Here is a 228,614-nt window from a genome sequence, read left to right as displayed (position 1 = left end):
GTGCACGGCGAGCCCGCGCAGCACGATCGCGGCCAGGTGGAGCAGCGCGGCCAGCACCAGCAGCGCGGCGCCCATGCGGCCGATGCGCTCGGGGCGGCCGATCTCACGCGGGGGCTCGACGGGCGTCCCGTAAGCCGGCGGGCCGCCCGCGCCGACCAGTTCGCGGGAACGCTGGATGCTGCGTTCCGCCGCCAGGCGGCCCTTCGCCCCGAAACCCTGCTCGATGAGGGCGAACATCAACGCGACGACGTAGATCGCCGCCGCGGTGGTGTAGGAGTAGTCGCTGTACTGGGACAGCGTCTCGTTGATCGGCATGACCTCTAGTTGCCTCTCTGCCCCTGGACCAGCTTGGCGCTGATCCGCTGGAACTCTTCGCCGTAGCCCGCCTGATCGGTGCGCGCCAGCCCGGCGACCTCGATCACGGTACCCGTCTCACCTTCGCGCGCCGGGCTCACCCGCACCCACACCCGGCGCCGTTTGACCAGCAACGATCCCGCCAGCCCGATCAGCATCGCGACCGCGCAGACCAGCACCCAGCCCTGCACGGGATCGTGCGAGACCTGGATCGCCACCCATTCCTGGACGCCGTCGAAACGGACCTTCGTGCCGTCGTCCAGCACGGTCTCCTGACCCTGGTCCAGGTTCTGCCGGGTGAGCTTCTTGAGCCTGCCGTCCGCGACGAGCGACTGGTCGATCTGGAAGATCGACTGGCCGCGACCGGCGTCGAGGCCGAGGTCGCCGCGGTAGATGTCGACGGCCACGGCAGGCTTGTTCGCCTCGGGCCGCGACGACGTCAGCACGTTGCCGTGCAGGAACGCGGTCGGCGCGAGCAGGCCGGTGATCGCGAGCTGCCGGGTGCGGCGTTCGATCGGGTCCGCGATCCCCGGCTGGTCGATCTTCGTGGCGCCTTCGGAGAGCTTCGTCGGCTCGTCGGCGGGACGCCACGGAGTGATGTTGGTGCGCACGGTGCCGTCGGGGAAGGTCACCGTGAACTTCGGCGAGTAGCCGAAGTTCAGCAGGTAGACGCGGTCGCCCGCGGTGCGCAGCGGCGAGTTGACCTCAAGTCCGTACGGCTTCCACGCACCGGTCTTCAGGTCTTCGCCGGACTGGTACTCCATGTTGGAGTGGTAGTAGTTCGCCTGCCCGCTCTCGGTGTAGCGCGCCTCGAAGTCCTTCAGCCGGATGCAGAACGCGTTGAGGTCGGTGCCGTCGACGCGCAGTCCGGCGTTGAAGGTGTCGTAGCCGAGGATGCCGGAGTTGCACCACGGGCTGTTGTCGGCCTGGACGATGACCTGGCCTTCGTAGCCGAACAGCTTGCCCAGCGCGAAGAAGATGATCAGGCCCAGCATGCCGAAGTGGAAGACGAGGTTGCCGGTCTCGCGAAGGTACCCGCGTTCGGCGGAGATGCTTCGGGTTCCGTCGGCGTCTTCGTGCTCGACGCGGCGCCAGCCTTTAAGCAGCGCGTGAGTGTCCTTCATGACCGTCTCGGGGGTCCGGTCGGTCGTGGTGGACACGTGATGCGGCATCCGCGAGAGCTTGCGCGGTGTGAGCACCGGCTTCGCGCGCATCGCCTTCGCGTATTCGAGGCTGCGCGGCGCGAGACAGCCGATGAGCGAGATCATCAGCAGGATGTAGATCGCGGAGAACCACACGCTGCCGTACACCTCGAAGAACTGCGCGCGGTCGAGCAGTTCGCCCCACCAGCCGTGCGCGGCGATGTACTCGTCGGTCTTGGCGACGTTGAGGTTCCGCTGCGGCAGCAGGGCGCCCGGCATCGCGGCGAGCGCGAGCAGGAACAACAGCACCAGCGCGGTGCGCATGGACGTCAAGCCACGCCAGGTGTTGCGCAGGAAGGCGAGGACGCGCTTCAGCGGCGTCGGACGATATTGGGTGGTCACAAGGGCAGCCTGAGTTCGGTCACGAGGGTGTTCCTGATCCAGCCGGTCATGTCGCCCCACAGCCCGGTCACCAGCAGGACGCCGACGACCAGCAGCAGGACGCCGCCGAAGACCTGTACCTGACGGCCGTGGCGGCGCAGCCAGTCCGTCGCGCGGACGGCCCAGCGGGCGCCGAACGCGATGAGGAGGAACGGGACGCCGAGACCGAGGCAGTAGACCAGGATCAGCACGTACCCGCGCACCGCCGCCCCGCCGGTGGCGCTGGCCATGGAGATGACCGCGGACAGCGTCGGCCCGATGCACGGCGTCCAGCCGAGCCCGAACACCGCGCCGAGCACCGGCGCGCCCCACAGTCCGCCGCGCGGCACGTGATGCGAACGGAACTCCCGCTGCAATCCCGGGATCCAGCCGAGGAAGACCATCGCCATCGCGATGGTCAACACGCCGCCGAGGCGCTGGAGGAGGTCCATGTTGAGCTGGACGGCGTCGGCGATCCACACCAGCGTCCCCAGTGTCACCACGAAGACGACGGTGAACCCGAGCACGAACAGCGCCGCCGCGCCGACGACGGCGTACCGGCCCTTCTTGCGCCCCTCGTCCGCGCTGACCGCGGGCGCGTCCGCGCCGACCAGCGCCGCCAGGTACGCGAGATACCCGGGCACCAGCGGCACGACGCAGGGCGACGCGAAGGAGATCGTCCCGGCCAGCAGCGCGACAGCCGCGGCGAGCAGCAGCGGCCCGGAAAGCGCCAGCTCGGTAACACCGTTCACGCAAAGGAGCGTAGGCAGTGTGGTCGAGGTGAAAACGCCGGGGCGCCCTCAACGGGACCTACGTCGCACCCGGTCAGGACCTTGGTCCCGGCCCATTCCTCGCAATTCGGCACCTGGTTGCGATCCTTGCACACGCAAGGATCGCAATCAGGTGCCTACTTGAGGGTGTCGGGCGGCGCGAGCGGAATGGTCGGGAAGGCGGGTGCGGCGGGCTCCGGCTTGGGACGGCGGTCCCGGAACACCCAGCCGCCAGCGAGGCCGCCGAGGAAGCCGAAGAGGTGCGCCTGCCAGCTGACCCCCGCGTCCTGCGGGAACAGGTTCGTGAACTGGTACGCGAAGCACAACGCCATGACCAGGCCGATCACGATGTCGATCTTGTGCCGGTCGAAGATCCCGCGCACGAGCACGTACCCGAAGTAGCCCATCACCAGGCCGCTCGCGCCGACCCCGACCGTGCCGGAGTCGTGCAGGGCCCAGGCGCCGAGACCGCTCGTCACCGCGATCAAGACCGTGACGCTGAGGAACTTCTTCACTCCGCGGTACGCCGCGAGGAACCCGAAGATGAACAGCGGCCCGGAGTTGAACTCGATATGTCCCCAGCTGGCGTGCATGAGCGGTGCGGTGAGCACGGTGGGCAGCGAACTGATCTCCCGCGCCCGTGTCCCGTACTCGAGGGCAAGCTCGTAGCCGTCGATAGCGTTGTAGATCTGGATCAGCCAGAGGACCACGAGCACGCCGACCATGACCCAGAGGGCCTTCTTGGCCTCCGCGATCATGGCCTCGGCGTCACGTTGACCGGATCTGGGCACGTCTGAAGCGGTCGTCATTTCCTTCTCCCCAGTTCAGAGCCGCTCCACGCGGCCGGACGAGGAGGATAACCAGCCCGTACGACGGGAGTGAGGGCGCGACCATCCACCAGCCGCCGCGTTTCGTCCTCTGGTTGCGGTAATCAGCTGGCGAACGACCGCAACCAGAGGACTACTTGCGCGGCGGTCAGGCGGGTTCGGCGACCAGGCGTTCGACGACGGGCAGCAGGTCCGACGCCAGCAGGTCCCGCAGGAACACCGCCGCGACGCGGTGCTGTTTGTCCAGCACGATCGTCGACGGGATGATGTTGCGCGGGTAGCCCGAGAGCTGCAGCAGCGTCCGCCCCGACGGGTCGTAGATCGACGGGTACGTCAGCTTCCGGTCCCGCATGAAGTCCTGCGCCGGGGCCCGGTCGTTGTCGCGAAGGTCGATGCCGACCACCTGGACGCCGGACGCCTTGGTCTGGTCGTAGACCTTCTGCATCTCCGGCGCCTCGACACGGCACGGCCCGCACCATTGGCCCCACAGGTTCAGCACGATGACCTTGCCGGGGAAGTCCGCGATCGAGAGCTGTTCGCCCTCGTTCATCAGGTCGTCGCCGGACAGGGTCGGCGACGGCTGGCGGTCCGCGACGTCGTAGGTGATGTCGACCTTCCCGCCCGGCGACACGAAGTTGAACGAGCCGCCGGTGACGACGGCGTCCTTGCCGGTGGTGCAGCCCGTGACGACGAGCGCAAGCGCGACGACGGCCGCCACGAGTCGCTTCATGCGCCGGTCACCTTCGGGTCGGTCGTGCCGGCGGGCTCGCTGTAGACGATCCGCACGAGTTCTTCGCCCTCGAAGACCAGGCTTGTCAGCGACGCGAGCGAGCACTGCCGGACGCGCGGGTCGTGCCAGAGCCGCTTCGCCTCCAGGAACCGCCGCACGGTCCAGATCGGCAGCTGATGCGAGACGCACAGCGCCTCGTGCCCCGCGGCCGCCTGCCGCGCCCGGTAGATCGCGCCGAGCATGCGGTGCGCGATCTCGACGTACGGTTCGCCCCAAGACGGCCGGAACGGGTTGACCAGCTTCGGCCAGTGCTTCGGCTGGCGGAGGGCGCCATCGCCGACGGCGACCCGCTCGCCCTCGAACTGGTTGTCCGCCTCGATGAGCCGATCGTCGGTGTCGACGTCGAGCCGGTGCGCGGCGGCGATCGGCGCTGCCGTCTCCTGCGCGCGCTGAAGCGGCGAAGCGACGACGTGCGTGATGTCGTGCTTCGCGACGGCTTCGGCGACCGTCAGCGCCTGGCGCTGGCCGCGGTCGGAGAGCTTGAAGCCGGGAAGACGGCCGTACAGGATCTTGTCCGGGTTGTGCACCTCACCGTGGCGAAGCAGGTGCACGATCGTCGTCTCGCTCACGCCTGGACCGCCTCGGCGGCAGCGCGGGCGGCGACACGCAACGCGGACTCGATGATCTCGAACTCGGCGTCGCCCATGGCCGCGTTGACGAACCAGGCCTCATACGCGCTCGGCGGCGCGTACACGCCGTTGTCCAGCAGCGCGTGGAAGAACGCCGGGAACCGCCAGGTCTCCGAGGCCTGCGCGCCCGGGTAGTTCGTCACCGGGTTCTCGCTGAAGAACACGCTGACCAAGTTGCCCGCGTACTGCACGGTGTGCGCGACGCCCGCCTCGGTCAGCGACCGGTCGAACAGGTCGCCGAGCCGCTTCGCGTTGGCGTCGAGGGCCGCGTACACGGCGTCGTCGGCCGCGCGCAGCGTCGCGAGCCCGGCGGCGACGGCGACGGGGTTCCCCGACAGCGTCCCCGCCTGGTAAACCGGCCCGCCCGGAGCCAGCTTCGCCATCACGTCGGCGCGGCCACCGAAGGCCGCGGCCGGCAGTCCGCCGGACATCACCTTGCCGAAGGTGTACAGGTCACCGGCGACGCCTTCGAGGCCGAACCAGCCCGCCTTCGAGACGCGGAACCCGGTCATCACCTCGTCCATGATCAGCAGCGCGCCGTGCTCGTGCGCGATCTCCTTGAGCCCGGCGTTGAAGCCGTCGGCCGGGGCCACGGCGCCCATGTTGCCGGCGGCGGCTTCGGTGATGATCGCGGCGATCGAGTCCGGATTGTCCACAAAGGACTTCCGGACCGCGTCGAGGTCGTTGTAGGGCAGGACGATCGTGTCGGCCGCCTGCGCGCCGGTGACACCGGGCGACGTCGGGAGGCCGAGGGTCGCGACACCGGAGCCCGCTTCGGCGAGCAACGCGTCGACGTGACCGTGGTAGCAGCCCGCGAACTTGATGATCTTCGCCCGGCCGGTGAATCCCCTGGCCAGCCGGATCGCGCTCATCGTCGCCTCGGTGCCGGAGTTGACCAGGCGAACCCGCTCCACCGGCTCGACCCGGTTGATGATCTCCTCGGCCAGTTCGACCTCGCCGCGCGTCGGCGTGCCGAACGACAGTCCGTTGACGGCCGCTTCGCGGGCGGCGGAGACGACGTCCGGATGCGCGTGCCCGAGGATCATCGGCCCCCACGACGAGACCAGATCGACGTAGCGGTTGTCGTCGGCGTCCCAGAGATACGGACCCTCACCGCGCACCATGAACCGCGGGGTGCCGCCGACGGAGTTGAAGGCCCGCACCGGGGAGTTCACCCCGCCCGGGATCGCGGCCTTCGCTCGTTCGAACCATGCCTTGGACTGATCGACTCCGGTAGTCACCTCCCCAGTCTCGCAAATCACGGATGACACCCGCCGCCGAGTCCTCACGGTTCCGGGCATGGCGTGACCAGGCCCACTAGGGTGGGAGCACTCCCGCCGAAACCCTCGCGGAGGAACCCACGTGTCCACGGTGCCGTCACCACCGACCCACCACCGTCGCCTGCGCTGGCAGGCCTTGGCCGGATTCGTCGCCATGTCGGCGATCGTGGGGATCGTGGCCGGGCTGGCGGTCGCCACCCGCTCCGAGACGCACAACGCGCTGGCCCGCCCGTCGTGGGCGCCACCGGGCTGGCTCTACGGGCCGACATGGTCGGTCCTGCTGCTCCTGGTCGCCTTCGCGGGCTGGTGCTACTGGCGCACCGACGGCGAAACGCGCGGATTCGCCTTCTACGGCGTCTGCCTGCTGCTGACCCTGCTGTGGACGCCGCTGTTCTTCGCCGGCGGCGCGCACGTCCTGGCGCTGGCCGACGTCGTCGTACTGGACTTCGTGGTGCCGATCACGATGATGGAGTTCGGTCGCCGGTCGAAGCTCGCGGCCTGGCTGCTCGTGCCGTATCTGCTGTGGCTGCTGTTCTCGACCGCGGTCAACGCCGCGGTCGTGTGGCTCAACTGAGCTTGGGTTCCTTGGGCTTGCGTCCCTTGGCCCGGACGGCGAGCAGGAACTGGCGGATCGCGTCCACCACCAGGATCGCGGCCAGCACGCCCAGCCCGATGGCGCCGGCGAGCGGGCCGCCGAAGTAGCGCTGTGATTCCAGCGTCGTCGTCTCGCCGTAGGTGATCACGACCGGGACGACACCGGCCTTCCAGCAAGCGAAAGCACCCCACACGGCGAGCGCGGCGAGGATCAGTTCGACGGCTCCCACCACGGCGCGCAGGGGTTTGTGCAGCCGGGCGTTGCGCCGGGTGTCCTCCGGTGGCCACAGATCGGCGCCGGTCGGCTGGGGAAGGTCGATCACAGTGAGCAGCTTCTCATGACTCTGTGGTGCGAGCACGCACCAAATCCTGGAGAGCCTCGCGGAGGGCGTCCGGATCCTTGGCCCAGGCGCGGACGAAAACGCCGTCTTCGAGCTTCAAGCCGACTTCGCCATGCTTCTTGGGGATCGTCCAGCCGCCGCCGAGGACCCGCGCCCCGACCGGGGCGTCGTCTTCGAGGACTTCGGCGATCCGAGCCGCCTCCAGGGTTTCCCTGCCCTGCCGGTAGCCGTCCGCGGTGACTTCGAGCGAGAGGTACCGGCGGCGCGCGTACACCCACGGCACGGTGATCGCCACCAGCCCCGCCGCGACCAGGATCCAGGCCAGCCAGTGCACCGGCCCGCCGGTCGCCAGTTCCGCGAGCAGCCCGGCGAGGGAGAACAGCGGCGCCCACAGCAACGCCGTCCAGCCGACGCCGGGTTCGGCGTAGAGGGCGGGCTCCGGCGTCATGGCAGCTTGCGCCCGACCTTCGGGAAGTAGTCGGCGACGCTGGGCAGGTACATCAGGATCAGCGCGATCACCGCGATCAGCGTGGCGATGACGACGAAAAGCGCGCCGCCGAGGACGAGGAGCCCGACGAGGGCGAGGAAGACCGCGAGGCCGGTCAGCACCGCCCTGGCCGAACGCGTTCCTTCGCGGGCCTTGTAGGCGAAAATGGCGAACAGCACGGCGAACGTGATCGCGCCGACGAACAGGTTCATGATCAACCCGTCGACACTGTCGACGATCCGCGACGGGTCGACCCTCAGCGCGGGGTCAGGCTGCTCCGCGTTCTGCTTGAGGTACGTGTCGATCACCGTCTGCCTGCCGATCAGCAGATAGACGGGCCCGGCGATCAGGGCGAGACCGGTCGCGATCCACAACCAGAACGAGAGGGCGACAGGCTTCGGCACGACATGGTTCGGCGCCTCCTGGCCAGGCAGGATCGGGTCGGGCGCACGTCCCCGCTTGCGGCGCTCGTCGTCCGTTTCGCCGGCTTCGCTGTCGCTCACGCGAGGCAGCCTAGTCCAGCCAACCCGCGGCTTCGGCGGCCCAGTAGGTGAGGATCATGTCCGCGCCCGCACGGCGGATCGAGGTCAGCACCTCGAGGATCGTGCGCTCGCGCTCCAGCCAGCCGTTCGCCGCGGCGGCCTCGACCATCGCGTACTCACCCGAGATGTTGTACGCCGCCAGAGGAACCGGCGACGCCTCGGCGGCCGCCCTGATGACGTCCAAATAGGACAGCGCGGGTTTGACCATGATCATGTCGGCGCCCTCGGCGATGTCCAGCTCGATCTCGCGCAACGCTTCACGCACGTTGCCAGGATCCTGCTGGTACGTCTTCCGATCGCCCTTCAGCTGCGAGTCGACGGCCTCACGGAAGGGGCCGTAGAACGCGCTCGCGAACTTCGCCGAGTAGGCGAGGATGCCGGTGTCCGTGCGCCCGGCGCGGTCGAGCGCGGCGCGGATGACGCCGACCTGGCCGTCCATCATGCCGCTGGGCCCGAGCAGATGCGCGCCCGCTTCCGCCTGCGCCAGCCCCATTTCCGCGTACAGGCGCAGGGTCGCGTCGTTGTCGACACCGCCGTCGGCGTCGAGGACGCCGCAATGGCCGTGGTCGGTGAACTCGTCGAGGCACGTGTCCGCCATCAGGACCGTCGCGTCGCCGAGTTCGGCCTTCAGGTCACGCAGGGCGACGTTGAGGATGCCGTTCGGGTCGATCGCGCCGGAACCCTCGGCGTCCCGCGTCTTCGGGATGCCGAACAGCATCAGGCCGCCGACCCCGGCGTTGACCGCGTCGACGGCGGCTTTGCGCAGCGTGTCACGGGTGTGCTGGACGACCCCGGGCATGCTCGCGATCGGGCGGGGCGTGTCGATGCCCTCGGCCACGAACATCGGGAGGATCAGCTGGCGCGGCCGCAGCGTCGTCTCGCCCACCAGCCTGCGCATGGCCGGAGTGGTACGGAGCCTGCGGGGACGATGTTCGGGAAACACCCTTACGACGGTACTCCCGCACGCTCGAGACGCGGTCCGCAGCCTCGCTGGGCCGCACGGGCGCACCTTTCCTAAGGGACGGTAAAGAGTCACCTTTGTCCGATTCCTCTGTGGTGTGACGTGGGTTACCTTCCACGGCATGTCGAGTTCAACGGTGACCGACCAACTGGAAGAACCGCCCGTCGGCTGGCGCGCACGGCTGCGCCAGGTCGGGCCAGGGATCATGGCCGCGGCGACCGGGGTCGGCGCGGGCGACCTCGTCGCGACGATGGTGGCCGGATCGCGCTTCGGGTACACGCTGCTGTGGGCGGTACTCGTCGGCACGATCTTCAAACTCGCGCTGGCCGAAGCCGTCGGCCGCTGGCATCTGACGTCGGGCCGGACGATGCTGGCCGGCTGGCGGACGCTGGGCATGTGGGCGCTGATCTACTTCGGGATCTACGCGGTGATCTGGGGGTTCGTCTACGGCGCGACCGCGATGTCCGCGTCGGGCCTGCCGCTGAACGCGCTCTTCCCCGCGCTTTCGGTGCGGTACTGGGCGATGATCTGCGGCCTGCTCGGCTTCGCGCTGGTGTGGTTCGGGCGCTACGCGATCATCGAGAAACTGATGACGATCCTGGTCGGCATCATGTTCGTGACCGTGGTCGGGACCGCGATCCTCGTCGTGCCGAACTTCGCCGAACTGTTCAAGGGCGCCGTCCCGACCCTGCCCGACGGCTCGCTCGTCTACGTCCTCGGCCTGATCGGCGGCGTCGGCGGCACGATCACCATGGCGGCGTACGGCTACTGGACACTCGCGAAGGGCTGGCGTTCGGCGAAGTGGCTGTCGATGATGCGGACCGACAACGCCGTCGGCTACATCATGACCGGTGTCTTCGTGATCGCGATGCTGATCGTCGGCGCGGAACTGCTGGTCGGCCAGAAGATCATCTCGGGCGACAAGGGCCTGCTGTTCCTCGGCGACACCCTCGCCGCGGATTACGGGCAGTGGGCGCGGATCCCGTTCCTCATCGGCTTCTTCGCGGTCTCGTTCACGTCGGTGATCGGCGTCTGGCACGGCGTGAGCCTGCTCTTCGCGGACTGGTGGCGCATTCTGCGGCTGCCCGCGGACACCACGGAAAGCGTTGAGGCGTATGAGAAAAAGGCGGGAGAACGCAGCGTCGCATACCGCGGATACGTGCTGTGGCTGACCTTCCCGCCGATGGCGTTGCTGTTCCTGGACCAGCCCTTCCAGCTCACCGTGATCTACGGCGTGCTGGGCGCGTTGTTCATGCCGTTCCTGGCCGCGACCTTGCTGGTGTTGCTGAACACCTCACGGGTGCCACGGGAGGGACGGTCGCGGTGGCTCTCGAACGGGCTGCTGGGCATCTGCCTGGCGATGTTCGCGTACCTGGCGTACACGGAGGTCGTGAAGTTCTTCAGCTGAGGTGACCGCCCGCCCGGCGCAAGTAGGTGACTACTTGCGTGCCGCTTGGTCGGGGCAAGTAGGTGACTAGTTGCGCCGCTCGGTCGGGCCGAAGGCGCCCTTCGCCGAGTCTCACGCAGCGAAGGACGCCCTCACCTCAGGTGAGCTCAGCTGAGGTGGGCGCCCACCGCAAGTAGTCACCTACTTGCGGTCTCGAGGCCGTGAGGGCCTCCTTCCCTACTTTGAGAGTAGGCAAGGAGGCCCTCACGGACAGAGGGCGCGGCGGTGGCTGTGCTCCGGCGGCGGTTCCGCGTGATCGGACGGACGACTCGCGTGATCCGACGGACGACTCGCGGCGGATCCCGCCCGGCGCAAGTAGGTGACTAGTTGCGCCGGGGGCACGAAACGTGAAGGCCCCCTTCACTGCGTCTAGCGCAGTGAAGGGGGCCTTCACATACTTCAGCGATCGATCAGGAGCGGCGGGCTCGCTTCGCCTTGCGAGGCGGCGGGAGCGCACCTTCGGCGCGGAGCCGCGCGGCGTGCTCGGCGAGCGCGTCGACCAGGTGCGGGACGTCGGCCTTCTCGGGCTGGACGTCGACCCGCAGCCCGAACTCCACGGCGGTTTCCGCGGTCTTCGGGCCGATGCACGCGACCAGCGTGCGGGTGTGCGGCTTGCCGGCGATGCCGACGAGGTTCCGCACGGTCGAGGACGAGGTGAAGCAGACCGCGTCGAAACCGCCGGTCTTGATCATCTCGCGGGTCTCGGCTGGCGGCGGCGCAGCACGCACGGTGCGGTACGCGGTCACGTCGTCGATCTCCCAGCCGCGTTCACGCAGTCCAGCCGAAAGGGTTTCGGTGGCGATGTCCGCCCGCGGCAGCAGCACGCGGTCGACGGGGTCGAGAACGTCGTCGTACGGCGGGAACTCGGCGAGGAGGCCCTCCGAGGACTGCTCACCTTCCGGGATCAGCTCCGGGATGATGCCGAAGGAGCGGACCTTCGCGGCGGTCGATTCGCCGACGCAGGCGATCTTCACGCCGGAGAAGGCGCGGGCGTCGAGCCCGAACTCTTCGAACTTCTCCCACACCGCGCGGACGGCGTTGGTCGAGGTGAAGACAATCCACTGGTAGCGGCCGTCGACGAGACCCTTGACCGAACGCTCCATCTGAGCGGGGCTGCGCGGCGGCTCGACCGAGATGGTCGGGACCTCGTGCGAGGTGGCGCCGTGGCCGCGAAGCCGCTCCGCCATCTCACCGGCCTGCTCCTTGGTGCGCGGCACCAGGACCTTCCAGCCGTACAGCGCGCGCGACTCCCACCAGGACAGCTTCGAGCGCTGGCCGACGGCCTGGCCGATGGTCACGATGAGCGGGCCGACGAGCTCGCCCGCTTCGTTCGCGACGGTGGCCAGCGTGGTGTCGAGGGTCCGCTGAGTGTTGATGGTGCCGTTCGACGTCACCGCGACCGGGGTGGTCGGCGCCAGCCCGTGCTCGGTCAGCGCGGACGCGGCTTCGGCGAGGTGCGCCGACGTCGCGTGCAGCACGATCGGGCCGGGGGTGGCGGCCAGTGCGGCCCAGTCGACGTCGCCGCGGACGTCGACCTCGGTGTGCGTCCCGCCGAGCGCGACACCGGCATACGCCGGGACGGCCGCGCCGGGCGAGACGCCGGGGATGATGTCGAAGACGGCGCTGGTCCGGGAAACGGCCTGCACCTCGGCGACGACGGCGGGCTGGGTCAGCGGGTCACCGGCGATCAGCCGGAGCACCAGCCGTCCGGCCTTGGCCTCGTTCACCAGGTCCTTGGCGACCTCGGTGGCCTCGCCGACGGCGGGGCGCACTTCGGCGCCCTCGGCGGCGAAGGCCAGGACGCCCGAAGGGACGTCCGGGTCGGTCACCACGACCTCGGCCTTGGCGAGCAGCTCCTGAGCGCGGACGGTCAGCAGACCGGCGTCACCGGGGCCCGAGCCCACGAAGGCGACTCGCCCGGTGGTCTTACGCGCGGGGGTCATCTGTGCGTTCTCCTCTTGAGCGGCCGCAGTCGAGCGCGGCCCTACCTTCAACGTTCTGACTCACTGGGCGGGACCGGACAGTGCGCCGGCCCCCAGGTCGAGCAGTTCGGCGGCCAGTGTCCGGCCGAGTTGTTCGGCTTGATGCTTGTCGGCGAGCGCGGAAGCGCGCACCATGTCGACCGCTTTCCCGTCCTCTTCGACGGCGGCGGTGCCCCGCAGCGAGATCCGCTCGACGACCCGCCCTTCGGCGTCCAGGTCTTCGACGATCTCCGCCAGCGCTCCGACCGGTGCGCTGCACCCGGCTTCCAGCGCCGCGAGCAACGCCCGCTCGGCGGTCGCCACGGCGCGGGTGCCTTCATCGTCCACTGTGGACCCGAGCAGGTGCTCGATGTCCACGTCACCGGTCCGGCACTCCACCGCCAGCGCACCCTGCGCGGGGGCGGGCAGCATCTGGATCGGGTCGAGGGTCTCGGTGATCTCCTCCGCCCGGCCGATCCTGGCCAGTCCGGCACGCGCCAGGACGACGGCGTCGAGCTCTCCGTCGCTCACCTTGCGCATGCGGGTGTCGATATTGCCTCGGATCGGCACGATTTCCAAACCGAGACCGAGCGCACGCAGTTGCGCGGTGCGCCGCGGCGAGCCGGTGCCGACGGTCGAACCCGGCGGCAGCTCGCCCAAAGTCAGCCCGTCACGGGCGATCAGCGCGTCACGCGGGTCCTCGCGGGGCGGCACGGCGGCGAGCGTGATGCCCGGCTCCGGCTTCGTCGGGAGGTCCTTGTACGAGTGCACGATGACGTCGACTTCCTCGCGCAGCAAGGCTTCGCGCAGCGCGGAAGTGAAGACGCCGACCCCGATCGTCGGGATCGGCGCGGACGATTTGTCGCCGGGCGTCGTCACGGTGACGAGCTCGACCTCGGCGCCGGTGGCGCGCAGCGCGTCGGCGATGGTGCCGGTCTGCGCGAGGGCGAGTTTGCTGCCGCGCGTCCCGATGCGGATGACTCTGCTCACTGATGATCACTCGTCCTTTTCGCGGTGCGGCGCGCGACCGCGATCGCGCCGCCAGGGCGCACCTGCTCTTGGAACTCGCTTGTCATTACTCAGCGCCCTGCCGTCGCGATAGCGGGGCCTCCGGCCGAAGCGCGCGCGACGGCTCGTTTCCCGAAGGCGGGATCGGACCGCGCTCGCCACCGCCACCCTTTGGTGCGGTAGGACTCGCCACCGCGGCGGGCGCCTGCGGGTCGAGGCAGAACAGCTCGCGCAGCGCGTTGGCGTAATCGGTGTCGGCCGTCTCGGCGGCCAGCTGCTTGACCCGCACCGTCGGCGCGTGAAGCAGCTTGTCGACCACTCGGCGGACCGTGCGGCCGACCTCCTCGCGGACCCCGGCTTCGAGGTCCGGCAGGCGGTTGTCCAGCCGCAGCAGTTCGGCGTCGACGACCTCGGCCGCCCGGCGCCGCAGCGCCGTCACGGTCGGGGTGACCTCGGCGCTGCGCTGTCCGGCGAGGTACTCGCGCACCTCGTCGAGCACGATGCCGGTGGCCTTCGCGGTCTGCCGTTCGGTGGTCGGGGTGCCCTTGTCGCGCATGCGGCGCTGGATGGTCTCGAGGTCGACCACGGTCACGTCGGCCAGCTCGGCGACCTCGTGCTCGACGTCACGCGGGAGGCCGAGGTCGCAGACGACCAGCGGGCGCCCGGCGCGGGCGGGCACGTGCGCGGTGGTGAACACCGCGGCCTGCGCGCCGGTGCAGCAGACGACGACGTCCGCCTCGGCGACCGCGTCCGCGATCCCGCTCATCTGGACGGCCTTCGCGGGCACTCCCTGCTCGACGCTCGCGGCGGCGAGACGGGCGGCCCGTGCTTCGGTGCGGTTGGCGATGGTGATCTCGCCGATCCCGGTTTTACGCAGGTGGGAGGCGGTCAGCGCGCCCATCGAACCGGCGCCGATGATCAGCGCGTGCTTGCCCTCGATGTCCCCGGCCGCGGCCAGCGCCTCGGAGACGACCGACGCGCCCAGCTGATCCAGGCCCGTTTCACTGTGCACACGTTTGCCGACGCGCAGCGTGGTCTGGATCAGTTCGTGCAGCGTGCGGCCGACGGTGCCCGCCTCGCGCGCGGTGGCGTAGGAGGACCGGATCTGGCCGAGGATCTGCGTCTCGCCGACGACCATCGAGTCCAGGCCGGAGGTGACCGAGAACAGGTGCTCGATCGCGGCGCCCGCGTAGTGCACGTACAGCGAGTCGTAGAGGTCCGCGGGCTGCATCCCGGCCTGGCGGGCGAGCACGTCGGAAACGTCGTTCAGACCGCCGTGGAAGGTCTCGACGACCGCGTAGACCTCGATGCGGTTGCAGGTCGAGACGAGGATCGCCTCGCTGACGTGTTCGGCCTGCTGCAGTTCGTGGAGCACCTTGGTCACGTCGGTCGCGGGGACCGCGACGCGTTCCAGGGTGTTCAGCTCGGCACTGCGGTGCGAGAGCCCGACCGCCAACACGCTCATTTCAGCGCACCACCATTCCGTTGCCGTGGCCGTTCACGCTGCCATTCTCGGCGCTTCCGGGGCCCCCGTCTCCTCCGCCGTTGCCGTTGGCGGCCAGATCCGCGCGGCGAGCGACGTGGAACGACAGGATCTGCAGTTCGACCGCGAGATCCACCTTGCGCACCTCGATATGTGCCGGAACCTGCAGCACCACCGGGGCGAAATTCAGGATGCACTGCACGCCACCTGCGACAAGGCGGTCGCAGACCGACTGCGCGGCGGTGGGCGGAGTGGCGATGACGCCGATGGAGATCTGCCGTTCGGCGCAGACTTTGGGGATCTCGTCGAGATGCGAGACCGGGAGGCCGCCGACCGGCACGCCGACCAGATCCGGGTCGAGGTCGAACAGCGCCTCGACCGGGAAACCGCGGCCGGGGAACCCGCCGTAGTTGGCCAGCGCGTGCCCGAGGTTACCGATACCGACCACGGCGACCTTGTGCTTGCGGGTCAGGCCGAGGATCCGCTCGATCTGGCTGACCAGCACCTGCACGTCGTAGCCGACGCCGCGGGTGCCGTACGAGCCAAGGTACGACAGGTCCTTGCGCAGTTTCGCGGAGTTGACGCCCGCGGCCTGCGAGAGTTCCTCGCTGGAGATCGTCGTCGCGCCCTGCTCGGCCAATCCGGAGAGGACACGGAGGTAGACGGCGAGGCGGGCGACGGCGGCCTCGGGGATCGACTTCGCGCGAACGGCTTCCGGTTCGGCGGCGGCCTCGACGGCGGGCATCTCCGCGGTGGGCGCGTTGTCGGCGTCCGGTGTCACCCGGGTGCGCCGGCCTCGTTGCGACACCACGCTTGTCCGCTCCTCTGGTCCTGCTGACGACATGAATCGCCTGAACCTGGAAACCGGCTCTTGACCCGCCGCGCTGAGTCCGGTTCGATGCCGGGCGCTTTCGGAGGCGACGTATCTACGGTAGCCACTTGTGAACGCAGGCACAAAGTCACAGGTGAACGCTGTGTTGAGGGTCTCTACCGCGCGTTGACCGTCACCGTGTGCCAGCCGGTGGCCCCGTCCGGGACCGTTCCGGCGAGCTCCTGCGTCTGCGTGTAGCCCGACTGGTCCGTCGCCCGGACGGCGATCTCGTGCTGACCGGCGGGAACCTGGACCTCGGTCCACCACATCCGCCAGGTGTCCTTCGACGTCTCGGCCGACAGGACGGCCTCCTGCCACGGCCCCTGATCGACCCGGACCTCGACCTTCGCGACGCCGGTGTGCTGCGCCCACGCGATCCCGGACACCACGACCTTGCCCGCGTTCACCGCCGAGCCGGGCGCGTCGATCCGCGACTGCGTCTTCACCGGCGCTTCCTTGGCCCAGCCTCGGCCGAGCCAGTACGCCTGCCGCTCCTCCCAGGTGGTGATCTCCAGCTCGGTCACCCATTTCGTGGCGGACACGTAGCCGTACAGCCCGGGGATCACGATCCGCGCGGGGAAGCCGTGCTCGATCGGGAGCGGTTCGCCGTCCATGCCGAGAGCGAGCATCGCGCCACGTCGCGGATCGAGGGCGGCTTCGATCGGGGTTCCGCAGGTCCAGCCGTCGACGCTGGTCGCGAACATCTGCTCGGCGCCGGGTTTGACGCCCGCTTCGTTCAGCAGGTCTCGCAGGTCGATGCCGATCCAGCGGGCGTTGGAGATGTACGGGCCGCCGACCTCGTTCGAGACGCAGCAGAGGGTGACGTCGCGTTCGATCAGCGGCCGCGAGCGGAGGTCTTCATACCTATAGGTGACTTCGCGATCGACCATCCCGCGGATCTGCAGGCTCCAGTCCTCGGTGCGGACCTGCGGGACGACCAGTGCCGTGTCGATCCGATAGAAATCCTTCGAAGGAGTGAGATACGGCGGGGTGCCGAGCTTCGCGAAGTCCGCGTCGGGCGGGATCGGCGGCGCCGTCCTCGCGGCGACGAGCCTGCCGACGGCGGCACGCGACTCTTCCGCGTTCTTCCTGGTCCCGACGAGCTGGCCGGTCAGTGCGGCGACACCGGCACCTGCCGCGACGGAAGCGCCGGTGATCAGCACCTTCCGCCGGTCCGGCCCCTCGCCCTCGCGGACGTCGAACAGCACGGCAGGCAGGAAGAACCGGTGCAGCCACGTGAACACGACGAGCCCGGCGACCAAGGCGGCCACGGGCGCCAGCAGCGCGATCTGCCCGAGATCGGTGCGCACGAAGACGGCGGCGACGCCCGCCGCGCCGAGCAGGCCGACGAGCACCTGACCCGGCAGCGGCTTGCGGCGCGAGAGTTGTCCGGCGAGCAGCGCGAACAGCACCAGCACCACGGCGAGACCGATCTTGAGGACGGGCTTGTCCCAGGTCTCCAGCGTCTGTTCGGCCCAGGCCACGACGGCGTGCGGACTGTGGTCGATGACGAAGTTCGCCACCGCGACGAACGGCGAAGCCGTGTACCCGACGAAGCCCGCCACGAGGTGTCCGACGCCGAGGGCGGCCGCCAGTGACAGGAGCCCGGTCAGTGCGGCTTGCGGGAAGCTGAGCCTGCGTTCGTCGTCCACGTCTCCATCTTCGTCGGCGATAGGCACGGAGGTGGGCCGATCGCCCCTTACGAGACTGTTACGCCAGTGCCTTCCGGAGCCTGTCCTCTTCGACCCGCCAATAGCCGTGCTCGGCGTCGTCGATCAGGATCACCGGCACGCGGTCGCCGTATTCGGCCCGCCATTCGGGGTCGCTGTCGACGTCCTGCGCCGACCAGGCGACGCCCAGCTCTCCGCAGATCCGCTCGATGTCCTGTTCCGCGACCTCGCACAGGTGGCAACCCGTGCGGGTCATGACGGTCACGTGGTGGGCCATGGCTCCATCTTCACCCAGTCCGAGGCACTCTTTCCCACCGAGGGCTCATCAGCGCAGTCGCATCCTGCGCAGTTTCCCGGTGGCGGAATGCGGCAGGGACTCGGCGAACTCGACGGTGTGCGGCACCTTGTACCCGGCCAGGTGCTCCGCGCAGTGCTCGACGACCTGCTGCTCCGAAAGCGAAGCGCCGGGCGCGGGGACGACGACGGCCTTCACCGCTTCGCCGGTCCGCTCGTCGACGACGCCGACGACACCCGCCTCGACGACCTCGTCCAGCATCGAGATCACGTTCTCGACCTCGTGCGGGAAGACGTTGAAGCCGTTGACGATGATCAGGTCGTTGGCGCGGTCCACCAGGTGCAGGTCGCCGTCGGTGTCGAGGTAGCCGACGTCGCCGGTGCGGAACCAGCCGTCCTCGTCGGGACCGTGCGAACCGTCGGGCCAGTAGCCGGAGAACAGGTTCGCGCCGCGGATCGACACCAGGCCGGTGCCACCGTCCTCGTCGAAGGCGTCCCCGAGGTCGTCCGGGTCCAGCGGGACGGGTTCCGCGTCGCCGTCGCTGTCGACCAGCCGGAGCTCGACGCCGGGCAGCGGCCGCCCGACCGAACCCGGCTTCGGGTAGCCGGTGACCAGCGTCGTGGTGACCACGGGCGCGCATTCGGTGAGGCCGTAGCCCTCGTAGACGTCGAGTCCGGTGGCGCCGCGGAGCGCGGTGAGGATCTTGGGGTGCAGCGGCGCCGCGCCCGACGTCATCCGCCGGACGGTGGAAAGGCCGGCGCCCAGTTCCTCGGGGTCCATCGCGGCGAATTCGGCGTACATCGCGGGCACGCCGGCGATCGAGGTCACCCGGTACTCGGCGCAGTCGGCCAGCGTCCGCTCGGCGAGGAAACGTTCGGAAAGGATCGCCGTCGCGCCGACCGCCGTGGTCTGCAGCAGGCCCGGGCCCAGGCCGTAGACGTGGAACAACGGGATGGTGATGAGCACGCGATCGCCGTGCACGAGCGGCGTGGGGACGATCCGGTTCAGCTGGTCGAGGTTCGCCAGCAACGCCCGGTGCGACAGCATCACGCCGCGCGGCGGACCGGTCGTGCCGGAGGTGTACGAAATGACCGCGATGTCCTCACCGGATCCGGCGGCGTCGACCGGTTCGGCTGCTCCATCCGAGGTAACAGGCGGTGAGAGGCTTGTCACTCCATCGGGGAGTCCCTCGGTCGTTTCGCGTTCGAGGACGAGCCGCGCGCCGCTGTGCTCCAGCAGCCCGTTCAGCTCCGCCGCCGGGGCCTGCGGCGAGATCGGGACGACCACCGCGCCCGCCCGGAGCGCCCCGAACAGCGAGACGGCGAACGCGGCCGTCGTCGGCAGCCGCAACGCCACCCGGTCGCCACGCTCGATTCCCGCGTCGAGCAGGGCGTGGGCCAGCGCGTGGGCGGCGTTGTCGAGCTGCGCCCACGTCAGCGCGACCCCACCCCCGGTCTCCTGGACGGCCGCCTTGCCGGGCCACTGGCGGGCGGCCTCGACGAGCAAGGTGGGCACGCTTCCTTCGGCAACCTGCTCCGCGCTCAACTGCGAACCTCTTCCCTCGGATCGACGGCGTTGTCAGTTTGTCATCTCGGCCATCGTCATGGGGGTCACTCCGTTTCGTCGCAGTTCCGTAACCCCGGCACCGCTACCTACTTCGCGGTAACTACACGTATGCTGCTGGACGTCGTCGAGTGGTGTTGATCACTCGATGGTGAGAAAGGGAGTCCGGACGTGCAGATCTTGCAGGCCCACGCGGCGGTGGGACATGCGGGCCGGTACTCCCTGTCCGGAACGGGAGGTGGACCGTGACCCTTCCCGCGCCGAACCCCGTCTCCATGCTGGCGGGCCACATCCTCCGCCGGAGCGGGTTCCCCGCGGCGCCGCCGTCCCGGACGAAGGTCGAAGAGAACGACGCCGCCGAAGCCGCGAAGGCCGAAGCGTGGGAGCTGGTCAGCGCCGCCCAGGACGGCGACACCTCGGCGTTCGGCCGTCTCTACGACCGCTACGTCGACGTCGTCTACCGCTACGTCCTGTTCCGCCTCGGCGACCGTGACCTCGCCGAGGACGTCACCAGCGAGACCTTCCTCCGCGCGCTGCGCCGCATCACGTCGGTGAGCTACCAGGGGCGTGACGTCGGCGCCTGGTTCGTCACGATCGCGCGCAACATCATCCTCGACCACGTGAAGTCGAGCCGGTTCCGCCTCGAGGTCGTCACCGACGAGGTCGCCGAGCCGAACGGGGCACCGATCGGGAACGTCGGCGTGCAGGCCGTCGCCGGACCCGAACAGCAGGCCATCAGCCGCGCCACCCGCGCCGAACTGTTGCGTTGCGTCGCCGAACTCGGCGAAGACCAGCGCGAGTGCATCGTGCTGCGGTTCATGCAGGGGCTCTCGGTCGCCGAGACCGCGGCGATCATGAAGCGCAACGAAGGCGCAATCAAGGCCCTTCAGCACCGCGCGGTACGCCGTTTGGCACAACTTCTGCCCACAGGACTGCGTTAAGGTTCCATATTTGTCCCTCACCGGGCCTTGCCGTAACCCTTGGGCGTCCCCGCTCGTTTTCTCAGCCAGACCGGTGTCAGGACCGGGCTGAGCAGATGGAGACTTCGCCGTGGGCGTGCCGGGATGGTTCGCGCGGGAGCGGGCGGACGGTGACCGCTTCGCCGACCTTGTCGACGGCACCGCGTCCCCGGAGGACGACGAGTTCGCCCACGAACTCGCCCTCGTCGGCGGCTTGCGCGAACTGGGCGCCGGCGGCGCTCCCGACGCCGAGACACGGCAACGGATCCGCGACGAGATCGCCGGACGGCTCGCCGAAGCCGAAACCGCGCCCAAGCGTCGCGGTCACGCCGTCGCCAACCTCGCCGCGGCCGCCGTCGCGCTCGTACTGGCGCTGGGCGGCATCACCCTGCTGCTGTCCAAGGACGCGTTGCCGGGCGATCCGCTCTACGGCATCAAACGAGCGGGTGAATCGGCCGCGCTCGGGCTCACCTTCGACGAGCAGGACAAGGCGAAGAAGCATCTGGAGTTCGCCGCGAACCGCGTCGGCGAGCTCGCCGAGCTGACCCGGCAGGACGCCCCCACCGACGCGTATTTCACCGGCCTCACCGATTTCGAGACGGATCTACGGGCCGGGGTCTCGCGGCTGACGGCGATCGTCACCGATCAGGGTGGCCAGACGCGGCTGACCGAACTCCGCTCATGGGCCCAGCAGCAGTCCGACCGGCTCGGTGTCCAGGTCGGGCAGGCCCCCGCCGAAGCCCGCGACAAGTTCGCCGCGGCCCGCAGCCTGCTCGACAAGGTCCAGGCGCGCACGACGGATCTCGGCTCGCGGCTGGTCTGCTACACGATCACCACGGGCTCATCCGACGAACTGGGCGCGGTCCCGGCCGCCGGTGACTGCGTCCGCGATCCCGATTCCCCCGACGCGGCCGTGCCGCCGGTGTCGTCTCCCCCGCCGTCGTCCACGCCGACCGGATCGCCTTCGCCGACGGCGGTGCCGCCGGCATCTTCCGTCGTGGACACCGCCGCCCCGACCGGACCGCTCGCGCCACCCACCGCGGGCACGCCGCCGCCCGTGGTGCCCACCCCCGGCCCGACGAACCTGCCGCCCCTGCCGACACCGACCGTCACCCCGAAGCCGCCGCTGATTTCGATTCCGCCACTCATCCCGGGGTTACCGCCGATAACCATCGGCTGACGCTCTGTCGACGAGGGAGGCGCCACACCTGGTACGAGCCGGTCGAGCGCTCGCTACGCTGTGCGTAGGCACCTGGGATTCCGGAGGCGGTGTGCGTGTCAGTTTGGCGGGGCAGGGACAAGAGTCAAGAGCTCGAACGGCTGGCCGAGCTCGCGGGCGAGGCGTCGGCCGAGGCCGCCATGGCGACCGCGTCCGCCGAAGCCCTCGAACCGCCCGCGCCGCCCGCTCCGCCGGACCTGACGGCGGCCGCGTTCTTCGACGTCGACAACACCATGATGATGGGCGCGTCGATCTTCTACTTCGCCCGCGGCCTGGCCGCGCGCAAGTTCTTCACCTCCGCCGATCTGGCCGGATTCGTCTGGCAGCAGGTGAAATTCCGGCTCGGCGGCCGTGAGAACAAAGAGGACATCAAAACCCACCGCGAGCGCGCACTGTCCTTTGTGGCCGGTCGCACCGTGCAGGAACTGACCGACATCAGCGAAGAGATCTACGACGAGCTGATGGCGGACAAGATCTGGTCCGGCACCAGGGCGCTCGCGCAGATGCACCTCGACGCCGGGCAGCGCGTCTGGCTCGTCACCGCGACCCCGATCGAACTCGCGGCCATCATCTCGCGGCGCCTCGGCCTCACCGGCGCGCTGGGCACCGTCGCGGAGACCAAGGACGGCGTCTATACCGGCCGCCTCGTCGGCGACCTGCTGCACGGCCGCGCGAAAGCCCACGCCGTGCGGGCGCTGGCGTCACGCGAAGGACTGAATCTCAAGCGCTGCACGGCGTATTCGGACTCGCAGAACGACGTCCCCATGCTGTCGGTCGTCGGGACCGCGGTCGCGGTGAACCCCGACGGCGGTCTCCGCGACGTCGCGCGGGCGCGCGGCTGGGAGATCCGCGACTTCCGGACCGGCCGGAAGGCCGCGAAGATCGGCGTGCCTTCGGTGCTCGGCGTCGGCGCCGTGGCCGGCGCCGTCGCGGCCGGCATGGCCTACCGGCGCCGCTGACCCGTCACCCCTAAGCAATTAGTCACCTACTTGCGCCGATTGCGGCCGCGCGTGAGCACGTGCCCACGCAAGTAGGTGACTAATTGCGGAGGGCACTAGCCCTTGAAGACGCTCCGCCGCTGCGAAAGGCGTTTGTACAGCGACTGCTGGATCGACTCCCGGACCTGGTCGGTCAGGGTGAAGACCAGCATCGGGTCGTCGACGGCGTCCGCGTCGTAGGTGTCGGTGCGGATGGGCTCGCCGAACTCGATGCTCCACTTCGTCGGCAGCGGGATCGCGCCGAGCGGGCCGAGCAGCGGGAAGAACGGCGTCACCGGGAAGTACGGCAGGCCGAGCACCCGCGCGAGCAGCTTGATGTCGCCGACCTTCGGGTAGATCTCCTCCGCGCCGATGACCGACACGGGAATGATCGGCACCCCGGTCCGCAGCGCGGCGGACACGAAACCACCGCGGCCGAACCGCTGCAGTTTGTACCGCGACGAGAACGGTTTCCCGATCCCCTTGAACCCTTCCGGCCAGACGCCGACGAGTTCTCCCTTGCGCAGCAGGCGTTCCGCGTCCGCGTTGCAGGCGAGCGTCTGCCCGGACTTGCGGGCGAACGAGCCGATCAGCGGCATCTGGAACACCAGGTCCGCGCCGAGGCCGCGTAGATGCCTGCCGCCGGGGGCGTGGTCGTGCACGGCGACGGCGGTCATCAGCGCGTCGAGCGGCAACGTGCCGGAGTGGTTCGACACCAGCAGCGCGCCGCCGTCGGCCGGCAGGTTCTCGACGCCGAAGGTGTCGACCCGGAACCACTTCTCGTACAGCGCGCGCAGCGGCGGCAACAGCAGGGTTTCGGTGAGCTCGGCGTCGAAGCCGAACTCGTCGACGGTGTAGTCGCCGGTCAGCCGGTCCCGCAGGAACCCCAGCGCCGTCCTGAGCGAGGCCGGGAGAAGGTCCGCGTCGGCCGGGCGGGTCCGGGCGGGCGAGACCCGCGCCGTCCCGGGGAACTCGACGACGGGCGCGTCCGCCCGGCGTTCCTGCCGCAGATGTTCTTGTGCGTCTTCGGACTCGCGAAGATCCCGATCCGCTTGGACGGCCTGGTCCGGCTTCTCTCTGCCGGGGCCGTGCAACGGGATGATCCGCGCTTCAGCGCCGCTCACGTTTTCCGCCTCGCCTTCGTGAGAGTTTTCGGGGTTGTTCTCGTGTGGCCTGCTCATCGGTGCGTCGCCTGTCCGGTCGCCGCGGCCACCAGCACCTTGCCCGCGAACCCGGCGAGCTTGCCGCCGTCCACCACGGGCCGGAGCCCGCGGCCGGTGATGTAGTCGTCGAACGCTTCCCGCGTCGTCCAGCGCGGGGTGTAGCCGAAGTCCTTCTTGAGTTTCGTGATGTCCACGACGCGACCGAAGTTCAGCAGCCGCACCTGGTCTGCGGAGAAGTCGACCACCCTCGCGCCGCGCAGCACCTTGCCGACCGACGGGACGACACCACTGGGCATCGGCAGTTCGAGCCGCCCGGCCCGCCGGATCGCCTGGGAAAGGGTGAGTACCCCGTCCGAGCCGACGTTGAACACGCCGGGTTTGTCGTTCAGCGTCGCCTGCTCGAACACGGCCAGCGCGTCGGAGGCGTGGAGCAGCTGGATCCGCGCGTCGTAGCCGAAGACGGTCGGGACCACCGGCAGCGCGAAGTAGCGCGAGAGCACGGTGTCGATCTCGGGGCTGATGATGTTGGCGAACCGGAGCAACGTCGTCGTGATGTCGGGACGACGGCGCATGAGCCCGCGGACGTACCCCTCCATCTCGACGGCGTCCTTCACGTAGCCGCTGGCGGAGGTGGGGATGAGCTCGGAATCCTCGGTGAAGACGGCCTGGGAGCGCGCTCCGGCGCCGTACACCGCGGCCGTCGACTTCACCACGAGCTTGCGCACGAGCGGCGAGCGCTGGCAGGCCGCCAGGAGCCGCATGGTGCCGATGACGTTGACCTCTTTGATCGCCGTCCGGCGAGCCGGGCCCGCCGGATGCGCGGTGCACGAGGCGTGCACGACGGTGTCGACCTTGGCCGTGCTGATCACCTTGGCGATCAGCGGGTTGCGGATGTCGGCACGGACGTATTCGGCGTGGCCCATCCGCTGCAGGACCGACTTCTGCGGAGGCGTGGTGTCGACGCCGATCACCCGCTCGAACTCCGGATTGTTGCCGAGTCTGGCGAGCAGCTTCCCGCCAAGGTCTCCCCCGACCCCGGTCACGAGCACGATGTTCGACGGCATAGGACTCCCTGCGGCGTTGGGGCGGTTCTCGGACTTCGATCACGGGGTCCTGATGACCTTGAGCGCTGGTCGAGCCACCGAGTGTGCGCGTACCTGCACTCATGGGAAGCATCGCGCGGGTGCCCTTGAGATGTTACCGCTCATTAGGGGTAGTCGGCCCAGCGCTTACATGCTATTAACCAGCTGCTCGCAGAGGGGACGCACGTCTCACTCGAATGGGCGGAAACCGCCCATCGAATGGGAATGGCCCGTCCAGAAACTGGACGGGCCATTCACCGGCTGTGTCTTACTTGCCGGCCTTCCTACGCTGAACGCGCGTCCGGCGCAGCAACTTGCGGTGCTTCTTCTTCGACATGCGCTTACGGCGCTTCTTGATCACAGAGCCCATCGAGAGCGCTCCTTCCTTCGTCGTCGGTCACGCTGCCCGGCGCAGCGTCCAACGGGTGGAGCGCACAGGCACGAGCGGTCTTCCAGGGTACTCGCGCCCCGGAAGACGCCCTCGGGCGGGCATGTTGTGCCCCGCGAAGCGGGCCTCAGCCCACGTCGAAGTACGCGCCTTGGAGATATTCGTGAACAGCCTTTTCGGGCACTCTGAACGACTTCCCGACGCGCACCGCGGGCAACTCGCCCGAGTGAACGAGGCGGTAGACGGTCATCTTGGAGACCCGCATCAGCGTGGCCACCTCGGCGACCGTCAGGAACTGGACCTGGCCCACTGTGTTGACCTTGGCCAGGTCATCCTTCTTGTTCTGCGGCATGATTCACCGTGTCCTTCGACACGTGTCGCGCCACGAGGCTTCCCCACCTGTGGTATCGACACGCACGTGCTCTCCTGAGAGTAGCGGGACACGTGTGGCTAAAGCGACGCGAGTCACCGAGATGGGCCCGTACGACCCCCGCAATTCGTCACCTACTTGCGGGGGTCACCTGCCCGAACGCGTCCTCGACCGGCGCAAGTAGATGACTAATTGCGGGGGTCGTGGGCGGCGCCCAGTTCGGTCGAGCGGTCCTTCGCGGCCTCGATCGCGGCCAGGAGCGCCGCGCGGACGCCGTGCTTCTCCAGCTCGCGGATGGCGTTGATGGTCGTCCCGGCGGGCGAGGTGACGGCTTCGCGCAGCAGCACCGGGTGTTCGTCGGACTCGGCGAGCATCTTCGCCGCCCCGACCGCCGACTGGATGATCAGCTGCCCGGCGAGCGCGCGGGGAAGGCCGAGCAGGATCCCGGCGTCGATCATGGCCTCGACCAGGTAGAAGAAGTACGCGGGCCCGGATCCGGACAGCGCCGTGACGGCGTCCTGCTGCGACTCCGGCACCTCGACGACCTGCCCGACGTGCGAAAGCAGGTCCTTCACCACCGCGATGTGCTCGGCGGTCGCGTGCGCGCCCGCGGAGACCGCGCTCATCGCCTCTCCGACGAGCATCGGGGTGTTCGGCATGACCCGCACCACCGGGACGCCCTCGGCCAGCCTGCGCTCGTACAGGGCGGTCGGCAGGCCCGCGCACAGCGAGACCACCAGCGACTCCTTGCCGAGCAGCGGCGCGAGCTCGTCCAGCACCGGTTCGATGTCCTGCGGTTTGACCGCGACGACCAGCACGTCGGCCCGGCGCGCGGCGTCCGCGACGGTGACCCCGTGCACGCCGTAGCGTTCGGTCAGCTCGGCCGCGCGCGCCGGATAGCGTTCGGTGAACAGCAGGTCGGCGGGGCTGTGCCCGCCGTGCAGCAGGCCCGAGAGCAGGGCCTCCCCGATCTTCCCGGCACCCAGAACCGCGATCACAGTCATGCGCTTCAGCGTGCCAAACGGCCGTCAGCCGCCGGGCGCCGGGGCGAGCGCCAGCTGCCGCGCCTGACAGACCAGCCTGCCCTGCGAGTCCACCACGAGGGCGTCCGAGTCGAACCAGGCCTCGTGCACCGACTGGCTCTCGACGATCACCCGCAGCCACCCCGGCGCCGGCCGGGTGCGCAGCAACGCGGTCAGCTGCACGGTCGGCGCCCAGCCGACCCGGCCGAGGTTGTAGACCACCGGCGGGTTCACGTCGCTCGCGAGCAGCGCGAAATACGGGTCCGGGAGCCCGTGCCGCGGCCGGACCCACAGCCGGATCTTCGGCGGGTCCCCGATCCGGCCGTGCAGGTAGCCGACACTCGCCGGATCGAGCCGGACCTCGCAGCCCTTCGCGAGGTTGAACACGCCTTCGGACGTCTCACCGGTCATGGGTACGGCGCCGGGCGGCGGCTCCACGGGCATGGACGGGACGTCGGTCCACTCCGGCCGCCGCATCGGCAGGCGCCCGGTGGTCACCCTGGCCTCGACGCAGCTGCGGCCCCGCTGCTCCAGCAGGACCGCGACGACCGAGGCGCGCCTTCCGACCTTCCGGACGTCCATGCGCAGCAGCACCGGCCCCACCGCGGGCGGGTGCAGGAACTCCGCGCTGATCGCCAGCGGCTCGGACGGCGGTTCGCCGCGTTCGTGAAGGAACGTGAGAGCGGCCCTGGCCATCAGGGCCATCAGGAAGCCGCCGTGCGGATGTCCGCCGATCGACCATTCGGTACGGAGTACCGCCGTGAAAGTGCCGTCACCCAGTGATCTCGTCGCGCAGGCAGCGTCGAAGGAGGTGCTCGTTTCGTCGGCCGCGCTCACCGAGCACTGACCCAGGCCACGAGCCGATCCATCGGGGTGCGGGAGATCAACAAGCGCAGCTGGTTCACGGTCGGAACTTTACGTGTACCAGCGCCTCGGGCGCAGGGAGGAATGATTCTCCGCACCTGGAGACGATCTTTGTCACTGGCCGAGGTGCAGCCTCGCGAACAAGAGTGACTCCGCGAGGTCTCGCGAGCGCCGCGCCGCGCTCGGCGACCGGCGAGTGTTGATCTCCAGCACGATCTGTCCGGAGAAATCGCTGTTCACGAGCTTTTCGAGGAGTTCGGCGCAGGGTTCGATCCCGCGTCCGGGCACCAGATGTTCGTCCTTCGGGAGTCCCGTGCCGTCCGCCAGATGGACGTGCGCGAGCCCGGAACCCATCCGATCGGCGAGGGCGAGGGCGTCCATCCCGGCTGCCGCTGTATGGGACAGGTCGAGCGTGTAGTGGCGAAACCCTACGTCCGTAGGGTCGATCGAGGGCCGGAAGGCCGAGACACGGGACGTCCGCGAGCCGCCGGGCGGGCGGACCTTGAACATGTTCTCGACCGCGATCTCGATCCCGCTGGCGTCTTCGAGCTCGTCGACGAGGTCGCCGAACGCGTCGCCGTAGCGGCGCTGCCACCGGAACGGCGGATGCACCACGACCGTGCGCGCGCCCAGTTCCTGTGCCGCGTCCACGGACATCCGCAGGCGCACCTCGGGGTCCGGTGACCACACGCGCTGGGTGATCAGCAGCGACGGCGAGTGGATCGACAGCACCGGCACCCCGGTGCGGCGCGACCACCGGCGCAGCGCGGAGATGTCCTGGCTGACCGGGTCGGCCCAGACCATCACCTCGACGCCGTCGTAACCGAGGTCGGCGGCCAGTTCGAAGGCGGTGCCCGCCCGCAACGGCCAGACGGACGCCGTCGAAAGGCCTACCGGAACCTGCTGAGCCATTCCGGCATTCTTCCCGAGGCCGCTAGCGCGCGACCAAGAGGAGTGCGGCCGGTGAGACCGTCACCACCAGCCCGACCAGCACCGCGAGCACCAGGGTCTGGAGATCGTCCGCCTTGCGGATCTTCCGGACGATCCACACCAGCGCGACGATCACCAGCAGCGCGGCGACCAGCGCGGCGGCGGGGATGTTCACCCACAGCCAGTTGAAGCCCAGCCAGACACCGGCGCCGCCGACCACGCCGAGGGCGAGCTGACCGGCCAACGCCAGCCATTGCTTCCCCGGCGAGACCTTTTCGGCGGGTGCCGCGGGCTCGTCGTTCTCGACGACGTCCTCGGCCCGGTCGTCTTCGTAGTCGTCCTCGTACTCGTCGGCGCGGTAGCCGTAGTCGTCGCGTCCGAAGTCGGGGCCGCCGTCCGGGTACGCCGGGTCGGCGAACTCGCGCTCGTAGTCGTCGAGTTCGTCCTGCCGCTCGCGGTCGTCGAGCGAATGCGGTGGCACGAACGGCATCGGCGCGGGGTGGGGCTGGCGGGTAGAAGCCATGGTCGGTGGGCCCGCGTCGAACGGGTCCGGTTCGGGGTCGGTGTCCGGTTCGACGGGCGCGACCGGGGGCGGCACCGGCGGGATCCCGCCGATCTCGGTGTCCTCGGACTGCACCTTCTGCCTGCGTTTACGCCATCCGGCGAGCCCGGCGGGCGGCGACGGCGGCTTGACGGGCGCGGAAGCCTCGGGTTCGGGCGCGGGTTCGTCGCCGACCGCGGCGAACTGCTCGGTGCTCGGCTCGGCCTTGGGCTGGGCGGGACGGGCCGGCGGACGACGGCGGCGCGCCGGCTGTGCGGGCGGCGTCGCGAAGCCACCGCTGGCCATCGGACCCGGCTGGTCCTGCACGTCTTCGGACGGGGCGTCGAGGCCTCCGTCGAGTCTCGCCGACAGCCCCGAGGACGGAGGTCCGGCGGGCGGCTCGGGGCGACGGCGCACCGGCGGCACCGCGCCGCGGGTCTCCTCCGGGCCTGCCGGGCGGGGTCGGCCACGCGGGGGCAGGCCCTCGGAGTCCGGCGGACGCTGGTAGCCGGACTGCTCCTGCGGCGGAGTCGGCCGCACGAACTGACCCGATTGCTGCGGCGGGCGCTGCTGGTAACCGCTCTGCTCCTGCGGCGGCGTGGGCCGCGCGAACTGACCGGATTGCTGCGGCGGGCGCTGCTGATAGCCGCTCTGCTCCTGCGGCGGGCGCACCGGCGGCGTCTGCCGGGTCGGGGTGGACGCGACGTCCGGCGGCACCGGCAGCGGCGCGGAGTCCTGCTGCGGCTGCGGAAGCGGCCGCGCGCCGGAATCCTGCTGCGGCTGCGGCAGGGGACGTGGTCCCGAATCCTGCGGGCGCGAGCGGCGCGGCGGACGGTTGAGCGGCGGCGGGGTGTCGCCGGACACCCTGTCGATGATCGCCTGCGGCGCGGTGTCGCTCGCCGACGGCGTGCGCCTGCCGCGAGTGGGCTCGGGAGCCTCGTCCTCGTCGTCGGCCGCGCGGCGTCGCCTGCGGCGCCCGCCTTCCGGCTGGGCTCCATGCTGCGCGAGCAGCTCCGCCACGGTCTTCTGTGGCCGGCCGCTCTCTGTCTCGTCCGTCATACCGTGCTGTCCAATGCGCGCTCCGGCCGTTGTGAACCGGCACGCGACGGAGCATCGGCGGCGTCGCGCGCGCTATCCACCGTCATCCGCATTTCCGTCACCTCTTCACCGTGCCCGTTCTCCGTCGACTAAGTCCAGTCGGGCGCTGCCGCCCACAGTCTCGTCCGCACCGTTCGAATGGTCCAGCCGTCGAAGGATGACACCTTCTCGCAGCGCCCACGGACAGATCTCCAGTTCTTCCAGGGAAAGCGCCCGCATGGTGGCTTGTGCGACGAGCGCTCCGGCCACCAGCTGATGCGACCTGCCCGCGCTGACGCCCTCGAGTTGTGCCAGGTCATGGGCGGTCATCCGGGAGATGAACGCGATGAGCTGGCGCAACGCGGTGTCGGTCAGGGTACGGCGCACATGCGGTCCGCCCGCCGACGGCGCCGCTCCGGTCAGCCTGGCGAGCGACCGGAACGTCTTCGACGTCGCCACGACACGATCGGGTTCACCCAATTTGGCGACCTTCTTCGCGAGCGGGGCGAGTTGTTCTTCGAGCCACGCCGAAGTCGCGATGAGCTCCGAGCGGGTCGGCGGGTCGTGCTGGAACCGCGTCCGGGTGGTCCGGCCGGCGCCGAGTGGCAGCGATTCGGCCAGATCCGGCTCCTCGTCGCGGCCCATCGCGATCTCCAGCGAGCCGCCGCCGATGTCGAGCACGAGCAGTTTTCCCGCCGACCAGCCGAACCAGCGGCGGACGGCGAGGAAGGTGAGGCGGGACTCGTCGATCCCGGAAAGCACCTTCAGTTCGACGCCGGTCTGTTCTTGGACCTTCGCCAGCACCTTCGGGGCGTTCTTGGCTTCGCGGACCGCGGACGTCGCGAACGCCATGACCTCTTCGCAGCCGAGCCGGGCCGCGGCCGCCTTCGCCGATTCGACCGCCCGCACGAGGCTGTCCGCACCCGCGCGGCTCAAGTCGCCGTTGCGGGTGATCTGCTCGGCGAGCCGGAGGACGGCCTTTTCGGAATGCATCGGGGTCGGGTGGGCGCCACGGTGGGCGTCGACCACGAGCAGGTGGACGGTGTTGGAACCGACGTCGAGTACCCCTAGGCGCACGAGCGTCTACGGTACCCGCCCCCACGTCAGGTCACGAAACCGTAACCGTGATCTGTATCGCAGGAGGCGGGTACCGGCCTGTCACGTCTCGAACTTGTAGCCGAGGCCACGCACCGTGACCAGGTGCCGGGGCGATCCCGGGTCCGGTTCGATCTTCGACCGCAGCCGCTTCACGTGGACGTCGAGCGTCTTGGTGTCGCCGACGTAGTCCGCGCCCCACACCCGGTCGATCAGCTGCCCGCGGGTGAGCACGCGGCCCACGTTGCGCAGCAGGTACTCGAGCAGGTCGAACTCCTTCAGCGGCAAGGAGACCTCCTCGCCGTCGACGGTCACGACGTGCCGTTCGACGTCCATGCGCACCGGCCCGGCGGCCAGCACGAGCGGTGCCAGATCGCCTTCGGAGCCCGGCTCGCCGCCGCGTCGCAGCACCGCGCGGACCCGCGCGATGAGCTCACGGGCCGAGTACGGCTTGGTGACGTAGTCGTCGGCGCCGAGTTCCAGGCCGACGACCTTGTCGATCTCGCTGTCGCGTGCGGTCACCATGATCACCGGCACCGCGGAACGCTGCCTGAGCTGCTTGCAGACGTCGGTGCCGCTCATACCTGGGAGCATGAGGTCGAGTAGGACGATGTCGGCGCCGTTCCGGTCGAACTCCTCGAGCGCCTGCTGCCCCGTCACGGCGACGGCGGCGGTGAAGCCCTCTTTGCGGAGCAAGAACGCGAGCGGATCGGCGAACGACTCTTCGTCCTCGACGATGAGAACCCTCGTCACAGGTTTCCTCCATGGTCGGGGCTTTCTTGCCCTGTTGCCACGAGACGGGGTGTCCGCTCGGGGGTCTTCTCCGGCCGGGATGCCGGCGGAGCCTGTTTCACGGCCGCGGCCGGCTCGGCGGGGATGTGCGCGGGGATCCGCAGGGTGAAGGTCGATCCGGTGCCGGGACGGCTCCAGAGTCCGACCGAACCGCCGTGGTTGGCGGCCACGTGCTTGACGATCGCCAGGCCCAGCCCGGTGCCGCCGGTCGCCCGCGACCTCGCCTTGTCCGCACGGTAGAACCGCTCGAAGACACGCTGCTGTTCGTCTTCGGCGATGCCGATGCCGCGGTCGGTGACCGCGATCTCGACCTTGCCGTCGACCAGCCGCCTGCTGATCGACACCGGGCTGCCCGGCTGTGAGTACGCGACGGCGTTCTCCAGCAGGTTCGACAGCGCGGTCACCATCAGCGTCCGGTCACCCTCGATGAGCAGCCCGCTGGCCGCGTCGGTGGTGATGGTGATCTCGGCGGATTCCGCCGAAAGCGTCGTCCGGCCGAGTGCCTCGCGGACCACGGCGTCGACCTCGACCACGTTCAGATCGGGCAGCCGCTCGGCGCCCTGCAGCCGCGACAGCGCGATCAGCTCGGTGACGAGCTGGCCGAGCCGCGTCGATTCGCGGAGGATCTTGCCGCCGAAGCGGCGGACCTCCTCGGTGTCCTCCGCGGCGTCGAGGATGGCCTCGGTGAGCAGCGCGATCGCGCCCACCGGCGTCTTCAGTTCATGGCTGACGTTCGCGACGAAGTCACGCCGGACGGCTTCGAGACGGGCCGCCTCGGAGTGATCGACGGCCTCGACCACGGTGAACCCGTCGCCGAGCGGGCGGACCTCACCGAGGACGGCCTCGGGCTGACGGCCCCTCGCCTCCAGCGGGGAAAGGTCGATCTCCATCGGTTCGTCGGTCTCGACCACCTGCTCGGCGGCCTTGCGGGCCCGCGGATCGGCCTGGTTGACCTTCACCAGTCCCAGCTCGTAGGCACGCGGGTTGTGCAGGACCATGTCGCCGAACTTGTTGAGCACGACGACGCCGTTGTTGCTGGACCGCACGAGGCGTTCGAGCAGCTCGGCCACGGTGGGCCCGGCCGGGCGCCGTTCCTCGCGGCGGGTGCGGCTCCTCGCGATCAGGAAACCGAAAACCACACCGACGATCAGTCCGCCGACGGCCAGGGCGAGTGCAACAGGCGTGGTCACAGGGGAATCGTAAGCGCGTGGGTAGTCTTTTGGCCTAGTCCCGGCCGCGTACTCGTGATGCCTATGACACCTGGGGGCACCCTGTTCGCCTGCAGGTCAGGCCCCGTTCACGTGACCGACCCCGCACCGAGACCTCCTGGGTGAGGCGAGTCACCCGAAACGGGGACCCCGGCGGCGGCTCGTGCCCGGATCCCGACTTTCGTCGTGACTATCCGGACCGGGTTCTGCCCACTCACCGGCGAATAGCGACGTTCCCGTCACGGTCGCCGGGGAATGTTGGAAGACTGTCGCCGTGGAACTCGTCAGTGACATCTCCCTGATTCGCGGAGAAGAAGAGCTGTTCGACCGGACGGCTCATCTGTTCGTCGCGGCGACCGACATCGCGTGCGCGGCCGATGACCTCTACACCTGGGCACTTTCCCGGCCGTCGCTCACGCGGCAGGGCGAACGGCTGGTCCGCGACAAGCGGATCCGCAAGCTGTACCGGCCCGGCGTCCTGTTGAACGAGCAGACCGCGCAGCATCTGCACCGGCTGTCCGGCCTCGGCGCGCAGATCCGGATCGGCACCGAGGAGATCAACGAGACGATCCTGCTCGACGAACGCGTCGCGATCATGGCCGGCGACGAGGGCAAGGCGGTGCGCTCGTACAGCGTCATCTCGCGTCCGGAGCTGGTGCAGGGCATCCTGTCGCTGTTCGAAACCGCCTGGCAGGCGGCCGCGACCCTGGAGACGTTCGACGCGCGGTTCGCCGACATCCGGATGGAGGCACCGCAGATCCTCGAGTTCCTGACCACCGGCTGCAAGGACGACAAAGCCGCGAAGAGCCTCGGCATGGGCGTGCGCACCTATCAGCGGCGCGTCTCGGAACTGCTGGTCGCACTCGGTGTGACCTCGCGGCTCCAGGTCGACGCGCGGGCGCGGGAGCTCGGCCTCCTGTGAGGCGCTGGGCGGGCCTCGCCGTACTGCTCGCGCTCGCGGGCTGCACCACCACGGTCTCCGGCGCCGCCCGGCCCGAACCGGAAACCCCGCCCTCGAACCTCGCGCTGGTCGATCCGGCGCGGACGGCGTCGGTGCTGACAGCGGTCAAGACGGCGACCGAAGCGGTGTTCTCCTACGACAGCACGGCCGTGCCCGCCTACGAGAAGGCGATCGCCGACAACCTGACGCCGGGTGCACGCGACGAAATGGCGAAACTGTTCGCCGAGGTCCGGAAGTCTGCGGAGCCGATCAAGCTGGTGACCAGGGTGATCGTCTCGGCCGCGGTCGAGCAGACGCCGGACAAGGCGCAGGTCCTGACCGTGCTCGACCAGAGCAGCACCAGGGCGGGCACCACGAACAAAGGCATCGCGTCGGTGCTGCTCGCGACCGTGCGCGAAGGCGACCGCTGGCGGATCGGCGAGATCAAGGTGAACCCGGCCGGATCGCCGGCCGCGACGGAGAAACCGGGCGCTGGTGACCGGGTGCTCGCGCGGGTCCGGGATTCCGCCCGCGACGGCGCCCTGCGTGCCGCGCAAGCCCTGCTGAGCGTTGATCCGGCCGATCCCGAAGGCACGTACGCCCGCTACGAGTCCGTGTCGACCGGGCAGTTGCTGACCCAGTTCCGGCAGGACAAGGCGACGGGGGTCGGCAAGATCCGGGCCGCGGGCGCGAAGTCGTCGCTGGTGCCGAATCCGGCCGCCGCGGTCATGGAGGTCGTGGACGACAAGGCGAGCGTGCTGCTCCACGCCACGACCGACGTCACTGACGTCACCGGGCAGGCGACGAAGAAGCACCTGCCGATCGTCCTGCGTCTCCAGCGGCTGCCCGAAGGCTGGAAGGCGGCCGGGATCGAACTGGTCGCGAGCCTCCCCTGACGCAATTCGGCACCTGGTTGCGATGGTTCGAACTTCGAACTATCGCAACCAGGTGCCGAATTGCGTGCGGTCAGCGGCCCTGGTTCGCCACGGCGGCCGCGGCCTTCTTGGCGGCCTCCGGGTCCAGGTACGTCCCGCCGGCGGTGACCGGCTTGAGGTCGTCCGTCAGGTCGTAGCGCAGCGGGATGCCGGTCGGGATGTTGAGCCCGGCGATCGCGTCGTCGGAGATGCCGTCGAGGTGCTTCACCAGTGCCCGCAGCGAGTTGCCGTGCGCGGCGACCAGCACGGTCTTGCCGGCGCGCAGATCCGGCACGATCGCGGACTCCCAGTACGGCAGCAGCCGCGCGACGACGTCCTTGAGGCACTCGGTCAGCGGGGCGGTGTCGCCGAGGTCGACGTAGCGCGCGTCGCCGACCTGGCTGAACTCGTCGGCCGGGTCGATCGGGGGCGGCGGGGTGTCGTAGGAGCGGCGCCAGAGCATGAACTGCTCCTCGCCGAACTCGTCCAGGGTCTGCTTCTTGTTCTTGCCCTGCAGCGCGCCGTAGTGCCGCTCGTTGAGGCGCCAGTCGCGCTTCACCGGGATCCAGTGCCGGTCGGCGGCGTCGAGCGCCAGATTGGCGGTCGAGATCGCCCGGCGCATCAGCGAGGTGTGCACGACGTCCGGCAGCAGACCGGACTCCGCGAGCAGCTGCCCGCCCTTGCGCGCCTCCTGCTCGCCCTGTTCCGACAGCGGCACGTCCACCCAGCCGGTGAACAGGTTTTCGGCGTTCCACGTGCTCTGCCCGTGACGCAGCAGCACCAGAGTCCCAAGCTCAGCCATGCGCCCCAGCCTGCCAGAGTGAGTGGAAGCGCCGGTCAGAGGGCCGGAATTGCCCTTTCTTCTACGGAGAGTGCGTTACCCGCGAGTAACACCTTCACCCGTCCAGAAGACGGAGTGCCAACAAGTCCCGATCTCCGAAAAACAGGCTGCACTCCGTTATCCCTGATTTCGAAGTTCACTCGAACGGAGTAACCGGTAGTCTTGTGATTACAGGTGGAGATCTGACAGGTTGACTAAGTCCCGCGCGGCCGGATTCCACGCACTCCCCGGTTCGACGCGGGTGACGACCGCGACTCGTCTCCCCCCTGCCGAGTCGCGGCGCCCGCCGGCCCCGTTGGCATCCCCCTCGTCACCGGGTCCACCTTGGCGGGAACTTCAGCGGGGCGGCTCGAGATCGCGACTCCCCCCTCCCTCGAGCCGTCCCGCCTGTTCACCTTCAGGGACCCTCGTGCGTGGCGGTGACGGTTCTGGCCACGGGTGTCTTGGGTACCCACGGCCCAGGCCGTGTCCTGCAAGTCATGTTTGCTCTCTCCCCCGGTGACCGTGTGGATTTCTGGTCATCCAACGCACCAAAATCCACACAGTCAGCGACGGTCCTGACAGCGAGTGAGAGGTGTGTGGATATAGGGACACTCAACGTCCCTATATCCACACACCCGCCCGCGATACCAAAGGTCCCCCGCTCCCGTTCCGCAGGTCAGCACGCCAGGCGATACTCACAGGACACCGCCTCGGCGCCCTGTTCACCTTCAGTCCAGCGGGGGCGCGGACGGCAGATCCGAAGCGGTCGCCATCGCGGGCTCCGCCGGACGACGCCGCTTGCGCAGCCACCACACCAGCGCGGCCGCGGGGACACCGAAGACCAGCACGAACGGGGCCATCGCGCCGAGCACGGTCAGCAGGCCGCCACCGAAGGTCAGGAACGCGTCCCAGCCGTTCGTCAGGCCGCCGAAGAACCCGCTGCGCGACTCCTCCTCCGCCACGACGGCCTCCGCCTTCACCTGCAGCGAGATCGTCGACATGGCGACACTTCCGGCCAGGCTCTCCCGCCGCTTCTGGAGCGACTCGAGTTCGGCCTCGCGGCTCGTCAGCTCGCTCTCCACCGAGGCGATCTCCGAAATCGAGGTCGCCTTCGCGAGCAGCGCGCGGACGCGCTCGACGCTCGCCCGCTGGGTGGCCAGCCGCGATTCGATGTCGACCATCTGCTCGGTCACGTCCGTCGCGGTGATCTCGCGTCTCACCTGCTTGCCCAGCTTCGCCAGCTGGTCCAGCACGCCGTCGAGGCGTTCGGAGGGCACGACGACGTTGACCGTCGCCCGCTTCTCCTGGGTGCTCTCCTGCCCGGTGTAGCCGGCGGCGCCCTGCGTGATGACGCGGACCTGCGAAATCACGTCGGCGACGTTCGGCGCGGTGAGCTCCAGGCTCGCCGTCCGCACCAGTTTGCGGTCGGTGATCCCCGGCTGCCCCACCGGCGCCGGGTCCTTGCCCGAACCCGCCTTGCCGGCGCTGTCGCTGCTTTCCTTGTTCGGCGAGCCCTGATTCGGCGCCGCCTGCTTGGTGTCGGCCGACATCGGCATCGCCGCGGACTCGCTGCTGCCGCCGGAATCGTTCGCCGAGCAGCCCGCGAGCGCCAGCACGATGCCTGCCGCGGCCACCCATCTCAATCGCTTGCGCATCCGTCCTTCTCCCTCCAGTGCTGCGGAGAGAGACGGAGCCGGGCTCAGACCCGTTGCACCATTCGGGTCACGAGTCGGTCAAGGCTCCGGGTTCGTGCCCGTTCGAAGGCTCGACGAGATGTTTGAACGCCTGCAGGTTCGCCAGGGACTCGCCGCGGGAAACCCGCCAATCCCATTCGCGTTTGATCGATTCGGCGAAGCCGAGTTCCAGCAAGGTGTTGAAGTCGCCGTCGGCGGCCTCCAGCACCTGCCCGAGGATCTTGTCCAGTTCGGACTCGGTGACCGTGTCCAGTCCGAATCGGCCGACCAGGTAGATGTCGCCCATCGCGTCCACCGTGTAGTGCACGCCGTACAGCTTCGCGTTGCGGCGCAACAGAAAACGGTAAACGTCCTCATGGGACTCATCGGGGCGGCGGCAGACGAAGGCTTCGACGGCGAAGGCGTGATCCCCGGCGACCAGCCAGCAGTTCGTCTGAAGTTTCTTGGTGCCGGGCAACGTGACGAAGTACTTTCCCTCGCCGCGCCTGTCGTATTCCAGGCCCGCGTTGTCCAAAGAGGACCGCAAGGTCTCGTCGAGCGTCAAACCGCCACCTCCGCGCGCTGTTCGAGGGCACGCCGGAACGCGCCGGTCGCCTGAGCGTACGTGTCCAGCAGCCGGTCCGTCGTACGGCGCCAGGAGAAACGCCGCGCGTGGACGACGGCGTTGGCCGAAAGTTCCGCACGCCAGCCGGGCCGCAGCGCGACGTTCGCGAGCGCGCGCGCCCAGTCCTTCGGATCGTGCGATGGCACGAGCAGCCCGGAGACACCGTGCGGCACGGCGACCGGCAGCCCGCCGACCTCGGCCGCGATCACCGGCGTCCCGCAGGCCTGCGCCTCGAGCGCGACCAGCCCGAACGACTCGTTGTAACTCGGCACGGCGACGATGTCGGCCGCGCGGTAGACGTTGACCAGCGAGCGGCCGGGCTGCGGCGGCATGAACCGGGTCTGCTCCTCGATCCCGAGGGAGACGGCCAGCTCGCGCAGGGCCTGCGGCTGCTCCAGCCCGGTCCCGGACGGGCCGCCGACGATCAGCACCACCAGCCGCGACGCCAGCTCCGGCCGCTCGCGCAGCATTTCCGCCGCGGCCAGCAGGAGGACGTCCGGCGCCTTCAAGGGCTGGATCCGGCCGGCGAAGGCCAGCACGATCGCGTCCTGCGGCAGCCCCAGCGCCCGGCGCGCGGCCGGGCGGGAACCGGGGGTGAACCGGTCGAGGTCGACGCCGGGCGGGATGGCGTGCACGGAACGCGGGTCGGCGTCGTACAGCTCGATCAGCTCACGGGCCTCGACGCGGGTGTTCGCGACCAGGCAGTCCGCCTCCTCGACGACCTGCTCCTCGCCGATCACGCGGGTGCGCGGCTCAGGGGTGTCTCCCTCGGCCAGTGCGGCGTTCTTGACCTTGGCCAGCGTATGCGCGGTGTGCACCAGCGGCACTCCCCAGCGGTCGCGGGCGAGCCAGCCCGCCTGGCCGGAAAGCCAGTAGTGCGAATGGATGAGGTCGTAGTAGCCCGGCTCGTGGAACGCCTCGGCCCGCAGCACCCCGGCGGTGAACGCGCACAGCTGCGCGGTCAGCTCGTCGCGGCCCAGCGGCTCGAACGGTCCGGCCGGGATGTGCCGCACCAGCACGCCGGGTGCCAGTTCGGCGACCGGCGGCTGATCCGAGGACGTCGCGCGCGTGAACACCTCGACCTCGACGCCGCGGCGGGCCATCTCGGTGGCCGTCTGGCTCACGTAGACGTTCATCCCCCCGGCGTCGCCGGTGCCCGGCTGCTCCAGTGGAGAGGTGTGCAAAGACAGCACCGCGACGCGCCTTGGCGCGGCGTCGAACCCGTGCAGAGGGATCGTCACCTGGTCAACACTCCCGAAGTCCTACTGATCGGCGAACCCGCGCAGCAGTTCACCGAACTCGTCCACCGCTTCGGCGAACGGCAGATGCCCCACCTCAGGTAGCCAACGCACGACGGCCCCCTGAATCTTCCCGGCCGTGTATTCCGCCGACGTCGGATCGATCACAGCGTCCGCGAGACCATGGACGATAAGTGCCGGTTTGTCCAGATCGCGAAGTACGTCCTCGCTCCCGACGTCGCGCCGGAACAGCGCGGAGCGCACCGCGGGCGGAGTCGAAAGGCTGGCGCCGAGCAGCGACTGGGTGAGCGTGCCGGATACCGGCGTGGCGGTCATCTGCCCGCTGAACTGCACCAACGCGGGAATCGCGACCGACGGATCGTCCGAAAGCACCGCCGGGATGGCCTCGCGCATCGCGGGGCCGACCTTGCCGCCGGGCCGGTTCTTGCCGATTTCTGTGATAGCGCCCACAAAAACGACGCCCGCGAGCCGCGCCGAGCCGTGCACGCGGAGGTAGTCGGTGATCACGAGCCCGCCGTAGGACCAGCCGACGACGATCGCGTCGTCACCGGCGAAGTCGAGGACGGAGGCGAGATCCTCCGCCCAGACGCGCGGGTCGTCGTAGCCGGCGGAGGGCACTTCGGAGTCACCGTGACCGCGCAGATCCATCGCGACCAGGCGGAACCGCTCGCTGAGGGCGGGATCCGCCATCTGCGGCGCCCATGCCTTGGCGGACTGGGCCCAGCCGTGCACGAACACGATCGGACGGGTGTTCTCGGCGCCTTCGACCCACAAGCCGATGCGGGTCCCGCCGTAGCCGACTACCTCGGTCTTCATGCCCCGCACTTTAGGAGGTCGGCCGGGTGGTCGCCGCCGCCCTCTCCCACCTACTTGATCGCGGACAGTGCCTTCCACGACTTCCAGTCGTAGAACCAGTTCTTGACGTCCGATTTCATCGGGCTGCCCAGTTTCGACCCGGTGATCTCCACCGGGTCGCCGATCATCGCGGTGTCGAAGTACTTCTTCGCGTCCGAGTCGAGCAGGTTCACGCAGCCGTGCGAGGTGTTGGCCTTGCCGATGTTCGCCGCGTTGTCCTGGTTCTCGTGGATGTACTCGCCGTTGTTCGAGATCCGGCAGGCCCACTTCTTGTTGACGTTGGTGTAGCCGTAACGCGCGTTGTCGAACCGCGCCGTCGGCTCCTTCGTCATCACGATGAACGTGCCGTTGGGGGTGTTGCGCTGGACGTCGGAGTCGAGCCCGTTCGAACACGGGTAGCTCGCCGATTCGGACCCGCCCCGGTAGACCTTCATCACCTTGTCCGGGGTGTTGATCTTGACGACCTGGTTGCGGCCGATCTTGAAGTCGGTAGTCACGTCGGCCTTGCCGTACGCGCCACCGCCGAGCGCGACGCCGTAGAGCTTCGCCTCGACGCTGACCTTGATGTTGGCGGGCCAGTACTCCTTGGGCCGCCAGTCGACCTGCGTGTCCGAAAGCCAGCCCCAGGAGCCCTCGACGTCCTTGTCGGTCTTCACCTTGAGCGCCTTTTCGGCGGCCGCCTTGTCCTTGACCGGGGACGCGAACTTCACGCTGATCGGCATCGCGACGCCGACTTCGGCGTCGTCGGTCGGGTTCAGCGTGGCGCGAATCTCCTTGGCGGGCTTGACCGTGGTGAACGAGCCCTTGAACTCGGCGGGCTTGTTGTCGCTGCCGGTGGCCTTCGCGGCGTACGTGTACGTCTTGCCGTAGCCGAGGACTTCGGCGCTGGTCCAGGTGAGCCCGTCGGGGGAAAGTTCACCCTTGACGTCCTTGCCACCGTCCGCGCTGACCTTGACCTCGGTGAGCTTCCCGTCGGCGACCTTGACCACGACCGGGGTCACCACGGAGGCGTCCTTGGCGTCGGCGGCGGGTTCGGCGGTGATCTTCGCGACCGGGGCGGCGTTCTGTTCTTCGCCACCGCTGCCTTCCGGCTTGGCGTTGCCGCCTTCTTCGCTGGAGCAGGCCGCGGCCAGCATGGCCGCCCCCGCGGCGAGCGCGGCCTTGAACACCGTGCGCCGTTCGATCACCGTCTACCTCCCACTGGCCCCCGCGAGCTTCTACCCGCTCAGCGCTGAGGACCTCTCCGACGTTACCCGCGGCGACGGAACTCACCCGCCCCGCTCATGGGGATAGACGCACGGGAGCGGCGCGAGGTTGTTCACCCACCCGCAATTCGTCATCTGCTTGCGATCTTTGCGCATGCAAGGGACCGCAAGCAGATGACGAATTGCGGGGGTCAGAGCGAGCAGTTGATGAGCAGGGGTTCGGGGTGCAGCGAAACACCGAAGCGAGCTTCGACGCCGTCGCGCACCTCGCGCGCCAGAGCGAGAAGGTCCTCTGTCGAGGCCTTGCCCCGGTTCGTGAGCGCGAGCGTGTGCTTCGTCGACAGCGAAACCCGGCCGCCGGGCCCCTCGTGGCCCTTCCCGAATCCGGCCCGCTCGATCAGCCACGCGGCGGACAGCTTCGTGCCGCCGGGTGCCGGGTACTGCGGCACGCGCACGTCCTCGCCGACGACGTCCACGATCCCCGCCAGCACCTTCGCCAGCCGTGCCTCCCCGATGATCGGGTTGGTGAAGAACGAGCCCGCGCTCCACGTGTCGTGGTCGTCGGCGTCCAGGACCATGCCCTTGCCGCGACGCAGGCCGAGGACCGCTTCGCGCGCTTCGGCCGTCGGGACCCGGTCACCGATCTCGACGCCGAGCGTGCGGGCGAGTTCGGCGTAGCGGATGGGGGCCGAGAGGCCGTCTTCGCTGACCTTGAAGCGCACTGTGAGTACTACGCCAGCGTCAGTCCCCTTCAGGATCGACGTGCGGTAGCCGAAGCCGAGTTCCTCGGCGGTCAGCGTGCGGATCTCGCGGGTGGCGCGGTCGTAGAGGTCGACCGAGACCAGCGACTCAGCCACTTCGCAGCCGTACGCGCCGACGTTCTGGATCGGCGTCGCGCCGACCGAACCGGGGATGCCGGAGAGGCATTCGAGCCCGCCGATGCCCTCGGCGACCAGCCCCTCGACGAAACCGTCCCAGTTCTGGCCCGCCGCGACCTCGACGAGATCTCCGTCACGTGTCCAGCCGGTGTTGCCGACCTTCAGTACCGCGCCGTCGAAGCCGTCGTCGGCGACGACGAGGTTCGAACCGCCGCCGAGGAGCAGGACCGGTTCACCCGCTTCGTCGGCTTCGCGGACCGCCTCGACCAGGGCCTGCACGGTCTTCGCCTCGGCATATCGCCGCGCCGGACCGCCGAGCCGCAGGGTGGTGTGGTCGGCGAGGGCGGCGTGCTGGGTGGGAGTTTCGGCAGTGCTCACGCCCGTGAACGGTACTGTCTGGCGCCATGGCCTCCCGTATCGAGCACCGCTCAACGTTCTCCGCCGACGTCGCGACCACGTTCGACGCGGTCGCCGGCGAGGCGGCGCTGCGGGCAAGGCTGGAGCAGATCGGCGGCGACGACGCGGAGCTGCTGGAGTTCGTCCCGGCCGGCGACGGCGTGCGCTACAAGCTGCGTCAGGGCATCAGCTCGGACAAGCTCCCCTCGGCCGTGCGGACGCTGCACCGGGGCGATCTGGTCGTCGAGCGCGAGCAGACCTGGAAGGCCGCCGGAGCCGGCTACACCGGCACCGCGACGGCGTCGGTCTCCGGCGTGCCGGGCGAGATCACCGCGAAGACGTCGCTGACCGGCGAAGGCGAGCAGGCGACGCTGGTCAACAGCGGCGAGGTCAAGGTGCGGATCCCGTTCGTCGGCGGGAAGCTGGAAGGCGTGATCGCCGAACAGGTCACCAAACTGCTGGAACGCGAGGCCGAATTCGTCGCGAAGTGGCTGGCCGAGCGCTGAAACCGGTCGGGGCACCGACACGGGGCACGACCAATCCCAACCGGCTCCGCCGCGTCGACCGCTGGTTCGCGAGCGACCCCGGTGTGACACGGCTGCTGCGCCGCGCGGACGAACCGCTCGTCGTGGACCTCGGCTACGGCGCCTCACCGGTGACCACGGTCGAGATGGCGCGGTGGCTGCGCACGGTCCGGCGCGACGTCCGGGTGCTGGGCCTGGAGCTGGACGCCGAACGGGTCGCCGTCGCGCAATCCGCCGTCGACCGGCCGTGGCTGGACTTCCGGCGCGGCGGCTTCGAACTCGCCGGGACGCGGCCGGTGCTGGTGCGCGCGTTCAACGTGCTGCGGCAGTACGACGAAGCGGAGGTCCCGGGCGCCTGGTCGCTGATGCTGGACGCGATGACGCCGGGCGGACTGCTCGTCGACGGCACCTGCGACGAGATCGGACGGCTGAGCACCTGGGTCGCGGTCGGCTCCGACGGGCCACGCACCCTGACCCTTTCCGTCCACCTCGCCAGCCTGGAACGTCCGTCCACAGTGGCCGAACGACTGCCCAAGATCCTCATCCACCGCAACGTCCCCGGTGAACGCGTCCACGAACTACTGTCCACTCTGGACACTTGCTGGGCGACGGCGGCGCCGCATCAGAACTTCGGCGTCCGTGCCCGCTGGGCGCACGCCGTGCACCTGCTCACCGCCCGGGGCTGGCCGGTGCTGAACAGGCCGTCACGGTGGCGGCTGGGTGAACTCACCGTGCCGTGGTCGTCAGTGGCGCCCGACTAGGAATTCATCGGCCGAACCCCGCTCCGTCACCCCAAAGCGACCTGCGGTGATCACGATGGAACCGTGGAACTGCTGGAGTACGTCACCGAGCTGCTCGAGGGCACGCTGGGATCGCCCTGGCTGTGGGTGATCGTGTTCCTCGTGTCCGGGTTGGACGCGCTCCTGCCGTTCATGCCGAGCGAGACCACCGTCATCACCGTCGCCGTCCTGATCGGCACGGATCTTCCCCAGCTGGCGCTGCTCGCGCTGGTCGCCGCGCTCGGGGCCTGGCTGGGCGACTGTCTCGGCTACACCCTCGGCGCGGCCGCGGGCCCGCGAGCGCTCGCCCGCCTGCAACGCGGACCGGACGGGGTCCGGCGCTACGAATGGGCGAAGATCCAGGTGCGACGCAACGCCGTCCTGCTGATCCTCGCCGCCCGCTACCTGCCCGGCGGCCGTGTCGCGAGCGGGCTCGCCAACGGCAGCCTCGGGTATCCGCCGGGCAAGTTCGTCCCGCTCGACGCCCTCGGCGCGAGCATCTGGGCGGTGTACAGCGTCCTTATCGGTCTCGTCGGCGGAGCGGCCTTCGCGGACGAGCCGGAGAAGGGACTTCTGCTCTCTTTCGCGCTCGGCCTGCTGCTGGTCGCGGCGATCGAGGTCGGGCGGCGGGTCCGCGTGCGCATACTGACCCGGCGCCGCGCGGCGGCCGGGACCAGCGACAATGGTGTGTGTGTCGAACCCTGAACGTCGCTATGTGATCTCCTTCGGCTGCCCCGACCGCACGGGCATCATCGCCCGGATCTCGGGTTTCCTCGCCGAACACGGCGGTTGGATCGTCGAAGCGGCGTACCACACGGACCCGGACACCGGCTGGTTCTTCACCCGCCAGGTCGTCCGCGCCGACTCGCTGCCGTTCGACGCCACCGAACTGCGCACCCGCTTCGCCGAGGTCGCGACGTCGCTTTCGGCCGAGTCCAGCTGGCAGGTCAGCGACACCGGCGAGCGCCGCCGCGTGGTGATCCTCGTCTCCAAGGCCGGGCACTGCCTCTACGACCTCCTCGGCCGGGTCGCTTCCGGGGAACTGGACGTCGACGTCGCCGCGGTCATCGGCAACCACGCGTCGCTGGGCGACATCACCCGCGCCCACGGCATCCCGTTCCACCACGTGCCGTTCCCCGCCGGTGACGCTACTGCCAAGGCGTCCGCCTTCGCCGAGGTGCGGAAACTGGTCGACGAACACGACCCGCACGCCGTCGTCCTCGCCCGGTTCATGCAGGTCCTGCCCGCGGAACTGTGCGAAGCGTGGGCCGGGCGGGCGCTCAACATCCACCACAGCTTCCTGCCGTCGTTCGTCGGCGCGCGGCCGTACCACCAGGCCCACGCGCGTGGCGTGAAGCTCATCGGCGCGACCTGCCACTACGTCACCGCCGACCTCGACGCGGGCCCGATCGTCGACCAGGACGTCATCCGCGTCGACCACGGCGACTCGGTCGAGGACATGGTCCGCAAGGGCCGCGACATCGAGAAGGTGACGCTGGCGCGCGGGCTGCGGTGGCACCTCGAGGGCCGCGTGCTGGTGCACGGGAACCGGACTGTCGTCTTCTGATGGTTCACTAAGGTCATGGGGACCTCAGAGATCAAAGTGATCGAGACGCGCGAAGCGCTCCGTGAACACCTCGGTCACCCGGCCGAGCGCACCAAGGGGAAGATCATCCCCTTCCTCGACCAGCACGCGCGCACGCTGATCGAACACTCGCCGTTCTACCTGCTGGCGACCGCGTCGGCCGACGGGACCTGTGACGTCTCCCCGCGCGGCGACCCGGCCGGTTCCGTGAAGGTGCTCGACGACAAGACGCTGGTGCTGGCGGACCGGCCCGGCAACAAGCTGCTCGACAGCCAGACCAACATCCTCGAAAACCCGCACGCCGGGCTGCTGTTCCTGATCCCGGGGATGAACGAGACGCTGCGGATCAACGGCCGCGCGAAACTGGTCGCGGACGCGCCGTTCTTCGACGACCTCGTGGTCAAGGGGAAACGGCCCGCGCTGGCGATCCTGGTCGAGGTCGAAGAGCTGTACATGCACTGCGCCAAGGCTTTCCTGCGGTCCTCGCTGTGGAAGCCGGAAACCTGGCCGGAGCGGTCCAGCCTGCCGACCGCCGGCCAGATCTTCCGGGACCAGATGAAGCTGGACATGACGGCGGAGGCGCTGGACGCCGCCTTGACGCACGGCGCGCTGACCACTCAGTACTGAACCCCCGCGCGTGCTATGAAAGGTCCTTTCCTTGCAAATTTTGCAAGGAAAGGACCTTTCATAGCACTTGAGTGAGCCTCAGACGCGGACCAGCATCTTGCCGGTGTTCGCTCCGCCCAGCAGGTCCAGGAACGCCTGCGGCGCGTTGCGGATACCGTCCACAATGGTCTCCGAGTACTTGAGCTCACCGGAGGCGACCAGCGGCGCGACCTCCTTCACGAACCGCGGCTGCAGCGCGTAGTGGTCGCCGACCAGCATGCCGCGCATGGTGAACCGCTTCGCGATGATCGAGGCGAGATTGCGCGGTGCGGCGGCCGGTTCGGTGTTGTTGTAGACCGAGATCATCCCGCAGATCGCCATCCGGCCGTGCAGGTTGATCGAGTCGATGGCCGCTTCGAGGTGCTCGCCGCCGACGTTGTCGAAGTACACGTCGATGCCTTCGGGCGCCGCCGCGCGCAGCTGCTCGGCGACCGGGGCGTCCTTGTAGTTGAACGCCGCGTCGAAGCCCAGTTCGTCGGTCAGCCACTTGACCTTCTCGTCGGTGCCCGCGCTGCCGATGACCCGCTTCGCGCCCTTCAGCTTCGCCAGCTGGCCGACGACGGAACCGACCGCGCCCGCCGCGCCGGACACGAAGACGGTGTCGCCCTCCTTGAACTCCGCGACGTCGAGCAGCCCGGCGTACGCGGTGAGCCCGGTCATGCCGAGGACGCCGAGGTACGCGCTGATCGGCGCGGCCTCGGGGTCGACCTTCACCGCGTGCTTCGCGGCGACGACGGCGTGGGAGCGCCAGCCGAGGCCGTGCAGCACGATGTCGCCCGGCTGGAAGTCGTCCACGGTGGACTCGAGCACTTCACCGACGGCGCCGCCGTGCATGACCTTGCCGACCTCGTACGGCTCGGCGTAGGACTTCGCGCTGCTCATCCGGCCGCGCATGTACGGATCCACGCTCAGCACCTGGTTGCGGACCAGGATCTGACCCTCGCCCGGAGTCGGGATTTCGACGTCGGCGATCTCGAAGTTCTCGAGCGTCGGGACACCGTGCGGACGGGAGGCGAGCCGGATCTCGGTTGCGTTCACGGGGTAACTCCAAGTCTGTTGCGAACCTCAAGCGGGGCGATCGCCCCGTATTCACGACCGGTACAACGAGCTAACCGGGGCGACCATTCCGATTGTGGCGAGCGCTACACGACCTCGGCGAGTTTGCCGAGCACTCCCTCGTAGATCCGCTTGAGCCCACCGGGCGCGAAGGTCTTCTCGAAGAAGCCGCCGATGCCGCCCGCGCCGTCCCAGGTCGTCTCGATGCGGACGAGACTGCCCTCCGGCACCTCGCGGACGGTCCACGTGGTGACCATGCTGGAGTTCGCGTCGGTCTCGACGAGGGTGCCTTCGGACGGCTCGGTCACCGTCGCGGCGACGTCACGCACACGCTTCGACGTCGCCTGAAGCTTCCAGCTCGCCTTCGTGCCCGCGCCGACTCCACCTTCGGTGACCTCGTAATCGCGGTAGTGCTCCGTCAGCAGCTTCGGCCGGGTTTCGGTGTAGTCCGCGACGAGCGCCCTGACCTTGTCCGCCGGCGCCTCGATGGTGCGCTCCGCGATGGCCGTGACCTTTCCCATCCCACTCCCTTTCACCCGTGTTGCAACGACAGCGTCCACGATTCCACCGCTGTCCGCAGCCGGAGCGGGCGCCCCCTGCCCCGAACGCCATGAAAGGTCCTTTCCTTGCAAAATTTGCAAGGAAAGGACCTTTCATGGCACTCGCGAGGAAGAGCCTCAGATGAGGGACTTCTCCTTCAGCCACTCCTTCGCGACGTCTCCCGGCTTCTCGCCGTCCGCGTCGACGCGCTTGTTCAGCTCACGCAGCTGCACGGTGTCGAGGGCCTTGCTCACGGCGTTGACGGCGGCCGCGAAGTCGGCGCCGCGCTCGTCGAGGACCTTCTTCTTCACCGCGGGTACGACGTTCTCGGTCGGCACGATGGCGAGGTCGTCCTCCAGCGCCACGAACTGCGGGTCGCCGACGAGCGGGCTCACCGAGTCGACCGGGATGACGGTGACCTTGCCGGACCGCAGCTGCTCGACGCGCGGGCCCGCCTCCTGCACCGTCTGGAAGGTGGCCTTCAGCTTGTAGACGTCGGTGAAGCCTTTGAAGCAGGGGAGCCGCTCCGCGCACTCGGGCGCGCCGGCGACGACGACGTTGTCGATCTTGGCCAGATCGCTGATCTTCGCCAGTCCCTTCTCCTTGGCGAGATCGGCCTTCACGATGTAGGTGTTCTTGTTCTCCGCCGGTGACTGCTCCAGCAGGGCGATGTCGTCGGGCTCGAACAACTTCTTGAGCTGCTCGTGTTCGCCCTGCGCGTCCTTCGCGGCTTCCTTGCCGAATCCAGTGCTGATGGCGGCACCCTGGTACTCCGGGATGAACTGGAGCTCACCGGATTTCAGCGCCGGGTAGATCAGCTCGCGCGAAGCGAGGTTCAGCTTGCGGGTGATCGGATAGCCCTTGGCCTCCAGCGCGTTCGCGTACAGCTCGGCGAGGATCACGCTGTCGGTGAAGTTGAAGGAGGCGACCACGATCGGCGCTCCGCCCTTGCTCTGCGCGGCTGGGGCCGCCGCGTCGTCGCCACCCCCACAGGCGGTCATACCGAGGACGGCGGCGGCGAGCACCGCGCCCACTCGAACATTCCGTGTCCAGCGCACGTGCACACTCCTATGACTCGTTCAGAGGAATGGACAGTATCTCCGGGTCACGACAGAATCCACATTTTGAGAGTTGCGCCCCGTACGCTCCCAGAGAACGGAATCAGGCGACCCGATCGGGGTAAGGTCGGCCGGTGCGAGCCTCTTCCGTGTTCCCCGTTCCCGCCCAAGGCGGGCGGCCACTCTTCGAGTGGCGGTGGGTGGACCGCCATCTCGACGAGATCTTCGAACGGCTCGGCGAGCACATCACGTTGACCGCGACGGCGCTCGCCATCGGGCTGGTGGTGTCGATCGGTGTTTCCGTGGTTTCGCTGCGTCGCCGGTGGTTCTACGTCTTCGCGCTGAGCGTGGCGGGTTCGTTGTACGTCATCCCGAGTCTCGGCGCCTTCGCCGTACTGGTGCCCTTCACCGGCCTGACGTCCTTCACCACCGCGGTCATCCCCTTGGCGACGTACACGTTGCTGATCCTCATCCGCAACATCGTCACCGGCGTCGAACAAGTGCCCAAGGAAGTCCGGGAAGCCGCCATAGGCATGGGTTTCACGCGTTCGCGATTGCTGTGGCAGGTCGAACTGCCGCTCGCGCTGCCGGTGGTGATCGCGGGGCTGCGGGTCGCGGCGGTGACCACTATCGGGCTGGTGACGGTGACTTCCATGCTCGGCAAGGGCGGTCTCGGGTACTTCATCCGTAACGGGATCCAGACCGCGACGCCGAATCCGACGTCGATCATCGTCGGCGTCGGGCTTTCCGTGGTACTGGCCGTGGTGGTGGATCTGCTGCTGTGGCTCGGTGGGCGCGCGCTCGCGCCGTGGTCGCGGAAGGCGGCGCGATGAGCATCATCGACCAGGCCATCGAGTGGCTGGGTGAACCGAATCGCTGGAGCTGGACCGATCCGGCGGGTGTGCCGTACCGGACGGTCGAGCATCTCCAGTTCTCCTTGGTGGCACTGGCGATCTCGGCGGTGCTGACGATCCCGCCCGCGTTGTGGCTGGCGCATTACCGCCGCGCACAGTTCCTCGCGACGAGCGCGGTGAACATCGGCCGCGCGATTCCCAGCTTCGGGCTGGTGATCCTGTTCTGGTTCCTGGCTTCCCGGCTGGAGGTCGACACGACGTTCTGGCCGCTGATGCTCGCGCTGGTGGCCTTGGCGCTGCCGCCGTTGTTCACGAACACCTACGCGGGAGTCCTGCAGCTGGAGCAGGAAACCGTCGACGCGGCGCGCGGAACCGGTTACCGCGAGTGGCAGATCATGCTGCGCCTGGAGTTGCCGCTCGCGTCGCCGGTCATCCTCGCGGGTGCCCGCGTCGCGTTCTTGCAACTGGTGGCGACCGTCGCGATCGGCGCGATCGTCAACGACGGCGGCGGCCTCGGCCGGTACATTGTGGACGGTTTCGCGCTCGGCGATCCGGGCCACGGCGAGATCCTGGCGGGCGGCATCGCGGTCGTCATCCTGGCTTTGGTGTGCGAGGGCGTTTTCGCGCTCGTCACTCGCTGGGTGACTCCGCGCGGGCTGGCCATCCAGTCCCGCGCGGATGCCCGGACCTGAGCACCGAAACCAAAGCCGTCACCTCCGGCCCCAATGACCGGTCCACCTCAACCGGCGGCACCAGTTCCCGGAGCCACTCGTAAGCGACACGAAGCGAGGGCGAACCATCCCCGGCTGCCAGGAATCGCGCCTGTGAACCCGTGATCAGTTCGCAGGCCGTGATGGCGAACATCCGCGCACAAGCGTCACGCAGCTGGTTCCCCGCCGCCCAGGCGAACGCCTGCACGTCCTCCTGCCCACCGGAAGTGTCGACGGAACCCAACGTCGCGGGTGTGGCCAGCCGCCGCAACGCGTGCAGTTCCCCCACCGCGCGTTTGTGCAACGGCACGAGCCCCGCCTGCGGTCCCGGGTCCATCGCGAGTTGCGCGGGCAGCCCGCTGAATCGCTCGTCGAGCAACCGGTGCGTCCGCTGCACGCTCACTTCGCCGAGATGCACGAGCGCCGCCGTGACCGCGTCCATCCGCAGCCCGAGTTCGACGGCGTGGAATCCCGTCGTGGACACGAATTCGCCGTCGAGGAAGGACGGCGAATCGGTCGGCATCGAACGCCGCAGGACAGCACCCAGCTCGTCGTTCACCCGCGTCAGGTGGGCGATCGCCCGCGGCGCGACGCGCACCGAGATCGCCGCCTGGACGACTTCCGGGCGCACGGTGGAACCGTCGAGCAAGCCACCGATCTCGTACAGCACCGACTCCAGCACACGGTCGTCTCCCGCCAGCGCAGGGCGATAGATCGCTTGTGGCGCACCGAGAACGTCGATCGCGATCGCGGCGGCCAGCGTCTGGAAGTCCACCACCTGCTGGACTTCGGTCCGCGCGAACGCCGCGAGAGTCTCGGTCAGTGGCGAGCCCTGGATGAGGGTCGCGCCTTCCTTGAGACCCGGCTCGTACGGCTTCGCCAGCACCTCCGACGCGGGCGTCTCGACGCCGTCCACCAGCACGGTCCCGACGCCGAGAAAGGTCTGGAAGGCATGCGCCAGCGGGATGATCTCGCCGGCGCTGCCCAAGCCCGTCCTCGGCACGGCGGGCGTGAACCCCTCGTTCAGCCGGTCGACGAGGAACGTCACCAGCTCCGGGCTCGCGCCGGCCTCGGACGCGAGCAGATCCCGCAGGCGCACCAGCAGAAGCCAGCGCACTTCGGCGGCCGAGAGCCACGGCGGACCGCCGACGGCCCGGCCGATCAGCAGATTCCGCTGGTGTGCGCTCGATGCGGGCGAAGCGACTCCCGCGAGCCGCCCCATCCCGGTGTTCACGCCGTAGACGGGGCGGTCGGACAGCGCGGCGAGGACGCGGGCGCGGTTCTCACCGAGGCCGGCGAGCAACGCGGCGTCGATCTCGAGGAACTCGGCCTCGAACGCCGAAGCCAGCGAGAAGTCCTTAGTGGACAGTCTCACTCGACGGGACGCGCGAGACCGTCGATCACTTCGGCACCGGGCAGGGACGCGAGGGTCGAGCCCGAGATCAGCAGCTTGCCGCCGCGGACACCGCTGCCGATGACCAGTTCGGGTTCGTCCGCGACGCGCTGGTCGATCAGGATCGGCCAGCCCTCCGGCAGGCCGACCGGCGTGATGCCGCCGTATTCCATGCCGGTGAGCGAGACGGCCTCGTCCATCGGGGCGAAGGAGGCCTTGCGGACGTCGAGGCGGCGCTTGATGACGCCGTTCACGTCGGCGCGGGTGGTCGCGAGGATCATCGCGGCGGCGAAGCGGACCTCGCCGGCGCGTTTGCCGGCGACGACGACGCAGTTCGCGGACGCGGAGAGCGGTGAGCCGTACGCCTCGCAGAAGGCGGCGGTGTCGGCAAGGTCCGCGTCGATCTCGACGACGCCGACGGCGTCCGGATCGGAAAGGGCGACGAGTGCCTTGGCGACGGGCTCGGCGAGCAGGTCCGGACGGGAGAGGGCGGGGACGACGGTGAGGGTTCCGGCGATGGTCCAGTCAGTCACACCGCCACCCTAATCACCAGTTGCGGCCGCCGCGCTGGACCTCGATGAGCTTGGGACGGACGTCCACGAGGTAGACCAGGACCGCGACCAGCGCGGGCAGCCACAGGATCATGCCGCCGCCGTAGAACTCGAACAAGGTCAGCACCACGGTGGCCCCGCCGGTGATGAGCATCCAGATGGGCTTGGTCTTGCGATCGGCGGCGGAATACGCGTCCGCGCGCTGCAGCAGCGCATGCACGAAAGCGAACAGCCCCGTCAGTGCGCCGCCCCAATGAATGGCGATGAGGATCCAGGTGGCAACGAACACGAAGTCAGCTTACGTCAAACCGGGCGAATGCCCGGGCCCCTGGCACCGAAGGCGGTGTCAGGGGCCCGGGAGTCCACGCGGATCTTTACTTCTCGGTGGTCTTCGGCGCGGTGGCCGGCTTCTTGGCGACCGGGCTGCTGGTGGTGCGGCGCGCGGGGGCCGTGGTCTTCGGCGCGGTCTTGTTGGCGACCTTGCGCGAAGCCGAGCGAGTCTCGTGCGCGAGGTCGTCGCCGATCTCCTCGACCTCGTCGGCGATCTCGCCGGCGACCTCGGTCACCTTGCGGGCGGTCTTCTCGCCCGCCGAGCGGGTGCCCTTGGTGACCTTGCCGAGCACGGTGTCGATGCGCTCACGGGCATCGCTGGTGGCGTCCTCGACGCGGTCCTGCGCGGTGCTCAGTGCGTCCTCGAGCTGCTCGATGGCCTTCTTGACCTGCGGCTGCGCGGCGATCTTGTCCCACGCCTGCTCGCCGGACTCTGCCAGCTTGTTGTACAGCTTCAGCGCGGCCTCGGTGTACTCGTCGATGACCTTGCGCAGCTCGGCCGGGTCCAGCTTCTCGCGGAGGCCCTCGACGTCGTGCGGCAGCTCTTCGATGTTCTTGCGGGCGCTCTCGCTGCCCTCGACGACGCGCTCCTTGGCCTTCGACACGGCGTCGACGACGGCCTGGCCTGCCAGGTTGCCGGCACCGAGGGCGGCAAGCAGCGGGGTGCGGACCTGGTCGAGGGCGGTGTGCTTGCGGTCGGTCTTGTTCTTCGTGGCCGTGGTCATGCTGACTCCTTGGATTCGGTGGCTTGTTCTGGGGTTGTCGCCACCGGTTCTGGCTTCGCGGCGGCGTTCTCGCGGCGGAACGTTTCGTAGACGTCGAGCAGGACCTGCTTCTGCCGTTCGGTCAGCTCGAGGTCGGCGCGGATCGCGTCGCCGACCGGGCCGCCCGTGGGCAGATCGAGGATTCCCGCTTGCACGTAGAGCGCCTCGGCCGAGATTCGCAGGCCTTTGGCGATCTGCTGCAGGATCTCCGCGCTGGGTTTGCGGACCCCGCGCTCGATCTGGCTCAGGTACGGATTGGACACGCCGGCGAGTTTCGACAGCTGCCGCAAGGAGATCTTCGCGTTGCTGCGCTGCTGGCGGATGTACTCGCCGATGTCGGAAGCGATGTCCGCGACCTTCTCCATCGGCCCGCCCGATGCGGGCTGGTCCCGGTTGGTGTCTGACATCGGTCACCTCCTCGCGACGTCTTCAACGCTACGCCGGGGTGCTAGCTATTGCAAGCACTCTGCTTGCAACCATCGGGTGTGTTGGTGCTCACCCCGCTACCGTGGAGGGATGTCGAACGCGACGCGGCTGCGGCGGCGCCTCGTCGAGCGTCTGCTCGCCGAGGGCGTGCTGCACGACGCGCACTGGATGTCCGCGTTCCGCTCCGTGCCGAGACACGTCTTCCTGCCGCGGATCTTCGTCCCGGCGTCGAACGGCTGGGCCGCGATGGAGCACGGCGACGAGGGGTGGCTGCGCCGCGTCTACTCCCCCGACGTGCTGGTCGTCCAACTCGACGACGACTCCGGGCTCTGGGAACGGGCGCGCTATCTCGGCGCGCAGCCGGGAACGCCGACGAGTTCGTCCAGCCAGCCGTCGATCATGGCGATCATGCTCGAAGAGCTCCGGGTCGCCGACGGGCACCGCGTCCTCGAGATCGGCACGGGCACCGGCTACAACGCCGCCCTGCTGTGCCATCGGCTCGGTTCCGGGCTCGTGTACACAGTGGACATCGATCCCGAGCTGGTCGAAGCCGCGCGCAAGCGGCTCTCGGAGGTCGGGTTCGCGCCCTCGTGCGCCGCGGCCGACGGTGCCGAGGGTTTCCCGGCGGGCGTCCTCTACGACCGGGTGCTGTGCACGTGCTCGGTGTCGTCGATCCCGCCCGCGTGGCTGGAGCAGACGGTGCCCGGTGGACTGATCGTCACCACGCTGAACCGGCCGATCGGCGGCGGGCTCGTCCGGATCGTCGCCGGTGAAGGCGCGACGGGACAAGGACGGGTGCTCGCCCGCGACGGCCGCTTCATGCCGCTGCGCGCGCACCGCTTCAAGCCGTCGAAGGCGCTCGAAGGCGACGTCGCTTGGCGGCCGACGCGACTGCCGATGGGAGCGATCACCGAGGTCCGCAGCCGCTTCGAGTTCTTCGCCGGGCTCCAGCTTCCGGGCGTGACGGCCGCACGAGAAGGCCAGAGCACCACCCTGCTCCACCCGGATGGCTCATGGATGCGGCATCGGCAGAGGGGCAGCGAGTTCGAAGTGGCCGAAGGCGGCCCGCGACGGCTGTGGGAGATCGTCGAGAGCGCGTACGAGGAATGGCGCGAACTCGGCGAGCCTGGGCGGGACCGGTTCGGGCTCAGCCTCGACGGCGAAGACCAGGTGATCTGGCTGGATTCACCCGATGGCCGCAGTTGGCCGTTGCGCCCCTGAAAGCAGGCCACGCACCCACGTCTCGACGTGGTCGACGGCGTCGTCCACCGGAAGGCTGGTGGTGTCGAACAGTTCGACCGGCGGAGTCATCGAGGGTGCTTCCGCTTGCAGCCACTCGTTGAACTCCAGCATCTCCTCGACCCGCTCCTCGTCCCACTCGCGCCAGGCGGGCCGCGCGAGCAAACGCTTGCGCAGCGCGTCGGGCTCGCTGACGAGCGCCAAGTAGTGGATGTCGGAGAAGAAGACGCGCTCGGGCAGCCGCTCGAACTCGGGCGGCGCGACGGTGCCGCAGAGCACGACCGGCCGTCCGTTCTGGTGCAGCATCGCCGCCATCCGCAACCAGGTCGAGCGGAACGCGGGATGGCCGGGGACGTCGTCGCGCAGCGCCCCCGTCCACAGCACGTCCTGCTCGACCACGAGCGCGAGATCGCCGAGCCGCTCCGCCAGCCGCGGCCCGACCGTCGACTTGCCGGCGCCACTCGGCCCGGTCAGCGCGAAGAGCGGAAGCCGCCGGAACGGCCACCGGTGCGCGCACACCGCGCACACCAGCAGCCCGCTCTCGACTTGTGGCCGTTCGGCGCGATCACCGCAGGCCGGGCAGATCTTGAGATCGAGGACCACGGTCAGTCGAAGAGACCCTCGAGGAAGCCGCCCTTACGACGCTTGTGGCCGTACCCGTGCGGCGAGTCGGCGTGGCCGCGGTAGCCCTTGGGCGAGTCCGCGTAACCACCGCCGCGGTACCCCTTCGGCGAATCGGCATACCCGCCCCGGTGCGGGCGCGGGGAGTCCGGACGGCCGTAGTGCGGCGCGGGCGCGTGGCCACCTCCCTGATACGGCGGAGGGGGCTGGTGCCCGCCGTAGTACGAGTTCTCGGCACCGGCGATGGCCTCCAGCTCGCCCCTGTCCAGGAAGATGCCGCGGCATCCCTGGCACTGGTCGATGTGGACACCGTTCTTGTCGACGGTCTTCATGGCGTTCTGGCACTTCGGACAAATCACGTATCAGAGATTACGCATTTTTCGCGTCCGAGGTCAGCAGGCGCACAGACAAAACGGGTGTCCGGCCGGATCCGCGTACACCCGGAAGGTCTCCGGGGCGTCGTCGAGCAGCTTCGCGCCGATCTTCAGCGCGCGCTCGTGCCCGGCTTCCATGTCCGTGACGTCGAGGTCGAGGTGCGCCTGCTGCGGGTTCTCCGCGGACGGCCACTCCGGCGGCCGGTAGTCCGGCACGCGCTGGAACGAGAGCCGCGCGCCGCCTTCCGGATTCCGCAGAGTCACCCAATGGCCGTCATCCGCGACTTCGGCGGGCTCCCAGCCGAGCAGCTCGCGGTAGAACTCCGCCAGCGCGACCGGATCAGGGCAGTCGAGGGCCACCGCGCCAAAGGTCGGTACCGCACCCATGGGTCAGCCTCCTGAATGATCGAGTAACCAGTGAACCGAGTATGCGGGTTATCGGAGCCGATGACAACAGGTGCCGCCCGTACACTGGGCGGGGTGAACACCGACGCGTCCCTGGTGGTCGAGTTTCTGAACACGGTGAACGTCGAACGCGGCACCGACCTCCTGGACGATCTGGAGTCCTGGCAACGCTGGGCCAGGGATCACCGGCTGCGAGCGGATACCCCCGCGGCCGCGCGCGAAACCCGGGACGCGCTGCGCGCCGCGATCGGCGACCCGAGACTGCCCCGGCTCGGCCTGCGCGCGCCGGCGGAGATCATCCTCGGCCAGGAAGGCCCGCTCCTCGTCGCGGAAACGGTCACCGAGGCCGTGATGGCGGCGTCGACCCGGCTGACCGTGCTCGGCGAATGGATCCGGCTCAAGATCTGCCCGGCGGACGACTGCCTGTGGGCCTTCTACGACGAATCACGCAACCGGTCCAGGACGTGGTGCTCGATGCGGGCCTGCGGGAACCGGGAGAAGGCGCGGGCCTGGCGGGCACGGACCGCGGACGTCTCGACCTGAGGCCCTGACCGCGCAATTAGTCACCTACTTGCGTGATCAGCCGGCTGATCACGCGTGCCCGCCGCGACCACAACTTCTGGGGTCACCCACCCCCGACTTACCCCCAGGGGTTGTGCACACCGTTAGGCCAAAAACGTGAAAAGCTGTGGATAACCCTGGGGATGACTCCACTTCCTGTGGACAACTCGCGGTAAGGCTTCCGGAGTGTGGTATACGCGCCGCCACTCAGAAGAGCAGCTGCGCGACCGCGTAGATGACGAGTCCGGCGAGCGCGCCGACCACCGTGCCGTTGATCCGGATGAACTGCAGATCCCGGCCGACCTGGAGCTCGATCTTGCGCGAGGTCTCCTCGGCGTCCCAGCGCTCCACGGTGTCGGTGATGATCGTGGTGATCTCCTGCGAGTAGTGGGTGACCAGGTAAGCCGCCGCACCCTCCACCCAGGTGTCCACTTTGGACCGGATGTGGTCGTCGGAGACCAGCCGCCCGCCGAGGGACTCGAGACCGGTGCGCACCCGGCGCCGCAGCTCGCTCGACGGATCCTCCGCCGCGTTGAGCAGCATCTCCTTCGCCGTCGCCCACGCCGAGCCGATCAGCTTCTGCACCTCGTCATGCCCCAGCATCTGGGATTTGACCTGTTCGGCGCGCGCCATCACCTCGGGATTGGTCTGCAGGTCGAGGGCGAATTCGCCGAGGAACTTGTCCAGCGCCAGCCGCATGGGGTGGTTGACGTCGGTCTTCACCGCCCAGACGAAGGACAGCACCTCGCCGTAGACCTTGTCCGCGAGCATCTCGTCGACGAACTTCGGCGACCAGCTCGGCGCCCGGTCCGAGACCACGCGCAGCATCGTCGAGTGGTTGTCCCGCACCCACTCGTAGCCGCGGTCGCACATCAGGTCCACCAGCTTGTGGTGCGCCCCGTCGGCGAACACGCCTGCCAGGATCTTGCCGAGCGGCGGGCCCCACGGCTTGTCCACGATCCGCTTGACCACGGCCTGTTCCATGATCGCCTGGACGTCTTCGTCTCGAAGCACCTTGACCGCGGCCCGGACGACGGTGGCCAGTTCGGACGTCACCCGCTCCGCGTTGGCGGGCTGCGAAAGCCAGCCGCCGAGCCGCTTCGAGACCTCGATCCGGCTCAGCTTCTCGCGGACCACGGACTCGGACAGGAAGTTCGAGCCGACGAAGTCACCGAGGCTGCTGCCCAGCGCGTCCTTCTTGCTCGGGATGATCGCGGTGTGCGGGATCTTGATCCCCAGCGGATGCCGGAACAGCGCCGTCACCGCGAACCAGTCGGCGAGCGCGCCGACCATCCCGGCTTCGGCGGCCGCGCGGACGTAGCCGACCCAGCCCGGCCAGCCCGCGGCCTCGGCCCAGCTGGTCAACAGGAAGATCACCGTCGCACCGAGCAGGAACGACAGCGCGACCATCTTCATCTTGCGCAGGCCACGCGCCTTTTCCTCCTCAGCGGCGGTTCCACCGGGCGGATCGGCTGGGGTCACCTTGGCGGGCGTCAGTTGCTCCACACCGCCATTGTCCGTGAGGATGGCTGATCGTGCGCGAACCTGTCCTCGTACCCCGCCTCCAGCCCTTCACCTCGACCATCTTCGCGGAGATGACGGCACTGGCCGTCCGCCACGAAGCCGTCAACCTCGGCCAGGGTTTTCCCGACACCGACGGGCCCGCCGGAATGCTCGAAGCCGCCAAGAACGCGCTGTTCGGCGGCGCGAACCAGTATCCGCCGGGTCCGGGGCGTCCCGAGCTGCGCGCGGCGATCGCGCGGCACCGGCTGCGGTACGGCACCGCGTACGACCCCGACACGGAGATCCTGGTCACCGCCGGCGCCACCGAGGCCATCGCGGCGTCGTTGATCGCACTGACCCAGGCGGGTGACGAGGTCATCGTCATCGAGCCGTACTACGACTCGTACGCGGCCGCGGTCGCCATGGCGGGCGCGGAGCGGCGTGTCGTCGGCCTGGTGGAACGCGACGGCCGGTTCGCGCTGGACATCGAGGGCCTGCGCGCCGCGGTGACCGACCGGACCAGGGCGATCCTGATCAACTCACCGCACAACCCGACCGGCACGGTGTTCACGCGCGCCGAACTGGAAGCCGTCGCCGCGCTCTGCGTGACGCACGACCTGATCGCGATCACCGACGAGGTGTACGAGCACCTGGTCTTCGACGACGCCGAGCACCTGCCGCTGGCGACCCTGCCCGGCATGCGCGAACGGACCGTCTCGATCTCCAGCGCGGGCAAGACGTTCAACTGCACCGGCTGGAAGATCGGCTGGGTCTGCGCGAGCCCCGAACTGGTGGCGGCGGTGAAAGCGGCGAAGCAGTTCATCACCTTCGTCTCGGGCGGGCCGCTCCAGCCGGCCGTGGCCCACGCGCTGGACCACGAACTGCCGTGGGCCGAAGACCTGCGCACGAGCCTCCAGGACAAACGAGACCGGCTCGCGGCGGGCCTCGCGGACGCCGGGTTCGCGGTCCGGCCGACCGCCGGGACGTATTTCGTCTGCGTCGACGTCCGCCCGCTCGGTTTCGAAGACGCCGCCGAACTGGCCTGGGAGCTCCCCGAACGGGTGGGCGTGGCGGCCGTGCCCGTAAAGGTGTTCACCGATCACCCGGAAGAGTGGAAACACCTGCTGCGTTTCGCGTTCTGCAAACGCAACGAGGTCATCGACGAAGCGGTCACCCGTTTGCGCAAACTCCGGTGACTCGTCCGATGTTCACGCCCAGCCGCCTTTTTCGAGCACCCGCCTGAGCCGGTCGAGACACCGTCTTCGCAGCCTGCCCACACTGGCCGGGCTGATGCCCAGTTCCCCGGCGATCTGGGCGTAGGACAGCTCCGGCCGGTGCGCGAGCAGGCGGATCAGCCGCCGATGCGAGTCCGGCAGCCGATCGACCGCCGTCCAGAGCGCGCGGTCGCGTTCGGCTCGGATGACCTCGGTCTCCGGGGTCGTCTCCGCATCGGGGAGCGGACGCGGTGTTTCGCGCCTGTTCCTGGTGATCATCCGGAGCGCACGGCGTCGCGCGGTGGTCGTCAGCCAAGCTCCGAGCTTCGCTTCGTCCCGTAGCGCGCCAGGTGCGCGAAGCAGTTCCAGCCAGGCGTCCTGACAGACGTCCCTGGCATCGGCTTCGCTCAAGCGATAGGTCTTCAGCGCCTTGAACATCGCCCCCGACACCGCGTTCACGTCCCACATCCCGGACTCCCCCCTCCCGGCGGCTTGCGTTCGCCGCGCCGATCACCGAACGCGACTTCGACGGCACGCACCGCAGCAGGGATCCGGCTCGAGGCTGGAAAACATCAGGTCACCGAGGATTTGAGTAGTTCCACCCGTCCCCGGATGGCCGCCCGGCACATACCGAGAGTGATCAACTTCGGTACTCCGGGTACCGGAGCCGGTTGCGTCGTTCCGCCTAACGGGCTGGATCGGCGGCGGCTGAGGTGAAACACTCCCCTCCGGTGCTAAAACTGGTGCAGCCCCGGGGGAACTGCGACCTGACCGGAAGAGACCCCAAGCAAGATCGAACTCACGCGGACAACGTGGGTTTCAGGCGCGGACGGTGGTGATTGCTGTGAATGGTCCGGCAGTCGTGCACCGTCGCGGCCTCAGTGCACCGAAAACCGGCGCGCGAATCCTTTTCGCGGGCGGGCTCGCGCTCTCCGGCTGGATCCTCGGCGCCGTCCTGAGCGCCCCGGCCTCGGCCGACGAGCAGACTCCCGTGACGCCGGAGACCTCCGTTGTCCAGCCTTCGGACGAAGCCGGATCCGGGAAAACGACTACTCCCAAGGAGTCCACTTCGGACTCCACCGAGAGCGAGACTCCGAAACCCGCTGAGACCACCGAAACCCCGAAGGATGAGCCCGCTCCTGTTGTGAACGAGGAGCCTGAGGCCGCTGTCGAGGAAGAGAGCACCAGTTCCGTCGAGAAGACCTCTTCTCCGGAGCCTGTGGCGAAGACCGCGAAGTCGTCCAACGGTTTGCTGGGCGGCCTCATCGGCGGCGTGCTGAACGTCGTCACGAACACGGTCGGCGGCGTCGTCGAAACCGTCGGCGGGGTCGTCGGCGGAATCGGCGACCAGGTCGTCGCGCCGATCCTCACGCCGAATCCGTGCTGCGGCGGGGGCGGCCCGGTGATCCTGCCGGGCACCGGCGACACGCTCGACCCCGTTTTCGGCGGCGGATCCGGTGAGTCGGCGAGTGGCTCGGTCAGCATCACCGTCCCGGCCAAGGCCGCCACGGTGAACACGCCCACGCCCACGCCGAACACCCCGGCGCCGAGTCCGTCCGCTCCCGCCGAGGCACCCGTTCCGGCGACGGCGGCCCAGAACCACCGCGTCACCCTGCCGGTCCGGGTCAAGTCCGACGCCCAGCCCGCTCCCGGCGCGCCCGCCGAATCCGACACGCACGCGTCCCCCGACGGCGGCGGCTCCGGCGGCGGCGGTGGCCTGCCGAACACCCCGGTGGCCCCGATCGCGCCCACGACGACCGCTCAGCCCGGGCACGACAACACCGGTGGCGGCCGCGGGCCGCTCGCCGTGCTCGACGCCGGAATCCCCGCCACGCAGCTGAAACTCCTCGGAACGGGCTGCGACCACGAGGGCGAGCGCACCGGCAGGGAAGCCGCGCTTCCCGCCACCTCCCCCGACTGACCTGACCGGGTCACCGGGGAGAAGTACGTCCAAACCAAGATCAACTTCGGTTTTCGACGTCCGTTGACTCCTCTGGCACAAGCCGCTTTCGCCTGCCCCTCTTTCAGGCAACCCCTTTGTCTTTCCGAACGGCCGACCGCGCCCGGCCGGTTCGGATCCCGGCCCCGGCGCCGCGCTGCCCCTGCGGCGCCGGGACCAGCACCGGGTGGACTTCGGGGGCTTCTGCTCACCGCGCCGAGCAGGAGCCGGCCAAGCTCGAAGTCCGCCTGAACCGCGGGCGGTTCCCGGCACGTCGAGGGGCTGTGCCGGGTAACCGCCGCGGTGCCCGTCCCGGGGTTTCGACCTCGGGGCGGGCCGGATAGCCGGTGCGCTGGTCGTGCGGCGCCGATGCCCTCCCTGGAGCATCGGCCGCCCCGCCGGCGCACCGGCTATTTCCGTTTCCGCCCCCTTCCCCGCAATTCGTCACCTACTTGCGGCATTCGACTCGCGCTGGTCACTCACGAAACACGCAAGTAGGTGACGAATTGCGGGGGGTCAGGTGACCTGGACGGCCACCGGGGCGACTGTCGTGGGTGTCGCGGCCACCGAAGCGGCGGCCGCGCCCAACCGCCGTACGGCCTCGAAAAGCCTCTCGGCCGGAAGCGCGTACGGAAGCCGCAGCCAGCGCTCCAGTCCACCGTGGACACCGAACCGCGAGCCCGGCGCCACCTGCACCCCGTGCCCTGCCGCCGCGACGGCCAGCCGCGTGCTCATCGGCTCCGGCAGACGGCACCACAGCGAAAGCCCGCCGGGCGGCACGGTGAACGTCCAGTCCGGGCAGTACCAGTTCAGCGCGCCGGTCAGCGCGTCGCGCAGGGCCAGCGTCTCCTGACGGCGGTGCGCCAGCGCGGACCCGCCGTCGTCGAGCAGTTCGGCGAGGACGAGCTGCTCGAAAACCGGGGACCCCAGGTCGACGGCGAACCGCGCCGCGATCAGCCTTCCGATGACGTCCTCGGAAGCGCGGATCCAGCCAAGCCGCAGACCCGCCCAATGCGACTTGGACGCGGAGCCGATCGTGATGCCGAGATCGCCCGCGAACGCGCCCAGCGGCGGCGGCCCGTCGACCGGATCGCCTTCGAGGTCCAGCTCGACCAGTGTCTCGTCGATGATCGCCGGGGTCCGCGCGCGGCTCAGCGCGGCCGCGAGCCGCTCCCGGCCGACGGCGTCCAGGCGCAGGCCGGTCGGATTCTGGAAGTCCGCGACGAAGTACGCGAGCCTCGGCGCGGACTGCCGCAGCGCGGCCTCGATCCCGACGATGTCCCAGCCGGTGACCGGGTCCAGCGGCACCGGGACCGGGATGGCGTGCGCGGCGCCGATGGCCTCCAGCGAGTTCGGGTACGTCGGCTGCTCGACCAGCACCCGGTCGCCGGGACCGGCCAGCATGCGCAGGACCTGCACGAACGCGTGATGCGCACCGTTGGTGACCATCACCTGATCGGCGTTCGTCGGCAGCCCGCGTTCGGTGTAGCGCCGGGCGATCCGCTCACGCAGGATCCGCAGGCCGCGGACGTGATAGCCGCTCTCGCCGAGGTGGTCCACGAGCGCCTTCCGCGCGGCGTCCACCGCGGGCACCAGGCCGGGAATGGCAGGCGGACAGGCTTGAGCGAGGTCGATCAGGTCCTCGCCGGTCGGCAGGATCGGGTCCCGGCCGCGGCCGCCGGGCGACGCGATCCAGGAACCGGCGCCGCGACGGCTGGAGACCAGGCCGTCGGCCCGCAGTTTGTCCAGCGCGGCCCCGATCAGCGTGCGGCTGACCTCCAGCGCGTCGGCGAGCTCGCGTTCGGCCGGGAGTCTGGTGCCGAGCGGGAGCCTGCCGTCGAGGACCAGCAGCTCGACAGCGGCCGCGAGATCCGCCGCACCGTGTCGAGAACCACTCTGCCGCCAGTTCCCCAGCAAAACGGCCAATTTCGCACCCGAAACGCGTCCAGTCAGCGGGATCAGCGGTTCCATAAGGCCAATTGTTCCAGATTGGCCATGGTCAAGGTAGCCACTTACCCCCGATGGTGCACTCGTGGCACTGAAACTCGATCTCCGACCCGTCGGCATCTCCCAAGACACCACCCGCCGCTCGATCCAGCTCGTCGCCGGGCTCGTCCTCTACGGCGGCAGCATGGCCATGCTGACCAGGTCAGGACTCGGCCTCGACCCGTGGGACGTGCTCCACGAAGGCCTGATGAAGATCACCGGCCTGTCGTTCGGCACGGTCACCGCGATCGCGTCGGTCCTGGTGCTCCTGCTGTGGATCCCGCTCCGGCAGCGGCCCGGCATCGGCACCGTCGCCAACATCGTGGTCATCTCGCTCACCGTCGACTTCGTGCGGCTCTTCCTGCCCGACCAGGACGTGCTCGGCTGGCAGCTCCTCAACCTGGTCGCCGGTGTCGTGCTCAACGGTCTCGGCGCCGCGGTCTACGTCGGCGCGCGGCTCGGCCCCGGCCCCCGCGACGGTCTGATGACCGGACTGTCGGCCCGGACGGGCAAGTCGATCCGCCTCGTCCGGACCCTCATCGAGATCACCGTTCTCGCCGCGGGCTGGCTGCTCGGCGGCACCGTCGGCGTCGGCACCGTTCTCTACGCGCTCGCCATCGGACCGCTGACGCAGGCGTTCCTGCCGTACGTCATCTGGCGGGAACGCTCTTCGGCGTCCTGAAGGGGCCCCTTCAGGTCACCGGGCGACCCCGGTGACCCAGGGCTCAGCTGGCCTCCCGCTGCTCAAGCAGGCGCCGGACGGCAAGGTAGTCGATGCCCCGCTGCGCGAGGACGTCGGCGGCCGGACCCGGGACGGCGGTCATCGCAAGCAGGAGATGCTCGCCTTCGATGCGTTTGCTGCCGACGTCGATGGCTTCGCGAAGGCTCTTCTCCAGCACCTTCTTCGCCTCCGGCGTGAACGGCCGATGGCCGCGCCCGGTACGGCGGCCGCCGGTCAGCGCGCCGGGGCCGTGGGTCTGCTCGACCCGCTCGACGATGTGCTCGACGTCGATGCCGAAGCCGCTCAGTGCTTCGACGTCGGCGTCGCTCATCCCGCCCCGGCGGCGTACTCGCCGGAGGTCGTCGGCGAGTTCGTCCGCCGGGCAGCCCAGTGCGGTGAGCACACCGGTGTGCCGGGCGAGGGACGTCAGCAGGTGCAGTGGGTCGACGTTCCCGGACACCTCGTCCGACGCGACGCGCTGGGCTCCGACGACGACTTCGCGGGCTTCGGTGGTGAAGCGTTCGAACATCAGTGCCTCCCGTACTTCTTGTGCACCGCTTGCCTGCTGACCCCCAGCTCGGCCGCGATCTCCTGCCAGGACCAGCCGTGCACCCGCGCGCTGCGGACCTGCACGGCCTCGAGTTGTTCCAACAGCCGGCGCAAGGCGGCGACGGCGCGCAATCCCACGCGGGGATCGCGGTCACCGGCTCGCGCGGCCAGATCTGTCGCTTCGGTCATAATGTCAACCTACGTTGACATCGCCCCCATGTCAACTTCGGTTGACAGTTAGGGTCGGGGACATGCCCCAGATCTCAGTGGCGGGAAGGGACGGGATAGGCGCGGACGGAGCGACGCGCCCGACCGAAGACCATGTCGCCGTACTCGGTAACGCCGTGGTGGTGCTCGACGGGGCGACCGCGCCGCGGCCGGATGTGCCGTCCGGCGGCTGGTACGCGAGCCTGCTCGTGCACAGCCTGTCGCGGGCTTTGAGCGCGGAACCCCAGGCGGATCTCGCGGTGCTCCTCGCCGAGTCGATAGCCGACGTCGCACGTCGTGAAGGCCTCGCACCGGGGCGGTCGCCGTCGAGCACGGTCGCGATCGCACGTTGGACGGACGACACCGTCGACGGACTGGTGCTCGCCGACAGTCCGATCGTCGCCTTCGGTCCTTCGGGCGCCGATCCGCTCACTGACGACAGGCTGGTCTCGCTGCGCGAAGACGGCCAGCTCCGCACAGGCGCCGACGTCCGCGCGAAACGCAACGCGCCGGACGGCTTCTGGGTCGCCGAAGCGGAACCGAAGGCGGCCGCCGAAGCCGTACGCCGCAGTTGGCCGCGCTCGGAGGTCGACGCCCTGCTCCTGGCGACGGACGGCGTCGCGATCGGTGTCGACGAGTACGAACTGTTCGACTGGCCGGAAGTGCTCGACATCAGCAGGCAGCGTGGTCCGGACGCCGTCCTCGACGCGGTGCGCACGGCGGAGAAACAGGACCCGGACGGCGAGCGCTGGCCCCGTGCGAAAAGGCACGATGACCAGCTACTGGTACTGGTCGACTTCGGGGTAGCCCCAGGGTAAAACCGGGGGCTTCCCGGATCGGAAAACCGCGCCGGCGCGAGCACGCTGAACGCATGACGTTCCCTGGGGAGAGATCGCGGACCAAGCCCTGGCTGATCGCGTCGGGCGCGGCCATCGGCTGGGCACTGTTCACCATGGTCGTGCTCCATCTGATCAGCTCACGCGATCCGGTGTTCGACACGCTGTCCAGTTACGCCTACGTCGACCGCGGCACCGGCATGCTCGGCGCCAGCGTGCTCTCCCTGTCGATCGGCTCGCTCACCGCGCTCGGCGCGCTGGCTGCGGCCGGGATCACGCTCAGCCGCACCACGAAACTGCTGTTCGTGCTGTGGTCGCTCGGGCTGGCGGCGGCCGCGATCTTCCCGGCGAGCTACCCCGAATTCCCGGATCCGGTCAGCGGCGAGATCCACCTGTACGCGTGCCTCGTCGCGTTCCTCAGCCTGCCCGCCGCCGGATTCACCCTGCGCGACAACCTGCGCGGCACGCCGGCGGCCAAGCTGGTCGGCCGCCTGGCGTGGGGCAGCGCGGCGGGGCTGATCGTCTTCGGGCTCAGTTTCATCTTCGTGCGCCTGTCCGACATCCCGTTCTTCAAGACGCTGACCGACATCGCGCCGGTCGGTGTCATGCAGCGGGTTTCGCTGGTGGCGCACGTGGTCCTGATCGCCGGGATGCTGAAGGTCGCGTCAGCGGCGCACCGCGTCGGCGAATTCGGGAGCGTAACCGTAGAGGCCGGGCAAACCGCCCGTGTGCAGGAAGACCACGTGCTCGTCGGCCGCGAAATGGCCTTCGGCGGCCCAGTCGATCAGCGCGGCGCCCACTTTGCCGGTGTACACGGGATCGAGCGCGATCCCTTCCGTGCGACCGAAAAGCCGCACCGCGTCCCAGGTGCCGCCGGTCGGGATGCCGTAGCCGGGGCCGATCGTGCGGTCGTCGATATGCAGGCCGTCGAGTGACGGCGGTTCGGTCCCCAGCAGTACCGACGCCGAGATGGTGAGATCCGCCAGATTGTCGAGGGCCTCGTCGACCGGATGGCTGACGCAGGCGATGTCCAGCGTCAGCCAGTCGAGGTCCGCCGTTCCGACGATGAGCCCGGCGGAGGTCCCGCCGCTGGCGTGCGGGGCGACCAGCCGCGCCTTGGTGATGCCCAGCCCGGCGAGCTGCCCGGCGATCTCCCGCGCGGCCGCCACGTAGCCGAGCGCACCGACGCCGTCGGAACCGCCGACCGGGAACGTGGCCACCTCGCGGCCCTCGGCCGCGGCCTCGGTGATCAGCCGCTCGTAGGTCCTTCCGGTCTCCTCGCCGTCGCGGCAGATGTGCACGTTCGCGCCGAAGAGATGGTCGAGGGACACGTTGCCGGACCGTTCGTACGCGTCGCCGTCGCGAGGGACCTTCGCGGTGAGCACGAGCTCGCACCGCAATCCCAGCTTCGCGCAGGCCGCGGCGGTCTGGCGGCCGTGGTTGGTCTGAAGCGCGCCGAAGGTGATCACCGTGTCGACGCCGTTCTCGATCGCCGCGCCGAGCAGGAACTCGAGTTTGCGCAGTTTGTTGCCGCCGACGCCGAGTGGATGCACGTCGTCCCGTTTGAGCAGCAGGTTCGGCAGGCCGATGGCCTCGCCCAGCCGGGGTGCCGGATGCAGCGGCGTCGGGTAGCCGCCGAGGTCGACGCGGGGGAAGCGATCGAGGTTCATGAAAGTCACGTAACCACATCGAACTTGCCCGGTGGTATCGTTCGTTTGAACGAACGAGACGTGCAGGGGGAGCCATGACCACTTCGAAACCGAGCCTCGCGTTCACCGGCCTGGCTGAACAGGCTTCGATGCTCGCCGCCGGAGTCACGACGTCAGTCGAGCTCACGCGCTTGGCGCTCGAAAAGGCCGAAGCCAGTCAGCCGGTTCTCAACGCCTTCAAATGCCTTCGCCCCGAAGAGGCCCTTCGCGAGGCCGAGGAGGCGGATCGGAGGCTCGCCGCCGGCGAAACCGCTCCCCTGCTCGGCGTCCCCACCGCGATCAAGGACGACCTCGACGTCACCGGGCTGCCCACGGCGTTCGGCTGCGAAGGCGACTTCTCCGTCGCGACGGCGGACTCGCCGCCCGTCGCCGCGCTTCGCCGGGCGGGCGCGGTGCTGATCGGGAAGACCAACACCCCGGAACTCGGCCAGTGGCCGTTCACCGAAGGCCCGGCGTTCGGCGCGACCCGCAATCCGTGGGACACCGAACGCACCCCGGGCGGTTCCTCCGGCGGCGCGGCGGCGGCCATCGCGTCGGGGGTGATCGCCGCCGCGCTGGGTTCCGACGGGGCCGGGTCGATCCGGATCCCGGCCGCGTGGACCGACCTGGTCGGGATCAAACCGCAGCGCGGCCGTGTCCCGGCCGAACGCGAACTCTTCCACGGCCTGACCGTGGTCGGCCCGCTCGCGCGCACCGTCGCCGACGCGGCCCTGCTGCTCGACGTCGCCGCCGGCACCGGCACCGCGTTCCAGTCGGCCGCCCGCCGCGAACCGGGCCGGATGCGGATCGGGCTGTCCACACGGATCCCTTTCACCGCGACGAAAACCCGGCTCGGACCGCAGGCGCACGCGGCCGTCGTCCGGCTCGCGGAGCGGTTCGCCGAACTCGGCCACGAGATCGTCGAGATCGAACCCGACTACCGGCTGATCGGCCTCACCTTCCTGCCGCGTTCGCTCGTCGGCGTGCGCGACTGGGCCCGTCGCGTCCCGGATCAGGCGCGGCTCGACTCGCGCACCCGCGCCAACGCCCGGCAGGGCTCGGCGCTGGCCGGGCCGGCGTTGAGCCTCGCTCGCGCCGCGGAACCGTTGCTGCAACGGCAGATCGGCTCGGTGTTCGGCCGGGTGGACGTCGTCCTCACGCCGACCACCGCGACGCCGCCACCGCGGATCGGCGCCTTCGACAAGCTCAGCGGCTGGCAGACCGACCAGGCCATGATCGCGGCGTGCCCCTACGCTTGGCCGTGGAACGTGCTGGGCTGGCCGGGCGTCAACGTCCCCGCCGGGCTGAGCCCCGAAGGCCTGCCGCTCGGCGGGCAGCTGCTCGGCCCCTCGCACGCCGAGGAACGGCTGATTTCGCTGGCCGCGCAACTGGAAGAGGTCGAACGGTGGCAGGACCGCAAACCCGAGACCGCTTGGTGAACACCCGCGAGACCATTCTCCACGCCGCGCTCAAGGTGGTCGGGGAACAGGGCGTCGGCGGGCTGACCAACCGCCGGATCGCGACCGCGGCCGGTGTCTCGCTCGGCACGCTGACCTACCACTTCCCCAGCCAGACCGCGTTGCTGCGCGAGGCGATGCTGCTGTTCGCCGAAGAAGAGACCACGAAACTGACCGGCTTCGTCGACGCCTACCGCGAACAGGGATTGAGTGTCGAGCAGGCCGCGTCGGTGGTCGAGCAGGTCATCGCGCAGCTTCCGTTCGGCACCGACGAACTCGGCGCGCACGAGCTGTATCTCCAGGCCGCGCGCGACCCTGGGCTCCAGGACGCGGCCTCGCGGTGCTTCGCCGCCTACGACGAGCTGGCGCTGGTGATCCTGCGGACACTCGGCGTGCCGTCCCCGGAACGGCTGACCGGTCCTGTCGTCGCGCTGATCGCCGGACTCCAGTTGCGCAGGCTGGCCACGGGTGACGACGGCGTCGCGGTGGCGCAGTCGTTGATGATGCTCATCCGCGGCGCGCCATGACCGGGCCGCCGATCGTCAAGGGGACGGCGGCGTGGAAGTACTTCGGCGACTTCCGGGCCGGGTTGCTGGCGGGCCAGGTGCTGGTGCTGCAGGTGGCGCATCCGGTCGTCGCGGCCGGGGTGCGCGATCATTCCGACTACGTCGACGATCCGTGGACGCGGCTGATGCGCACGGCCGCTTCGCTGTCCATCTACATCTACGGCGGCCCCGAGGGCGCGCGATACGAGGCGGACCGGCTGCGCGCACTACACCGGTCGTTCACCGGTGTCGACGCCGAAGGCCGCCGGTACAGCGCGCTGAACCCGCACGCGTACGCCTGGGTGCACGCCACGCTCGTGATGGTTCCCGTTGACACACAACGGTTCTACGGCACCCCGATGACACCGTCCGAAGTGGACGAATACTACTCGCAGATGCGCGACGTCGGACGGCTCCTCGGCCTGCGCGAACAGGACCTGCCGCCGACTTGGCCGGAATTCGAGCGATATTACGCGGACATGATCGACGGCTTCGGCCCGAACGAGACGATTTCGACGCTGTTCGAAACGATCCGGACGGTGAAGAAACCGTGGCGATGGCTGCCCGACAAGCGCTGGGTGCGGCTGCGACGGTGGCAGTACCGAGGACAGATGTTCGTCATCCGAGGCACGCTGCCGCCCGCGCTGCGGGACCGTCTCGGTCTACAGTGGACAGCGCGGGACCAGCGCCGATTCGACCGGTTCCGCGCCGTAGTCCGGACCGTGGGCGGACTGGTGCCGGTGACGTTGCGGTCTTCGCTCGTCCGCCGGATCGGCAGGCTCAACGTGTGGTTCCGGGCGCATCCGCGCGCGTATCGTTTCCTGGGTGGCTGACCCCACCGGGGTAAGGGTCATGATCCCCTTCACGGGGGACCCCGGTTCACCCCGCGCCGTGACGCTTTCCCCTGCCGCCGCCGCTAACTTCAGCCGGGATGGGGAATTCACCGAGGGGGCGGCGCACGGCGCCGTTGGTCATCGCCCGCGTACTCTTGCTCTGCGCGCTGGCGTCCATGCTGCTGGGCGGCACCGCGCGGGCGGACGGCGTGTCGAGCGGCGCGGACGTCCAGGTCGCGCAGACGCTCGGCACCCGCGATCTCACGATCATCCTGCGGCGGATGGACATCGCGCCCGGGCCGCTGCACGTCGACGTCGTCACGCACACCGGAAGCGCGCCGGGAACGCTGAAACTGCGCGCGTCGACCGCGGGGACGACGTTCTCCGAAACCACCGTGCGACTGGACGGCCTGCCCGGCGCGCATTCCGCGCGGCTGCAGGTGGACCAGCCGGGACCGTGGGAGCTCGGCCTCGACGACGGGACGGACACCGCGTCGATCCCGTTCATCGTCCCGGCCAGGGTCATCCCACCGTGGGAGAAGGCCACTTTCGGCGGATTCGTCGCCGCGGGCGTGTTCCTGGTGCTCGGTCTGGTCGTCGCGATGCGCGTGCGCCGGCCGCAGCTCGCGCTGATCCCCGCCGGCGGGATGGTGGCCGCGCTCGCGGTCGCGATCACCGGTGCGATGCTCTCCGCGTCGACTCCGCCGCCGCCCGCGCCGGGCGCCGCGCTGGATCCGACGATCGACAACATCCAAGACCCGTACGCGAACGCGCAGATGTCCACTGTGGACTTCTCCCGGCCGCCGGTCAATCTGGCCGTGCGTTCCGCGAACGCGCGGTCGGGTGCCCTCGCCGAGGTCCGGCTCGCCATCGCCGACGGCGCGACCGGCCGTCCCGTCGACGACCTTTTGGTGCACGACAACGCCTTGGTCCATCTCGTCGTCATCTCGCCGACGGGCAGGCTCTGGCATCTGCATCCGGTGCGCGTCGGCCCCGGTGACTACCGGGTGAGGTTCACCCCGCCCGAGGCCGGGACCTACGCCGTCGCCGCGGAACTCGCCCGCCGAGGCGGTGGCGTGCAACTGGTCCGCTCGACACTGGCTGTCGCGACCGGAACGGACTCCCCCGCCGAACCCGTCCCCGCCGGCGCCGGGAAGCGGGTCGTGAACGGGAACCCGGTCGACATCGACGTCAAACCGGGTACGCCGACCACGATCATCGCGCGGTTCGGCCGCGCGGATCTCCAGCCGTGGCTGGGCATGCTCGGCCATCTGATCGTCGTCGGCCCGATCACCGACGACAGCCGGGTCGGCGCGGCTGCCGCTGCCGCGCCGACCTGGGCCCACGTGCACTCGATGATCCCGCAATCACCAGGGATGCCGGGAAAGCCGGACGAGACCGTCGCCGCGTACGGCCCCGACGTCCCGTTCACCTACACCTTCGCCGCACCCGGCAAGTACCGGATCTGGTTGCAGGCCGAGCGCGAGTACACGGTCTTGACCGTGCCCATGCAGATCGAGGTCCCGGCGGAAGGGGCACCGCAGTGATTTCCACAGTGGACAGACGCAAGCCCGTCCTGCTGATCTCCGTGGTCGCGGTGCTCGTGGTGGCGATCGTGGCCTGGCTGGTCTGGCCGAGCAGCGGCGGCGCACAGGTCCAGCGCTCGACACAGGGCCCGTACACCGTGCAGCTTTCAGTCGAAGATCCGCACCAGGGCGGGAATGTCTTCGCGCTGACCGTCACCGGCGCCACACCGGACGTCGTCACCCTCGAACCGGTGATGCCGCAGATGGGTCACGCGCTCGCCCCGTCGCCCGCGATCGCGGAGGCACCGGGGAGGTTCCGCACCGGCGACGTCCTGCTGCCGATGTCGGGGCAATGGGAGATCACCGTTTCACTGCGCGGGCCGTCCGGCGCCACGCAGCACGTTTTTCCTTTGCTGGTCAAGTAAGAGAGGGAGGTCGGGGGGTCATGGATCTCACCGCGGGAGGAGCGAGGGTCGCCTCGGTGGCACGAAGTGAACGCACCGGTCTCATACCGGCGGGCACGGTGCTGGCCGGATCGGTGATCTCGCTCGTCGGGCTGACCTGGGACATCCAGTGGCACGGCGACGTCGGCCCGGACACGTTCTTCACGATGCCGCATCTGTTCCTGTATTCGGGCAGCGCGATCTCCGGGCTCGCGAGCCTCGTGGTCGTGCTGATGACCACGGCCGCGCGCCGAGCGGGCCGTCCGGTCGACGCCCGTGCCGGCGGCCGGGCGATCAACGTCTTCGGCAAGGTCTTCGCCGCACCGGCGGGCTATCTGGTGACCGGGACCGGCGCGGCGATGTTCCTGCTGTACGGCCTGTGGGACCAGTGGTGGCATGGCCTGTACGGCTTCGACGCGGTGATCGACTCGCCGCCGCACATCGGGCTGCTGCTGTCGATCACGCTCAGCATCATCGGCACGGTCATGGTGTTCGCGGCCGCGCGGGAGCACCGCTGGGGCACCGTCGGCGTGGTCGGCAGCCTCGGCGTGCTGATCGCGTTCAGCACGGTGACCGTGCTGGGGCTGGAGCAGATCGACGTCGACGGGCTCGACGTCGTCTCCGTGGGTATCGCCCTGCTTTCGGTGCTGCTGGTCTCGGCGGGTGCCGGGTTCTGGGGGCGGCCCGGCGGCGCGATCCGGGTCGCCGCGGCGCTGGCGGTCATCCAGGCGATCACCTGGTGGTTCTCGCCGTGGGCCGCCGAGGCGTACGCGAGCGCCGTCGGCCTGCCGATGCGGGACTACATCGACGGTGTGCCCGCGATGCCTTCGATGATGCCGATGGCGTTGCTGCCGATCGCGGCCGTACTCGAAGCGGTGTACCTGCTTTCGCGGCGCGGCTGGTCCGCGGGCCGCGTTTCCGTGCTGGCGGGCGCGATCGGCGGTTTCCTGGTCGGCGCGAGCATGCCGATCCAGAACGCGATCGTTTACGGGGCCGACTCGGTCGGGTGGCCGATCGTGTTCGCGACGGCCGCCGCCGGCACGGTGTTCGGGCTGCTCGGCGGGTTCGCCGGGTGGCGGTTCGGCGGGATGCTGAGGCTGCTGGCCCCGGCGAAGGGGGACAACGCGCATGCGTAGGACACTGCTGGCCTTGGCGGCGGCGATCGGGTTGCTGTTCGCGACCACGCCCGCGGCGAACGCCTACGAACCGGTGAACATCGTCCACACCGAACGGGTGCAGGTCGGCCCGTACGGGATGACGGTCGGCTTCAGCACGTGGCCGTTGCGCGCCATGCAGTCGCTGGACTTCACGTTCATCCCGGACGACGGGATCGCCGGGAAGTCGGGGACGCTCGCGTTCGTCAATCCGGAGACCGGGCGGCTCAGCCGTCCGCAACCGCTGGCGAAGCATCCGCGGAAACTGGAGGTGTGGGGACTGGACATCCGTGCCCTGCAGACGGAGGGCTCGTGGACGTTCCGGTTCGAGATAGACGGGCCCGCCGGCAAGGGCTCGGGGGAACTCCGTGATCTCGCGGTGCTCGAACAGCCGGGGCCGCCGATGGCGGTGAGCTGGTCGATCAGCCTGATCCCGCTGATCGTGCTCGCCGTCCTGATCGCCATCGCCTGGAGGCGCACCAAGTCCAGGCTGCGCGGGAACGGGCTCCCCGCGACGGTGTGACTCGAAGTGACCGAAGATCGGATGGCTCGCGTGTCCCGACGGGCACGCGAGCCTTCCGTCAAGGGCTCAAATCGAACTGTCCGGCCTTGACCGCCTTCAGGAAGGCGTTCCACTCACCGGAATCGAAGACGAAGACAGGACTGTTGGCCAGTTTGGTGTCACGTACCCCCACCAGGCCTTCGTTGGCGAGGTTGACCTCGACACAGTTCCCCCCGTTGGGCTCGCTCGCGAAGGATTTCTCCCACGTGGCGTCGTCGAACAGCGACACGGCCGTGGTCGGATCGTAATCCGCCGCCGATGGATAATCGGCCATTGGTCGTACCTCCGAACGTCGGTCGGGGGTGCGGGTCGCGACCTGCGCGAACCGTCACGGCCCCAGCTTCTCCCTGCCTCAACGGGACTATCCCGCACGGCCAAGTGGGTGATCAACTCCGCCCACCCTCGACATGAAGATTATTCCAGGAGTAGGATTAATCGCAGCGGCCGGGGCTCGGTTGTTGGTGAATCGCTCGCAGCACGTACGGCTTTCGGCGGCAGACGCCACCGGGCGGCGTTCGACGGGAGTTCCACCGTTCCAGCAGGCCACGGACGGCAGGTGACCGGCAGGGGCACCACCCCGCGGCGCATGACCACCCACCGCCGACCTCGTGGGGGAGGATCAGCGTGATCATTCAGGACACCATGCCGGCGACGGTACTCGCCGTCGGCAGGCTCATGGCCGGAACAGCGGGCGAAAGCCGCCGCTCCGCACACCTTTTCGACTTGCACTCCAGGGGTTCGCACCCCGAGTTCCTGCACGCCCGTTGTGGCGCGGCGATGCCTTACGACCACTTGGAATGGCTCCCCGTCGGTTCGGGGATGCCCTGTGAGCGTTGTCTCGGCCTGGCCGGTTCGGCCGACCAGGCGCGGTTGCCGCGGCCGAGCCGGGGGGTGTGACCGCCATGGCCGTCCGCCTCACCACGCTCTTGTTCCGCCGTGAGGACGAACGTATGGCTTCGGTGAAGCACCACCACCGCACCATCGGGCTCGAACTGCGTCAGCGGTTCGGGTTCAGCCTCATCCAGGCCCCGTTGCGCAAGCAGCCGCCGTGGAACTCCGAGATCGATTCGCCCGGCGCGCACCGGGACCTGATCAGGACCGGCCGGCCGCTCGAAAGCCATTTCGAGCTGACACCCCTGATCGGGCATCTGACCGGCCGGGCCTGATCCGCCTCAGGGCTTGCGGCCCAAACCGCCGAGCCCGCCGGTGAAGGTCGGATCGTCCGCGAACCGGTCGCTCGCCCGGGAAGCCGCTTCGTCGAGGTGCCAGGCGGCCATCCAGTCGATACCCGGCTCCACCATCTCCAGTCCGTCGAAGAAGGCGGCGAACTCCGCGCGGGACCGCAGATGGAACGGCGCGCTCGTCTTCTTGTACAGCTCCTGGACGTTCTCCCGGTTGTCGCCTTCCTTGCGCGTGACGCCGTCCTCGGTCAGATGCGAGGACAGGAAGTACGAACCCGACGGCAGGAAGTCGAGGTAGCGCTTGACCATCTCGTGGACGGGTTCGTCCGGGCCGAGGAAGTACAGCAGGCCGACCATGACCAGCCCGATCGGCTGACGCGGGTCGATCACGCCGGTTTCGAGGGCGCGCTTCCAGATGTCGGCGGGATCCCGCACGTCACCCTGCAGGACCGCGTGCCGTCCGAGCAGCCCCTCGCGTTCCAGCAGCAGCTGGGAATGCGCGACCGCGACCGGCTCGATGTCGACGTACACGACCCGCGAGTCGGGGTTGATCGCGCTCGCGATCTGGTGGACGTTGCCGACGGTGGGCACGCCGGAACCGATGTCGAGGAACTGCGTGATCCCCTGGCGCGCCAGGTATCCCACACCCCGGCCGAGGAAGTCGCGGCCGACCCTGGCGAAGGTCTTGACCTCCGGGAACTGCTTGAGCACCTGAGTGCCGAACTCGCGGTCGATGGCCCAGTTGGCCGAACCGCCGAGGAACCAGTCGTACACCCTGGCCACGTTGGGCCGTTCGAGATCGACACCGTCGGGAGCTTCGGGGTCGTGTTGCGTCGTCATACCGTCACACCTCGTCAGAAACCGGGTTTGCGGGCGACCCCGCCGATGGCGCAGTCAACCGCAGGTGAGCGTGGGTCGTCCAGCCGCCATGCGCCGACCGGGACCAGACCCGGCGCGACGAGCTCGAAATCCCCGAAGAAACCGAGGATCTCTTCCTTGTCGCGGAAGGTCGCGGGAGTGCTCGACTGCTCGTACTGCTTCACGACGCGCTGGATCTGTTCCAGCTCGGCTCCCTCCACGCCGGACATCGTGACATGGGAAAGAACGTAGAAGGAACCGGCGGGCAGCAGCCTCCGGTACCGCGCGATGACGGCGGCGAGTTCGGGCTCCGGCACGAAATGCAGGACCGCGACGGTGAGCAGGGCCACCGGTTTCGCCGGATCGAGCACGCCGGTGTCGAAGGCGCTTTCCCAGATGTCGTCCGCGTCGCGCAGATCGCCGGCGAGCACCGCGTGCCTGGTGGGATCGCCGCCTTTCTCCAGCAGGATCCTGGCGTGCGCCACGGCGACCGGTTCGTTGTCGACGTACACGCACCGGCTGTCGCCGTCGACCTCGCCGGCGATCTCGTGGACGTTGCCGACCGTCGGCACGCCGGAACCGAGGTCGAGGAACTGGGTCACGCCGTTCTCGACGCAGTACCGCACCGCGCGGCCGAGGAAGGCCCTGTTCGCCCTGGCTGCGGTCCGCACGAGCGGGAAGGTCTTGACCAGCTGTTCGCCGAATTCCCTGTCCACCGCCCAGTTCGCGGTCCCGCCGAGCGCCCAGTCGTAGATCCGGGCGGCGTTGGGCCGCTCCAGATCCACGCCTTCGGGGACGAACCGCGGGTCCATCTCAGGCTTGCATCTGTGTCCGGTACAACTCGGCGAGTTCCTTGAGGAACTGCCGGGTCTCCTGGCGTTCCAGCGCGGCTCCGCGCAACCGGTCCCAGGAATCGACGAAGATGTTGAAGTCCTTGACGTCGTCGAGGTACAACCCGCCCGCCGAATGCTCGATGTAGACGAAATCCCTGGTGCGATCAGGGAAACGCATGATGGTGAAGTCGTTGGGCACGGCGGCGAGCCGCGCGCCGAACGGCAGGACGTGCACGTACACGCGAGGATGCTTGTCCAACGCCAGCAGATGCTCGACCTGGTCCAGCATCACCGCCGGGGCGGAGCCGCCGGGAGCGCGGCGCAGGGCGCCTTCGCTGATGATGAACCGGTAGTACGGCGGCTGTTGTTGTTCGAAGACGGCCTTGCGGTCCAGCCGGTTGCGGACCAGCGAAGTGACGTCGGTGGCGCCCGCTTCGGTGAACTGCTTGAGCATGTAGTGCTCGGACTGCAACGGGCCGGGGATGCGCTCGCCGTGCCAGGTGAGGATCTCCGCGGCCGCGGGTTCGAGGTCGGTGAAGGTGCGGAACCAGTGCGGCACCACGGATCGGTACCCGGACCAGTGGCCGCGCTGCCCGGCCGCGGCGCGGGCCAGGTTCATCAACGTGTCGGCCTCGTCGCCGTTGATCCCGAACGCGTTCAGCATGGATCGCACATCCCCGAGCTTGACCCCGACGGCACCGGACTCGATCTTGTTGACCTTGCCCTGGGTGCAGCCGAGAACCTCGGCGACCTGCTGCTGTGTCATCCGCGCGGCGTTGCGGGCATGCCGGAGCTCGTTCCCGAGCTGCTTCCGGCGCGAGGTGACGGTGCTGGCCATCAGCCTTGCTCTCCCGGACCACATAGCCAGGACCACGGCTGCCCGCCGTCCTGCGCGCGAATATTCGAACCCACCCAGGGTACTTCACCTTGCGGGGTTCGATGATGACATTGCGCAGCGTTCCAGGAAACGCCCGAAAACACCAGTCACCTGGTACGTCACCCTGGTGGCGGAACGATCTCGTCACATTTCGGGCACCTTCGTCGGGCATAGTGACCGAGTGGACCAATCCCCCTTCGCCAGGCAGGTCACCGACGGTGTCTTCGGGTACGTCCAACCTGACGGGTCGTGGTGGATCAACAACTGCGGGTTCGTCGCCGCGGGCGGGCACACCGTGCTGATCGACACTTGTTCGACCGAACGGCGTACCCGGGCACTGCTGGCGACGGCGGAGTCGGCGGGCGGGGCACCGGTGACCACCGTGATCAACACGCATCACCACGGCGACCACACGAACGGCAACTACCTGGCGGCCGGCGCGACGATCGTCGGCCACCGGAAGACACGCGAAGTGATGGTCGCGACCGGGATCAACACCTACGAGAACTCGTTCACCGGGAACGACTGGGGCCATCTCGAACTGCGGCCGCCCGAGGTGGTGTTCGACGACCGGCTGACCGTGCACGCCGGCGACGTCCGGCTGAAACTGATCCATCCCGGACACGCCGCGCACACCACCAACGACGTCCTGGTCTGGCTGCCGGAGCGGCGGGTGCTGTTCGTCGGCGACCTGATCTTCAACGGCGGCAGCCCCTTCGCGCTCATGGGCTCGCCCGCCGGCTGGCGGAAGGCACTGGACCTGGTCCGGGAACTGGAACCGGAGACGATCGTGCCGGGCCACGGCCCGCTGTGCGGACCGGAGGCGATCGACGTCGTCGACGGGTACCTGGGTTTCCTGCAGAAACTCGCTTCGTACGGGAAGACCGCCGGGCTGACGCCGCTTCAGGCCGCTCGCGAAGCGGATCTCGGGCCCTACGCGGAACTGTCCGAACAGGAGCGGCTGTCGGCGAACCTACACCGGGCCTACGCCGAACTGGACGGTCTCGACTGGGGTGCGCCGATCGACCTGGGGGCCGCGCTGGCGGACATGGTCACCTTCAACGGCTCCCGTATCCGGTGCTTCTCGTGACGCGGTCCATTGGGGACGCTTGACCGCTGTTTCCGGTGCCGTGCCGGTCCCGCTGCCGTCGCCGCCACTGATGTCGCGAAAGCCACTTTCGCGACATCCAGCGTCCCGAAAGTGGCTTTCGCGACAGTCGTCTCAGGCTTTTCGCCCCACCTGCAGCCCCCCCACCCATCCCTGGGGGACGGCCCCGATCCCAGCCTACCGGCGAAAGGCCTGGGCAGGGGCGGACGAGCCGAGGTGTCCACAGGCAGGCCAGGTTGTGGACAACTCCCGGTTGATCCCTTCTCGCCCCGGCGCCGTATCCCTCAACGGGGATAGGCTCGGCACGGGAATCGAAGCGGAAGGGTGCGGATGAGCAAGAAGGCGAGCATCGGGGTCACCGGCCTGGCGGTCATGGGCCGCAATCTGGCCAGGAACCTGGCGAGGCACGGGCATACGGTGGCCCTGCACAACCGCTCCGAGCAGCGGACGAAGGAACTGGTCGAGCAGTTCGGCGACGAAGGCGACTTCATCCCGGCGTATTCGGCGCAGGAGTTCGTCGACGCGCTGGAGCGGCCGCGCCAGGTCGTGATCATGGTCAAGGCCGGCGCGCCTACGGACGCCGTGATCGACGAGTTCGTCCCGCTCCTCGAGAAGGGCGACGTGATCGTCGACGCGGGCAACGCGCACTTCGCGGACACCCGGCGCCGCGAGGCCGCGCTGCGCGAGAAGGGCATCCACTTCGTCGGCACCGGTGTGTCCGGCGGCGAGGAGGGCGCGCTGCACGGGCCGAGCATCATGCCGGGCGGTTCCAAGGAGTCGTACCAGTCGCTCGGGCCGTTGTTCGAGGACATTTCGGCGAAGGTCGACGGCGAACCGTGCTGCACGCACGTGGGCGCGGACGGCGCCGGGCATTTCGTGAAGATGGTGCACAACGGCATCGAGTACGCCGACATGCAGTTGATCGCCGAGTCGTTCGATCTGCTGCGCGGCGCGGGCGGTTACTCCCCCGCCGAGATCGCCGACGTGTTCCGCACCTGGAACTCGGGACGGCTGGACTCGTACCTGATCGAGATCACCTCGCAGGTGCTGGCCCACACCGACGCCGCTTCCGGAAAGCCGTTCGTCGACATCGTGGCGGATCAGGCCGAGCAGAAGGGCACCGGACGCTGGACCGTCCAAATCGGACTGGACCTGGGCGTGCCGATCAGCGGCATCGCCGAAGCCGTCTTCGCGCGTTCGCTGTCCGGCTCGTCGAACCTGCGTGAAGCCTCACGCGGTCTCGGCGGTCCCTCACGCGCTCCGCTGACAGGGTCCGCTTTGGACACCTTCGCGGACGACGTCGAGCAGGCGCTGTACGCGTCGAAGGTGGTGGCGTACGCCCAGGGCTTCAACCAGATCCAGGCGGGCGGCGCCGAATACGGCTGGGACATCGACCTCGGCAAGGTCGCTTCCATCTGGCGCGGCGGCTGCATCATCCGCGCGAAGTTCCTGAACGACATCACCGCCGCGTACGCCGAAGAGCCCGGGCTACCGACGCTGCTGACCTCCGGCGGCTTCCGCAAGGCCGTCGAGGACGCCCAGGACTCCTGGCGTTCGGTGATCTCCACGGCGGTGCGGCTCGGCATCCCGACCCCGGGCTTCTCGACCGCGCTGGCCTACTACGACGGTCTGCGCGCGGAGCGGCTCCCCGCCGCGCTGGTGCAGGGGCAGCGGGACTACTTCGGTGCCCACACGTACCGCCGCGTCGACCGCGAGGGTTCGTTCCACACCGCGTGGGCGGCCGACGGCCGTCCCGAGTCCTCCGCCTGACGGAGCTGAAGGGGACTTTCCCTGCATAAGACGCCACGAAGGGGCCCTTCACCGCATGTCATGCGGTGAAGGGCCCTTCGTCAACTCGCGATCCGCACGTTCGGTCGAGCACGAGCCGCGGCCGCGGCATGGGCGGCCCGCAACTCGGCAGCCACCTTGTCCGGCTCGGTCCGCAGACGCGACGGCAAGGTCTGGAGAACCAGAACGCCCGCCGACGTATACCGCCCGTTCCTCGCCAAGGTCCGGTCGAACCCGTCCACGACCTGGAGATGGAATGACAGCGAGTCGATCTCCCATGCCAGCCCGACATCGTCGAACCAGGCATCCGGTTTCGCGACGAACCTGCCCGCCTCGTCGTACAGCTTCTTGTTCCACACCGGTTCCGGCAGGCCGGATCGTTCCCAGACTCGCCTGGCATCGATCTCGGCGATCGACTCCTGTCCAGCAGTCAGTTCCGTGAGCACAAGCCGAGGCACTGCGCTCCCCCGCTGGCTGCCGTGGGCCAGTTCGTGGGACAACCGCTCAAAAGAGCTGTATCTCCGCTGAACCACTTCGCTCATCAGAGCCTGGACTGGCCTGACCTCCGTCTGCCTGCGACAGACGTCGAGGGTCGCGCGGGTGATTTCCGCCAGCGGACGCCCATCTCGGGTAGTCGCGCGAGGCATCCGTTGTGTCCGCTCGACGATCACGAAGCCATAGTTGTGCAGCTTCCGTTCGTGCGGGACGAGAAGGTGGACCTCATCGCCGGCGTCTGGCACATTTCGCAGGCCATGTATCCGGCAAGCTTCACCACCGGTGAGCAGAGCGGACTTGCCGCCGTACAGCATCGCCGCGGCGATCTGCTGTTCACGAGAAGGTGGTGCGTTGAAGAGAAGGACAATGCCCGGCAAGAGTCTCGTCCAGGGCCCGTTGGGCCCGCATCTTCGGTACGTCGTGGTCGAGGAGACCCCCATTTCTTGAAGGCGCATCACGCGGATGACACCGTGGTCGCTGTTCTCCATCAGGAGTTCGGGGTCGTCGCCCCATGATCCTTTTTTCATTCTTCGATCGTGGGGCCGGCCACGACGCCTGCCCAGACCCGATTTCCGCACCTGTGGATAACCGGGGTGTTGTGGATAGATGCTGAAGGGGACTTTCCCCGCATCACATGAGACGAAAGCGTCCTTCACCGCGTGAGACGCGGCGAAGGACGCTTTCAGCCCACACCGCGTGCCGCGACGATCTCCGCCAGTGCCTGCACGATCAGCGCCTCGGTCTTCTCCTTCGTGAGCCCGAGCCCGGCCAGCAAATCGTCGCCGAGTTCGAACAGGGCCAGCAGGATGTGCTCGGTGCCGATGTAGTTGTGCCCGAGCCGCAGCGACTCCCGCATGGTCAGTTCCAGCGCCTTCTTGGCCTGCGCGCCGAACGCCATCTTCGCCGCCTCCGCCGGTTCGTCTGCGGGTTCCGGCAGCCTTGCCACCGCGGCCTCGCGCACGGCTTCGAGCGTCACCTTCTGCGCCACGATCGCCCCGGCGGCGAGCGCGGCGGGTTCGGCGAGCAGGCCGAGGATCAGGTGCACGGGCTCGATCTGCGGGCTCTTCGCCGCGACGGCCTCGTCGCGCGACGCGACGACGACGTGCCGTGCGCGGTCGGTGTAGCGGCTGAACACCTTCACCAGGTCTTCGAGCGACGAGCCGCTGGAGTCGACAAAGCGCTTCTGCGCGGCCTGCTTGGACACCCCCATGTTCTTGCCGATTTCGGTCCAGGACGCGCCGGAGCGCCGCGCCTGGTCGACGAAGTGGCCGATCAGGTGGTCGGCCACTTCGCCGAGGTGCTCGCCGAGGAAGACCGCGTCGGAAAGCTGGCCGAGCACGTCGCCGTCGGGATGCTGCTGCTTGATGTGGGAAATGAGGTCGTCGAGCCGGACTGGATTCGTCATACCGTCAACTCTAGGTTGACGCCAGACTAGTCGTCAACCACGGGTTGACGCGAAGGTCGCCTTGAGGTCGAAGTCGTGCGCCTCCAACGTCTCGAACCGCGGTTCCGGATCCACGGCGAACAGGCGGCGCGCGGCGATGTGGTCCGGCGGCCGGTTCACCGACTCCACCCCGACGAGCACGCCGTCCCGGAACGACAGCACCGAGAACTTCCCGCCCTCCCGATCCCCGGTGACGACGGTCTTGTCCGCCCCGGTCAGCAGCCCGGCGATCTGCAGTTTCGCGCCGAGCTGGTCGGTCCAGAACCACGGCAGACTGTCGTAGGGCGCGGATTCACCGGCGATGTCCGACGCCGCCGCCCGCGCTTGATCGACGGCGTTCTGCACCGACTCGAGCCGGGTCGCCGTGCCAGCCTGGACACACGGGAAGTTCGCGCAGTCCCCCACCGCCGAGATCTTCGGGTCGCTCGTGCGCAAGTGTTCGTCGACGACGACGCCGTTCGCCACGACGAGCCCCGCCTCCTCGGCGAGCCTTGTCCGCGGCTCCACGCCGACCCCGACCAGCACCAGGTCGGCGAGCAGCCTGCTGCCGTCGCTCAGCTCCACCTCGGCCACCCGGCCGTCGCCGTGCAGTGCAGCGACACCCATGCCGAGCAGGACCGTATGCCCGGCTCCCTCGTGGAGAGCGGCGAAATACGCCGAAACCTCAGGAGTCGCCACGCGGGCCATCAGCCTGTCCTGCGCCTCCACGATCGTCACGGGCCGCCCGGCGTGCGCGGCGAATTCGAGCCCGATGAACCCGCCCCCGACCACGACCACGTTCGCCGCGCTTTCCAACGCGGTACGCAAAACGTCGGCGTCGTCCTTGGTACGCAGCGTGAACACACCGTCCAAAGTGGACCCTGGAACCGGGAGAACGCGGTTGTCCGCGCCCGTCGCGAGGACGAGATGGTCGTACTCGTGGGCGCTTCCGTCCTCGAGCACCACCTTCGCGCCGTCGCGATCCACCGACGCGACTCGGCCGGGGATCAGCTCGATGTCCTTCTCCGCGAAGAAGTCCTCGGGCCGCAAGCGCAACTGGGCGTCACCCGCCGTCCCGGCGAGATAGCCCTTCGACAGCGGAGGTCGTTGGTACGGCAGGCCGGGTTCGTCGCCGATCAGCACGACCCGTCCGCCGAACCCCTTGTCCCGCAGCGAGGTCGCCACTCCGAACCCGCTCTGTCCGGCCCCTATGACGAGGACGGTCTCCATCGGCGCTCCTTCCGTTGTACCCAGTGTCCATTCAACACAGCTCCCGCCCCTTCGCACCATGATCTTCACGCGGCGGACGCGCTACGGTCATGCGCGACGAGTCCACTGGTGTTCCCGCACGTCAGAAGGGGGTTACATGAGCCGGTCCGAGGTCCACCCGGTCGACGCCCGCCCGCCACTGCCGAAGCTGACCCTGCTCGGCCTGCAGCACATGACGATCATGTACGCGGGCTCGGTGGCCGTCCCGCTCGTCGTGGGCAGCGCGCTGAAACTGGACGCGGCGACGATCGCGTTGCTGGTCAACGCGGATCTGCTGGTCGCGGGCATCGCGACGCTGATTCAGGCGATCGGGATCGGGAAGATCTTCGGCATCCGGCTGCCAGTGGTGGCCGGCGCGACGTTCACCGTCGTCAACCCGATGATCATGATCGCCTCCCAGTACGGCATGCAGGCCGTCTACGGCGCGATGCTCGCGTCGGGGGTGTTCGGCCTGCTCATCGCGAAGCCGTTCGCGAAGATGATCCGCTTCTTCCCGCCGCTGGTTTCGGGCACGCTGCTCATGGTCATCGGCATCTCGCTCATCGGCCCCGGCGTCGGCCTGATCGCCGGCCACGACACCGGATCGCCGGACTACGCGAAGCCCGCCAACATCGCGCTCGCGTTCGGCGTGATCGCGGTGATCGTGCTGTTCACGCGGGTCCTGCGCGGGTTCGCGAGCCAGATCGGCCCGCTGCTGGCACTGCTGATCGGCCTGGCCGCGGCCATCCCGATGGGCCTGGTGAGCTTCAAGGGCATCGCCGACGCCGACTGGTTCGGTCTCGCGTCGCCGTTCCACTTCGGCCCGCCGACCTTCCCGATCGCGGCCGTGCTCTCGATGTGCGTCGTGATGCTGGTGACCTACACCGAATCCACCGCGGACCTGGTCGCGGTCGGCGAGATCACCGGACGCCCGGCGACCGGCTCCGACCTCGCGCGCGGTCTCGCCACCGACGGTCTCTCGGCCATCCTCGGCGGCGCGATGAACTCGTTCCCGGACACGGCTTTCGCGCAGAACGTCGGCCTCGTGCAGATGACCGGCGTGCGCAGCCGGTGGGTGGTCGCGATGGCGGGCGGCCTGCTCGTGCTGATGGGACTGGTACCGAAGGTCGGCGCCTTCGTCGCGGCCGTACCGGAGCCGGTGATCGGCGCGGTCGCGGTGGTCATGTTCGCGATGGTCGCCGCGGTCGGGGTGCAGAACCTGAAGAAGGTGGAGTTCTCCGGCAACCACAACACCTTCATCGTGGCGGTGTCGGTCGGCGTCGGGCTGCTGCCGGCGTTCTCCACGAACCAGTTCGGGAACTCGATCTTCTTCCAGCACTTCCCGGCGTGGCTTCAGACCATCTGCGGCAGCCCGATCACGGTCGCCGCCATCGTCGCCTTCACCCTCAACCTGCTGTTCAACCACCTCGGCAAACGCCGAGAGCCGGATCTACTTCAAGCGCCCTAACAGAAAAGCCACTTCGGCCACAGATTGCACTCTTCGGTGGGTGTCGTGGAGGGCGGCGGCGGGTTCGGGTTGGGCGGCTGCGGAACGACCGTGGAACCGGTCGTACGCGGCGGATCGGCAGGCTCGTTCGGCGATGTCGGCGACGTCGGCGTGGTGGGGTCCGGGGAATCGGACGTCGACGCGGCCGAACTCGACGTGCGGCGGCTGGACGTCGACCTGCTGGGCTGGGATGAAGAAGTCCCACCCTCGCCGGTTTCGACCGTCTCGGTGCTCGGGGCCGCCGACGTCGCGCCGGCTCCCCCGTTGTCCGAAGGCCGCTTCGGCATCTCGATCACGCCGGCCGGGTTCGGTTGCGCGGTCGGCTCGGGATCCGCGTCGAACCCGACGAGAACCGCGGCGGCGCCGCAGGCGACGACCACGGCGATCACCACCGCGATAACTCTCCAGCGTGACTTTGCCCGTGACTCCTCGTGGTCGTCCCAGCCCTCGCGAATGAGCAGGTCGGCGACCGAAACGTCGTCGTCATCCACCAGCCGAAACCTTTCACCGGGAACGAGCGAAGAGTAGTTTTACCGCAACTCACCGCCGAACGGGTGAAGTTAACCAAAAATTATTCACCCGATGGAACAACCCAGCGTATGCCAGTCACAGAGCGTGTATTCATACGCTTTCGCGCATATCGGCGTCGGCCTACGTTCGGCTCGCGTATACAGCGCCCTCCTCGGGTGGTGTAATCGACGGTGCCAGCACCGGAAGAGGGGGTTCGGACGGATCATGGAGGCTGATGCCCTCGCCGTGCCCGGAGCCGGGAATTCCGGCCGTCCGGCGGGCGCGCCGCTCGGAAACGAGCCGGTCGGCGACCTCGGCCTCGCGGGCGACCACGCCGCCATCTGGTCGTACGACTTCGAGCGCGAGAAGCTGTCCTGGCTGCCAGGACTGGAGAACCTGCTGGGTGGAGCCGCCCTCACCGAAGCCGAGATCGAGTCGAGGCTCGCCGATCTGGTGGCCCCGCTGACCTCCGGCACCCGTACCTCCCCGGCTTGGCGCGAGTTGGAACTCGAGCAGTCGTTCCGGAACCCGGCGGGCGAGGTCCGCTGGGTCCGCCTGCGCGCCCGCACCATCGGCGACGACACCGGCTCGACGGGGCTGCTCGGCATCGCCACCGACGTGACCGACGTCCGCGAGAACCGGCAGGCCCTCGAAGATCTCACTGACCGTTACCGGCTTCTGGTGGAGCTCAGTCCCGACGCGGTCTGCGTCCACGAAGCCGGCGTTGTCACGTACGTCAACCGGGCCGCCGTCACCGCGCTCGGAGCGTCGTCGACCGCCGAACTGATCGGGCGGCCGATCATGGATTTCGTCGCCGACGAGTCGCTGCCTGCCCTGCTGGACAGGATCGCGTCGCTTCACCGCCAGGGCGCGTCGACCTCTCCCGCGGACACCGTCATGCTCCGGCTCGACGGCACGAAATACCTGGTCCAGAGCATTTCGGTGCGCACGACCTGGGAAGGAAGACCCGCGTTCCAGGTCATCATGCGCGACATCAGCGCGCAGAAGGCCGCCGAAGCGACGCTTCGCTATCAGGCCGCGCTGATCAGCCACGTCAGTGACGCGATCATCGCGACCAGCGGCACCGGCATGGTGACCAGCTGGAACCCGGCCGCGGAGAACGTCTACGGCTGGACGGCGGGCGAGGCGATCGGCGGCACGGTGAGCGAACTCGTCGGCGCCGCGCTCGATCCGGAGACGGTGCTGCGCAGGGGCGGTGTCATGCAGATGACCCATCGCCACCGCAACGGCTCGACACTGGCCATCCGCATCTCGGCCGCGGAGATGAACGACGGGTTCGTGCTGGTCTGCGCCGACGAAACGGCCCGGCGGCGCGCCGAGCAGCACTACAGCACGGTGGTCGCGTCACTCGACGAAGGCGTGGTCGTGATCGGCCCCGGCGGCCTCATCGAATCGGCCAACCCCGCGGCGTGCCGGATCATCGGCGTCGACCACGACGACCTCATCGGCGTGCCGTGTGTGACGCTGGAGCTGTACGACGAACAAGGCCGCCTCCCGCCCGCCAGGATGCCGTCGGTGGTGACCCGGCGCACCGGGGCCACGCTGACCGGTCTCGTGCTGCGGCTGCGGCGGCCCGACGGCGAAGACGTCTGGATCTCGCTGACCTCGCGGCTGTTGACCCCGGAGGACCCGTCGGCCTTGGCGGTGGTCGCCTCGTTCACCGACATCACCGAACGCCGCGCCATCGGCAAGCGGCTCGCCCACGAGGCGACGCACGATCCGCTGACCGAACTCGCGAACCGGACGCTGGTGCTGGACAGTCTCGCCGAGGCGCTCTCCGGCGCGGGCCGCGCCGAACTGACCACGGTGCTGTTCATCGACCTCGACAAGTTCAAGGTGATCAACGATTCCCTCGGCCATTCCGTCGGCGACAAGGTGCTCCGCATCGCGGGCGAACGGCTGCGCCGGGGAATCGGCGAAACCGATCTCGTCGGCAGGCTCGGCGGCGACGAATTCGTCGTCGTCACCGCGGAGATCACCGAACCGCACGAGATCAAGGCACTGGCCGAACATCTGCGCGAGGCGCTGACCGAACCGATCACCGTCAACGGCAGGCAGCTGCACATCGACGCCAGCATCGGCATCGTCACCGCCGCCAACGACGACACCCGGACCGCCGAAGACCTGCTGCGGGACGCGGATGTCGCGATGTACCAAGCGAAAACGCTCGGCCGGGCGCGCTACGAGTTCTTCGACGTCGAGCTGCGCGAGCGGATGCAGCGACGGCTGCGCATGGAGCAGGATCTGCGCGACGCCCTGCAGAACGAGGAACTCTGGACGGCGTACCAGCCGGTCGTGGACATCGAATCCGGTGCGATGGTCGCCGTGGAAGCCTTGCTGCGCTGGAAACATCCGGCGCACGGCACGATCTCGCCAGCCGAGTTCATCCCGCTTGCCGAGGAAAGCGACCTGATCAACCTGATCGGCAAACACGTCCTGCGCACGACCACCCGCGAGATCGCCCGGCGGCGTGAACAGCTCGGCATCGACCTGAACCTCAAGGTCAACCTGTCGGCCCGGCAGCTGGACGACCCGCATCTGGTGGCGGGCGTGCAGGACGCGCTGAAGACCACCGGGCTCCCGCCGCACGCGCTGACCCTGGAGGTCACCGAGAGCGCGCTGATGCGTGACCAGGCCGCGGCCGCCGAAGTACTGACGTCGTTGCGTGATCTCGGTGTCTCCCTGGCGATCGACGATTTCGGCACCGGTTATTCATCGCTCGCGCAGCTGCAACGGCTCCCGTTGGACACGCTCAAGATCGACCGCACCTTCGTCACCGGCATCGCGGAATCACGCGACGCGGCCGCGATCGTCAAGAGCATCATCGCGATGGCGCACGCCGTCGACCTGATCGTCGTCGCCGAAGGCGTCGAAGACGAAGAGCAGCTCGCGGTCCTGCGTGAGCTGCGCTGTGACCAGGCGCAGGGCTTCCACTTGGGTCGCCCCGCGCCGCCGGACGAACTTTTCGGAGCCTGGGAATGAGTGTCGAGATCAAAGCCGGAGAAGACCGCTACGACATCGTCGTGGACGGGAAACCCGCCGGGTTCCTGAAAACCCGCACCCGCCCGGACGCGATCCTGTTCCTGCACACCGAGATCTCGGACGACTTCGCGGGCAAGGGCCTGGCCGGCAAGCTCGTGACCGCGGCGCTCGACGACGTCCGGTCGCAGGGCAGGTCCGTCCTGCCCTACTGCCCGTACGTGCGCTCGTTCATCGCGAAGCACCGCGAGTACGAGGATCTCGTCCCCGAGGACAAGCGCGCGGAATTCGAACTCTGAGCCTCAACCCGGGTAGATCGTCAGCAGTTTCGCGAGTTCGTCCTCGGTGAGGACGACGTCCAGCTCGCGCAGTGTCGCGTCGAGCCGCTCGGACGGGATCTTGGTGGTCTCCTTGGTCCCGTCCGGGCGTTCGACGATGAACTCGTCGCCGACCAGCTTGCGGCTGAGCCCTTCCTCCAGGCGCATGACCACCAGCTGCCCGGTGAACGGCGACCGTGGGTGCGTCGACGTGTAGTGGTGGTAGACCTCGTAGTCGATCCGGTGCATCGGCGTGAGCGTGAAAGCGTGCAGGTCGGTCCAGTCGCCGCCCTCCAGTTTCTGCAGGCGCCACCAGTCCCCGTCGGCGACGAGCCGGTGCGGCCAGCCCGCCTGATCCACCACGGCGCCGTCGACCAGCGGCATCGGCACCAGCATCCCGGCGCCGAAACCGACGTCGACCAGATGCCCGACGCCGTCCGCTTCGACCACGAGCGTCATATGCGTGTACGGCCCGTTCTTCTGCGGCTGCACCCGCGCGACCAGGCGGCGTACGGGGTAGCCGAGCTGCTCGGCGGCCGCGGCGAACAGGCTGCCGTGCTCGTAGCAGTAGCCGCCGCGCTGACGGCGGACGAGTTTGCCGATCACGTCTTCGAGCGCGATTCCCTTGTGCTGCTCCAAAACGACGTCGACGTTCTCGAACGGGATGGCCAAGATGTGCGCCTTCGCCAGCTCACACAACGCGGCGGCGGAGGGCTTCGCGCGGTCCTGGCCGATCCGGCCGAGGTAGGTGTCGAGGTCGAGGGTGTCGACGGTCCATTCGTCGACCTGCTCAGGTGCGAGTGTCATGTCGCAAGCTTGACACCTCGACCTTACTAGAGGTCAAGGTTCGGTGGCGGACGCGGAAAACCGTTACCCCAACTGGTAACTGGCAACGGCCACCGACTTTCGTCAGTTCCACGAACGAGTGCCGATTGGCCACCCTTCCCGAGTAGCCGGTGACCGACGCCGGTGTGGAAGGAGAAAACAGATGAGGACTCGTTCCCTGGTCGCCGGTCTGCTGGCCGGAGCCGCCGCCGTACTCGGTGCGGCGATGCCGGCTTCCGCCGCCGAACCGCCCTCGGGCGTGCAGCCGTTGATCGTGGGCGGTGTGGACGCGACCGAGACCTACAGCTTCATGGCGTCCATGCAGACCAAGAGCGGCGACCACAACTGCGGCGCGTCCCTGATCTCACCGGAGTGGCTGGTGACCGCCGCGCACTGCGTCGAGGGTGAGCAGCCCGCCAACTGGCAGTACCGCCTCAACACCACCGACCACACCAAGGGCGGTGAGGTCGCCGAGGTGGACAAGTTCGTGGTCCACGAGAAGTACGACGGCTCGGGCCCGTACGACATCGCCCTGGTGCACCTGAGCAAGCCGGCGGAGGCGGCGCCGATCGAAATCGGCCAGTCCCCGGCGGCGGGAACCGACGTGCGGGAGATCGGCTGGGGCCTGACCTGTCCGACTCGCGGCTGCGGTTCCGCCCCGGTGGTGCTCCAGCAGCTCGACACCAAGGTCGCGGAAGACTCCGGATGCTCCGGCTCCGGCGCCTACGACGCGCAGACCGAGCTCTGCATGGACAACCAGGGCGGCAAGGCGAGCGCCTGCTACGGCGACTCGGGCGGCCCCGCCGTGGTCAAGGCGGGCGACAAGTGGACGCTGGTCGGCGCCACCAGCCGCGGCCAGACCGCCAGCTGCCCGGAGATGCCGGGCATCTACACCGACGTGACCGCGTTCTCCGACTGGGTCAAGCAGCAGACCGGTAAGTAGAACACCAGCCCCGCACCGCGCGGTGGCGCCCGATGCTCCTGCGACATCGGACGCCACCGCGCGTTGCCGTGTGCGGGATTTTTGCCCTCAGACATGAAAAACCGCCCTGACCTGAGTCGGGGCGGTTCTGCGAGCGGTGGCCAGGGCCGGGGTCGAACCGGCGACCTTCCGCTTTTCAGGCGGACGCTCGTACCAACTGAGCTACCTGGCCGGGAACGCCGGCAAGGAGCCGAACGATCTTGCGACCCTGACGGGACTCGAACCCGCGACCTTCGCCGTGACAGGGCGACGCGCTAACCAACTGCGCCACAGGGCCTTGCATACTGCTTTGAAACTGTACTGCGTACTCCCAACGGGATTCGAACCCGCGTTGCCGCCTTGAAAGGGCGGAGTCCTAGGCCGCTGGACGATGGGAGCCCGGTTCGGTTTCGGCGAACCGACCGACCCGCGCTCTCCGGTGTCCCCGGGAGCGAACATAACTATAGGACACCCCCGTTTCCGCTTCCGCACAGGGGGTCCCCTAGTTGTTCACAGGGCTGGGACCTGCGAGAACGCGGCGAGTTCAGGATATCAGGGCCGAAGCGTCCCACAGGGCGTCGAGACGCCCTCGAAGCTCGTTCCGCTCGTCGTCCGTGAGAGTGGCCGCGAGCAGTTCGGCCACGCGCTCATCGGTCAGGTGCTCGGCGTGCCGCCACCGCTGCCGCAGATCGCCCTTGGCCTCCGCCGTGGCGATCAGCGCGTCCGCGGCCTCCTCGGACCACGCGGTGCGCAGGAGACGGCCACGTCCGCCTTCCGGATCCGCGACGACGGCCTCGGGCACCGTCAGGCCCACGGCGCGAAGGGCCGCGAAGTGGACACCGCCGCGGAACTCGCGGAACACCATGAGCGCGAACGCCAGGCGCTCGACATCGTCTTCGGGACGTCCGGCGAGTTGCCAGCCGGCGAACAACGCGAGACCGCTCGCGTCCGCGGCGTCCACGAGACGGAACAGCAGATCGGCCGGGCGGCCGGGATCGTCGGCACCCGAAAGGTGGACGCGTGCCCAGTTCGCCGATGACCGCGAGTAGGCACGGACCGCGGAGGTCGCGTCGAGGGCCGCCATCGCGGGCGGCAGGGCGAACTCGAAGAGCCAAGACGGGAAGATGCCGAACAGCTCCGCGACCACCTTCGGCGGTGGGTCGCCCAGCACCGCCGAACGCCCTCGCAGGTACAGCGTCCGCGGCGACAAGCCCACTTCGGCCTCGACCTCGGCGAGCTCCGGAGAGGTCATGAATTTCCCGCCCAGCACCTGCACCGCGCTCCGGATCTCCCGGGCCACCGCGATCGCCGCTTCGTCGGCCATGTCGCCACACCTTCCCGCCAGTTGATTGGTAACAGTGTTACACAACTAGCGAGCGGCTCGCCAAGACGAACGAAAGCCCGGCCGCGTGGCACACACACCACACGACCGGGCCCTCACGAAACGACTTCAGCGCTGAACGGGCGCCTGCCCGTCCTCATCCAGCGTCAATCCCAGCATGTCCAGCAACTGGACACAGTCATCGACACCCAGCGCGCCATTGGCCACCGCCAACCGGGCACGCCGCACCTGATCATCGGACACCCGCTGGGCATCCCCCTGACCCGTGCGCTGCGCCGGCAGACCACCGGCCAACGTCGTAGAGCTTCCCCCATCGGCACCTTCGTACCGAAGGAGGAACTGTCGAACTTCCACAGACCCACCCATGGTTCCTCCAGACGGCCAACGAACAGCTTGGCCGCGAGGCTAGCCAGAGCCGGCCGCGACACACAGCCCCCCGGAGAGTGAACCTGTCGCCACGCTCCGCACAACGCAGAGCGATCACGCGCACACCCGTGCCACATGAACCACAGACGAACCACAGGTGGCGCGCCGACCGGAATTCTGCCCGCGCCCACTCGCCCTTCTCAGCAAACCGTGCAACAATCGATTTGCTGACACACCCCCGGTCAGCGCCTGTGGAGATCCCCTCCGACCCCCGCGTTCCTCCCCCTGGCGCGGGGGTCGCTCCGTGTTCTGGGGGCCACCCCCAGGCCCCCAGGGTCCGTTCGGCGGAGGTTGGTTGCCCCGCACCGGTGGCGGCTGCGCGACCAAACGTCGCTCGCGCGAACACCTTCCTTAGCGTTTTTGGTTGCTGCTGGTGATCATCGGCGACAGTGGTTTTGCAGGGGTTGGGCCGTTCGGGGAAAAGATTTGGGTGTGTCGTGGCTCACTGTGGTTGGTTTGCCGAGACCGAACCGTTATCGTGGCCCGGTGCCCCTTCCTTCCCTGAGCCGTCGTAGCGGCAGCCGTACGAACTTGAAGCCGGTCAACCCGGGTCGTCACCGCAACTCCGCCACCAAGGAGGCAGAAGCGGTCGTCGAAGACACGGAACTGACCAGCTACCTTCGTGCCCTCGCGCCAGAGAACGACCCGGAGAGCACCGGCACCGGCAAGCGCTTCGGCGAAGCGCAGGTGTTCCAGCTGCGGATGAACCTCATCGCCTGCGAACAGCTCAAGGACGCCGCCGCCGAGCGCAACCTGTCGCCGCAGGCGCTGGCGCAGGAATGGATCCTCGAGCGCCTTTCGTGGGAGTCGCAGGCCAACTCGGCCCAGCAGCGCCGCCACGAGGAAGCCCACACCGACGAATTCCGCTTCGACGCCAACGCTTGGGAACAGCCGGTCCCCCGCTGATCCCGCTGCCCCGGAACGGAACAGCACACCGGAAGTAGCCTTCAAGGCAAGAAAAAGCCCCCGGCGAGATCGCCGGGGGCTTTTTGATCAGTCTGAGCAACGCCTGAAGGGCGGACTCAGATCGCGCGGACCTTCTGGGCCTGCGGGCCCTTCTGGCCCTGACCGACCTCGAACTCCACTCGCTGGTTCTCCTCGAGCGTGCGGAAGCCGCGACCCTCGATCTCCGAGTAGTGAACGAAGACGTCGCCCTCGCCGCCATCCTGCGCGATGAAGCCGAAGCCCTTCTCCGCGTTGAACCACTTCACAGTGCCTTGCGCCACCGCTTTACTCCTCGTTGCACATCCGCTTCGAGTGCCTCCGAAGCGACACCCAGACCGTCCCGGGCGGTTCCAACGAGTCGAGCGATAAGCGCGTCACCGGCTCATGGCTCGCGTCAGAAGTTCCGCGAGTGTGAAGCCACGAACACGCAAAACGACGGCCTGAGGGAAGAGTACCGGGATCTGGCCATATTTGAAGCCCGTGATCGGACTCTGGGCACCCCCGAGTACCAAGGTCACCGGAACGTCGTATACGGATCCGTCTTCTGTCGGACCCCCTCGCTACCCTGTCGCCGCACGCCGACCTCCGGTCTTCGCCGGATACGGACCGAAGTCGGTCATGCCCCGATCGTGAACGACGATCCACCCGATTGTGACTCGCATCACTCTCGATCGGATCAACTTAACGGGCGGTCCGGACGTCATGGTCGGTGTACAGGGGAGCAAAGGGGACGCTTTGAGGTTCACGAAAACCGCGCGCCGCCAAGCGGCGTTCGCGGCACTGGGGTTGGTGGCCGTTCTGACGCTGGGGGCGTGCAGCAGCGAGCCGACCGTCTCGGCCAGCGGGCCGGACGGCGGCGGGCCGGTCAGCAGCGACACCGGCGGGAAGGCGCCCGCGCCCGCCAAACTCACGTACGAACCCGCCGCCGGCGCGCAGGACGTCGCGCCGGGTCAGCCCATCAAGGTCAGCGTCGCCGACGGCACCCTCGACCAGGTCGTCCTGACCAATCCCGAGGGCAAACAGGTCGCGGGTCAGCCGTCCGAGGACAAGAAGAGCTGGTCCACCACCGAACAGCTCGGCTACGGCAAGGCGTACACGTGGTCCGGCAAGGCCACCGGCACCGACGGCAAGCCCGTCGAAATCGGCGGAGCGTTCACCACGGTCAAACCGCGCAAGCAGGTGGGCGCGAACATCAACGTCTTCGACGGGCAGACCTACGGCGTCGCCATGCCGATCACGCTGACGTTCCCGAGCAAGGTCACCGACAAGGCCTCGGTCGAGAAGGCGCTCTCGGTCGAGACCACGCCGAAGACCGAGGGGTCCTGGGCGTGGGTCCACGACGACACCTCGGTGCACTGGCGGCCGAAGGCCTACTGGCAGCCCGGCACCACGGTGAAGTTCAACGCCAAGATCTACGGCGTCAAGATCGGCGAAGGCGTGTACGGCAAGGAAGACCGCTCGGCGAGCTTCACGATCGGCCGCTCGCAGATCGTCAAGGGCAACACCCAGACCCACCGGCTCGTGGTGATCCGTGACGGCCAGCAGATCGCGGACTACGCGGCCAGCTACGGCCTCGACGCCGACCCGGGCCGTGTCACGCCGAGCGGCACGCACGTGGTGATGTCCAAGCACGACACGTACTCGATGACCAACGAGCGCTACAACTACGAGAACATCGTCGTGCCGTCCGCGGTGCGCTTCTCGACCAACGGCGAATTCATCCACGGCTACGCGCCGTCGATCTGGGCGCAGGGCAAGAAGAACATCTCGCACGGCTGCGTGAACCTGGCGCCGGCGAACGCCAAGGCGTACATGGACGGCGCGCTGGTCGGGGACCCCGTCGAGATCGAGGGCAGCACGGTGAAGATCAACCGGGCGCGCGACTACAGCGACTGGACCTACGACTGGGAAGAGTGGCAGGGCTTGTCTGCCCTGCGCTGACGTACTTCCGCGAATCCGGGCGGCCGGAGACCTCCACGGTCTCCGGCCGTTCGTGCTTTGGAATCCGCCGAAAACTCGATGCAACCGCATGGTGGGTTGGGCGCATGTCTAACGACGTAAGGCGCCGCGGCCAATGAGCGGCGCCCGGATCGAGGAGACTCTCTTGCGTACTCGTATCGCTCTTTCCCTCGGCGCGCTGCTGCTGGCGGGCGGCGCCGCCTTCGCGACCACGTCGCTCGCGTCGGCCGATCAGAGCGCCCCGACGCCGACGATCACCCAGGCACCCCAGCCGACCAACGCGCCCACCGCGGCACCGGGCGAGCCGACCCGGGCCACCACCGCCCCGGCGCGTCCGGAGGCGGCCCCGCCGAAGACCAGCGCCGGCGTCGTGAAGCCGGGCGAGCACCGCGTCCCCAAGGCCGTTCCCGCCGGGCCGACCGGCGACCTGAACCTCCCCGCCGTCACCGAAGGAGCCGGTAACTAGGTGTCGCTGAGCCGCTCGTCGAAGACCGGGACGGGCTCGCCGTGGGACGGCGAGTTCGCCCGGTACTTCGACGAGCGCGCGCACAGCCTGCGTGCCACCGCGTATCTCCTGTGCGGGGACTGGCACCAGGCCGAGGACATCACCCAGGCCGCGTTGCTGAAGCTGTACCTGGCTTGGCCGAGGCTCTCCCGGCACGACGCGCTCGACGGTTACGCGCGCAAGATCGTGCTGCGGACGTTCCTCTCCGAGCATCGGCGGGTCTGGCGCAAACGGGAGAAGCTCACCGACGACCTTCCCGAGGTCGCGGGTGAAGCGGGCGGCACGGAGCAGGAGATGCTGGTCAGGCATGCCCTGTCCGGTATCGCCCCGAAGCAGCGGGCCGTACTCGTACTGCGGTATTTCGAAGATCTCAGCGTCGAAGAGACGGCCGCGGCGCTGGGCTGCAGCAACGGGAACGTGAAGAGTCAGAGCGCGCGGGGTCTGGCGACTCTGCGCAAGCGGCTCGGGCCGCATTTCAGTGAATTGGCCTTGAGCGGAGCGCATGACGATGGGAGGTGAGGAGATGGACGAGGACATCAAGGGCGTGCTTTCGCACGGGTCGAGCGGTCCCCCGCTGGGTATCCGGGCGGCGGACATCATCGAGAAGGGTGGCCGGATCCGGCGACGGCGCAAGCGGCTGGCCGTGGCGGGCAGTTCGCTGGCGACGGTCGCGGTGATCGTGTTCGGCGCGATCGCCGTCGGTGGCCGCGGCGGTGAGGGATCCGCGCCGGTGCAGCCCGCGGGCCCCGGCCTGTCGACCATCGCCCCGGCACCCGTCTCACCGGCGCCTTCCGAAACGACTCCTCGGCCCGCGGTCACTCCCGGGGATCCTCCGTCCGCTCCGGTGACGGCCCCGAAACACGATCAGACGCGCACGCCCCCCAAGACCCAGCAGCCCGGCCGCACGACGACGGCCGTCCCTCCTCGTGGGCCGACGCCGGCGAAGGAACCGAGCGAGCCACCGACCGCGGTCACGACCAGCTGATCTCCTGCCCGGAACGTCCGATTCCCGAGTCGTTACCCAAAGTAATCGGAAATTCTCCGACATCGGCTTCACCTGGTAGTTCGTCACCGTTCTGGGGGAACGACCCTCGCACGACCGATCCAAAGCGCTGAATCAGCACGTTTGAACACCTACGGTCGAGGGAACAAACCCTCGACGATGGGTAAGTAAACGGGTGGGTCGGGAGGTCAAACCCATGGCCGAAGAGGCGCTGAGCGCGTCACATCAGGAAAAAGGGGAACCGGCGGAGGCCCCACCTGAACAGATCAGAAAGGCCGTCGCCGGAGCGGCGATGGGTAACTGCATCGAGTGGTACGACTTCGGTGTATTCGGCTTCATGCCCGCCATCCTGGGGCAGGTCTTCTTCAATGCTTCGAGCACTTCCGAAGGCGCGCTGGCGACCTTCGCGGTCCTCGCGATCACCTTCGTCGTGCGGCCGTTCGGCAGCTTCGTGTTCGGTCCGCTGGGGGACAAGATCGGGCGCCAGAAGGTCCTCGCGCTGACGATCATCCTGATGTCCGGGTCGACGTTCATCATCGGCCTGTTGCCGTCCTACGCGACGATCGGCCCGGCCGCGGCGGTCCTGCTGATCTTGTTGCGCACCATCCAAGGCTTCTCGGCGGGCGGTGAGTACGGCGGCGCGGCGACGTTCATCGCGGAGTACGCGCCCGCCCGGCGCCGGGGTTTCTGGGGCAGCTGGCTCGAGTTCGGCACGCTCGTCGGTTTCGCGATGGGCGCCGGGTTCGTCACGATCTTCACCGTCGTCCTCGGCGACGAGGCCATGCGCGAATGGGGCTGGCGCCTGCCGTTCCTGATCGCGGGCCCGCTCGGCATCGTCGGTCTCTACCTGCGGAACAAGCTGGAGGACACTCCGCTGTTCCAGGAGATCGAGAAGAAGAACCAGGTCGAGAAGTCGCCGCTGAAGGCGCTGCTCAAGAAGCACTGGACGTCGATCCTGCACCTGATCGGCATCGTGGTGATGCTGAACGTCGCCGACTACATCGTGATCACGTATCTGGAGACCTACCTCAAGGACGTGGTCGGGTTCAGCGGGCACACGCCGTTGCTGATCATCCTGGCGACCATCGGGTTGATGCTGGTCCTGATCGTGCCGGTCGGCATGCTTTCCGACCGCATCGGGCGAAAACCCATCCTGATCACGTGTTGCGCGAGCTTCCTGGTGTTGCCGATCCCGGCGTTCTCCTTGATGGGCGCGGCCGCGGACGACCAGAACGCCTGGCAGCTCATGCTCGGCCTGGTGATGATCGCGGTGCCGCTGGTGCTGATCCTCGCCGTGCTCGCGGCGACGCTGCCGGCGATGTTCCCGACGCAGGAGCGCTACAGCGGTTTCTCCATCGGCTACAGCGTTTCCACCGCGGCGTTCGGTGGCACGGCGTCGTACATCATCGGCAGCCTGGTGACCAATACGGGCGACAACCTGTGGCCGGCGTACTACTTGATGGGCGCGGCGGCGATCGCGGCCATCCCGATCCTGCTGCTGCCGGAAACGGCCGGGGTTTCCCTGCGCGGCATCGTGAGTTCGCGGATCGTGCGGCGCCGGAAGCCGGAAACGGTCACTCCCGGCGATCCCTCCGAGCTACCCGCGAGTTAACGTCTGTCCATGAGCCGTATCTCGCAGCCGTGGCCGCCGGTCGAAGTCGAACCGGCGACCGTCCACCCGGAAGCCCCGAAACAGGGCAGCCACCTCGGCATTCACTACGGTGAATGCTTCGGGTGCGGCGACGAGATCGAGGCCGGGCTCCACCTGCATTCGACGGTGGGCGAAGGGACGACGGTGTACTCGAAGTTCACCGTCACCTCCGCCCACCAGGGTGCGCCCGGCCTCGCCCATGGCGGCCTGCTGGCCTGCGCCTTCGACGAGGCGCTCGGCGCGACCGTCGGCAACCTGCTGCGCCGCCCCGCCGTCACCGGGAAACTGGAGACGGACTTCCTCCGGCCGGTCCCGGTCGGTTCGACCCTGTACATCGCCACGAAACTGGACGGCGTCGCCGGCCGGAAGATCTACGTGAGCGCCGACGGACGGCTCGACGCCGAAGACGGCCCTGTCGCGGTACGCGCCCGGGCGTTGTTCGTCCGGGTCGAGTTCGAGCACTTCAGCACCCACGGGGATCCCGAGGCGCTGCAAAAGCTCGCCGCCGCGCACGAGAAGGCCCAGCGCGCCCGCGAGTGGGACATCAACCCCTGAGCAATTCGTCACCTACTTGCGGCGATTCGTAAGGCGAACCACCGCAAGTAGGTGACGAATTGCGGGGCTAGGTGAGGGTGCGCGGCCGGATCGCGTTGGCCTTGTCGACGAGTTCGACACGCTGGTCGACCGTTCCGGCCAGCCGCGCCAACGTCCGGTAGCAGCGCTCGAGCCCGAACCGCAGGTCTCGTTCGTCCAGCGCGCAGCCCAGCACCTTCGCGCCCGGCGTCGGCTGGTTCTGTGAGTTGAGCCAGCCGTGCGCCGCCTCGAGGACCTCCGCCGACAAACGCGTGCGGCGTTCGGCGTCGAGCTGCAACCGCTCCAGGCGCGTCGAGGCGTCGACGAGATCCCGCTCGGACACCATCACCGGGTCCTTGCCGCCGCCGTTGATCCTGGTTTTGATCTTGATCGCGGCCACCTGCGCGGCGACGTAGTGGGACGAGGACGCCGGGACGGCCTCGAGCACCTCGATCGCGCTGGCCCTGGCGCCCTGCGCGAGGTACACGCGAGCGAGGCCGAAGGCGGCGCTGACGTATGACCGGTCCGTTCGCCACACCAGCTCGTAGTAGCGCGCGGCGCCGAAGTAGTCCCCGACCCCTTCCGCGCTGACGGCCAAGGCCAGCTTCGGCGCGATCTCGCCCGGAAGGTCGTCGTACACCGCTTCGAACGCGACGTGCGCGACGCGGGACCGCCCGCCGGCGAGCTCGATCAGGCCGCGGTACCAGTCGATCCGCCAGTCGTGCGGGAAACCGGCCTTGATCGCGAGATACTGCGCGGCCTGCAACTGCCGCTGCGCCTCGACCAGCTCACCGAGCTCGATGCGGGCCCGGACGATGCGCAACCGGACCTCGATCGACTCACGCGGCGCCCCGGCCAGCGACTCGATCGCGCCCTTGGGATCCAGGGCGACCGTCGAGGCGAGCACGCCCGCCGCCGGGTCGTCCGTGTCGACCTGCGGGATCGGCAGCCCCGAGACCACCTCGCCCGGATCCGGCAGCGGCACGCTCCCGCCGTGCTCCGGAACGACCATGTCGACGCCGAAGGTGCGGGTCTCCGGGCCGAACACGGTCGAAGCACCAGGACGCGGTTTCCCCGTGCCCAGCGCCATGATCTCGCGGAGCACACCGGTCAGCTGGTCGGCCATCTCCTCGGCCGCGATGAACCGGCGGTCCGGGTCGGAATGCGTGGCACGCTTCAGGAAGCGGTAGTACGAAACGAAAAGCGCGAACAACGGGACGACGTCCGGGCCGGGCAAGGTCGTCTTGTACTTGCTGGTGTAGCCCGAGAACTCGAAGCTGAGGACGGCGAGCGTGCGGCCGACCGTGTACAGATCCGACGCCACCGAAGCGCCGTGGGTCGCCAGTTCGGGCGCGCTGTAGCCGGTGGTGAAGAACAGCGGGCTCTCGTAGTCGTCGACGCGGCGGACCGCGCCGAGGTCGATCAGCTTGAGCTGCTCGTGCGTCTGGATGACGTTGTCGGGCTTGAGGTCGCAGTACAGCAGGTTCTGGCTGTGCAGGTAGCCCATGGCGGGCAGGATCTCCAGCCCGTAGGCGATCACCTGCCCGATCGGCAGCGGCTCCGGGCGCTTCGTCTCGCGGTGGTGCGCGAGCGCGAGCTGGCGCAGCGACTGGCCGCCGACGTACTCCATGACGATGTACCCGACCGAGTTGCCGGTGTCGCCGTCCGGATGCTGCACGAAGTTGTGGATCTTGACGATGTTGGGATGCTCGACCTCGGCGAGGAACCGCTGCTCGTTCGCGGCGGCCGCCATCGCGGTGGCGTCACCGGTGTCGATGAGGCCCTTGAGCACCACCCAGCGGTCGCTGACGTTGTGGTCCTGCGCGAGGTAGATCCAGCCGAGCCCGCCGTACGCGAGCGCGCCGAGCACCTCGTACTGGCCGCCGACGATCTCGTTCGGCCGCAGCTTCGGTACGAAGGAGAACGGGTTCCCGCACTTCTCGCAGTTGCCCTCTGGTGAACCGGGTTCACCGTCCTTGCCGCGGCCGACCTTGGCACTGCAGTTGCCGCAGAAGCGTTTCTCCTCCGACACCATCGGGTTCTCGAGGACCGCGGACGCCGGGTCGCGATACGGCACCTGCGGGACGTCGACGAGCCCGGCGCCGAGACGGCCGCGGCGCGAGGTGCGGGACGACGTCCGGCGCGCGGTGCCGGGGAACGAACCCGTGCCCGTTCCCGTGCCGGTTCCGGTGCCCCGGCTGCCCGATCCGGTGCCGGTGCCGGTCCCCCGGCTTTCGCTGGACCGTTCGGGGAGGACGCTTTCCGTACCCGGATCCGGCAGCGGCCCCGGACCGTTGTCGACGCGCGGCGTCGGCGGCATGATGCTCTGCGTCTCCGGCGTCGGCGAGGAGAGCACGCTGGTCGGCTGCGGCGCGTCAGCGGGCGCCTGCCACGCCGGGCGGACGACCTGGGTCTGCGGGCTCACCGGGGCCATGTCACCCGGCGGACGCGTCGGATCCTCGGCGCCGGGGATCGGCCGCTGCTGGCCGCGCGGCGGAGTCTGCGGACGCTGGACCGGCGCGTGATAGATCGTGCGCTCGGCGTCCTTCTCCGGCTCGGGCTGCCGCTTCGGCCGCGGAGGCTCGTTGAGATCGAGCCTGCCGGAAATGGACGGTTCGGGCGTTTCCCAGCGGACCGGCGCCGGCGGCGTCCAGGAGGCGGACTCCGCCTCGCGATCCGGCGTGGCGTCGTCCGGCGCTGCGTGCCGAGGACGGCGCGGCTCTTCCGACACTGGTACCTCCCGAAATCCCCGCGACAGCGTCGTCTCTGATCCTAGACGTGAGCAGGCAGGTCGTGCCCGCGCCGGGTCGAACCCGCTACGGTGCGAGAGAGAACCGATTCAGCAGGTGATGAGGGGGAGGGACCGGTGCCTGCGTCATTTTCGATGTCGATGGCCCAGCTCGACGTCGTACTCGAAGAACTCGGGCTCGGCAGATTCGTGCTGCCCTACGAAATCCCGACCGTCGGAACCACCTTCACGGAACGCGAGCGGCACTGCGAAGAAATCTGGACCGAGCTGGCCGATCGAGGCTTCGCCCGCGACCGCGAACTCCTGCGCGACCACGAACAGACACTCCGGCTCTGGGCCACCGGGGACTTTGTCGTCACCATGGAGGCACACGAAGTCGAGCAGGACGCCGAATACCTCTACCGGGGCGCTTGGAACAGCGGTCTCGGCGTCGTGAGCCAGCAACGCGGATTCGACATCCTCTTCGAGCCGGTCTACCCCGAACAGGTCGTCGCGACCCTGCTCGGTTACCTGCCGTCACTCCAGCCGTTCCCCGGACGGGTGACGACGTCCAGCACCCTCCCGCCGTCCAAACGACCGGACGACCCGTTCGACGAGGACCCGAACAACCTCCGCCTCGGCGCCGCCGGCCGCTTCTTCGAACACCCGCTCGCGCGACTGGGCACGATCAGCCTCACCCTGCGCGACGACCGGGGCAAACCGCAGCAGAAGAGCGTCCAGTGGTTCGACAGCGTCCAAGGCCGCTTCATGCTCACCACCGACCGCTTCCCCGACGGCGAAGTCCGCCGCACGTTCACCCCGACGAGCGGCTCCCACCTGGCACGATGGGTCCACGACCTGGTCGAAGCCGCCCGCGTCGGCAGCGCGTGATCCTCGCCGGAAGAGCCGACATGATCACGAAGTCACGGCTCACGAGTTTCGTCGCGTTGCCGATCGCACTGACCCTCGTACTTTCAGGCTGTTCCTCAGAGAGACCCGGCAACGCCACACCGGTTCCTCCGCAGAGGGAAACCTCGTCTGCCTCGGCGACTCCCACCGACGTATTCGAAGGTCTGAAGGCCTGCGACCTCTTGGAGCCAACGACCACTCCAAAGGGGTTCGACGCACCGGTTGTGGAGACCTACGAAAGTGACAACGGCTGCGCCTCACAGAAGCATGGGTTCGGCTCCGTGAGCATCTATCTTGTTCCGGAGGCAGGCATCGACCAGCTGTCACCGGGGCAGGGGAGCAAGATTCCCGCGAGGGTCGGCAGCCGAGAAGCGGTCGAAATTCCCGGCGATGCGGGGAAGCAAGCGTGCACCGTGGCGATCGCCGTGACAAAGGGATCCCGGATGACGGCCTCGACCTCACTGAACAAGGGAACCAACGAGGAAGCCTGCGCACTCTCAAGGGAGATCGCAACAGCCGCCGAGCCGGAACTACCTCGAGGGAACTGACCCCCGAAGAGGGACGACTCGACATCTTCAACAGCGGTGTCCAGGTCACAGCGAAGGAAACGAGCATCACAAGTCTGTCTGACGACGCGTTGCCACCTGGCACGATGGATCCACGACCGCCTCGACACTCGTGATTCCGCTGATATCGTGATCTGGCGAGCGCAACGAGTAACCGGGGCTTGGTGCAGGGGAGAGACCATGACTGACGGAACGGGCGGACCGCCGGGCAACTTCTCGGACATCCTGGGCGACTTCTCGGCGCAGGCCGACGCGATGGTGACGGCGGCGAAGGAGGGGCGCTTCAAGGTCAGCGAAGAGGCCGGGGAGGCGTTGAAGACCGCCATCGACGACTACCTCGACGACTGGACTTTCAACCAACCGGAATTTCAGCGGCTCGCCGAAAAACCGAAGTTGGGGAACAGCCCCTACGCACAGCAAGTCGGCGACCATGCCGTCCTCGTCGCAGACGGCGACGAGCTGTCCGCCAAGACACAGCTGGACGCCTTGCGCGACGTTCTGAACCGCGCCAAACAAGCCATCGAGACCGCGAAGAAGAAATACCGCGAGCAAGACACGGTGGGCGCCGACCAGTTCAAGCAACTTCACGAGGACTGACGAGACATTTGATGGTCATCAAGAAACGTTTCATCGCCTTGGCTGCGACGCTACTTCTCGCGACAGTCGGTTGTTCACCTGAGCGCTCGGGTGTGGCGACGCCGGCGCCGAGTCCATCCACGAATCCGAGCTCGTCATCCTCCGGTTCCACCTCAGGGAACGTTTTCGGTGACCTCAAAGCCTGCGACCTCTTGGAACCGACGACCTCCGCAAAGGGCTTTGACCCTCCGACAGTCGAGCAAGCCGAGAGTGACAACGGCTGCGCGACGCGCAAGAGGCGTTACGGATCGGCACGGCTCTATCTCGTAGCGGAGGCGGGAATCGATCAGCTGTCCGCGGGTCAAGGGACCAAGAACCCGACGAAGATCGGTGGCCGAGATGCCGTCGAAATCCCTGGTGACGCCGGCACTCAGTCCTGCACTGTGGCGATCGCGGTTACCCAAGGCTCCCGCCTGACGGCTTCTACCGGCCTGAACGAGGGTACGAACGAAGAAGCCTGCGCGCTCTCGCGGGAGATCGCAGAAGCCGCTGAACCGAAACTGCCTAGAGGCAACTGACTACGGAACGAGAGAGACCATGGTCAACGTCGGGCAAGACGACTTCGACAGCAAGTTTTCGGCAATGGGTAACCCCGGCCGGACGTACGAGGCCAAGCGTTATTCGGACACCTACAACGAGGTCAATACCGGTCCCGGCGGCAACTCCCTCACCGCGAGACTAACTGCCGAACAGCAGGCGGGCCAGTACTCCGCAGAGCAAGCCGCATCGCTGACTCAGGGGCAACAGTTCCGTACCGGCCTCTCGCCGTCCGAACAGCGTTACGAAGCCGTCCCACATGGCAACCTCAAACAGATGGTGACGGAAAATCTCGAAGCCGACGACATCGACCGGAAGGGGCAGCTCTGGAACAACCAGGGCAACTCCCTGAACACCTTCAGCAACGCTGTCCGTGACGCGATCGGGAAAGAGGGCGAGCACTGGCAGGGGGACGGTGCCAAGTCGGTCACCGACTTCTTCACCAATGTCAGCAAGTGGGCCGACACCGCGGGTGACGGCGCGTATCTCGCGTCCAACCGGTTCTCCCAGTCGGCGGCCGCGGCCACCACCGCGAAGAACTCCATGCCCGAAGAGGTTCCCTTCGACCGCAACACCGAGTACAAGAACGCCCTCGGCCAGCTCGCGTCGGGGAATTACGCGGGTGCGGTGGACACGGTCAGCAACATCTCGGCCAAGCAGGAGCAGTCGTTCCAGGCGCATCAGCAGGCCGCGCAGGTGATGCACACCTACGACCAGTCGCTCTTCGACGTCAATTCCAAGCAGCCCACGTTCGCTCCGCCGCCGGAGATGGGTGATTCGACGGCGGCGTCCGGGTTTTCCGGCGGCACCGAGGCCAAGGGCTTCAGCAGCGGTGGGCCGGGGCCCAACAGCGGGCCTGGGCCTGGGATGCCGGGGCCGGGTGGTGGGCCGAGCGGGCCGACGCCGGGGCCGGGGATCACCACGGGCGGCGGGCATACCGGGGTGTCCGGGCCGAATCAGCCGTTCGGTGGGTCGCAGGGGTCGTTCCGGCCGGGGCCGACGCCGGGGCTGGCCGCGATGAACGGGCCTGGGCCGACCGGTCTCGGGCGGCTGGGCAGTGAGCAGTATCGCGGGAAGCCCGGCCGGACGCCGAGTGGGCCCGGTGGCAGTGCGGCGAGCCGGTTGACCGGTGGCGGTGGGGGCGGCGGGTTCGGGCGCAACGGCGGGTCGGGCAATGTCGCCGAGCGGCTCGCGGGCGGCAAGGTTTCGGCCGGTGACGCCGAAAAGCTCGCGGGCAAGGGCGGCGGGTCCGGGGCGGGCAAGCTGCCGGAGGAGCGCGTCACGCGCGGAGGTGCGGCCGCCGCCGGCAAGAGCGGCGGGCCGGGCGCGATGGGCGCGGGCGCTCCCGGTGGCAGGGGGCAGAAGGAAGAGGACAAGGAAAAGAAGGCCCCGAACTACCTGCAGGAGGAAGACGCCGACGTCTTGTTCGGCGGTTACGAAGGCGAGATGAAGCCGGTGCCGCCGGTGATCGGCGACAAGGCCCCGTAAGAAGAAGCGGGCCGTTCGGGAGCGAATCCCGAACGGCCCGTTCTCACTTGTACACCGCCGCGGGCGGCGTCCCGCCTTCGAGTTTGTTCCCGATCCATTTCGCGTAGATCGACTGCCACGCGCCACCGCGCACGTTCTCCAGCACGGCGTTCACGTACTTCACCATGTCCTCGTTCTCCTTCGGGACACCGATGCCGTAGTTCTCCTCGGTGAACCGGTTCCCCACGATCTTCAGCGTCGGGTCCTGCGCGAGCATCCCGGCGAGGATGACGTCGTCCGTGGACACGGCCTCGACCTGCTTCTGCTGCAGCATCACCAGGCAGTCGGACCAGTTGTCCACCGAGACCGGCACCGGCTTCGCGGGATCCGACGCGATCTTCGTCAGCGAGGTCGACGTCTTGGTCGCGCACACGCGCCGTCCGCCGAGGTCCGAAAGCTGGGTGACCTTCGAGCCGGATTCGACCAGGATCCGTTGCCCCGCCTGGTAATACGCGGTCGAGAAGTTGACCTTCTTCAGCCGGCTGCAGGTGATGCTGTAGGTCCGCACCACGATGTCGACCTGCTTCTTCTCGAGCACTTCTTCCCGCAGTTTCGACGGGATCGCCCGGAACTGCACGCGGCCTTCCGCGCTGCCGAAGATGGCCTTCGCGATCTCGTTGACCATGTCGATGTCGAAGCCTTCGAGCTGGCCCGACGTCGGATTCCGGAAACCGAACAGGAACGTCGTCTGGTCGACGCCCGCGACGAGTTTGCCGTTCTCCTTGATCTTCGCCATCGTCGAGCCGCTGGTGATCGACGTGCCGTTGGTCGGCCGCAGGCTGGCCAACGGGTTGCAGCTCGTGTCGGTCGTCCCGCCACCGCCGGCGTTGTCGGCACCGCCGACGTTCGCGGGCAACGGCGGCGCGACGTCGCCGACGGGCGCCGGGTCGACCGGCGCCCCCGCGCTGCCGCAAGCCGTCGCCAGTACGAGGACCGCGCCGAGCACGGCCCCTCGCAGACCGTTCCGTATCACCGGTACTCCCTCAGCCGTTCACGGATTCCCAACGCGGATCCCGCCGCCGCGAGCAACGCCAGCACCGCGATCCCCGGCGGGAGCAGGGTCAGCGCGCGTTCGGCGCCGCGGGTGTCGTCGAGGAATTCCTGTCGTCCCACGTTGATCGCGGCCACCAGGTTCTCGTCGAGCCGCAGGAACGCCCCGGCCGCGCCGTCCTTCTTGTCGTCGCGGGTGGCCGTGCCGACGGCGTCCTGGTAAAAGCCGTCGTCGTCCTGGCGCCGCACCTCGGCATGCGCCTTGAACCACGCCGACGCCGCTTGGATCGCCGCGTCCACCTTCTCCGCGGCCGCGCCGCCCGCCGCGAGACCGCGTGCCTCGCCCAGCAGGCCACCTTGCCCGTCGGTGCCGCCGAGTTGCGCGGCGAGGTCACCGAAGTCCTTTTCGTACGCCGCGCCGTCGCCGCGGGCGACGAGGGTCAGCGTCTCGTCGGCTCGCGCCTGCAGCGCCGCGATACGGGCGCGCACGAGGACGTCCACCTGGTGCGAGCCGTCTTCCTCGCCGCTGCCGACGAGGCTGCTCTGCACGATCAGCGCCACCGCGCCCCACAGCAGGGCGACCACCACCGACGCGGTCGCGACGACGAGGCCGACGTTCAGCAGCCGGTTGGTCTTCCGCGTCAGATGCACCTGCGTGACGATCAGAGCGGCGAGCAGTGCGAGCACCAAAGCCGTTGCCAGCCAAGGGAATCCGGTCGCGTCGTCTTGTTCGGCGGCGAGCCGGTCGGTGTCGATGCGGTACAGATCCTGTGCGGCGGGAAGGATTTTCGCCCGCATCAGCTCGGATGCCTCCCGCAGATACGAGGCACCGACGGGATAACCCTGCCGGTTGTAGACACGCGCGGTCTCGATCAGTCCTGTGTAGACGGGGATCTCGCGGCCGAGGGTGTTGATCTGCTCGGCGGCTTCGTCGACGCCGGAGGAGTCCGATGCCGCCTTCGCCAGTGCCGCCCCGGCTTCCGCGATGTCGCGTTCGTACCGCTGGCGCATCGGGAGCGGCTCGGTGCCGATCGAGAGGAACGAACTGGCCGCTGTCGCGTCGGCGTCCGAAAGCGCGCGATAGACCTGCTGCGCGGCGGCGGCCAGCGGTTCGCGGTGGTCGATCAGGCCGTTGATCGTGTCCTTCTTGTCCTGCGCGGCCAGCGTGCCGAACAGTCCCGCGACCAGCGACAGCAGCACGAGGCCGATCGCGATCACCGACAGCCTGCCCGGCGTGGTCGCCGCGGACCGGATGACCGCGCGGATCCCGTTCCCCGGCAGTTCGAGCAGCCCGGCGATCCCGCTGCGGCCCTCCGGCGCAGGGGGCGGCGCGGGGCTCCCCGGCGGCCCCGGCCGGGTCACAGTGCTCGTCATCGCCGATCCTCCCCATTGGTTCTACCCGCAAAGAAGGTATCCGAGTCGGGATCAGCGCAGCCAGTGACACCGGCGTGTGTCATCTGCACGTGATCTCAGAGACCTTTTTTCCAGTCCGTAGCGCACGATTGCGCACACCGGTCTTGGCGAACGCGTGATCCGACCAGGATCAGCCGATAGGCGAGGAATCCCAGCAGGCACGCAGCGGGGTGGACCGTGACCATCGCCGGGTTGATCCTGGGGTGGGGGTTCAGGCGCGGACGGCGGGCGCGACGGAATACGGGAGGACCTCGCCATCTGCGGGCCGCTCGACGAGCACCTCGACGTCGTCCGCGAAACGGTACGGCCTGCCCAGCAGGATCCCGCCGAAATGCCGCCGCATCCGGGACATCTCGGCGCGGACGGTGACGGTGCGGCCCGCGTCGCCGAACAGGTCGCGCGACAGTTCCGACGCCGACCTCCCCTCGCGATGACGCGCGAGGACGTACAGCATCTCCGCGTGCCGCGGACTCAGCCGATGCGACCATGTGCCGGCCTCGCCCGAGACGCGCAGCGTGCTCTCGCGTGCCGACCTCAGATCGAGCACGACCCGCGTCGGCGGCACGTCCTCCTCCTCGGTGAGCCGGACGAGCCACCCGCCCGGCAGCGGCTCCAGCAGGCAGTTCCCGTAGGTGGGCAGCCAGGTCCGGCCCGCGGTCGCGTCGTTCGGCAGCGCGATCCGGCCGACCGGGACGAGGCCCGCCGAAGCCGCGATCCAGCCGTGCGGGTCGGCGATCACCGCCCTGCCCTTCACCTTGGCGAGCAAGGGTGACGCCAGCCCGCGCAGCCGTTCGAGCTCCGACAGATGGGTGGTGCGCAGCTGCGCTTCGGCGAGTTTCGCGACCGTGTCGACCAGTGCGAGGGTGGTCGGATGCACGGTGGAGGCCGGGCCGGAAAGGTCGACGACGCCGAGCAGCCTGCCGTCCCTCGGATCGTGCAGCGGCGCGGCGGCGCAGGTCCAGTCGTGCTGGCTACGGACGTAGTGCTCGGCCGAGTAGACCTGCACCGGATGCCGGACCACCAGCGCGGTTCCCATGGCGTTGGTGCCGACGGCGTTCTCACGCCAGTCGACGCCGTCGACGAGGCCGAGCCCGTCGGCACGACGGCGGACCGCCGTGCTGCCGTCACGCCAGAGGACGCGGCCGTCCGCGTCGACGACGACCATGATGTGCGCGGCCTGTTCGGCGAGGCTGATCAGGCCGCCGCGCAGGGCGGGCAGGACGGCGGCGAGACCGCTCTCGCGACGGCGGGCTTCCAGCTGTTCCATGGTGAGCGCGGGAACCGGCGCGCCGCGGTCCGGGTCCAGGCCGAGCCGGCGCATCCGCTGCCAGGACGCGCCGATGACCGCGCGCGGATGGCTCGGGAGCGCGCGACCGGAGAGGGCGGCCTCGTGCACTTCGGCGAGGGCGCGCGCGTGACGGCGCGGATCCGCGCCGACCGGCAAAGCCGCCTCCAGCCGCACCTGGCCCACTCCTTTGGTCCGTTTCGACCAGTGTGCCCGGCGGCCCCGGCGTGCGGAAGGCTTCTGTGATCTGGGCCGGCTTACCCGCTGAAGGGGGCGTCCACCAGGTGGGTCGCGGGAAAGGACCCGGTCGGCTTCCGGCCGAGGAGCAGGCCGGTCCTGGTGGCCTCGGCCATCACGGCGCGGACGTCGACGCACCATGGGCCGTCGGGCTTCAGCTCGACGAAAGCGCTCTCTCCCGGCTTCAGCACGAAATGCGGTTGGCCGTCGAGCGCAATGGAGCCGCCGGCGGCGGCGAGGTCGACGCGGACCCCGGCGTACAGCACGCTCCAGCCCCGGACGCCCACCGCGCGGACCTCGCCGGGCGCGATCGGCGCCTGCACGACGTACGGCGTCTCGTCGACCGGCCCGAGCGAGACCGCGACACCGTCCACAGTGGACTTGGGACTGGGGCACAGCCGCCCGGGGATACTCGACAGCCCGACCCCGTCCGGGACGGCGAACGTGCAGTACAGCTCGGTCAGCGACGCGGGATCCCACCGGCTCTCCGAGCACACGCTGACGTCGGTCAGCGCGATCTCGCGGCGGGCCTTCGTCACCACCTCGAGCACGGTCGCGCGGTTCGTGACCAGGTCCGCGTCCACCTGATGGGTGGCCAGCAGGCCGGCGGCGAGCCCGGCGACGGTGGACTCGTCGGTGCTCCCGGCGGGCAGCATGAGCAGCGGCACGTCGCCGCAGGCGGCCGCGGCGGCCCGCATCATGCCCTCGTTGCCGAGGCAGATGACCACGCTCGCGCCCGCGTCCACCATCCGGCGGACGGTACCGATGATCTTCCCCGCCTCGGTCCACACCATCACGCGGCCGACCCCGGCCACTCTCAGTGCCGAACGCAGGCTCTGGATATCACGCTCCGAAGCGGGGTTCGCCACGATCCCCGCAACCGCTTCGCCCACATGTCCTCCGCTGCCGCGCCAAGTCCCTACAAGGAAACGACGTCGAGGCCGCGAAAGAAAGAGTTGCACGAGGTTGCATCACAAAGCCACCTCCGCGGAGGAAGGCGACCAGCAGCGCGAGTTCGAGGATCAGCAGGATCCGTTCGGTCAGTCCGCTCACCGCACGGGCGTCGACCAGGAACGTCGCAACGAAGACCACCAGGGCGGCCAACGTGGCGTAGGACAGCCGCCGGGCCGCGCCGAGGACCAGCCCTGCCAGCGGCAACGCGGCGAAAGAGGCGAGCGCGACATACCGGTGGATCGCGCCGTGCCAGGTCAGCGGCTGGTCCATCGGCTCCTGCGGGAACACCGCGAGCACGCACAGCCCGACGCCGAACAAGGCGACGAGCCTGGCCGCCCACACCGCCCCGGACAGCCGGACGCCGCCCGCGACGGTCAGCGCGCCGAAACCGGTGGCCAGCATGGCGACCCCGACGAGCCGCGCGCCCTGTCCGACGTGGACGTACTCGCTGAAGGTGGTGGCGAGCGGATCGACCGCGCCGGCGTTGACGATCTCCACGTAGACCGCGATGACCAGGCCCGCGGCCAGCCAAGCGAACGCGGACAGCCGGATCAGCCCTCTGATGTCGTTCATGAACCGAGCCTGACCGCGAGCCACCGTCCGGCACATCCCGCCCGGGCGAGCAGTCCGCGTCACCCCGTGGGGGACTCCCGGTGTCCCCCACGAGGGGATGTGCCCGGTCCGCGGCGTCGTTAGCGTCGAACCATGGACACGTACGGCGGCTCCCTGGGCTGGGCGCTCCTCACCGGACGCGACGCCGATCTCGAACCGCCTTCGGCCTGGTGGCGCGTCCCGGTCTGGATCAAGGCCGTCCTCGCCGGATCCGCGCTCGCGGTGCTGATGGGCCTGACCTACGGCACTTGGGCGCGTTACCTCGGCGGCGGCAGTGTGCCGCTGATCTTCTTCCTGCTGATCCTGCAGATCGTGCCGCCGCTACTGGTCGTCAAGTTCCCGCTGACCGCCGTCCGGGTTGCGGCTGCCGGGATGGTCAGCGCGATCATCGCGGTCCTCTTCCCCGCCGACTACGCGCTGTTCGGCCGGACAGCGTCGGAGTGGCCGTTGCAGATCCAGGTCCTGCCGTATCTCCCGGTCCTCGCGCTGACGCTCGCCCGCACGAAACCCGGGCAGGGCCGGGGGATTTCGATCATCGGCGTGACGCTGGCCGTCGGGGTCGGCATCGCGCAGCTACCGCGCGCGGGCACGAAGACCCTGGTGTGGTCGCTGATCGTGGTGACCGCGACCATCGTGGCCGGATACGGGATGCAGCAACGCCGCCGGGCGCTGGAGCAGGCCGACGCGGCCGAGCGCACGACGGTCGAGGAGCGGGCGAAACGGGCGACGTTGCAGGAACGCGCGTTGATCGCCAGGGAACTGCACGACATCATCGGCCATCACCTCTCGCTGATCGCGCTGCGGACCGACAGCGCGCGCTACCGCGTCCCGGACGTGTCCGAGGCCGCGGAGGAGGAGTTCCGTGCCATCGGGGTCGCGGCCAGGGAAGCGCTCGACGAGGCCCGGCGGCTGGTCGGCGTGCTGCGTGACACGGAGGCCGAGCCCGAGCACGAACCGCAGCCGGGGCTCGCGGAGGTGCCGTCGCTGATCGACGGCTGCCGGGCGTCCGGGATCGAGATCCGCGCGGAGATCTCCGCCCGCGACGACGTACCCGCCCTGGTCGAACTGGCCGCGTACCGGATCCTGCAGGAGGCGCTGAGCAACGCGGCCCGGCACAGCCCGGGGGCGAAAGTGGACGTCGAGGTGCGGCGAGAACCCGACGGACTCAAGATCCTCGTCGAAAACGGGCCGCCCACACGGCCTGCTGGGCCTGCTTTGAACGACGGAACCGGCCTCGCCGGGATCGCCGAACGCGTTACCCTGATCGGCGGTTCCCACGAGGCCGGGCCGCGGGCCGACGGCGGTTTCCGCGTGGCCGTCAAGCTGGATCTCCCGGGGGTGGGCGAAGCGTGACGACCGTTTTCATCGTCGACGACCAGGCCTTGGTGCGGGAGAGCTTCGCCGGCCTGCTGAACGCGCAACCGGGTCTGGACGTGGTGGGCCAAGCAGGCGACGGGATCGCGGCGCTCGCGGGCCTCTCCGCCTTGGGCACGCCACCGGACGTCGTCCTGATGGACATCCGGATGCCGGTGATGGACGGTCTCGAAGCGACCAGGCGGCTGCTCGAAGGCGACGGCGAGAAGCCGAAGGTGCTCGTCCTGACGACGTTCCACCTGGACGACTACGTCTACGAGGCGCTGCGGGCGGGCGCGAGCGGGTTCCTGTTGAAGGACGCGCCGTCGGCCGAACTGATCAACGCCATCGAAGTGGTCGCCGCCGGTGACGCGCTGCTCTCCCCCGCCGTCACGAAGCGGCTCATCGCGAACTTCGTGGCGAGCGCACCGGTTCCGCGGCCGTCCCCGGCGAGGTTCGACGTACTCACCGAACGTGAGCGGGAAGTGCTGCGGTTGATCGCGAAAGGGCGGTCCAATCCGGAGATCGCCGCGGATCTGGTGCTCTCGGCGCAGACCATCAAGACGTATGTGGGCCGGATACTCGCGAAACTCGGATTACGGGACCGGGCACAGGCGATCGTGCTCGCCTACGAAGCGGGACTCGTCTCCCCCACCTGAGAGTCGGCCAGCACGCGGACCCCGAGCGGGACGAGCGCCAGGGCGAGGGCCACCGCGGTGACGGCGCTCAGGAGCTCGCTTTCCTTGAGCACCCCCATCCAGAGCGTGCACGGCCACAGGAACAGCAGCGCCCGCCCGGCGCCGAAGGTGCCTGCCCGGAACGCCCCGATGGCCAGCAGCAGCCCGCCGGCGTATTGGCCGACCGACGCGGTGACCGGGATCCGCCACAACCCGTAGGACAGGTCGACGTAGTCGTCCATCACCAGCTTCGTCGCCTGGTCCAGGCCGAGCTTGTCGACGAGCTCGAAGGACGTCAGCTCGACGCCGGCGAAGTAGACCCGCGCGAACAAACCGAACGCGAGCAGCAGGAATCCCCAGACCGCCAGTGCCGGTGCCTTCGCCGCGACGATCCTCGCCAGCATCAGGAAAGCCGGCAGCAGAAGGACCGCTCCGAGCAGGAAGACCGAGTACGCGGCCGTCACGAAGCCGGGGTTCGCGGCGTACGCGGCCAGCTGACCGGGCGCGGCGAAGGGCTGCTGGTCGAACCACGCGACTTGCTCCGGCGTGAAGTCCTTGAGCACCAGATGGCGCAGCAACAGGCCCGCGAACCAGACGAGCGGGGCGAGAATCAGTGCCACTCCACCGATCCATCGGCCGGTTTTACCGTTCATGGCTGGATCGTCGCTGGTACGGGCGGCGCGAGGCAGCGCACGAAGGTCAGGCGGACGCCTCGACTTTCGTCAGGGTTCGGGGACCGTGGGTGCCCGCGTGTCGTGAGTGGGCGGAGGCAGCAGTGAGGCGAAGGCTCCCTTCACCGCGTGCGATGCGACGAAGGAAGCCTTCGCCCACTGGGCCCACGGTGGCGGGTAGAGCGAGGCGTGATTCGCGTGCTCAGGAACGTGACTCGCGTGCTCAGACACGTAACTCGCGTGTTCAGAAGCGTGACTCGCGTGCTTGGAAACGTAACTCGCGTGTCTGGATACGCGAGTGCGCCGAATCGCCACTCACGACCGGGCCGCCCTGGAAAAGCAGCAGGGCCGCCTCCCCGAGGGAAGACGGCCCTGCTTGGAAAACCTGGATCAGATCACGGTGACCGAGGTGGCCTGCGGACCCTTCGCGCCCTGCCCGATCTCGAACTCCACGCGGGCGTTCTCGTCAAGGCTGCGGAAGCCATTGCCCTGGATCTCGCTGTAGTGCACGAAGACGTCGCCGCCGCCGTTGTCGGGAGTGATGAAGCCGAACCCCTTCTCGGAGTTGAACCACTTCACAGTGCCCTGAGTCATAAAATCTCCATATGCAACACAAACAAACAGGAAGCCACGTCGGCAGCCCGGGTCATGACCAGACGGTTTGCTTCCCCGGAAACACGAGGAGACACTACGCCCGCTGAGTTCTGCGAGCGTGAACCAACACGAACACAAAAAACGAGACCTGAATCAGTAAAGCACACCCTATGCAGGCGGACAAGACTCATCACCCGGGTGTGCCGACCCGCACTCTACCCTCGCGGCCCCGCTCCTCACCGCCCGGCCCTCGCGGCTATTCGCCACTCGCCGCGCGCAGCGGTGCCTCGGCGCCGAACGGTGAACGGCGCAACGCCTCCCGGTTCGTGGGCACGACGGCGATGTCGTGGGTCTCCGCGTCCGCACTGAACTGCACCGGCACCACGCCGGAAACGGACTTGTCCTGTGGCTTCGTCTCGTCAGCCATGTTTTCTCCCAGTGTCAACACAACGCTCGTAGTACGACGTTAAGTACTGCGTGCCAACAACCCCACCGGTGATCGCTTCGGTCCATATCGGACTCTCTCGGTGTTGCGGCGATTGTGCCACGGCCGACCGACAAAATCCGGTCTCCGCGACCGAAAGTCGGCCGAGTCGTCACCGCTTTCCCACCTTTTGGAGCAGGTGAAGGCTGTCCGACAAGGGTTTCTGTGTATCCCCTGAGAAAAGTACCGCCCGGTCGCCGGCGCGGCGGCGCCTACTGGCCGCCCTGCTGCGGCCTCGCGGCGCCCAGGAGGCTCGTCAGCCGGATGTCCGGGGCCACCACGTCCGGATCCGTCCTGATGTCGATGACGCACGGCCGTTGCCGGACCAGCGCGCTCGCGATGATCGGCTCCAGTTCCACCGGGTCGTCCACGGTGTATCCGGCGGCGCCGAGGCCGCGTGCCCAGGACGCGAAGTCGGTGACGGGGACGGTGACCCCGGTGAGCCGTCCGTGTTTGCGCGCCTGATGCACCGCGAGCGGGCCGTGCAGTCCGTTCTGGAACACCAGGACGGTCACCGGCACCCGGTAGCGGACGGCGGTCTCGATCTCCTGCCCGGTCATCAGCGCGCCGCCGTCGCCGACCATCGCGATCACCGTCCGGCGCGGCTCGGCGAGCTTCGCCGCGACCGCCGCGGGAACGGCGTAGCCCATGGCCGCGTTGCTCGGCCCGAGCTGGCTGCGCGGGGCGGTGAAACACCAGTAGCGGTGCATGAACTGGGCGAAGTTGCCCGCGTCGCTGGTCACGATCGCGTCTTCGGGCGCGAGTTTGCGCACCGCGCGGATGACGTCGGCGGGATGGATGCGGGTGGCGCCGCTGGTGTCGGGCGGGGTCATGAAGGTGTGCACGGCGGCGTTCGCGGCCGACGCGCGCCGCTGCCGTGGCGAGGCGACGTTGCGCAGTTCCCGCAGGAACGGCTCGACCTCGGAGTCGACGCGGAAGGTCAGGCCGCCGCGGCGGGCGGGCTCGATCCCGGTGCCGACCAGCACCAACGTCTGCGACGGCGTCGGATAGCGGAAGGACTGCGTGGTGACCTCGTCGAGCTGCGTGCCCAGCGCGAGCACGAGGTCGGCGCGTTCCAGCGCGTCGAGCTGCCGCGCTGGGATGCCGATGCCGAGGTGGCCCGCGTAGCGCGCGTGGTTCTCGGGGAAGGCGTCCTGACGGCGGAACGCGTTGTACACCGGGAGCGCGAGTTCGTCGGCGACGGCGATCAGCTCGTCGCGTGCCGCGCGGGCCCGGCCGCCGACGATCACCACCGGGTAGCGGGCCTCGTCGACCAGCTGCGCGACCGCCTCCGCGGTCCGGCCGAGCGCGCCGGTGGCCGGCGGGCGCACGGAGGCGACCGGTTTGGCCGAATCGAACGGAACACCCCAGAAGTCGGCGGGGACGGCGACGATCGTGGGACCCGGCCGCCCTTCGCGGCAGCGGTTCAGGGCCTCGACCAGCAGGCCGGGGACCTCGTCCGGGGATTCCGCGCGGCCGGTCCACTTGGCGAGGGGTTCGAGCATCGCGGTCAGGTCGGCGGTGGGCAGCTCGCTCGTCGGCCCGGGTTCCGACGGCGGGTTCTCCAGGAGGACCACCATGGGGCTCTCGTCCTGGTACGCCGTGGACACGCCGATCGCGAGGTTCGCCGCGCTCGGGCCGCGGCCGGCGAGCAGCACCGCCGGATGTTCGGTGAGCTTGCCTTCGGCCTCGGCCATGAACGCCGCGCCGGAGTCGTGCCTCGCCGAAACGAAGGTGATCGACCGCTCGCGTTGCAGCGCGTCGAGCAGATCCAGGAAGGACTCACCCACCACCGCGTACACGCGGTGGATCTGCGCCTCGGTCAGGATCCTCACGGCCGTCTGGGCGACGGACGCTCCCGGTTGGTATCTAATGAGAAGAGCTTAGGCGGGCGGTGATCGGTGCCGTCAAGCGATCTTCCGATTCCGGCAACCCCGGAGCGGGGAGAATGTCCGAAATTCGGAACGTGTTCGAGCAAGGGAGCACGAAAACGTGACCTCAGCCACCGCCGGACGTGAAACTGTTTTCACATACGGTGCACCGGCCTTGAAGTACGGCACCGGGTCGAGCGACGAGATCGGCTACGACCTCACCCAGTACGGCGCCCGCCGGGTGCTCGTCCTGACCGACGCGGGCGTCGCCGCGACGGGCTGGCCACAACGGATCGCCGAAGGCATCGAGACCTATGGCATCGAAGCCGTCGTCTTCGACGGCGTGCACGTCGAGCCGACCGACGTCAGCATGCGCAAGGCCGTCGACTTCGCCCGCGGACAGGGCGAGTGGGACGCCTTCGTCGCCGTCGGCGGCGGTTCGGCCATCGACACCGCGAAGGCGGTGAACCTGTTGACCAGCAACGACGGCGATCTGATGGACTACGTCAACGCCCCGGTCGGCGGCGGCCGCGCGCCCGCTTCGCCGCTGAAACCGCTGGTCGCGGTGCCGACCACCACCGGGACCGGCTCGGAGAGCACCACCGTCTGCGTACTGGACGTGCTGTCACTGCGGGTGAAGAGCGGCATCAGCCATCTCCGGATGCGGCCGAGCCTCGCCGTGGTCGACCCGAGGCTGACGGTCTCGCAGCCGCCCGAGGTCACCGCCGCGAGCGGGATGGACATCCTCTGTCACGCCGCGGAAAGTTACACGGCCAAGCCGTACACCGAGTTCGACCGGAAGCGCCCGGAGGACCGGGTTCCTTACTGTGGCTCGAATCCGCTGGCCGACATGTTCGCCGAGCAGTCGCTGCGGCTGCTGTCGTGGGCGCTGCCCGCGGCCGTGCGGGACGGCTCCGACATGAAGGCACGCGAGGCGATGGCGCTCGCGGCGACGTTCGCCGGCCTCGGCTTCGGCAACGCCGGGGTGCACATCCCGCACGCCAACGCGTATCCGATCGCCGGGCAGGTCCGGGAGTTCCATCCGTCCGGGTATCCGGGTGACGAAGCGATGGTGCCGCACGGGATGGCCGTCTCTCTGACGGCGCCGGCGGCGTTCCGGTTCACCTTCGACGCCGCCCCGGACCGGCACCTGCGGGTGGCGCGGCTGCTCGCGCCGGACTACGAATGGCCGGGCGATCTGCGGGACCACCTGCCCGCGGTGCTGCGGCAGATCATGCGGGAGATCGGGATCCCCAATGGGATCGGCGCCGTCGGCTACACCGAGTCCGATGTGGACTCACTGGTTTCCGGCACGGTGAAACAACAACGCCTGCTGGCGACGGCGCCGCGTGAGGCGTCCGAAGCGGATCTCGCCGTCATCCTGCGGGAGTCGGTGACGCTGTGGTGAACGACGAGTACCCGCACTGGCAGACGGTTCCGTTGCGGTGGAAGGACAACGACGTCTACGGGCATGTCAACAACGTCGTCCACTATTCGGTGATGGACACCGTGATCAATACCTGGCTGATCGAACGCGGCGGTCTCGACATCGAAACCGGCGGGATCATCGGGTTGTGCGTGGAATCGCAGTGCAAGTACCACGCTTCGGTGTCGTTCCCCGGAGACCTCGAAGTCGGCCTGCGGGTCGGGCATCTCGGCCGGTCCAGTGTCCGCTACGAGGTCGGGATGTACTCGAAGGAGACGGTGATCGCGGAGGGGCACTTCGTGCACGTCTTCGTCGATCGCGAGTCCCGGCGCCCGGTCCCCGTCGAAGGTCTACTCCGGAGCGCGCTGGAAGAACTGCGCACTGGGCTGGGGTAGCCGCGGCGCCCACGCGTGCATGAGCTGGGCGTAGCGCGTGGACCGGTCCATGAGTTCGAGATGGGTGCCCAGCGCGGTCTCCTTCCCGTCCATCACCAGGACCCGGTCCGCGCGCAACGCCGACGTCAGCCGGTGCGCGATCACCACCAGCACCCCGCCCCGCTCGGCGAACGCCCGCTCCGCGCGGGCTTCGGCGGGCGGGTCGAGGTGCGAGGTCGCCTCGTCGAGGACGACGACGCCCGCGTCACTCGCGTACACCCGCGCGAGCGCGATCAGCTGCGCCTCCCCGGCGGACAGCATTCCGTGCCCGATCTCGCCGTCGAGTCCGCCAAGGCGTGTCACCAGCGGTTCCGCGCCGACGGCGGCCACCGCCGCGGCCAGTTCGCCGTCCATCGCGGTCTGCGCGAACAGGCCGACGTTGTCCCGCACGGTCCCGGCGAAGACGTAGGCCTCCTGCGGGATCAACGCGACCATCCGGTGGCGCAGCGCCGCCGGGATCTCCCGGACCGGCGCCCCGCCGAGCAGCACGCGGCCGGACTGCGGTTCGAGCATCCCGGTCAGGAGCCCGGCCAAGGTCGACTTGCCGATCCCGCTCGGCCCCACCACCGCGAGCCGTTCCCCCGGCCGCAGGTGCAGGTCGAGGCCGCGCACCACCGGTTGCGCCGCCGCTCCCCAGCTGAAAGTCAGGTCGCGCACGTAGATCGCGGTCCCGTCGGGTTCGGCCGTGCCGTCGGGTTCCGGTTCGGCCTGCGCGGTCTCCGCGAGCCGCCGCAGCGCGACGATCAGCCGCAGCACCACGGTGCTCGCCGTCGCGGCCAGCCCGCGCAGCGCCGGCTGCATCGTCGTCGCCAGGTAGACGAGTGCGCCGAGCGCGGCGCCGGCGGTGAGCGTGCCGCCGGAGACCATGCCCGGCGCCACCAGCAACGCCAGGAGCAGCGGCACGAAACCGCCGGTCGCGATCACCACCGTCCTGGCCGCCCCGGACCGCGCCACCCGCACGGCGGCATCCGCCTGCGTGTCGACGGCGTCGTAGAGTTCCAGCGCTGCCAGGGGTTCCGCGCCGCACGCGACGACGTCGCGCATACCGGACAGCGACGCGCCCGCGACCTCGGCGGTCCGCTCGTCGGCCAGCGCGAGCGCCCGCTGACGGCGGGCCAGCGACGGGAGCAGGCAGGCGAACACTCCGACCGCGACCACCACCGGGATCGAGACGATCAGCGCGAGTGAGCCGGCGACGGTGAACAGCCCCGCCAGCGCCGCCACCGTCGTCACGATCATCCCGCGTGCCTGCACCAGAAGCCCGGCCGTGGCGTCGCGGACCACTTCGACGTGCTGGGTGATGCGGGCGACGCCGCTGGCGTCCGGCTGGTTCCGCGGCGGCGAGGGATCGTGCAGGACCCCGCGGACGACGGCGGTCACCAGCGCGTCGCGCAACGGCTCGACGACCTTGCCGAGCTGATGCCACACCAGCCGTGACCCCAGCGCGCCGATCACGGCGACCAGCCCGAAGACCGCGAGCCAACGCAGTCCGGTGCCCGGCCGACCCGCGGCAAACCCCTCGTCAACCGCGAGTTCGACCAGGCGACCGGACAAGAACGCGGGCGCGCTTTCCAGCACGGAGCACGCCAGCAGGACCAAGCCGCCCTTCCACTGCCCGGCCAGCGCCGAGCGGTAGAGCCCCCAGACGCTCATTGCGCAGCCTCGGTGACCCTTGGCGAACCCGCGACCGCCATCGCGTCGCCAGGGCGCCCATTTCGGGCCGTCGCGCGTCGTGCCGGCAGGGCGCCCCGCCGCCGCGATAGCGGGGCCTTCGGCCGGGGCGGGTTCGTGTCGTGCTCGGTCCGGTTTTCGATGCTCACCTCTACTCCGCCCCCGAGCCGGTGAAAACCGCCTGATAAGCCGGATTCCGCCACAGCTCGTCATGCGTGCCGATCGCGCGGACCCGGCCGTCTTCCAGCCACACCACCGCGTCCGCCCGCGACGCGGTGGCCGCGCGATGCGTCACCACCACCCGCGTCCGGCCGGGCAGGGTGCGTTCGATCGCTTCTTCCACCGCGGCTTCGGTGACCGTGTCGAGGCTGGCCGTGGCGTCGTCGAGGATGAGCACCCTCGGCGCGTGCGCGATCGCGCGCGCCAGCCCGATCCGCTGTGCCTCCCCGCCGGAAAGCGGCGTCTCCGAAAGCGGCGTCCGGTATCCGTCCGGCAGCCGGACGATCAGGTCGTCGACCTGGGCGGACCGGCAGGCGGCACGCACGGCGGCCTCACCCGCCCACGAGCCGTAGCCGACGGCGTCGCCGATGGTCGCGCCGAGCAGTGCCGGCCGTTCGAAGGCGAACCCGACGACCGCGCGGAGTTCTTGCGGCCGCAGCCGTTCCAGCGGGCGGCCGTCGAGCGTCGCCGTCCCCTCGTCCGGGATCAGCAGCCCGCCGAGGACGTTGACCAGCACGGACTTCCCCGAACCGGACCGGCCGACGACCACGGTGAACCGGCCGCCCCGCACGAGCAGGTCGACGTCCCGCAACGCGCCTTCGACCGTGACCCCGCGCAGTTCGAGCGTGCCCTGCCCGACGACGACACCGAGGTCGCCCGGTTCGGGGACCGGCGAGTCGAGCACCTCGTTGATCCGCCGCGCACACGAGCGCGCGCGGGAAAGTGTGGTGAGCAAAGGAATCTGGGTGATCAGGCCCATGCCGAGCGCGACGTAGCCGAGCGCCGCGAGGACCTGTCCGACGGACAGCCTGCCTTCCATCACGCCGAAACCGGCGGCGGCGAGCACCGCGAGTTCCACCGCGGGCAGCAGCAGACCGGACCGCCACACCATCTTGGCCTGGGTGCGCCACATCCCGCGGCCGGCGAGGCTCAGTTTCGGCAGCGGCCGCAGTACCCGTTCGGCCTCGCGGTCGGCGGTGCCCGACGCGGCGATCGTGCGGAGCCCTGCGACCGCGTCGACCATTCTCGCCGCCAGTTCGCCGGAAACCTCTTGATAGGTGAGGACGTCGTCGGCGGTGTTCCTCAGATGGGTGCGCGCGAGCATCAGGCCGAACGGGATGCTGCCGAGGAAGACGAGCGCGAGCCGCCAGTCCATCAGCGCGAGCAGGACGACGGCCCCACCGGAGATCAGGGTGGTCGATCCGAGCTGGACGACGACCGAGGCGACCATTCCCGCGCCGGTGCAGTCACCGGTGAGCCTGCTGATCGCGTCGCCGTCGGCGAAGGTCGATCGGGTGCCGAGCGCGAGGTGGCCGTCGGTGAGCTTGCGGCGCAGCCAGGCCGTCGCGGACGAGGTCATCCGCGCGGCGAGGATCCCGCCGATCAGGCCGACGGCGATCTCGGTGACACCGAGGACGATGAGCCAGGAGACTTCGGGAAGGCTGGGACGGCCAGCGATGACGGCGTCGACCGCCGCCGCCAGCGCACCGGGCAGGAGCAGTCCCGCCGCCGTCCCGGCGAGCGCGCTGAGGATCAGCGCGATCAGGCGGGGGCGATCGAGCAGGGTCACGGTGACCAGCAGGCGATCAACGGAACCCGCCATCTCACTCCTTCCCTCGTTCCGGCGATGAAGGGCTCACGTCCCACTTCGTGATCCGTGATCCCAACGAGATGAACCGGAAGGCAAAATGAAGGCGCGGGAGCGGCGCACTTGGCCTGTGCCGCTCCCGCACCCTCGGTGATCAGTCTGCGATCAGTGGCAGGTCAGCAGGCTGATCGTGCTGTTGGCGCAGGAGGCCAGCAGGCTGAGGTTGCTCGCGCCGCCGTGGCTGCCACCGCCGCCGCCCTCGAGAACCTCGGGGGTTTCCATGGCCTGCAGGTCGAGAACCAGTTCCATGATCATGTTCCCTTTCGTTGTTTTTCTCTTCCGCCGATCGTCAGCGACCGGCAGTTCGGGGGGACAGGAAAGGCAGTGCGGCCTTCCCGTCCAGGGTGGCGGCGAGGGCGAGCAGAACGCCCGCGCCACCGGTGACGACGTCCATCGACAGCCGCAGCAACTGGTTGCCGGGGAACGCCAGGCCGCCCTTGTACGGCACCGCGTACCAGGCCAGCCGGGAAAGATGCAGGTCGATGGCGTCGCGGACAGGCCGGTCCGGTTCGGCGCCCATGGCAAGCGCGGTCATCAGCCCGCCCCGGCCGAACAGCAGACCGGGATGGATGACGAACTCGCCGCGGCACGCTTCACGCAGGCCGGGAAGGCTCTTCAACGCCTTCGCGTCGGGACGGTGCTTCGCCAGTTCCTCGGCGACCATGAGGATCCCGGCGCTGCCGACACCCGCGTAGGGCAGCGTCCGGGTCTCGCCGTCGCGGACCTGCAGCGAGCCGTCGTCGGACTCGGCGCACTCCTCGATGTCCCGCTCCAGCGCCTGGTCGGCGAAGGACAGCCAGCCCTGTTCGCGAGTGCGCTCGAACAGCCGGACGAACAGCAACGCCGCACCGGACCAGCCGTTGAGCAGCCCGGCCCTGGCGAAGTCGCCCGGCGGGTCGGCGGTTTCGAGTGCTTCGGCGAGCCGGACGGCGGTGGCGAGTGCCTGCCTGCCGAACTCGTTGTCCTTGCGGGCCACCGCGAAGTGCAGCTGGGTGAGCCCGATCCCGGACAGGCCGCCTTCCAGACCGTGGTCGGTCGTCTGCTCGACCAGCGTCGCCGACGCCGACAGCAGCTTGGTGGCCTCGTCCCGGTATCCGAGCTCTTCGAGGACGTACGCGATGCCGTAGGAGCCGTCGTAGAAACCCGGTCGTCCCGGCGGATCGCGGCGGATCGAGTCCAGCAGCCAGCGTTCGTGCTCCCGGTGACGCTCGCCGCCGGCCGTTTTCAGCGCGTGAAGGACGCCGGCCGCGCCGTAGCCGAAGCACGCTCCGCCGACGCGGAACTGTTCGATGTCGCCGGGGAAGAGCCGGTCGGTGCGTTCGGGGGTCGCGCTGGCGAGGATCGCCTCGATGATCTGCTTGCGGACCAGCGCCCAGTCCGGCTTGTCCTGGTCGAGTTCGGTCTCGCTCGACAGCGAAGGGCCGTTCCGGGGCGCGAGCTCGGCGACGATCGAGTCGGCGTAGCCCTCCGGGACGTCGAAGCGCCGCTGGACGAAGTCCGCGAGCCCGCGCAGCTTCGCCGGAGCGAGCTCGAGGAGCGTCGTGAGCGGCAAGAAGATCCAGAGCTTCAGGACGGCGAGCGCGTACTCGTCGACCTCGAACCCGTTCCGGTCCCGCGGAGCGCGGAAACCGGGGGCTCCGAGGGCGGGCCGCGTGCCGGCTTCGACGTCGGACGCCATCTCGAAGTCGATCAGCGAGACGGAGTCGTCCTTCCCGTCCTCGCCGTCGCCGCCGTCGATCAGGATGTTCTGGGAGTGCAGGTCGCCGAAGACGATGCCGCGGTCGTGCACCTCCCCGACCATCGCCTCCACCCGCCGGATCAGCGCCAACGCGCGTTCGGTGTACGCGACGATGTCGGCCTCGGTGGTGTCACGCCGGGTGAGCGGATAGTTGCGGGCGAGCCAGTTGCCGAGCGAGACGCCCGGCATGTACTCCATCGCCAGGAAGTGGTGCTCCCAGACGGTGAAGCGGTCGAAGGCGGTGGGGATGCCGTCGATGCCCTTCAGCCGGTCCAGCACCTCGTGCTCGCGGCGGAGGCGTTCGACGGCGTCGACCTCGTCGCGGTCCAGGCCGGCGAACGGCCTGGCCTCCTTGAGGACCACCCGCTCGTCGTCGGCCTTCCGGTCGGCGAGGTACACGCCACCGCCGTTGGAGAAGTGCAGCGAGCTTTTCACCTGATAGGGGAACCGATCCGCGCCGCCTCCCTTGCGAGCTGCGAGATGAGGGGCGAGGAACTCCGGAATCGTCACCCAGTCAGGTACGGAGAAGGTCGGTTCGCGCTTATCCGGGACCAGCGTGCCGTCCGGTTTACGGACCGCGAGGACCCGCTTGCCGTCGAGTTCGACCCATTGCTCGGCAAATCCGCCGTAGCGGACGTAGAGCGGCCCGGCACCATACCGGAGATCACTGAGAATGTATGCCCCGGGTTCCCCGTCGAGCTTCGCGGACAACTCGACGAGAAGGCGCTCGAGCTCGTTGTTGTCAGCTGGATAAAGAGTGAGCAACTTTCCGCTTCCGTCACGCGGAGCGTATTTCGAATTCCTTGCCAGCACGGTGCCCCGCGAACGCAGATGCTTGTAGGCCACCTCGTGCTCGACACAATGCTCGTGCACCTTCACGAGCACACGCTCGGCGTTGCCCAAACCTGCGGACACGTGGATTTTCCAGCCCTGCAAGGGAAGGTTTCGAGCATCAGGATGCAGCAGCCGCCATACTCCGCGCACTCCGGTGCGCCAGCCCGACTCGGGAGCGGGCAACAGGGAGGCGAAATCGTCGGCGGCGTCCCCGTTTTCCCGCTGCTCATCGAAGAACAGAGGATCGGCGAAGCAATACGCTTCGTACCGGACGTCCATCGAGCGCCCCCTCCTTGGCACCAATCGGATGGGCCATGTGCACCATCGCGATGGAGAATATTCCACCCGCCGGATAGCGAACGGCCAATCCGCCATACCGGGGGTTCGCATGGGCTGTTCAGGGTCGTGAATTCGAAACCTACCGAATAGTAGGGGTACCCAGCGTGAGATCAACTCGGATTTCAACCACCCGGTCGGTGTGTAACAGGAACGGACCGACGTCGTAATCCCTGGTCGAAGCGCCGAAAACAATAACCACCGCCGAATTGGCCGAACGCCAACCCCAACGCGCTTCGTGATCTATTCACCCGCGGTCTGGACCACTTCCGCCCCTCGTGGCGCCCGCCACGCGGGCCACCGGTCGCCCGCCGGCGGAGATCGGCACGGAGGTACGTTGTCGCCGGTGGAGCAGTCAAGGAGGCGGACGTGATCACAGGCTTCGCGGTGACCGTCGCGAGCTGCGCGACGCTGGTCGCGATATGGAGTTTCGTGCAGTCCGCACGCAAGAAGCTGCCGGACAACGCACTGCTCGGCGGCCTCGCCGTGGTCGAACTCCTCCTGGTGGCTCAGCTCGTGATCGGCGTCGTACAGCTGATCGGCGGCGGCCGCCCCGGCAGCATGGCCACCTATCTCGCGTATCTGATCGGCTGCCTGGTCGTGCTCCCGCTCGGGACCTTCTGGGCGCTGGCCGAGCGCACCCGGTCGAGCACCGCGATCCTCGGCATCGCCTGCCTCGCCATCCCGGTGATGGTGCTCCGGCTGCACGAGGTCTGGGCGGGCGCCAGTGCCTGAGGAAACCGAGGAGAAGACGGTGGACACCGCGGCGGACAAGGCCTCCGGCCCGGGACGGATCCTGGTCGCCGTGTACGCGATCTTCGCGCTGGCGGCGACCTCACGCGCCGCCGTGCAGATCAGCACCAAATTCCACGAAGCCCCGCTGGCCTACGCGCTCTCCGCGTTCGCGGCCGTCGTCTACCTCCTGGCCACCGTGGCACTGGCCCGCCGCGGCGCGGGATGGTGGCGGATCGCGCTGGCCGCCTGCGGCGTCGAACTGCTCGGCGTGCTGACCGTCGGCACGTTCAGCCTCTTCGACCGCGAGGCCTTCCCGCACGCCACCGTGTGGTCGGTGTACGGACAGGGCTACCTCTTCATCCCGCTGGTGCTGCCGGTGATCGGGCTCTTCTGGTTGCGGCGGACGAAGCCCTGACGGGTCCGGGGCTCGTGAGTAGCCCCGACACCGAACTCGCGTGATCGAACACGTATCTCGCGTGATCAGAGGCGTATTTCGCGTGATTGGAGGCGTATCTCGCGTGTCACGACTTAGCCCTCGAACCGTCACTTGTCGAAACAGCCCTTTTCGTTGAGCGGGCCGAAGGTGGGAAGGACGAGCCCGCACAGGTAGCCGTCGATCCAGCGCCCGTTGCCCGCGACGTTGGTCAGCACCCGGATCGCCGGCGCGAACGCGGCGATCCCCTTGGCCAGCGAGTCCTGGTTGCGTTGCAGCATCGACGTCAGCCGGTCGAGTTGTTCGAGCACCGGCCCGAGTTGCCCGTCGTTGTCGGCGACGATGCCGTCGAGCGCGGTCGCGAGCCGTTTCGAGCCGTCGAGCAGGTCCTTGATCGCCTGCTGCCGGGTGGCGATCGCGCGCAGCAGCGCGTTGCCGTCCTGGATCAGCCGCTGGACCTCGGCGTCGCGGTCGACGAGGGTCTGCGAGACCTGCCGCGTGTTCGCGACCAGCGTCCGGAGTTGCCGGTCGCGGGAAGCGATGGTGCCGGAGAGCTTCGAGATCCCGTCGAGTGCGGCGCGGACGTCGGACGGCGTATCGGCGAAGGTCGCCGAAATCGTGTCGAAGCTTTTCGCGAGCTGATCGACGTCGATCGCGTCGACGGTTTTCGACAAATCCCGAAACGCTTCAAGGACGTCGTACGGCGCGGTGGTCCGCCGCAGCGGGATCGGGTCGCCCGGATCGAGGATCACTTCGCCGCGCGGATCGAGCGCCAAGTACTTCTGTCCCAGGACGTTCTTGATCTGAATGGACGCGCTCGTCGCGTCGCCGACCCAGGCGTCCTTCACCCGGAAGGAGATGAGCACGCGATCGCCTTCGAGGTCGATCTCGGCCACCTTGCCGACCTTCACGCCGGCGATCCGGACGTCGTTGTCCACGCGCAGCCCGCCCGCGTCGGAGAATTCGGCGGAATAGGTGACGCCGCCGCCGATCACCGGCAGGGCGTCGGCGTTCAGCGCCGCCGCCATCCCGAGGGCCATCGTGGCGAGACCGGCGATCGCCGTCTTGACCGGATCCATCGCGCCGAAGGACCGCATCGCCTCACCTCGCAGGTCACGAGCGGCAAAGCTTAGGGGGCGTTCCTGCCCATCGCCAGGTGAAACGTTGCACCGATCGGGTGGCAACGTCTGTCCACTGTGGACTACCGCCAGAGCTCGTTCGCCGTCCCCCGCGCGACATGCTCCTCGTAGATCTCGACCTTCCGGGTGATCAGTTCGAGGCAGTCGGCCAGTTCGGCGATCCGGTCGCGGACGGTGTTCTGGTGGTCCCGGAGCAGCTCCAGCCGCTTTTCCTCGTTTCCCGGCCCCTGCCGGACGAGTTCGGCGAAGGCGCGGATGGTGGCGAGCGGCATTCCGGACGCCCGGAATTTCGTGCAGTTCAGCAGCCATTCGACGTCGTGTTCGGTGTACACGCGGCGGCCGTTCGCGTCCCGTTTCACCGGCGAAGCGAGCAGTCCTTCCTTCTCGTAGAAGCGAAGCGCGTGCACGCTGAGGCCTGTCCGCTCGGTGACCTTGCCGATCGCGAGTTCCGTCACCTCGCCGACGATAGCGCTTGTCCTAGAGTGCCCTCTAGCTCCTAGCGTTCGCCCCATGAGCACCTCACAACACAAGATCGGGTCCGGCTTCGGCGCGCGCAGCACCGCAGGGGAAGTACTGAGCGGGATCGACCTTTCGGGCAAGGTCGCCGTCGTCACCGGCGGATATTCGGGGCTGGGCCTGGAAACCACGCGGGCCTTGGCGAACGCGGGCGCGCACGTGGTCGTCCCCGCCCGCCGTCCGGCCGACGCCGAGGCCGCGCTCGCCGGGATCCCCGGCACCGAGGTCGGCGAGCTCGACCTCGCCGATCTGACCAGCGTCGAGGCCTTCGCCCGCGGGTTCCTCGGCACCGGGCGCCCGGTCGATCTGCTGATCGCGAACGCGGGGATCATGGCCGCGCCGGAACGGCGGGTCGGCCACGGCTGGGAGTCGCATTTCGCGATCTGCCACCTCGGCCACCACGCCCTGGTGAACCGGCTCTGGCCCGCGCTGAAGGCGGCGGGCGGCGCGCGCGTCGTCACGGTGTCCTCCTCCGGTCACCACTCCTCGCCGATGCGCTGGGACGACGTCCAGTTCGAGCGCGGCTACGACCGGTGGCTCGCCTACGGCCAGGCCAAGACGGCGAACGTGCTGTTCGCGGTGCGGCTGGACACGCTCGGCGCCGAACACGGGATCCGCGCGTTCAGCCTGCATCCGGGTGCCATCCTCACTCCCCTGCAACGGCATCTGCGACAGGAGGAGATGGTCGAGCGCGGCTGGATCGACGAGCACGGCGACCAGGCCGACCCGAGCTTCAAGTCGCCGGAGCAGGGCGCGGCCACGCAGGTCTGGGCGGCGACGTCGCCACTGCTCGACGGGATGGGCGGGCTCTACTGCGAGGACTGTGACGTCGCCGAAGTCGCCGCCGAAGAGGGCGAGTGGGTGGGCGTGCGCCCGTATGCGATCGACGCCGGTGAGGCCGCGCGGCTCTGGGAGCTCTCCGAAGACCTCACCGGCGTCTCTCGCTCTTATTGAGGGCAAGTCAAACGTGTCGTGGCGGGGGGTGTCGCTTCTGTGTAGGCGTTCTCCTGGCAGTGAGGGCCTCCTTGCCTACCCTGACGGTAGTGAAGGAGGCTTTCGCTACCGTCGGATGTGGTCCCTGGTGGCAGTGGGACGGCTGTGACCTCGGCGGCTGGTCGTGACTCGCGTGCCTGGATGCCGCACACGGGAGTGCGGAGTCTGAACACGCGAGTGCGGTGTCGCGTCACCCAGCCCGCCGTCTCGCCCGAGAAACGACACGTTTGCCTTACCCCTCAATAGTTCCAGAACTTGATCTCGGGGTTGCCCGCCACCGGCCCGTCGAGCAGCGGCTGATGCCCGCCGCGCAGGTTCTTGTCGAAGAACGCGGAGACGTACGCCCTGGTCAGCTCCATGCCTCGCTCGCCACCGAGCAGACCGGGCTGGCTCAGGCCGAGCTGCTCACCGAGTACGCCGACATCGGTGAAGGACGCGTGCCCGGCCGCCGCGACGCTGATCCAGCGCTTCCAGCCGGTGAGGTTCGGCCAGCTGCCCGCCCAGGTCGTGTCCGGACCGGCCGGGGTGTACTCGCTCTCGCGGCCGAGCAGCAGGAACGGCCGGTCGATCCCGGACGCGGGGATCGGCGACCACAGCCTGCCGTCCAGGTCGGCACCCGCACGGATCCGCTGGTCGTCGACCATCGCGGTCGGCGTGCTGTATCCGCCGATGGAATGCCCCGCCATGCCGATGCGGGTCCGGTCGATCAGCCGCGACCAGGGTGACGAAGGCCTGGTCAGCGTGTCGAGGACGAAGGAGACGTCCGCGGAACGGATCGGCGGCAGCAGTTTCGAGTCGGAGCCGCACGCGGCGCATTCGGTGACGTGGCCGTCCGGGAACGCCGTGCCGTGGGACTCATAGTTGTGGCCGATGAGCGCGACGACGAACCCCTTGCTCGCCAGCTCTTCCGCGAGCCCGGTGAGCGTCGTGCGCGGTTTGCCGAATCCCGGCGACAGGACGACGAGCGCGCGCTTTCCGGGCCGGGCAGGGGCGTCGACCCTCGCGCTGGTCCGGATCCCGGAGACCAGGCCGGGGTCGATGTCGGGCAGACCCGATTCGGTCAGGAACGCCTTGGCCTCGGCGAAGGTGAGGTACGGCCGCTTCGGGCCGATCGGCAGCAGCGCCGGATAGAACATCGACACCATCAGCTCGCGCGGCCCGGACGGCACCCACGGGTCCTTGCGCGAGGTGTCGACGAGGTGCAGGTCGGTGGAACCGAGGGGATGCGAGCCGGTCGGCGGTGGCAACGTCAGTCGCGGGGCCGCCGCGGCCGGGCTCGCCATGGCCGCCATGCCGGCGAGGGCGAGCAGTGCGACGAGAAGCCTTCTCATGAGCGTTCCGTTTCTGTCGAGGATCTTCCTTCCCCCACCCTGGAGCCCGGCGACGTATTCGCGCGTCTGTCGCAAGGCGTATCCCGGGGTCTGCCGTAAGAGGGATCCGCGCCGCCCGATGCGGGATTACGCTCGACTGGTGCTGGCCTTCCTCAGGAATCACCCGAGAGCCGTCGACCGCGGCCTGACCCTCCTCATCGGACTGTCCACTGTGGTCACCGCCGATGACCCGGAGGGCTTCGAGTGGTGGCTGGCCTCCTTGGTGGCCTTGGCTTCTTTGCTCGTCCGGCACCGGAACCCCACGATCACCTTCGCGGCCGGAGGCACGGTCTCGCTGCTGCATCTGGCGATGGGCAACGATCTCAAACCCGTCGACGTCGTGGCGTTGATCGGCCTCTTCTCCGTCGCGGCCTGGGGATCGCGCCGGCTTTCGCTAGGCCTGCTGGCAGCGGGGCTGTTCGTCGCTGGAGCGTGGTCTTTCTATGCGTCCGAAGCGAACACGCGGACCCCGGGCCCGACGCCACCTCGACTCATCATCATCGATCGCCTGGCACCGGCCGACACCGACGCCGAAGACCATCAAGTGCAGGACTGGGGCGGTTTTCCGGCTATCGGCCTGTCGCTCGGCGTTGCGTGGCTGGCCGGGCTGAACACGCGGCAGCGCCGGATCAGGCTGTCGGTGCTGGAACAGCGGGCCGCCGATCTCGAACGCGAGCGTGACACCCAGGCCGCGCTGGCCGTGGCCGCCGAACGCGGCCGGATCAGCCGCGAACTGCACGACGTCGTCGCGCACGCGCTTTCCGTGGTGGTCCTGCAGGCGCAGGGCGCCCAGGCGGAACTGGAGCGGCGGCCCGAGCGATCGCGGGAGGCGCTGGACGCCATCGTCGACACCGGGCGGACCGCGTTGAGCGAGATCCGGCGGCTGCTCGGCGCGCTCGGCCAGGACGAGCCGGACTGGGAACCCCGGCCCGGTGCGGAACGCCTGCCGCGGCTGGCCGCCGACATCCGGTCCGCGGGCACGCCGGTCGACTTCCACGTCGAAGGGGAACCACGGCCACTTTCGTCCACAGTGGACCTGGCGGCCTACCGGATCGTGCAGGAGTCGCTGACGAACGTGCTGAAACACGCCGGTCCGGACGCGGCGGTGACTATCGTGATGCGGTACGAGCCCGGGACACTGGGGATCGAGGTGACCGACGACGGCGTCGCGGCCGAAGCGCCGTCCGGCACCGGCCACGGCCTCGAAGGGATGCGGGAGCGAGTGAACGTACTGGGCGGCACCTTCGAAGCGGGACCACGGCCGGACCGCGGCTTCGCCGTCCGCGCGTCCCTGCCGTCATGACGATCCGGGTGGTCATCGCCGACGACCAGACGCTCGTGCGCACCGGCCTGCGGATGATCCTGGACAACGCGGACGACATCGACGTCGTCGGCGAGGCGGGGAACGGCGCCGAGGCCGTCGCGCTGGTCGCGGAGCTCGATCCCGACGTCGTGCTCATGGACATCCGGATGCCCGAAATGGACGGCGTCGAGGCCACCGCCGCGATCGCCGCGGCCTATCGCACCCGCGTCCTGGTGCTGACCACCTTCGACCTGGACGAATACGTCTACGCCGCGCTCCAGGCGGGCGCGAGCGGCTTCCTGCTCAAGGACTCGCTGGCACCGGATCTGCTCGCCGGCGTCCGCGTGGTCGCCGGCGGCGAGGCCACCCTGGCTCCCACCGTCACCCGCCGGCTGCTCGACCGTGTCGTCACCGGCCTGCCCACGTCGCCACCGGACGACAGGCTCGCGCTGCTCACCGGACGCGAACACGAGGTGCTCCAGCAGCTGGCGCGCGGCCTGTCCAACGCCGAGATCGCCGGACTGCTGTACCTCTCGCCGGGGACGGTGAAGACGCACGTCGGCCGGATCCTCACGAAACTGGGCCTCCGCGACCGCGTCCAGGCCGTCGTCTTCGCCTACGAATCCGGGATGATCAGCCGCTGACCGCGGCGGGCGTGCGCCAGTGCTTGCCGCGCCGGGGCCGCCGGTGCTGGCCGCGCCTGCCGAGTTCACGCAGGTCGTCCGACGGGCGGGCGGCGAACTCCTCGGCGGTGATGCCCATCCGCACGAGGTACTTGATCTCGCCGCGCACCACCTCGGTGTCGCGCAGCCTGCCTTCCTCGCGGAAGCCGAGCCCGCCGTGCAGCGAAAGCGACGCGAGGTTACCGCCGTACACGGTGACCTCGCATTTGCGGAAGCCGCGCCGGCCGAACATATGCGCCAGGAGGACGGTGATGGCGTCCGTGGCGTAGCCGCAGCGCTGGTGACGAGGGGCGATCCCGATGCCGTAGCCGAACCGGCCGGTCACCGGGTCGGCGCCGATGGTGCAGACCGACCCGACCAGCATCCGGCCGCGCACCGTCTCGATGCCGAAGTGGATGTCGTCGCCCGAGGATCCCGAACGGTGCGAGGCCCAGTGCCGGTGTCCGCCACCGATCAGCGGCGTCGCCTCGCGGGCCATGTCACGGTCGAACCCCATCAGGACCCGGCGGTCGCGGAGACCGACCTCGCGCAACCGCACCTTCCGCCCGACCTGCTCGGGCTCCAGGGCGGTGCGGCTCACCGCGTCCGGCCGCACGACTGCTCACGAACGATCACAAGCATGCTTGGACGATATCGGTACCCGAAAACGCCCGAAGGCCCCCACCCGGTACGGATGGAGGCCTTCGGCGTGAAGAAAGTCAGATGGCGACGACGCGCTGGGCCTGCGGGCCCTTCTGACCTTGGCCGATCTCGAACTCGACGCGCTGCCCTTCGTCCAGGGACTTGAAACCGCTGCCCTGGATCTCCGAGTAGTGCACGAAAACGTCCGGTCCGCCGTCGTCCTGAGCGATGAAGCCGAAGCCCTTTTCGCCGTTGAACCACTTAACGCTGCCCTGAGCCATACTTTTCTACCTGCTCTTCATAGCGAGTCTGAGCCCATTCGATGCCCCGATCTCGCCGTCTATTGTCGCAGGTCTTGCCGAGATGCACACGTCGCCGTCCCAAATTAATACAGATCGCCTGGTCAACGGCACCCTCGGCGGGTCGCCGGGCGCGTCGGATCGCCGATTTCCGCCGTCTTCGGGCTTGACCTTGACCCTGCGTCAGGGTCGGAGCCTTGCCGCATGACGACCACACCCCCGCTCGGAGAGTTCCAGGAGATCGACGGCCGCCGCCTTTTCGTACACCGGTCGGGCCACGGCGGGCCCGCCGTCGTGTTCTTGCCGGGGGCGAGCGCGGTCGGCTTGGACTACTTCGGTGTCCACCAGGAGGTCGCGCGGTTCACCACCGCCGTGCTGTACGACCGCGGCGGCACGGGCTACAGCGACGCGCTCCCGCTGCCCCGCGGCGCCACCGCGGTCGCCACGGAACTGCGCGAGCTGCTCCTCGCCCAGGGCGTCGCCGCCCCGTATGTGCTCGCAGCGCACTCCCTCGGCGGCCTCTACGCGCATCGGTTCGCGCAGCTGTACCCCCGAGAGGTGGCCGGGCTGGTCTTCCTGGACGCCCTCCACCCCCGCTGGGACGACTTCATGCCGCCCGCGGCGAGCCTGGCCGAGGCCGAGCGGCCGGGACCCGAGCCGGACCGCCAGGCCCTCCGCGCGATGCACGCCGAGCTGCGCGCGGGCTACCCGGACGACGTGGGCCTGCCGCTGATCGAGGCCAAGGTGAGCGACGAATGGCTCCGCGCCGGTGCCGCTGAACGCACCGGGCTGGTCGCGCTCGCCGACGAACTGCGAGGCGGGCCGGACCTCCCCGACGTCCCGGCGATCGCGCTCACCGTCGTCGGCACCGACGCCGGGCATCCGTCGCAGGAGATCAACGAGGCCAAGACGAAGATGGACGCCGAGCGGATGAGCGGGTTCTCCCGCGGGGAGCAGCGGGTGATCTTCGACACACTCCACCACCGGCTCTGCTTCGACCGCCCCGATGCCGTGGTCCAGGCGATCCGCGACGTCGTAGCGTGGTGGGCCGGGGGGTCGTACGGACAGGAGGACGGGTGCTCACGATCGGCAGGCTCGCGGCGACCGCCGGGGTGACCGTGCGTGCCGTTCGCCACTACCACCACATCGGCCTGCTGCCCGAGCCCGAACGCGACGCCTCCGGCTACCGCCGCTACAGCGCCCAGGCGGCGGTGGACCTCATCCGGATCAAGACGCTCGCGGACGCGGGGGTGCCCTTGGCCCGCGTCGACGCGCTGCTGCACGCGGAGCCTGCCGAGTTCGCCGCCGCCATCGCCGGCATCGACGCCGAACTGCGGCGCAAGATCGACCGGCTCACCGAAAACCGCCACCGGATCGCCGAACTGACCGGCGGCGAACGGCTCATCCTGCCGCCCGGCGTGGTCGCCCTCCTGGAGCGGATGCGCGGCCTCGGCGTCAGCGAGCAGCGGGTGCTGCTCGAACGTGACGCGTGGATCCTGATGCAGGCGCTGGATCCGCGCGCCATGCCGGAGCGGCTGCGGGACAAGAACGCCGCCTTCGACGATCCCGAGACGCTGCGTGTCTACCTGGCCTGCGACCAGGCGGTCGGCTGGGATCCGCGCGATCCCCGTCTCGACCGGCTCATCGAAGACCTGGACGCCTGGGAGATCGAACACGAACGGGACGGCGGGCGGCCGGGATACCGCGAGCTGGTGGTGTCCCGGATCTCCGAGGCGTCACCGGCATGGCAACGCATCGTCGGCGAACTCGCCCACCGTGCCCGGTCGCGTCAGTGCCCTTCGGGTTCGGAGCCGATCCGGTAGGGCACGGGCTTGCCGTCCGCGTCCCGCACCGGGACCGGATTGCCGTCGGCGTCCACGATCTTGCCGTCGACGATCCTGTCGCCGTCCTTGAGCCGCGAGAAGGCCTTGAGATCGGAGTAGTCGATCACCCTGGTCGCCGTCGCGAACACCGACGGGTCGCGGCCCTTGCCCGGCTTCAGGTGGTTGAACAGCAGATTCAGCACGACGGCCATGAGCGCGGCGGAGCTGATCCCCGAGTGGAAGATGGTGCCGACCCACACCGGGAAGTGGTGGTAGAACTCCGGCGCCGCGATCGGGACCATGCCCAGCCCGACGGAAGCCGCGACGATCACCAGGTTCATGTTCCCGTTGTAGTCCACTTTGGACAATGTCCTGATCCCGGACGCCGCGACCGTGCCGAACAGTACGAGGCCTGCCCCGCCCAGCACCGGGTACGGGATCGCGGCGACCACCCTGCCGAGTACCGGGAGCATGCCGAGGACCAGCAGGATCACGCCGCCCGCGGTCACCACGAACCGGCTCCTGACGCCGGTGATCGCGACGAGGCCGACGTTCTGGGCGAACGCGCTCTGCATGAACCCGTTGAAGACCGGCGCGATCGCCGAGGACGCCATGTCGGCGCGCAGCCCGTCGCCGATCCGGCGTTTGCCGACCCGGGTGCCGACGATCTCCCCCACCGCGAGCATGTCGGCCGTGGTCTCGGTGAGGGTCACGAGCACGACGATGAACATCGACACGATGGCGGCGACGTCGAAGGTCGGCGCGCCGAAACCGAACGGGGTCGGCACCGCGAAGATCGGGCCGTCCCAGACCCGGGAGAAGTCGGCCTTGCCCAGTACGGCGGCCAGCACGGTGCCCACCACGATCGACAGGAGGATCGAGAGCCGCGAGATGGCCGGGACGGCGACCTTGCTGAGCAGCAGCACGATCGCCAGCGTCATCGCGGCCAGCCCGACGTTGGAGACCGAGCCGAACTCCGGCGACTTGGTGTTGTTGCCCATCGCCCACTGGGCCGCGACCGGCATCAGGCTGAGCCCGATCACGGTGATCACCGTCCCGGTGACGACCGGCGGGAAGTACTTCACCAGCCGGGAGAACACCGGCGTAATGAGCAGGCCGAGCAGCGCGGACGCGATCACGGAGCCGAACACGGCGGGCAGCCCGCCATCGGCCACGATCGCGGTCATCGTCGCCACGCCCGCGAAGGAAGTGCCCTGGACCAGCGGCAGCCGGGAGCCGAAGAAGGGCACGCCGAACGACTGCAGGATCGTCGCCAAACCGCCGATGAACAGGCACGACGCGACGAGCAGCCCGATTTCGGCAGTCGAAACGCCCGCGGCGCCGCCGATGATCAGGGGCGGCGCGATGATCCCGCCGTACATCGTCAGGACGTGCTGGATGCCGTAAGTGAAACTCTTGCCGATCCCGAGCCGTTCGTCCTCGGGCCTGCCGCCTGCCGCCGGTTCGGCCTGCGTCCTCTTCACCATGGATCCGCCTCTCCGTCGAAGCGAGCGATGCGGGGCAATTTCAATCTGCGGAGGTTAACTTCCACATCGCAGAATTTGCAAGACCCTGCCCGTAGGGGTCGTCCTCCCGGCGCGCGGACAAAGATCCTTTCCGCACAGGGGCACCGGAGCGCGGCGGTGGTAGAAATCAGCTGCCCAGTCGGCGAGGGTCCCGAGGCAGAAAGACGGCACAAATGGCGAATCCGCTGGTCGCTGAACGTCAGGACTCCACCAAGGGCCACTCCGGTGTCCCGCTGCTGGAATCGGCGATCGACCTCAAAGAGGGCATCGAGAAGGGCGACTGGGCCGCGGTCGCGATGGGTGCCGTCGGGACCGCTCTCGACGCGCTGTCGATGGCCATGGATCCGTTCGGTTCGATCCTCGCCGCGGGCGTCGGCTGGCTGCTGGAACACGTCGGCCCGCTCTCCGACGCGCTCGACGCCCTAACCGGCGACGCGGATCAGATCAAGGCGCAGGCCGAGACCTGGTCCAACATCGCCAAGGAACTCGGCGCCATCGGCACGGATCTGTCCGACCTGGTCAAGGCCGACCTGCAGACGTGGGCGGGCGACGCCGCCGACCGTTACCGCGAACGGTCCCAGGACACGGTCACCGTGCTCACCGCCGCGCAGAAGGGCTGCGAAGGAGCCTCGAGCGGAGTCAAGACCGCTGGCGAGGTCGTCGCCGCAGTCCGCACGCTCGTCCGCGACATCATCGCCGAACTCGTCGGCCACCTCATCAGCTGGGCGCTGCAGGTGCTGTTCACCCTCGGCATCGGCCTGACGTGGGTGGTGCCGCAGGTCGTGACCGCGGTCGCCAAGACCGCGTCGAAGATCGCCGACCTCACCACCAAGCTCGTCAAGGCGCTCAAGGGCCTGATGCCGCTGCTGAAGAAGGCCGACACGCTCTTCGACGACGCCGCCAAAGCGCTGCGCAAACTCCAAAGCGGCAAGGTGGACGCTCCGCCGCCGCCCAAGACCAAGGGCGGGAACGATCGCGGGATCGACCCCAAGAAGGACAAGGACGACGACAGCACCACCAGCTCCAGCGCCGACGGCAACAGTGGCGGCGGCAGTAAGGGCGGCGACGGCAACACCAACGACAAGGGCAACAACACCAAGAACGACAACGACCAGACGAACACCAGCGGCACCGGAAACGGCGGCACCCGCGACCGGGGCGGCAACAACGACTCCACGAAGAAGGACGGCAACGGCGACCGGTCGACATCGTCGGATTCCAAGAACTACTGCGGTGACCCCGTCGACGTCGCGACCGGCGAGGTCGTCATGACCCAGGTCGACGTGACGCTGCCCGGTGACGCGGCGGATCTGGAGCTTTCCCGCACGCATCTGTCGTCCTACGGCGCCGGCCGATGGTTCGGTCCATCTTGGACGTCCACAATGGACCAGCGATTGGTCTTCGCGGGCGACCGGATCCGGTTCTACGCCGAAGACGGGATGGTGCTGGATTACCCCATCCCGGCCCACGAACCCGTTTTGCCGCAGCAGGGTCCGCGCCACCGGCTGCGCCGCGCTCCGGACGGTTACCGGCTGTCGATCGGCGATCGCGAGCTGCTCTTCGCCGGCGTCCGCGGCGTCTTGCCGCTCAGGGCCATCGAACAGAACGGAAGCCGCACGGAGTTCGGCTACGCGGCCGATGGCACGCCCGCGAGCATCCGCCGTGACGACGGCGTCGAACTCGCGATCGGCACCGCGAACGGGCGGATCGTCGCGCTCGGGGCTCCGGGGCAGCCGCCGCTGGTGAGTTTCTCGTACAACCGGCTCGGCCAGCTGAGTACGGTCACCGACTACGCCGGTCGCCCCATGGCACTCGACTACGACTTCAGCCACCGCCTCGTCGGCTGGCGCGACCGCACGGGCACTTGGTACCGCTACGTCTATGACGACGCCGGCCGCTGCGTCCGCGCCGTGGGCGCGAACGGCTACTACAACGCGACCTTCGTCTACGAGCCCGGCACGACCCGGCACACCGACGCCCTCGGCCACACGTGGACGTATCGCCTCAATGACGCCAAACAGCTGATCGAACGCGTCGACCCGCTGGGCAACTCCCGGCGCTACAGCTGGAACCGGCGCGACGAGCTTCTGTCCCAAGTGGACGAACTCGGCCGCGAGACCGGCTACGAGTACGGCGACGACGGCGAACTGGTGGCCGTCCACCGCCCCGCGGGCTCCACCGTGCGGCTGGCGCCCGCCGCCGACGGCGAGGTCCGGCTGTCGGCGGGCGAAGCCCAGCGGGTGGTCCCCGAATTCGATCCGGCCACCACCCTGGCGGGCACCGGGCTGCCGGTGCACATCCCGGACGCGCCGAATCCGCTCGACGACGAACCCGTGACGGACCGCCCCGGCGACCGCGACCTGTTCGGCCGCCCGCGTCTCACGTACACGGCTTCCGGCGGCGAAGCGCGGCTCGGCTGGACGGCCGACGGCCGCCGTGCCTGGCGGCTCGGCCCGCACGGCGGTCGCGAGACGTGGGTGCACGACGCGGAAGGTCACGTCGTCGAGCACCGTGACGCGACGGGCGCCGCGCGGCGCCGCAAGTACGGCCCGTTCGGTCTCGTCATGGAGGAGACCGACGCCGCGGGCGCGCGCACGCTGTACACCTACGACGGCGAACTGCGGCTCACCTCGGTGACCAACCCGAACGGCCTCACCTGGCAATACGTCCGCGACGCCGCGGGCAGGCTCGTCGAGGAGGTCGACTACGACGGCCGCCGGATCGGCTACGCCTACGACGCGGCGGGCCAGCTGCTCCGCATGACCAACGGCACGGGTGACGCGACCGAGTACGACTACGACCTTCAGGGCAACATCGTCGCCCGGCGTACCCCGGACGACGTCACGTCGTACGAATACGACGCGCTCGGCAGGATGACCGTCGCCGAGAACACCGAGTCGCGGGTCGAACTGGTCCACGACGGCGATCAGGTCGTCGTCGACACGATCAACGGGCTCGGCGTGTGCCTGCGCCACGACGGCGAAACGCTCGTCCGCCGCACATCGTCCGGTGTGGACAGTGAGTGGCGCTTCAGCGAAGCCGGACTGCCGAGTTCCCTGCGGATCGCCGGTCACGAGGTCGGCTTCGCCTACGACGCCGCCGGACGGGAGATCACGCGCAGCGTCGACGGCACCGTGGTGCTCCGGCGCCGATTCGACGCGGAAGACCGGCTCGCCGAAGAGGACATCGCGGGTGTCGGGCGGCGCGTCTACCGCTACCGCCCGGACGGCAGGCTCGCCGCCGTCGACGACGCGATCCGGCCATGGCAGCTCTCCTTCGACCCCGCGGGCCGGGTCAGCGAGGCGCGCGGACCCGCCGGCGTCGAACGGTTCACCCACGACGCGGCGGGCAACCTCGCCGTCGACGAGACCCACTACAGCGATGACGAGCGGGGCAGGGTCACCGCCGATCGGTCGTGCGTCTACGAATGGGACCACCTCGACCGGCTGCGTTCCGCGCGCACACCCGACGGCGCGTTCTGGACCTACCACTACGACCCGCTCGGGCGGCGGTTCGCCAAACGCCGCTGGCTGCTCGGCCCGGAAGGGGAAGCCGAGCTCACCTTCGACGTCCGGTTCCTGTGGAGCGGGATGAACGTCGTCGAGCGGATGGATTACGACCCCGCCGACGAGTCCTACCGGCTCTTCACCTGGGAGCGCTACGACGACGACCGTCCCGTCGTCCAGGTCGAGCGCACCGGCGCTCTCGAAGACGCCGTGTTCCGTGCCGTGATCACGTCGCCCGCGGGAACGCCGACCGAGTTGCTCGACGAGCACGGCACGCTGGTCTGGCAGGACCGCAGCAGTTTCTGGGGCGTGCCGTTGCCCGGCGCGGACACCGCGGCGATGCCGCTGGCGTTCCCCGGCCAGCACCGCGACGAGGAAACCGGGCTGCACTACAACGTTTTCCGGTACTACGACCCGCGAACTTCGCGGTACCTCAGCCAGGACCCGCTCGGACTCGCCGCCGCGGCCAACCCCGTCGGCTATGTCGAGCAGCCGCTGCTCATCGGCGACCCGCTCGGCCTGGCCGGTTCCTGCGGCAAGACCGGGCCGGGCAGTCAGCAGCGGCCCCAGCCGGCCGGCCCCAGTGCGCAGCCGCCGCCGCTGCGAAGGAGCCCGAGGAAACCTCCCATCAACGTCGACAAGATGTCGAAGGAGGAATTCGACAAGTTCAAGCCGAAACTCGACGAGATCCTGAAGGCGGACAAGCACTTCTTCTGGTCCGGCGGCACCAAGAAACGCAAACGCGGGGAAGACGACGAGTACCTCGGTTCGGTCGAGGAGAAGGCCACCAAGATCGCGAAGCAGAACGGCGGCAACACCCTCGAAGGAACGCTCAAGGACAACAACGTCAAGATGCCAGGGTGGATCAACGATCCCAACGACCCGAGGAAACCGCTCGTCCAGGAGAAATGGGACTACGTCTCCGAAACCTTCGCCAAGAACTCCAACAAGGACACGCACGTGGTCTTCCCCTACTGGCCGGGCAAGGGACACGACGTCTACCCGCATCGCCGCGACGACAACGTGTTCGACGTGACCGAGTACCCGAGGCTCGAGAAGATGGGGATCGACGACATCACCAAGCACAACGCGGAAACCGGGCACACCCGCCCGTACCGGCACACCAAGTGAGTCACCTGACGTTGCTCCAGCTCCCCCGCTTTGGTATACCAAAGGAGTGCGTCGAGAAAGGTGTTCACCGTGTTGATCCGTGACGTCCGCCCGTGGGGTGGACAGCACAGCGACGTCGAAGTGGCCGATGGCCGGATCACCGCGGTACGGCCGCACGATCCCGCCGCCACGACGGCACCCGACACGGTCGACGGGCGCGGGCGGCTGCTGTTCCCGTCGTTCAGCGACGTGCACGTCCACCTGGACTCGACCCGGATCGGCCTGCCGTTCCGGCCGCATACGGGTGCGCCGGGCGTGTGGGCGATGATGCTGAACGACCGCGAGAACTGGCGCGAAGCCGAGGTCCCGCTGCCCGAACGCGTCGCCGGGACGCTGGAACGGATGATCGCCAACGGCACCACCCGCGTGCGCACGTACGCGCAGGTGGACGTCGACTGCCGGCTCGAGAAGCTCGACGCCGTACTCGCCGCGAAGGAGCGCTTCGCCAAGCACGCGGACGTCGAGATCATGGCGTTCCCGCAGGCCGGCATCCTGCGCGAGCCCGGCACCGTGGACGTGCTGGAGGCCTCACTGCGCTCGGGCGCCACGGTCGTCGGCGGGATCGACCCGTGCTCACTGGACAAGGACCCAAAGGGACATCTCGACGTCGTGTTCGGGCTCGCCGAGAAGTACGGCGTCGAGGTGGACATCCACCTGCACGAACCGGGTCACCTCGGCGTTTTCTCGACCGACCTGGTGATCGAACGGGTCCGCGCGCTGGACATGCGCGGCAAGGTGACGATGTCGCACGCGTACGAACTGGGCTCGATCTCGGAATCGGTGAGCCGCCGCCTGATCGACACCTTCGCGGAGCTGGACATCGCGATGGCGACCGTCGCGCCGTCCGTCGATGGCCAGCTGTCCCTCGCGGACCTCACGACCGCGGGCGTGCGCGTCGGCCTCGGCGAGGACGGCCAGCGGGACTACTGGAGCCCGTACGGGAACTGCGATCTGCTCGACCGCACCTGGCAGCTGGCCTTCACGAACGGCTTCCGCCGCGACGACCTCATCGAGATGGCGCTGGCCGTCGCCACGATGGGCGGCGCGTCGATCATGAGCCACGACGTCCCGCGGCTCGCGGGTGTCGCCGACCGGCCCGGCGTGGCCGTCGGCGACCGCGCCGACCTGGTGCTGGTGGACGGTGAGACCCCGACGAGCGCGGTGATGGACCGCGGCAAGGACCGCACGGTCCTGCACGACGGCGTCGTCGTGGCGGACGGGCTTTCGGTGCTCGGTTAGTGAGGGGTGTCGTGGTCGTGGGGTGGGGTCGGCGGTGAGGTGAAGGCGTCCTTCGTCGCGTCTGATGCGGTGAAGGGCGCTTCGCGCCCGTTCGTTCGGGGGGGTGGGCGGAGCTAAGCCGTGACTCGCGTGTTTGGACGCGTAACTCGCGTGTTTGGACGCGTAACTCGCCCTCAATAAGGCGTCGGCAGGCCGTGCGAGGCCCGATGTCGAATCCCGGATGAGTCGTTCGTGGAGTAAGTGAGCGGCCGCCACGAGGGCGCCGCCACGACCACAGGGGATGAGAATGTCGCACCCGGAACCCGTCGCCCGCCGCATGTACGACCTGGTCGAGCCCATCGGCCTGGTGCCCTACTTCGCCGACGAGCCGGACGAGGCCCTGATGGCGCTGGGCCTGCGCAATCAGTGGGACGCCTACTTCGCCGGGCGGGCCGCGCCGTTCGGCCGGTCGGTTCCGGCCGAGGTGATCCACGCGATCTTCTACAACTTCGCCCCCGGCGAGGTGGCACGCCACCTCCCGAAGGTCTGGGAGCTGACCACGCCCGAGGAAGCGCTGGCCGCCCGAGAGCGGGGATGCGTCGCCGGAATCCGTCGGATCGTCGGCGACCTCGCCGACGACCCCGGTGTCGCGCGCGCCGGCGACCTCCTGATGAAAGCGGCGACCAGCGCACCGATCGAGGGACGCGCCCTCTACGCCGCTGTCCGCACGCTTCCGGTCCCGCGCGAGCCGGTGGCCAGGCTGTGGCACGCGGCCAACTTGCTGCGCGAGCATCGCGGCGACGGCCACACCGTCGCTTTGGTGACCGAGGGCATCGGCGGGACCGAGGCCCACGTGCTGCACGCCCTGTCCATCGACATGCCCGCGAAGGAGTTCGGCCGGGTCGGCCACCTCCCCGCCGCGCAGCTGACCGCGGTCATCGACGGTATGCGCGACCGCGGCCTGGTCGGGGCCGACGGCCGGCTCACCGCAGACGGCCGGGCCACGAAGGAACGAGTCGAAGCGCTGACCGACAAGCTCGCGGAAGCGCCGTACATCGCCTTGAGCCCCGGCGAACTCGACGGCCTCGTCACCGACCTCGAACCGGTTTCAGCGGTTCTCCGTCCGGCCTTCCCGTGGTAGCCGCCCGACGCGATAGCGCAGGTGGGTAGCGGTCCCGGCGACGGGTTCGCCCTGCGGGACCAGCTCGCCAAGGTGCCCGGCGAACACGGCGGTCCCCTGCCCCAGCACCACTGGGGAGAGGTGGAGGTAGACCTCGTCGAGCAGGTCCAAGGCGAGCAGTTGCCCGGCGACGTCGGCGCCCAGCACGAGTACGTCCTTGTCGCCCGCGGCTTCTTTGGCACGCCGGACCGCGGCCTCCAGTCCGTCGAAGGCGAACGTGCCGCCGTTGTCGCCGAGCAGGTCTTCCCTGGTCCGGTGGGTGACCACGAAACTCGGGACGCCGGGCCAAGGCGTTCCGCCCCACGGCCGCAGACCGAGGTCGAAGGTGTGCCTTCCGATGACGGTCGCCCCGACCATCGCGTTCACTTCGTCGCGGACGCGGGCGTCGGGCCCTGCACCGGCCATCCATTCGTGCAGTCGTTCGCCGCCGTCACCCATGGGCTCGTCGGCCCGCACGTTCGGTCCGGCGGTGAATCCGTCCAGCGACATCGACACGTCCAGCACCACCTTGCTCATCGCAAGGCCTCCTTCGCTCCTGGGGCGCCGCTGTCCGGCGCTTCAGGAGGGGGTCGGAGCCGTGCCGTCCGTCTCGACATCCACGCTCGAACGCCCTCGTCCTGTCCGGACAAGGGCGTTCTCAGCAGGGTTTTCAGTCCTCGGCGCGGAGTTCGGCGTTCACGCGCCGGGCTTCGTGGAGCTGATCCTCAAGGGTGACGATGCGGCAGGCGGCATCGACGGCGGTGCCCTGATCGACCAGTTCCCGCACTCGCGCGGCCAGGCGAAGCTGATGCCGGGAGTAACGGCGATGGCCGCCGGCGGAACGCTGCGGGGTGATCAGGCCTGCCTCGTCGAGGCTGCGAAGGAAGCCTTGAGTGGCGCCGAGCATGTCGGCGGCACGGCCCATCGTGTAGGCGGGGTAGTGCTCGTCATCGAACCTGTCGGCCCCGCTGGGCGTGGCCGGTCCTTCTTGGTCAGGGATCATTCCACCTCCACATCACAAAGGACCCCGGGTGCCGAAACGGCACCCGGGGTCCTCAGGGTTGGGTTTCACCATCGTCTACCGGCGCGACCGCCGGCTTCCTGCACCCGCGTCCGGTGAACAACCGGAGTGCGCGGGGATCGCTGATTCGTGACCGCGAACCACCTCCGTACTCGATGGAACTACGGCACCCGCGCGGCGATACCTTGCCGCTGCGGGCGATCCAATGATGTCGCCGTTCCCTTCTTTCCTGTGTTTTCACCTTGCTGGGTACTGCTACTTCACCTGCCGCGAGCGCCACTGCCGGAACCCTTTCACTGATCGGTCCCAGCACGCTGACGCCGCTGGTCACTGCCCGGAGCCCTGTTCACTGATCGGCTCCGGCCACCTGACCGGTCCTGCAACTGCACTGCTTACTTACTGACTTACTGCACTACTGACTTACTGCGACTACATGTTCTTCACGGGCGCGACCGCTCCGCCCGTGTCCTGCACTTTCCTTCCAGGGCCGGCACTACCTGGTCGAACCTTCTTCACAACCCGGCCCTGAGATCCTGCTCCCGATCACCGTCCGGGACCTGTTCCTTGATCGGCCCCGTGCCGCCTGACCGGCTTGTCTCACCTCGCGGGTAGTTACGTCATCTCCCGCGCCTGCTTGACGTTGTCTTTCTCGGTACAAGGAGAACATTACACACACCCGGCGTTGAATGTCTACCCCAGCCAGCATAGATTTTCTGGAGCGCATCGGACGGGTGAACGCAGAAGGGGAGACGACCATGAGTGACGACCTCGCCGGGGATTCGCTCGACGAGCGGTACGGCCTGGCTGTGGTGCGTGACCTGGAGGAATACGCCGAAGCGCTGTCACGGCTGGTCGAGAAGGGGCTCCAGGACCAGCGCGCGCCACTGCTCTCCGAGGCCGAGGCTTACGCCGCGGCGGAACTACTCGGCCGGTTCGCGCTCGATGAACCTTGGAGCGCCTTGAACCAGCTGGCCGCCACCCTGGCCAGCCGGATCTACAGCCGCCTCGGCGCCTGAACAGCGGCTGACGGTGATCTCCCGCTCCACATTCGCCAGCTTCTCCGGATTGCGCACGTGGTAGGCACCGGTGACCAAGCCGTTCTCGACCCGCACCGCCAGCACGCCGTCGATCTCCCCGTCGACACGGATGAGCAGCCCCGGGCCACCGTTGATCTGAACCGGCTCGACCGACCTTTCCGCGTCCCGTTTCCACCAGCCGACGGCCAGCAGACGCGCCACGTTGTCCACGCCCACGACCGGCCGCAGCAGGGCGTGTTTGACCCCGCCGCCGTCGCTCAAGGCGACGACGTCCGGCGCGAGGATGTCGAGCAGGCCCTGCAAATCGCCGGTTTCGACCGCTGACTGGAAGGCCTGGAGCGCGGCCCGGTGTTCGGCGGGAGAGCCGGCGCCGCGAGGCCTGCGCGCGGCGACGTGCGCCCGCGCCCGATGTGCGATCTGGCGCACGGTACTGGGAGTTTTGCCGACCGCTTCGGCGATCTCGTCGTAGTCGAGCGCGAAGACCTCGCGCAGCACGAACACCGCTCGCTCGGTCGGCGCGAGCGTCTCGAGCACCAGCAACATCGCCATCGAGACGCTGTCGGCCAGCTCCACGTCCTCGGCGACGTCCGGCGCGGTCAACAGCGGCTCGGGTAGCCACGGGCCGACGTAGGACTCCTTGCGCCTGCCGAGTGTCCGCAGCCGTTTGAGCGCCTGCCGGGTGGTGATCCGGACCAGGAACGCACGCGGGGCCAGCACCGTCGCGAAGTCCACGCCCACCCACCGCATCCAGGTCTCCTGCAGGACGTCCTCGGCGTCGGTGGCCGAACCGAGCATCTCGTAGGCCACGGTGAAAAGCAGGTTGCGATGGGCCACGAACGCCTCGGTGGCGGGCTCCATGGCGGTGTCTCGATCGCTCATCACCGGTTCCTGCCTTTCTCGAGCGTGCCCATACGACCCCGGCCCTCCTCCTTTTGTGACGGTGGCCTGCGTCACAAGGCCGACCTGTCACGGGAATCGCGTCGCCGGGATCTCTTGGTCGCAACGCCAAAGAGAAAGGAAGTCCGCCATGCCCCCGCGATCACGCATGCCCAACCCGATCCCCTTCGTACCCGAGATGGCCGAAGTCGCCGGCGGCCTGCACAAGGTCCTCAAGAACGGCGCGATTCCCTCGACGACCGTCAGCCTGCTGCAACTGCGCGCCGGGCAGCTGCTCGGCAGCACGTACTTCACCCTTCGCGAAACCGGCAATCTCCGCCAAGCCGGAGAGCCCGAGGAGCGCATCACCGCGGTGGCGACCTGGCAGGACGCCACCTGCTTCACCGACCCCGAACGCGTCGCGCTGGAGCTCGTGGAGGCCGTCCTCACCCCGAATCCGTCCGGCGAACGTGTCCCCGACTCGTTGTACGCCAAGGCATCCGAGTGCTACGACGCCAAGGCGCTCTGGACGCTCGTCATGGCGATCGCGCATATCGGCTTCTTCGCCCCCGCCGCGCTCATCGCCAAGCCGATTCCCGGAATGCCGCCCGGCCTCAACTACACCGACTGACTTCCCCACGTTCGAGAAAGGTTCTGAATCATGAGCAAGTTCGCAGTGGCCGGAGCGACCGGACGGCTGGGACAACACGTCGTCGACGTCCTCACCGAACGAGGACACCACGTCGTGCCGATGTCCCGCGCCACCGGCGTGGACATCATCACCGGTGAGGGGCTCGCCGAGGCGCTCACCGGCGTCGAAGTCATCATCGACGTCGCCTCATGGCACGGCTCCGAGCAGGAAGCGGCGACGGAGTTCTTCCGCACCTCGGCCCGCAACCTGCACGAAACGGGCCGTCAGGCGGGGGTCGCCCGGATCGCCGCGGCGTCCATCATCGGCGCCGACAAGGCCACCGCCGGTTTCATCGCCGCCAAGAAGGTGCACGAGGAACTCCTTCTGGCGGGCCCTCTCCCCGTTCGCCTCCTGCGGGCCGCACAGTTCCACGAGTTCGTCGGCCAGCTCTTGGAGTGGCAGCAAAGCGATGTCGTCCACCTGCCTGCCCTGCCCACGCAGCTGGTGGCCTGCCGCACCGTCGCGGAAGAACTGGTCGACCTCGCCGTCGACCCGAGCGACCCGGGAACGCCCATCCCCGAAATCGCGGGGCCCCGCAAGGAAATCATGGCGGACGCGGCTCGCATCCTCGGCGCCCGCCGGGGCATCGAAGTCATCGGCGTCGACGGCTCCGGCATGCCCGACGCCGACATCGCCGCCGCCGGCGGCTTCCTGCCCAGCCCGCACGCCAAGCTCGCGGGCCCCACGTTCCCAGAGTGGCTCGACGCCCAGTCCTGAACGAAAGGCAGAAAATGACCGAAACCATGCCGCTTCACATGCGAAGGAACGGTCTCGACCCGATCGAAGAATTGGCGCGGGCTCGCGACGGCGAAGGAGTCGTACAAGTCGAGACGCCGTTCGGCGTACCCGCGTATCTGGTCTGCCGTAAGGAAGACGTCCGTCAGGTGCTGGCGGATCCGGCCCGCTTCAGCAGCGCCACGCCGCTGACGGGAGCCGGACAAGACGACGTCACGGCGGGACAACTCATCAGACTCGACCCGCCCGAACACACGCGCTTGCGGCGTCTGCTCACCCCGGAGTTCACCGTACGGCGGATGAACAGGCTCGAGCCGCGGATCACCGAGATCGTCCAAACCGCCCTGGACAACCTGGAGCGAGCCGGTAACCCCGCCGATCTGGTGGCGCACTTCGCGTTGCCGGTGCCGTCGCTGGTGATCTGCGAACTGCTGGGTGTCCCGTATGCCGACCGCGGCGAGTTCCACGAGCGCGCCGCGCGGATTCTCGACACCTCGTTGCCGGTGGACCAGCGGGTCGCGGCGCAACGGGAGGACCACGACTACATGGCCGGTCTCGTGGCCCGCGCCCGGACGGATCCGGGCGAGGACATGCTGGGCATGCTCGTGCGCGAACACGGCGACGATCTCACTTCGGACGAGCTGACCGGCATCGCGGGACTTCTGCTGCTCGCCGGACACGAGACGACCGCGAACATGCTCGGCCTCGGCACCCTGGCCCTGCTGTGGCACCCGGACCAGCTGTCCTTGCTCCGCGAGGATCCCGGACTGATCGAGCCCGCCGTCGAGGAGCTGCTGCGCTGGCTTTCCGTCGTCCAGTCGCTGCCGCCGCGGACGACCACGACGGACGTGGAGGTCGGCGGGCACCGCATTCCCGCGGGATCGCTCGTGATCTGCTCGATCCCGGCCGCCAACCGCGACCCCGCCCTGATCGACGCCCCCGAGACCCTCGACATCACCCGGGGAACGACCGGCCACGTCGCCTTCGGACATGGCGCGCACCATTGCCTCGGGGCACCACTCGCGCGGATGGAGTTGCGCATCGCTCTCCCGGCGCTGTTGCGGCGTTTCCCCCGGCTCGCTTTGGCCGACCAAGTGGAATTCCGCGAGTTCAGCCTCATCTACGGCGTGCGCGCGTTGCGGGTGACGTGGTGAGCCCCGGTTTCCTCTCGGAGTGGCTTTGCGCGGGGCGAGCAGCGTGCTGATGGCGCAGGTTCGATGAACGCGGGAGGCGGTCGGCTAACTGTTCCGCGCTCGGCCGGCGGCGAAGTAGGCCCGCAGCGGAGCCACGGCGTGTTCGCCGGCGCCCGCCTCGACCGCGGCGGCCAGCGCGTTCAGCTGGACCGTGGCGATGCGCACGGATACCGGGTCGGAAAGGGTGGGCACGAACTGACCCTGCTCGTCTTCGACGTCGGCGAGCTTGCCCTCCGCCTCGGTGAGCACCACCCATGGCCCGCTGACCACGTGCGCGTGACAGTCGTGCAATACCCGGCCGAGATCGGTCAGCACGTTGCGGCCGAGGCCACGCCCGGGGGTGGCCACCATGGTCACCACGCATTTGCCGTGCAGCGCGGCGCCCACCATGGGCCGGGACACCCAGTCGACCGCGTTCTTGAGCACGCCCGGAATCGAGCTGTTGTACTCCGGTGTGACGACGAGCAGACCGTCCGCCTCGCGGACGGCCTCACGCCACCGCTCGACCGGAGCAGGGCCGCCCTCCCGGGAATCGAGATCTCCGTTGTACAGCGGCAGATCGCCGAGTCCGTCGAAGACATCGATCGTCATCCCCGCCGGGGCCAGCTGCCGAACGGCCGCCAGTAACCGGGTGTTGAACGACTCCTTGCGAAGCGATCCGGAAATGCCGAGAATCCGCAACTCACCACACTCGCATTCATTTCGTAACGGTCCATGAGGGATACCCGCCGTTCGAGGCCGTACCGCTGGGCGCCCGGTTTGGGCGCTTTGCGCAGCTGCGAGACGGGGTCGTGAGTGGCAATGAGGGTTATTGAGAGGTAAGGCAAATGTGGCGTGGTCGGTGCTCCCTTCGCCGCATCAGACGCGGCGAAAGGAGCCTTCACCCCACCACCAGCCTCACCCACGAACACGACACCTTTGATCTTCTTCTCAATAGAACGACCTTTGCCACTCACGACCCCTTGGCGGAACCGCCCGCGAACAGACGCGCGTCGAACCCGTCAAGGTCGGCGAAAAGCACCAGATGATGATGGTGGCGAAGCAGAGAACCCACCCACTTGCCTGCCGTTTCCACCTGCGCTGCTTCAGCACGGCTCAAGAGCCCGAGAGGATCGTCGGCGGCCAGGGAATTCGGGACGTACGCATGAGGGTTCGGCGCGGGCGTCACTCCAAGCGGATCCGGGGAGAGGTACGCACCGGTATCGGGATCGTAATAGCGGTGATCGTGGTAGTGCAATCCCGTTTCTTGATCGAAATACTGACCGGCGAATCGCAGCGGGGTCGTCGCGGTATCACGTTGCCAGTGGGATTGCCCCCACAGTGTGCGCTGCTGATTTCCGGCGATGACGCCGTCAGCGGAGACCAGCTCGGTCGCTGTACCACTCAGGTCCGTGACCACGGAGTGGAATTCTTCGTCGACCTGCTCGTCTTCGGATCCTGCACGGACAACGGTTCGCGAGGTCTGGGTGACCGGAATGAACGAGTCGTTCCGGTAATTCCAGGTGGTGATCTTCCGCCGATCGCCTTGAATGTCCTCTTGCTCGGCGAGAACTCCCCCGTCCCACGAGAACCGTGTCTGCTCCAGCAGTTCACCGTCGGCGGAAAGATGACGCTTGCCGATGCGGCGGCCAAGGGGATCGTAGTGATAGTGCCACTTGCTCCCGTCGGGAAGGGTGGCAGAGAAAAGACGGCTGTCCGCGTCCCACGCATAGCGCCAGGTCTCCGGATCGCCGGATATCCGCGTTCGCGTCCGCGTCACGACTCGCCCGGCGGCGTCGTACCCGTAACGGATGTTCCCGGCCCGGGTGGTGAAGGTTCCGTTCACCTCGCGGGGTCCTTGCGATGAAGTCTCCGGAGTTCCGGAAGCGGGGAAAGTGGCCGAAGCGGGCCAGACGGCGTTCACGATGTTGCCGACGGGGTCGTAGTCATAGTGCTCCGACCATTCGTCACCCCGGCCGGTCACGGCGGTGACCCGCCCGTCGGAATCGAGCCGGAACGCCCGGCCGCCGGTGAGCAGATCTTCCAGGTCCGCGACGAATCCGTCCGGGTCGTAGGTATACGCGCGCCGTTGGAGCGGTTGCCCAGCGACCATGGATCCCGCCGGACCGGAGGAAGCGGCCCGGCCGGTGAGGGTTTGAGTCACGAGACGACCGAGTAGGTCCCATTCCTGGGCGAGCACGGTTCCGCCGGGCAGCTCCCGCCGGATTTCCCGTCCGGCTTCGTCATGGGCGAACCGCAGTTCCCTGCCGTCGGCGGTGAGTGCCGAAGGCAGTCCGGCGGCGTTGTAGACCCAGGCGGTACGGGCCCCGGATGGTGTGATGCGGCTCGTCACCCTTCCGGCGGCGTCGTAGGTCTTGGTGACGGTGCGGCCGTCGCAGGTTTCGGTGATCACCCGTCCGAGCGAGTCCCGGACGAAGACCAAATCCACGTCGTCGTTTTTCGCGCGCAGGAAGCGGCCTTCCGGATCGTGGTCGAACTTCGTCACGGTGCCCTCGGCGGCGTGATGAGTCGCCAGCTTGCCGAGCGGGTCATACGCGAACGAGGCCTCGTGGCCGCTGGCGTTCACACGGTGCACGAGCTGCCCCTCGGCGTCGTACCAATACTGGGTGGTGGCGCCGTTGTAATCGGTCTGCGCACTCATCCGGCCGGCGGAGTCCAACTCGTATTGCCACGTCAGTCCGCCGTGGGTCACCGAGACGAGGCGGCAGTTGTGGTCGAAGCCGAGCTCGCTGCGGGTACCGCCCGGCCAGTCGATCGACACGAGCCGCCCGAATGGCCCGTAAGCGTAGGACGTGACCGATCCCGTGGCGGAGACGCGTCGCAGCAGATTCCCTTCGCCGTCCCAGTCCCAGGACTCGGTCGAACCGTCCGGCAGGGTACGGGAGGCGGGGAGGCCATCCGTCGTCCACGTGTAGGCGGTCGTCCCGCCGCCGGACCTCGTGGCGCGCACGACTCGTCCTAGCGGGTCGCGCTCGTACCGGGTGGTTTCGCCGGTGGGTGCGGTGACCATCACGGGCATCCCGGCGGGATCGCATTCCATCGTGGTGACCGCGCCATCCACGCCGATCACCTCGGCGAGGTGCCCGCGGCTGTCATACCCGTTCTTGAGCACCGAGCCGTCGGGCGCGGTCAGTTCGGTGAGATTGCCGCTCTTGTCGAAGGCCTGTAGCCAGACACTTCCGTCCGGCCCGGTGATCCGTACCGGGAGACAGGCCTCGTCGGCTTCGACGTGGGCGACGCGGCCGTCCGGATTGGTCACCGAGACCAGGTTGCCGCGATCGTCGTAGGCATATCGCGTGACCCTGCCGAGGGCGTCGGTGCGGACTGTGACCCGGCCACGTTCGTCGTAGTCCGTCCGCGCCGTTTTCCCGATCGGGTCGGTGATCGCGGCGACTTGGGCGGACTCGGTGATCGCGTGGATGGTGACATCTCCGTCGATGCCGGTCCAACGGGTGATGCCGTGCTCGTAGGCGAAGGTGCCGGACAGGAAACTGTCAGGGCCTTCCCCGCGTACGCAACGGCCTTCGGGATCGAAGGTGTAGTGGTAGGAGTAGCCGTTGCGGTCGGTCCAGCTGGTCAGCCTGCCCTCGCCGTCGTAAGTGAAGCGTCGCGGCAGGCCGGAGGAGTTGACGACGCCGGACAGGTTGCCGGAGTCGTCGTATTCGAAGCGGCGCAAGGGGATTTCGTCCTGGCCGTCGGGGCGGGCGAGGGTCAGCGCGGTGACGTGCTCGCCGGTGACCGTCACCAGGACGCGGTAGCCGCCGGAGTGGACGATGCTGAGCGGGCGGCCGGCCTCGTCGTGACTGAAGGTGATCTCGTGGCCAGCGCGATCCGTGACCGAGACCAGGGGCAGTTCGCCGCCTTCATATCCGGGCCGTCGTTCGTATCGCCAGACAAGGCCGCGTTGCGGATCACTGACGGCGTAGGAGCCGTCCGGGTTCTGCAGCAACGGCCAGGCGGGGCCGGTCACCGGGATGGAGCGGGGATCGCCGGCGCCGCCCGGGTGTGTCCAGGTCAGGATCTCCCCGCCGGCGAACCTCGCGTCGATCCGGTCTCCGGTCACCCGCAGGCACTGGTCGAGGCTCGACGTCCAGGACCGTCCGAACCATCGGCCGGTGCGAGCGGACGACCGGTGGGCACGCTCGAGCACGAGGGGCAAAACGCCGGGCAGCGTGACATCGGTCTCGGCCAGAATGACGTCGCCGGTCGCCACGTCCACGAGATCGCTGACGTCAGGCATCATAGTCTCCACCCTTGATTTTAGTCCCATTTACGGCCTCATCGAGCTTTGCTCGCCGGTGGCGGTGGCGCGCTCACCGGCGTCGTACGCGTTTCGTCTTCACCGGACTACGGAATCAGCCCTCGCAGCGGCGCGAGATCGTGCCAAGGATCTTGCAGCGCTTCACGCCATTTCGCTTCGTGCTCCCGATGCCGGAGCCTGAAGTAAACCGTGCGCCGAATGGAGTCGCCGGTGTTGTTGCCACCATTGTGGCCGAGCAGGTAGTGCTTCAACAGGAGGTCGCCAGGACGACCACGCACCATCTCCCGCTCCGGCAGCTTGACATTCGGGTAGGTCGTGAAGGCCTCGGGGCCGCGCTCGCGGAACAATTGTGCGTGCGCACGGTGTGTTCCCGGCCAGACGAAGAGGTTTCCCGTGTCATCGCTCGACTGATCGGTCAGGAAGAACCCGGCGAGCATGGTGAACGTCCATGGGGGGTCATCGGGTTTCCGTCCCTTGCCGCCGTCGATATGCGGCTTTTCCCTGGCGTCCTTGAAGGGCGGGTAAGTCAGTGCGATCTGCACCGACTCCGGCACCTCCAACTCTCCTTCGCCCGTGAGGTTTTCGGCGAGCGAGAAGGCGGCGGTGTCACGCAACAACGCCGCGAGCACCGGTGAATCCTCCAATTCCTGGAACCGGTAGACCACCCCGACATGGCCTTCCGCCGGCGGGCGCGCGCGCAGCTGCTCGTCGACCACGGCGTTGGCGGCGGCGATCAGATCCGGCGGCACGACATCCGGAATCACGAGGTAACCGCGCTCGGCGAACTCTTCCAGCTGGTCACGAGTCAGTGCCCGTTTCGCGCTGAATGTCGCCTGCCGGTCACCATTCTTCGGTATGACTTCGGTCGGATCCACCACGAAATCTGCCACCCACCTTCTGTCAAGTCTGCCGTCTCGGGTACCCGGCTGATGCTAGGGCGCGCGCGGAGGGATCCCTATCCCTCGGTATGACAGTTGCCCGTCGCCACGGCATCGGGAATTTGCTTGACCTTCAACGTCCTCGCGGTCGGCGAGGAAACTCGCGCCGAAACGGATACGGTAAGTTGGCCGGGATTCGGTCGAACGTCGACCTGTCAACCCTTTTGGAGGAGCCATGTCCGTCCTTGTCATCGGCGCGTACGGCAGTGTGGGCAGTCACGTGGTGACTGGGCTTCTGTCCGCCGGCGCGTCAGTCCGGGGAGCCAGCAGGAAACCGAAACCGGGCGAATTGCCGGACGCCGTCGAGATGGTCCGCCTCGACCTCGATGAGCCGGAGACTCTTCCGGCCGCGCTCGAGGGCGTCAAAAAGGTCTTTCTCTACGCCAATCCGGGTAGTGCCGTCGACTTCGCCACCGCGGCGCGGGCGGCCGGAGTGGAACACGTCGTGTTGCTGTCGTCGGCTTCCGTGGTGGAACCCACCCTGCAGAACACTCGCAGCGCGAAAGAGCACTCCGCGGTGGAGAAGGCGCTGCAGGAGTCCGGAATCGCGTGGACCTTCCTCCGCCCGACCACGTTCGCCACCAAGCAGCTCAGCTGGGCTCCGGCGATCCGGGCCGGGGAAGTGCTGCGGATTCCGTTCCTGAATTTGCGTTCTTCGTCCATCCACGAACGCGACATCGCCGACGTGGCGGTCCGGACACTGACCGGCGCCGGACACGAGGGGCAGGGGTACTGGCTGACCGGGCCAGAAGCCTTGACGCAGCAGGAGCACATCGACACGATCGCCGCGGCGATCGGGAAGTCGATCGACGTCGTCGAGGACACCGAGCCGAAGTGGCCGCCGTTCCTCATCCAGACCATGAAGCAGCTCATGACGGAACCGTGCGTCGTGACGCCCGCCGTCGAGGAGATCACCGGAGTGCCGGCCCGTTCCTTCCGCCAATGGGCCGAGGACCACGCCAAAGACTTCAGCTGACCGGGCAGCCTGCCCATAGCGGGCGTGCCGGCCACCGCGTCGTGGCGGTGCCGGCACGCTCATCGTCACTCGGTCTTGCCCCGGCTATCGGCGGAATTCGTCCTGATATTGAGGGGTAAGGCAAGGGTGGCGTGATCAGGTGAGATGGCCCCTGGGGTGACGCGGCACCGCACTCGCGTGATCAGACACGTATCTCGCGTGCTTGAAGACGTAACTCGCGTGCTTGGAGACGTAACTCGCGTGATCGGACGCGGCGAAGAGCCCCTTCACCTCACCGCCGGCCCCAACCCACGACAGCGCGTTCTTGCTGCCGGCCTGGTGCTCGCGCACGCGCCGGCACCCCGCCGAGGTGAACCGCTCGGCGGGGTGGCCACGAGTGGTCAGCCGAGGCCGCGCAGTCCGGGGAGGACCTGCTCGGCGAAGTGCTTGAGGAACCGCTCTTGGTCGTGTCCGGGGCCGTGGAAGACCAAGTGGTCGAACCCGGCGTCGACGTACTGCTTGATCTGACTGATCGCCTCGTCCGGGGTGGAGGCGACGATCCAGCGTTTGGCGATCTGCTCGATGGGCAGTTCGTCGGCGGCCTTCTCCATCTCGACCGGGTCCTCGAAGCCGGCTTTCTGCTCGGGCGACAGTGACAACGGCGCCCAGAACCGGCAGTTCTCCAGTGCCTGGTCCGGATCCGGGTCGTAGGAGAGCTTGATCTCGATCATCTTGTCGATCGCGCCATGGTCACGGCCTTCCTGCCCCGCGCCCGCTTCCACTGCAGGCAGGAGCTTCTCGGTGTACAGCTCCATACCCTTGCCACTGGTGCAGATGAAGCCGTCACCCTTGCGGCCGACATATTTGGCCATGACCGGACCGCCGGCGGCGAGGTAGATGGGGACCGGCACCTCAGGCCGGTCGTAAATGGACACGGCGGTGGTCTGGTAGTACTGCCCCTCGAACGTGACGCGGTCTTCCGTCCACAGCCGGCGGATCAGGTCCACGGCCTCACGCAAGCGGGCGAACCGCTCCTTGAAATCCGGCCAGGTGATGCGCGCGACCGCGACTTCGTTGAGCGCCTCGCCGCTGCCGATGCCCAGCGCGACCCGGCCGGGGTACAGCACCCCGAGGGTGGCGAACGCGTGCGCCACCACTGCCGGGTGGTACCGGAATGTGGCGGTCAGCACGCTGGTGCCGAGCTGGACCCGCTCGGTGCGCTCCCCGACCGCGCTGAGCCAGGACAGGGAGAACGGCGAGTGGCCGCCCTCGTGCCGCCATGGCTGCAGGTGGTCGCTGATCCAAACGCTGTCCAGGCCGTGGCCTTCCGCGCTGACCGCGTACTCGACGAGCTCGCGCGGGGCGAACTGCTCGGCCGACGCCTTGTAACCGATCTTCAGTGCCATGCTTCCAGTAATAGGCCGCGCCGGGAGGGATCCCTATCCCCCGCCCTGACGGTTGGCGGCGCCCGGGGAAACGGGCCGGACGCCGCTGCGCTCGCCTCAGGCCGGTGAGGTGAGCGCCCGGTCCAGATGCCGGGCGAAGAACCGGACCGCGCTGTCGACCTCGAACCTCGGCACTTCATGGTGTTTGCCCGCGTTGGCGTGCAACGACTTCTCCTTCGAGGCGAAGGCGTCGAACAGCGTCAGGCTGGCCTCTCGCGAGATTTCCTCGTCGTCCCACTGCATGTCGAACTCGATCGGGATGGTGATCTCCTTCGCCTTCTCCGCGAGGACATCGGGCCAGTGCTGGCCGAAGACCGCGGCCGTGATCCTGGGCTCGACCGCCACCAGCGGCACCCCGATCGCGGTGCCCAGGTTGATACCGAAGTAACCCACCGGCCCATCGGCGCCGATCTCCGCGAGCTCCTGAAGGGCATCCAGGGTCGCCCGCCACTCCGGCACGGCCAGCTCGGCCAGATACGCGCTGTAGCGCCGGGCGACCGGGCCTTCCGACTCGCCCGCGGCCTTCGCCGCCAACAGCGCGGCGACCTCCTGCTCGTCGCGCGCCGAGCGCGGCCGGTCGCCGTGACCGGGCGCGTCGACGACGGCGACGTGAAAGCCGCCGTGAGTCACGAAGCGCTGCGCCCGGCCCGCCATCGCCGGATGCTTTTTGTGGTTGCCCCCACCGTGGCCCATCAGCACCAGAGGCGCCCGCTCACCGTCGGCAGGCGACCAGAGAACGCCGGGGACCTCACCCACGACGAAGTCGCGTTCGACCATGCCGTTCGACGAAGATTCGGCAAGGAACCGCAGAGAATGCATAGGTGTCGCCTTTCGAGAGGGCCGTGACGCTGGTCCTCCGCAACCGGCGTCCGGGACCACCACGCTCCCGCCGAAAGCGCCGACGCACTGTCAGCGGTCCGGCGGAAGCCGTGGTGGTCCGCGTGATCAGGCGAGAAGTTCGAGCACCGGGGCGAACTGCTCGGCGAACACGGCGTTCAAGGTGAAGCAGTTGATGCCGAGCGTCTCGCGCCGTCGCTGCAGTTCGTCGGCCATCACCCGCGGGCTGCCGCGGAGGATGCCCAGCGAGTCGTGCTCGATGAGCGTCTTCATGTCGGTCTTCAGCAGCCGCGGGACCCAAGGCGGCGCCACTTCGCCGATGACGAAGATCGGGGAGACGAACTCGATCTCGTCACCCCGGTCCCCGGCCTGTGCACGCATCCCCGCGACCAGCGCCGCGATTTCCTCCCGGGTCGCGATCGGGCTCGCGGCGACGGTGATCCTGTCCGCCTTCGCGGCGGCCAGGGCACGGGCCTTGGGACCGCCGGCGGCGATGAGCACCGGGGTGTGCGCGTCCCCGTCGAGGGCACGCAGTTCGTCGATCGTCTGCTCCACCTGCGCCAGGCGTTCCGCGGGCGACGACGGCGTGATGCCCAGCAGCTTCACCGCGTCATCCAGAACGAACGGCCTGCCCGTCCCGATACCCAAGTCGAATCGCCCGCCACTCAGCAGTGACAGTGTGTGGGAATCCCAGGCGGCCATGCGCGGCGCGCGCAGCGGGCTGGCGGCCACCCACGTTCCCACCCGCAGGGTCGTGGTCGCCCCGGCCGCGATGGCGAGGGCGGGGAACGGAGACGGTGCCGTCAGGACGTCGGCCGAGAGCAGGCTGGTGTATCCCAGGTCTTCGGCCTGCCTGGCTATGCCAAGCCACTGCTTCTCGTCCGTTGGCTCCGCAATCACGGCGAACTTGAACGCCTTGTCGGTCATGGGGGAAACCCTGTCCTTTCGTAGAGCGGACGCCATCGGGCACGGAGGCCGCCCCCGATCGCGGGCGGGGCGGACACCGGCACCGCGGCTCGGATCAGCTCCGGTGCGTGCGCGTGGCGGAGAACCCGGACGAAACTTTTTCGGCCCGCGTTCAGCAGGCTAAAAGCGGCCGCACCCCCTCCGGCATCCCTCAGCCTGATAGCCCGGCCGCCCGGCGACGGAAGCGCGCCGGAAGGATTGCGTGAGTCAGCGATCCGCTGCTAACGTCGTTTTCGACCGTGAATTCGTTGGAGGAGGTGAGACCCGTGAACGCAAACACCCATGGGTGCTCCCTGAACCCTTCACGGTCCGGCGGCTGAGCTTCGCTGCCGCCAGGAGCGCCTGAAACCGAGGCACTCCTGGAAGGAGTCTCCGATCAACACGAAGCCTTTGACACCCGGCCTGAGCGAGAACGCGGTGATGATCACGCGCGTCGCGGACAGGCATTGGCACGCACTCGACGACGACAGGGTGGTCGGCCGCGGATATGCGGAGCACCGGCCCGATGGCCGTTTGTTCGTTTGCGTCGACGCCTGGCGCGAGGCCACGTTCGACCGGCTCGCCGAGGCGATGGTGGCCGAACTGCCGGAGCCGCTGTACACGGTGGTCGACGAAGCCGACGTCGAGCTGACGGCCTGCTGGCAACGAGCCGGTTTCACGATCCGGCGCCGCGAGTGGGAATACGCCGTGCCGACCGACCCCCGGACCACGGGACTCGAAGAAACCCTGCCACCTTCCGGTGTGACGATCGTGCCTGCCGGCCAGGCGGACGAGGGTCTGCTGCGGGCGGTGGACCGCGCGATCCGTGACGAAGTCGAGGCGACCGCCGGGTGGCAGTCGATGCCTGCCGAAGTGATCCCCCGCCCCGACGGTGACACCATCATCGACCCGTCGAAGTACGCGGTCGCCGCGACACCGGACCGCTACCTCGGCCTGATCCGCGTAGTGACGGTGAACCGGCCGCGCATCGGACTGCTCGCGGTCCGCACCGTCGAGCAGCGCCGCGGCATCGCGCGTGCGCTGCTGGCCCACGCGCTCGGGACGCTGCACCGCGCCGGATTCGCCGAAGCCTTTGCCGAAGTCCAAGAGCTCGATCACGCGGCCTCTGCCCTGTTCGAAGGCATCGGCGCCCGGCCGATGAACAGCAACCTGGAGCTGGTGCGATGAAGACCAGAAAAGGCATTGAAGTCGAGGGCAAGGTCGTCGAGGCCCTGCGTGCCGGCATGTTCACCGTGGAGCTCGACAACGGCCACCGGGTGCTCGCGCACATCAGCGGCAAGATCCGCCAGAACTTCATCAAGATCTACCTGGAAGACCGGGTGCTGGTGGAGCTCACGCCGTACGACCTGTCGCGCGGCCGGATCGTCTTCCGGTACCGCAACTAGCGGCTGGTCGTGCAGGAAGGCGTGACTCGCGTGCTTGGGGACGTAACTCGCGTGTGCGGAGTCTGGACACGCGAGTTACGTCTTTGAACACGCTCGTCTCACCTGTTCGGCCGACGCTGCTATTCGGCGATGTCGTCGCGCAGCCACAGACCGTCGATGTCCACCTCGATACACGGAGAGAAGAGGACCCTCTGGTGCAGGTCGACATCCGGGGGAACCGACATGGTGAACAGGTAGAACTCCGCGGGCAAAGCGCAGCTTGCGAATTGTGCCGCCGGATACGGGGAATTCGAGCCGAGCATTGCGGTGATCCTGACCCACCGACGAAGAATGCCTCTGAGACGGAAGCCCATTACTTTCCTTCGCTTTTCGGAGACCAGAAAAGCCTGGCCCCCACCGCCGCGACCCATCAGGTCACCCGGATGGACAATCGAGAGCTCATCGAGAACCGATGCGCGTCCCCGGTCCGGATCGGACAGGCCTCGCTCACGCTCCGGAGGAGCGATCACCTTCAGCCCACCGCGGCCACCTCGTCGCCGTCCGGCACCGCGACGATGTCACCGGCTCGTCCCACGACGAACCTCCCGTCCCCGCCCCCGAGAAGTTCCGAGGATCGGTCCACCAGCGGCAACGCGGACATAGGCCACCTCTCGAAGTGCCGATGCGGACAGCGCCGACCTTGACCTTCATCGTGCCCATCCCGCCGCACCGACGGCAACTACCCAGCCTGACAGTGTCTGGCTTCTGTCTCGCCGCGGTCCGCTGAGCCACGCATGCCCGAGCCCTCCGGGGAACCGACAATTCGGACAGAACCAGTCAGTTTTTCCGCATTCTCTGCATTCAACCAGTTGGCGGTTTCGACGACGAAAGGCCAATGGCTCGCGGGGCACCCATCTGGCGCACTCCGGCAGCGCTGGCGGAAAATCATAGCCCTCATCACTACTCCGTGTGACCTTGACATAGCGCAGCGATCAGGTATCGTCGGCCAGGTCTGGGGTGCTCATAGAAAACTGGGGTAAGTATAGCAATTTGACACAATCTCTCCGCCGAAGAGAGATTGGGCTTAAATCGTGCTGTCCAAAGATCGAGTCGTGCTCTTCACCGTAAATATGCTTGGAGACTTCCTTAAATGTGCATGGAAACTTCGGGGGTTCGGTTGGGCATTCTGGGACTAAACGCGTCAATTCTCTCCGCTCACGACTGCATCAATCTCGAAATCCTGCACACAGCCGGTTCGGTCTGGCTGGAGGGCGACGTCGTCTCCGCCATCTCCCTTGCCGAGGCCGCGGCGACGGCCAGATGCCGCCGGGGCAGCGAGCACTGCACGGCGCTGGCGAGCCTGCAACTCGCACTGCTGCTGACCAACCTCCGGTGTATCGACGAAGCCAAGCGCGCGGTCCGCCAAGCAACCGAGGTGGTCGACGACCCTGCCATCGACGCGGTAACGGCGCTGGTCAGAGCCAAGATCGCACTCTGCGAAGGCGACATCGACGAGGCGGGCAAGCTGTGTGACGCCGGCATGGTCGTGGCGAACGACCCGCGTCTCGCGTCGTGGGCCTCGATCGGGAACACGGTCCGCGCGATCGCCGCGATGCGGCGTGGCGAACTCGCCGCGATGATCCACCATGCCAACCAGCTCAAGGATGACGTGCTGTTCGGCAGGGACGTGCTTTTCGGCAGGCGGGATACCTTTCCTTGGGACTCGCCCGCCTGGCTCGTCGTCCAGATCCTCGAGGCGGAGAAGGGCTGGGAAGTCGCCGTACCGCTCGCCCGAGGACTCTTTGAATCCGAATCGTCGGCCCGTGGTCTCCTGCTGTCCGAGCCCGCGGCGGCGTCGTTCCTCGTCCGGATCCTGCTGCGAGCGGGCGACCGGGAAACCGCCCAGCGCGGCCGTCGTTGCGCGGCGGCGCTCTCCGCGGACAATCCGGACATCCGCGCCATCACGGCCGCCGCCCTGCACCTCGACGCGCTGGTCGAGGAGGACGTCAGCCTGCTGCAGCAAGCGGCCACCGCCAGCCGCGACGCGTGGACCCGCGCCTCGATGAACGAGGACATCGGCGATCTCCTGTCCGCGAACTACGGAGAGTTCCGGCAGGCATGCACGCATTACGACACGGCCATGCACTCCTACGCGGACGCCGGCTCACCGCGCGACTCGTCCCGGGTCCGCAGCAAGTTGCGGCGCCACGACACGTCCAAGGCCGCGGCGAGGTTCTGGCCGAGCAGCCGGATCCCCATGCTGACCGACACCGAGTACGCGGTGGCCGAACTGGTGGCAGGCGGACTCACGAACGCCGAGGTCGCCGGCAAGATGTTCCTGTCTCGCCACACCGTCGCCTTCCATCTCCGCAAGATCTTCCAGAAGGTCGGGGCCAAGTCGCGCATCGAACTCGCGGTCATGTGGAAGCAGCTGGTCGGGCAGGACATCACCACGTCGATGTGAGTCGTCGACGCGGGTTCGCCGGGCCTGCGCGGCGGGGGTAAGTCAAGGTGGCGTGTCGCGAAAGCCACTTTCGGGACGCCAGACGTCCCGAAAGTGGCTTTCGCGACATGAGCACCGGACGCCGAAGCGCCACTCACGACCGACCCGGCCACACCGCGTTCGCTTCTGGGGCGGCAGTCAGCTGAAGTCTTTGATGTGTTCCTCGGCCCACTGCCGGAACGAACGGGCCGGCGCCCCGGTGACCTCCTCGACCGCGGAGGTCACGGCACACGGAGCCTTCATGAGCTCGGTCATGGTACGGACGAAGGATTCCGGCATCTTCGGTTCGGCGTCCTCGGGAGCCAGCTCGGCGACCTCGATCCGCCGCCCCAGCACCGCTCCGATCACCTCGATGCATTCCTGCTGTGTCAAGGCCTCTGGCCCGGTCAGCCAGTACGCCTTCCCCTCGTGCCCGGCGCCGGTCAGTGCCCGGACCGCCACGTCGGCGATGTCGCGCTCGTGAATCGCCGCGGTGCGCAAGCGCGGGAACGGAATCCGCACCACCTCCTCCCCCGACCGGATCATCGGAGCGAAGCGGAGCTGTAGGGCGGCGAACGTGGTCGGGCGGAGGAAGGTCCACGCGATTCCCGACTCCCGCAGCGTCTCCTCCACGACCGAGTGCAGCTGCGCGCTCCGGCTGTGCCGGGCGGCGGGTTGCACCACGGCAGAGGAGGACAGCAACACGACGTGTTCCACCCCCGCCGCCCTCGCCGCGCCGACGAACTCGGTGACGCCATCTTGGTTGGCGTAGAGAAAGACCTTCTTGACGCCCTCCAGCGCGGCAGGCAGGGTCTCCGGTTCGGTCAGGTCGAGGCGGACCATCTCGACGGCGTCCGGTACCTCACCGGTTCGCGGTTTTCGACTGGTTCCCCGGACCGGCATTCCAGCGGACAGAAGTCCGTCCACGACGTGATTGCCCACATTGCCGTACGCACCGATGACAAGAACGGACATAGCTCCTCTAAGGGGGTAACGGATCACCATTCGGGCAAATCGCACCCGGGTCGGCACCATTCAACGACCTTGCCCTGGTACTGACCATCCCCCGCCTTGGTAAAGCGGCCACATACGCACCCAATGCCACTACCAACGTCGGGGATAGTGCGCGGCCGCGCGCCAGACCTACTGTCCGGAAAAGGGTTCGGGCAAAGAGTCCGGCGGCCAGCTTGGAGGACCCGGGTGAAGGACAACGAATCGGTCCTGTTGGAGGCCTACCAGCGGTTCCACCAGACGGGACCGGAGTGGGGCGGCCACCATCTCAGCAACCACGGCCCCATGGCCGTGGAGGCCATGATCCGGCACGGACACGCCGACTCCGTGCACCACTGGATCGACAACTACACGCAACGTCTGGAAGAACCACCACGCGGGCTCGACCCCGTCACCGAAAACGACTGGCGAGAGGCACTCGGCGACCTGAAACGGGTAGCGGACTGGACCACCCTGTTCCACCGCGAAGTCACCGAACGTCCCTGGCGGGAAGTACTGGCGACGTGGTGGCCGCGGCTGGTACCCGGCATCGCCGGCGGTACGGCTCACGGCGCGATCCGAGTCGGGCACGTGGTCCACTCGATGCTGACGGCCGAAGCACGGGCAGGATCCGTCGACAGCATCGAAAACCCGTACGTGACCGAGCTCGCCGACGCACTGGGCTACTGGGCCGCGTGCTGGACACCGGTGACGGGCGACCCTTCGCGGCGGCTCGGGTCGCTACGCCCGGCCGACGCCCTTGCCAACGTGCCGACCGTCGCCGACCAGCAGAAAGGCGTCCCCTACCGGCTCAGTCAGCTCCCGACCACCGACGGCTGGCAATCGGCACTGGGCGCGCTGCGGACCGTGGACGATCCCGAGCAGGTACCCGCGTTGCTGTCCCAGCTGATCGACGCCACGGTGTTCCGCTACCTGGACTACGGCCACGGTCACGCGGTCATGCTGGTCCACGCCTCGACGGCACCCACCGCGGTCCTCCGCGTGCTACCCGCCCTGCCGCGCAGGCTGTGGGTTCCCAGCCTGGACGCCGCCTGGCAAGCGACCGCGGCCCTGACCGCCGCGTGCACCCCCCAGCTCGCCGCCGACCGGGCGGATCTCACCGTCCACACCAACGGCGTCGCGACGACCGAGGACGCCATGGCACTGGCGGTCGACCAGGGAGACGAACACGTCATCAAGTTCGCCGACACAGCCGTGGAAACCTTCACTCGCACCGGGAACAAGGACGCGCTCGCGGCCGCGAGCCGATGCGCGGAACTCATCACTCTCACGGAGGCCGCAGGACGTGCACGATTCGATGGCCGTGGACCCACCAGCTGACCGCCCCGGCTCCCCCGTGCCCGCGCTTCCGGACGCTGGGGGAAGTGCCACCGGTCGGGACGGTCTTTTAGCGGCTTCTTATGCCGCGATGTGGTGTTTCAGGTATTCGGTGTGGACTTCGCGGGTCCCGAAGCCGAGTCCTGAGTGAAGAACCGCTGATCAAAGAAGGCTTCACCGCATTTCGGCACTGGTTCGCGTCAGGGCGAACGCGGTGCCCCGACAGACTCCAGTGCGGCCGACGGACCACTGGGTGCCGAGTGTCCACTGTCCGGAAAGCGCGGGTATCTCAAATGATTTGCGCGAGGCGGTCGCCCACTGCTAGGTTCATGGCGACCGTGAATTCGTGCAAGGAGGTGAGTCCCGTGAACGCAATCACCCATGGGTGCTCCCTCAGCCTCTCACGGTCCGGCGGCTGACCTTCGGTGTCGCCAGGAGCGCCTGAGATCAAGGCCCTCCTGGAAGGAATTCCGATGAATACAAAGCCTCTCACCACCAGCCTGGACGAGAACGCGGTGACCATCACCCGCGTCGCGGACAATCAATGGCACGCACTGGACGACAACCGAACGGTCGGCCGGACCTATGCGGAACACCGGCCCGACGGACGCTTGTTCGTCAGCATCGACGCCTGGCACGACATCATCTTCGACCGGCTCGCGGAAGCGATGCTGGCCGAACTGCCGACACCGCTGTACACGGTGGTCGACGAAGCCGACACCGAACTCACAGCCTGCTGGCAACGCGCCGGTTTCACGATCCGGCGTCGCGAGTTCGAATACACCGTACCGACCGACCCGCAGGTCACCGGACTCGAACAGACCTTGCCGCCTTCCGGGGTGACGATCGTGCCTGCCGGCCAGGCCGACGAAAGCCTGCTGCGGGCAGCGGACCGCGCGATCCGTGAAGAAGTCGACGCGGCCGCCGGGTGGTGGCAGACAATGCCCGCGGAACTGATCTCCCGTCCCGAAGACGAGGACACCAGCACCGGCCCCTCGACCTACGCGGTCGCCGCGACACCGGACCGCTACCTTGGCCTGATCCGCGTGGAAACAGTGCACCACCCTCGCATCGCGCTGGTCGCGGTCCGGGCAGGCGAGCAACGTCGCGGTATCGCACGGGCACTACTCGCCCACGCACTCGGGACACTGCGCCGCGACGGGCACTCCACCGCCTGGGCCGAAGTCCACGAGACCAACCACGCGGCCTCGGCACTGTTCAAAAGCGTCGGCGCCCAGCCGGCGGGCAGCAACCTGGAGCTGGTCCGATGAAGAAGAACAGGAACGGTATCGAGGTCGAAGGCAAGGTCGTCGAGGCCCTGCGTGCCGGCATGTTCACCGTCGAACTCGAGAACGGCCACCGGGTACTCACCCACATCAGCGGCAAGATCCGCCAGAACTACATCAAGATCTACCTCGAAGACCGGGTGCTGGTCGAACTGACACCCTACGACCTCACCCGCGGCCGGATCACCTTCCGCTACCGCAACTGACAACGACCCAGGCCCCGGTCACGATGTCTTCGTGACCGGGGCCTGGGTCGTCGGTTCGAGCGGTCGCGAACTTCCGCTCAGTACTTGCGGACCTCGATGGGCAGCTTGTTGACGACGCGCGGTTTCACCATGTCACCAAGACCCCACCGGCCGGGCCTTTCGCCCGAAACCGCCCAGCGATTGCGCAGGCCGGCAGGAGCGTCGTCGCGCACGCGGATATCCCGGTAGCGCTCCAGCAGAAGCCGGATCGCGATCCTCGTCTCCAGTCGCGCCAGTGGCGCGCCCACACAGTGATGGATGCCCTTGCCGTACGACAGATGCGGATTGGGCTTGCGGAGGATGTCGAACTTGTCCGGGTCGGCGAAGACGCGGTCGTCACGATTCGCGGTGATCAGCCACACCAGGACGGTCGCGCCGGCCGGGATCTTCTGGCCGCCGAGCTCGGTGTCCTTCGTCGTCCGGCGGGGCGAGCGCGGGAACGGCGGCCGGAAGCGCACCGACTCGTCGATCGCGGCCGGGATCAGCGTCGGGTCGGCCCGCAACTGGTCCCACACAAGGGGATTCTCGTCCAGCGCGAGAATCGTGTTGCCCATGGCGGCGGTGGTGGTGTGGTGGCCGGCGACCACCACGTTGAGACAACCGAGTGCCTCCTCCTCGTCCAGCCGCCCTCCGTCGGCCTCGACCGTCATGAGCCTGCTGACCAGGTCGTCGCCGGGGTTCTCGCGGCGGGCGCGGAGGATCTCCAGTAAGTGCGAGTTCAACTCGCGCAGCGGCTTCAACTCACGCAGCGGCGGCGCGTCGTTGTCGTTCGACGCGCTTTCCCGCCGGTCGTCCGGCGACTCCTTCGCGGCGGAGCTCTGCACCTCGACGACGGAGTCGGACAGCTTCCGGACGAACGCCAGGTCGTCGGCGGGAATGCCGAGCATCTCGGCCATGACCATGAGCGGCAACGGGTGGGCCAGCTGTTCGATGAAGTCCCACTGATGGCCGCCGTCATCGGCGGTATCGAGTAGCCGCGTCGTCAACTCGGCGATCCGCGGCTCCAGGTCGGCCATCATCTTCGGGGTGAGCGCCTTGCTGACCACGCCGCGCAGCCGCCGGTGAGCCGGATTGTCCGCCCGGAGGAAGTTGCCCGTGAAGTCTTCCTCCACCGGCCCCAGCGGGGCGACTTCGGAGGAGAAGGTCACCGAGTCCATCTGCACCTGCTGAGTGACGTCGTAGCCGAGTACGTGCCACGCCTTGATCTTCTCGTCGAAATGCACGTCTCCCCGTGCTCGTAACACGTCGAGATAGCCAAGAAGATCGGACAGCGTCGGTTCCGACTGGGTGACACCCATGAAAACTCACTCTCTTCCTACGACCCGGTGGCGCGCGCTAGCAAAACTCGGGAAGCCGGGACACGACTTCCGTGGGGCTTGGCATGGCGGCGATCTCCTCGGCGATGGCTTTGGCCGCCTGTCCGGCATCGGTATCGGCCAGCAGTCCGCCCGCTGCCTCGGCGATGGCCGCCGCGGAGACGACGTCAGTGCGGCGACGGTCGTCTTCCAGTTCGACTCCCTCTGGCAGCAACTGTCTCCCGGCACCGGTGGCGGACACCGCGCCTGCCATGGCGAAGTTGTCGAACCCGACGGGCAGGAACAGTTGTGGAACCCCGGCGGCGGCAGCGGTGACGGTCGTCCCGGGGCCGCCGTGGTGTACGGCGAGGTCGACAAGTGACAGCAGTTCCCCTTGCGGCACCCAGCGTTCAAGGTGCACGTTTTCGGGAAGCACACCGAACTCGTCCAACGAAAGGTTGGGCCAGGCCGCCACCACCACCTCGACGTCCAATGCCGACAACCCATCGACAGCGGCACGCAGGGCGGCGACGGTGCCCAGCACCGTCCCCAATGTCAGATAGACCAACGGGCGTTTCCGCTCGGCCAGTGCGATCTTCGGTAGCTCACCGGGTTCACTGAACGGCACCAGGCGCAGCGGCACCCGTTCCGGACGAGCCAAGAACGACGTCTCCTGCAGCGAGGAGGGAAAGACGTCCAGGTACGGGTCACCCAGGAGGTATCGCCCTTCGGGCACCTCGACCCCGATTTCGGCGGCGACCGCACGGAGGAGCTTCATGTCCACCTGCCGCCATCGGTCTTCTCGGTCGACCGCGTCCGCTCGGGCGTTGGCGTGACACACCGCGGGAATGTCCAGGCGATGCGCCGCGAGCCCGGCTCCCGGGTTGCCCGCCTCGTACACCACCAGGTCTGGCCGCTCCGCCCGCAGCACGGGCATCAGGTCGGCGGCGAACCGGCGGGGTAACAGCTCACTGAACGCCCGGACCGCGGGATCGAGCAAACCACGCCACGGTAGGTCGCCGGTCTCCCTGTCCTTGCCCGCCTGAACGGAACTCAAGGCCTCATGGATCGGCATTCCGACCGGCACAGTACGGAATCCGAGCTCCTGTAGCAACGGATGGAATCTCTCGCCGATCGCATAAAGGACGTCATGGCCGACCTCCCGGGCAGCGAGGGCCAGCGGCAGCAACGGGTAAGCGTGACCGTAGCCGGACAGGCTGGAGAAAACGATCTTCATTTCCCGGCTTTGCCTTCCTGCCTGGAAAGATCGAACAAGACAAAACAAGGCTAGCCAGCAGGTGCCGCCGCCCCCATCCCTCACCTTGACTGCGCCGGACTCGCCCGCGATGAGCGCACGTATTTGTCCATTATGGACAGACGCGGTGCGTGGCCGCACGCGTGTCGTCCGTCCGGTCTCGTGAAACCGCCGGATCGGTACAGGTGGTCGTGAGTGGCGATTCGGGTTCTCTTGAGGGTAAGGCAAAGTGGCGTGATGCCAAGGCGCGTCGCGAAAGCCACTTTCGCGACGCCAGATGTCCCGAAAGTGGCTTTCGCGACACGGCCGTTGGGTGGTCGTGAGTGTTTCGGGTCATTATTGAGGGGTAGAGCTAAGGTGGCGCGGTCGGTGCCGCCTGACCAGGGCTGAAGGCTCCCTTCACCGCATCAGACGCGGCGAAAGGAGCCTTCACCCCACCGCCACCCTCACCCACGGACAAGACACCTTTGTCTTACCTCCCAATAGAACGACACATAACACTCACGACCCCCAACGCACACCGCGGGCGAGCGGGGGGTCAGCCGATGCTGCGGGCGAAGCGGAAGAACTTGTGCGGATCGTAAGCCCGCTTGATCCGCACCAGCCGGGGATAATTCTCGGCGTAATAGGCGGTCCGCCAGTCGTGCAGCGCCGGGTCCATGTAGTTCTGGTAACTCTCGCGCAGGGAATGCCGGTCGAGCACCGCGAAGCCGTCCGCGAGCCAGGTTTCACACGCCGCCGTGTCCTCGTCGGTGTAGGCGAAGTCGCGCAGTTCCGCGGTGAGACCGGCCAGCATCTTGGTGGTCCGATGCACATAAGCGGTGTCCGTGCGGGCCCGCGTGTTCGCGGCGCCCCCGAGGGCTTCGAAGTACAGCATGCGGGACTGCCCGTTGCGGAAACGCGCCGGATCGGCGAGGACAGCCAGCAGGTCCTCGACGTCGGCTCGAGGCACCGCTGAGCCGAACATCCGGCACCGGGTGCGGTAGTAGTTCCAGCGAGGTGCCGTCGCCTCGGGAGTGGCGCCGACCCGGTGGCCCTGCGCGGTGGTGGGATCCGCGTAACCATAGAGCTGCGTCATGGCGTGCTGAGCCGGCAACTCCCAGACGGACCGGTTGAGCGGCGTCACGCCGGTCGCCGCGACCAGCTCGTCGAGGCGGCGGTTGAGCTCGTCCATGGTGCTGTACCAGGTGCCCGAGACGGTCACCATCGTGCTGGGTGAGGGCGGGCTCGCGGTGCGGGCCATCAGGACCGACGAAAGATCGTCGGGTGCGGTGTTCACCCACTGCTGCCAATTCTCGATCAGCGCGGCCGAGTCGGCTCCCGACCAGATGAGCCGGTAGCCGACCAAACTGTTGCGCGGCACCGGTTCCAGCGTGTACCTGGTGACGACGCCATAGTTGCCGCCGCCGTTGCCGCGCAGCGCCCAGTAGAGATCGGGATTCTCCTGGGCCGAGGCCCGCACGACGCGCCTGTCCGCCAGCACCACCTCGGCCGAAACCAGCCGGTCGCAGGCCATGCCGTATTTGCGAGTCTGGTGACCGATACCGCCACCCTGGATGTACCCGCCGGAACCCACCGTCGGGCACATGCCACTGACCAGGGCCAGCCCGTAGGGGGCCAGGGCGGTCAGCGCATCGGCCTGCTGGGTGCCCGCGCCGATCGTGACGTGCGTTCCGTCGGTGGTGACCTGGTTCAGCCGGGAGACGTCCAGGATCATGCCCTTTGTCGTCGAATAGCCCCCGAAACTGTGCCTCCCGCTGCGGGGAACGGTGTGCACCCCGTTGTCCTGGGCGAACGCGATGACAGTCTGGACGTCCTTTGTGCTCTCGCAGTAGGCGACGGCCATCGGATTGGTGTTGTCGAACTGGCTGAGCGCCTGCTCGCGGGCCTGCCCGTAGCCCGGATCCGACGGCAGGACGAGGTCACCGTCGAGGTGACGCCCCAGCGAGTTCCAGTCGACCGTGCCGCCACCGCGCCGGACGGTGCCGGCGGCGGCGGATCCGGTCGAACCGAGGACGCCGGTCACGGCGCCGACCGCGGACGCGGCAGCGAGGCCGAGAACACTACGGCGAGTGAAGTTTCCTATCACAGTAAGTCCCCCATACGAGTGATCGTTGCTGCGATTCTTATCCGGCGAGTGACCGATGCGCAAGGACGCCGAGGGGCTGACCGACGGCCGAAGGCGGACAACTACTCACTCGACCGGCTGCCGGACCCGCCACGGCGGGTGTAGGAAAGAGCCATGAAATTCCGCGTACTCGGTCCGTTCGAGAGTCGACGCGGGGCAAGCCGACCGCGCGCCGGCGGCACGGCAGGCGGGGCGGCATCGGCGAAGGAGACGCGGTCATGACTGAGCAGGCGCACCGGCGATACGGCCCGAGCGCGCAGTGGTTGCACATCAACGACGCGCATATCACCGAGGAGGCCGTGGCCGACCTCGCCGGGTTCAAGTCGAACGGCGTCAACTTCAAGCTGGCGCTGTGGAATCCGCGACCCAACGGCGTGCGCTACCTGAAAGCGCTCACGTTCGCACTGGGCATGCGACTCAGCCCCGCCAACAGGGAAAGGCTGCGCCGCACGCGCAACCGTGAGGTCGGCGACCCCTATTCAGTGCGTTGCGACGGCGAACCAGTGTGCCTCGACTACTTGCAGGCGGTGCACGAGGTCGAGTTCATGGCGGCGAACCTGCCCCTCGACGGCGCACGGATCGTGGAGATCGGCGCCGGCTACGGCCGGACCTGCCACACCCTGCTGTCCAACCACGAGGTCGCCGGATACACGATCGTCGACCTGCCGAACACCCTGGCGCTGTCGCGCCGGTATCTGCGGACCGTGCTGGAGCCCGAACAGTTCGCGAAGATCAGTTTCGTGGGTATCGACGAGGTGGACGAGCAAGTGCGCGGTGCCCGCTTCGATCTGTGCGTGAACGTCGACTCGTTCGCCGAGATGAATCCCGGCACCGTGCGGGACTATCTCGGGCTCATCGACGCGACCTGCGCGCACTTCTACGTCAACAACCCGGTCGGCAAATACCTCGACAAGACGCTGGACGGCCACTCGCAGGGGGCCGCGGTGGTGGAGCTGGCGCTGAGCACCGGGTTGCTGCGCGACGTCATCGACATCCACGACAGCGAGGCGGTACTGGAGAAGGTGCCCGCTTTCGTGTCCGCGTACCGGCCCGGCGAGCGGTGGCAGTGCGTGGCGAAGGAACGCTCGGTGTCGTGGAGCTATTACTGGCAGGCCCTGTACCGCGCCGCCCCGGTGCCGCGGTGAACGCCGCCGGTGACCGCGGGGACCGGCCGCTGATCGCGGTGCTGGGTGGTTCGGGCTTCGTCGGCGCCGCGGTGGTCGAAACCCTTGCCCGGCAACCGATCCGGCTCCGTACGGTCGGCCGTCGGCCGCAGCCGGTGCCGCCCGGCGCCGTGGCTGAAATCGAGGTGCTGACCGCCGACCTCACGGTTCGCGCGGACCTCGAAGCCGCTGTGGCCGGCGCGGACACGGTGGTCCATCTGCTGATGCACACCGCAGACTGGCGTGAGGCCGACAGCGACCTGACCGCCGAACAGGTGAACGTCGGCGTGTTGCGCGATCTCGTCGAGCTGCTCGGGGAGCGCCGTCGGCCGCCGACGATCGTGTTCGCGGGCTCCACTTCGCAGGCCGGTCTGCCGGAGCGGATACCCCTCGACGGCACCGAACCCGACCGGCCCACGACCGCCTACGACCGGCAGAAGCAGGCAGCGGAGCAGGTGCTCAAGGCGGCCACCGCCGCCGGGCTGGTCCGCGGCGTTTCCTTGCGGCTGCCCACCGTGTACGGGGACAGCCCGCGGGGGCGGCTGAACGGCCGCGGCGTGGTCTCCACCATGGTGCGCAAGGCTTTCGCCGGCGAGGAGCTCACGCTGTGGAACGACGGCACCGTCGAACGCGACCTGCTCTATGTGCACGACGCCGCGAACGCCTTCCTCGCCGGGATCGACCACGCGGACGTGCTCGCCGGCGGGCACTGGCTGGTCGGCACCGGGCGCGGTGTGCCACTGGGCGACGTGCTGCGGACGATCGCCGAACTGGTCGGCGCCCGCCTCGGGCGGCCGCCGGTACCCGTCGTCTGCGTACCGCCACCCGATGTCGCCACGGCCACCGACATGCACAGCGTCGTGATCGACTCGTCGAGGTTCCAGGCCGCCACCGGCTGGAGCCCCCGGGTGCCGTTGCACACCGCACTGCGGCGTTGCGTCGACGCGTTCGCCGAGAACGCCGGATAGCGCGGGCCTACAGCAGCCCGTTCAGCAAGCCGACGACCGCGAGCAGCGTACGTGCCTGCATGTTGAGGTAATGCCCGTGCCGGGCAAGCGAATTCAGCTGGCCGGGGGTCACCCAGGCGTACCCGGGCGGCGGCTCGGCACCCACCTCGGTTTCGTCGGCCTCCACGAGCAGGTATCGGCTGACGGCGTTGAAGAAACGGCCACCCTCGTCGGAATGCACCGCGGCGTATCGGATCCGGTCCGCCCCGGCACGGCGCACCAGGTCGAAGAACCGCGGCCGCTCCTCCTCCGGCAGGTGGGCGTAGTTCTCCGGGGTGCACTGCACCGTCGGTCCGAGTTCGACGGTGTCGAGGAGACCACCCTCGGCCCTGGCATGGGCGAGCAGATGCGGCACCCCGCCGAAGCGGCGGACCAGGAACGCGCAGAGCCCCAGACCGACCGGCTCGAACAGCGGCTGCATCCACGAGGTCACTTCACGGTTCCCTGCCTCGACGGACACCCCGCCGACCCGGAAGTACCGGTTCGCGACATGCTGGATGTCGTCCTCGGTGTGTACCCAGTCGCTGACCTTGGCGAGCGGCACGCGCCGGGCCCGCACGTCGTGCCGGGCCCGCTCGTTGGTGAACCACGACAGCACGTCCGTGTCGGAGCGCACCGCGCCCGGCTCCGCGGGCGCCGTCGGGGCGCAGGCAAGGACACTGCGTGCGTCCATGTTCACCACGTTGTCGCGGTGCAGCAGCTTGCCGATCTGGCCGAGAGTGAGCCAGCAGAAGTCGTCGTGCGGTGGCACGTCGTCGAAGGTCTCGATGATCATGTTGCGGTTGGATTTGCACAGGAACCAGGAGCCGTGCTCCGACTGGAGCACGTCGGCGAGCACCCGGCCCCGGCCCGGCCGGGTGAAGTACTCGAGGTACCTCACGTCGGCACCCCGGTGCACGCCGGTGTAGTTGCTGTGCGTGGCCTGCACTGTCGGCGAGAGCTGCAACAGGCCAGGATTGCCCGGCTCCATCTTGGCCTGCATCAGGAAATGCAGGACGCCGTCGAACTCCTTGGCCAGGATGCCGAGGATCCCGACTTCGGGTTGCACGATGATCGGCTGCTGCCACTCGCGGCCGTCGATCACGACGTGCAGCCCCTCCACGCTGAAGAACCGCCCGCTGCGGTGCACGATGTTGCCACTGTCCGATTCGGACGACCAGTCCTTGATCTCTCCGAGCGGCACCCGCTCCACGATGAAGCGGTGCGCCCGGCGGCGCCCGGCGAGCCAGGCGTCGAAGTCCTCGGTCCGCATGTCCGTGCCGGTGGCGGCCGCCCGCCGGGAACGCGCGAGCCGTGCGGGCAGCCGGGTGTCATCCCGCGCCGCCAACTGCGTTGCGATCACCATCTTGGATCCCCTTCGAGACGAAGCCGGGCACCGGACCGCGCGACGCGTGCTGTCCTGCCCTTCACCGAACGTCCGCCGGCCGGGTGGCCCGCAAGCTCACGTAGTCGTTGTCCCTTTCCAGGCCGAGCACTTGCGCGCTCAGGTAGTCGACGCCGTCGGCGTAGGTGTACGGCTGCATGAACCGGCCGGCGCGCACGTCCCGATACAGCCGGGCCAGCGGGTGCTCCGCCACATACGTGGCCCCGCCCACCACGGTGATGCAGTCGTCGACCACCACGGCCGCCAGTTCGTTGACCACTTGCTTGGCACACTGGAACGGGGTCATCAGCCGCCGTCCGCGCTCATCCGGATCCATGTCGTGCCGGGGGGACAGTTCGTCGGCGTTGACGAGCGCGGCCGACGCGGTGGCCCGCAGCGCGTACAGCCGCGCCTCGATCTCGGCGACCAGGGTGCGCGACGCCGCGGGCGGTGCGGCCGACCGCCGGGCGACCGTGTCCACCGCGAGATCGCGGGCGGCCTTCGCGACCCCGGCGTAGATGCCGAGCATCGCGAGGGAGCTGATCGCCTGCCCGGCGAGGACCGCGTCGCTGTGCGCACCGACACTGCCACGCGCCAGCACGTCGTCCGCGGGTACCGGGCAGTCGTCGAACGCCACGTCGAGGGTGCCGGAGGCACGCATGCCAAGGCCGTTCCATCCGTCGACGATGGTGAGCCCCGGGGTTTCCCTTGCCACGATAGGGGCGTACAGCCGCGCTGATCCGCCGTCGACCGGCGCCTGAGCGGATACGACGAAATGCGTCCCGATCGGCGCCATCGTCACCAGCGTCTTGCGACCGGACAGCAGCCAGCCACCGGAGCCGTCGGGGCGCAGCCGGGTGACCTCTCGCCCGTGATCCTTCACCGCGCCGCACACCACCGCCTCGCCCCGGGCCATCGCGCGCAGCAGCCGCTCGGCCAGTCGCCGGGTCGGCGGCGGACCGTACTGCCACTCGTAGGTCAGGGTGATCCCCCGGCTGAACTGGGCGTGCAGGGCCAGTGCGGTCGAGGCGTCCGCCTCGGCGACCCGCAGAAGCGCGACCGCCACGTCGTGGAGCCTGCCGACCCCCATCCCGCCCAGCTCCGCGGGCACGGTCGCGCCGAGCACGCCGTCACGCCCGAAACCGCGGAACGTCTCGGCGGGGAACGTGCCGTCCCGGTCGTTCGGCGCCGCCTCGGCCCGTATCCGGGACAGGTGCCGAGCCAGGACGGTCAGCAACTCCCGGCCTGGCTCGGTGGTCGCGGTGCTCAGGTCGCCGGGTGGCACCGCCTGCCACGGCGAGTCCCGTTCCGTCTCCATCAACGCGGTGTCGTGTTCCAGCATGGCCCTCGATCCCCTCAAAGCACCCGGACGTTCGGCACATAGCTGATCCATCGCCCGCCGGAGCGCCGGAACTCCTGTTCGTTCGCCATGATTTCGTCGGCGTGGTTCCAGGCGAACAGCAGCGCGTAGTCCGGGTACGGATCGCGGAACGCGGTCGGCGGGCGTACCGGGATGTGCTTGCCGGGCGTCATCCGGTGCTGTTTCGCGGGCGTGCTGTCACACACGTAGGAGACGAGTTCCGGTCCGATATCACAGAAGTTGGTGACGGTGGCGCTTTTCGCCGTGGCACCGTAGGCGACCACGCGGGATCCGTCGACGCGCAGCCGTCGCAGCAGTTCCACCAGATCGTCACGCACGCGCATCACGCCGTCGGCGAACCGGCGCAGGGTCGCCATGCCGGACAATCCGCGGGCGTCCTCCTCGGCGAGCAGGGCGGCGACCGCGGCGCTGGGCGTGCGCTTCCCGGCCCGGGCGAGGGTGTACCGGATCTCGCCGCCGTGCACCGGCAGCCGTTCCACGTCGACCAGTTCGAATCCGTGATGCTCGGCCATGGCCCGCACGGAGTGTGCGCTGAACAGGAAGAAATGCTCGTCGTAGATCTGATCGAAGGACGTCTTCTCCACCACGTCACCGAGATACGGGTCCTCGAACACGAACACGCCGTCCGGCGCCAGCAGCGCGTCGACGCCGCGGAAGATCGAGTCCGGGTACGGGATGTGGCACATGGTGTTCGCCGCGAAGACGACCTGGGCCGGCCCTTCCGCCGCACGGACCTCCGCCGCCGTCGCGTCCTCGAAGAACGCGGTACGGACCCGGACGCCCTCGGCGCGGGCCAGCTCGGCCACCCGCCCGGAGGGCTCGAAGCCCAGATGACGTACGCCTGCCCGGTGGATCGTGCTCAGCATGACGCCGTCGTTGCAGCCCATCTCGACGATGAACGGGTCCGGCACGGCCAGCTCGGTGGCGAGGAACCGTCGTGCGACGCTCGCGAAGTGCTCACGCATCACCGCCGAACCGGACGAGTGGTACGGGTAATCCTCGTGGAACATCTTCTCCCGCGGTACCGGCTCGGTGAGCTGCACCATCGTGCAGGACTCGCATCGGCCAACGGCGAGCCGGAAGAAGAACTCCGTGGCATCGCTGCCGGGCTCCCGGAAAGCGTCGGACAGTGGCTGACGGCCGAGGTCGAGGAACTCGTGGACATCGCCGTCGCACACTCGGCAAGTGGCGGTCGCCAGTTCTCCCGGCATGGTGTTCCCTCCGTACCAGATGGGTTGTCTCAGAAACCGGCCAGCACCTCGCGAAGTGCCCGGATCACCGCCTGCTGCCGGTCGAGTGGCAGCGACGGGTACATCGGCAGCGAGAACACCTCGTCCGCCAGTTTCTCGGTGACCGGCAGCGAACCCTTGGCGTATCCGAGGTTCTCGAATCCCGCCATCGTGTGCACCGGCCAGGGATAGCTGATGTTCAGCGCGATGTCGTACGCGCGCAGCCGCTCGATGATCTCGTCCCGCCTGGGGTGGCGAACCACGTACAGGTAGTACACGTGCTCGTTCCCTGACGACACCGCGGGCAGCACGAGCCCACCGGGCGCGGCGAGGTCGCTCAGCGCCTCGTCGTAGCGCCGCGCGATCGCGCGGCGCCCCGAGATGTACGCGTCGAGCCGGCGCAGCTTGCCCCGCAGGATCTCCGCCTGCACCTCGTCAAGGCGGCTGTTGTGCCCGGGGGTCCGCTCCACGTAGTAGCGGTCCTCCATGCCGTAGTAGCGCAGGCGCCGGAGGTTCTGGTCGGTGCACTCGTCGCCGGTGATCACGGCGCCGCCGTCGCCGTAGGCGCCGAGAACCTTCGTGGGATAGAACGAGAAGGCGGCGGCATCGCCCATCGCGCCCGCCTGCCGTCCGTGGTGGCGCGCGCCGTGCGCTTGGGCGCAATCTTCCAGGACGACCAGGCCATACCGGGCGGCCAACCGGCTCAGCGGGGCCATGTCGACGCACTGGCCGTACAGGTGCACGGGCACGAGCGCCCGGGTGCGCGGGCCGATCGCGGCCTCGATCTGGTCGGTGTCCATGAGGAAGTCGTCCTCGCGCACATCGACGAAAACCGGCTTCGCACCCGTCCCGTCGATGGCCACCACGGTCGGTGCGGCGGTGTTGGCGACCGTGATCACCTCGTCCCCCGCTCCCACACCGAGCGCCTGCAACCCCAGCTTGAGCGCGTTGGTGCCGTTGTCGACACCGGCGCAGTGGGCGACACCGTGGTACGCCGCGAACTCCGTCTCGAACCCGGCCACGCTCGAGCCGAGGATCAACTGGCCGGACTCGAACACCTTCGCCACCGCGGCGAGCACTTCCTCGCGTTCGTCGTGGTACTCCGGCAGGTAGTCCCATACCCGGATCGTCACCGTCGTCCTCCCTCGCGGGCGAATCACCCCAGCCGATCCGATCGAACCGGCGCTGATATCTCTTGCGTATCCGGTAGCCGTACGGCATCGCACGGCAGGTTTTTCGCCCACAACTCGTGAATCACCGAGACGGCCGCCAACGGGCCGGATACTCGAAAGCTCGCGCGGAATACCTGGGTGAGGCAGGAAAACAGACAATGACCGTTCGGACTTCGTCACCCCATGAAGAACCCACTTGTGTGGCGCGATGCTCAGCGGACACGGTACGTCCGGACAGCGGGGTCCTGGCATCCCGCACGCTGCTAGTTGTCGCGGGTGAACCGTTGAGCGCACAGTCGGCCCACGGGATGGCGTGCCCGCCCCGGGCCGGTCACGCTTCCGGCGTCGACGGTCTCGAACCGCCCGGCCGCCACGCGCAAGTGGCGACGGTTGCCGCAGGTCAAGCGCTCGGTCGCCCTGGCCGACGGGAGCCGGCACGCCCTCCTGTTGTCCACTGTGGACACAGTATGTCTGATTGATGATGAAATGGGTGGTTCTGCCAAGGGGTCGTGAGTGGTAATTCGCGTGCTTAGAGACGGAACTCGCGTGTGCGGCATCCAGACACGCGAGTCACGCCCTACCGACCGGCCACCGAGGCCACAGCCGTCCCACGGTCACCAAGGATCACATCGGACGGTAGCGAAAGCCTCCTTCACTACCGTCAGAGTAGGCAAGGAGGCCCTCACTACCAGGAAAACGCTCACGGCCACTCTCGCAGCTGCGCAAAGCACCCGACCCGGACTGGCGTCCCGTGTGGACAGTCGCGCCCCGGGTCCGCTGCCGGTGCCTGCCCGGCTTGATCGAGCTGACCGGCAGCCGCTCAAGATCGACTTGAGCTACGTGACATTGGCTCCGGGTGCTGTCAGACCGAGGGATACGGATCACTCCGGCCCCGCCATAGCATCGGCTGAACGTCCCAGACATCAGATGTGACAGGAAGGGTGGCCAATTCGTGGCTGAAAACGACACGATCACCATTCGCGTTGACGACCGGATCGAGCAGGCGATTGCCGCCCTGACCCGCGGTGGCGCGTCTGCCACGGAGGCGATCGAGCGGGCGATCATGGAATCGGCGAGGCGCGCCGCGCCTGCCCCGCCCACCGAGGCCATGCCGAGCAGCATCGACTCGAAAACGTTGAGCGTGCGGCGGAAGTTGACTCGCGAACAGTTGCTGGAGTTCGCCGAACGTGGCTACCTCGTGATCCCGGATGTCGTCCCTCCGGACATCCTGGCCGCGGCCAACGCGGCGGTGGACGGACAGCTGCGCAAGCATCAGCCCGAGGAAGGGCACGCCGGACCGCACTTCATGTTCCCGAAATGGGATGAGGAGCCGGACCTGGCGGCGCTTTTGCGTGACACCCCCGCGTTCGAGCTCGCCGAAGAACTCACCGGTGACGGCGCCATGGAATATCCGTGGCAGACGCAGATCGCGATGACTTATCCGCCCTACACCGACGACCGGGGAATGCCGCATATCGATGGCGGCATGCGCCGAAAGGCCGATGAACCCCCGCGGACCTTCACCATGCTCGCCGGTTTCTTCCTCACCGACCAGGACGGCGACGACACGGGGAACCTCTACGTCTGGCCGGGAACGCACCGCGCTCACGCGAAGTACTTCCGCGAGAAGGGGCCCGACGCGTTCACCTCCTACCCGGACATCGAGCTGCCCGAGCGGGAGCAGGTGCGCGGCAAAGCGGGAGACCTGCTGCTGAAGCACTACATGGTCGGCCACAACGTCGGCAGCAACTTGTCCGACTCCATCCGGCGTACGGTCTACTTCCGGCTCAAGGTCCGCGGGCACGACGCGACGTGGCGTGAGATCATCCAGAATCCCTGGCACGATTTCACCCCGTTGCGGCCGCTGGTGTCTTCATTCGAAGACAACGGCGAGTCCGGCAAATAGAGCTATCTGGCCGGATGCGAAAGCCGGCAGGTTTCCGACCTGCCGGCTTGGTCTCGTCGGCCGCGACATCACCTGGTTTGACAGTATCCGCACCACTTACCCTGGCGAGTGGAAAATATGTCGAATGATCTTTCAACATGAAGGCGATCGTATATTCGTCGACCGGCGGAATTGACGTTCTCCGGTTCGTCGACCGGCCGGTACCCGAGCCGGGACCCGGTGAGGTCCGGGTCCGGGTCGCGGTCTCCGGGGTGAACCACTCGGACTGGAAGGGCAGGGAGTTCGGTCACCGCAACGGCACCCTGATGTTCCCCGAGGTGATCCCGCACAATGACGGCAGCGGAGTGATCGACGCCGTCGGAGCGGGCGTCGACCGGGAACGGATCGGCCAGCGGGTGTGGGTATGGGAGGCGGCGTACAAACGACCCCACGGCACGGCCGCCGAGTATTCCGTCGTCCCGTCCCGCCAGGCGGTGCCACTGCCGTCGAACGTTTCGTTCGAGGCCGGCGCCTGCCTCGGCCTCCCGGCGGTCGCCGCCCACCGCTGCCTGCTCACCGGGCAGAAGGGCCCCGACCGGCTCGGCCCCGGCACCCTGACCGGACGGACCGTGCTGGTCGCCGGTGGCGCCGGAGCCGTCGGCCATGCCGCGATCCAGCTCGGCGCCTGGTCCGGGGCGACCGTGATCGCGACGGTCAGCAGTCAGGAGAAAGCGAAACTGGCCCGCGTCGCCGGCGCGGCACACACCGTCGACTATCGGTCGGACACGGCGGAGGCCGATATCCGCGCCGTCGCGCCCGACGGGGTGGACCTCATCGTCGAGGTGGCGGCGACCAAGAACATCGACACCGCCGTGGAGGTGCTGGCACCGAACGGCACCATCGCCGCGTACGGCACCGAGGGGGACAGCGTGCTGGCGTTCCCGACCAAGAAGGTGATCGGCCGGAACACGCGCCTTCAATTCGTACTGGTGATGACGCTGCCCGCGGCGGCCAAGGACCTCGCGTCGGCCGACATCACGAGAGCGGCGGCCGAGGGGGCACTCGCCGTCGGCGAGGAGGCCGGGCTGCCGATCCATCGGTTCCCGCACCCGAACACCGGTGAGGCGCAGGACGCCGTGCAGGGCGGCACCCTCGGCAAGGTGGTCGTCGAGATCGGTTCCCTTGCGGGATAAGGCAAATCGTGAGGCTGCTTGTGGGGTGAAGGCTCCCTTCGCCGCGTCTGATGCGGCGAAGGGAGCCTTCGGCCCTGGTCAGGCGCGAGGGTACCCAGAGGGGGACGGACGATGTACGACCGCGACACGTACCTCCGGCGGTTGGGCTACGACCCCGCCTCCGGCCGCCCGGCCGCGGAGCTCGCGACCCTGGTCGGACTCCACAAGCGGCATATGGAGGCCATCCCGTTCAACAGCGCGGGCTCGCTGGCCGTGCCGGCGCCGAGCGGACGGCTGGTCGATCTGGTCGACTTCGACGAGGACGCGACGTTCGACTCGGTGGTCGCGGCGGGCAACGGCGGCGGCTGCGTCCAGCTGACCCGGCTGTTCCTGCGGCTGCTGCGCGACCTCGGGTTCGATGCCGACCTGATCGCCGGTACGACGGCGGAGGGTCGCCGGTCCTACGGCGTCGAGGTCGAGCACATGCTCATCCTGGCCCGCGTGGACGGCGAATCCTGGCTGGCCGACGTCGGGTACGCCGGGCCGTCGTTCGTCGAGCCGCTGAACCTCGACGGCGGTGGCGTCGAGCAACGCCAGTACGGCTGCCGGTACCGGCTCGTCCCTGACGGCGACGGTGTGTCGCTGCGGCGCCGTCCCAGGCTCGGCCAGTGGAGCACGGTCTACGAGTTCACCGCGAAAGTCCGCGACCGGTCGGACTGGGCGCCGGCGGAAAAGGCGATCAACGCCGCGCTCGCGGCAGGCGACGACGACGGCGGGCTTTACAGCCGAGCGGTCTCCGACGGCCAGGTCGTGTTGAAAGGCCGTCGATATCTGACCGTCCGGGCCGGCATCGAGAAGGCCCGCACCCTCAGCGACGACGGTGCTTGGCAAGCGCACCGCGACATGATCCTGGCCGGCGAAGTCGGCTGACCACGACAACCGAGGAGGAAGGCATGCGCCGACGGATTGCCCGGTCGGAACGGATGTACGTCAGCGAGATCAGGACGCAGGCGCTGCAGATCTGCGTGGTGCGCGGCGGCGTCGACGCGCAGATCCTGGACGCGGCGTTCACCGCTGTGCTCGCGGAGGCGCCGGGTTTGCGCAGCAGGCTGGAGAAGGACGGTGACGACTTCTACCTCAGCCTGCTGGACCCGGGTGAGCTGCCGCGCCTGCACGTCCGGCGCAACGAGCCCGGTGCGCGGATCGAGGAGTACAACAAGCCGTTGCACCTCGGTGGCCCGCTCGCCCGTGCCGTCCTGCTGACCGGTTCCGATGAGGACGTCGTGATGTTCGGCGTCGACCACGCGATCTCCGACGGCCGCAGCGCGACCGCGTTCTGCAGCCGGATCTGGCAGCGGTACATCGACATCCAGTCCGGCGGCTACTCGGGCCCGCCACCGGGGCCGCAGGAGTGGCCGTCACCGCTCGACGACTGGCTGCCGTCGCGCAGCGATGCCGAACTGGACGCCTATGTCCAGGAGCGGCTCAAGCGTGCCGAAGGCGCACCGGTGGCGTCTCTGCCGTTCAGTGCGGCCGGGTCCGCCTCGGCGGTGCCGCCGGAGAGCCTGATGACGTCGCGCCGGCTCCGGCTGACCGAAGCGGAGACGACCGGCCTGCTGGCCTTCGCCAAGGACGCCGGAGTGTCGATGAACGGGCTGGTCGCCGCGGCACTGCTGGCGGCCGTCCGCGACGGTTTGCCCGAAGAGCTGGCAGGGCACCGGCTGTCCAGTTTCTGCACGGTCGACCTGCGCGACCAGGTCGCGCCGGGCCTCAGCCACGAGGCGATGGTGCCGATGGTCTCCTGGTTCCGCGATCTGCTCGACGTGCCCGACGGCGTCGACCTGGTCAAACTCGGTCACCGGTTCACCACCGAGCTGCGCGCCGCGATGGGACGAGGTGACGCGGCGCTGGAGATGCAGGCATTGGACAGGCTGCTCCCCCACCCCCAGCTGTGGCCGACCAGCCTGGTGCTCACCAACGTCGGGAAGATCGACGGGCCGCCGTCGCCGAAGGGCCTGGAAATCACCGACATGACGAAGTTCCCGCTGTCCAGCCGGTGGGACCCGGCGCGCGGGGCGGGCCCGCTGCTCGCGTCGCCCGCGACGATCTACGGCCGGTTCAGTCTCGAAATGCCGTACAGCACGCAGTGTTTCACCACCGAGCAGATGGATTCGATCCACGACCACGTCCGCGATTCGCTGCTGGCCTGCGCCGATCGGGCGCCGAGTTCGCGCCGGTAAAGCCGGCAAAACGTTCGCGGGCGGCCGGATGCCATCCGGCCGCCCGCGAACGGGCCGGGATCAATAACGCACGGGCAGTCGCAGGACGCTCAGCACCGGTGTCTTCAGCCGGACCGGAACCTCCTGCAGCGGCACGTCCAGAGCGAGTCCTGGCAGGCCGAGTACCAGCGCGGTCAGCGCCTCGGCCAGCACGAGCCGGGCCAGTCGCTGCCCGACGCAGGCGTGCACGCCGTACCCGAAGGCCAGCTGAGCGGACGCGTCCTGGGTCAGCTCCAACCGGTCGGGACAACCGAACTTGGCCGGATCACGGTTGGCCGACGGCAACGCGACCGTCACCGTCTCCCCCTCGCGGATCAGCTCTCCACCGAGCTCCACATCGGACAGTGCGGTCCGGAAGATCTGGAACTGGTTGACCGAGGTGTACCGCAACAGCTCCTCGACCATTCCCTCGATGCCGCCGGAGCCGCCGGTCCTGGCGGCCGAACGCAGCCTCTCGAGCTGGTCGCCGTGGTACAGCAGTGACAGCAACGACGAAGCGAGCGCGCCTTCGCAACTGGCGAAGCCCGCCGCGAAGACGATCAGCAGCATGTTGGTGATCTCGCGGTCGGTCAGCTCGGGCTCGGCCGCCAGCCGCCCGATGACGTTCTCGCCGGGCTCGACCCGTGCCTTGCCCACGAGGTCCAGCAGGTGGAAGTACGCCCGCGTCCCGGCCTCCCGTTCCTCCTCAAGGCTGACCTCGTCGTCGGTGGCACTGTCGCTCAGTGCGGACAGGACCGAGCTGCCGGCGAACGGGATCCCCAGCACCTCGCACAGCACCCGCAGTGAAAGTGGCCGGACATAGGCCGGCAGGAGGTCGACCGGCGAGCCGTGCTCCCGGACCTCCGCGAGTTGTGCGGTGGCCAGCTCGGCCACCCGCGGGGCATACGCCGCCGTGGCGCGGGCGCTGAACTCGCCGCTGAGCAGATTCCGGTAGCGGGTGTGCTCCGGCGGGTCCATGTGGATGAACCCACCCGGCACGATGGGCACGGACGGGAAGATCTCGCCCTTCTTCGTCACGGGGGCGTGGGTGGTGTGGAACCGGTGGCTGAACGCTTGACTGCTGAGCACCTCGCGGGCCAGTTCGTGGCTGGTGGCCAGCCAGCCGACGTGACCGTCCGGGTACACCATCCGGGTCAGTGGCCGCGTCCGGACCAGCTCGCCGAGTACCGACGGCGGGTCGAACGGTTCGGTGCGATCCCAGTGCCGCAGATACGAGATCGGTTCCGAGATTCCCTCAGTCATGCGATGACATCCTCTGTTCTGGACCGGCTTTCACCGGGTCGCGTCGGATCCCTCGTTCGCGGCCAGCACCCGCAGCGCTTGCCGGTCCACCTTTCCCGCGGCGCTCAGCGGCAGGGCGGCCAGCAGCACCAGCCGTTCCGGGAACTTCCGTGGCTCCATCCCGGCCGCGGCGAGGTGCGCGGTGATCTCGGCGAGGCTCAGCTCGGCCGAAGTGGCGACGCAGGCGCAGACGCGCTCGCCGTACAGCGGATCCGCCACCGCCACGCAGGCGACGTCACGGACCGCGGGATGCGTGATCAGCACCGACTCGACCTCCGCCGGGCTGATGTTGAGGCCGCCGCGGATGACGACGTCCTTGCGGCGGCCGACGATCCGTAGCCTGCCGCGGTCGTCGATCAACCCGAGATCTCCGGTACGGGTCCAGCCGTCCGCGGTGCGCAGCGTGCTGTCCAGCTCGGCGGAATTGAGGTAACTCATCGGCGACATCGGGCCGCGGGCGACGACCTCGCCGGTGGCTCCGGCCGCCAGCTCGGCTCCGTCCTGGCCGACGACGCGGATGTCCGCGACGGCGGGGTCGGGACGGCCGACCGTACCGTCGTAACGGCCGAGACCGCTGTTGCACGAGACTCCGTCGGCCGACCCGTACAGCGAGACGACCGTGCACCCCAAGAGCTCCTCGGCGCGCCGCGCGGTGTCCAGGTCGAGCGCGGACCCACCGAGCACGGCGGCCTGCAGAGAGCCGAGGTCGGCGTCCGGGAGCCCAGGACAGTCCAGCAGCATCCGCAGCATCGTCGGCACCCCCAGCAGGTGAGTGGGCCGGGTGTCGGCGATGGTCCGCAGCGTCGCGGCGGCGTCGAAGGCAGGCCTCAGCACGAGGGTCCCGCCGAGGGTCGCGAGGGTGACCGGCGTCCCGCTGGAGCCGAAAGCCGACGCCAGCGGGACGAGGAAGAGGTTGCGCATCGAGGCCGGAGTTCCCCGGTGCAGACCGGCCATCATCACCCCCCGCCCGCCGGCCAGCGCGTTGTGCGAATACACGACCATCTTCGGTTCCGCCTCGGACCCGGAGGTGACCAGGATCCGCGCCGGTCCGTCGGGATCGATCTCCCTCGGCGCGAACTCGTCCGAAGTGGCGGCGAACAGGGCCTCGATCGGCACACAGCCCGGTGGCCCGGTGACACCGTCCCCGGCGACGACGACGGCACGCAGCATGGGCAGGGCGTCGGCGTGTTTCCGGATGCGCTCGGCGCAGGGATAGCCGTGGTGATCGGCGACGGTGATCACCACGACCGCCTCGGAGCGGCGCAACAGGCTCACCGCGTCGCGGTCGCCACGGCCGAGCGGGAACGGCAGCACGATGGCGCCTACCGCGGCGACGGCGAGGTCGACAGCACAGGCGAGACGGGCGTTGGGCAGCTGGACCGCCACTACGTCGCCCGGGCCTACGCCGAGCTGCGCCAGCCCCGCGGCCAGCCGCCGGGCGGTGCGGTCCAGTTCGCCGTAGCTGACCGTCCCCTCGGCGTCCAGCACGGCGGGCGCCTGAGGCGCGCGCCGGACGTGCCCACGGAACAGGGAATACAGGTCCTGGTCCGGATAGTGGCCCGCGGCGGCCCAGGACCGGCGCAGGTCGGCGGGAACATGGTCGGTGTAACGGATGATGGAGGTGCGGTTCACGAGACCCTCCCTGGTCTGCGCCTGACGGAGATCCATGCGGTCCCTAGACCCGGGAGACGGGCCGGGTCAGCGCCGCGCGGGCATCGGCCCGCAGCTGGACCCGATCGGGTTTGCCCCAGCCGGTCTTCGGCAGTGATCGGCGAATCTCGATCAGGCTGGGGACGTGGTTGTCGGACAGTGCTTCGGCGACCTGGCGGCGCAACTCCTGGACGTCCACGACGGCGCCGGGCTCCGGCACGACGGCGGCGTAGACGCGCTCCACCCGATCGGCGTCTTCGACCCCGCACACCGCGGTCTGGGACACGCCGGGAAGCCGAGCGAGCACCTTCTCCACCGCCTCGGGATGGATGTGGACTCCGTTGATCTTCATCAAGTCCGCGAGGCGGCCGCTCAGGTGCAGGTAACCGTCGGCGTCGAGGTGCCCGAGGTCGCCGGTGCGCACCCAGCCGTCGCGGATGAGCGCCGCGGTCAGCTCCGGATCGTGCCAATACCCTGCCGACGGCCAGCTCGGAATCGCGCAGACCTCGCCGACCTCACCGGCGGCCAGCGCCTCGCCGGTCTCCGGGTGCCGGACGCTCAGCCCCCCGGGGTTCACCGGTCTGCCGACCGTCCCGCGGACGTCCAGGTCGCCGTGCTCGTCGGCGGCGAGCATGGTGAGCACGCCGGTCTCGGTCGTGCCGTACACCTGGATCAGCACCGGGCCGAAGATCTCCTGGACCTCGCGCAGCCGCTGCGGCTCGGGACGTCCCGAGTAGAACACCTCGGTCAGGCTGGACAGGTCGGTGCCGGGCCGGTCCGGATGCTCGGCGAGCGCGTACATCTGCGGAGTGCCGAGAAAAAGCCGGCTGATCCGGTACTCGGCGACAGCGCGCAGCACGGCTCCCGCGTCGAAGCCCGGCTGCAGCACGACCATGCCGCCGCTGACGAGCGTGTCGTCCGCGGCGAGCACGTCGGAATGGATGAGCGGTGTGGTGATCAGGAGGTTCGTCCGGCCGTCGGCGCTCGCGCCTGCCATGGGTGGCAGGCAGGGGGCCGCCGAGACCATGGCGTTCCTGACCCCGAAGGTCCAGCAGACGCCGTTCCGCCCGCTCGGGAGCCTGACTTGGGTGATCACCGCGAGGTCGTCGTCCGCGAGGTCCGCGGCCGGGCCCGCGCCGTCGCCGGAACCGGCGGTCAAATCCACGGTGTCCGGCCGCCCCGCACCCAGCACGGCGAGAATCGGCCGATCGCTCGCGTCCGCCAGCAGACCACGTGCCCGTTCCTCGTTCGCCGCGTCGACCGCCAGCATCCGTACACCGGCATCCGTGCCGAGGGCGCGCCGCAGCTCCGTGCGCAACTCGTCCTCGGGTCCGTCCGGGTGCAGCCAGCGCAGATGCGCGGCGGTCGCCCCCGCCAGATTGACCGCCCATTGCAGGATCATCGTGGCGGCGGTGTTCGTCTCGGTCAGGACGCAGACGACGTCGCCACGGGTGATGCCCTGCCCGCCCATCACGTCCGCGGCCCGGCGGGTGGCATCGGCCAGCTCACCGGTGGTGAGGAGGGTGTCACCGCTGACCATCGCGGCGCGATCCGGCTCGGCATCGAAATGGTCCAGCAACTGCTGGACGTAATGCACATGCGTCATACTCATTACCCGGTTTCGCCTTCCTGTCCGGGAAAACCGATGACCAGCGATCGAAGGAAGATAAATCGCAGGCTAATCGGCGGATGCCCCGATCCCATCCCTCACCTTGACTGCACCGCCTGGACCGTAAGGCCGACACCGATTGACCCGGGTAATGCGCTGGGAAATGCCTGGACCGTCCACAAAGGAAACTCCTCGTGGCTGCCCGCCCCTTTATTCGAGAGGTGAGGCAAGGCGGCGCGGCGGGTCGGGCCGGTCGTGAGTGGTGGCTCGTTCAGTGCTTCCGGCGGTCCGGCATCGAGCTCTTATGTCGTGAAGGGCCATGACCACTCACGCAAGCATCTGACTGGCAGTCGTTCACGGACTCGAGCCTGAGAACAACCGCGGCCGGAACCCACGTGGTACCTAAGACACCCTTGGCCCTAACCCGAAACGCCACTCACGACCCCGTATCCGGCCGGAGTCGAAGGCTCCTTTCGCTGCATCAGACGCGGCGAAGGGAGCCTTCGGCCCACCGCCCTTATGAAACGTGCGCTAGACCCGGGAGACGGGCCGGACCAGTGCCGCGCGGGCATCGGCCCGCAGCCGGGCACGGTCGGGTTTGCCAGGACCGGTCACCGGCAGTTCCCGGCAGATCTCGATCAGGCTGGGAACGTGGTTGTCGGACAGTGCTTCGGCGACCTGGCGGCGCAGCTCCTCGGCGTCCACCGCCGCACCGGGCTTGGGCACCACGGCGGCGTAGATCTGCTCCACCCGATCGGCGTCTTCCACCCCGCACACCGCGACCTGGGAAACGCCGGGAACCTGGCTTAGCACCTTTTCGACGGCCTCGGGATGGATTCGGAGTCCCTTGACCTTCATCATGTCCGCGAGGCGGCCGCTCAGGTGCAGGTAACCGTCGGCGTCGAGGTGCCCGAGGTCGCCGGTGCGGACCCAGCCGTCACGGGAGAGCGCCGCGGTCAGCTTCGGCTCGCGCCAGTAGCCTGCCATCGGCCAGCGCGGAATCGCGCAGATCTCGCCGACCTCACCGGCGGCCAGCGCCTCGCCGGTCTCCGGGTGCCGGACGCTCAGCGCCCCGGGATTCACCGGCTTGCCGACGGTGCCGCATTTGCGCAGGTCGTCGTGGTCGTGCGGGAAGAGCATGGTGAGCACGCCGGTCTCGGTCGTGCCGTACACCTGGATCAGCACCGGACCGAAGATCTCGTGCGCCTCGCGCAGTCGTAGCGGTGCCCCGTGGCTGCCGGTGTAGATCAGTTCGGTCAGGCTGGACAGGTCGGTACCGGGCCGGTCCGGATGCTCGGCGAGCGCGTACACCTGCGGAGTGCCGATGATGAGCCTGCCGATCCGGTGTTTCGCGACCGCGCGCAGGACGGCTCCCGCGTCGAAACCGGGATGCAGCACGACCATGCCACCGGTGATGAGGGCGTCGTCCGCGCCGAACCCGCTGGAATGGGTGAGCGGTGCGGTGATCAGGAGGTTCGTCCTGCCGCTGCGGCCGACGGCCGACGTGGCCATCTCGTTCTTGACCCCGAAGGTCCAGCAAACGCCCTTCGGCAGGCCGCTCGACCCGCTGGTCTGGGTGATCACCGCGAGGTCACCGTCGACGATGTCCGCGGCCGGGCCCGCGCTGTCGCCCGAACCGGCGGTCAAATCCACAGTGTCCGGCCGCCCCGCACCCAGCACGGCGAGAATCGGCCGATCGCTCGCGTCCGCCAGCAGACCACGTGCCCGTTCCTCGTTCGCCGCGTCGACCGCCAGCATCTTCGCCCTGACATCCGCGACGACGGCGCGCTGCAACTCCATGCGCAACTCGTCGTCGGGCACGACCGCGTTCATCCCGCGCACATGCGCCGCGGTCGCCCCCATCAGGTTGGCCGCCCACCGCAGGATCAGCGTGGCGGCGGTGTTCGGCTCGGTCAGGATGCCGACGACGTCGCCGCGCTCGACGCCATGGTGCCGCATCGTGGTCGCGGCCCGTCGGGTGGCATCGGCCAATTCCCCGGCGGTGAGGAGGGTGTCACCGCTGACCATCGCGGCGCGATCCGGCTCGGCATCGAAATGGGTCAGCAACTGCTGAACATAATGCACATGTGTAGTACTCATTACCCGGTTTCGCCTTCCTGTCCGGGAAAACCGATGACCACTGGACGAGCGCGACAAGGCGCACGCTAATCGGCGAGTGCCACGGTCCCCATCCCTCACCTTGACTGCACGGGTGACCGCGTCAGGCCGCGGGACGCAGCCAACGGTCGACCCGGGCACGCAGGTCGGCCGGGAAGATATCCTTGCGCAGCAAGGCGTGCACCCCCTTGGGCGGCAAGGGAACGTCGACGTGGTGGGGCTCGGTCTGGTCCGCGTACTGGGTGACCCGGAAACTCGCCGCCATGCTGCACAGGGCGTGGGCTTCGGCGCGGGTCACGCCTGACGCCGCGCTGAACCAGCCGATCAGGCCGCGCAGGCAGTCGACCAGTGCGGCCTCCAGGCTGTCGGCCAGCCCGATGCCGACCCAGTACGTGTCGGTCTCGGCGAGCGGCCGGGTCAGGCCCACCTGCTTGTGGAGGTCGTACCGCATCCGCAAGCGCTCGGCTGTGGACTTGAGGGCGGTCTGGTCGACGAGCCCGTCGCCCTGCAGGGCGTGAATGTCGCCCAGCCAGATCCGGGCCCCCGGCTTGGCGACGGGGAGGAACAGTGAGGAACCCACGGTGAGTTCGGGAAGGGCCAGATTGCCGCCGTGGTCGCCGCCGATGAGCGCGCTCGTCTGCTCGTCGCCCGGCGGTTCGACCGCGATGATGCCGGCGAACGGGTCGAGTGGCAGCGAAATCCCGTGTACGTAGTCGGCCCGGGTGCGGGTCTCGTCGAACCGGAAGTCGTGGAAGTACGGCTCGTCGAAGTCGTACGGCAGCGCGCCTGCCCTGGTGGGGAAGGCGTTGGCGCCCCAGTCGCTCACCCGCAGTTCGGTCAGACGGCACTCGACGACGTCGCCTGGTTCGGCACCGGCCACCTCGACCGGGCCGACGATCTGGAACGGGCAGCCCGGGTACTCCTTGCGCAGCCGCGCACGGTCGGCAGAGGACATGCCGTACCGCAACCGGTTCTGCCAGTTCGTCCAGGTGTCAGGGTAGAGAACCTCGTCACCGGGCTCGATCTTGGCGGCGGGCGCCGCGCCGGGATCGAGTATTCCCGGCCGGACGGTGTCCATTGTGGACTCTACTGTGTGCGTCGTCACGGATGCAACGCTAGGCAGCCGAGGACAGGCCAGGCAAGGAAGTCCTGGCGTCGCCGGGAAAGACTGTCAACCTGACTGGTGCCGCGCGACGCGACCGTTGGCCGGCCGACGCGGGCCTGGGCCGGGTCGTCAGGTCCCGTATGTCCGTCCACACGGGACACTTGGGCTCCGGCGGCCGTGTCGCGAAAGCCACTTTCGGGACGTCAGGCGTCGCGAAAGTGGCTTTCGCGACATGCCTTGGCATCACGCCACGTTTGACTTATTGAGGGGTAGGGCAAAGGGGTCGTGGTCGCGGGGTGGGGCCGACGGTGAGGTGAAGGCGTCCCTCGCCGCGTCCGATGCAGTGGAGGACGCCTTCGCCCCTTGCGCTGCGGTGCGAGCCCGTTCGTCCCGCGGGGGGGGCGGAGCTAAGCCGTGACTCGCGTGTTTGGCATGCGGTAGCGAGGAGCGGGCTTTCGCTACGCCGGTGCTGTCGCTGAGACCCATGGTCGAGATGCGTCGCGAAAGCCACTTTCGCGACGCCTGGCGTCGCGAAAGTGGCTTTCGCGACATGCCTTGGCATCACGCGGTAAGTCCGTGAAGGGCCGAACGGCCTGCGCGTCAAGGGCCCCTTCACCGCGCTAGACGCGATGAAGGGGCCCTTGACGTAGCTCAGCTGGGCGTTACTGCATCCGGTGCCGGAAGGTGATCCGGCCACGGGTCAGGTCATAGGGGCTCAGCTCCACCGTCACCGTGTCCTGCGGCAAGATCTTGATGTAGTGCTTGCGCAGCTTTCCACTGATATGGGCGAGTACCTTGTGCCCGTTCTCGAGCTCCACGGTGAACTTGGCGTCTTTGAGGCACTCGACGATGGTGCCGACGACTTCGATACCCCGGTTTACTTTCGACACATCAACTCCAGGGTGTTACTGGCACGGCGAGCGCCGATACCTTCCAACAACAGGATTGCCGCGGTGTCGCTCTCGTCGACGTCGACCGACGTCAGAGCGAACCCGCGAGCGTGCACAGCGTTCAGCGCCTGAACCAGCAGCGCGCGGCCGATGCCACGGCGCCGCTGCTCGGCACGGACAGTGATGGAGACGATCCGCGCGATCCGCGGTGTCCCGTCGTCCCGCATCAGCGTTAGAAAAGAGATCGCGCCGACCTCGGCGCCGTCGACTTCGGCGCGGAACACGCCATCCCCGCCGACGAGGGTCACTCCGGCCGGGGGCTGCGCGGTTGTCTGCGCGTCGCTGGACGACAGCACGTATTCCCGCTCGCGCCGGTGTTCGGCGAACCCGGCCCGCTGCCAGTTCGAGATCGTTTCCGAGTCGCCGGCGTCGACGAGCGTGTACAGCGGTGACGGCAGCTCCGCCAGCATGGCGGCGGCCAGCCGGTCGAAAACCGCGTCATCCCAGGTATCGATGCTGATGTACAGCCGCCGATCCACTTTGCGCGCAGTGTCACCGCGACCGACGACGATGTCGTCTTCGACGGCGTGCCACTGATCTGTTGCGACCCTCGTGATCACGGGGTCAGGGATGCGATGCTTAACGTTAATCGCTGTCGCCTTTCAGGAGTGCCATTGAGGGGCGCTCCTGTGACATCTAAGTCAGTCACCTGCCGTGACAGGGAGAGAGCACCCACTTCGTCGTACCAACGTTCACGGGACTCACCTCCTCGACTGTCTGTCACGGCCAAGACAAGACACTACCAGACCGGGTGTCGTGCGCCACCGCCTGGCTGCCTTCCGTGGACAGCGGACGCGCGGCGGTGAGGCGTCTACCAGGCTGAGGGATCCCAGGTCAGCACCGCCGCTTTTAGCCTCCGAAGGCGGGCCGAAGGGCTTCGCCCATCCAATGCCCGATGGGTCCGCTCTACGAGAGGACGTGTGATTCCGTGCGCGCCGAACTGATCAGAGCCCTCCCCCTGGTGTTGCGGGGACACGCGGACAGCTTCGGCGAGAAGGTCGCCTTCCAGGACGACAAGCGGGCGGTCACCTACGGCGATCTGGAGGCGCGGACCCGGCGGCTGGCCGGACATCTGGCGGGCCTCGGTGTCCGGCGCGGCGACCGGGTGATGATCTGCCTGCGCAACAGCGTGGAGATGCTCGAGAGCTACCTCGCCGTTCTTCGTGCGGGCGCGATCGGGGTACCGGTCAACCCCGCGTCCACCGACCCCGAACTGGACTATCTCCTGCACGACAGCGAGGCGGTCGCCGTCATCACCGACCCCGTGCACGCGGCGGTCTTCCTGCGCTCGCCGTCCCTTGCCCCCGGCGCACGGCTGCTGGTGACCGGTGAGATACCCGCGCACCCGTCCGTCCACGCCTACCAGGAACTCGCGAAGACCGAGCCCGCGGAACCCGCCCGTGACGATCTCGGCCTGGACGAAGTGGCTTGGCTGTTCTACACCTCCGGGACCACCGGAGAACCGAAGGGAGTGCTGTCCAGCCAACGCAATTGCCTGTACTCGGTGGCGGCGAGCTACGTGCCGATCCCCGGGCTGTCGGCGGACGATCGCGTGCTGTGGCCGCTGCCCTTGTTCCACAGCCTTTCCCATATCGCGTGCGTGCTGGCGGTGACCGTGGTCGGTGCGACCGCCCGGATCATGGACAGCCCTTCCGGGGACGAGTTCCTGGAAGCCGCCTGGGAAACCGAGGCCACTTTCGTGGCGGGGGTGCCGACCACCTATCACTACCTTCTCGAGGCACGGCGGCAGCGCGGGATCACCCTCCCGGCGCTGCGGATCGGGCTGGTCGGGGGCGCGGTCGCCGGTGCCGAACTGTGCCGGTCGTTCCGCGAGGGTTTCGAGGTGCCGCTGGTCGACGCGTACGGCAGTACCGAGACGTGTGGGGCGATCACGATGAACCCGCCGGGAGGAGTGCGCGTCGACGGGTCGTGCGGGCTTCCGGTGCCCGGGGTGGCTGTCCGGATCGTCGACCCGGAGACCGGCCGCGACGTGCCGGACGACGTCGAGGGCGAGGTGTGGGTACGCGGCCCGAACGTGACGTCCGGCTACCACAAAAAACCGGAGGTGACCGCGGCCGCGTTCCGAGACGGCTGGTATCGCACGGGTGACCTCGCCAGCCGGGACGCCGCCGGGTACTTCACCATCCGCGGCCGGATCAGCGACCTGATCGTCAGGGGCGGAGAGAACGTCCATCCGGAGGAGATCGAAGCGGTTCTTCGCGGCGCTCCGGGGATCGCCGACGTCGGCGTGGCCGGACGGCCGCACGAGGTGCTCGGCGAGGTGCCCGTCGCCTACGTGGTCGCGGATCCGCCGGGTGCCGAGATCGGCGCCGTGCTCGAACGGTGCCGCCGGGAGCTGTCCGCGTTCAAGGTTCCCGAAGAGGTCTACGAGGTGGCCGACGTCCCGCGGACCGCTTCGGGGAAGATCCAGCGCCGCCGGTTGGCCGATCGACCCGCCTCGCTGCGGTACACGGCGAGCGGATCGCACGACGGAGTCCTGCGCCTGGAGTGGGTGCCCGCGCCGTCGACCGCTACCGCCGGCCCCGCGCCGTCGACGTGGGCGTTCGTGGGCCCGGCCGCTGCCGGGGGCCCGTTCTCCTCCGGTCACGCCGAGCTGGCCACGGCCGGCGCCGCCGAGGTGACGGTGCTGCTCGCGCCCGACACCGTTGGCACCTGGGATGAGCACCGCGCCGCGACCCGGCGACTGGTCGAAGAGGTGACGACGTGGGCCGCCCGGGCCGGATCGGGAAGGCTGCTCCTGCTGACCCGGCGGGCGGTGGCGGTGTCGGCGCTGGACGAGCCCGCCGATCCGGCTCAGGCCATGCTGGCGACCGCGGTCGACCGAGTGCTGGGGAGCCGGGCGATCCTGGTCGACCTGGACGGCGAAGCGCCGATCGACGCCGTGCCGTACGCGGCCCTGCGTGACGAACCGCGCTGCGCGCTGCGCTCCGGCGAGCTTCTGGTGGCCCGGCTGACCCGCCAGCCGGTGGCGGACCGTTCGCCGCGGGATGCGTGGCCGGGCTCCGACGGCGTCGTGGTGCTGACGGGTGCCGACACCGTGCGCGGCGCGGCGGTGGCACGGCAGCTGGCCGCTGTGGTCCCGGACGAGCGGCTGCTGCTGCTCTCCGGCGCCACCGAGTGGGAGCCGTCGATCGCGGCGGGCCCGGCCGCCGCGGTGATCCTCGCCGACGGCGACCCGGAGCTGGCCAGGAAGTTGAGCGCCGCCACGGACTCCACCCGGACTTCGTTCCTCGCGATCGTCGACTCGGACGAGGTCACCGATGCGGCGGACCCCGGCCGGGCGGTCTCGGCGGCCATGGTGGCCGCCGTGGTCCACGATCGTCGCCGTCGCGGCCTCGCGGGCTCGGTACTGACCTGGACCGAACCGGCCACGGACCCCCCGGGTTCGTCCTGGTTGCGTGACGGGCTGTTCGCGGTCGACACACTCCTTGCCACAACGGACCCGGCGCCGCTGTTCGCCCTGCGTGCGCACCGGCCGGAGCCGGGGACCGCCGTGCCCGCGCTCCTGCGTGATCTCTTCCCGGAGCCGCTCGTCCGGGACGGAGTCGGCGACTCGACGGCCGCCATCCGGGAAGAATTGGCCCGTCTGGACCGGCACGCGCAACGCGCGCTGCTCCAGGCCATGGTCCAGGACGAGTCCGCGGCGACACTCGACCGGTCCGGCGACGGCGTCGGTGTCGGTGTGGACCGGGCGTTCCGGGATCTCGGGTTCAGCTCGGTCGCGCTCGTCGAACTGCGTACGCGGCTGATGGCCCGGACCGGTCTGAGGCTGCCGACCGGAGCGGTGTTCGACCATCCGACGCCGCGGGCGCTGGCCGCGTTCCTGCACACCGAGCTGGTCGGCGACACCACCGGGGCCCCGGCCGAGACCGCCGTCGGCACCTCGCCGGGGACCGACGAGCCGATCGTGATCGTCGGGATGGCCTGCCGGCTGCCGGGCGGGATCACCGGGCCGGACGAGCTGTGGCGTCTGGTCAGCGAGGGCAGGGAGGCGTCCGGGCCCTTCCCCGCCGACCGAGGCTGGGATCTGGAGCGGCTCTTCGACGCCGACCCCGACCGGCCAGGGACCTCGTACGTCGACCGGGGCGGGTTCCTCGAGGGCGCGGCCGAGTTCGACGCCGGCTTCTTCGGGATCTCCCCGCGCGAGGCGGTCGCCATGGACCCACAGCAGCGGGTACTGCTGGAGACCGCTTGGGAGGCGCTGGAGCACGCCGGCATCGACGCGTCGTCGTTGCGGGACACCGATGCCGGTGTCTTCGCCGGCCTGATGGAGCAGGGCTACGGCGCCGACGGCCCGGTACCGGAGGAGCTCGAAGCCTTCCAGACGACCGGCACCGCGGGCAGCGTCGCGTCAGGCCGGATCTCCTATCTGCTCGGCTTGCGGGGACCGGCGATCACCGTGGACACGGCATGCTCGTCCTCACTGGTCGCGCTGCATCTGGCCGCCCACGCGCTGCGTCGCGGCGAGTGTTCGCTGGCCTTGGCCGGTGGGGCCACGGTGATGGCCACCCCGCAGTCCTTCGTCGAGTTCTCCCGGCAGCGCGCACTGGCCGCTGACGGCCGGTGCAAGTCCTATGCCTCGGCCGCCGACGGCACCGCGTGGGCGGAAGGCGCCGGGATGCTGGTGCTGGAACGCCTCGGCGACGCCCGCCGCAACGGGCACCGGATCCTGGCGGTGCTGCGCGGCTCCTCGGTGAACTCCGACGGTGCGTCGAACGGCCTCACCGCACCGAGTGGTGAGGCACAGCAACGGGTCATCCGGCAGGCACTGGCGTCGGCGGGCCTTGGCCCGGCGGACGTCGACGCGGTGGAGGGGCACGGGACCGGGACCGTGCTGGGCGACCCGATCGAGGCCGAGGCGTTGCTGGCGGGCTACGGCCGGGGCCGGGACGCCGATCAGCCCCTGTGGCTGGGTTCGCTCAAATCGAACGTCGGCCACACCCAGGCCGCGGCGGGCGTCGCCGGCGTCATCAAAATGGTCGAGGCGCTTCGGCACGGTGTGCTCCCGGCGACACTCAACGTGGACGAGCCGAGCTCTCGCGTCGACTGGTCGGCCGGTGCGGTCGCGCTGCTGACGGAAAGCAGGCCATGGCCGCGCCGTGATCGTCCGCGCCGGGCGGGAATCTCCAGCTTCGGCCTGAGCGGAACGAACGCCCACGTGATCCTGGAGGAAGCACCCCGGCGGCCTGCCGTCCGGCAGGCCGCGACGGTGCCGTCGCCGTCGATCGTGCCGCTGATCTTGTCGGCCCGCTCGGCGCCGTCGCTCACCCGGCTGGCGGACCGGCTGGTCTCGCTCATCGAGACCGACGGCGAGTCGTCGTGGATCGACGTCGCCGTGGCACTGGCGGCTCGGCGAACGACCATGGACGAACGCGCGGTCGTGCTGGCGGCCTCACGGGAAGAGGCGCTGGCCGGCCTTCGCGCGCTGGCCCGTGACGAGGCCAGTCCCCTCGTCGTGCGTGACAGCGCCACTTCCGGTGCCTCGTCCGGCGTCGTGCTGATCTTTCCCGGCCAGGGCGCGCAGTGGACCGGGATGGGGCGCGAGCTGCTCGACACCTCCCCCGCGTTCGCGGAGGTCGTCCAGGACTGCGCCCGGCTGCTGACCGAATGGGCGGACTGGTCGCTGATCGACGTGCTGCGAGGCGAGGCCGACCAGGAACTGAGGGAACGCGTCGACGTCATCCAGGTGGCGAGCTTCGCGACGATGGCCGGCCTGGCCGCGCTGTGGGCGTCGGTGGGAGTCCGGCCCGACGCGGTGGTGGGCCACTCGCAAGGCGAGATCGCCGCGGCCTACGTCGCCGGGGCGCTCTCCCTGCGCGACGCGATGCGGGTCGTCGTGGTCCGGAGCCAGATGATCGCGGAGACCCTGTCCGGCCGGGGAGGCATGGCATCGGTACGTCTCGACGCCGCCGAGGCGACCGCTCGGCTGGCGAAAGGGGACGGCCGGGTACAGGTCGCCGCGGTGAACGGTCCGTCCTCGGTGGTGCTCTCCGGTGCCCCGGAGGCGCTGACCGAGGTGCTGCGCGAACTGGCCGAGTCCGGTGTCGACGTACGGCGGGTGGCGGTCGACTACGCGTCGCACAGCGACCAGGTCGAGGCCGTCCGGGAGCGGCTGGCGGTGGCACTGGCCGATTTGTCACCGGCCGAGCCGTCGGTGGCCTTCCACTCGACCGTGACCGGGGCCCGGGCCGACGGCGCGCTGGACGGCGACTACTGGTACCGCAACCTGCGGCAACAGGTCCGTTTCGGGCCGACGATCGATCGCCTGCTGGAGCAGGGTTTCGGCGCTTTCATCGAGGTCAGTCCGCACCCGGTACTCGTTCAGCCGGTCACCGAGGCCGTGCACGAAGCGCGTTCGGAAGCGGTCGTCGCCGGTTCGTTGCGCCGGGACGACGGCGGGCTCGGCCGCTTGGCGCGATCGATGGCAGAGCTGTTCGTCCGCGGCCTCCCGGTGGACTGGCGCGGCTTACTCGCCGCCGAAGACGTCCAGGCCACCTGGATCGACCTGCCGACCTATCCGTTCGAGCGACAGCGTTTCTGGCGACGGCCGGTGTCGACCGCCGACGCGCCGGGCATGGGTTTGGACGACGCCGGGCATCCGCTGCTCGGCGCGCTCGTCCGGCTGCCCGATTCCGGTGGCCTGATCGCGACCGGGCGATGGTCCGCCTCGACCCTGCCGTGGTCGGCGGGCGACGAGGTACCCGAGGCGGCCCTCGTCGAGCTGGCGCTGTGGGCGGGCGACCTGGTCGGCGCCCCGGTCGTCGAGGAATTGACCGTCGACCGCGCCGTCGTGCCGCCACCCCACGGCGGCCTGAACGTACGGATCGTCGTGGGGCGGCCGGACGCCGCCCACCGGCGGTCGCTGACGGTCCACTCCGGTCCGTCCGGAGCGAGCGCCCCCGAAGAGTGGACACCGCACGCCACCGCCACCGTGGCACCGGCGGCCCGATCCGCCGCCGAGGCCACCGGTACCCCCGCGGTCGAGGTCGCTCTCGACGACGCCGAGCGGCCGGACGCGCACCGCTACGGAATCCACCCGGCACTGCTCGACGCGGCCGTCCGGACCGTGCTCGCGGCCGGTCAGCGGCCGAAGACCTGGCGAGGCGTCCGGCTGCTGGCCTCCGGGGCCGACACCGTCGGCGTCCGGTCCACGCCCGTCGAGGACGGGACGGCCTTCCGCGTCGAACTGACCGATCCGGCCGGGCAGCCGGTGCTGGCGGTGGCGGAACTGGTCGCCGGACGGTCCGCGTCCACCGCGGCCCTGTTCCGCCTGGACTGGGTCGACCACCCGACGCCACAGGCCACCTCGGCGCCCGTCCTCGCCGACGCGACGCTGCTGATCCACGAGGCCGACGTCTCGGAGGACGATCCGCGCGCCGCGGTCGTCGAGGTGCTCGAACTGATCCAGGCGTTCCTCACCCGGCCGGACGAGGACGACGCCCGGCTGGTGATCGTCACTCCCGACCAGGACGGGATCGCCACCAGCGCCGTCCGGGGACTGGTCCGGTCCGCCCAGTCCGAGCACCCCGGCAAGCTCGTGCTGGTGGCCGCCGACCACGCGGACCGGGCGACCGCCTCGGTCATCGCGGCCGTGCGCAGCGGTGAACCGCAGCTGAGGCTTCGGGACGGCCGGATCCGAGTGCCCCGGCTGGCGCGGCAGCGGGCGGCCGAGTCCTCATCCGCGTCCCGGCCGCTTGATCCCGACGGCACCGTACTGATCACCGGTGGTACCGGAACTCTCGCGGCGGTGACCGCGCGGCACCTCGTCGCCGAGCACGGTGTCCGCCATCTGGTTCTGGCCGGCCGCCGCGGCCCCGCCGCCGACGGCGCCGCGGCGCTGCACGACGAACTGGCCGGGCTCGGCGCGACCGTTCGGCTGGTGGCCGCCGATGTGGCGGATCGCGAGCAGGTGGCGGCGTTGCTGGCCACGGTCGGCGAGGAGCATCCGCTGACCGCGGTCGTGCACACCGCCGGGGTGCTGGACGACGCGGTGATCACCGAGCTCGACCCGCACCGCGTCGACACCGTGTTCGGGGCGAAGGTGGACGCGGCCCGTCACCTGGACGACCTCACCCGCGACCTCGATCTCGCCGCCTTCGTGCTCTATTCCTCGGCCGCGGGTGTGCTCGGCAACCCGGGGCAGGGGAACTACGCCGCCGCCAACGCGGCACTGGACGCCGTGGCGCGGGGACGGCGGAACGCCGGCCTGCCCGCGGTCTCGATCGCCTGGGGTTACTGGGACCGGGCCAGTGGCTTGACCGGCCACCTCGGCGACGCCGACCACCGGCGGAACCGGGACATCGGCATGATCGGCCTGTCCGACCGCGACGGGATGGCGTTGCTCGACCAGTGCCTGCTGGCGGGCGACGACGACGCGGCCGTGGTCGCGGCCGGTTTCGACCTGGCCGCGCTCCAGGCGGCCGATGACCCGCGGATGCCGTCCGTGCTGCGCGGCCTGGTACCGGCGGGGCGGCCGGTCGACCGGGGCGGTGCGACCGTGCGGCCCGCTCCGGCGGCGCAGGCCTCCCCGTCCGGCCGGATCGGCGAGCTGCCCGCCGCCGAGCAGCTCGACGCACTGGTCGACCTGATCCGCCGTCAGAGCGCCCTCGTCCTCGGCCATCCGAGCACCGACGCGATCCGGCTCGACCGCACGTTCAAGGATTCGGGCTTCGACTCGCTCACCGCGCTCGAACTGCGCAACCGGCTCGCCACCGCGACCGGACTGGCCCTGTCCCCCGCGATGATCTTCGACTATCCGCGGCCGCGGTCGCTGGCGGCCCATCTGCAGGCCAAGCTCCTCGACAACGCGCAGACCGGACCGGCCACCGCGGAGCCGAGGGCGACGACCGAGGAGCCGATCGCCATCGTCGCGATGGCCTGCCGGTTCCCCGGCGGCGTACGCAGCCCCGAGGACCTGTGGCGAATCCTCGCCGCGGAGACCGACGCCGTCACCGAATTCCCCACCGACCGCGGCTGGGACACCGACCGGCTCTTCGATCCCGACCCGGACCACCTCGGCACCACCTACGTCCGCCACGGCGCCTTCCTCGAGGACCCGGGCGCGTTCGACGCCGGCTTCTTCGGCATCTCGCCGCAAGAGGCGCTGGCGATGGACCCCCAGCAGCGACTGGTCATGGAGACCTCGTGGGAGCTGCTCGAACGCGCGGGTATCGACCCGCACAGCCTGTACGCCCAGGATGTGGGCGTCTTCGTCGGAGTGAACAGTCACGACTGGACCGTGCGCACGCACCACGCGGCCGGCGTCGAGGGTTTCCGGCTGACCGGCGGCTCGGGCAGTGTCCTCTCCGGGCGGGTGGCCTACCACCTCGGCCTGGAAGGCCCGGCGATGACCGTGGACACCGCTTGCTCGTCGTCGCTGGTGACCCTGCACCTTGCCGTGCAGGCCATCCGGAACGGCGAGTGCTCGATGGCACTGGCCGGCGGCGTGATGGTGATGGGCACCGTGGAGACCTTCGTCGAGTTCTCGCGGCAGCGTGGGCTCGCGCCCGACGGCCGCTGCAAGGCGTTCGCCGACGCGGCCGACGGTACCGGGTGGTCGGAGGGAGTCGGCTTCGTTCTCGTCGAGCCGCTGTCCCAGGCCCGCGCGCGGGGCCATCGGGTGCTGGCGCTGGTCCGCGGGACGGCGGTGAACTCCGACGGCGCCTCCAACGGCCTCACCGCGCCGAACGGCCCGTCGCAACAGCGCGTGATCCGCAAGGCGCTCGCCGCGGCCGGACTGCGGGGCGACGAGGTCGACTCCGTCGAGGGGCACGGCACCGGGACCACGCTCGGCGACCCGATCGAGGCGCAGGCGCTGCTGGAAACCTACGGCCGGGACCGGCCTGCCGACCGTCCGCTCTGGCTGGGGTCGGTGAAGTCGAACATCGGCCACACCCAGGCCGCGGCCGGCGTCGCGGGCGTGATCAAGATGGTGCTGGCGATGCGGCACGGCGTCCTGCCGAAGACGCTGCACGTCGACCGGCCGTCGACCCACGTCGACTGGTCGGCGGGCGAGGTGCGGCTGCTCACCGAACGCCGCGACTGGCCTCGTGCCGGACGGCCGCGCCGGGCAGGCGTGTCGTCGTTCGGCATCGGCGGGACCAACGCGCACGTCATCCTGGAGGAGGCAGGCGACGAAATCGCCGGTGAAGTGACCGAGGACGTCGCCCACGATCGGCCTTCGGCAGACCTCCGCGTGCCGGTTCCGGTCTCCGGCCGCACCCCCGCCGCGTTGCGGGCACAGGCCGGCGGCCTGGCGGACTTCATGGCGGCGCGGCCGGAGCTGGAGCCCGCCGACCTCGCGCTCGCGCTGGCCACCGGCCGGGCGCAGCTCGACCGCCGGGCCGTCCTGGTGGTCCGGGACCGGGACGAGCTGGCCGCCGGGCTGCGCGGGCTGGCCGAAGGTTCCGCTCCGGCCATCGGCGGCGCCCCGGCCGATGGCAAGCTGGCCGTCCTGTTCACCGGGCAGGGCAGTCAGTGGCCCGGCATGGGCCGGGATCTCGCGGCCTGCTTCCCGGTCTTCGCCGAGGCGTTCACCGACGCCTGCCTTGCCGTCGAGAAGCATTGGACCGGACACACCACGGCGCCGCTGTCCGACGTCGTCTTCGACGCCCTCGACGCTGACGCCGGTCGGCTGATCGATCAGACGATCTACACCCAGGCCGGCCTGTTCGCACTCGAAACCGCGCTGTACCGGCTCTACGAATCGTGGGGAGTGCGCCCGGACCTGGTGGCGGGCCATTCCATCGGAGAGATCACCGCCGCGCATGTCAGCGGGGTGCTCGAGCTGGCGGACGCGGGACGGCTGGTCGCCGCGCGGGCCCGGTTGATGCAGGCGCTGCCACCGGGCGGAGCGATGGTCGCCGTCCAGGCGACCGAGGCCGAGGTGACCCCGGAACTGCTGGAGGCGCCCGGCGTCATCGACATCGCGGCGGTCAACAGCGCCCGATCACTGGTGTTGTCCGGTGACGAGGTGGCCGTGCTGTGGGTGGCGAGCGATCTCGCCAAGTTCGGCCACAAGACCCGGCGGCTGCCGGTGAGTCATGCCTTCCATTCGCGGTTGATGCGGCCCATGCTCGCCGAGTTCCGGAAGGTCGCCGAAGCGCTGACCTACCGGGAGGGCCGGCTGCCCGTCGTTTCCACGGTCACCGGCAGGCTGGACGCCGGACAGCGCTTCGCCACACCCGACTACTGGGTCGAGCAGGTCCGGGCCACGGTCCGGTTCGGGGACGCGGTCACCTCGCTGCGAGGTCAGGGCGTGACGACGTTCCTGGAGCTCGGACCCGGGGGCGTGCTCACCACGATGGCGTCCGAGAGCGTCGACACTTCGGCGGTGTCCTGCGTCGCGACCCTGCGCGCGGACGGCGCGGAGGTCGCCGACACGGTCGCGGCCCTCGGCGAACTGCACGTCCGCGGGGTGGCCCTCGACTGGCCCGAGATCGTCGGCCGTCCGGCAGGCTCCGCCGCGGTCCTGGCCACCGAGCTGCCGACCTACGCGTTCCAGCGCCGGCGGTACTGGCTCGACGAAGCGCCACTCGGCGACGCGGTCCCCGCGGCCCCGGCCGGGCAGGAGGACGCGCAAGGCAGCGTCGCCGACCGGTTGGCGACCCGTGACCAGGACGAACGCGAGCGGATCGCGCTCGAGGTGATCCGGGAGTCGGTGGCGGTCGTGCTGGGCTACCAGCAGGCCGATCTCGACACGATGGACGACGACCAGTCGTTCAAGAGCCTGGGTTTCGATTCACTGGGCGGCGTGCGGCTGCGTAACCGGCTGCGGGATCTCACAGGCGTCGACCTGCCCGTGACGGCGGTCTTCGACTTCCCGACCCCGAAGGCCCTCGCGGCGCGTCTCGGCGGTGAGGCGGCGGATGAGGTCGCCGAGGTGCCCGATCGCGCTCCGGCGCCGGTGACCGCCTCCGACGAGCCCATCGCGATCATCGGCATGGGCGTGCGGCTGCCAGGCGGTGTGGAGACTCCGGACGACCTGTGGCGGCTGGTCATCGAGCGACGCGACGCGATCTCCGGCTTCCCCGTCGACCGCGGTTGGGACACCGACGGGCTCTACCATCCGGATCCCGCGCACGTCGGGACCACCTACACCCGGTCGGGTGGCTTCCTCGGCGACGCCGCCCAGTTCGACCCCGGGCTGTTCGGGATCTCCCCGCGTGAAGCGCTGGCGATGGACCCGCAGCAACGGCTGCTGCTGGAAGCGTCCTGGGAGGCCTTGGAACGGGCGGGCATCGACCCGCTGTCCGCCCGTGGCGAAGAGGTCGGCGTCTTCACCGGGATCGTGCACCACGACTACGCGACCCGGCTGAACCGGATTCCCGAGGAGGTCCGGGGATACGTCATGACCGGCACGTCGCCGAGCGTCGCCTCGGGCCGCATCTCGTACGTCTTCGGCTTCGAGGGGCCGGCGGTGACCCTGGACACCGCGTGCTCGTCCTCGCTGGTCGCGATGCACCAGGCCGCGCAGGCCCTCCGGCGCGGCGAGTGCACGATGGCGCTGGCAGGCGGGGCCACGGTGATGGCCAGCCCGGAGGCGTTCGTCGAGTTCTCCAGCCAGCGCGGTCTCTCCGCCGACGGCCGGTGCAAGTCGTTCTCGTCCACCGCGGACGGCACCGGCTGGTCGGAGGGCGTCGGCGTCGTGCTCCTGGAGCGGCTCTCGGTCGCCCGGCAGCGTGGCCACCGGGTGCTGGCCACGATTCGCGGATCGGCGATCAACTCCGACGGTGTGTCGAACGGACTGACCGCGCCGAACGGGAAGGCGCAGCAACGGGTCATCCGGCGGGCGCTCGCGTCTGCGGGACTGGATCCCGCCGACATCGACGCGGTGGAGGCCCACGGGACCGGCACGGTATTGGGCGACCCGATCGAGGCGGGGGCCTTGCTCGCCACGTACGGGGAAGCCAGGGACGCGCGGCGGCCGCTGTGGCTCGGGTCCTTGAAATCGAACATCGGGCACACGCAGGCGGCCGCCGGCGTGGCAGGCGTGATCAAGATGGTCGAAGCGCTGCGGCACGGTGTGCTGCCGCCGACCATCAACGTCGAGGAACCGACCGAACAGGTGGACTGGTCGTCCGGCACCCTCGCGTTGCTGACCGAACAGCGGGAGTGGCCGCGGACCGGCAGGCCCCGGCGGGCCGGCGTCTCCGCGTTCGGCGCCAGCGGGACCAACGCGCACGTGATCCTCGAGCAGGCACCGGCCGAGGAGGCCACGACCGCACCGCCCGAGGATCCGGACCGGGTGCAGGGACTCGTGACGGACGTCGTGCCGCTGGTGGTGTCCGCCAAGAGCGTCCGGTCACTCGGCGCGCAGGCCACCCGGCTGCGGACGGCTCTGGACGATCCCGCCGAGACCGGCGGACCGGTGCTGCCGTCGATGGCCGACGCCTTGGTGCGCGGCCGGGCGACGCTGCCGGAGCGAGCGGTCGTGCTGGCGAGCTCACACGACGAGGCGCTGACCGGTCTCGCCGCGCTCGCCCGCGGCGAGGCGGCACCCAACCTGACCACGGGCAGCGTGGCAGGCTCCGGCGCACCCGGCAGGCTGGTCCTCGTCTTTCCCGGCCAGGGTTCGCAATGGGCGGGGATGGGCCGGACGCTGCTGGACGGTTCCGCGGTCTTCCGTGCGCGGATCGACGAGTGCGCGCGGGCTTTGGAACCCTGGGTGGACTGGTCGCTGACCGCTGTCCTGCGCGGCGAGGTGGACGAAAAGACCCTCGATCGCGTGGACGTCGTCCAGCCGGCGAGTTTCGCGATGATGGTCGGCCTGGCCGCACTCTGGGAATCGATGGGCGTACGGCCCGACGCGGTGGTCGGCCATTCCCAGGGGGAGATCGCGGCGGCGTGCGTCGCAGGCGCTCTGTCGCTGGCCGACGCGGCCCGCGTCGTCGCGGTGCGCAGCCAGGCGATCGCGACCACCCTGTCCGGCCGGGGCGGCATGGCGTCGGTGCTGCTCGGCGCGGACGAGGCGAACGAACGGCTGGCCGCCTGGTCCGGGCGGCTCGAGGTGGCCGTGGTGAACAGCCCGTCCTCGGTCGTCATCGCCGGTGACGAGGAGGCGCTGGCCGAGGCTTTGGAGGTCTTGACGCGCGAAGGCGTGCGGACCCGCACGGTGCCGGTGGACTACGCCTCGCACACCCGGCACGTCGAGGGCGTCGAGGACGTTCTGGCGACGGCGCTGAGCGGGATCGGCACCCGGCCTCCGCACCTTCCGTTCTACTCGACGGTGACCGGTGGCTGGGTCGACGACGGCGATTCGCTCGGCGCGGACTACTGGTATCAGAACCTGCGGCGCCCGGTCGGTTTCGGCCCGGCCGTCGCCGGTCTGCTGGCACAGGGCTTCGGAGTGTTCCTGGAAGTCAGCGCGCATCCGGTACTGGCGCAACCGATGACCGACGTCATCGACGATCCGGGCAAGGACGACCGATCCCGCGGCGCCGGACGGCCGATCGTCTCCGGCACGCTGCGCCGGGACGCCGACGGTCCGGCCTCTTTCCTCGCCTCGGCCGCGCGGCTCTTCGTCGGCGGGGTGCCGCTCGACTGGAGCTCGGCACTGCCGGCGCGACGGCTCCCGCACCCGGCCGAGCTACCCACCTACGCCTTCGACCGCAAGCACTTCTGGCTGACCGACGCCGCTCCGGAGAACGACGGACCGGCGGGCCCGGCGGTGGATGCCGGCTTCTGGACCGCGGTCGAGGACACCGATCCCGCGGCGCTGGCCGCCATGCTCGAGCTGTCCGCCGACCAGAGTGCGGCCTTGGACGCGGTGCTGCCCGCCATCGCCGGCTGGCGAAGGGCCCGCGAAACCTGGTCTGTCTCGGAAAGCCTCCGGTACACGATCGGCTGGGTCCCACCCCAGCGCGAGGCCCTCGGTGTTCCCGCCGGTCGCTGGCTCGTCCTCACCCCCGCGGCCGGGGACGCTTCGCTGCTCGACCAGCTGCGGGCCAACGGCCTCGACGTGCTGCCCTGCGCGGTGGAAACCGGCCTGCCCGGTGCCGAACTCACCCGGCGGCTCGGTGAAGTCCTTGCCGGCAACGAGGTAGCCGGGATCCTGTCCCTGCTCGCCCTCCCGGATCCGGCCGAGAGCGACCGGCCGGACCCGATGGCACTCACCACCTCCACCCTGACCCTGATCCAGGCGCTCGCCGCGGCCGGTGCCACGGCACCGCTGTGGTGCCTGACCCAGGGTGCGGTCAGCGTCGACGTCCGCGACGCGGGCGCCGGGGCCGCGCAGGTGGCCCAGGCGGCGGTTTGGGGCCTCGGCCGGGCGGCCGCACTCGAACGCCTGGACCGCTGGGGCGGCTTGATCGATCTTCCCGCCGAACCGGACGGCCGAGCGGTCCGGCATCTGCTCGGCGTGTTGACCGGGGCGTCCGGTGAGGACCAGGTGGCGATTCGACGGTCCGGCGTCCACGTCCGGCGCCTGCGGCGGGCCACCGGTCCGGCCGAAACCGGGAGCGAACGGCGCTGGCGGCCTCGGGGGACGATCCTGGTCACCGGCGGCGCGGAGGGCCTCGGACGGTACGTCTCGTTGTGGCTGGCGCAGGCAGGCGCCGCGCGCTTGGTGGTCACGACCAGCGCGAACGAACCCGGCGAAAGCGTCGGATCACTGCGCGACGAGCTGGCGAAGCTGGACACCGGTACCGTCGTCGAGTCGTGCGCGGACACCGACCGGGACGCGCTCGCCGAGCTCGTCCACGCGCCGGGCCCGCCGTTGACCGCGGTCGTCCACGCCGCCGACATGTCCTTGACCAGCCCGATCGACGAGACCACCGACGTCGAGGTCGCCGAGGTGTTCCTGGCCAAGGTCGACACCGCGGTCCGGCTGAGCGAACTGACGGCGGAATTCCCGCTCGACGCGTTCGTCGTGTTCTCCTCGATCGCCGGCATCTGGGGCGGTGGCGGTCAAGCGGCCGCAGGCGCCGCGAACGCGGTCCTCGACGCGCTGGTACGGCGTCTCCGGGCGGACGGCGTTCCGGCGCAGGCGATCGCCTGGGGTGCGCTGACCGCGGCAGGCGGAGGGATGGACGAGGAGACACTGGCCCAGCTCCGGCGGCGCGGCGTCATCCCGATGACACCCGACACGGCGATGGCCGCACTGGACCGGGCGATCCAGGCGGCGACGGAATCGGTGGTCGTCGCCGACATGGACTGGCGCGCCTTCATCGTGCCGTTCACGTCGGCCCGCACCAGCCCGCTCTTCGACGACCTGCCGGAGGCCGCGGCGGCGATCGAGGCGGCACAGCCCTCCGACGACTCAACGGAAAGCGCGTCGTCGCTGGTGACTTCGCTGCGCGCGGCGGGGGAGGCCGAACAGGATCGGATGCTGCTCCAGTTGGTGCGGAGCCAGGCGTCCACGGTCCTCGGGCACAGTGGTGCCGACGGGGTCGGTCCGGCACAGGCGTTCCAGGAAGCGGGTTTCGACTCGCTGGCGGCCGTCAACTTCCGCAACAGCCTGATCGCCGCCACCGGGCTGAGGCTGCCCGCCACCCTGATCTTCGACTGCCCGACGCCACGGGCGGTGGTCGAATACCTGCGCTCGGAACTGCTCGGGGCCGAGGACGAAGTGGATTCCCGGGAGGAGGACGTACGGCGGATCCTTGCCTCCGTGCCGTTCGAGCGGTTCAAGGAGGCCGGCGTCCTCGATGCGTTGCTCGGCCTTGCCGACACCGCGACGAACGGGGCCGAGGACGTCGAATCGGTGCAGGCGGCCGACGACGAGCTGATCGAGGCCATGGACGTCGACAGCTTGATCGAGCGGGCACTCGGCTCCGGCGGTTGATCGCCGGAGCGGAGCCCGGTGCCGGACACGTCGCCGGCACCGGTGCTCGCCTGGGCGCGGGCGTCACGCCTTGCCGAAGTACATGAAGGCCCCCTTCCTTGCGCCTAGCGCAAGGAAGGGGGCCTTCATGTACTTCACGACCGGCCGCCGAGGTCACAGCCGCCCCAGTGTCACCAAGGATCACATCTGAAAGTAGCGAAAGCCTCCTTCACTACCGTCAGAGTAGGAAAGGAGGCCCTCACTACCAGGAGAACCGCTCGAAAGTGTCCCTTGTGGACACTCAAGACGCGGCCTTCACACGCTCCCGGTCAGAAACCGGTCACGGGGTCTGCTCGATGGAGGCGAGGCACGCCTGCCGTGTGTCGGGGCCGGCGACCACGCGCCAGCCCTTGGGCACCTCGGCGAAGCCGGGCCAGAGCGAGGACTGGCCCTCGTCGTTACGGAGCACGAAATAGTCGCCGGACTCCACCTCGAACGGGTTGGCCATGAGGATCTCCTTCGATGAAAAGTGGCGTGCCCGCACCGTGCTCCGGGGCGTCAGAACCGGCGGACCTCGATGGGCAGCCGGTTGACGCCGATCATCGCCCACGGGTTGCGCAGGTTGACCGGGACGTCGTCGCGTACGCGGATGTCCTTGTACCGCTCCATCAGGATGCGCATGGCGATCTTCACCTCGAGCCGCGCCAGCGGCGCGCCGAGGCAGAAGTGGATGCCCTTGCCGAACGTCAGGTGGGGATTGGGGTCCCGGTTGATGTCGAACTTGTCCGGGTCGGCGAAGACGCGGTCGTCGCGGTTCGCGGTGGTCAGCCACACCAGCACGAACGCGTCGGCCGGGATCTTCTGACCGCCGATCTCGGTGTCCTTCGTGACCTGCCGCCCGAGACGGGGGAACGGCGGCCGGTAGCGCATCGACTCCTCGATCGCGGCCGGGATCAGCGTCGGGTCGGCCCGCAACTGGTCCCACGCCTCGGGGTTCTCGTGCAGCGCGAGAATCGTGTTGCCGATGGTGGAGGTCGCGGTGACGTGGCCTGCCAGCAGCAGCAGGCCGAGGAAACCGACGGTCTCCTCGTCGTCCAGCCGCGCACCGTCGACTTCGACGGCCAGAAGCTTGCTGGTCAGGTCGTCGCCCGGGTTCTTACGACGGTCTCGGACGAACTCCAGCAGGTGCAGGTTCAGCTCACGCAGCAGCGGCGCGACGTTGTTGACCGCGCTTTCCCCCAGTTCGTCCAGCGACGCCTCCGGATCGACGTTGTGCACCTCGAAGAAGGTGTCGGACAGCCGTCGGACGAATGCCCGGTCGGTGACCGGGATGCCGAGCATCTCGGCGATGACGATGAACGGCAACGGGTAGCCCAGCTCTTCGATGAGGTCCCACTGGTCGCCACGGGCGTCCGCGTCGTCGAGCAACTGCGTGGTCACCTCGGCGATCCGCGGCTCCAGATCGGCGATCATCTTCGGGGTGAACGCCTGGCTGACCATGCCGCGCAGCCGCCGGTGCGCCGGATCGTCCGCCCGGACGAAATTGCCCTTCTTGAACAGGTCGAAGTCCTCCTGTTTGGGCGCCAGCGGAGCGACATCGGAGGAGAACGTCACCGGGTCGGTGAGCACCTGATAGGTGTCGTGGTACCCGAGCACGTGCCACGCCTGGATCTTCTCGTCGAAATGCACGTCTCCACGCCCGCGCAGCTCGTCGAGATAGGCGAGAAAGTTGGCCAGTGTCCGTTCGGACTGTTTTACGCTCATGAACTCACTTCTCTCGTACGGCCCGATTCCGCGCTACCCGTCAGTCACGGTAGTTCCGAGCCGAACCGGACGGACATCCCTCACATTGCTAGTTGTCACCGCGCGGGAATGCGCGACGGAAGTGCGGGGAACGGCGGCGAATTCCCGGAATCGCTGTCAGCTTGAGGGATAGTGGCGCCGTCGCCGGACTTCGTACGGTGAGGCCAATCGACAAAAGGAGCCAGGCGGATATGGGTGGCAGCCAGGTAGAGAGCTACGACACGCACTACACCGGGGTACCGCTCTGGGACATCGGGCGTCCGCAGCTGGCCATGCGCGAGCTCGCCGAGGCAGGTGCCTTCCGCGGCCGGGCACTGGACATCGGCTGCGGCACCGGCGAGGTCGCGCTCATGGCAGCGGCGCTCGGTCTCCCGGCGGTCGGCATCGACTCGGCGCCGACAGCGATCGAGACCGCGCGACGCAAAGCACGCGAACGCGGCCTGGAAGTGCGCTTCCAGGTCGGGAACGCGCTCGAGATCGGCGACCTCGACGAGCAGTTCGACACCGTGCTCGACAGCGCGCTCTTCCACGCGTTCAGCGGTCCGGAGCGGATCCAGTACGCCACCGGCCTGGCCACCGTCATGCCGCCGGGCGCACGTTTGTTCCTGCTCTGCCTCAGCGACCGCCACCAAGCCGGCAGCGGACCGCGACGGGAGGCGCAGGGCGGGATCCGCGCTCTGCGGGTGAACCAGGACGACATCCGGGCCACCTTCGCCGACGGCTGGCGGGTCGACTCGATCGAATCCACGACTTTGGAGAACACCAGGGACGCGGCCGGGGCGCCTGCCTGGCTGGCCACGATCACCCGCACCTGAACACTTTCCGAGGCGAATACTCTCCGAAAGCCGTCCCCTTGACTTCGAGTTCCCGAAATGGGGCGACAGCGAATTCCAGGAATCGCTGTCAGCTTGAGGGATAGTGACAACGGAGCCGGAATTCGTATCGTGAGGCCAATCGACAAAAGGAGCAAGGCAGAAATGAGTCCGCAACCCGGGCCGACCTTTCCGGATTGGCCGCAATTCGATGACACCGAACGCCGCGCTCTCGATCGTGCGCTGTCCCAGGGCCAGTGGTGGCGCATGGGCGGCAGCGAGGTGGAGAGCTTCGAGCGGGAGTTCGCCGGATACCACGGTGCCGGTCACGCCCTCGCCGTCACCAACGGCACGCACGCGCTGGAACTCGCCCTGCAGGTGATGGGGGCGGGGCCGGGTACCGAGGTGATCGTGCCCGCGTTCACCTTCATCTCCTCGTCACAGGCCGCTCAGCGGATCGGGGCGGTCGCCGTGCCGGTGGACGTCGACCCGGACACCTACAACATCGACGTGACCGCCGCCGCCGACGCGATCACGCCGCGGACCAAGGTGATCATGCCGGTGCACATGGCGGGTCTCATGGCCGACATGGACGCACTGGACAAGCTCGCCTCGGACGCCGGCGTCCGGATCCTGCAGGACGCGGCCCACGCACACGGTGCCCGATGGCAGGGCAAGGGTGTCGGCGAGCTGAACTCGGTCGCGTCCTTCAGCTTCCAGAACGGCAAGCTGATGACCGCGGGCGAAGGCGGCGCGGTGCTGTTCCCGGACACGGACGAGTACGAGAAGGCGTTCCTGCACCACTCCTGCGGCAGGCCACGCACCGACCGCGGCTACCACCACCAGGTGGCGGGCACGAACATGCGGATGAACGAGTTCTCGGCCGCCGTCCTGCGTGCCCAGCTGGGCAGGCTCGACGGTCAGATCGATCTGCGGGAACAGCGGTGGCGGTTCCTGTCGGCGCTCCTGGCCCGGATCCCCGGTGTCCGGCCGCAGGGTGGTGACTCGCGAGCCGACCGGAATCCGCACTACATGGCGATGTTCCGGCTTCCCGGCTGGTCGGAGGAGCGGCGCAATCTGCTGGTCGACCGTCTGGTCGACACGGGAATCCCTGCCTTCGCGGGCTTCCGCGCCATCTACCGCACCGCGGCGTTCTGGGAGATCGGTGCCCCCGAGGAGTCCGTCGACGCCCTCGCCAAGCGGTGCCCCAACGCCGACGCGATCAGCCAGGACTGCGTTTGGCTGCACCACCGCACCCTCCTCGCGTCGGAGCAGGCGCTCAGCGACACCGCCGAAATCGTGGCAGGCCTGGTGGCCGCCGGATGAGGATCCGCACCGTACTGGTCGGGTTCGGGTGGTCCGGCCGGGAGATCTGGCTTCCTCGTCTGATGGCGAGCAGCGACTACGAAGTGGTGGCCGCGGTCGACCCCGATCCGGTCAAGCGGGAGGCGTTCACCGCGGCGACCGACCGTCCGTCCTTCGGTGGAGTCGACGCGCTGCAAGCCGAAGACGCCGACCTCGCGTTGGTCGCCTCGCCCAACCACCTGCACGCGGCCATCGCGCGACGGCTTCTCGACCGCGGTCTCGCCACCTTCGTGGAGAAGCCGGTCTGCCTCACGAGTACGGAGGCGGACACACTGGCCGAAGCCGAGCGGGCGGGTGGCGGCCGGTTGCTGGCGGGAAGTGCCTGCCGGTACCGCGCCGACGTGCGGGAGCTGACCGCTCTGGCAGGCGAGCTCGGCCACCTGCGCCATATCGACCTGGTGTGGGAAAGGGCTCGTGGTGTGCCCCGGTCACAGGGCTGGTTCACCAGCCGGACGGAAGCGGGCGGCGGTGTGTTGTTCGACCTCGGCTGGCACCTGCTCGACGTCTTGGAGACCATCGCCGGGCCGGTGGCCTTCGACCAGGTCGTCGCGTCCACTTCGCACGACCACGTCAACGACCCGCGCTGGACAGCGGCCTGGCGGCACGATCAGCCGGTGCCGGAACTCGACGCGGACGTCGAGGACACCGTGCGCGGGTTCCTGGTCACCGGATCCGGTCTGTCCGTGGGCCTTCGCGCCAGCTGGGCGACGCACTCGGCGAGCCATGACGTCACCGAGATCCGGGTCGACGGGAGCGACGGCTCCGCGACCCTCCGGACCACCTTCGGCTTCAGCCCGAATCGGGAGCCCCGGCCGCGGCTCAGCGTCGTACGGCGAGGCCGGACGAGCGAAGTCGCGATCCCGGCCGAGCCGATCGGCACCGAGTACACCCGTCAGCTCGACGACCTCAGGGACCGCCTCGCCGATCCATCGGCGCGCGGATCCGCGGTCGCGGGCGTACGGCGGATCGTCGGCACGATCGAGGCACTGTACGCGGCCTCGGCGACCCCGCTCCTGCCCGCCGGACCGGTCACGACCGCGGCGGCGACCTGATGGAGAACGTAACGATGCGCAGTGTGGTGATCTTCGACCTCGACGGCGTCCTGGTGGACAGTCACGAGGTGATGGGACGGGCCTTCGCCGCGGCATACGCGGAAGTGGTCGGTACCGGACCGGCGCCGTTCGCCGAATACCAGCGTTACCAGGGCCTGTATTTCCCGGAGATCATGCGACGTATGCGCCTGCCGCTGGAGATGGAGGAACCGTTCGTCCGGGAGAGCTACCGGCTCGCGGATCAGGTGCCGGTGGTGAACGGAGTGGCCGATCTGCTCCGGACGCTGCGGACGCGCGGGTTCCGGCTCGCCGTGGCCACCGGGAAGGCCGGGCCGAGGGCTCGCTCGCTGCTGACCACACTCGATCTGATCCAGCACTTCGACCACGTGGTCGGCTCGGATGAGGTCGTCAACGCCAAACCCGCCCCGGATATCGTGCTGCGCGCGCTCAGCCTCCTCGACGCGGAGCCGGACGCGGCCATCATGGTCGGCGATGCCCCGGCCGACATCCGCAGCGCCCAAGGCGCCGGGGTGACCTCCGTGGCGGCGACCTGGGCGACCGTCGACAAGGACGACCTGATGGCGGCCGGGCCGGATCTGGTCATCCACTCCCCCGGTGAACTGCTGCCGATGTGCCCACCCGTCTCGGTGCCGGGCCGTCGGTGACGACCTGGCTCGGCATCGACTTCGGCGGCACCAAGGTGGCGCTGCGAACGGAGACCGACGGCGGAGAAGTTCGTGAGCACGCCTTCCAGTGGCGCGGGCGCGGCCTGGAGTCCGACCTGACCCAGCTGGCGGCCGAGATCGCCCGGTTCCGGCTGCGGATTCCGGGTGACTACGCCGGGATCGGGGTCGCGCTACCGGCCACGGTGGGAACGGACGGATTGGTCGCGGCCTGGCCGAACCGCCCCGAGTGGATCGGCCTGGATCTGCGGCGGACGTTCCGCTCGGTCTTCGGGGACGCCCCCCTGCGCTGGGCCGACGACGGGGATCTGGGCGCGCTGGCCGAGGCGCGGGCGCTCGGTTGCCCCGACCTGCTCTACGTCGGAGTGGGCACGGGAATCGGCGGTGGCCTGGTCGCGGGCGACACGCTCGTGCCGGGTCCGGAGCGCGGCTCCTTCGAACTCGGTCATGTGGTGACCGACCCGGAGGGGCGGCTCTGCGGGTGCGGGCGCCGCGGGTGCCTGCAGGCCGGCGCGTCCGGGCCTGCCACGTTGGCTCGGGCGACCCGGCTGCGTGGTACCCCGGTCGGGCACGCCGAGCTCTCCGATGGCCTACTGGCCGACGAGGAGTGGGCGGTCCAGGCCGTGGACCGCACCTGCCACCGGCTCGCGGTGGCCATCACCGGGGTCCAGGAGCTCCTGCGCCCTGGCACAGTCATCCTGGGTGGCGGTTTCGCGGCCGGATTGCCCGGGTTCGCCGACCGGGTCGCGCGCCACGTGGCGGCCTTGGCCCGGCCGGGTGTGCCTGCCCCCGTGGTGCGGGCGTCACTGATGGGCCCACTGTCCACATTGCACGGTGCGGTCGCGCTGGCTCGCCTGTTCGGGTCGGCTCCGCTCCGGCATACGGTCCGGTAGACGCGGCCATGGGCCGGACGCGCCGAGAACGGCGGGCCGCCCTTGGTCGCAGGGACGTCATACTACTTCGAGGGCGGGCATCGGGAAGACCAATTTGCCGCCTGCGGCAAGGAAATCCCGCTCGCGTTCGAGGAAACCGTCACGGTAGATCCACGGCAGTACCAGCAATTGATCCGGTCGGTGGGCTTTCGCGTCCTCCTCGGACACGATCGGGATCCCGGTGCCAGGGGTGAAACACCCGGCCTTCTCCGCGCTGACCTCGCCGATGAACGGGAGGTCGGCTGTGCCGAGTCCGCAGTACTGGAGGATGACGTTGCCTTTGGTGGAGGCGCCGTAGCCAAGAGTCATCCGTCCCTGTGCCCGTGACTTCGCCAGGAACTCGACGAGTTGTTCTCGCTGCCGCTCTGCCAGTCGCGCGAAGGATTCGTAGGGGGCACGGTCGGCCAACCCCGCCTCGGCCTCGCCCCTCCGGATTCGGTCCAGCGCCCCCTCGTCGACCGCGTGCCCGGCTCCGTCCCGGCAAAGTACCGCGCGAAGGCTCCCACCGTAGACGCTGGTGATTTCGGCGGTCAGCACGCGCAGACCGGTACGTGCGGCCATCCACTCGATCTGCTCGAGCGCGTAGTACTCGAGGTGCTCGTGGCACACGATGTCGTACGAACCGGTTCGCAGCATTGACGGCAGGTAGCTCTGCTCCATCAGCCAGACGCCGTCGTCGGAGAGGACGTCGTGGACGTCGCGCATGAACCGCATCGGCTGAGGCAAGTCGTAGAACATGGCGACCGACGTGACGATTTTCGCCCGTCTGTCGCCATAACGGGCGAAAAACTCCTCCGCGGTGAAGAAGTCGCTCACCAGGTCCGCTTCCGCCGGGTAGAGATGCCCGAACTTCTCACCGACGAGGTCGAAGCCGACCAGTTTCGGCGCAGCCGGGAGATAACCGCGTAACAGAGTAGCGTCGTTGCTGCCGATGTCGACCACCAAGTCCGCCGGCCCGATCTCCACCATACGCCGGAGTTTCGCCACGATGTCGCGAAGGTGGTTCACCATGAAGGGGCGAATGCCAGAACGGTAGCCGTAGCCGTCGTTGTACATCAGTTCGAAATCCGCACTGTCCCGCAATTGCACCAACCCGCATCCTGGAGGCGTGCACTTCACCAGTTCCAGAGGAAAGGCTGGGACGACTTCATCCCGAGTACGGGGAAAGACGCCAGTGAGACACTGATCGCCCAAATGGAGCACCGATTCGAGCTCGCGATTTCCACAAATACGACAAGCGTCAATGCGCATTTACCAGGTATCCGTTCCGATAGATCTGTCCAGTCGGTCCCTCGGTGATCATCCCAGCCAAGCCTCCGGCGCGGGTCCTCCTGACCACGAAACGGGGAAGATCGACTCCAGTTCGCCCATTTCGTCGTCGGCAAGCTTTCGGTGTGTCGCGCGAACTGCGGAGTCAAGCTGGTCAGGGGTACGAGGGCCGATGACGGCGCCAGTGACGCCGGGCCGGGACAACACCCAGGCCAGCCCCACTTCGGCGGGGTCCGCGCCAACGCTCTGGCAGAACTTCTCGTAGGATTCGACGGCCGACCGAAGCGCGGGAAGCGCTGCTTGCGCCCTGCCCTGCGCGGACTTGACCGCCGTGCCCTCCCGCAACTTTCGCAGTACGCCACCGAGCAGCCCACCGTGCAACGGCGACCACGCGAACACACCGACCCCGTACGCTTCAGCCGCCGGCATCACTTCCAATTCGGCATGACGCACGGTCAGGTTGTAGAGGCACTGGTGAGCGACGATGCCGAGCCGGTGCCCGCGGGCGGCATTCTCCTGGGCGGCGGCGATGTGCCAGCCGGCGAAATTGGACGATCCGACGTAGCGCACCTTTCCGCTCGTCACCAGGACGTCCATCGCCTCCCAGACCTCGTCCCATGTCGTCGTCCGGTCAACCTGATGCGGCTGGAATATGTCGATATGGTCGACGCCGAGACGGCGTAGAGACCCTTCGCAAGCTGCGATGACATGCCGGGACGAGAGACCACCGTCGCCCGGCCGGTCGGTCATCTGGCCCCCGACCTTGGTGGCCAGCACGATGTCCTCCCGCCTGCCACCGCCGCGTGCGAACCAGCGCCCCAGCAGCTCCTCTGTGTGTCCTTTGTGGACTCTCCACCCATAGATGTCCGCGGTGTCAATGCAATCGATCCCGCGTTCGCGCGCATGGTCCAACAGCCGCAGCGCGTCTTCGTCCGGCACGCGGCCACTGAAGTTCACAGTACCGAGCCACAGCCTCTTGGTGCGGAGCGCCGACCGGCCGATCGGCACGCGTTCTGCGAGACTCGGGCCTGTTGTCATCGTGGGCACCCCCATCGGTTCCCGAAAGTCGAGCGGGACCGAAGATATTCTGCCGCTCTGGCGCCGCTCAAACAACGTTAAGGTAGGTAGTCGGGTCCGCGGTTTTGGAGCTTGCGAAGCGGTGCAGCGGGCGGGCGGCGACGCTGCCGGTCACGGTCCGCCGCTACCGGTGTGCCGGGTGTGGCCATGGCGGCGGAACCGCGGGCGAAGCTGTCGCGGCGGATAGAATACTGGTATCATCCGAAATGAAGAAAGGCCGGCATCGGAATGCGCGGCCGCGTCCTAATCGAAACCCTCCACACCCAATGGTTTCCCGGCCACAGTCGTCGAATACCACACAGAGCGACTACGTCACCATTCAACTGCGCAGTGTCATTTAACTGCAGTGTCATTTCAACTGCGCAGTGTCATCGCGTGCGCGTCGACGGTGTACGCGCGGAAGGTGGGCTGACCCAGTGCGTGTCCGCGAGTTGAAGGTGGCCGGCGCGTTCGAGTTCACGCCGGATCCAGCGCCGGATCGACGCGGACTGTTCGTCGCACCGCTACAGGACGACGCGTTTGTCGGCGCGGTCGGGCACAGGTTTCCGGTAGCACAGGTGAACACGGTGGTCTCAAAGCGCGATGTGTTGCGCGGCCTGCATTTCACCCGCACGCCCGGACAGCGCAAGTACGTCCATTGCGTCGCCGGGCGCGCGCTGGATGTGATCGTCGACCTCAGGGTCGGCTCACCGACCTACCTGATGTCGGATGCCGTGGAGATGGACGCCGAGTCCTTCCGAGCCGTCTACTTTCCCATCGGGACGGCGCACGCGTTCCTGGCGCTGGCGGACAGCACGGTGATGTCGTACCTCGTGAGCACACCTTATCGGGCAGAGCTGGAACTGGCGATCGATCCGTTCGACCCGGCGCTGAACCTGCCGTGGCCGTCGGACCGTGATGTCGTCCGCTCGTATCGGGATACCGCGGCGCCACTCCTGGCGGATATGCGACGGGACGGTCTGCTGCCCGATTATGCGGACTGCCTCCGTATATCCCGGAAAACAGTCGTGAGTGGCAATGAGGGTTATTGAGGAGTAAGTCAAAGGTGGCGTGATCAGGTGAGATGGCCCCCGGGGTGACGCGAAGCCGTAACTCGCGTGATCAGACACGTATCTCGCGTGCTTGAAGACGTAACTCGCGTGATCGAACGCCGGACACCCGAGTTACGTCTCCAAGCACGTGAGTTACGTGTCCAAGCACGCGAGTTACGGCTTCGCTCCGCCCGCCACCCCGGGTCGAACGGGCTCGCACCGCATACCCAGGAGCGAAGGCGTCCTTCACTGCATCGGACGCGGCGAAGGGCCCCTTCACCCCACCGCCGACCCCAACCGCACATTTCGTCATCAACCGGACATTCAGTCGTCGAAATGTGTCCACAGTGGACACCAGGGCGGGCCGGCTTCCGTCGGCCAGGGCAACCGAGCGCGTGCGAAGTCTTGTCAAGCCGAGGGATGCCGGCTCGGCGCGGCCGCCGATAGCCTGCTGAATGTCGGACCGCGCCTCGTCATGACCGGCCCGCTCTCAATCGAGACGGAAAGGGCCCACGAAGGCTCATGAGAATCCTGTTCGCCGCCGTTCCCGCGCCGGGCCACGTCCTGCCACTGCTGCCGCTCGCTGACGCGGCGATCGACGCCGGTCACGAAGCCGCCTTCCTGGCCGCCGACTCCGCGGCGCCGTTTCTCGACGGTCGGCGCCTGCTCCCGGCGGGCCCGTCCGTCAAGCAGTTGATCGTGGTGAACCTGGAGCGGGCCGGCCCCGCGCGCACCCTCGGTCCGGGTCTGGTCGAGCTCCTGGCAGGTACCAGAATCGACCTGACCTGGGACGACGCACTCCGTCAGGGGCAGCGATACGAACCCGACCTGATCGTGGGCGAGTCGCTCGATTTCGTCGCACCGCTGCTGGCGGCCCGGCTCGACGTGCCTTGGGCCTCTTACGCGATCTCCGGTCCGCTGCCCACCGAGTTCGCCGACGGGCTCCGGGCGCGGACCAGAGAGCAACACGCTTCTCGTCTCGTGACACCACGAGACCGGTTGGCGCTGCTCGATCCCTTCCCCGAATCCCTTCGCCTGCGGACCGACCCCGTCCCGGAGTCCGGCCGGATCACGATCCGTTTCAGCGGAGTGGCCGTCGAGGTCGCCGGGCAGCCGAGCCGTCCTGTCCCGCCGCGCCGACCGAACGTGCCAAGGGCGCTGGTCACCATGGGCACCAGCGTCGGCGAGGGCAATCCGGCTCTGGTCGCCGGCCTCGCCCAGTCCGTCGCCGAGGCGGGATTCGACGTCCTGGTCACCGCGAGCCCGGAGCATGCGCACCTTGGTCCGCGGGTGCACGCGGTCGGTTTCGCTCCGCTGCCCGAACTGCTGGCCGGCGTCGACGTGGTGATCGGCTCGGCCAGCATCGGAACCCTGCTGGCCACGCTCGCGGCCGGCGTACCCAGCGTGCTGTTGCCGGTGTTCGCCGATCAGCCGACGAACGCGGAGCGCGCGGCGCGCCGCGGTGCGGCCCGGATGATCGACGACCCGAACGATGTGGGCCTCGCCGCGGGCGAGGTACTCGACGATCCGAGTTTCCAGCAGGCGGCACGGGAGGTGGCGAAGGAGACCGCGGCGATGAACTCGCCACGGCAGGCACTGACCGAACTGCTGACGTTATACCCCTGAACGCACGACGGCGGCCGTAGCCGAGGGACCGCGTCAAAGGAACTCGGGAAACCGGGACACGATCTCAGCGGGACCCGGCATGGTGGCGATCTCCTCGGCGAGGGCCTTGGCCGCTTGCCCGGCTCCGGGATCGGTCAGCAGCTCACCGGCCGCCGCGGCGATCGCCGCGGCGGGGACGACGACGTTGTCCCCGCGACCGTCCTCCATCCGTTCGACCCCCTCGGGCAGCAACCGTCTCCCGGCCCCGACAGCGGACAGCGCGTCAGCGTTGCGGAACCCGTCGAATCCGGAAGGCATCACCAGTTGCGGCACGCCGGCGCCTGCCAGACCGAGCGTGGTTCCGGCGCCGCCGTGGTGCACGGCGAGATCGACAAGGTGCAGCAGCTCACCTTGCGGCACCCAGCCTTCGAAACAAACGTTCTCCGGCAACGGACCGAGATCGGCCACCGAGATCCCTGGCGCGGCCACCACCACGTCGACGTCCAAAGCCGAGAGCCCGTCGACGGCGGCGCGCAGCCTGCCAATGTCGCCGATCTTGGTGGTGCCCAGCGTCAGGTAAACCACTCTTCGTCCCCGCCCGGCAGAGATGATCTCCGGTAGCTTGCCGGGTTCGCAGAAGGGCACCGGGCGCAGCGGCACCCGTTCGGGGTTGTCCAGGAACGAGGGATCCTGCATCGACGGCGGATAGATGTCCAGATACGGGTCCCCCAGAAGGTACTTCCCGTGGGGCAGCTCCACTCCGATCTCGGCGGCGACCGCACGGAGAAGTCCCATGCCCTTCCGCCACTGGTCGTCCTGGTCGACCGACCCGACCCCGCCGCAGGAGTGGCATACCGCGGGAACACCCATGCGGCGCGCCGCCAGCCCGGCTCCGGGGTTGCCCGCCTCGTAGACCACCAAGTCGGCTTGCTCCGCCCGCAGCACGGACAGCAGATCAGTGGCCATCCGGCGGGGCAACACATCGTGGAACGCCCGGATCCCGCGCTGCAGCCATTCCTGAATGGGAAGTTCCCCGGTCTTCCCCGCGTTTCCCTCAGCCGCGGCTTCGAAGGCCTCCGGAATTGTCATTCCGGCCGGTGCGGGACGGAATCCAAGCCTTCGCAACAGCGGATGGAATCTCTCTCCGGTCGCATAGACGACGTCGTGGCCGACCGCACGTGCCGCAAGGGCCAACGGCAGCAACGGGAAAGTGTGACCGTGTCCGGAAAGGCTGGAAAAAACGATCTTCATGACAATGAACGATCTCGTGGACGAAGCGACGGCCAGGCGAACGTCGTGAACAGGAATCGCACGTGCGGGTCTCCCGTCATTCGGAGGGTGCGAGACATTCGATGAGATACCGGGTCAGCTCCGCCGGGGTCGGGTTGTTGAACACGGCGGCCGGGGTGAGCGCGACGCCGGCGTGGCTGCTCAGCCGCCGGGTCAGTTCGAGTGCCATCACGGAGTCCAGGCCGACCTCGAAGAAGCCACGATCCGGCTCGACCGGTTCGTCCGGGTTCAGCCCGAGGACGCGAATCAGCTGCGCCCGCACCAGGTCCAGCATGGTCTTCTCCCGGTCCGCACCGGTCCGCGCACTCAGGAGCTCCGTCCACCGGCCGGCCGTCTCCGCGGCGGCCGCCGCCCGGTAGGCGGATCGCCGCCGTGGCCGGACCAGCCCGCGCAGCAGGGGCGGGACCGGCTTGCCGGGCGCGGGCGCACCCCAAAGATCGGGCCTCCCGGGAACCGGGAACTGTTCGGCGGTGTCGATCGCCGCCGACAGCGCCGTCACCGCCTGGCCGTCCGCGGACGCCAGCATCGGGACGCGGGCGCCGCGGCGGATGGCGGCCGCCCGGGCGAGCCCGTCGGCGGCCCCCATGGCCGCCTGGTCGGCCGGACCGGTGAGCTCGGCCGTCGTGGTGACCACGGCGAACAGGGCGAGATGCTGATCCGCGACGAGTTCGGCCAACTGCCGCAATGACTCTTCCCTGGCTTCGAGCACGGCGCCGAGCCGTTCCGGGTCCAGCTCCGCGAGCGGGGTGCGGTCGGCCATCCCGGCGGCGTGCACCACCCCGGTCAGCGGGTGTTCCGCCGAAATCCCGGACAGCAGCCGTCGTATCGCATCCCGGTCGGTCACGTCGCAGGCCACGACGGTCGCGGACGCGCCGAGCTCGGCGAGCTCGGCGACCAGGTCCGCCGCCCCTGGGGCGTCCGGACCGCGACGGCCCGCGAGGACCAGGTGCCGGACGCCGTGGCCGTCGATCAGCTGCCGGGCCACCCGGGAGCCTGCCCGGCCCGTGCCGCCCACGATCAGGACCGTGCCCGCCGGGTCGAGCGGGCGGACAGCGGGCCCGGCTTCGGCGACGGGAACCAGCCGCGGGAGGTGGACGCGTCCGGCACGTACCGCCGCCTGCGCGACCCCGTCGGCCAGCACCGGGCCCAGACCGGCGTCCGGATCCTCGTCCGGATCGACGTCGACCAGTACGAACCGATCGGGGTACTCGGCCTGGACGGCGGCGATCATGCCCCGGACCGCCGCGGCGGCCGGATCGAGCATCGTGCCGGGCTCGATCGGGACCGCGTTCCTGGTCCGGACCACCAGCCGGAGACCTGCCAGCGCGGGCTCGTCCAGCCAGGCCTGTGCGACGGCGAGCGCTCGACGGCAAGCCACCACGGGCGGCTCACCGAGCGGCACGTCGAGGACCGCGACGGCGGCGGTCACGGCGGACGGATCGTCGCCGAGGTCGAGTACTGCCTCGTCGTTGTTCACCGGAACGGTTCGCGGTGGGGCGGCGGCGGTCTCCCGGTCGAGCTCGGTCCACTCGACCCGCAGCGCGCCGCCCGGCGTGGCGATCCGGGGCCGGGGCGCCGTCTGTGTGGCGATCCGGCCTGCGGTGAGCACCGGCCTGCCCGCCTCGTCGGCCGCGGTCAGCGCGGTGCCCTTCCCGGCCGGGCTCAGCCGCACGCGCAACGACGTGGCGCCGGTCGCGTGCAATTCGACGTCGCGCCACAGTGTCGCGCTCCCAGGCGCCCGGTCCCCGTCCACCGCGCGGCTCGCGGCGTCCAGAAGCAGCGGATGGATGCCGAAGGCCGCGGCGTCCTCGCGGAACTCGTCGGGCAGGACCAGCTCCAGGAAGGTTTCCTCCCCTCGCCGCCAGACGCCACGGACGTCGTCTCGCGGGTCGGCAGGGGTCACCGGTTCGGCATCGGCCGGAGGCCAGACCGTGAGACCGGACTCCGCCGCATCACCGCCGTCCGGGCTCGAGACGAGGAGACCGGTCGCGTTCAGGGTCCAGCCCGCCCGATCGCCACCGGCCGAGGCGGGCGCGGACCGTACGGTCACCGGCCGCCGGCCGGTGGGATCCGGCCCACCGACGCAGACCTGCACCGACAGGGACACACCCCGGTCCAGCCACGCGGGCTCGATCACGTCGAGCTCCGCCACCGTGCCGCAATCCAGCTCGTCACCGGCCCGGATGGCCAGCTCGACCCAGACCGAAGCGGGTACTTCGACCGGGCCCGCGGCGCGGGCGAGCCACGGCTGCCGGTGCGCGGACAACCGCCCGACGGCGAGCACGCCATCGGAATCCGGCAGGCCCGTCACCGTGGTCAGCAGCGGGTGCCCCGACTCCTCCGCCGACGGAACGGCGCCGGAGCCGCCACGCAGCCAATACCGCCGACGCTCGAACGGATGGGTCGGCAGCTCACCGCACAACTCACGCCAAGCCGTGCCGTCGACGGGGACGGCCGCCGACCAGTCGACCGGCAACCCGAGCACGAACGCCTCGGCCATCGCGGTCAGCATCTGGCGTGGGCCACCCTGGTCACGGCGCAGCGTGCCGATCACCCCGGCCGGCCGTCCGGCGTCGGCGACGATATCGAGGATCGACGACACCAGCCCCGGATGCGGGGACACCTCGACGACGGCCCGCATGTCGGTGGTCACCGCACGGACGGCCGCTTCCAGCTCGACCGGCCGGCGCAGGTTCCGGAACCAGTAGCCCGCGTCGAGAACCTCGTCCGGGCCGATCCATCGGCTCTCGACCGTGGAGTAGAACCGGCACGAGCCGGCGAGCCCGCGTGCCGGGCGCTCGCCGACCCCGTCGAGCTGGGCCAGCATCGGGCGCTCCACCTCGTCCACGAGGAAGGAGTGGGACGCGTAGTCCGCCCTCAGTCTGCGGCACCAGAGCCCCTGCTCGGCGGCGAAGGCCTCGAGCCGTTCGATGGCACCGACTTCACCGGAGACGCCGACCATCGCCGGTCCGTTGACCGCGGCCAGCTCGAGCCTGCCCTCGTAGGCGGGCAGCAACTCCTCCGCCCGCGCGCGGCTCACGCCCAGCACGAGCATTCCGCCGGTGGGCGGCAGCGCCGCGGCCAGCCGGGAGCGCACCACGCAGATCCTCAGCGCGTCGTCCACCGAGAGCAGCCCGGCCACGCACGCCGCGGCGAGCTCGCCCTGTGACGACCCGATCACCACCTCTGGCGTGACACCGGCACTGGCCCAGAGCCGCGCCAGCCCGGTCATCAGCACGAACGCGGCAGGCTGGACCACATCGGTCCGGGAAAGGTCGTTGTCACCGCCGAGCGCTTCTTCCAGCGTCCAGTCACAGTCGTACTCGTCGAGCAGCTCCTGGCACCGGCGCACCCACTCCCGGAATTCCGCCGATCCGGCCAGCAGTTCACGACCCATACCGGCCCAGCCGCCGCCCTGGCCTGGGAAGACGAACACCGCGCCGGTGCCCGGCCCGGAACGCCCGGTGACCACGCCCGGCCCGGTCTCGCCGTCGGCGAGAGCGCGCAGCTTCGCCACCAGTTCGACGTGGCCGTCCGCGAGCACGGTCGCCCGCTGCCGGTGCTTCGTCCGGCCGAACGCGAGCGCGGCGGCCAGCTCGGGCAGCGGCGGCCGCTTGTCCTCGACGGCGTCCGCCAGCCGGGTCGCGACCGCGGCGAGACGTCCGGGATCGCCGGCCGACAGGACGAACGGCAGGAGTCCTCCCGTGTCGTGCGGTGCCGGTTCGGTCGCGGGGATCGGCGCCCGCCGGGGCGGCTCCTCGAGAATGAAGTGCGCGTTGGTGCCGCTGGCCCCGAAAGCGGACACCGCGGCGCGGCGTGGCCGGTCCTGGCGCGACGGCCACGGCCGGGCCTCGGTCAGCAGCCGGATGGTGTCACCGGACCAGTCGACCTCGGGGGTCGGCGTGTCCGCGTGCAAGGTCGCGGGCAACATCTGGTGCCGGAACGCCAGCACCATCTTGATCACGCCGGCCACCCCGGCCGCCGCCTGGGTGTGGCCGACGTTGCTCTTCACCGATCCCAGCCACAGCGGCTCCGCCGTCTCGCGCTTCCCGTAGGTCGCTTGCAGGGCCTGTGCCTCGATCGGGTCGCCCAGCCGGGTGCCGGTGCCGTGCGCCTCGACGACGTCCACATCGGAGGGCGCGAGCCCGGCGGTCGCGAGGGCCCGCTGGATGACCCGTTGCTGCGCGAGCCCGCTCGGGGCGGTCAGACCGTTCGAGGCGCCGTCCTGGTTGACCGCCGAGCCCCGGATCAAGGCGCCCACCGTGCTGCCCTGTGCCTCGGCGTCCGCCAGTCGCTGCAACAGCACCACGCCGGCACCCTCCGACCAGCTGGTCCCGTCCGCCGACGCGGCGAAGGGCTTGCATCGCCCGTCGACCGCCAGCCCGCCGGCCTTGGCGAACTCGACGAACGCGTTGGGCGTGGCCATGACCGTCACGCCGCCGACCACGGCGAGCGAGCATTCGCCGTCGCGCAGGGCCTGCATGGCCAGATGCATCGCGACCAAGGACGAGGAGCACGCGGTGTCGACGGAGATCGCCGGCCCGGTGAAGCCGTAGGCATAGGACACGCGGCCGGACGCCACCGAGAGCGCACCGCCGGTGACACGGAGGCCGTCGGTCTGCGGGTCACCGCCGTCCATCCCGTAACCCTCGCCCATCACACCGACGAAGACACCGACCTCGGAACCCCGATACGCGGCGGGGTCGAGCCCCGCGTCCTCGAAGGCCTCCCAAACGACCTCGAGCAGCAGCCGCTGCTGGGGGTCCATCGCCGTCGCCTCGCGCGGGGAGATGCCGAAGAATCCGGCGTCGAACTCGGCCGCGTCGGTCAAGAAGCCGCCCGCCTCCACCGGGATGGTGGACAGGTCCCAGCCGCGGTCGGCAGGCACCGCGGAGAGTCCTTCCCCGCCCGCGGCCAGCAGGTCCCAGAACCCGCCAGGGCCACGGACACCGCCCGGCAGCCGGCAGCCGAGCCCGACCACGGCGATCGGATCGGTCCGGCTCGCCGCGACCCCGGCCTCGGCCGCCACCGGCGCGTCCCGGCCGGTGAGCCGCTCCCGGAGGAACCGGGCCAGCTCCACCGGCGTCGGGTAGTCGAAGACCAGCGTCGCGGGCATGGCGAAGCCGGCCGCCGTGCTGAGCCGGTTACGCAGTTCGACCGCGCCGAGCGAGTCCATCCCGGCGGACTGGAACGGCGCGTCCGGCGCGATCTCGTCGGCCGAGGCGTACCCCAGTATCAGCGCGACCCTGGCCCGGACCAGGGACAGCAGAGTGCGCTCCTGCTCCGCGACCGGCCGGCCTGCCAGCGAGCCCGCGAGATCACCGCCGGTCGACGGCCTGCCGGCCTGGCGGCGGACGCGCACCAGGTCACGCAGCAACGGCTGGACCGGTCCGCCGGTGGCGGCGTCGGCCCGCGCGGCGGCGAGGTCGAGCTTGATCGGCACGAGATGGGCCTCACCGCTGTCCACGGCCGCGTCGAAGAGCGCGAGTCCCTCGTCGTGGCGCAGCGGCGACACACCGCCGCGGCGCATCCGGGCCCGGTCCGCGTCACCCAGGTCGCCGGTGATGCCGCCGTCCTGAGCCCACAGGCCCCAGGACAGTGACACGCCGTTCCGGCCGCTCGCGCGCCGGATCGCCATCAGGCCGTCCAGGTAGGCGTTGGCGGCGGCGTAGTTGGCCTGCCCGGCCGAGCCGAGCAGCCCGGCGGCGGAAGAAAACGTCACGAACGCGGCGAGGTCGTGGT

General features: G+C 69.0%; 202 protein-coding genes, 3 tRNA genes and 2 pseudogenes (2 of these 207 cut by a window edge). 87 read left to right on the top strand and 120 right to left on the bottom strand.

Going from position 1 to position 228,614, the window contains the following annotated elements; translation table 11 throughout:
• The 7 genes from ccsB to hemL all read right to left on the bottom strand — a co-directional run.
• Window positions 1-315, bottom strand: partial view of a c-type cytochrome biogenesis protein CcsB gene (ccsB, locus tag ACLJO0_RS08155; protein WP_410577307.1) — the start only. The gene continues 654 nt to the left of window position 1, outside the view; 315 of the gene's 969 nt are visible here — the first part of the coding sequence; its start codon is at window positions 313-315; its stop codon lies beyond the left edge, outside the window.
• A gap of 5 nt (window positions 316-320) precedes the next feature.
• On the bottom strand, window positions 321-1,898 hold the full coding sequence (locus ACLJO0_RS08150) for a cytochrome c biogenesis protein ResB (RefSeq protein ID WP_410577306.1): 1,578 nt from the start codon (window positions 1,896-1,898) through the stop codon (window positions 321-323).
• Complete coding sequence (locus tag ACLJO0_RS08145) at window positions 1,895-2,668, bottom strand: cytochrome c biogenesis CcdA family protein (RefSeq protein WP_410577304.1); 774 nt, start codon at window positions 2,666-2,668, stop codon at window positions 1,895-1,897. The genes ACLJO0_RS08150 and ACLJO0_RS08145 overlap by 4 nt, the downstream gene beginning before the upstream one ends.
• 155 nt (window positions 2,669-2,823) lie before the next feature.
• Window positions 2,824-3,495, bottom strand: a complete 672-nt coding sequence (locus ACLJO0_RS08140) for a rhomboid family intramembrane serine protease (protein WP_410577302.1) — start codon at window positions 3,493-3,495, stop codon at window positions 2,824-2,826.
• 166 nt (window positions 3,496-3,661) lie between these two features.
• The gene (locus ACLJO0_RS08135) at window positions 3,662-4,243 is read right to left on the bottom strand and encodes a TlpA family protein disulfide reductase (protein ID WP_410577301.1); all 582 of its coding nucleotides are present in this window, start codon (window positions 4,241-4,243) and stop codon (window positions 3,662-3,664) included.
• Entirely contained in the window at window positions 4,240-4,872 is a 633-nt protein-coding gene (locus tag ACLJO0_RS08130) for a histidine phosphatase family protein (protein WP_410577299.1), read from the bottom strand. The genes ACLJO0_RS08135 and ACLJO0_RS08130 overlap by 4 nt, the downstream gene beginning before the upstream one ends.
• Window positions 4,869-6,173: a glutamate-1-semialdehyde 2,1-aminomutase gene (hemL, locus tag ACLJO0_RS08125; RefSeq protein ID WP_410577298.1), complete on the bottom strand. Its 1,305-nt coding sequence runs from the start codon at window positions 6,171-6,173 to the stop codon at window positions 4,869-4,871. The genes ACLJO0_RS08130 and hemL overlap by 4 nt, the downstream gene beginning before the upstream one ends.
• A 121-nt stretch (window positions 6,174-6,294) precedes the next feature.
• Here hemL and ACLJO0_RS08120 point away from each other — a divergent pair, with 121 nt between their 5' ends.
• Entirely contained in the window at window positions 6,295-6,786 is a 492-nt protein-coding gene (locus ACLJO0_RS08120; protein WP_410577296.1) for a TspO/MBR family protein, read from the top strand.
• Here ACLJO0_RS08120 and ACLJO0_RS08115 read toward each other — a convergent pair.
• From ACLJO0_RS08115 to hemB, 4 genes are read right to left on the bottom strand one after another with little or no spacing between them, the layout of a single operon-like run.
• The gene (locus ACLJO0_RS08115; RefSeq protein ID WP_125788683.1) at window positions 6,779-7,165 is read right to left on the bottom strand and encodes a hypothetical protein; all 387 of its coding nucleotides are present in this window, start codon (window positions 7,163-7,165) and stop codon (window positions 6,779-6,781) included. The two genes, ACLJO0_RS08120 and ACLJO0_RS08115, sit on opposite strands and share 8 nt — an antisense overlap.
• Window positions 7,143-7,595, bottom strand: a complete 453-nt coding sequence (locus ACLJO0_RS08110) for a hypothetical protein (RefSeq protein WP_125798134.1) — start codon at window positions 7,593-7,595, stop codon at window positions 7,143-7,145. Before ACLJO0_RS08110 ends, ACLJO0_RS08115 begins: the two co-directional genes overlap by 23 nt.
• Window positions 7,592-8,137: a hypothetical protein gene (locus tag ACLJO0_RS08105; protein ID WP_410577293.1), complete on the bottom strand. Its 546-nt coding sequence runs from the start codon at window positions 8,135-8,137 to the stop codon at window positions 7,592-7,594. Before ACLJO0_RS08105 ends, ACLJO0_RS08110 begins: the two co-directional genes overlap by 4 nt.
• Before the next feature lie 10 nt (window positions 8,138-8,147).
• On the bottom strand, window positions 8,148-9,119 hold the full coding sequence (gene hemB, locus ACLJO0_RS08100; RefSeq protein ID WP_125788680.1) for a porphobilinogen synthase: 972 nt from the start codon (window positions 9,117-9,119) through the stop codon (window positions 8,148-8,150).
• 139 nt (window positions 9,120-9,258) lie between these two features.
• On the opposite strand from hemB, the gene ACLJO0_RS08095 reads away from it, so the two are divergent.
• Window positions 9,259-10,545, top strand: coding sequence for an Nramp family divalent metal transporter (locus tag ACLJO0_RS08095; protein WP_410577291.1), 1,287 nt, complete (start codon window positions 9,259-9,261; stop codon window positions 10,543-10,545).
• Between the two features lie 449 nt (window positions 10,546-10,994).
• Here the strand turns inward: ACLJO0_RS08095 and ACLJO0_RS08090 are convergent, their stop codons facing one another.
• From ACLJO0_RS08090 to ACLJO0_RS08060, 7 genes are all read right to left on the bottom strand, one after another.
• Window positions 10,995-12,527, bottom strand: coding sequence for a uroporphyrinogen-III synthase (locus ACLJO0_RS08090; RefSeq protein WP_038520123.1), 1,533 nt, complete (start codon window positions 12,525-12,527; stop codon window positions 10,995-10,997).
• Window positions 12,528-12,587: 60 nt separating this feature from the next.
• Window positions 12,588-13,535 carry a hydroxymethylbilane synthase gene (hemC, locus tag ACLJO0_RS08085; RefSeq protein WP_410577290.1) on the bottom strand — a complete coding sequence of 316 codons (948 nt, stop codon included), beginning with the start codon at window positions 13,533-13,535 and terminating at the stop codon, window positions 12,588-12,590.
• Between the two features lie 85 nt (window positions 13,536-13,620).
• Window positions 13,621-15,018, bottom strand: a complete 1,398-nt coding sequence (locus ACLJO0_RS08080) for a glutamyl-tRNA reductase (protein WP_410577288.1) — start codon at window positions 15,016-15,018, stop codon at window positions 13,621-13,623.
• Between the two features lies 1 nt (window position 15,019).
• Entirely contained in the window at window positions 15,020-15,847 is an 828-nt protein-coding gene (locus ACLJO0_RS08075) for a redox-sensing transcriptional repressor Rex (protein WP_396557117.1), read from the bottom strand.
• 176 nt (window positions 15,848-16,023) lie between these two features.
• Complete coding sequence (locus tag ACLJO0_RS08070; protein ID WP_410577286.1) at window positions 16,024-17,559, bottom strand: molybdopterin-dependent oxidoreductase; 1,536 nt, start codon at window positions 17,557-17,559, stop codon at window positions 16,024-16,026.
• Window positions 17,560-17,617: 58 nt separating this feature from the next.
• The gene (locus tag ACLJO0_RS08065; protein ID WP_005151738.1) at window positions 17,618-17,854 is read right to left on the bottom strand and encodes a glutaredoxin family protein; all 237 of its coding nucleotides are present in this window, start codon (window positions 17,852-17,854) and stop codon (window positions 17,618-17,620) included.
• Between the two features lie 48 nt (window positions 17,855-17,902).
• Window positions 17,903-19,387, bottom strand: coding sequence for an AMP-binding protein (locus ACLJO0_RS08060; protein WP_410577284.1), 1,485 nt, complete (start codon window positions 19,385-19,387; stop codon window positions 17,903-17,905).
• A 293-nt stretch (window positions 19,388-19,680) separates the two neighbouring features.
• Between ACLJO0_RS08060 and ACLJO0_RS08055 the strand changes: the two genes are divergently transcribed.
• From ACLJO0_RS08055 to ACLJO0_RS08045, 3 genes are all read left to right on the top strand, one after another.
• A complete protein-coding gene (locus tag ACLJO0_RS08055) occupies window positions 19,681-20,376 on the top strand; it encodes a sigma-70 family RNA polymerase sigma factor (RefSeq protein WP_410577282.1) in 696 nt (231 codons plus the stop codon).
• Window positions 20,377-20,485: 109 nt separating this feature from the next.
• Window positions 20,486-21,574 carry a DUF5667 domain-containing protein gene (locus ACLJO0_RS08050; RefSeq protein ID WP_410577281.1) on the top strand — a complete coding sequence of 363 codons (1,089 nt, stop codon included), beginning with the start codon at window positions 20,486-20,488 and terminating at the stop codon, window positions 21,572-21,574.
• A 95-nt stretch (window positions 21,575-21,669) separates the two neighbouring features.
• On the top strand, window positions 21,670-22,572 hold the full coding sequence (locus tag ACLJO0_RS08045) for an HAD family hydrolase (RefSeq protein ID WP_037308177.1): 903 nt from the start codon (window positions 21,670-21,672) through the stop codon (window positions 22,570-22,572).
• Between the two features lie 95 nt (window positions 22,573-22,667).
• Here the strand turns inward: ACLJO0_RS08045 and ACLJO0_RS08040 are convergent, their stop codons facing one another.
• From ACLJO0_RS08040 to ACLJO0_RS07990, 11 genes are all read right to left on the bottom strand, one after another.
• Window positions 22,668-23,771: a lysophospholipid acyltransferase family protein gene (locus tag ACLJO0_RS08040; protein WP_410577278.1), complete on the bottom strand. Its 1,104-nt coding sequence runs from the start codon at window positions 23,769-23,771 to the stop codon at window positions 22,668-22,670.
• Entirely contained in the window at window positions 23,768-24,817 is a 1,050-nt protein-coding gene (locus ACLJO0_RS08035; RefSeq protein ID WP_410577277.1) for an NAD-dependent epimerase/dehydratase family protein, read from the bottom strand. Before ACLJO0_RS08035 ends, ACLJO0_RS08040 begins: the two co-directional genes overlap by 4 nt.
• Before the next feature lie 286 nt (window positions 24,818-25,103).
• Window positions 25,104-25,205, bottom strand: coding sequence for a 30S ribosomal protein bS22 (locus tag ACLJO0_RS08030; RefSeq protein WP_007030867.1), 102 nt, complete (start codon window positions 25,203-25,205; stop codon window positions 25,104-25,106).
• Window positions 25,206-25,350: 145 nt separating this feature from the next.
• Window positions 25,351-25,575 (bottom strand): helix-turn-helix domain-containing protein, encoded by a 225-nt coding sequence (locus tag ACLJO0_RS08025; RefSeq protein ID WP_410577275.1) that lies wholly within the window; start codon window positions 25,573-25,575, stop codon window positions 25,351-25,353.
• Window positions 25,576-25,781: 206 nt separating this feature from the next.
• Entirely contained in the window at window positions 25,782-26,597 is an 816-nt protein-coding gene (proC, locus tag ACLJO0_RS08020) for a pyrroline-5-carboxylate reductase (protein ID WP_410577274.1), read from the bottom strand.
• A gap of 24 nt (window positions 26,598-26,621) precedes the next feature.
• Window positions 26,622-27,452, bottom strand: coding sequence for a thioesterase family protein (locus ACLJO0_RS08015; protein WP_410577272.1), 831 nt, complete (start codon window positions 27,450-27,452; stop codon window positions 26,622-26,624).
• Window positions 27,453-27,593: 141 nt separating this feature from the next.
• Window positions 27,594-28,391 carry a sugar phosphate isomerase/epimerase family protein gene (locus ACLJO0_RS08010; protein ID WP_125788667.1) on the bottom strand — a complete coding sequence of 266 codons (798 nt, stop codon included), beginning with the start codon at window positions 28,389-28,391 and terminating at the stop codon, window positions 27,594-27,596.
• 22 nt (window positions 28,392-28,413) lie between these two features.
• Complete coding sequence (locus ACLJO0_RS08005; protein WP_410577270.1) at window positions 28,414-30,009, bottom strand: hypothetical protein; 1,596 nt, start codon at window positions 30,007-30,009, stop codon at window positions 28,414-28,416.
• Between the two features lie 105 nt (window positions 30,010-30,114).
• Window positions 30,115-31,104 carry a Ppx/GppA phosphatase family protein gene (locus ACLJO0_RS08000; protein ID WP_125790233.1) on the bottom strand — a complete coding sequence of 330 codons (990 nt, stop codon included), beginning with the start codon at window positions 31,102-31,104 and terminating at the stop codon, window positions 30,115-30,117.
• An 81-nt stretch (window positions 31,105-31,185) separates the two neighbouring features.
• Window positions 31,186-31,875, bottom strand: coding sequence for a response regulator transcription factor (locus ACLJO0_RS07995; RefSeq protein WP_125788664.1), 690 nt, complete (start codon window positions 31,873-31,875; stop codon window positions 31,186-31,188).
• Window positions 31,872-33,104, bottom strand: a complete 1,233-nt coding sequence (locus tag ACLJO0_RS07990; protein WP_396557140.1) for a sensor histidine kinase — start codon at window positions 33,102-33,104, stop codon at window positions 31,872-31,874. The genes ACLJO0_RS07995 and ACLJO0_RS07990 overlap by 4 nt, the downstream gene beginning before the upstream one ends.
• Before the next feature lie 292 nt (window positions 33,105-33,396).
• On the opposite strand from ACLJO0_RS07990, the gene ACLJO0_RS07985 reads away from it, so the two are divergent.
• Window positions 33,397-34,044, top strand: a complete 648-nt coding sequence (locus tag ACLJO0_RS07985; RefSeq protein ID WP_125790234.1) for a DNA-binding response regulator — start codon at window positions 33,397-33,399, stop codon at window positions 34,042-34,044.
• Window positions 34,041-34,958 (top strand): hypothetical protein, encoded by a 918-nt coding sequence (locus ACLJO0_RS07980; protein WP_410577268.1) that lies wholly within the window; start codon window positions 34,041-34,043, stop codon window positions 34,956-34,958. The genes ACLJO0_RS07985 and ACLJO0_RS07980 overlap by 4 nt, the downstream gene beginning before the upstream one ends.
• Before the next feature lie 70 nt (window positions 34,959-35,028).
• On the opposite strand, the gene ACLJO0_RS07975 is transcribed toward ACLJO0_RS07980, so the two are convergent.
• The 7 genes from ACLJO0_RS07975 to ACLJO0_RS07945 all read right to left on the bottom strand — a co-directional run bounded on the left by ACLJO0_RS07975 (window position 35,029) and on the right by ACLJO0_RS07945 (window position 42,672).
• Window positions 35,029-35,778 carry a phosphoglyceromutase gene (locus tag ACLJO0_RS07975; protein WP_410577266.1) on the bottom strand — a complete coding sequence of 250 codons (750 nt, stop codon included), beginning with the start codon at window positions 35,776-35,778 and terminating at the stop codon, window positions 35,029-35,031.
• Between the two features lie 749 nt (window positions 35,779-36,527).
• Entirely contained in the window at window positions 36,528-37,454 is a 927-nt protein-coding gene (locus ACLJO0_RS07970) for a DUF4349 domain-containing protein (protein ID WP_410577264.1), read from the bottom strand.
• A gap of 67 nt (window positions 37,455-37,521) precedes the next feature.
• Entirely contained in the window at window positions 37,522-38,037 is a 516-nt protein-coding gene (locus ACLJO0_RS07965; protein ID WP_125790238.1) for a YbjN domain-containing protein, read from the bottom strand.
• Complete coding sequence (gene mshA / locus ACLJO0_RS07960; protein ID WP_410577262.1) at window positions 38,034-39,338, bottom strand: D-inositol-3-phosphate glycosyltransferase; 1,305 nt, start codon at window positions 39,336-39,338, stop codon at window positions 38,034-38,036. Before mshA ends, ACLJO0_RS07965 begins: the two co-directional genes overlap by 4 nt.
• A gap of 21 nt (window positions 39,339-39,359) precedes the next feature.
• On the bottom strand, window positions 39,360-40,172 hold the full coding sequence (locus ACLJO0_RS07955; RefSeq protein WP_410577260.1) for an alpha/beta fold hydrolase: 813 nt from the start codon (window positions 40,170-40,172) through the stop codon (window positions 39,360-39,362).
• A gap of 50 nt (window positions 40,173-40,222) precedes the next feature.
• On the bottom strand, window positions 40,223-41,398 hold the full coding sequence (locus tag ACLJO0_RS07950) for a L,D-transpeptidase (protein ID WP_410577258.1): 1,176 nt from the start codon (window positions 41,396-41,398) through the stop codon (window positions 40,223-40,225).
• 209 nt (window positions 41,399-41,607) lie between these two features.
• The gene (locus ACLJO0_RS07945) at window positions 41,608-42,672 is read right to left on the bottom strand and encodes a UDP-N-acetylmuramate dehydrogenase (RefSeq protein ID WP_410577256.1); all 1,065 of its coding nucleotides are present in this window, start codon (window positions 42,670-42,672) and stop codon (window positions 41,608-41,610) included.
• Window positions 42,673-42,698: 26 nt separating this feature from the next.
• Here ACLJO0_RS07945 and ACLJO0_RS07940 point away from each other — a divergent pair, with 26 nt between their 5' ends.
• The 5 genes from ACLJO0_RS07940 to ACLJO0_RS07920 all read left to right on the top strand — a co-directional run bounded on the left by ACLJO0_RS07940 (window position 42,699) and on the right by ACLJO0_RS07920 (window position 46,205).
• The gene (locus ACLJO0_RS07940) at window positions 42,699-43,196 is read left to right on the top strand and encodes a DUF2505 domain-containing protein (RefSeq protein ID WP_125790242.1); all 498 of its coding nucleotides are present in this window, start codon (window positions 42,699-42,701) and stop codon (window positions 43,194-43,196) included.
• Window positions 43,178-43,975 (top strand): class I SAM-dependent methyltransferase, encoded by a 798-nt coding sequence (locus ACLJO0_RS07935; RefSeq protein WP_410577254.1) that lies wholly within the window; start codon window positions 43,178-43,180, stop codon window positions 43,973-43,975. Before ACLJO0_RS07940 ends, ACLJO0_RS07935 begins: the two co-directional genes overlap by 19 nt.
• A gap of 63 nt (window positions 43,976-44,038) precedes the next feature.
• Complete coding sequence (locus ACLJO0_RS07930; RefSeq protein WP_410577253.1) at window positions 44,039-44,698, top strand: DedA family protein; 660 nt, start codon at window positions 44,039-44,041, stop codon at window positions 44,696-44,698.
• Entirely contained in the window at window positions 44,676-45,560 is an 885-nt protein-coding gene (purU, locus tag ACLJO0_RS07925; RefSeq protein ID WP_410577251.1) for a formyltetrahydrofolate deformylase, read from the top strand. Before ACLJO0_RS07930 ends, purU begins: the two co-directional genes overlap by 23 nt.
• 15 nt (window positions 45,561-45,575) lie before the next feature.
• Window positions 45,576-46,205 carry a pyridoxamine 5'-phosphate oxidase family protein gene (locus ACLJO0_RS07920; RefSeq protein ID WP_410577249.1) on the top strand — a complete coding sequence of 210 codons (630 nt, stop codon included), beginning with the start codon at window positions 45,576-45,578 and terminating at the stop codon, window positions 46,203-46,205.
• A gap of 78 nt (window positions 46,206-46,283) precedes the next feature.
• On the opposite strand, the gene ACLJO0_RS07915 is transcribed toward ACLJO0_RS07920, so the two are convergent.
• The 3 genes from ACLJO0_RS07915 to ACLJO0_RS07905 all read right to left on the bottom strand — a co-directional run bounded on the left by ACLJO0_RS07915 (window position 46,284) and on the right by ACLJO0_RS07905 (window position 48,874).
• Window positions 46,284-47,282 (bottom strand): NADP-dependent oxidoreductase, encoded by a 999-nt coding sequence (locus ACLJO0_RS07915; RefSeq protein WP_396554758.1) that lies wholly within the window; start codon window positions 47,280-47,282, stop codon window positions 46,284-46,286.
• Between the two features lie 104 nt (window positions 47,283-47,386).
• Window positions 47,387-47,821 (bottom strand): SRPBCC family protein, encoded by a 435-nt coding sequence (locus tag ACLJO0_RS07910; protein ID WP_125788649.1) that lies wholly within the window; start codon window positions 47,819-47,821, stop codon window positions 47,387-47,389.
• 156 nt (window positions 47,822-47,977) lie between these two features.
• On the bottom strand, window positions 47,978-48,874 hold the full coding sequence (locus tag ACLJO0_RS07905; RefSeq protein ID WP_410578200.1) for an ABC transporter substrate-binding protein: 897 nt from the start codon (window positions 48,872-48,874) through the stop codon (window positions 47,978-47,980).
• 173 nt (window positions 48,875-49,047) lie between these two features.
• On the opposite strand from ACLJO0_RS07905, the gene ACLJO0_RS07900 reads away from it, so the two are divergent.
• Window positions 49,048-49,731: an ABC transporter permease gene (locus tag ACLJO0_RS07900; RefSeq protein WP_410578198.1), complete on the top strand. Its 684-nt coding sequence runs from the start codon at window positions 49,048-49,050 to the stop codon at window positions 49,729-49,731.
• A complete protein-coding gene (locus ACLJO0_RS07895; protein WP_410577246.1) occupies window positions 49,728-50,444 on the top strand; it encodes an ABC transporter permease in 717 nt (238 codons plus the stop codon). The genes ACLJO0_RS07900 and ACLJO0_RS07895 overlap by 4 nt, the downstream gene beginning before the upstream one ends.
• Here the strand turns inward: ACLJO0_RS07895 and ACLJO0_RS07890 are convergent.
• The 5 genes from ACLJO0_RS07890 to ACLJO0_RS07870 all read right to left on the bottom strand — a co-directional run bounded on the left by ACLJO0_RS07890 (window position 50,383) and on the right by ACLJO0_RS07870 (window position 53,865).
• Entirely contained in the window at window positions 50,383-51,837 is a 1,455-nt protein-coding gene (locus ACLJO0_RS07890) for an aromatic amino acid lyase (protein WP_410577244.1), read from the bottom strand. The genes ACLJO0_RS07895 and ACLJO0_RS07890 overlap by 62 nt on opposite strands.
• Window positions 51,834-52,388 (bottom strand): YbaK/EbsC family protein, encoded by a 555-nt coding sequence (locus ACLJO0_RS07885; RefSeq protein WP_410577242.1) that lies wholly within the window; start codon window positions 52,386-52,388, stop codon window positions 51,834-51,836. Before ACLJO0_RS07885 ends, ACLJO0_RS07890 begins: the two co-directional genes overlap by 4 nt.
• A 13-nt stretch (window positions 52,389-52,401) precedes the next feature.
• Entirely contained in the window at window positions 52,402-52,695 is a 294-nt protein-coding gene (locus tag ACLJO0_RS07880; RefSeq protein ID WP_125790253.1) for a DUF2516 family protein, read from the bottom strand.
• Window positions 52,696-52,780: 85 nt separating this feature from the next.
• Window positions 52,781-53,461 carry a hypothetical protein gene (locus ACLJO0_RS07875; protein ID WP_125788643.1) on the bottom strand — a complete coding sequence of 227 codons (681 nt, stop codon included), beginning with the start codon at window positions 53,459-53,461 and terminating at the stop codon, window positions 52,781-52,783.
• The gene (locus tag ACLJO0_RS07870) at window positions 53,458-53,865 is read right to left on the bottom strand and encodes a helix-turn-helix domain-containing protein (protein WP_125791490.1); all 408 of its coding nucleotides are present in this window, start codon (window positions 53,863-53,865) and stop codon (window positions 53,458-53,460) included. The genes ACLJO0_RS07875 and ACLJO0_RS07870 overlap by 4 nt, the downstream gene beginning before the upstream one ends.
• Window positions 53,866-54,016: 151 nt before the next feature.
• Between ACLJO0_RS07870 and ACLJO0_RS07865 the strand changes: the two genes are divergently transcribed.
• Window positions 54,017-55,147, top strand: coding sequence for a methyltransferase domain-containing protein (locus ACLJO0_RS07865; protein WP_410577239.1), 1,131 nt, complete (start codon window positions 54,017-54,019; stop codon window positions 55,145-55,147).
• On the opposite strand, the gene ACLJO0_RS07860 is transcribed toward ACLJO0_RS07865, so the two are convergent.
• The 3 genes from ACLJO0_RS07860 to ACLJO0_RS07850 are packed head-to-tail and all read right to left on the bottom strand — an operon-like array spanning window position 55,112 to window position 56,547.
• Complete coding sequence (locus ACLJO0_RS07860; protein ID WP_410577237.1) at window positions 55,112-55,768, bottom strand: AAA family ATPase; 657 nt, start codon at window positions 55,766-55,768, stop codon at window positions 55,112-55,114. The two genes, ACLJO0_RS07865 and ACLJO0_RS07860, sit on opposite strands and share 36 nt — an antisense overlap.
• A gap of 2 nt (window positions 55,769-55,770) precedes the next feature.
• Complete coding sequence (locus ACLJO0_RS07855; protein WP_410577236.1) at window positions 55,771-56,145, bottom strand: zf-TFIIB domain-containing protein; 375 nt, start codon at window positions 56,143-56,145, stop codon at window positions 55,771-55,773.
• Window positions 56,146-56,178: 33 nt separating this feature from the next.
• Window positions 56,179-56,547, bottom strand: a complete 369-nt coding sequence (locus tag ACLJO0_RS07850) for a VOC family protein (protein ID WP_410577234.1) — start codon at window positions 56,545-56,547, stop codon at window positions 56,179-56,181.
• 60 nt (window positions 56,548-56,607) lie between these two features.
• Here ACLJO0_RS07850 and ACLJO0_RS07845 point away from each other — a divergent pair, with 60 nt between their 5' ends.
• Window positions 56,608-57,108: a CGNR zinc finger domain-containing protein gene (locus ACLJO0_RS07845; RefSeq protein WP_410577232.1), complete on the top strand. Its 501-nt coding sequence runs from the start codon at window positions 56,608-56,610 to the stop codon at window positions 57,106-57,108.
• Window positions 57,109-57,333: 225 nt separating this feature from the next.
• Here ACLJO0_RS07845 and ACLJO0_RS07840 read toward each other — a convergent pair whose 3' ends face one another.
• The gene (locus tag ACLJO0_RS07840) at window positions 57,334-58,632 is read right to left on the bottom strand and encodes a DUF445 domain-containing protein (RefSeq protein WP_410577230.1); all 1,299 of its coding nucleotides are present in this window, start codon (window positions 58,630-58,632) and stop codon (window positions 57,334-57,336) included.
• Between the two features lie 29 nt (window positions 58,633-58,661).
• On the opposite strand from ACLJO0_RS07840, the gene ACLJO0_RS07835 reads away from it, so the two are divergent.
• Window positions 58,662-59,825 (top strand): pyridoxal phosphate-dependent aminotransferase, encoded by a 1,164-nt coding sequence (locus tag ACLJO0_RS07835; RefSeq protein ID WP_410577229.1) that lies wholly within the window; start codon window positions 58,662-58,664, stop codon window positions 59,823-59,825.
• Window positions 59,826-59,837: 12 nt separating this feature from the next.
• On the opposite strand, the gene ACLJO0_RS07830 is transcribed toward ACLJO0_RS07835, so the two are convergent.
• On the bottom strand, window positions 59,838-60,311 hold the full coding sequence (locus ACLJO0_RS07830) for an RNA polymerase sigma factor (protein ID WP_410577227.1): 474 nt from the start codon (window positions 60,309-60,311) through the stop codon (window positions 59,838-59,840).
• A 376-nt stretch (window positions 60,312-60,687) separates the two neighbouring features.
• Between ACLJO0_RS07830 and ACLJO0_RS07825 the strand changes: the two genes are divergently transcribed.
• Entirely contained in the window at window positions 60,688-61,764 is a 1,077-nt protein-coding gene (locus tag ACLJO0_RS07825; RefSeq protein ID WP_410577226.1) for a hypothetical protein, read from the top strand.
• 534 nt (window positions 61,765-62,298) lie between these two features.
• Here ACLJO0_RS07825 and ACLJO0_RS07820 read toward each other — a convergent pair.
• The gene (locus ACLJO0_RS07820) at window positions 62,299-63,753 is read right to left on the bottom strand and encodes a PLP-dependent aminotransferase family protein (RefSeq protein WP_410577224.1); all 1,455 of its coding nucleotides are present in this window, start codon (window positions 63,751-63,753) and stop codon (window positions 62,299-62,301) included.
• A 61-nt stretch (window positions 63,754-63,814) separates the two neighbouring features.
• Between ACLJO0_RS07820 and ACLJO0_RS07815 the strand changes: the two genes are divergently transcribed.
• The gene (locus tag ACLJO0_RS07815) at window positions 63,815-64,450 is read left to right on the top strand and encodes a YczE/YyaS/YitT family protein (RefSeq protein WP_410577222.1); all 636 of its coding nucleotides are present in this window, start codon (window positions 63,815-63,817) and stop codon (window positions 64,448-64,450) included.
• Window positions 64,451-64,493: 43 nt separating this feature from the next.
• Here the strand turns inward: ACLJO0_RS07815 and ACLJO0_RS07810 are convergent, their stop codons facing one another.
• Both ACLJO0_RS07810 and ACLJO0_RS07805 read right to left on the bottom strand, forming a co-directional pair.
• On the bottom strand, window positions 64,494-65,018 hold the full coding sequence (locus ACLJO0_RS07810) for a Clp protease N-terminal domain-containing protein (RefSeq protein ID WP_410577220.1): 525 nt from the start codon (window positions 65,016-65,018) through the stop codon (window positions 64,494-64,496).
• Entirely contained in the window at window positions 65,018-65,227 is a 210-nt protein-coding gene (locus ACLJO0_RS07805; RefSeq protein WP_004559389.1) for a sigma factor-like helix-turn-helix DNA-binding protein, read from the bottom strand. Before ACLJO0_RS07805 ends, ACLJO0_RS07810 begins: the two co-directional genes overlap by 1 nt.
• 62 nt (window positions 65,228-65,289) lie before the next feature.
• Between ACLJO0_RS07805 and ACLJO0_RS07800 the strand changes: the two genes are divergently transcribed.
• Both ACLJO0_RS07800 and ACLJO0_RS07795 read left to right on the top strand, forming a co-directional pair.
• A complete protein-coding gene (locus ACLJO0_RS07800; protein WP_410577218.1) occupies window positions 65,290-66,063 on the top strand; it encodes a protein phosphatase 2C domain-containing protein in 774 nt (257 codons plus the stop codon).
• A 53-nt stretch (window positions 66,064-66,116) separates the two neighbouring features.
• Window positions 66,117-66,668, top strand: a pseudogene (locus ACLJO0_RS07795) (DUF998 domain-containing protein); the annotation flags it as partial.
• Between the two features lie 78 nt (window positions 66,669-66,746).
• On the opposite strand, the gene ACLJO0_RS07790 reads toward ACLJO0_RS07795, so the two are convergent.
• Window positions 66,747-67,751 (bottom strand): D-cysteine desulfhydrase family protein, encoded by a 1,005-nt coding sequence (locus ACLJO0_RS07790; RefSeq protein WP_410577217.1) that lies wholly within the window; start codon window positions 67,749-67,751, stop codon window positions 66,747-66,749.
• A 74-nt stretch (window positions 67,752-67,825) separates the two neighbouring features.
• Between ACLJO0_RS07790 and ACLJO0_RS07785 the strand changes: the two genes are divergently transcribed.
• From ACLJO0_RS07785 to ACLJO0_RS07755, 7 genes are all read left to right on the top strand, one after another.
• Window positions 67,826-69,208, top strand: coding sequence for an amidase (locus ACLJO0_RS07785; protein WP_410577215.1), 1,383 nt, complete (start codon window positions 67,826-67,828; stop codon window positions 69,206-69,208).
• The gene (locus ACLJO0_RS07780) at window positions 69,205-69,753 is read left to right on the top strand and encodes a TetR/AcrR family transcriptional regulator (RefSeq protein WP_410578197.1); all 549 of its coding nucleotides are present in this window, start codon (window positions 69,205-69,207) and stop codon (window positions 69,751-69,753) included. The genes ACLJO0_RS07785 and ACLJO0_RS07780 overlap by 4 nt, the downstream gene beginning before the upstream one ends.
• Window positions 69,750-70,604, top strand: coding sequence for an oxygenase MpaB family protein (locus ACLJO0_RS07775; protein WP_410577214.1), 855 nt, complete (start codon window positions 69,750-69,752; stop codon window positions 70,602-70,604). The genes ACLJO0_RS07780 and ACLJO0_RS07775 overlap by 4 nt, the downstream gene beginning before the upstream one ends.
• A gap of 98 nt (window positions 70,605-70,702) precedes the next feature.
• Window positions 70,703-72,151, top strand: coding sequence for a hypothetical protein (locus tag ACLJO0_RS07770; protein ID WP_410577212.1), 1,449 nt, complete (start codon window positions 70,703-70,705; stop codon window positions 72,149-72,151).
• Window positions 72,148-72,555: a FixH family protein gene (locus ACLJO0_RS07765; RefSeq protein ID WP_125790270.1), complete on the top strand. Its 408-nt coding sequence runs from the start codon at window positions 72,148-72,150 to the stop codon at window positions 72,553-72,555. The genes ACLJO0_RS07770 and ACLJO0_RS07765 overlap by 4 nt, the downstream gene beginning before the upstream one ends.
• A gap of 20 nt (window positions 72,556-72,575) precedes the next feature.
• Entirely contained in the window at window positions 72,576-73,709 is a 1,134-nt protein-coding gene (locus ACLJO0_RS07760; RefSeq protein WP_410577210.1) for a hypothetical protein, read from the top strand.
• On the top strand, window positions 73,702-74,250 hold the full coding sequence (locus ACLJO0_RS07755; protein ID WP_410577208.1) for a hypothetical protein: 549 nt from the start codon (window positions 73,702-73,704) through the stop codon (window positions 74,248-74,250). Before ACLJO0_RS07760 ends, ACLJO0_RS07755 begins: the two co-directional genes overlap by 8 nt.
• Window positions 74,251-74,308: 58 nt before the next feature.
• On the opposite strand, the gene ACLJO0_RS07750 is transcribed toward ACLJO0_RS07755, so the two are convergent.
• The gene (locus ACLJO0_RS07750) at window positions 74,309-74,563 is read right to left on the bottom strand and encodes a DUF397 domain-containing protein (protein ID WP_396554733.1); all 255 of its coding nucleotides are present in this window, start codon (window positions 74,561-74,563) and stop codon (window positions 74,309-74,311) included.
• 350 nt (window positions 74,564-74,913) lie between these two features.
• On the opposite strand from ACLJO0_RS07750, the gene ACLJO0_RS07745 reads away from it, so the two are divergent.
• Window positions 74,914-75,186, top strand: coding sequence for a hypothetical protein (locus ACLJO0_RS07745; RefSeq protein WP_125790274.1), 273 nt, complete (start codon window positions 74,914-74,916; stop codon window positions 75,184-75,186).
• A gap of 5 nt (window positions 75,187-75,191) precedes the next feature.
• Entirely contained in the window at window positions 75,192-75,455 is a 264-nt protein-coding gene (locus ACLJO0_RS07740; RefSeq protein WP_199748636.1) for a hypothetical protein, read from the top strand.
• 6 nt (window positions 75,456-75,461) lie between these two features.
• On the opposite strand, the gene ACLJO0_RS07735 is transcribed toward ACLJO0_RS07740, so the two are convergent.
• The 3 genes from ACLJO0_RS07735 to ACLJO0_RS07725 are packed head-to-tail and all read right to left on the bottom strand — an operon-like array spanning window position 75,462 to window position 77,999.
• Complete coding sequence (locus tag ACLJO0_RS07735) at window positions 75,462-76,310, bottom strand: SAM-dependent methyltransferase (RefSeq protein ID WP_410577205.1); 849 nt, start codon at window positions 76,308-76,310, stop codon at window positions 75,462-75,464.
• Between the two features lie 14 nt (window positions 76,311-76,324).
• The gene (locus ACLJO0_RS07730; RefSeq protein ID WP_410577204.1) at window positions 76,325-77,140 is read right to left on the bottom strand and encodes an SAM-dependent methyltransferase; all 816 of its coding nucleotides are present in this window, start codon (window positions 77,138-77,140) and stop codon (window positions 76,325-76,327) included.
• 1 nt (window position 77,141) lies between these two features.
• Entirely contained in the window at window positions 77,142-77,999 is an 858-nt protein-coding gene (locus tag ACLJO0_RS07725) for a helix-turn-helix domain-containing protein (protein ID WP_037335949.1), read from the bottom strand.
• 220 nt (window positions 78,000-78,219) lie between these two features.
• On the opposite strand from ACLJO0_RS07725, the gene ACLJO0_RS07720 reads away from it, so the two are divergent.
• Together ACLJO0_RS07720 and gndA are read left to right on the top strand one after the other, a co-directional pair.
• On the top strand, window positions 78,220-79,128 hold the full coding sequence (locus ACLJO0_RS07720; RefSeq protein ID WP_410577203.1) for an MBL fold metallo-hydrolase: 909 nt from the start codon (window positions 78,220-78,222) through the stop codon (window positions 79,126-79,128).
• Window positions 79,129-79,476: 348 nt separating this feature from the next.
• Complete coding sequence (gndA, locus tag ACLJO0_RS07715) at window positions 79,477-80,916, top strand: NADP-dependent phosphogluconate dehydrogenase (protein ID WP_410577202.1); 1,440 nt, start codon at window positions 79,477-79,479, stop codon at window positions 80,914-80,916.
• 80 nt (window positions 80,917-80,996) lie between these two features.
• Here gndA and ACLJO0_RS07710 read toward each other — a convergent pair whose 3' ends face one another.
• The 3 genes from ACLJO0_RS07710 to ACLJO0_RS07700 form a co-directional block, all read right to left on the bottom strand.
• On the bottom strand, window positions 80,997-81,917 hold the full coding sequence (locus ACLJO0_RS07710) for a hypothetical protein (RefSeq protein ID WP_410577201.1): 921 nt from the start codon (window positions 81,915-81,917) through the stop codon (window positions 80,997-80,999).
• 194 nt (window positions 81,918-82,111) lie between these two features.
• On the bottom strand, window positions 82,112-82,834 hold the full coding sequence (locus tag ACLJO0_RS07705) for a Clp protease N-terminal domain-containing protein (RefSeq protein ID WP_410577200.1): 723 nt from the start codon (window positions 82,832-82,834) through the stop codon (window positions 82,112-82,114).
• Window positions 82,835-82,867: 33 nt separating this feature from the next.
• Window positions 82,868-84,082, bottom strand: a complete 1,215-nt coding sequence (locus ACLJO0_RS07700) for an NAD(P)/FAD-dependent oxidoreductase (RefSeq protein ID WP_410577199.1) — start codon at window positions 84,080-84,082, stop codon at window positions 82,868-82,870.
• Between the two features lie 136 nt (window positions 84,083-84,218).
• Here ACLJO0_RS07700 and ACLJO0_RS07695 point away from each other — a divergent pair, with 136 nt between their 5' ends.
• A complete protein-coding gene (locus tag ACLJO0_RS07695) occupies window positions 84,219-85,568 on the top strand; it encodes a nucleobase:cation symporter-2 family protein (protein ID WP_410577198.1) in 1,350 nt (449 codons plus the stop codon).
• On the opposite strand, the gene ACLJO0_RS07690 is transcribed toward ACLJO0_RS07695, so the two are convergent.
• The gene (locus tag ACLJO0_RS07690) at window positions 85,565-86,098 is read right to left on the bottom strand and encodes a serine/threonine protein kinase (protein ID WP_410577197.1); all 534 of its coding nucleotides are present in this window, start codon (window positions 86,096-86,098) and stop codon (window positions 85,565-85,567) included. The two genes, ACLJO0_RS07695 and ACLJO0_RS07690, sit on opposite strands and share 4 nt — an antisense overlap.
• A 244-nt stretch (window positions 86,099-86,342) precedes the next feature.
• Here ACLJO0_RS07690 and ACLJO0_RS07685 point away from each other — a divergent pair, with 244 nt between their 5' ends.
• Together ACLJO0_RS07685 and ACLJO0_RS07680 are read left to right on the top strand one after the other, a co-directional pair.
• On the top strand, window positions 86,343-89,120 hold the full coding sequence (locus ACLJO0_RS07685; protein ID WP_410577196.1) for an EAL domain-containing protein: 2,778 nt from the start codon (window positions 86,343-86,345) through the stop codon (window positions 89,118-89,120).
• On the top strand, window positions 89,117-89,416 hold the full coding sequence (locus ACLJO0_RS07680) for a GNAT family N-acetyltransferase (RefSeq protein ID WP_125790285.1): 300 nt from the start codon (window positions 89,117-89,119) through the stop codon (window positions 89,414-89,416). The genes ACLJO0_RS07685 and ACLJO0_RS07680 overlap by 4 nt, the downstream gene beginning before the upstream one ends.
• A 3-nt stretch (window positions 89,417-89,419) precedes the next feature.
• Here ACLJO0_RS07680 and ACLJO0_RS07675 read toward each other — a convergent pair whose 3' ends face one another.
• Window positions 89,420-90,241 (bottom strand): arylamine N-acetyltransferase family protein, encoded by an 822-nt coding sequence (locus tag ACLJO0_RS07675; protein ID WP_410577195.1) that lies wholly within the window; start codon window positions 90,239-90,241, stop codon window positions 89,420-89,422.
• Window positions 90,242-90,422: 181 nt separating this feature from the next.
• On the opposite strand from ACLJO0_RS07675, the gene ACLJO0_RS07670 reads away from it, so the two are divergent.
• A complete protein-coding gene (locus ACLJO0_RS07670; protein WP_410577194.1) occupies window positions 90,423-91,202 on the top strand; it encodes a S1 family peptidase in 780 nt (259 codons plus the stop codon).
• A 137-nt stretch (window positions 91,203-91,339) separates the two neighbouring features.
• Here the strand turns inward: ACLJO0_RS07670 and ACLJO0_RS07665 are convergent.
• From ACLJO0_RS07665 to ACLJO0_RS07645, 5 genes are all read right to left on the bottom strand, one after another.
• A tRNA-Phe gene (locus ACLJO0_RS07665) sits at window positions 91,340-91,413 on the bottom strand.
• Window positions 91,414-91,444: 31 nt separating this feature from the next.
• Window positions 91,445-91,518 (bottom strand) — tRNA-Asp (locus ACLJO0_RS07660).
• A 28-nt stretch (window positions 91,519-91,546) separates the two neighbouring features.
• Window positions 91,547-91,619: transfer RNA gene (locus ACLJO0_RS07655), tRNA-Glu, on the bottom strand.
• A gap of 145 nt (window positions 91,620-91,764) precedes the next feature.
• Entirely contained in the window at window positions 91,765-92,544 is a 780-nt protein-coding gene (locus tag ACLJO0_RS07650) for an SCO6745 family protein (RefSeq protein WP_410577193.1), read from the bottom strand.
• Window positions 92,545-92,670: 126 nt separating this feature from the next.
• Complete coding sequence (locus ACLJO0_RS07645; protein ID WP_020633070.1) at window positions 92,671-92,928, bottom strand: hypothetical protein; 258 nt, start codon at window positions 92,926-92,928, stop codon at window positions 92,671-92,673.
• A gap of 546 nt (window positions 92,929-93,474) precedes the next feature.
• On the opposite strand from ACLJO0_RS07645, the gene ACLJO0_RS07640 reads away from it, so the two are divergent.
• Window positions 93,475-93,894, top strand: coding sequence for a hypothetical protein (locus ACLJO0_RS07640; protein ID WP_396554718.1), 420 nt, complete (start codon window positions 93,475-93,477; stop codon window positions 93,892-93,894).
• 116 nt (window positions 93,895-94,010) lie between these two features.
• Here the strand turns inward: ACLJO0_RS07640 and ACLJO0_RS07635 are convergent, their stop codons facing one another.
• Entirely contained in the window at window positions 94,011-94,214 is a 204-nt protein-coding gene (locus ACLJO0_RS07635; protein WP_003097368.1) for a cold-shock protein, read from the bottom strand.
• A 421-nt stretch (window positions 94,215-94,635) separates the two neighbouring features.
• On the opposite strand from ACLJO0_RS07635, the gene ACLJO0_RS07630 reads away from it, so the two are divergent.
• From ACLJO0_RS07630 to ACLJO0_RS07605, 6 genes are all read left to right on the top strand, one after another.
• Window positions 94,636-95,874: a L,D-transpeptidase gene (locus tag ACLJO0_RS07630; RefSeq protein ID WP_410577192.1), complete on the top strand. Its 1,239-nt coding sequence runs from the start codon at window positions 94,636-94,638 to the stop codon at window positions 95,872-95,874.
• 133 nt (window positions 95,875-96,007) lie between these two features.
• Window positions 96,008-96,358: a hypothetical protein gene (locus ACLJO0_RS07625; RefSeq protein WP_410577191.1), complete on the top strand. Its 351-nt coding sequence runs from the start codon at window positions 96,008-96,010 to the stop codon at window positions 96,356-96,358.
• Window positions 96,359-96,916, top strand: a complete 558-nt coding sequence (locus ACLJO0_RS07620) for a SigE family RNA polymerase sigma factor (RefSeq protein WP_410577190.1) — start codon at window positions 96,359-96,361, stop codon at window positions 96,914-96,916.
• A gap of 4 nt (window positions 96,917-96,920) precedes the next feature.
• Window positions 96,921-97,382, top strand: coding sequence for a hypothetical protein (locus tag ACLJO0_RS07615; RefSeq protein ID WP_410577189.1), 462 nt, complete (start codon window positions 96,921-96,923; stop codon window positions 97,380-97,382).
• Window positions 97,383-97,596: 214 nt separating this feature from the next.
• Window positions 97,597-99,012 carry an MFS transporter gene (locus ACLJO0_RS07610; protein ID WP_410577188.1) on the top strand — a complete coding sequence of 472 codons (1,416 nt, stop codon included), beginning with the start codon at window positions 97,597-97,599 and terminating at the stop codon, window positions 99,010-99,012.
• Between the two features lie 9 nt (window positions 99,013-99,021).
• Window positions 99,022-99,606 carry a PaaI family thioesterase gene (locus ACLJO0_RS07605; protein WP_125787390.1) on the top strand — a complete coding sequence of 195 codons (585 nt, stop codon included), beginning with the start codon at window positions 99,022-99,024 and terminating at the stop codon, window positions 99,604-99,606.
• Between the two features lie 67 nt (window positions 99,607-99,673).
• On the opposite strand, the gene ACLJO0_RS07600 is transcribed toward ACLJO0_RS07605, so the two are convergent.
• Window positions 99,674-102,355 carry a tetratricopeptide repeat protein gene (locus ACLJO0_RS07600; protein WP_410577187.1) on the bottom strand — a complete coding sequence of 894 codons (2,682 nt, stop codon included), beginning with the start codon at window positions 102,353-102,355 and terminating at the stop codon, window positions 99,674-99,676.
• A gap of 135 nt (window positions 102,356-102,490) precedes the next feature.
• On the opposite strand from ACLJO0_RS07600, the gene ACLJO0_RS07595 reads away from it, so the two are divergent.
• The 5 genes from ACLJO0_RS07595 (at window position 102,491) to ACLJO0_RS07575 (ending at window position 106,488) form a co-directional block, all read left to right on the top strand.
• Window positions 102,491-103,243: an ESX secretion-associated protein EspG gene (locus ACLJO0_RS07595; protein WP_410577186.1), complete on the top strand. Its 753-nt coding sequence runs from the start codon at window positions 102,491-102,493 to the stop codon at window positions 103,241-103,243.
• A gap of 20 nt (window positions 103,244-103,263) precedes the next feature.
• Entirely contained in the window at window positions 103,264-103,809 is a 546-nt protein-coding gene (locus ACLJO0_RS07590; protein ID WP_410577185.1) for a DUF3558 family protein, read from the top strand.
• A 198-nt stretch (window positions 103,810-104,007) separates the two neighbouring features.
• Window positions 104,008-104,424: a hypothetical protein gene (locus ACLJO0_RS07585; protein ID WP_410577184.1), complete on the top strand. Its 417-nt coding sequence runs from the start codon at window positions 104,008-104,010 to the stop codon at window positions 104,422-104,424.
• Window positions 104,425-104,435: 11 nt separating this feature from the next.
• Complete coding sequence (locus ACLJO0_RS07580; RefSeq protein ID WP_410577183.1) at window positions 104,436-104,981, top strand: DUF3558 family protein; 546 nt, start codon at window positions 104,436-104,438, stop codon at window positions 104,979-104,981.
• 64 nt (window positions 104,982-105,045) lie between these two features.
• Window positions 105,046-106,488 (top strand): hypothetical protein, encoded by a 1,443-nt coding sequence (locus ACLJO0_RS07575; RefSeq protein ID WP_410577182.1) that lies wholly within the window; start codon window positions 105,046-105,048, stop codon window positions 106,486-106,488.
• A 43-nt stretch (window positions 106,489-106,531) separates the two neighbouring features.
• Here ACLJO0_RS07575 and ACLJO0_RS07570 read toward each other — a convergent pair whose 3' ends face one another.
• From ACLJO0_RS07570 to ACLJO0_RS07550, 5 genes are all read right to left on the bottom strand, one after another.
• Window positions 106,532-107,497, bottom strand: coding sequence for a glutamate ABC transporter substrate-binding protein (locus tag ACLJO0_RS07570; protein ID WP_410578195.1), 966 nt, complete (start codon window positions 107,495-107,497; stop codon window positions 106,532-106,534).
• Complete coding sequence (locus ACLJO0_RS07565) at window positions 107,497-108,891, bottom strand: hypothetical protein (protein WP_125790311.1); 1,395 nt, start codon at window positions 108,889-108,891, stop codon at window positions 107,497-107,499. Before ACLJO0_RS07565 ends, ACLJO0_RS07570 begins: the two co-directional genes overlap by 1 nt.
• Window positions 108,892-109,141: 250 nt before the next feature.
• The gene (locus ACLJO0_RS07560) at window positions 109,142-110,401 is read right to left on the bottom strand and encodes a GAF domain-containing protein (RefSeq protein ID WP_410577181.1); all 1,260 of its coding nucleotides are present in this window, start codon (window positions 110,399-110,401) and stop codon (window positions 109,142-109,144) included.
• Window positions 110,402-110,472: 71 nt separating this feature from the next.
• The gene (locus ACLJO0_RS07555) at window positions 110,473-111,345 is read right to left on the bottom strand and encodes an ATP-NAD kinase (RefSeq protein WP_410577180.1); all 873 of its coding nucleotides are present in this window, start codon (window positions 111,343-111,345) and stop codon (window positions 110,473-110,475) included.
• Window positions 111,296-111,979, bottom strand: a complete 684-nt coding sequence (locus tag ACLJO0_RS07550; protein WP_410577179.1) for a DUF998 domain-containing protein — start codon at window positions 111,977-111,979, stop codon at window positions 111,296-111,298. Before ACLJO0_RS07550 ends, ACLJO0_RS07555 begins: the two co-directional genes overlap by 50 nt.
• Before the next feature lie 132 nt (window positions 111,980-112,111).
• Between ACLJO0_RS07550 and ACLJO0_RS07545 the strand changes: the two genes are divergently transcribed.
• A complete protein-coding gene (locus ACLJO0_RS07545; protein ID WP_410577178.1) occupies window positions 112,112-113,371 on the top strand; it encodes a sensor histidine kinase in 1,260 nt (419 codons plus the stop codon).
• The gene (locus tag ACLJO0_RS07540) at window positions 113,368-114,030 is read left to right on the top strand and encodes a response regulator (RefSeq protein WP_410577177.1); all 663 of its coding nucleotides are present in this window, start codon (window positions 113,368-113,370) and stop codon (window positions 114,028-114,030) included. The genes ACLJO0_RS07545 and ACLJO0_RS07540 overlap by 4 nt, the downstream gene beginning before the upstream one ends.
• Here the strand turns inward: ACLJO0_RS07540 and ACLJO0_RS07535 are convergent.
• The 4 genes from ACLJO0_RS07535 to ACLJO0_RS07520 form a co-directional block, all read right to left on the bottom strand.
• A complete protein-coding gene (locus tag ACLJO0_RS07535; protein WP_410577176.1) occupies window positions 114,000-114,701 on the bottom strand; it encodes a hypothetical protein in 702 nt (233 codons plus the stop codon). The genes ACLJO0_RS07540 and ACLJO0_RS07535 overlap by 31 nt on opposite strands.
• Before the next feature lie 408 nt (window positions 114,702-115,109).
• On the bottom strand, window positions 115,110-115,313 hold the full coding sequence (locus ACLJO0_RS07530) for a cold-shock protein (protein WP_020669547.1): 204 nt from the start codon (window positions 115,311-115,313) through the stop codon (window positions 115,110-115,112).
• A gap of 256 nt (window positions 115,314-115,569) precedes the next feature.
• Window positions 115,570-115,740 carry a hypothetical protein gene (locus ACLJO0_RS07525; protein WP_199748644.1) on the bottom strand — a complete coding sequence of 57 codons (171 nt, stop codon included), beginning with the start codon at window positions 115,738-115,740 and terminating at the stop codon, window positions 115,570-115,572.
• A gap of 269 nt (window positions 115,741-116,009) precedes the next feature.
• Window positions 116,010-117,671, bottom strand: a complete 1,662-nt coding sequence (locus ACLJO0_RS07520) for a thiamine pyrophosphate-binding protein (RefSeq protein WP_410578193.1) — start codon at window positions 117,669-117,671, stop codon at window positions 116,010-116,012.
• Between the two features lie 172 nt (window positions 117,672-117,843).
• On the opposite strand from ACLJO0_RS07520, the gene ACLJO0_RS07515 reads away from it, so the two are divergent.
• Both ACLJO0_RS07515 and ACLJO0_RS07510 read left to right on the top strand, forming a co-directional pair.
• The gene (locus tag ACLJO0_RS07515; protein ID WP_410577175.1) at window positions 117,844-119,076 is read left to right on the top strand and encodes a hydroxyacid-oxoacid transhydrogenase; all 1,233 of its coding nucleotides are present in this window, start codon (window positions 117,844-117,846) and stop codon (window positions 119,074-119,076) included.
• Window positions 119,070-119,489 (top strand): acyl-CoA thioesterase, encoded by a 420-nt coding sequence (locus ACLJO0_RS07510; RefSeq protein ID WP_410577174.1) that lies wholly within the window; start codon window positions 119,070-119,072, stop codon window positions 119,487-119,489. The genes ACLJO0_RS07515 and ACLJO0_RS07510 overlap by 7 nt, the downstream gene beginning before the upstream one ends.
• Here the strand turns inward: ACLJO0_RS07510 and ACLJO0_RS07505 are convergent.
• The 4 genes from ACLJO0_RS07505 to lanKC all read right to left on the bottom strand — a co-directional run bounded on the left by ACLJO0_RS07505 (window position 119,445) and on the right by lanKC (window position 125,917).
• On the bottom strand, window positions 119,445-121,181 hold the full coding sequence (locus ACLJO0_RS07505; protein ID WP_410577173.1) for an ABC transporter ATP-binding protein: 1,737 nt from the start codon (window positions 121,179-121,181) through the stop codon (window positions 119,445-119,447). The genes ACLJO0_RS07510 and ACLJO0_RS07505 overlap by 45 nt on opposite strands.
• Window positions 121,182-121,350: 169 nt before the next feature.
• On the bottom strand, window positions 121,351-123,021 hold the full coding sequence (locus ACLJO0_RS07500; protein ID WP_410577172.1) for an ABC transporter ATP-binding protein: 1,671 nt from the start codon (window positions 123,019-123,021) through the stop codon (window positions 121,351-121,353).
• Between the two features lie 150 nt (window positions 123,022-123,171).
• A complete protein-coding gene (locus ACLJO0_RS07495) occupies window positions 123,172-123,315 on the bottom strand; it encodes a SapB/AmfS family lanthipeptide (protein WP_125791496.1) in 144 nt (47 codons plus the stop codon).
• A 40-nt stretch (window positions 123,316-123,355) separates the two neighbouring features.
• On the bottom strand, window positions 123,356-125,917 hold the full coding sequence (gene lanKC / locus ACLJO0_RS07490; RefSeq protein WP_410577171.1) for a class III lanthionine synthetase LanKC: 2,562 nt from the start codon (window positions 125,915-125,917) through the stop codon (window positions 123,356-123,358).
• A gap of 426 nt (window positions 125,918-126,343) precedes the next feature.
• On the opposite strand from lanKC, the gene ACLJO0_RS07485 reads away from it, so the two are divergent.
• Together ACLJO0_RS07485 and ACLJO0_RS07480 are read left to right on the top strand one after the other, a co-directional pair.
• Window positions 126,344-126,709 (top strand): hypothetical protein, encoded by a 366-nt coding sequence (locus ACLJO0_RS07485; protein ID WP_410577170.1) that lies wholly within the window; start codon window positions 126,344-126,346, stop codon window positions 126,707-126,709.
• Window positions 126,702-127,124 carry a hypothetical protein gene (locus tag ACLJO0_RS07480; protein ID WP_410577169.1) on the top strand — a complete coding sequence of 141 codons (423 nt, stop codon included), beginning with the start codon at window positions 126,702-126,704 and terminating at the stop codon, window positions 127,122-127,124. Before ACLJO0_RS07485 ends, ACLJO0_RS07480 begins: the two co-directional genes overlap by 8 nt.
• 128 nt (window positions 127,125-127,252) lie before the next feature.
• On the opposite strand, the gene ACLJO0_RS07475 is transcribed toward ACLJO0_RS07480, so the two are convergent.
• Window positions 127,253-128,239 carry an MCE family protein gene (locus ACLJO0_RS07475; protein WP_410577168.1) on the bottom strand — a complete coding sequence of 329 codons (987 nt, stop codon included), beginning with the start codon at window positions 128,237-128,239 and terminating at the stop codon, window positions 127,253-127,255.
• A 104-nt stretch (window positions 128,240-128,343) separates the two neighbouring features.
• A complete protein-coding gene (locus tag ACLJO0_RS07470) occupies window positions 128,344-128,736 on the bottom strand; it encodes a MerR family transcriptional regulator (RefSeq protein ID WP_410577167.1) in 393 nt (130 codons plus the stop codon).
• 55 nt (window positions 128,737-128,791) lie between these two features.
• Here ACLJO0_RS07470 and ACLJO0_RS07465 point away from each other — a divergent pair, with 55 nt between their 5' ends.
• A complete protein-coding gene (locus ACLJO0_RS07465) occupies window positions 128,792-129,751 on the top strand; it encodes an SDR family NAD(P)-dependent oxidoreductase (RefSeq protein ID WP_410577166.1) in 960 nt (319 codons plus the stop codon).
• A 278-nt stretch (window positions 129,752-130,029) separates the two neighbouring features.
• Here ACLJO0_RS07465 and ACLJO0_RS07460 read toward each other — a convergent pair whose 3' ends face one another.
• Complete coding sequence (locus ACLJO0_RS07460) at window positions 130,030-131,121, bottom strand: alpha/beta hydrolase family protein (RefSeq protein ID WP_410577165.1); 1,092 nt, start codon at window positions 131,119-131,121, stop codon at window positions 130,030-130,032.
• Between the two features lie 139 nt (window positions 131,122-131,260).
• Here ACLJO0_RS07460 and ACLJO0_RS07455 point away from each other — a divergent pair, with 139 nt between their 5' ends.
• The gene (locus ACLJO0_RS07455; protein ID WP_410577164.1) at window positions 131,261-132,463 is read left to right on the top strand and encodes a sensor histidine kinase; all 1,203 of its coding nucleotides are present in this window, start codon (window positions 131,261-131,263) and stop codon (window positions 132,461-132,463) included.
• Window positions 132,460-133,107: a response regulator gene (locus tag ACLJO0_RS07450; RefSeq protein ID WP_410577163.1), complete on the top strand. Its 648-nt coding sequence runs from the start codon at window positions 132,460-132,462 to the stop codon at window positions 133,105-133,107. Before ACLJO0_RS07455 ends, ACLJO0_RS07450 begins: the two co-directional genes overlap by 4 nt.
• Here ACLJO0_RS07450 and ACLJO0_RS07445 read toward each other — a convergent pair.
• Together ACLJO0_RS07445 and ACLJO0_RS07440 are read right to left on the bottom strand one after the other, a co-directional pair.
• A complete protein-coding gene (locus ACLJO0_RS07445; protein WP_410577162.1) occupies window positions 133,097-133,741 on the bottom strand; it encodes a GNAT family N-acetyltransferase in 645 nt (214 codons plus the stop codon). The two genes, ACLJO0_RS07450 and ACLJO0_RS07445, sit on opposite strands and share 11 nt — an antisense overlap.
• A 103-nt stretch (window positions 133,742-133,844) precedes the next feature.
• On the bottom strand, window positions 133,845-134,048 hold the full coding sequence (locus ACLJO0_RS07440; protein ID WP_005149851.1) for a cold-shock protein: 204 nt from the start codon (window positions 134,046-134,048) through the stop codon (window positions 133,845-133,847).
• A 222-nt stretch (window positions 134,049-134,270) separates the two neighbouring features.
• Between ACLJO0_RS07440 and ACLJO0_RS07435 the strand changes: the two genes are divergently transcribed.
• Complete coding sequence (locus ACLJO0_RS07435; protein ID WP_410577161.1) at window positions 134,271-135,182, top strand: alpha/beta fold hydrolase; 912 nt, start codon at window positions 134,271-134,273, stop codon at window positions 135,180-135,182.
• A complete protein-coding gene (locus ACLJO0_RS07430; protein ID WP_410577160.1) occupies window positions 135,143-135,889 on the top strand; it encodes a MerR family transcriptional regulator in 747 nt (248 codons plus the stop codon). The genes ACLJO0_RS07435 and ACLJO0_RS07430 overlap by 40 nt, the downstream gene beginning before the upstream one ends.
• Here the strand turns inward: ACLJO0_RS07430 and ACLJO0_RS07425 are convergent.
• Window positions 135,856-137,376, bottom strand: a complete 1,521-nt coding sequence (locus ACLJO0_RS07425) for a nucleobase:cation symporter-2 family protein (protein WP_410577159.1) — start codon at window positions 137,374-137,376, stop codon at window positions 135,856-135,858. The two genes, ACLJO0_RS07430 and ACLJO0_RS07425, sit on opposite strands and share 34 nt — an antisense overlap.
• Window positions 137,377-137,588: 212 nt before the next feature.
• On the opposite strand from ACLJO0_RS07425, the gene ACLJO0_RS07420 reads away from it, so the two are divergent.
• From ACLJO0_RS07420 to ACLJO0_RS07410, 3 genes are all read left to right on the top strand, one after another.
• Complete coding sequence (locus ACLJO0_RS07420; protein ID WP_410577158.1) at window positions 137,589-142,052, top strand: DUF6531 domain-containing protein; 4,464 nt, start codon at window positions 137,589-137,591, stop codon at window positions 142,050-142,052.
• A 69-nt stretch (window positions 142,053-142,121) separates the two neighbouring features.
• A complete protein-coding gene (locus ACLJO0_RS07415; RefSeq protein ID WP_410577157.1) occupies window positions 142,122-143,330 on the top strand; it encodes an amidohydrolase family protein in 1,209 nt (402 codons plus the stop codon).
• A gap of 286 nt (window positions 143,331-143,616) precedes the next feature.
• On the top strand, window positions 143,617-144,450 hold the full coding sequence (locus tag ACLJO0_RS07410; protein ID WP_410577156.1) for an SCO6745 family protein: 834 nt from the start codon (window positions 143,617-143,619) through the stop codon (window positions 144,448-144,450).
• On the opposite strand, the gene ACLJO0_RS07405 is transcribed toward ACLJO0_RS07410, so the two are convergent.
• Together ACLJO0_RS07405 and ACLJO0_RS07400 are read right to left on the bottom strand one after the other, a co-directional pair.
• Complete coding sequence (locus ACLJO0_RS07405) at window positions 144,418-145,005, bottom strand: dihydrofolate reductase family protein (protein WP_410577155.1); 588 nt, start codon at window positions 145,003-145,005, stop codon at window positions 144,418-144,420. The genes ACLJO0_RS07410 and ACLJO0_RS07405 overlap by 33 nt on opposite strands.
• A gap of 133 nt (window positions 145,006-145,138) precedes the next feature.
• A complete protein-coding gene (locus ACLJO0_RS07400; RefSeq protein ID WP_410577154.1) occupies window positions 145,139-145,471 on the bottom strand; it encodes a MerR family transcriptional regulator in 333 nt (110 codons plus the stop codon).
• 773 nt (window positions 145,472-146,244) lie between these two features.
• Here ACLJO0_RS07400 and ACLJO0_RS07395 point away from each other — a divergent pair.
• Entirely contained in the window at window positions 146,245-146,505 is a 261-nt protein-coding gene (locus ACLJO0_RS07395) for a hypothetical protein (protein ID WP_410577153.1), read from the top strand.
• Here ACLJO0_RS07395 and ACLJO0_RS07390 read toward each other — a convergent pair.
• Window positions 146,410-147,405, bottom strand: coding sequence for an RNA polymerase sigma-70 factor (locus ACLJO0_RS07390; RefSeq protein ID WP_410577152.1), 996 nt, complete (start codon window positions 147,403-147,405; stop codon window positions 146,410-146,412). The genes ACLJO0_RS07395 and ACLJO0_RS07390 overlap by 96 nt on opposite strands.
• Before the next feature lie 148 nt (window positions 147,406-147,553).
• Between ACLJO0_RS07390 and ACLJO0_RS07385 the strand changes: the two genes are divergently transcribed.
• The 3 genes from ACLJO0_RS07385 to ACLJO0_RS07375 are packed head-to-tail and all read left to right on the top strand — an operon-like array spanning window position 147,554 to window position 149,982.
• Window positions 147,554-148,033, top strand: coding sequence for a carboxymuconolactone decarboxylase family protein (locus tag ACLJO0_RS07385; protein WP_410577151.1), 480 nt, complete (start codon window positions 147,554-147,556; stop codon window positions 148,031-148,033).
• A gap of 30 nt (window positions 148,034-148,063) precedes the next feature.
• Window positions 148,064-148,810 carry an SDR family oxidoreductase gene (locus ACLJO0_RS07380; protein WP_410577150.1) on the top strand — a complete coding sequence of 249 codons (747 nt, stop codon included), beginning with the start codon at window positions 148,064-148,066 and terminating at the stop codon, window positions 148,808-148,810.
• Window positions 148,811-148,848: 38 nt separating this feature from the next.
• Window positions 148,849-149,982, top strand: coding sequence for a cytochrome P450 (locus tag ACLJO0_RS07375; protein ID WP_410577149.1), 1,134 nt, complete (start codon window positions 148,849-148,851; stop codon window positions 149,980-149,982).
• A gap of 84 nt (window positions 149,983-150,066) precedes the next feature.
• Here the strand turns inward: ACLJO0_RS07375 and ACLJO0_RS07370 are convergent, their stop codons facing one another.
• The 3 genes from ACLJO0_RS07370 to ACLJO0_RS07360 form a co-directional block, all read right to left on the bottom strand.
• Window positions 150,067-150,702, bottom strand: a complete 636-nt coding sequence (locus ACLJO0_RS07370; RefSeq protein ID WP_410577148.1) for an NAD(P)H-dependent oxidoreductase — start codon at window positions 150,700-150,702, stop codon at window positions 150,067-150,069.
• A 271-nt stretch (window positions 150,703-150,973) separates the two neighbouring features.
• Entirely contained in the window at window positions 150,974-154,261 is a 3,288-nt protein-coding gene (locus ACLJO0_RS07365) for an RHS repeat-associated core domain-containing protein (RefSeq protein ID WP_410577147.1), read from the bottom strand.
• Between the two features lie 107 nt (window positions 154,262-154,368).
• Window positions 154,369-155,172: a phytanoyl-CoA dioxygenase family protein gene (locus ACLJO0_RS07360; RefSeq protein WP_410577146.1), complete on the bottom strand. Its 804-nt coding sequence runs from the start codon at window positions 155,170-155,172 to the stop codon at window positions 154,369-154,371.
• Window positions 155,173-155,395: 223 nt separating this feature from the next.
• Between ACLJO0_RS07360 and ACLJO0_RS07355 the strand changes: the two genes are divergently transcribed.
• A complete protein-coding gene (locus tag ACLJO0_RS07355) occupies window positions 155,396-156,196 on the top strand; it encodes an SDR family oxidoreductase (protein WP_410577145.1) in 801 nt (266 codons plus the stop codon).
• 380 nt (window positions 156,197-156,576) lie between these two features.
• Here the strand turns inward: ACLJO0_RS07355 and fgd are convergent, their stop codons facing one another.
• From fgd to ACLJO0_RS07340, 3 genes are all read right to left on the bottom strand, one after another.
• Window positions 156,577-157,581: a glucose-6-phosphate dehydrogenase (coenzyme-F420) gene (gene fgd / locus ACLJO0_RS07350; protein WP_410577144.1), complete on the bottom strand. Its 1,005-nt coding sequence runs from the start codon at window positions 157,579-157,581 to the stop codon at window positions 156,577-156,579.
• A 96-nt stretch (window positions 157,582-157,677) separates the two neighbouring features.
• Window positions 157,678-158,439, bottom strand: coding sequence for an alpha/beta hydrolase (locus ACLJO0_RS07345; protein WP_410577143.1), 762 nt, complete (start codon window positions 158,437-158,439; stop codon window positions 157,678-157,680).
• 126 nt (window positions 158,440-158,565) lie between these two features.
• Entirely contained in the window at window positions 158,566-159,384 is an 819-nt protein-coding gene (locus tag ACLJO0_RS07340) for an LLM class flavin-dependent oxidoreductase (RefSeq protein WP_410577142.1), read from the bottom strand.
• A gap of 459 nt (window positions 159,385-159,843) precedes the next feature.
• On the opposite strand from ACLJO0_RS07340, the gene ACLJO0_RS07335 reads away from it, so the two are divergent.
• Window positions 159,844-160,590: a GNAT family N-acetyltransferase gene (locus ACLJO0_RS07335; RefSeq protein ID WP_410578191.1), complete on the top strand. Its 747-nt coding sequence runs from the start codon at window positions 159,844-159,846 to the stop codon at window positions 160,588-160,590.
• Window positions 160,587-160,808 carry a translation initiation factor IF-1 gene (gene infA, locus ACLJO0_RS07330; protein WP_125787346.1) on the top strand — a complete coding sequence of 74 codons (222 nt, stop codon included), beginning with the start codon at window positions 160,587-160,589 and terminating at the stop codon, window positions 160,806-160,808. Before ACLJO0_RS07335 ends, infA (ACLJO0_RS07330) begins: the two co-directional genes overlap by 4 nt.
• Before the next feature lie 119 nt (window positions 160,809-160,927).
• On the opposite strand, the gene ACLJO0_RS07325 is transcribed toward infA (ACLJO0_RS07330), so the two are convergent.
• Entirely contained in the window at window positions 160,928-161,317 is a 390-nt protein-coding gene (locus tag ACLJO0_RS07325) for a hypothetical protein (protein ID WP_410577141.1), read from the bottom strand.
• Between the two features lie 2 nt (window positions 161,318-161,319).
• Entirely contained in the window at window positions 161,320-161,448 is a 129-nt protein-coding gene (locus ACLJO0_RS07320; protein WP_410577140.1) for a hypothetical protein, read from the bottom strand.
• Between the two features lie 516 nt (window positions 161,449-161,964).
• Here ACLJO0_RS07320 and ACLJO0_RS07315 point away from each other — a divergent pair.
• Window positions 161,965-163,251, top strand: coding sequence for a helix-turn-helix transcriptional regulator (locus tag ACLJO0_RS07315; protein WP_410577139.1), 1,287 nt, complete (start codon window positions 161,965-161,967; stop codon window positions 163,249-163,251).
• Window positions 163,252-163,428: 177 nt separating this feature from the next.
• On the opposite strand, the gene ACLJO0_RS07310 is transcribed toward ACLJO0_RS07315, so the two are convergent.
• Window positions 163,429-164,244 (bottom strand): SDR family oxidoreductase, encoded by an 816-nt coding sequence (locus tag ACLJO0_RS07310; RefSeq protein ID WP_410577138.1) that lies wholly within the window; start codon window positions 164,242-164,244, stop codon window positions 163,429-163,431.
• Window positions 164,245-164,469: 225 nt separating this feature from the next.
• Between ACLJO0_RS07310 and ACLJO0_RS07305 the strand changes: the two genes are divergently transcribed.
• The 3 genes from ACLJO0_RS07305 to infA (ACLJO0_RS07295) all read left to right on the top strand — a co-directional run bounded on the left by ACLJO0_RS07305 (window position 164,470) and on the right by infA (ACLJO0_RS07295) (window position 167,089).
• Window positions 164,470-165,600: a hypothetical protein gene (locus tag ACLJO0_RS07305; RefSeq protein WP_410577137.1), complete on the top strand. Its 1,131-nt coding sequence runs from the start codon at window positions 164,470-164,472 to the stop codon at window positions 165,598-165,600.
• A 470-nt stretch (window positions 165,601-166,070) separates the two neighbouring features.
• Window positions 166,071-166,868: a GNAT family N-acetyltransferase gene (locus tag ACLJO0_RS07300; RefSeq protein ID WP_410577136.1), complete on the top strand. Its 798-nt coding sequence runs from the start codon at window positions 166,071-166,073 to the stop codon at window positions 166,866-166,868.
• Window positions 166,865-167,089 (top strand): translation initiation factor IF-1, encoded by a 225-nt coding sequence (gene infA, locus ACLJO0_RS07295; RefSeq protein WP_125790357.1) that lies wholly within the window; start codon window positions 166,865-166,867, stop codon window positions 167,087-167,089. The genes ACLJO0_RS07300 and infA (ACLJO0_RS07295) overlap by 4 nt, the downstream gene beginning before the upstream one ends.
• Before the next feature lie 77 nt (window positions 167,090-167,166).
• On the opposite strand, the gene ACLJO0_RS07290 is transcribed toward infA (ACLJO0_RS07295), so the two are convergent.
• From ACLJO0_RS07290 to ACLJO0_RS07280, 3 genes are all read right to left on the bottom strand, one after another.
• Window positions 167,167-168,426 carry a cytochrome P450 gene (locus ACLJO0_RS07290; RefSeq protein WP_410577135.1) on the bottom strand — a complete coding sequence of 420 codons (1,260 nt, stop codon included), beginning with the start codon at window positions 168,424-168,426 and terminating at the stop codon, window positions 167,167-167,169.
• A gap of 37 nt (window positions 168,427-168,463) precedes the next feature.
• Entirely contained in the window at window positions 168,464-169,660 is a 1,197-nt protein-coding gene (locus ACLJO0_RS07285; protein ID WP_410577134.1) for a glycosyltransferase, read from the bottom strand.
• 556 nt (window positions 169,661-170,216) lie between these two features.
• Window positions 170,217-171,704, bottom strand: a complete 1,488-nt coding sequence (locus ACLJO0_RS07280) for an FAD-binding oxidoreductase (protein ID WP_410577133.1) — start codon at window positions 171,702-171,704, stop codon at window positions 170,217-170,219.
• A gap of 320 nt (window positions 171,705-172,024) precedes the next feature.
• Between ACLJO0_RS07280 and ACLJO0_RS07275 the strand changes: the two genes are divergently transcribed.
• Entirely contained in the window at window positions 172,025-172,951 is a 927-nt protein-coding gene (locus tag ACLJO0_RS07275; RefSeq protein WP_410577132.1) for a putative sugar O-methyltransferase, read from the top strand.
• Window positions 172,900-173,937 carry an NAD-dependent epimerase/dehydratase family protein gene (locus tag ACLJO0_RS07270; protein WP_410577131.1) on the top strand — a complete coding sequence of 346 codons (1,038 nt, stop codon included), beginning with the start codon at window positions 172,900-172,902 and terminating at the stop codon, window positions 173,935-173,937. The genes ACLJO0_RS07275 and ACLJO0_RS07270 overlap by 52 nt, the downstream gene beginning before the upstream one ends.
• 7 nt (window positions 173,938-173,944) lie before the next feature.
• Here the strand turns inward: ACLJO0_RS07270 and ACLJO0_RS07265 are convergent, their stop codons facing one another.
• From ACLJO0_RS07265 to ACLJO0_RS07250, 4 genes are all read right to left on the bottom strand, one after another.
• A complete protein-coding gene (locus ACLJO0_RS07265) occupies window positions 173,945-175,321 on the bottom strand; it encodes an NDP-hexose 2,3-dehydratase family protein (protein WP_410577130.1) in 1,377 nt (458 codons plus the stop codon).
• A 61-nt stretch (window positions 175,322-175,382) separates the two neighbouring features.
• Window positions 175,383-176,681: an acyl-CoA dehydrogenase family protein gene (locus ACLJO0_RS07260; protein WP_410577129.1), complete on the bottom strand. Its 1,299-nt coding sequence runs from the start codon at window positions 176,679-176,681 to the stop codon at window positions 175,383-175,385.
• Window positions 176,682-176,695: 14 nt separating this feature from the next.
• On the bottom strand, window positions 176,696-177,931 hold the full coding sequence (locus tag ACLJO0_RS07255; protein WP_410577128.1) for a methyltransferase domain-containing protein: 1,236 nt from the start codon (window positions 177,929-177,931) through the stop codon (window positions 176,696-176,698).
• 29 nt (window positions 177,932-177,960) lie between these two features.
• Window positions 177,961-179,082: a DegT/DnrJ/EryC1/StrS family aminotransferase gene (locus tag ACLJO0_RS07250; RefSeq protein WP_410577127.1), complete on the bottom strand. Its 1,122-nt coding sequence runs from the start codon at window positions 179,080-179,082 to the stop codon at window positions 177,961-177,963.
• Between the two features lie 991 nt (window positions 179,083-180,073).
• On the opposite strand from ACLJO0_RS07250, the gene ACLJO0_RS07245 reads away from it, so the two are divergent.
• From ACLJO0_RS07245 to ACLJO0_RS07230, 4 genes are all read left to right on the top strand, one after another.
• Window positions 180,074-181,027, top strand: coding sequence for a phytanoyl-CoA dioxygenase family protein (locus tag ACLJO0_RS07245; protein ID WP_410577126.1), 954 nt, complete (start codon window positions 180,074-180,076; stop codon window positions 181,025-181,027).
• A gap of 137 nt (window positions 181,028-181,164) precedes the next feature.
• Window positions 181,165-182,199 carry an NADPH:quinone reductase gene (locus ACLJO0_RS07240; protein ID WP_410577125.1) on the top strand — a complete coding sequence of 345 codons (1,035 nt, stop codon included), beginning with the start codon at window positions 181,165-181,167 and terminating at the stop codon, window positions 182,197-182,199.
• Between the two features lie 111 nt (window positions 182,200-182,310).
• Window positions 182,311-183,108 (top strand): arylamine N-acetyltransferase family protein, encoded by a 798-nt coding sequence (locus ACLJO0_RS07235; protein WP_410577124.1) that lies wholly within the window; start codon window positions 182,311-182,313, stop codon window positions 183,106-183,108.
• A gap of 23 nt (window positions 183,109-183,131) precedes the next feature.
• Entirely contained in the window at window positions 183,132-184,418 is a 1,287-nt protein-coding gene (locus tag ACLJO0_RS07230; protein WP_410577123.1) for a phthiocerol/phthiodiolone dimycocerosyl transferase family protein, read from the top strand.
• 60 nt (window positions 184,419-184,478) lie between these two features.
• Here the strand turns inward: ACLJO0_RS07230 and ACLJO0_RS07225 are convergent, their stop codons facing one another.
• The 7 genes from ACLJO0_RS07225 to ACLJO0_RS07195 form a co-directional block, all read right to left on the bottom strand.
• A complete protein-coding gene (locus ACLJO0_RS07225; protein ID WP_410577122.1) occupies window positions 184,479-185,699 on the bottom strand; it encodes a cytochrome P450 in 1,221 nt (406 codons plus the stop codon).
• A gap of 30 nt (window positions 185,700-185,729) precedes the next feature.
• On the bottom strand, window positions 185,730-187,370 hold the full coding sequence (locus ACLJO0_RS07220; RefSeq protein WP_410577121.1) for a class I adenylate-forming enzyme family protein: 1,641 nt from the start codon (window positions 187,368-187,370) through the stop codon (window positions 185,730-185,732).
• Between the two features lie 43 nt (window positions 187,371-187,413).
• Complete coding sequence (locus ACLJO0_RS07215; protein WP_410577120.1) at window positions 187,414-188,994, bottom strand: class I adenylate-forming enzyme family protein; 1,581 nt, start codon at window positions 188,992-188,994, stop codon at window positions 187,414-187,416.
• Between the two features lie 534 nt (window positions 188,995-189,528).
• The gene (locus ACLJO0_RS07210) at window positions 189,529-191,064 is read right to left on the bottom strand and encodes an AMP-binding protein (protein ID WP_410577119.1); all 1,536 of its coding nucleotides are present in this window, start codon (window positions 191,062-191,064) and stop codon (window positions 189,529-189,531) included.
• Window positions 191,065-191,218: 154 nt separating this feature from the next.
• On the bottom strand, window positions 191,219-192,220 hold the full coding sequence (locus tag ACLJO0_RS07205; protein ID WP_410577118.1) for an acetamidase/formamidase family protein: 1,002 nt from the start codon (window positions 192,218-192,220) through the stop codon (window positions 191,219-191,221).
• Between the two features lie 662 nt (window positions 192,221-192,882).
• Entirely contained in the window at window positions 192,883-193,110 is a 228-nt protein-coding gene (gene infA, locus ACLJO0_RS07200; protein ID WP_125787323.1) for a translation initiation factor IF-1, read from the bottom strand.
• Window positions 193,098-193,730 (bottom strand): GNAT family N-acetyltransferase, encoded by a 633-nt coding sequence (locus tag ACLJO0_RS07195; RefSeq protein WP_410577117.1) that lies wholly within the window; start codon window positions 193,728-193,730, stop codon window positions 193,098-193,100. The genes infA (ACLJO0_RS07200) and ACLJO0_RS07195 overlap by 13 nt, the downstream gene beginning before the upstream one ends.
• A 368-nt stretch (window positions 193,731-194,098) precedes the next feature.
• On the opposite strand from ACLJO0_RS07195, the gene ACLJO0_RS07190 reads away from it, so the two are divergent.
• Window positions 194,099-209,974, top strand: a complete 15,876-nt coding sequence (locus ACLJO0_RS07190; protein WP_410577116.1) for a type I polyketide synthase — start codon at window positions 194,099-194,101, stop codon at window positions 209,972-209,974.
• 319 nt (window positions 209,975-210,293) lie between these two features.
• On the opposite strand, the gene ACLJO0_RS07185 is transcribed toward ACLJO0_RS07190, so the two are convergent.
• Window positions 210,294-210,461 (bottom strand): MbtH family protein, encoded by a 168-nt coding sequence (locus ACLJO0_RS07185; protein ID WP_125790376.1) that lies wholly within the window; start codon window positions 210,459-210,461, stop codon window positions 210,294-210,296.
• Between the two features lie 50 nt (window positions 210,462-210,511).
• Window positions 210,512-211,717: a cytochrome P450 gene (locus ACLJO0_RS07180; RefSeq protein ID WP_410577115.1), complete on the bottom strand. Its 1,206-nt coding sequence runs from the start codon at window positions 211,715-211,717 to the stop codon at window positions 210,512-210,514.
• Between the two features lie 230 nt (window positions 211,718-211,947).
• On the opposite strand from ACLJO0_RS07180, the gene ACLJO0_RS07175 reads away from it, so the two are divergent.
• The 5 genes from ACLJO0_RS07175 to ACLJO0_RS07155 all read left to right on the top strand — a co-directional run bounded on the left by ACLJO0_RS07175 (window position 211,948) and on the right by ACLJO0_RS07155 (window position 216,561).
• Window positions 211,948-212,571, top strand: a complete 624-nt coding sequence (locus ACLJO0_RS07175) for a class I SAM-dependent methyltransferase (RefSeq protein WP_410577114.1) — start codon at window positions 211,948-211,950, stop codon at window positions 212,569-212,571.
• Window positions 212,572-212,733: 162 nt separating this feature from the next.
• On the top strand, window positions 212,734-213,894 hold the full coding sequence (locus ACLJO0_RS07170) for a DegT/DnrJ/EryC1/StrS family aminotransferase (RefSeq protein WP_410577113.1): 1,161 nt from the start codon (window positions 212,734-212,736) through the stop codon (window positions 213,892-213,894).
• A complete protein-coding gene (locus tag ACLJO0_RS07165) occupies window positions 213,891-214,985 on the top strand; it encodes a Gfo/Idh/MocA family protein (RefSeq protein WP_410577112.1) in 1,095 nt (364 codons plus the stop codon). The genes ACLJO0_RS07170 and ACLJO0_RS07165 overlap by 4 nt, the downstream gene beginning before the upstream one ends.
• A gap of 14 nt (window positions 214,986-214,999) precedes the next feature.
• Window positions 215,000-215,650, top strand: coding sequence for an HAD-IA family hydrolase (locus ACLJO0_RS07160; RefSeq protein ID WP_410577111.1), 651 nt, complete (start codon window positions 215,000-215,002; stop codon window positions 215,648-215,650).
• On the top strand, window positions 215,617-216,561 hold the full coding sequence (locus tag ACLJO0_RS07155; protein WP_410577110.1) for an ROK family protein: 945 nt from the start codon (window positions 215,617-215,619) through the stop codon (window positions 216,559-216,561). The genes ACLJO0_RS07160 and ACLJO0_RS07155 overlap by 34 nt, the downstream gene beginning before the upstream one ends.
• A 57-nt stretch (window positions 216,562-216,618) precedes the next feature.
• Here ACLJO0_RS07155 and ACLJO0_RS07150 read toward each other — a convergent pair whose 3' ends face one another.
• Both ACLJO0_RS07150 and ACLJO0_RS07145 read right to left on the bottom strand, forming a co-directional pair.
• On the bottom strand, window positions 216,619-217,851 hold the full coding sequence (locus ACLJO0_RS07150; protein WP_410577109.1) for a class I SAM-dependent methyltransferase: 1,233 nt from the start codon (window positions 217,849-217,851) through the stop codon (window positions 216,619-216,621).
• Window positions 217,852-217,899: 48 nt separating this feature from the next.
• Window positions 217,900-218,907, bottom strand: coding sequence for an aldo/keto reductase (locus ACLJO0_RS07145; RefSeq protein ID WP_410577108.1), 1,008 nt, complete (start codon window positions 218,905-218,907; stop codon window positions 217,900-217,902).
• A 455-nt stretch (window positions 218,908-219,362) separates the two neighbouring features.
• Here ACLJO0_RS07145 and ACLJO0_RS07140 point away from each other — a divergent pair, with 455 nt between their 5' ends.
• Window positions 219,363-219,977 carry a dTDP-4-dehydrorhamnose 3,5-epimerase family protein gene (locus ACLJO0_RS07140; protein WP_410577107.1) on the top strand — a complete coding sequence of 205 codons (615 nt, stop codon included), beginning with the start codon at window positions 219,363-219,365 and terminating at the stop codon, window positions 219,975-219,977.
• Between the two features lie 522 nt (window positions 219,978-220,499).
• Complete coding sequence (locus tag ACLJO0_RS07135) at window positions 220,500-221,603, top strand: glycosyltransferase (RefSeq protein WP_410577106.1); 1,104 nt, start codon at window positions 220,500-220,502, stop codon at window positions 221,601-221,603.
• Between the two features lie 33 nt (window positions 221,604-221,636).
• Here ACLJO0_RS07135 and ACLJO0_RS07130 read toward each other — a convergent pair whose 3' ends face one another.
• Together ACLJO0_RS07130 and ACLJO0_RS07125 are read right to left on the bottom strand one after the other, a co-directional pair.
• The gene (locus tag ACLJO0_RS07130) at window positions 221,637-222,671 is read right to left on the bottom strand and encodes a glycosyltransferase (protein ID WP_410577105.1); all 1,035 of its coding nucleotides are present in this window, start codon (window positions 222,669-222,671) and stop codon (window positions 221,637-221,639) included.
• A 238-nt stretch (window positions 222,672-222,909) separates the two neighbouring features.
• Window positions 222,910-228,614, bottom strand: a pseudogene (locus ACLJO0_RS07125) (SDR family NAD(P)-dependent oxidoreductase) (its annotated part continues 9,676 nt past the right edge of the window); the annotation flags it as partial.

Source organism: Amycolatopsis sp. lyj-108 (assembly GCF_046549005.1).
Classification (GTDB): Bacteria; Actinomycetota; Actinomycetes; order Mycobacteriales; family Pseudonocardiaceae; genus Amycolatopsis.
The sequence above is the reverse complement of the archived record's forward strand: the minus strand, read 5'-3'. Positions and strand labels throughout refer to the sequence as shown.

What these genes read in the sequence shown, in the direction of transcription:
- ACLJO0_RS08140 (WP_410577302.1), bottom strand. Translation starts at nt 3,495, where the DNA reads ATGACGACCGCTTCAGACGTGCCCAGATCCGGTCAACGTGACGCCGAG.
- ACLJO0_RS08135 (WP_410577301.1), bottom strand. Translation starts at nt 4,243, where the DNA reads ATGAAGCGACTCGTGGCGGCCGTCGTCGCGCTTGCGCTCGTCGTCACG.
- ACLJO0_RS08110 (WP_125798134.1), bottom strand. Translation starts at nt 7,595, where the DNA reads ATGACGCCGGAGCCCGCCCTCTACGCCGAACCCGGCGTCGGCTGGACG.
- ACLJO0_RS08095 (WP_410577291.1), top strand. Translation starts at nt 9,259, where the DNA reads ATGTCGAGTTCAACGGTGACCGACCAACTGGAAGAACCGCCCGTCGGC.
- ACLJO0_RS08090 (WP_038520123.1), bottom strand. Translation starts at nt 12,527, where the DNA reads ATGACCCCCGCGCGTAAGACCACCGGGCGAGTCGCCTTCGTGGGCTCG.
- ACLJO0_RS08080 (WP_410577288.1), bottom strand. Translation starts at nt 15,018, where the DNA reads ATGAGCGTGTTGGCGGTCGGGCTCTCGCACCGCAGTGCCGAGCTGAAC.
- ACLJO0_RS08065 (WP_005151738.1), bottom strand. Translation starts at nt 17,854, where the DNA reads ATGGCCCACCACGTGACCGTCATGACCCGCACGGGTTGCCACCTGTGC.
- ACLJO0_RS08040 (WP_410577278.1), bottom strand. Translation starts at nt 23,771, where the DNA reads ATGAGCAGGCCACACGAGAACAACCCCGAAAACTCTCACGAAGGCGAG.
- ACLJO0_RS08035 (WP_410577277.1), bottom strand. Translation starts at nt 24,817, where the DNA reads ATGCCGTCGAACATCGTGCTCGTGACCGGGGTCGGGGGAGACCTTGGC.
- ACLJO0_RS08030 (WP_007030867.1), bottom strand. Translation starts at nt 25,205, where the DNA reads ATGGGCTCTGTGATCAAGAAGCGCCGTAAGCGCATGTCGAAGAAGAAG.
- ACLJO0_RS08025 (WP_410577275.1), bottom strand. Translation starts at nt 25,575, where the DNA reads ATGCCGCAGAACAAGAAGGATGACCTGGCCAAGGTCAACACAGTGGGC.
- proC (WP_410577274.1), bottom strand. Translation starts at nt 26,597, where the DNA reads ATGACTGTGATCGCGGTTCTGGGTGCCGGGAAGATCGGGGAGGCCCTG.
- ACLJO0_RS08010 (WP_125788667.1), bottom strand. Translation starts at nt 28,391, where the DNA reads ATGGCTCAGCAGGTTCCGGTAGGCCTTTCGACGGCGTCCGTCTGGCCG.
- ACLJO0_RS08005 (WP_410577270.1), bottom strand. Translation starts at nt 30,009, where the DNA reads ATGACGGACGAGACAGAGAGCGGCCGGCCACAGAAGACCGTGGCGGAG.
- ACLJO0_RS07975 (WP_410577266.1), bottom strand. Translation starts at nt 35,778, where the DNA reads ATGGCTGAGCTTGGGACTCTGGTGCTGCTGCGTCACGGGCAGAGCACG.
- ACLJO0_RS07970 (WP_410577264.1), bottom strand. Translation starts at nt 37,454, where the DNA reads ATGCGCAAGCGATTGAGATGGGTGGCCGCGGCAGGCATCGTGCTGGCG.
- ACLJO0_RS07955 (WP_410577260.1), bottom strand. Translation starts at nt 40,172, where the DNA reads ATGAAGACCGAGGTAGTCGGCTACGGCGGGACCCGCATCGGCTTGTGG.
- ACLJO0_RS07940 (WP_125790242.1), top strand. Translation starts at nt 42,699, where the DNA reads ATGGCCTCCCGTATCGAGCACCGCTCAACGTTCTCCGCCGACGTCGCG.
- purU (WP_410577251.1), top strand. Translation starts at nt 44,676, where the DNA reads ATGGTGTGTGTGTCGAACCCTGAACGTCGCTATGTGATCTCCTTCGGC.
- ACLJO0_RS07920 (WP_410577249.1), top strand. Translation starts at nt 45,576, where the DNA reads ATGGGGACCTCAGAGATCAAAGTGATCGAGACGCGCGAAGCGCTCCGT.
- ACLJO0_RS07910 (WP_125788649.1), bottom strand. Translation starts at nt 47,821, where the DNA reads ATGGGAAAGGTCACGGCCATCGCGGAGCGCACCATCGAGGCGCCGGCG.
- ACLJO0_RS07895 (WP_410577246.1), top strand. Translation starts at nt 49,728, where the DNA reads ATGAGCATCATCGACCAGGCCATCGAGTGGCTGGGTGAACCGAATCGC.
- ACLJO0_RS07875 (WP_125788643.1), bottom strand. Translation starts at nt 53,461, where the DNA reads ATGACCACGGCCACGAAGAACAAGACCGACCGCAAGCACACCGCCCTC.
- ACLJO0_RS07870 (WP_125791490.1), bottom strand. Translation starts at nt 53,865, where the DNA reads ATGGAGAAGGTCGCGGACATCGCTTCCGACATCGGCGAGTACATCCGC.
- ACLJO0_RS07865 (WP_410577239.1), top strand. Translation starts at nt 54,017, where the DNA reads ATGTCGAACGCGACGCGGCTGCGGCGGCGCCTCGTCGAGCGTCTGCTC.
- ACLJO0_RS07850 (WP_410577234.1), bottom strand. Translation starts at nt 56,547, where the DNA reads ATGGGTGCGGTACCGACCTTTGGCGCGGTGGCCCTCGACTGCCCTGAT.
- ACLJO0_RS07845 (WP_410577232.1), top strand. Translation starts at nt 56,608, where the DNA reads ATGACAACAGGTGCCGCCCGTACACTGGGCGGGGTGAACACCGACGCG.
- ACLJO0_RS07830 (WP_410577227.1), bottom strand. Translation starts at nt 60,311, where the DNA reads ATGTGGGACGTGAACGCGGTGTCGGGGGCGATGTTCAAGGCGCTGAAG.
- ACLJO0_RS07820 (WP_410577224.1), bottom strand. Translation starts at nt 63,753, where the DNA reads ATGGAACCGCTGATCCCGCTGACTGGACGCGTTTCGGGTGCGAAATTG.
- ACLJO0_RS07810 (WP_410577220.1), bottom strand. Translation starts at nt 65,018, where the DNA reads ATGTTCGAACGCTTCACCACCGAAGCCCGCGAAGTCGTCGTCGGAGCC.
- ACLJO0_RS07805 (WP_004559389.1), bottom strand. Translation starts at nt 65,227, where the DNA reads ATGACCGAAGCGACAGATCTGGCCGCGCGAGCCGGTGACCGCGATCCC.
- ACLJO0_RS07800 (WP_410577218.1), top strand. Translation starts at nt 65,290, where the DNA reads ATGCCCCAGATCTCAGTGGCGGGAAGGGACGGGATAGGCGCGGACGGA.
- ACLJO0_RS07790 (WP_410577217.1), bottom strand. Translation starts at nt 67,751, where the DNA reads ATGAACCTCGATCGCTTCCCCCGCGTCGACCTCGGCGGCTACCCGACG.
- ACLJO0_RS07785 (WP_410577215.1), top strand. Translation starts at nt 67,826, where the DNA reads ATGACCACTTCGAAACCGAGCCTCGCGTTCACCGGCCTGGCTGAACAG.
- ACLJO0_RS07775 (WP_410577214.1), top strand. Translation starts at nt 69,750, where the DNA reads ATGACCGGGCCGCCGATCGTCAAGGGGACGGCGGCGTGGAAGTACTTC.
- ACLJO0_RS07770 (WP_410577212.1), top strand. Translation starts at nt 70,703, where the DNA reads ATGGGGAATTCACCGAGGGGGCGGCGCACGGCGCCGTTGGTCATCGCC.
- ACLJO0_RS07760 (WP_410577210.1), top strand. Translation starts at nt 72,576, where the DNA reads ATGGATCTCACCGCGGGAGGAGCGAGGGTCGCCTCGGTGGCACGAAGT.
- ACLJO0_RS07755 (WP_410577208.1), top strand. Translation starts at nt 73,702, where the DNA reads ATGCGTAGGACACTGCTGGCCTTGGCGGCGGCGATCGGGTTGCTGTTC.
- ACLJO0_RS07750 (WP_396554733.1), bottom strand. Translation starts at nt 74,563, where the DNA reads ATGGCCGATTATCCATCGGCGGCGGATTACGATCCGACCACGGCCGTG.
- ACLJO0_RS07740 (WP_199748636.1), top strand. Translation starts at nt 75,192, where the DNA reads ATGGCCGTCCGCCTCACCACGCTCTTGTTCCGCCGTGAGGACGAACGT.
- ACLJO0_RS07735 (WP_410577205.1), bottom strand. Translation starts at nt 76,310, where the DNA reads ATGACGACGCAACACGACCCCGAAGCTCCCGACGGTGTCGATCTCGAA.
- ACLJO0_RS07730 (WP_410577204.1), bottom strand. Translation starts at nt 77,140, where the DNA reads ATGGACCCGCGGTTCGTCCCCGAAGGCGTGGATCTGGAGCGGCCCAAC.
- ACLJO0_RS07725 (WP_037335949.1), bottom strand. Translation starts at nt 77,999, where the DNA reads ATGGCCAGCACCGTCACCTCGCGCCGGAAGCAGCTCGGGAACGAGCTC.
- gndA (WP_410577202.1), top strand. Translation starts at nt 79,477, where the DNA reads ATGAGCAAGAAGGCGAGCATCGGGGTCACCGGCCTGGCGGTCATGGGC.
- ACLJO0_RS07710 (WP_410577201.1), bottom strand. Translation starts at nt 81,917, where the DNA reads ATGGAGAACAGCGACCACGGTGTCATCCGCGTGATGCGCCTTCAAGAA.
- ACLJO0_RS07705 (WP_410577200.1), bottom strand. Translation starts at nt 82,834, where the DNA reads ATGACGAATCCAGTCCGGCTCGACGACCTCATTTCCCACATCAAGCAG.
- ACLJO0_RS07700 (WP_410577199.1), bottom strand. Translation starts at nt 84,082, where the DNA reads ATGGAGACCGTCCTCGTCATAGGGGCCGGACAGAGCGGGTTCGGAGTG.
- ACLJO0_RS07695 (WP_410577198.1), top strand. Translation starts at nt 84,219, where the DNA reads ATGAGCCGGTCCGAGGTCCACCCGGTCGACGCCCGCCCGCCACTGCCG.
- ACLJO0_RS07685 (WP_410577196.1), top strand. Translation starts at nt 86,343, where the DNA reads ATGGAGGCTGATGCCCTCGCCGTGCCCGGAGCCGGGAATTCCGGCCGT.
- ACLJO0_RS07680 (WP_125790285.1), top strand. Translation starts at nt 89,117, where the DNA reads ATGAGTGTCGAGATCAAAGCCGGAGAAGACCGCTACGACATCGTCGTG.
- ACLJO0_RS07675 (WP_410577195.1), bottom strand. Translation starts at nt 90,241, where the DNA reads ATGACACTCGCACCTGAGCAGGTCGACGAATGGACCGTCGACACCCTC.
- ACLJO0_RS07670 (WP_410577194.1), top strand. Translation starts at nt 90,423, where the DNA reads ATGAGGACTCGTTCCCTGGTCGCCGGTCTGCTGGCCGGAGCCGCCGCC.
- ACLJO0_RS07650 (WP_410577193.1), bottom strand. Translation starts at nt 92,544, where the DNA reads ATGGCCGACGAAGCGGCGATCGCGGTGGCCCGGGAGATCCGGAGCGCG.
- ACLJO0_RS07645 (WP_020633070.1), bottom strand. Translation starts at nt 92,928, where the DNA reads ATGGGTGGGTCTGTGGAAGTTCGACAGTTCCTCCTTCGGTACGAAGGT.
- ACLJO0_RS07630 (WP_410577192.1), top strand. Translation starts at nt 94,636, where the DNA reads ATGGTCGGTGTACAGGGGAGCAAAGGGGACGCTTTGAGGTTCACGAAA.
- ACLJO0_RS07625 (WP_410577191.1), top strand. Translation starts at nt 96,008, where the DNA reads ATGAGCGGCGCCCGGATCGAGGAGACTCTCTTGCGTACTCGTATCGCT.
- ACLJO0_RS07615 (WP_410577189.1), top strand. Translation starts at nt 96,921, where the DNA reads ATGGACGAGGACATCAAGGGCGTGCTTTCGCACGGGTCGAGCGGTCCC.
- ACLJO0_RS07610 (WP_410577188.1), top strand. Translation starts at nt 97,597, where the DNA reads ATGGCCGAAGAGGCGCTGAGCGCGTCACATCAGGAAAAAGGGGAACCG.
- ACLJO0_RS07605 (WP_125787390.1), top strand. Translation starts at nt 99,022, where the DNA reads ATGAGCCGTATCTCGCAGCCGTGGCCGCCGGTCGAAGTCGAACCGGCG.
- ACLJO0_RS07590 (WP_410577185.1), top strand. Translation starts at nt 103,264, where the DNA reads ATGATCACGAAGTCACGGCTCACGAGTTTCGTCGCGTTGCCGATCGCA.
- ACLJO0_RS07585 (WP_410577184.1), top strand. Translation starts at nt 104,008, where the DNA reads ATGACTGACGGAACGGGCGGACCGCCGGGCAACTTCTCGGACATCCTG.
- ACLJO0_RS07580 (WP_410577183.1), top strand. Translation starts at nt 104,436, where the DNA reads ATGGTCATCAAGAAACGTTTCATCGCCTTGGCTGCGACGCTACTTCTC.
- ACLJO0_RS07575 (WP_410577182.1), top strand. Translation starts at nt 105,046, where the DNA reads ATGGGTAACCCCGGCCGGACGTACGAGGCCAAGCGTTATTCGGACACC.
- ACLJO0_RS07565 (WP_125790311.1), bottom strand. Translation starts at nt 108,891, where the DNA reads ATGACGAGCACTGTGACCCGGCCGGGGCCGCCGGGGAGCCCCGCGCCG.
- ACLJO0_RS07550 (WP_410577179.1), bottom strand. Translation starts at nt 111,979, where the DNA reads ATGAACGACATCAGAGGGCTGATCCGGCTGTCCGCGTTCGCTTGGCTG.
- ACLJO0_RS07545 (WP_410577178.1), top strand. Translation starts at nt 112,112, where the DNA reads ATGGACACGTACGGCGGCTCCCTGGGCTGGGCGCTCCTCACCGGACGC.
- ACLJO0_RS07535 (WP_410577176.1), bottom strand. Translation starts at nt 114,701, where the DNA reads ATGAACGGTAAAACCGGCCGATGGATCGGTGGAGTGGCACTGATTCTC.
- ACLJO0_RS07530 (WP_020669547.1), bottom strand. Translation starts at nt 115,313, where the DNA reads ATGACTCAGGGCACTGTGAAGTGGTTCAACTCCGAGAAGGGGTTCGGC.
- ACLJO0_RS07525 (WP_199748644.1), bottom strand. Translation starts at nt 115,740, where the DNA reads ATGGCTGACGAGACGAAGCCACAGGACAAGTCCGTTTCCGGCGTGGTG.
- ACLJO0_RS07505 (WP_410577173.1), bottom strand. Translation starts at nt 121,181, where the DNA reads ATGAGCGTCTGGGGGCTCTACCGCTCGGCGCTGGCCGGGCAGTGGAAG.
- ACLJO0_RS07500 (WP_410577172.1), bottom strand. Translation starts at nt 123,021, where the DNA reads ATGGCGGGTTCCGTTGATCGCCTGCTGGTCACCGTGACCCTGCTCGAT.
- ACLJO0_RS07495 (WP_125791496.1), bottom strand. Translation starts at nt 123,315, where the DNA reads ATGGAACTGGTTCTCGACCTGCAGGCCATGGAAACCCCCGAGGTTCTC.
- lanKC (WP_410577171.1), bottom strand. Translation starts at nt 125,917, where the DNA reads ATGGACGTCCGGTACGAAGCGTATTGCTTCGCCGATCCTCTGTTCTTC.
- ACLJO0_RS07475 (WP_410577168.1), bottom strand. Translation starts at nt 128,239, where the DNA reads ATGCGGTCCTTCGGCGCGATGGATCCGGTCAAGACGGCGATCGCCGGT.
- ACLJO0_RS07465 (WP_410577166.1), top strand. Translation starts at nt 128,792, where the DNA reads ATGAGCACCTCACAACACAAGATCGGGTCCGGCTTCGGCGCGCGCAGC.
- ACLJO0_RS07460 (WP_410577165.1), bottom strand. Translation starts at nt 131,121, where the DNA reads ATGAGAAGGCTTCTCGTCGCACTGCTCGCCCTCGCCGGCATGGCGGCC.
- ACLJO0_RS07450 (WP_410577163.1), top strand. Translation starts at nt 132,460, where the DNA reads ATGACGATCCGGGTGGTCATCGCCGACGACCAGACGCTCGTGCGCACC.
- ACLJO0_RS07440 (WP_005149851.1), bottom strand. Translation starts at nt 134,048, where the DNA reads ATGGCTCAGGGCAGCGTTAAGTGGTTCAACGGCGAAAAGGGCTTCGGC.
- ACLJO0_RS07435 (WP_410577161.1), top strand. Translation starts at nt 134,271, where the DNA reads ATGACGACCACACCCCCGCTCGGAGAGTTCCAGGAGATCGACGGCCGC.
- ACLJO0_RS07425 (WP_410577159.1), bottom strand. Translation starts at nt 137,376, where the DNA reads ATGGTGAAGAGGACGCAGGCCGAACCGGCGGCAGGCGGCAGGCCCGAG.
- ACLJO0_RS07420 (WP_410577158.1), top strand. Translation starts at nt 137,589, where the DNA reads ATGGCGAATCCGCTGGTCGCTGAACGTCAGGACTCCACCAAGGGCCAC.
- ACLJO0_RS07410 (WP_410577156.1), top strand. Translation starts at nt 143,617, where the DNA reads ATGTCGCACCCGGAACCCGTCGCCCGCCGCATGTACGACCTGGTCGAG.
- ACLJO0_RS07405 (WP_410577155.1), bottom strand. Translation starts at nt 145,005, where the DNA reads ATGAGCAAGGTGGTGCTGGACGTGTCGATGTCGCTGGACGGATTCACC.
- ACLJO0_RS07400 (WP_410577154.1), bottom strand. Translation starts at nt 145,471, where the DNA reads ATGATCCCTGACCAAGAAGGACCGGCCACGCCCAGCGGGGCCGACAGG.
- ACLJO0_RS07395 (WP_410577153.1), top strand. Translation starts at nt 146,245, where the DNA reads ATGAGTGACGACCTCGCCGGGGATTCGCTCGACGAGCGGTACGGCCTG.
- ACLJO0_RS07390 (WP_410577152.1), bottom strand. Translation starts at nt 147,405, where the DNA reads ATGAGCGATCGAGACACCGCCATGGAGCCCGCCACCGAGGCGTTCGTG.
- ACLJO0_RS07385 (WP_410577151.1), top strand. Translation starts at nt 147,554, where the DNA reads ATGCCCCCGCGATCACGCATGCCCAACCCGATCCCCTTCGTACCCGAG.
- ACLJO0_RS07380 (WP_410577150.1), top strand. Translation starts at nt 148,064, where the DNA reads ATGAGCAAGTTCGCAGTGGCCGGAGCGACCGGACGGCTGGGACAACAC.
- ACLJO0_RS07375 (WP_410577149.1), top strand. Translation starts at nt 148,849, where the DNA reads ATGCGAAGGAACGGTCTCGACCCGATCGAAGAATTGGCGCGGGCTCGC.
- ACLJO0_RS07365 (WP_410577147.1), bottom strand. Translation starts at nt 154,261, where the DNA reads ATGCCTGACGTCAGCGATCTCGTGGACGTGGCGACCGGCGACGTCATT.
- ACLJO0_RS07355 (WP_410577145.1), top strand. Translation starts at nt 155,396, where the DNA reads ATGTCCGTCCTTGTCATCGGCGCGTACGGCAGTGTGGGCAGTCACGTG.
- fgd (WP_410577144.1), bottom strand. Translation starts at nt 157,581, where the DNA reads ATGGCACTGAAGATCGGTTACAAGGCGTCGGCCGAGCAGTTCGCCCCG.
- ACLJO0_RS07345 (WP_410577143.1), bottom strand. Translation starts at nt 158,439, where the DNA reads ATGCATTCTCTGCGGTTCCTTGCCGAATCTTCGTCGAACGGCATGGTC.
- ACLJO0_RS07340 (WP_410577142.1), bottom strand. Translation starts at nt 159,384, where the DNA reads ATGACCGACAAGGCGTTCAAGTTCGCCGTGATTGCGGAGCCAACGGAC.
- ACLJO0_RS07335 (WP_410578191.1), top strand. Translation starts at nt 159,844, where the DNA reads ATGATCACGCGCGTCGCGGACAGGCATTGGCACGCACTCGACGACGAC.
- infA (WP_125787346.1), top strand. Translation starts at nt 160,587, where the DNA reads ATGAAGACCAGAAAAGGCATTGAAGTCGAGGGCAAGGTCGTCGAGGCC.
- ACLJO0_RS07320 (WP_410577140.1), bottom strand. Translation starts at nt 161,448, where the DNA reads ATGTCCGCGTTGCCGCTGGTGGACCGATCCTCGGAACTTCTCGGGGGC.
- ACLJO0_RS07310 (WP_410577138.1), bottom strand. Translation starts at nt 164,244, where the DNA reads ATGTCCGTTCTTGTCATCGGTGCGTACGGCAATGTGGGCAATCACGTC.
- ACLJO0_RS07300 (WP_410577136.1), top strand. Translation starts at nt 166,071, where the DNA reads ATGAATACAAAGCCTCTCACCACCAGCCTGGACGAGAACGCGGTGACC.
- infA (WP_125790357.1), top strand. Translation starts at nt 166,865, where the DNA reads ATGAAGAAGAACAGGAACGGTATCGAGGTCGAAGGCAAGGTCGTCGAG.
- ACLJO0_RS07290 (WP_410577135.1), bottom strand. Translation starts at nt 168,426, where the DNA reads ATGGGTGTCACCCAGTCGGAACCGACGCTGTCCGATCTTCTTGGCTAT.
- ACLJO0_RS07285 (WP_410577134.1), bottom strand. Translation starts at nt 169,660, where the DNA reads ATGAAGATCGTTTTCTCCAGCCTGTCCGGCTACGGTCACGCTTACCCG.
- ACLJO0_RS07275 (WP_410577132.1), top strand. Translation starts at nt 172,025, where the DNA reads ATGACTGAGCAGGCGCACCGGCGATACGGCCCGAGCGCGCAGTGGTTG.
- ACLJO0_RS07265 (WP_410577130.1), bottom strand. Translation starts at nt 175,321, where the DNA reads ATGGTGATCGCAACGCAGTTGGCGGCGCGGGATGACACCCGGCTGCCC.
- ACLJO0_RS07260 (WP_410577129.1), bottom strand. Translation starts at nt 176,681, where the DNA reads ATGCTGGAACACGACACCGCGTTGATGGAGACGGAACGGGACTCGCCG.
- ACLJO0_RS07255 (WP_410577128.1), bottom strand. Translation starts at nt 177,931, where the DNA reads ATGCCGGGAGAACTGGCGACCGCCACTTGCCGAGTGTGCGACGGCGAT.
- ACLJO0_RS07240 (WP_410577125.1), top strand. Translation starts at nt 181,165, where the DNA reads ATGAAGGCGATCGTATATTCGTCGACCGGCGGAATTGACGTTCTCCGG.
- ACLJO0_RS07235 (WP_410577124.1), top strand. Translation starts at nt 182,311, where the DNA reads ATGTACGACCGCGACACGTACCTCCGGCGGTTGGGCTACGACCCCGCC.
- ACLJO0_RS07230 (WP_410577123.1), top strand. Translation starts at nt 183,132, where the DNA reads ATGCGCCGACGGATTGCCCGGTCGGAACGGATGTACGTCAGCGAGATC.
- ACLJO0_RS07225 (WP_410577122.1), bottom strand. Translation starts at nt 185,699, where the DNA reads ATGACTGAGGGAATCTCGGAACCGATCTCGTATCTGCGGCACTGGGAT.
- ACLJO0_RS07215 (WP_410577120.1), bottom strand. Translation starts at nt 188,994, where the DNA reads ATGACGCATGTGCATTACGTCCAGCAGTTGCTGGACCATTTCGATGCC.
- ACLJO0_RS07185 (WP_125790376.1), bottom strand. Translation starts at nt 210,461, where the DNA reads ATGGCCAACCCGTTCGAGGTGGAGTCCGGCGACTATTTCGTGCTCCGT.
- ACLJO0_RS07180 (WP_410577115.1), bottom strand. Translation starts at nt 211,717, where the DNA reads ATGAGCGTAAAACAGTCCGAACGGACACTGGCCAACTTTCTCGCCTAT.
- ACLJO0_RS07175 (WP_410577114.1), top strand. Translation starts at nt 211,948, where the DNA reads ATGGGTGGCAGCCAGGTAGAGAGCTACGACACGCACTACACCGGGGTA.
- ACLJO0_RS07170 (WP_410577113.1), top strand. Translation starts at nt 212,734, where the DNA reads ATGAGTCCGCAACCCGGGCCGACCTTTCCGGATTGGCCGCAATTCGAT.
- ACLJO0_RS07165 (WP_410577112.1), top strand. Translation starts at nt 213,891, where the DNA reads ATGAGGATCCGCACCGTACTGGTCGGGTTCGGGTGGTCCGGCCGGGAG.
- ACLJO0_RS07160 (WP_410577111.1), top strand. Translation starts at nt 215,000, where the DNA reads ATGCGCAGTGTGGTGATCTTCGACCTCGACGGCGTCCTGGTGGACAGT.
- ACLJO0_RS07150 (WP_410577109.1), bottom strand. Translation starts at nt 217,851, where the DNA reads ATGCGCATTGACGCTTGTCGTATTTGTGGAAATCGCGAGCTCGAATCG.
- ACLJO0_RS07145 (WP_410577108.1), bottom strand. Translation starts at nt 218,907, where the DNA reads ATGACAACAGGCCCGAGTCTCGCAGAACGCGTGCCGATCGGCCGGTCG.
- ACLJO0_RS07135 (WP_410577106.1), top strand. Translation starts at nt 220,500, where the DNA reads ATGAGAATCCTGTTCGCCGCCGTTCCCGCGCCGGGCCACGTCCTGCCA.
- ACLJO0_RS07130 (WP_410577105.1), bottom strand. Translation starts at nt 222,671, where the DNA reads ATGACAATTCCGGAGGCCTTCGAAGCCGCGGCTGAGGGAAACGCGGGG.